Here is a 228,552-nt window from a genome sequence, read left to right as displayed (position 1 = left end):
CGAAGGCGTTGGATTCGTAAGCCGGAAAGATTCCCACTTCCGGCATCTTTATGCCGGCTGCGCGGGACAGTTCTTCGACGGTTTGCATCAGCCACTGTTCGTGGCGAGTGCGTGGCTGGGTGATGATCTCGGTACCGGTGCTCATCTTCGCCATCCACTTGGACAGCAGCAGTGAAATCAATGAGCCGGCAAAGCCGAATACCGCGCAGAAGATCAGCAGGCTGCTGTAGTTCTGGCCGGTGAAGCGGTCTACCCCCAGTAGCTTGAGAGTGATACTGGCGATGATCAACACCGCCAGGTTAGTAGCCAGGAACAGCAAAATGCGCGTCATGGTGTGAAACGACTCCTCACGGGGAAAGACCTGCTTGATATGCCGGCTATATAAGGGCGTGCCCCCCGGCTCTTCAACCGGGGGACTATTTCAAACTGTGTCGCCTGTAGCGGTCAGGCTGCTTTCGAAGAGCAAACGGGTGAGGCGGGCGAGGCGTTCGCCATGTTTATGGCTCAGCGCTTCGCGCAGTTGAAAGGCCAGAGTGGCATGCACTCGGCGCACGCTTGGGGGTAGTGCTTCGCCTTCACGCAGGGCATGGGGCACGCTGCGACTCAGGCGCAGAAAGCCTTTTTCACTAAGCACCGCCTGATCGAGGGCGTCGTAGGCGATGGTCGAGTCGAAGCGCAGGTAGCCTTCCTCGGCCAGCCACAACAGCGTGCCCAGGCAGCTCTCATGGCGCTTGCTCGGCAGGCCGAATTCATCCGGTTCCTCGCGGCCGATCAGGTCCTCTACGTAGAGCGCCATTTTTCGCGGGAAAACCTGATAGAGCTGCAGCATGGCGGCTGCCGCATCCGTGTAGAAATCGTCGATTTGTAGATCCATCAGAATTTGGCAATCATCGAGGTGGGTAGTAGCGGCAACAGGCGACCGAGAATCGCCCAGGGCCAACCCGGTACGTAGGCACTGCTGTGGCGTTTGTCGATGTGCCGGGCGATCAGCATGGCGCCGCGTTCTACATCGATCAGAAAGGGTCGTTTGGGCATATCGCTATTGAGGGGCGTATCGATAAAGCCGGGCAGCAGCAGGGTGGTGTCGATGCCCTTGCCCTGCAGTTCGGCGCGGGTGGCCTGCATGTAGCTGATCAAGCCGGCCTTGCTCGCCGAATAGGCCGCGGCATAGGGCAGGCCGCGCTTGCCGGCGACCGAGGCGACGGCGACCAGGTGGCCATGACCTTGCTGACGAAACAACGCGGCCGCTGCATCGAGGCAGGCGATGGCGCCGATCAGGTTGGTTTCCAGGGTCAGCCTGGCGCGCTCGAAGTGGCCGCCACCGACTTTGCCGGTCAGGGCGATGCCCGCGTTGGCGATGAGACCGTCCAGCCCGCCCAGGGCGTTGGCAGCCAGGCCTACGGCATCTTGGCAGGCTGCGTAGTCGGTGACGTCCAGGGGCAGGACGATTGCCTTGCGGCCGAAGCGTGCCTGCAGTTCGGCCGCCAACAGGTGCAGATTGTCTTCGCGGCGCGCCGCCAGGGCCAGGTCGTAACCTTTGCTCGCCAGCTCACGGGCGAGTGCGGTGCCGATACCGGAACTGGCGCCTGTTAGCAGATAACGTTTGCCTTGATTCATGGCGATCTCCGGCTATTGGCGGTAGCTCTTGAGGAAGCTGCCGATGCGGCCAATGGCTTGTTCCAGATCATCGACTCGCGGCAGGGTGACCACGCGGAAGTGATCCGGCCACGGCCAGTTGAAGGCCGTGCCCTGGACGATCAACAGCTTCTCAGAGAGCAGCAGGTCGAGGACGAATTTCTCGTCGTTGTGGATCGGGCAGACCTTGGGGTCTATTTTGGGGAAGGCGTAGAGCGCACCCATGGGCTTGACGCAGCTGACCCCGGGAATATCGTTGAGCAGCTCCCAGGTGCGGTTGCGCTGCTCCAGCAGGCGGCCGTTGGGCAACACCAGGTCGTTGATGCTCTGGTAGCCACCCAGCGCCGTCTGGATCGCGTGCTGGCTCGGTACATTGGCGCACAGGCGCATGTTGGCCAGAATGTCGATGCCTTCGATATAGCTCTGCGCGCGGTGTTTGGGCCCGGAAATCGCTACCCAGCCGGAGCGGAAACCCGCCACCCGGTAGGACTTGGACAGGCCGTTGAAGGTCAGGCAGAGCACATCCGGTGCCAGCGAGGCGGTGCAGATGTGCTGGGCTTCGTCGTAGAGGATCTTGTCGTAGATCTCGTCGGAGAACAGCACCAGGTTGTGCTGGCGTGCCAGTTCGACGATGTCCATCAGTACTTCTTTGGAATACACCGCGCCGGTCGGGTTATTCGGATTGATCAACACCAGTGCCTTGGTGTTCGGCGTGATCTTGGCGCGCATGTCGGCAATGTCGGGAAACCAGCCGGCCTGCTCGTCACATAGGTAATGCACCGGCTTGCCGCCGGACAGGGCTACGGCGGCAGTCCACAGCGGATAGTCGGGGGCCGGGATCAGCACCTCGTCGCCGTTATTGAGCAGCGCCTGCATGGCCATGACAATCAGCTCGGACACGCCGTTGCCCAGGTAGATGTCCTCAATGCCGACACCTTCGACCTGCTTCTGCTGGTAGTACTGCATCACCGCCTTGCGCGCACTGAACAAGCCCTTGGAGTCGCTGTAGCCCTGGGCCATCGGCAAATTGCGGATGACGTCCTGAAGGATTTCTTCCGGGGCTTCGAAACCGAACGACGCCGGGTTGCCGATGTTCAGCTTGAGGATGCGATGGCCTTCCTCTTCCAGGCGTTTGGCGTGCTTGAGCACGGGGCCGCGAATGTCGTAGCAGACATTGGCGAGCTTGTTCGATTTGCTGAACTGCATGTAAGGGATCCCGAGTGGTGAAGCGCCGTTGAGTTACCGTGTCAAAGACTCGATCAGGCGAGCCTTGGCAGGCTGTAACGCCGGTGACAGACTGGGGTCGAATGATACGTTGCAGCCTGACCTTGGCAAAGCTACTGGTCGGGCTTTTTTCTGTTGAGGAGACCTGCCTGTGGACAAGCTCGAAAAACCCCTGGAAGACTGGCGCGAAGAACTGTCGGAGACGCAGTTCCATGTCTGCCGGTTGGGTGGCACGGAGCGAGCCTTTTCTGGTGAATACCATGACAGCAAGGCGCCGGGCATTTATCACTGCGCCTGCTGCGGTACTGCATTGTTCGATTCGGACGCCAAGTTCGACTCCGGGAGTGGCTGGCCCAGCTACTTTCAACCGCTCAGCAAGGATGCGATTACCAGCCTGGATGACTTCAGCCACGGCATGCACCGCATCGAAGTGAAGTGCGGCAAATGCGATGCCCACCTGGGCCACGTCTTCCCCGATGGGCCGGCGCCGACCGGTTTGCGCTACTGCATCAATTCGGCCTCGCTGAAGCTCGTGCCTAAAGCCGAAGCGTGAAGCTTGCGCGGCCATGCGCAACGCAGGACGGGGCGGGCCGAGTTACGCGGGCTGACCCGTCCTGCGACTGCGCGGTGGCTCATTAACGGCAGGCCTTATTTCCGCAATTAAATTGCATGCAATTTAATTGCTCGCTATGGTGTTTCCACTTTCTCCTGAGCAAAGGCACTGCCATCCATGAGCAACGAACTCTTCGATATCCCTGTAACCACCATCAAGGGCGAACAGAAAACCCTCTCCGACTTCGGCGGCAAGGCCGTGTTGGTGGTCAATACTGCAAGCAAGTGCGGTTTCACTCCGCAGTACAAGGGGTTGGAAAGCCTCTGGCAGCAGTACAAGGACCAAGGTCTGGTGGTGTTGGGCTTTCCTTGTAACCAGTTCGGCAAGCAGGAGCCGGGCAATGAAGGGGCCATTTCCGAGTTTTGCGAGCTGAATTTCGGTGTCAGCTTTCCCTTGTTCAAGAAAGTCGATGTCAACGGCAGCGATGCCCATCCCTTGTTCGTCCAACTGAAGAAAAATGCACCCGGTCTGCTCGGTAGTCAGGGTGTGAAATGGAACTTCACCAAGTTTCTGATCAGTGCCGACGGCAAGCAGGTCAAGCGTTTCGCGCCGGCCACCAAGCCGGAAGATCTGACTGCCGAGATCGAAGCTCTGCTCAAATGAAAGCAGTGCCATTCGAGCGCGAAGACGCCCTGCAGTTGGACAGTCAGCTGTGCTTCAAGCTGTACGCGGCTTCGCGGGCGGTGATTCGTGCCTACAAACCGATGCTCGATCAATTGAACCTGACCTACCCACAATACCTGGCGATGCTGGTGCTCTGGGAGTGGCAGGTTGTCCCGCCGACACAGCCGACGGTCAAGGCCCTGGGCGAGCGCTTGCTGCTCGATTCGGGCACCTTGACCCCTCTGCTCAAGCGCTTGCAGCAACTTGGTTTGCTATTGCGCCAGCGTTCGGCTGTGGATGAGCGCGAGGTGCACCTGGCATTGACTGAAGCGGGTCGTGCCTTGCGTGAGCGGGTGCTGCCGTTACGCCAGCAGCTGCTGTGCGAGCAGGGTGTCGAGGTGGATGAACTGACTGAGTTGCGTGGCCGCGTTGGTCAGTTGCTCGACCGTTTCATGGCGTTGCGCTAGACGCCGGCAGCCAGCGCTCGAGCAGGGCGGCCAGCTCTTCGCGGCGGAAGGGTTTGGCCAGGTAATCGCTCATGCCAGCGGCGCGACAACGCTCGCGTTCATCGGGCAGGGCGTTGGCGGTCAGGGCGATGATCGGCAGCTCGGGATGGTGCCCGCCTTGGCGGATTCTGCGGCTGGCCTCATAGCCATCCATGATTGGCATGTTGCAGTCCATCAGCACTAGGTCGATATCGTGCTGAGCCAGTTGGCTCAGGGCTTCGGCGCCATGGTTGGCCAGCACAACCTCACAGCCGAATTTGCCGAGCATGCCTTTTGCCACCAGTTGGTTGACCGGGTTGTCCTCCACCAGCAGCACCCGCGCTCGCCGTCCGCTTTGTTGCTCGGTGGGGCTTGGCGTCGGTGCGTTTTCCATCTGCTGGCCGAGGCTGCGGCGCAATGCCTGGAGCAGGGTTTGCCGCGACAGCGGTCGGGCGATTTGTTCGAACGGCGCCAGGGCGTGCGTCTGTTCGCTGGGTAGGAAGCTGCCGTAGGCGGTGACCAGCAGGATCGGCATCGTGCACGTAGGCCGCGAGGCCGGGAGGCACTCGGGGCAGTCACTGATCAGCAGGTCGGCTGTGACACCGAGCAGATTGGTATCGGTGTCCAGGCGTTGATACTCCAGTCCCCATGCGGGCAGCAGCTTGCCAAGTAGTTCGCTGAGGCCTGAATTGGCCGAGCTGAGGGCCGCGACCGTTCCTGTCAGTGCTGGCAAGGCGGGCGCAGGAGTGTGGCTGGGCAATGGCAGTTCGGCGCAGAACTGGCTGCCGAAGCCTTCTCGGGACTCCAGTTCGAGCCGACCCTGCATGGCTTCGCACAGGCGGCGGGTGAGCGCCAGGCCCAGGCCGGTGCCGCCGAACTGACGGGTAATGCCGACTCCTGCCTGGGCAAAGGGTTGATAGATGCGCGCGCGTGCCTCTTCGGCAATGCCGATTCCGGTGTCGCGCACCAGGATCCGGATGCCTGTCGGGCCACTGTCGACGTGGATGTCGACGCGGCCAAAGCGGGTGAATTTCAGCGCGTTTGACAGCAGGTTGCTGATGATCTGGCGCACCCGTGTCGGGTCGCCGAGCACTTGCGCGGGCAGTTGCGGGTCGATCAGGCAGGTCAATTCGACACTCGGTAAGGCGTTTTGCGACAGTAGGCTAGCGGTGTCTTCGACCATTGTGCCGAGGTCGAAAGGCATGCTTTCCAGCTCTAACTGACCGGCTTCGAACTTCGACAAGTCGAGGATGTTATTGAGTAGATTGACCAGAACCTTGCCGGAGTCGTGGGCAATCGATAGCTGCTGGCGTTGTTCGTTGCTCAGCTGGCCGTCGAGGGACAAGGCAAGCATGCCGAGCAGACCGTTGAGTGGGGTGCGGATCTCGTGGCTCATGTTGGCGAGAAACGCCGAACGGGCCTGGGCCATGTCCAGCGCGGTGCGTCTTGCCTGTTCCAGCTCCTGATTGGATTCGAGCAGGCGCGCGTTGCTGGCCTTCAATTCGGTCGTGCGCGCAGAGACGATGTTCTCCAGTTCACTCAGGTACTGGGTGAGGCGGTTCTCCGCTTCGCGACGTTGCTCGATCTCCATGGCTATGCTGGACAGTTGTTGGTTGGTGACGTCGACCAGGATGCCGATTTCATCGCGCTCATGTCCGCGCGGGCAGGGCAGTCTGTTGCGGTTCGGGGCGTGCAGGTCGCGACCGCTGAGCGCGCGAATCACCTCGATCAGCGGCTTGGTCAGCATGAAATAGAACAGCACCAGCAGGATCAACGAGAGCAGCAGGCTGCGGGCGAAGCCGGTCAGCAAGGTAAGCATGGCGCGCCGCAGAAAGTGGCTGCCGAACGCATAGGTGTCGACTTCCAGGCGCAGCACGCCGAGGGCTTCCTGGGGGGCGTGACTGACGAACAGCGGCGTTTCGAACTGGCGCCGTTCGTCGAAGAGGAAATCGCTGAGCAGCCGGTAGCGGCTTGGGTCGAGTGGGCGGGTGACGCTGGCCAGAGTCATATTGCTGTTGTCTATGATCTCGGCGCGAATCACCGCCGGCGAGCGCAGCAGGCCCAGCACCAGTTCCTGGGCCAGCTCGGCGTCGATGTTGTAGGCGATGCGTGCCGCGGGATTGTGGCTGATCTCCATCAGTGCGCTAATCTCGCGGTCGATGGAGGCGTCCTCGCTGGCATAATCGAAGCCCACTTGAATCAAGCTGAGCGCAGTGCCGAGGATAAACGCCACCAGTACGGTCAAACTGGCCTGTTTGAACGACAGGCGTTGGGTGAGCGATATATCCATAGGTGGCACTAATCTCGGGTCCGTTCGCCTGCCAATCATAGACCATCTGTTCTGCGTTTCGGCACGAGCAGTTGGCAGGCAGGCTGTAACATCAAGGCGTACACCAAGGAGCAAATCGTGGATTCTCGTTTAAATACTTTTCTACAGCGCGCCGAGAGCGTGCTGGCGCGCCTTGAACCGCTGTTGCCAGCCCAGCGTGGCGATATCGATTGGCAGCACAGTCTGGCCGCACGCTGGCACCGCGAGGGCCGCAGTGGTTACTTGCAGCCGCTGAGCATCAACCTTGACCTGAATCTGAGTGACCTGATCGGGGTGGACACTCAGCGTGAACAGCTGGCGCGCAATACCCGACAGTTCATCCAGGGCCTGCCGGCCAACCACGCTTTGCTCTGGGGCGCGCGGGGCACGGGGAAGTCATCGCTGGTGCGCGCGTTGCTGGCCGAACATGCCGTGGCCGGCCTGCGCCTGATCGAGATCGAGCGTGATCATCTGGCGGATCTGCCGCGCGTGGTCGAGCAGCTGATTCGCTTGCCCCAGCGCTTCGTGCTGTTTTGCGACGACCTGTCCTTCGAGGCGGGTGAAGGTGATTACCGGGTGCTGAAAAGCGTGCTGGATGGCTCGCTGGAGCGCTCGCCAGACAATGTGCTGCTCTACGCCACCTCCAATCGCCGCCATCTGATGCCGGAGAGTCACAGCGACAACGAGGCCTCGCAGATGGTCGACGGCGAACTGCATCCCAGTGAGGCGATTGAGGACAAGATCGCCCTGTCCGATCGTTTCGGCCTGTGGTTGTCCTTCTACCCATTCACCCAGGATCACTTTCTCGATGTGGTGCGCCATTGGATCGAGGTGCAGGCGGCGCCGGCTGGCTTGAACTGGCAGTGGAACGAGGCGCTGGAAAAAGCGGCGATTCGCTGGGCCCTGGGTCGCGGTAATCGCAATGGTCGCTGTGCCTATCAATTTGCCCGGCACTGGGTCGGGCTGCAACTCCTGGAAAGCCAAGCATGATCGACCTTGCGCACACTGACGCTGAGTCCGGTGACTATTCACTGCTGGCCGCGCAACTGCAGGCACTGTTGGCAGATGAGCGGGATTTCATTGCCAACGCCGCGCAGTTCTGCGCCTTGTTGTTCCAGGAGCTGAGCGAGCTCAATTGGGCTGGTTTCTACCTGGCGCGGGGCGATGAGCTGGTGCTGGGGCCATTCCAGGGGCGGGTGGCGTGTGTGCGCATACCCGTGGGGCGCGGTGTGTGCGGGGTGGCTGCGGCTACCTGGCAGACGCAGCGGGTGGAGGATGTGCACGCCTTTGCCGGGCATATCGCCTGCGACAGTGCCTCGCGCAGCGAGCTGGTGGTGCCGCTGTTGAAGGCTGGGCAGCTGATCGGCGTGCTGGATCTGGATAGTCCGCAGTTGGCCCGCTTTACGGCCGCGGACCAGCTCGGGATCGAGCGGTTGGTCGAGATTTTCTTGCAGCTTAGCGACTGTTGACACCGGCGGGCGAGTTGGGCTTGGCGGCGCTGCGCTTCAGCCCAGCTCTGGGTCAGGCCTTGGCGGCCATCTTGGCCAGCATCTTCTGCTCGCCGGGTAACAGGGCTTGCACCGAGGGGCGCGCCTTCACCCGCTGATGCAGGGCGGCCAGGCTCGGCCAGCGCTGGGCATCCAGCTGCTCATCGCCATGTTCCATGTTGATTATCTGGCAGGCAAATGCCAGGTCGGCCAGGCTCAGGCTGTCACCGACGAAGTACTCGGCGGTGCCCAGGCTCTGTTCCAGGTAGTCGAAGTGCGCCGGCAGCTTTTCCGTCAGCGTGGTCTGTACTGCTGCCTCATCGCAGGGCTGACCCATGGACGGTTTCAGGGCGCGGTTGCGAAAGACGCTGAAGGTGCACTGTGGCGCCAGTTCGTAGTCGCTGTATTTTTCCAGCCAGCGTACGCGGGCGCGCTGCTCGGCGTTCTGGCCCTGCAGGTGGGTGCAGTCGGGGTAGTTGTCTTCCAGGTACTGGCAGATCACGCTGGAGTCGGCCAGGCTGAAATCGCCATCCTTCAAGGCCGGAATACGACCCAGTGGACTGAGTTGGCGATACCAGGCGGGCTGGCCAAAGGGCAGCACGATTTCCAGTTGGTACTCGAGGTCTTTCTCCGCCAGGCACAGGCGTACTTTGCGTACGAAGGGCGAAAGCGGGGCGCCATACACGGTCAGGCTCATCGAAGGTCCTTGTCTGCGGTGGATTAAGGCGAGTGGCTGTCGGACTCAGTCGTAAATATTTTTCTTCTTCCAGTCAGCATCGCCATCCAGGCTTTTCAGGCCCTCGGTCAGCTCACTGGCGTCGTCGGCTGCAGGCGTGCCCATGTCCACCACCATGGCATTGGCCCGCGCGAGCTGGCTTTCGAACTTTTGCAGTGGCGCCTGGTAGCGCACGGCATCGGCCTGTTTGCGCAAGTACTGCGCCCCGCGCTCGAACGCCAGGCGCGCTTGCCCGGGCTGGTTCTGTTGCAGGGCCTGATGGCCGAGGTTGCCGAACAGTTCGATATGCAGTTGCACCAGCATGTGGCGAATTTCATTGACCCAGTGCTTGGCTTCATTGGCCGGCAGGATGCCATCCTGGGCGCAGCGGGTGATTTGTCCGTGCAGGCTTTCCAGTTGAAAACGCGCTTCTTTGGCTTTGACTTCGCTGATGATCTGCTGTGGCGGATTCTGTACCGGGATCGCATCGCCCTGGGCAATCAACTGGCGCAGTGCTTCCAGTTGCGCTTTGCTGTCGGCATTGCCTGGCTGTAATTGCACCAGGCGCTGGGTGAAGTGCATTTGCAGGCGGCTGAGCATGAGCTTCAGCTGGGGCGTCATAAGCTGTCCGGGCAAGGTTTCGGATAGATTGGCGCAGCGGCGGATGCGGTCATTGAGCTCGGTCCGGAGGCGGGCCTTTTCCAGCTTGTTGTTCTCGACCATGTGATTGACGTAGGCAATGGCGATCAATAGGGCGATGCCGCCGACAATCAGCAGGGTAATTACCAGTGGGGACATCGGTACCGCCTCGCGAGTGCTGGTTTTCGTCGGAGTGTAGTGCCTTAGCTCCGGTGCTGATAGAGCCGCCTTATAATCTGGCCTGAAGTCGTTGATTTATAAAAAAAATTACAGAGAGGTTGACGACTCTGCGCAGGATCCATAGAATGCGCGCCACTTCCAGCGCAATGCTTTATTGCAGTGAGCAGGGAGCCGGAAAGTGTATTGCAGGTTCCGGGTTGCGTCCCCTTCGTCTAGTGGCCTAGGACACCGCCCTTTCACGGCGGTAACAGGGGTTCGAGTCCCCTAGGGGACGCCATTATTGTTGTAGATGTCGGTTGTATATGCGGGAATAGCTCAGTTGGTAGAGCACGACCTTGCCAAGGTCGGGGTCGCGAGTTCGAGTCTCGTTTCCCGCTCCAGATTTTCAAGCGGCACTCAACAGGTGCTGCTTGGGTCAGTCGGTGATTAACCGGGTGATGCAAATAAGTTCCAGGTCCCCTTCGTCTAGTGGCCTAGGACACCGCCCTTTCACGGCGGTAACAGGGGTTCGAGTCCCCTAGGGGACGCCATTTTTGTTGTAGATACACTGCGGGAATAGCTCAGTTGGTAGAGCACGACCTTGCCAAGGTCGGGGTCGCGAGTTCGAGTCTCGTTTCCCGCTCCAAATAAACAAAAACGCCGCTCACTGAGCGGCGTTTTTGTATCCGTAGTATGTGTGACGCAAGATAAAGCCCGCCGGCAATGCCGTGCGGGCTTTTTCGTTTATCAGCTAGCGCTACTAGTGCTTGCTGCCTTGCGCGGGCATGGTCAGCAGCTGTTTTTCCTGATTCCAGTCGAATGGTTCGTCGTTTTCCAGGGCTTCGAAGCGGTGCTCTTCCAGCGTCTGGTACATCTTGATTTCTTCGTCGGGCATGAAATGTAGGCAGTCACCACCGAAGAACCACAACAGGTCGCGCGGGACCAGGTGAGCGATTTGCGGGTAGCGCTGGAAGATCTGGCTGATCAGATCCTGGCCGAGGTAGAGGCTGGCTTCCGGATCGTTCGGCAGATCGGTCAGCAATTCGTCATAGCGTTCCAGGTACATGGCATGGCTGTCATCGAGAATCTGCTCGGCTTCACCCAAGGCAACCAGAATGGTGCGCAGATGGGCGAGCAGGGCGAGGTGATGGTCGAGGTGGGCGTTGGCCATGACAAAAATCCTGTAGGTAAAACGGGCGCGCAAGTATAAGGCTCTGCGCGCCCACTGTCCCTGGCCGTGAACAACTACTGCGCAAGGCCGGGGTAGGAACCTCCGTGCGCCAGCACCCTTACTGCGCATGGCACAGTCTGCGGGAGCATGGCGCCAGGTCAGTGACTCTAGCGCACCTTGCCGCGGCCGAGTTTCAGTTCTTCCTTGGCGAAGTCGTCGACGTCGATCACCACGCGTCGCGCTGCTTCGGCCTGGTGCAGGCTCTGTGCTTCTTCTGCGGTGAGGATGCCGGCACTGGCTGCGGCGTCAATCAGGCTCTGTCCCGGCGCTTCCTGCAGTTGGTCGTCCTTGAGTGCCTGGTGCAGTTTTTTCTGCAGGGGTTGCACGCTTTGCAGCAGATCCATCGCCTGCTGCAGGGCGGCCACCGGGTCGTTCTCCGCCTGTGGCCGATAGCAGCCGGCGAGCAACTCTTCCAGGGCTGGATCGCCACTGTTGCGTCCGATGATCTCGGCGACCTGGGCATCCTGTGCGTCGCTCGGGCCTTTGTGTCGGCGGCCTAAGGGGAAGACCAGTACACGCAAGGCGCAACCGAGCAGCTTGTTCGGGAAGTTGCTGAGCAGTTCATCCAGCGCCTGCTCGGCGAGGCCCAGGCTTTCTTCCATGGCCCAGCACAGCAGCGGGCGTGAGTGCGCCGGATAATCCAGGTCGTGATAGCGCTTGAGCGCCGCCGAGGCCAGGTACAGGTGGCTGAGTACGTCGCCCAGGCGTGCGGAAAGCCGTTCGCGGCGTTTCAGTTCGCCGCCCAATAACATCATGCTCAAGTCGGCAATCAGGGCGAAGGCGGCAGCCAGGCGATTCAGTGCACGAAAGTAGGGGCGGCTGAGGTTATCGCCCGGCGCCTCGCTGAACCGGCCCAGGCCGAGGCTGAGGAGCAGGCTGCTGGCTGCGTTGCTCACGGCAAAGCCGATGTGTTGCAGCAGCAGTTCATCGAATTCCAGCAGTGCCTGCTGCTGGTCTTCGCGGTCGGCCAGGGCCATTTCCTTGAGCACATAAGGATGGCAGCGGATCGCGCCCTGGCCGAAGATCATCAGGTTGCGCGAGAGGATGTTGGCGCCTTCCACGGTGATGAAGATCGGCGCGCCTTGCCAGGAGCGGGCCAGGTAGTTGTTCGGGCCCATGATGATGCCCTTGCCACCGTGCACGTCCATGGCGTGGCTGATGCATTCGCGGCCACGTTCGGTCAGGTGGTATTTGAGAATCGCTGAGAGCACCGACGGCTTTTCGCCCAGATCCACTGCGTTGGCGGTGAGTATGCGCGCGCTGTCCATCAGCCAGGCGTTGCCGCCGATGCGGGCAAGGGCCTCCTGAATACCTTCGAAGGCCGCCAGCGGTAGATTGAATTGCTCGCGTATCTGGCTGTACTGGCCGGTAACCAGGCTGGTGAACTTGGCTGCTCCGGTACCTACCGCCGGGAGAGAGATGGAACGGCCGACCGACAGGCAGTTCATCAGCATCATCCAGCCTTTGCCGAGCATGTCCTGGCCACCGATCAGGAATTCCAGCGGGATGAAGACGTCTTTCCCCGAGTTCGGTCCGTTCATGAAGGCGGCGCCGAGTGGCAGATGGCGACGGCCGATCTCCACCCCGGGCGTGTCGGTGGGCACCAGGGCCAGGCTGATGCCGAGGTCTTCCTGTTCGCCGAGCAAGTGATCGGGGTCGTAGGCTTTGAATGCCAGGCCGAGCAGGGTCGCGACCGGGCCCAGGGTGATGTAGCGCTTTTCCCAGGTCAGGCGCAGGCCGAGCACTTCCTCGCCCTGCCACTGACCTTTGCAGATAATCCCAGTGTCGGGCATGGCTCCAGCGTCCGAGCCGGCCAGTGGGCCGGTAAGGGCGAAGCAGGGGATGTCATCGCCACGCGCCAGGCGCGGCAGGTAATGCTGGCGCTGCTCATCGGTACCGTAGTGCAGCAGTAACTCCGCCGGGCCGAGTGAGTTGGGCACCATTACGGTGGATGCCAGGTCGCCGCTGCGGGTGGCCAGTTTCATCGCTACCTGGGAATGGGCATAGGCGGAAAAGCCTTTGCCTCCGTATTCCTTGGGGATGATCAGGGCGAAAAAGCCATGCTGCTTGATGTGTTCCCAGGCCTTGGCCGGTAAGTCCATTTGCTGGCCGATTTCCCAGTCACTGACCATGGCGCAGAGTTGCTCGGTGGGGCCATCGATAAAGGCTTGTTCCTCCTCGCTCAATTGCGCCTTGGGGTAGGCCAGCAGTTTGTCCCAGTCCGGCCGGCCGCTGAAGAGTTCGCCATCCCACCAGACGCTACCGGCTTCGATGGCATCGCGTTCGGTGGCCGACATGGGCGGCAGTACCCGCTGGAACCAGGCGAACATCGGCGCGCTAAGCAGTTTTCGCCGTTGTTCCGGCAGCGCCAGCGGTAGTGCCACGACCAGAAGCAAGAGCCAGAAAACAGCCAAAAGCCAGGTTGGGGCGTGACTGAATAGGCCCATGAGAACCAGGTAGCCGGCAACCATGCCGAGAGCGGGCAGCGGTGCGGTGCGGCGGTGGGCCAGGTAGGCCGTAGCAACGACCAGAATGAGCAACCAGACAGCGAGCATGCAAAATCCTCCGTGACGACGAGTTGGAAAGAACCAGTGATGAGTTTAGCCGCCATCTACACAAAGATGGCAACAAGGGCGGCAAGCTTGGCCGGATTGTCGTGACATGCGCTCGATCGGCGTCGTTAGACTGGGTTTTCCGTCAGGAGGAACAACGATGCATGAATATCTGCAACCCGGCCGCTGCATCGATAGTGACCACCCGGCGCTGATTGAGTTCGCTGAAGCGTCGCGCGGCGGCAGTCGCGATCCGGTTGAGCAGGCAGTCAGGCTGTATTACGCGGTTCGCGATGGCATTCGTTATAACCCCTATGTCTTCAGTCGAGACCCGCAAACACTGAAAGGCAGTCATGCACTACTCAGTGGTGAGAGCTACTGCGTGCCGAAGGCCACGCTGCTGGCAGCCTGTGCGCGGCATTGCGGGATCCCTGCGCGGATCGGTCTGGCCGATGTGCGCAACCACCTGGCCACCCCGCGGTTGCTGGAGTTGCTGCGCAGCGAGGTGTTTGCCATGCACGGCTATACCGAATTGTATCTGCAGGGGCGCTGGGTCAAGGCTACCCCGGCGTTCAACCTGGAGCTGTGTCGGCTATTCAAGGTGGCGCCGCTGGAGTTCGATGGGCTTGGTGACAGCGTGTTCCATCCGTTCAATCAGCAAGGTCAGCGTTACATGGAGTATCTGCTCGACCATGGGCGCTTCGCAGACGTGCCGGAAGAGCTGTTCTTCAGCCATTTGGCGGCGGTCTATCCACATTTGTTCGCCGAGGATGTGCCGCCGCTTATGGGGGATTTTCAGGGCGAAGCCGAGGGCTAGAGCCGGCGCGGGGTGCAGGCTCTACTGGCAACTCGATTGCCGATATCAGGCCGAAGGCTTTGTCTTGCCTGAGGGTAGCCTGATAAATCGGTAAGGGCGGGAGGGGGCGTCCTGAGGCGAAAGCGGCTCGCAGGCCTGGCCTGCAGCCCAAAAAACATCGCGCCGGGACGGCCCTCCTACCAAAGCAGCTTGCCTGCGTCTGACTGATGAGTGCCGCCAGTCAGGTTTTCTCATGGCATGGCGCTGATCAGTTACTGATCAGGCTGAGAAATTCGCTGCGGGTGGCGGCGTTGTCACGGAATTCACCGAGCATCACCGAGGTGATCATCGAAGAGTTCTGCTTCTCCACCCCGCGCATCATCATGCACATGTGTTGGGCCTCGATCACCACGGCGACGCCAAGGGCACCGGTAACTTGCTGGATGGCTTCGGCGATCTGTCGGCTGAGATTCTCCTGGATCTGCAAGCGGCGGGCGTACATGTCGACGATCCGCGCGACCTTGGACAGGCCGAGCACCTTGCCGTTGGGAATGTAGGCGACGTGAGCCTTGCCGATGAACGGCAGCAGGTGATGCTCGCACAGCGAATACAGCTCGATGTGCTTGACCAGCACCATTTCACTGTTGTCTGAGCTGAACAGCGCGTTGTTGGTGACTTCTTCCAGGGTTTGCTGATAACCGCGGCAAAGATACTGCATGGCTTTGGCTGCACGCTTGGGGGTGTCGACCAGGCCTTCGCGGGATACGTCCTCGCCTAATTGACCAAGAATCGCGGTGTAATTCTGTTCCAGGGACATGGATCTTCCTGTGGCATCCGGGGGTAATACGCTAGCGCGCAGGGTAGGGGTGAGGTTCAGGTTCGAGACGTCTGCTATCACTCGTCGCGGCCATCCATCATGGTGCGTTTGAGCATCACATAAACCGCACCAGTACCGCCATGCTTGGCCACACAGGAGGTGAACCCGAGCACCTGTGGATGCTGGCGCAGCCAGGTGTTGACGTGGCTTTTGATCATCGGCTTACGGCCATCCATGCGCACGGCCTTGCCGTGGGTGATGCGCACGCAGCGCACCTCCAGTTTGGTGGCTTCGGCGAGAAACTCCCACAGGGTGTCGCGGGCTTTTTCCACGGTCATGCCGTGCAGATCAAGGCTGCCATCGAAGCTGATCTGGCCGAGTTTAAGCTTGCGCATCTGGCCTTCCTGCACGCCATTGGCGGCCCAGTACAGCGGGTCTTCGGCGCCGACGTCGATGACGAACTGGTCGGACAGGCCATCGACTTTGACCGTATCCACGCGCACGGTCGCCGCCTGGCGCAGGCTGGCCAACTGTTTGCGGTCAGGCTTGGCTTTGCCGGTATCGGCGCGGTCGTGCTTGATCGGCTTGACGCCGCGCAACTCGGCTTTGAACAGGGCGCTGTCGTTGTCTTCTCTGGTGTTGTCTTGCATCTGGGCCTCCGCGAAGGCCGCTAGTGTAACCAAGGCTGAGAGCTTGTGAAAAAAACTCTCGCCTACTGCGACCGCCCCCCAGGCGGCCGCTGCTGGCGTTGCGCCTGGCCGCGAACACCTGGAGACGCTCTCGCTACGGCGCTCGATATCTTCACACGCTCTGAGCGCTTTCGTGCTGCCTCGATCGAAGCAAGGGTCAGTCGCGTTTCTTCAGCAGATGCGGGGCCATGCTCAAATCGCTGGGACGGCGCAGGCGGCGTCGGCACAGGCGCCACATCGCGATGCCGGTCCACAGCAAGAACAGGCCGAGCACCAGCAGGACGGCCGCCGCACCGGTCGAATCGTTCAGTGCGCCAAGTGTCGGCGCCCGGCCGAGCAGGCTGGCTGCGCCGGCCATCGCCAACAGCACGCCAAAGGCGGCAAGCAATGCTGCCAGTATGGCGGCGAAGCGCATGCGCCAGCTGCTTGGCCCGCGTGGGCGCAGGCGGCGAGCATCGAAACCATCGGATAACTTCATTCCGATTTCCTTAGTGGGTATCGGCGGTATGACCGGCAGGTGGAGTGGTGGTTCCGGCGGCATGCCAGGCATGGCCGCAGGATGTGAGCTGGTCTGGGTTTGCTCGTCGTTCGCTTCAGATCAGGGAACTGGCTTGCGCTACCACCGCCGCGAAGTTGTCAGCCAGGGCAATGATCTCTGCGCGGTGCATGTCGGCGGCGCTGATGACCTTGCCGTCCAGTGTCGGCAGGTCGCGGGTGGCGCAGGCGGCATCGACCACCGTGCAGCGGTAGCCATAGTCCTTGGCTGCGCGCACCGTGGTGCTGATACTCGAGTGGGTCATGAAGCCGCAGACGATCAGGTCGAGGTGGCCAAGCGCTTGCAACTGGTCATGTAACTCGGTCCCGGAGAAGGCGTTGGGCATGCGTTTCTCCACCACGATCTCACCAGGCAGCGGTGCCGCCTCAGGCAGGTGGTGGCCGCGGGGGCCGCGGGGGTCGAGCAGGCCGTCGGGAATCCCCAGGTGCTTGACGTGGACGATAGAGGCGCCGCTGTTACGCGCGGCGGTCAGCAGTTTGGCGATCTCCGCGAGTGCCGGATCGAGCCCTGGCAGTTGCAGCACGCCGCTGCGGTACTCCTCTTGGGCGTCGATGATCAGCAGGGTCGCATTGCCCAGGGTGGCGGGGGCATGGCTGCGCCCTGTGAGCTGAAACAGTGTTTGCGGATGAGACATGACCTAACTCCTCGCTGGCGCGGACGACAGTCTCCATTGTCCGCCTGTGCGAGGCTGCTGTGAACCTCTTCGGTGCGCAGCCTTGCGCGCTCACGCGGGGACGAACAGCATCGAACCAATCCAGAGGGTCTGGAGTCGTACGCAAAAGGAGTTGCTTATGGCTTTGTGGTCACTGTTTTCCGCACATTTCTGGTTGTTGTTCGCCTTGGCGGTTTCCATCGCGGTATTTCGTGAACTCAGGCGCGAGCCGCATGAGCCATCCTTGCGCGCGCCACGGCGCAAGAAAACTGAGCGTTTGTGAAAAATTATCGCCTACTGCGAGCGCCCTCTGGCGTCCGTTGCTGGTGTTGCGTTACGCGAACACCAGGAGACGTTCTCGCTACGGCGCTCGAGATTTTCACAACCTCCGAGTGAGCGCCCGGCAGGTCGCCGGGCGCGGTTCGGTCAATAGAGGCCGAATACCTGGAACTGCAGGTACCAGACGCCCAGTGAAGCGAAGAAGTTGACCAGAATGGCCGGCAGGAACTTCAGGTGCACGCCAAAGCTGTAGCTCTTGTCCAGCGACATGGCCATGACCCCTGCAGCCGAGCCGACCACGGTCAACGAGCCGCCAATCCCGACCATCAAGGCGTTCAGTGCCCACTGATCGAGCCCCAGTTGTGGGTTGGACATCAGCGCTGCGGCTTCGACCGGCACGTTATCCATGACCCCCGAGGCGATGCCGAGAATCACGTTGACCCCGGTTGGGCTCATTACCTCGAACAGTTGCGAGATATAGGTCAGCCAGCCGACGTGGTTGAGGCAGGCAACCGAGGTGATGATGCCGATAAAGAACAGCAGGGCGTTCCATTCGACCTTCTGCAGTTGATCCTGCCAGGGCAGTTCGATGCCGCGGCGCATCAGTAGCCAAGCGTAGAGCGCGACCAGGCCCAGGCCGATACCGATGGCGAATTCGATGCTGACCTTGAACAGGATGTTGCACAGCACCGCGCCGACCACGGCGAAGAAACCAACGATGGCCAGCCCCGCGCCTCCGGGCTTGAGGCCGGTTTCCGACGGGTCGGCCAGGTGGATCAGGGCCTGGCCATCCAGCTTGCGCAAATAGAAGAAATGCAAGGTGGCGGCGAACAGCAGCCAACCGATCAGGGCCGAGGGAATCAACAGCAACAGCCCGGCGATACTGATCTTGCCCGCCAACACCACCATCAGGCTGGTTGAGGTGCCGAGAAACCACACGCCGCTATTGGACGCCACGACGATATTGCACAGCGCCACATGGGTGTAACGCTGGTTGGTGGAGATGCTTTTCACCGTCTTGCCAAAGATCATCGCAGTGGTGATGTTGTTGAGAAACGGCGAAAGCAGCGCCGACAGTGCGCCGGTGGCCCAGAACATGCCTTTGGCTCCCAGGCCTTTGCGCATCAGGTAGCCGTTTAGGGCGGTGAACACGTTTCGCTCATTGAGTAATTCCACAATCATCCACATGAACGCCATGAAGGCGATCAGGCCGAACAGTTCTTCCTTGGCCTCGCTTTGCGCGTGGAGGAAGTACTGGAAGCCGTTGGGGTCATTGATGGCGTAGTGGGCACCGATTACGATCAAGCCGGACATCATGAACATGGCAGGCTTGAATTTATCCATCTCCAATTGAGCTTCAAAAACGATAAGCGTCATGCCAAACAGGAATATCGCCAGCACGAGCAAGCCCGTGAGCGAGAAGGGTTCTATGACCATTTGGGGTGGAACTCGGAAGGAAGAGGGAAGGGTTGAGAAATCGTTACAAATTATATCGGAGCCCCTGGCGCGCGGGCAGTGGCCAGGGCTCGACTTCGCTGATTTATTTTCGTCCCTGCGTGCAGGGCGAGTGGTTCGGCTAAACTGCCCGACTTTTGCCAGGAGAGACGCTTGTGACTGCTACTCGTTTACGTACCCTGCGTGATTACATCCGCTGGGCTGTCAGTTGTTTCAATCGCGAAGAGCTGTTCTTCGGTCATGGCAGCGACAATGCTTGGGACGAGGCCCGCCAGTTGGTGCTGGGTGCAGTGCATCTGCCTTGGGAGATCGCCGACAGCTACCTCGACTGCCGCCTGGAGGATGACGAGCATGCGCATCTGCAAGCCTTGCTCAAACGTCGCATCGAGGAGCGCGTACCGACCGCCTACCTGTTGGGCGAGGCCTGGTTCTGTGGCCTGCCATTCATCGTCGATGAGCGTGTGCTGATTCCCCGCTCACCGATTGCCGAGCTGATCGAGCAACATTTCCAGCCCTGGCTGACCCAGGAACCTGCACGGATTCTCGACCTGTGCAGTGGCTCCGGCTGCATCGGTATTGCCTGCGCCTACGAATTTCCCGAGGCCGAGGTGGTATTGGCTGACCTGTCGTATGAGGCGCTGGAGGTGGCCAACCAGAATATCGAGCGCCACCAGCTGGATGAGCGCGTCTACACCGTGCAGGGCGATGGCTTTGACGGATTGCCGGGGCAGCGCTTCGATTTGATCGTGTCCAACCCGCCCTATGTCGATGCCGAAGATTTCGCCGACATGCCGGTCGAATACCAGCATGAGCCGGCTTTGGGCCTGGCGTGCGGCGAGGATGGTCTGAATCTGGTACGGCGCATGCTGGCCGAAGCGGCCGATCATCTGCATGACAAGGGCTTGCTGATCGTCGAAGTTGGCAACAGCCAGGTGCATGTCAGCGCCCTGTACCCGGAAGTGGACTTCACCTGGCTGGAGTTCGAGCGCGGTGGCCATGGTGTGTTCCTGCTGGCGGCTCAGCAATGCCGTGAGCATCAGGCGTTGTTTCTCGAGCGTCTTGCCGGCTGATGGCGCTGCCTCGGCGGTAGCGCGGCTGACACCTGCAGCTTTGCTGGGGTTGCGCGGGAGTGTCGACGGTGTGCCGCGCCGCGGCCAAGTGCGCCGCTACACGCTTGGCAATCAGCGGCTCAGCAACGAAGCCGCGCCAGCACCGCCAAACAGGGCTGCGCTAACCCGGTTGAACCACACCTGACCTTTGCCCGAACGCAGGTAGCGCGCCGCGCCACGGGCGCTGAGGCCATAGAACAGCTTGCAGCTCAGGTCGAGTACTGCCCAGGAGGCAATCAGCACCAGCAACTGGCTCAGCATCGGCCGTTCGGCGCTCATGAACTGCGGCAGGAAGGCGGCGAAGAACAGAATGTCCTTGGGGTTGCTCGCGCCTAGGCCGAAGGCCTTCCAGAACATGCTCTGAAAGCTCGGGTTGATCGCTTGCTCCTCGGCGCTTACCGGCTGGGCTGCTTGGCGCGAGGCCTGCCAGCTCTGCCAGGCGAGGTAGAACAGGTAGAGCGCGCCGACGATCTTCAGGGCGCTGAACAACTGCTCTGAGGCCAATAGCAAGGCGCCAAGACCAAGCGCCGAGGCGCTGAGCAGGCAGATCGAGGCCGATACCCCGCCGAGAAACGCTGGCAGCGAGCGGCGCAGACCATAATTCAGGCTGTTGCTGACCATCAGCAACGACAGCGGCCCGGGGATCAGAATCACGATCAGCGCGGCGCTGCTGAACAACAGCCAGGTTTCCAGACTCATTGAATGCTCTCCCTTATATGGAAAAGCCCCAGCGTCGAAACGCTGAGGCTTGGTACTGCTTGGGCCAACCTTACAGGAAGGCGAACTTGGCGATAAAGATGATGCACAGCACATAGAGGCTGACGGAAACCTTGTCACGTTGGCCAGTCAGCAGCTTCAGCGAGGCGTAAGTCAGAAAGCCCAGGGCAATGCCGTTGGCGATAGAGAAGGTCAGCGGCATCATCACCACGGTAACGATCGCCGGAATGGTGTCGGTCTGATCTTTCCAGTCGATATGTGCCAGGCCGCTCATCATCAGCATGGCGACATAGATCAGTGCGCCTGCAGTGGCATAGGCGGGAATCATGCCGGCCAGTGGGGCAAAGAACATCGCAGCCAGGAACAAGACACCAACGGTTACCGCAGTCAGACCGGTGCGGCCGCCTGCGGCCACGCCAGAGGCGCTTTCTACGTAGCTGGTCACGGGCGGGCAACCGACCAGGGAGCCAATCACGCTGGAGGTGCTGTCAGCTTTCAGGGCTTGCGAGAGGTTCTGGATCTTGCCGTCTTCATCGACCAGGTTGGCACGATGGGCAACGCCCATCAGGGTGCCTGCGGTGTCGAACATGTTGACGAAGAGGAACGACAGAATCACGCTGATCATCGAGATCTGGAAGGCGCCGGCGATATCCATCGCCAGGAAGGTCGGAGCCAGGCTCGGCGGCATCGACACCACCCCGCTGTACTCGACCAGGCCCATGGCCATGCCAATGCCCGTTACCGCCAGCATGCTGAACAGGATGGCGCCAAACACGTTGCGATGGCTGAGCACGGCGATTAGCAAGAAGCAGATGGCGGCCAGCAGCGCGTTAGGATTGGCGAAGCTGCCCATAGTCAGCAGGGTAGCCGGACTGTCGACCACAATGCCGGCGGTTTTCAGGCCGATCAGGCCGAGGAACAGGCCGACACCGGCGCCCATGGCAAAGCGCAGGCTCATGGGGATGCTGTTGAGCAGCCATTCGCGAATGCGTGACAGGCTCATGATCATGAACAGGATGCCGGAGAGGAATACCGCCCCCAGTGCGATTTCCCATGTATAGCCCATGTCGCCGACTACGGTAAAAGTGAAAAACGCGTTCAAGCCCATGCCGGGCGCAAGGCCTACTGGCCAGTTGGCATACAGGCCCATGAGGAAGCAGCCCAGTGCAGCACCCACACAGGTGGCGACAAAGGCTGCGCCCTGATCTACGCCTGCCATTGCCATGATGTTGGGGTTGACGAAGATGATGTAGACCATGGTGAAGAAGGTGGTGATGCCTGCAATCAGTTCGGTTTTGATGTTGGTGCGGTGTTCGGTCAGTTTGAAAAAGCGATCGAGCAGGCCAGGTTTGACCAGCCCTTGGACGTGAGTTGCATGTTGTTCTTGTTTAGCGCTTTCCACAGTGGGTACTCCTCATCTCTCTTGTTGTGTACCACCCAGAGTCGTTATTGCGCACGCTGCGGCTCTCTGAGGTAGGTGGTGTATTTGGGTGTGCTAACTGGCCATTTGTTGACCATAAGGTCAGAAAACTACACTGGTGCGATTATGATGTTGTATACAAAAAAAGCAAATAATGTTTTATGTTTTCGATCGGATGCGAGATCAGTGTCATGCGAGGCTGTTGCACTGCTTTAAGCGCGGCAATTGCCTCCATTTTGTATTAAAAAAAACTATTAAAAACAGTTAGATAATAATAATTATCAGAATTTTTACAGTGCTTGCGGCGAGCGTTTTTGCGTGACTATCAGTACGACCAATGGTGCCTTTAGCTGATTTTTTTGGCAGAAAAACCGTTTCTTATAAGAAATCAATTTAGTGGTATCCAGCTGCGCTGGAAGCCAGGCAACGGCCGAGAGGGCTGAGTAGCCATTGCGTGGTATCACGAGGGTTGTGCATATCGTGTACGAATTGATCGAATTGTGTACAATGCGTCGGTATTTTTTCTGTTTTTCGCCACGTACTGCTTGCCAGTCACTGGGTGAATAGCAGTAGAGTCTCGGAACAGGCCGAACCTCTTTAACGCGAGCCAGAATGAACGAGCAATTGCAGCCTCTCAAGAAACTGCCGGGTACCGGAAAAAGCAGCCATAGCGGGACTCAGGACGATATTGTCTACGCGCATATCTTCGACGCTATCCTCGAACAGCGTCTGGCGCCGGGCACCAAGCTGAGCGAAGAGGCTTTGGGCGAAATCTTCGGCGTCAGTCGCACCATCATCCGCCGCGCCTTGTCGCGTCTGGGCCACGAAAGCGTCGTGCTGCTACGACCCAATCGTGGTGCGGTGGTAGCCAGCCCTAGCGTGGAAGAAGCCCGGCAGATTTTTTATGCACGGCGTATGGTCGAGCGCGCAATTACCGAATTGGCAGTCGTGCATGCCACGGCCGAGCAACTGGCCGAATTGCGCCAGATGGTCAAGGACGAGCAAACCTGTTTCTCCCGTGGTGATCGTGGTGCGGGTATCCGTCTGTCTGGCGAGTTCCACCTGAAGTTGGCCGTGGCGGCGAAGAACGCGCCGCTGGTCAGTTTCCAGCGCAGCCTGGTGTCGCAGACCTCCCTGATCATCGCCCAGTATGAAAGCGGTAACCGCTCGCACTGCTCCTACGACGAGCACAACCAGCTGATCGATGCCATCGAGGCCCGCGATGCGACCAAGGCAGTGAGCCTGATGATGCATCACATGGATCATATCGACAGCAAGCTCAACCTCGACGAAGAGAGCGCCTCGGATGACCTGCACGCGGTGTTCTCGCACCTGTTGCAGACTGCCAAGAAGAAGCCAGGACGCGGCACCGCCAACCGTTGATCGTAGTACCAACGAAAGAGCCCCGGTGCGCAAGCCTCGGGGCTTTTTCGTTGGCGATGGGCGGCGATCCGTTCGGCGGTAGGGTAGCTTCGTCGGTTGGGCGTTGCGGTGCAGGGTTACGCTCACGGTCTCAGACGGCGCGTAACCCAACAGCGATGTATGCAACCCCGCATCATGGCGTGCAATCACGGTGGGTTACGCGGCGCTCGAATACTCGGCCGGATTCAGCCGTTGTAGTCATGCGCCGCTAACCCACCCTACGGGATTGCGGCCCCTCAATCCCGACGATGTACCGACCGGCCAGCGGCGAAGGTTTCCTTGATCGCGCGGTCGTCGCCGAGCATGGTCAGGGCGAACAGCTTCTCGGCCAGGCTCTTGGCCTGTTGCATGCGATAGCTGATCAGCGGCGTGGCGTTGTAATCCAGCACCACGAAGTCGGCATCCTTGCCGCTGGCGAAGTTGCCGATCTTGTCGTCCAGATACAGCGCGTTGGCACCGCCCAGTGTCGCCAGGTACAGCGATTTGAACGGGTCGAGTTTCTTGCCCTGCAATTGCATGATCTTGTACGCCTCGTTCAGCGACTGCAGCTGGCTGAAGCTGGTGCCAGCACCGACGTCGGTGCCCAAGCCGACGCGCACGCCGTGCTGTTCCAGCTTGGCCAAGTCGAACAGGCCGCTGCCGAGGAACAGGTTGGAAGTAGGGCAGAAGGCCACGGCTGAGCCGGTTTCGGCCAGGCGCTGGCATTCCGCATCGCACAGGTGCACGCCGTGGGCGAACACCGAACGCGCGCCGATCAGCTTGAAGTGGTCGTAGACGTCCAGGTAGCCGCTGCGTTCGGGAAACAGCGCCTTGACCCATTCGATCTCCTGACGGTTCTCGGACAGGTGGGTGTGCATATACAGGTCGGGGTATTCCTGGAAAAGCTTGCCGGCCAGCGTCAGTTGCTCCGGCGTGCTGGTCGGGGCGAAGCGCGGGGTCACGGCATAGTGCAGGCGGCCCTTGCCGTGCCAGCGCTCGATCAACTCCTTGCTGTCGGCGTAGCCGGACTCCGCAGTGTCGGTCAGGTAGTCCGGGGCGTTGCGATCCATCAGCACCTTGCCGGCGATCATCCGCAGGTTCAGCGCCTCGGCGGCCTCGAAGAAGGCGTCCACCGACTGCTTGTGCACGCTGCCGAACACCAGGGCGGTGGTGGTGCCGTTGCGCAGCAGTTCCTTGAGGAAGATGCCGGCTACGTCAGCGGCGTGGGCCTTGTCTTCGAACTGGCGCTCGGTGGGGAAGGTGTAGGTATTCAGCCAGTCCAGCAACTGCTCGCCGTAGGAGGCGATCATCCCGGTCTGCGGATAATGGATATGGGTATCGATAAAGCCGGGTGTGATCAGCGCGTCCGGGTACTCGGTGATTTCAACGCCCTTGAGCGTGGGCAGCAGATCGGCGGCGTGGCCGACCTGGGCAATCTGACCGTCCTCGACCAGCAGCAAGCCGTCCTCGAAATACTCGTAGGACTGCTCGACGCCGACCACGGCTGGGTCGGCAAGGCTGTGCAGGATGGCGGCGCGGTAGGCTTGCATATTGCTGGTCATCTATTACGTCTCGATTTTGGGGCTGGCGCTGCATCGGGTGCGCCATGCACACCGTCGACAATGCGGGGTTATTAGTGCGCGCGGCGCAGCCTAAGGTTGGGCGCGACGGGAATGGGGCAGCAGCTTGGCGACGGAGGTTTCACCTTTTTTTACGTCCTGGCCGAAAGCGGCGTTGTAGGTGGCGATCACCTCGCCGGCGATGGACACGGCGATTTCGATCGGCAGCTTGCCTTTGACCTCGGGCAAACCCAGCGGGCAGCGCATACGCTGCACCACCTCCGGTTGGAAGCCGCGGTCGCGCAGGCGGTGTTCGAATTTGGCGCGTTTGCTCTTCGAGCCAATCAGCCCGTAGTAGGCGAAATCGTTGCGCTTGAGGATGGCCGCGGTCAGCTCCAGGTCGAGCTGATGGTTGTGGGTCATGACGATAAAGTAACTGCCGGCGGGCATGCTATCGACTTCGTCGACCACTTCGTCATTGACCACTTTCTCCACGCCGCTGGGAATCTGCTCGGGAAACTCGTTTTCCCGCGAGTCGATCCAGCGCACCTTGCACGGCAGGCTGGCGAGCAGCGGTACCAGGGCGCGGCCAACATGGCCGGCGCCGAACACGGCGATCTGCGCCTGCGGTTGGCCCATCGGTTCGAACAGCAGCACGGTGGCGCCGCCGCAGCATTGGCCGAGGCTGGCGCCGAGATTGAAACGCTCCAGGCGGGTGTCCTGGCTGCGGCTTTCGAGCATCTCACGGGCCAGCGCCATCGCCTTGTATTCCAGGTGGCCGCCGCCGATGGTTTCGAAGATACGCTCGGTGGTGACCACCATTTTCGAGCCGGCGTTGCGCGGCGTCGAGCCGAGTTCTTCGATGATGGTCACCAACACGCAAGGCTGGCCTTGCTGCTGCAGGTCGGCGAGGGCGCTGATCCAGCTCATTTGCTCAGCCTCCAGGTAGGTGGCAGTTGTCCGGGGCGCGGTAGGCGCCAGTTGCTCGGCGACGGATCCAATATTGGAACCGGCGCTGGCGGTGTCGGGTGGTTTTTCGCGTCGGTGTGTTTTGTCATTGTTTTACACCTGTTGGATTCAGGCTCTAGCCCGGATGTACGCCGGGCTAGAGGATTGCGTTACGCCGGCTCAACCGCTGCTGCGTGAGCAGGCTTGGCGGTTTGCTGCAGTTTCTTCATCTGCTCCACACCCCAGAGCACACGCTCCGGCGTGGCGGGGGCGTCGATGTTCGGCTGTACGCGGTAGTCAGCCAGGCTGGCCACCGCATCCTTGATCGCGCACCAGACAGCGATGCCGAGCATGAACGGCGGCTCGCCGACGGCCTTGGAGTGGAACACCGTGTCTTCCGGGTTCTTGCGGTTCTCCACCAGCTTGACCCGCAGGTCCAGCGGCATGTCGGCAATCGCCGGGATCTTGTAGCTGGCCGGGCCGCTGGTCATCAGCTTGCCCTTGGCGTTCCACACCAGTTCTTCCATGGTCAGCCAGCCCATGCCCTGGACGAACGCACCTTCCACCTGGCCGATGTCGATGGCCGGGTTCAGCGAGGCGCCAACGTCATGCAGGATGTCGGTGCGCAGCATCTTGTACTCGCCGGTCAGGGTGTCGACGATCACCTCGGCGCAGGCGGCGCCGTAGGCGAAGTAGTAGAACGGCCGGCCGGCGGCTTTTTCACGGTCGTAGAAGATCTTCGGCGTGCGATAGAAGCCGGTGCTGGAGAGCGAGACCTGGGCGAAGTAGGCCTTCTGGATCAACTCCTCGAACGACAGGAACTGGCCGCGCACGCGCACTTGGCCGTTACGGAACTCGACGTCTTCCGGGGTGACCTTGTACTCGCGCACCAGGAAGTCGACCAGGCGCTGCTTGATGGTTTCGGCGGCGTTCTGCGCGGCCTTGCCATTGAGGTCAGTACCCGAGGAGGCGGCGGTCGGCGAGGTGTTGGGCACCTTGTCGGTGTTGGTCGCGGTGATCTGGATGCGCGAGGTTTCGACCTGGAACACTTCGGCGACTATCTGCGCCACCTTGGTGTTGAGGCCCTGGCCCATCTCGGTGCCGCCGTGGTTCAGATGGATGCTGCCGTCGGTGTAGATGTGGATCAGCGCGCCGGCCTGGTTGAGGAAGGTGGCGGTGAAACTGATGCCGAACTTGACCGGAGTCAGCGCCAGGCCTTTCTTCAGCACCGGGTTCTTGGCATTGAAGGCGCGGATTTGCTCGCGGCGCTGGGCGTACTCGCTGCTGGCCTCTAGGTCGGCGGTCATCTCGGCGAGCATGTTGTGCTCGACCGTCTGGTGGTAGTGGGTGACGTTGCGTTCGGTCTTGCCGTAGTAGTTGAGCTTGCGCACTTGCAGTGGGTCCTTGCCCAGGCTGCGCGCGACCGCATCCATGACCTCCTCGATGGCGACCATGCCCTGCGGGCCGCCGAAACCGCGGTAGGCGGTGTTCGAGGCGGTATTGGTCTTGCAGCGGTGGCCATTGATGGTGGCGTTGCCGAGGAAATAGGCGTTGTCCGAGTGGAACATGGCGCGGTCGACGATGGAGCCGGACAGGTCCGGCGAATAACCACAGTTACCGGCCAGTTCCAGTTGGATTCCGTGCAGCAGGCCGTTGTCGTCGAAGCCGACGTCATATTCCACATAGAACGGGTGGCGTTTGCCGGTGATGCTCATGTCTTCCATGCGCGGCAGGCGCATCTTGGTCGGCCGACCGGTGAGGTGGGCAATCACCGCACACAGGCACGCTGGACCGGCGGCCTGGGTTTCCTTGCCGCCGAAGCCACCACCCATGCGGCGCATGTCGATGACGACCTTGTGCATCGGTACGCCTAGCACTTCGGCGACCAGTTTCTGCACTTCGGTGGCGTTCTGCGTCGAGGTGTAAACGATCATGCCACCGTCTTCGCTAGGCATCACCGAGGAAATCTGGGTCTCCAGATAGAAATGTTCCTGGCCGCCGATATGCAGTTTTCCTTGCAGGCGACGCGGGGCGCTGGCCAGCGCGGAGGCAGAATCGCCGATCTTGTGCTGGTGGCTGTCGAGGACGAAATGCTTCTTGCGCAGGGCATCCTCCACGTCCAGTACCGGCTCAAGGTCTTCGTATTCGATGATCGCCGCCATGGCGCCTTTGCGGGCGTTTTCCAGGCTGTCGGCGGCCACGGCGATGACCACCTGGCCGACGTATTCAACCTTGCCATCGGCCAGCAACGGATCGCCGGCAACCACCGGGCCGATATCCAGCTGGCCCGGCACGTCCTTGCTGGTGATGGCGATGGCCACCCCCGCAATTGCATAGCAGGGCGCGGTATCGATGCTGAGGATGCGGGCATGGGCGCGATCGCTCATGCGCGCATAGACGTGTAATTGGTTAGGGAATTCCAGGCGGTCGTCGACATACACGGCTTCGCCGGACACATGCTTGTCCGCGCTGTCATGCTTGACGCTGCGGCCGACGCCGGTGGTGATCTCGGCGCGGAACAGCTCGGCCAGCTCTTCTTGAGTCTTGCTGGTTTTGTGATGGCTAGACATAGGCGGTCACCCGGGTTTCGACTTCAGGAGCTTGCAGCTCGAGAAAGAATTTACGCAGCAGGTTCTGCGCGATAAGCAGGCGGTATTCCTTACTGGCACGGAAGTCGCTGAGCGGCGTGAAGTCTTCGGCCAGCGCCGCACAAGCGCGCTCGACTGCTTCTGGACCGCAGGCGGCCCCGGTCAACGCAGCTTCGCAGGCGGTGGCACGCTTGGGCGTCGCGGCCATGCCGCCGAAAGCGATGCGCGCTTCTTGTACCACGCCGTCTTCGATACGCAGGTTGAACGCGGCGCACACCGCGGAGATGTCATCGTCCAGGCGCTTGGAGACTTTATAGGCGCGAAACGCCTGGGTGCTCTGGGCGCGCGGTACCAGGATCTTCTCGATAAATTCGGCTTCCTGGCGGGCGGTCACCTTGTAATCGAGAAAGTAGTCTTCGATCGGCAGGCTGCGGCTGTCGCTGCCTTTGCGCAAAACGATCTGCGCACCGAGGGCGATCAGCAGCGGCGGGGCGTCGCCAATCGGTGAGGCGTTGCCAATGTTGCCACCCAGGGTGCCTTGGTTGCGGATCTGCAGGGAGGCGAAGCGGTGCAGCAGTTCGCCGAAGTCCGGGTAGTCCTCGGCCAGCACGGCGTAGCAGTCGGACAGTGAAGTAGCGGCGCCGATCTCGATGCTCTCGGCCGTCACATCCACGCGCTTCATCGATTCGATGTGGCCTACGTAGATCATCACCGGCAGTTCGCGGTGGAACTGGGTGACTTCCAGGGCCAGGTCGGTGCCGCCGGCGAGAATACGGGCCTCGGGGTTGGCGGCGTAGAGGTCGGCCAGGTCGGCGACGGTCAGCGGCAGCAGGCAGCGCTTGTCGCCGCTGTTCAGCTCGGCGGTTTCGCGCGGGGCGATGGTCTTGAGTTGCGCGACAGTGTCGGCCTCGAAGGCGTCGAATTGATCCGGCTGCTTCTGGCCGCAGGCCTGCTCGGCGGCGTCGATGATCGGTCTGTAGCCGGTGCAGCGACACAGATTGCCGGCCAGGGCTTCCAGGGTGTCGGCCTTGTCGAAGCCGCTGCTGTTCTTTTGCAGGGCGAACAGCGACATGACGAAGCCCGGGGTGCAGAAGCCGCACTGCGAACCATGGCAGTCGACCATGGCCTGTTGCACGCTGTGCAGCTGGCCTTGGTGCTTGAGGTCTTCGACGCTGATCAGTTGCTTGCCGTGCAAGCTGGAGACGAAGGTCAGGCAGGAATTCAGCGTGCGATAACGCACGCGCTCGCCATCCAGTTCGCCGACCACCACGGTGCAGGCACCGCAATCGCCTGAGGCGCAGCCTTCTTTGGTGCCGGGTTTGCCGACATGCTCACGCAAGTACTGGAGCACGGTGACGTTAGGGTCGAGGGCATGCTCAGTACGCAGCTCCCGGTTGAGTAAAAACTGGATCAAGGACGACCTCCAGGCACTTTATTGTTGTCGTATCAGAGCTGCTAGAACACCAGCGCAGCAGCGTGCGGCGTTTTGACACGGCTCGGCATGGGGCAAATTTAGAGTTTTCTGACTTTAGGGTCAACAAATATTTGACTCTTTGGTCAGGTGGTTGTCATGCGATTCGGTTATGAGCGCCCCAAAAGCGTCCTGGCCTGTTTAAACGCTAGCTGGTTTTATGCCAAGTACGGCTCAGGGCGCGGGGATTGGAAGGCGATAACGAAAAGCCAAAGGCTTTCCCGCTGGAATAATGCAGGTTTGTAGTCGAATAAGGTCTGGACAGGGTAGGGCGGACATAGTGAATGGTTGTCCGCCATCTGGGCTGCAAACGGTGAACTAGGCTTCGCCATGTCCACCTTACAAAAGCACGGCTCATATGCAACAGCACATGTTGCTGGCCCTGCAGGCCAGCGAATTATTGTCGGAGGGATAGGTCGCTCGGAGGCTAGGACAATCCATTCGCCTAACCATCCCGTCCGGTTCTGCTGCTCATTCTCAAAGCCGTCTCCAGCCCCTTGGCCCGGTAACGCCCTGTGTTACACTCGCGCCCTGCATTTGTCCGCTCGCGCCAAGCCTGGCGCGGCTCCTAGCCAAGCCGTACGCCCCGATAGATCAGTAGAGTCGAAGGATAATCATGACGTTGACGGCGCCGGACAGCCTCTCAGAACAGATCGCTCATCACCTCGCGGTACGCATCATTCGTGGTGAATTGAAGGCGCGTGAGCGTATTCAGGAACAGAAAGTTACCCAGTCGCTCAGCGTCAGCCGTGGTTCGGTGCGTGAGGCGCTGCTGATCCTCGAGCGTCGCCACCTGATCGTCATCCTGCCGCGCCGCGGCGCTCAGGTCAGCGAGCTGACCCCGCACAACGTCAAAAGCCTCTACGACCTGGTCATCGAGCTGTACATCCTGCTGGCCCGAGCGGTGGCAGATGGTTGGCAGGTCGAGGCCGATCTAGCACCGTTTCGGGTCATCCAGCAGCGTCTGCTCGGCAGTCTGCAGCGCGAAGACATCAATGCTTTCGTCGAGGACAGTTTCAATATCATGCGCGCGGCGTATCCGTTCTCGAATAACCCCTATCTGCATGAAACCGTGGAGAACCTGCTGCCGGCGATCAGTCGCACCTATCACCTGGCGCTGGAGCGGCGCAAAAGCGAAATGGGGCAGTTCATCAACACCTTCGCCGAGTTGCTCCAGGCGATCATCGGTCGCGATCACTCCCGCGCCCGTGAAGTGTTGCTGGCCTATGGCGAGCACAATTGCAAACTGGTCCTGGCAACCCTGGACGAGCGTCAAGGATGACTGTATATGCGGCTTAAATGCATCAAGCTGGCCGGCTTCAAGTCATTCGTCGACCCGACCACGGTGAGCTTTCCGAGCAACATGGCGGCGGTGGTCGGGCCTAACGGCTGCGGCAAGTCCAACATCATCGACGCCGTCCGCTGGGTAATGGGCGAGAGTTCGGCGAAGAACCTTCGCGGCGAGTCGATGACCGATGTCATCTTCAACGGCTCCACCACGCGCAAGCCGGTGACCCAGGCGTCCATCGAGCTGATCTTCGACAACTCCGACGGCACCCTGACCGGCGAGTACGCCAGCTATAACGAAATTTCCATTCGCCGTCGGGTGACCCGCGACAGCCAGAACACCTATTTTCTCAACGGCACCAAGTGCCGCCGGCGCGACATCACCGACATCTTCCTCGGCACCGGCCTGGGCCCACGCAGCTACTCGATCATCGAGCAGGGCATGATTTCCAAGCTGATCGAGGCCAAGCCCGAAGATTTGCGCAACTTCATCGAGGAAGCCGCCGGCATCTCCAAATACAAGGAGCGCCGCCGCGAGACCGAGAACCGTATCCGCCGCACCTACGAGAACCTGGCGCGCCTGAGTGATCTGCGTGAAGAATTGGAGCGCCAGCTCGAACGTTTGCACCGCCAGGCCCAGGCGGCGGAGAAGTATCAGGAATACAAGGCCGAAGAACGCCAGCTGAAAGCTCAGCTGACGGCCTTGCGCTGGCAGGAACTGAATGAACAGGTCGGTCAGCGCGAAGCGGTGATCGGCAATCAGGAGGTCGGCTTCGAGGCTCTGGTCGCCGAGCAGCGCAACGCCGATGCCAGCATCGAACGCCTGCGCGATGGCCATCATGAACTGAGCGAGCGCTTCAACCTGGTACAGGGGCGTTTCTATTCGGTCGGTGGCGATATCGCCCGGGTCGAGCAGAGCATCCAGCATGGTCAGCAGCGTTTGCGCCAATTGCAGGACGATCTGCGCGAGTCAGAGCGCGCGCGACTGGAAACCGAATCGCACCTGGGTCACGACCGCACCCTGCTGGCCACCTTGGGCGAAGAGCTGAGCATGCTCGAACCCGAGCAGGAGCTGACCGCCGCCGCTGCCGAAGAGGCCGCAGTCGTGCTGGAACAATGCGAAACCACCATGCAGGGTTGGCAGGAGCAGTGGGACGGCTTCAACCAGCGCAGTGCCGAACCGCGCCGCCAGGCCGAGGTGGAGCAATCACGGATCCAGCAGTTGGAGCTCAGTCTGGAGCGTCTGGCCGAGCGTCAACGCCGCCTCGCGGATGAATTGCAGCAACTGGCCGCCGACCCGGAAGACGCGGCCATTGTCGAGCTGAGCGAGCAGATCGCCGTTAGCGAACTGAGCCTGGAAGACCTGCAGCTTGCCGAAGAGCAGCAAGCCGAGCGCCTGCAACACCTGCGCACCGAACTGCAGCAAGCCGGCCAGGCCCAGCAACAGGCGCAAGGCGAACTGCAGCGCCTAAATGGCCGGCTGGCTTCGTTGGAAGCCCTGCAGCAGGCAGCGCTCGATCCGGGCAAGGGCGCGGGCGACTGGCTGCGTGAACAGCACTTGAGCGAGCGGCCGCGTCTGGCCGAAGGTCTGCGCGTCGAGGCCGGCTGGGAGCTGGCGGTGGAAACCGTGCTCGGCGCCGACCTGCAAGCGGTGCTGCTGGACGATTTCGATGGCCTGGATTTCAGCAGTCTGGCCCAGGGCGACCTGCGCCTGGCCAGCCCGAATCGCGGCGGCGTGCGGGTCGCCGGCAGTCTGCTGGACAAGGTCGAAGCCAGTATCGATCTGGCGCCCTGGCTGGCCAAGGTCAAACCAGTGCAAACCCTGGACGATGCGCTGGCCGCTCGCGCCAGCCTGGGCGAAGGCGAAAGCCTGATCAGTCGCGACGGTTACTGGGTCGGTCGGCATTTTCTGCGGGTACGCCGCGCCAGCGCAGCGGAAAGCGGCGTGCTGGCGCGTGGTCAGGAAATCGAACGCCTGGATTTGCAGCGCGAAGAGCGCGAGGCGGCGCTGGCGCTGCTCGATGAGCGCTTGCTGCACTTGCGTGAAAGCCAAGGGCAACAGGAGGAGGCGCGTGAGCAGCAGCGCCGTCAATTGCAGGATCAGGCCCGCCGTCTCGGCGAGCTGAAGGCGCAGCTGTCCGCCGGGCAGGCCAAGGTCGAGCAATTGACCCTGCGCCGTCGCCGCCTCGACAGCGAGCTGCTTGAACTGGCCGAACAGCGCGAAATCGAGCAGGAGCAGTTGGGCGAATCACGTCTGCAACTGCAAGATGCCCTCGAGGCCATGGCCACCGACCATGAACAGCGCGAAAGCCTGCTGGCCAGCCGCGATGCCCTGCGCGAACGGCTCGACCGGGTGCGCCAGGAGGCTAGAGCGCACAAGGACCACGCCCATCAGTTGGCCGTACGCCTGGGCTCGCTAAAGGCCCAGCATGATTCCACCCGTCAGGCGCTGGAGCGTCTCGAATCGCAGGCCGAGCGCCTGCACGAGAAGCGCGAACAGCTCAGCCTCAACCTGGAAGAGGGCGAGGCACCGCTGGAAGAGCTGCGTCTGAAGCTCGAAGAGTTGCTCGATAAGCGCATGGCAGTGGAAGACGAACTCAAACTGGCCCGCTTGGCGTTGGAAGACGCCGACCTCCAGTTGCGTGATGCGGAGAAGCGGCGCACCCAGGCCGAACAGCAATCCCAGCTGTTACGCGGTCAGCTGGAGCAGCAGCGCATGGAGTGGCAAGCACTGACCGTACGGCGCAAGGCCCTGCAGGATCAGTTGCTGGAAGACAATTACGACCTGCACGGCGTGCTCGCGACGTTACCCGGCGAGGCCAGTGAAAAGGCCTGGGAAGATGAGCTGGAGCGCCTGGCCGCGCGGATTCAGCGTCTCGGCCCGATCAACCTGGCGGCCATCGACGAATACCAGCAGCAATCCGAGCGCAAACGCTACCTGGATGCACAGAATGCCGACCTGGTCGAGGCGCTGGACACCCTGGAAAACGTCATCCGCAAGATCGACAAGGAAACCCGTAACCGCTTCAAGGAAACCTTCGATCAGATCAACGGCGGTTTGCAGGCCCTGTTTCCCAAAGTTTTCGGCGGCGGCAACGCTTATTTGGAACTCACTGGCGAAGATCTACTCGATACAGGGGTGACCATCATGGCGCGCCCGCCGGGCAAGAAAAACAGCACCATCCATCTGCTCTCGGGGGGCGAGAAGGCGTTGACCGCGCTGGCCCTGGTATTCGCCATCTTCCAGCTCAATCCGGCGCCGTTCTGCATGCTCGACGAAGTCGATGCGCCGCTGGACGACGCCAACGTCGGGCGTTATGCCCGTTTGGTCAAGGAAATGTCACAGACGGTGCAGTTCATCTATATCACCCACAACAAGATCGCCATGGAAATGGCCGATCAACTAATGGGCGTGACCATGCATGAACCGGGTTGTTCGCGTTTGGTCGCCGTGGATGTGGAAGAGGCCTTGGCTATGGTGGAGGCATGAGGCGCCTGAGCTGGAGTGTTTGCCCACCCCTGTAGGCGCGGCTTTAGCCGCGAAGCTTTTGCTGTGTCTCGAAGCGTTCGCGGCTAAAGCGCAACGCCGCCCGACCACTCCTTTTAGCCGCTGCTAAGTGGAGACATAGCGTGTTAACGGCCTGTTGGCTGTGTAAAGTTATCTTTTGTCGTGCTAGCTTATCGTCCACTTTTGTTACACGTGAGAAACACCCGTCAGAACATGGGGTTGGCACCACGGTTTAGAGTTGACGCAGTCGGGGCAGGACGCCTTTTTCATAAAATTTCAATCAGGGGTCAAGGTATTTCATGGAATTCGGTCTGCGCGAATGGCTGATAGTCATCGGCATTATTGTGATAGCCGGCATCTTGTTCGATGGTTGGCGGCGCATGCGCGGTGGCAAGGGAAAATTGAAGTTCAAACTCGACCGCAGTTTTGCCGAGCTGCCGGAAGCCGATAGTGATCCAGGTTTGCTCAGCACGCCACGGGTTATCGATCGTCATCAGGAACCATCGCTGGACGAACACGATCTGCCCTCGATGAGCGCCCGCGAGCTGAGTCGTCGCCGCAGCGGTGGCGAACCGCAACAGGGTGACCTCAATCTGGGCCAAGACGAGCCGGTGCCGACGCTGCTCAATCCAGTGGATGAGGGTGCGAGCGAGTCGCGCAAGGACAAGGCGTCCAGCGCTAGCAAAGAGCTGCCGCCGGTCGAAGAAGTGCTGGTGATCAATGTGGTCGCCCGCGACGACGATGGCTTCAAGGGCCCGGCGCTGCTGCAGAACATTCTGGAAAGTGGCCTGCGTTTCGGCGAGATGGACATTTTCCATCGTCACGAGAGCATGGCCGGTAAAGGCGAAGTACTGTTCTCCATGGCCAACGCCCTCAAGCCGGGCACTTTCGACCTCGATGATATAGAAGGCTTCAACACCCGCGCCGTGAGTTTTTTCCTCGGCCTGCCGGGGCCACGTCATCCCAAACAGGCGTTCGACGTGATGGTCGCTGCCGCGCGCAAGCTGGCCCACGAACTCAACGGCGAACTCAAGGACGACCAGCGCAGCGTGATGACCGCGCAAACCATCGAGCATTACCGTCAGCGCATCGTCGAATATGAGCGCAAGCAGTTGACCAACAAGCGCTAAGCCTGCTGCAAACGATAAGCCTCAAGCTACAAGCCGCGCGCTTGGCTTGAGGCTTTGTTTTTCTGATTCCGCAGGTCCCCCACAAACGTGTAGAAGGGCCGCCCCGGCGCGATGCTTTGGCTTTTTAGCGGCCCTGCGGCCCTGCGGCCCGCTATCGCCGCGAGGTCGCGGCTCCTACAGGGGAATGCGTTGCCTGCTGCTCTTGTGGGAGGGCCGACCCCGGCGCGATGCTTTTGGCTTTTGGGCTCCTGCTTACCAACCACGTTCAGCGGCAAAATCCAAGCCTCGCGGCCACATAGCCCAGGCAAGCCAACCTGCAAACGGCTAGAATCCTGCGCCTGAATATCAACCAAAGGTTGAACTGGACGCCAGGGCCGGAAATACCCGGCAACCGCCTCCAGTCTCACGCCTGCAGCTACGGCTTGTGAATTATGTCCGTCACCCAAACCGCCGCCGAACGCATTGCCCAGCTGCGTAGCGAGCTCGATGCACACAACTATCGCTATTACGTACTCGACGAACCGAGCGTGCCAGACGCCGAGTACGATCGCCTGTTCAATGAGCTCAAGGCGCTGGAGGCCGAGCATCCGCAGTTGGTGACGGCTGACTCGCCGACCCAACGCGTCGGCGGTAGCGCCTTGAGCGCCTTTGGCGAGGTCAAGCATGAAGTACCGATGCTCAGCCTCGGTAACGCCTTCGAGGAGGCCGATCTGCTGGACTTCGACCGCCGCGTACGCGAGGGCCTTGATCTGCCTTCCGGCGACCTGTTCGGTGGTGGCGCCGAGGTGGAATACAGCTGCGAGCCCAAACTCGATGGCCTGGCCGTCAGCCTGCTGTATCGCGATGGCTTGCTGGTACGCGGCGCCACCCGTGGCGACGGCAGTACCGGCGAGGACATCAGCGTCAATGTGCGTACCATCCGCAATATTCCGCTCAAGCTGCAAGGCAGCGGCTGGCCGCCGGTATTGGAAGTGCGCGGCGAAGTGTTCATGTCCCGGGCCGGCTTCGAGGCATTGAACGCCCGGCAACTGGAAAGCGCTGGCAAGCCTTTCGCCAATCCGCGCAACGCCGCGGCTGGTAGCCTGCGCCAGCTCGACCCGAAGATCACCGCCAGCCGCCCGTTGCAGCTATGCAGCTATGGCATCGGTCAGGTGCAGGGTGAGTTACCAGACAGCCATATTGGCATCCTTGAGGCGCTCAAAGGCTGGGGGCTGCCAATCAGCAACGAGCTGAAAATGGCCAACGGTGCAGAGGAGTGCCTGGCCTATTACCGCGCCATCGGCGAGAAGCGCGACGCCCTGCCTTATGAAATCGACGGTGTGGTGTTCAAGGTCAATAACCTGGCCTATCAACGCGAACTTGGCTTTCGTGCCCGCGAGCCGCGCTGGGCCATCGCCCACAAGTTCCCGGCGCTGGAGGAGCTGACCGAGTTGCTGGATGTCGAGTTTCAGGTCGGCCGTACTGGCGCCGTCACCCCGGTGGCGCGCTTGAAGCCGGTCAAGGTGGCGGGCGTCACGGTATCCAATGCGACCCTGCACAACATGGACGAAGTGGCCCGGCTGGGGCTGATGATCGGCGATACGGTGATCATCCGCCGCGCCGGCGACGTGATTCCACAGGTCGTGCAGGTGGTGGCCGAGCGGCGTCCGGCCGATGCGCGCGCGGTACAGATCCCGGAAAACTGCCCGGTATGCGGCTCCCACGTCGAGCGCACCCAGCTGGTCAAGCGCAGCAAGGGCAAGGAGTCGTTCAGTGCAGGCTCGATCTACCGCTGCGTCGGCCGCCTGGCCTGCGCAGCCCAGCTCAAGCAGGCGATCATCCATTTCGTCTCGCGTCGCGCCATGGACATCGAAGGGCTGGGCGAGAAAAGCGTCGAGCAACTGGTCGACGAAGGCCTGGTGAGTTCACCGGCCGACCTGTACACCCTGAAGTTCGAGCAGGTCGTCGGTCTGGAGGGGTTTGCCGAACTGTCGAGCAACAACCTGCTGGCAGCCATCGCCGCCAGCCGCCAGCCGAGCCTGGCGCGCTTCATCTACGCCCTGGGGATTCCCGATGTCGGCGTGGAAACCGCCAAGGTGCTGGCCCGCGCGCTGGCTTCGCTGCAACGCATCGAGCAGGCGCTGCCGGAAGTGCTGACCTACCTGCCGGATGTCGGTCTGGAAGTCGCCTATGAGATTCACCGCTTTTTCCGCGACGCGCACAACCGCAAGGTGATCGGCCAGTTGCTCGAACGTGGCCTCCAGCTGCAGGAGGAGGGCGGGGTACCCCCGGAGTTCGCCGGCTGCGCGACGCTGGCGGGCTTGCTCGACAAACTGAATATCGCCGGCATTGCCGTCACCGGGGCGAAGAACCTGGCGGACAAGGCCGGCAGCCTCGAACGGGTAATCGAGCTCAGCCAGGACTGGCTGGAATTGAGTGTGATGAAGGGCCTCAACGAGAAGGGCAAGCAGGCGCTGCGCGAGTTTTTCGCCAAGCCAGCCAATGTTGAGCATGCACGCGCCATCGAGGCGCAGTTGCGCGAGTTCGGCATGCATTGGCACAGCGAGAAGAAAACCATCGAAGGCCTGCCCCTGGCCGGCCAGACCTGGGTGCTGACCGGCAGCCTGGAAGTCATGAGCCGCGATCTGGCCAAAGACAAACTGGAAAGCCTGGGCGCCAAGGTGGCCGGTTCGGTTTCGGCCAAGACCAGCTGCGTAGTCGCCGGGCCAGGCGCCGGCTCGAAGCTGGCCAAGGCCCGCGAGCTAGGAGTCAAGGTGCTGGATGAGGAGGGGTTTTTGGCCGAGTTGGTTGCTTATGGCGTGATGGCCTGATTTAGGCGGTAAACGCTCTGAGGGGGAGGGGCGTTAGCCGCGATGCTTTTGCGCGACGTTCAGCCGCAATCACGGCCAAGCCCCTCCTGCGGGCTGCTGGTGTAGATACGTTCATCACTAGCGAGTCGGCCGATCAACCTGCGGCCAAGCTCTCGACTACCCCTACCAGTGCATCATCCACTGCCGGCTCTGCAGTTACAGCCGTAGCTGAACTGGGGTTGGGACCAGGTTTTTGGCGGTATTCACTAGCTGTGCAGCCAACGCACTGTTTGAAGGCGCGGGCGAAATAGGAGGGGTCCTTGAAGCCGACCTCATAGCCGATGCTGGTGATGGGCATCTGGCTGTTGTCGAGCAGGTCCTTGGCGCATTCCATGCGCTTGTTGAGGATGTACTCCACAAAACCAGTACCGTTCACTTCCTTAAATAGGCGACTGAAGCGGAAGGGTGTCATGCCGCAGCGCTGCGCCAGCACCTTCTGGTCGATGCTCTCGCGAAAATGCTGGTCTATGTGCAGCAACGCCTTTTCCAGCGCCTGATGCTTCTGATGGCCTGCGGTGCGTCGAATGCTGTCCGGCAGGGCCGGGAAGTGTTCGATGAGCGGTTTCTGACTCTGGTTTTTGGCACTGCGGCGCAGTTGGCAGAGCTGCTCCAGGGACTTCAGATAACGGCTCTGCTCGGCTACCGAGAGAGGCAGCACCATATATTCCCAGACCCGCGAGCGCATGGCCCAGACCGCCAGCTCTTCGGAGTGTTGCACGGTGAACATGGTCAGAGGAATCGAGGGGAAGCTGCGCTTGACCTCCAGCAGCCAGTTGAGGCCCAGCAGGTCGGGCCTATCGAAGTGCATGCAGATCATGTCCGGCTGCTGGTCCCAGTCTTCCTGGGCAATCAGCAAGTCATGCGCCAGCTGGCAGTCGCAGGATGCGCGAAACTGCGCGATCAACTCCTCGGTTGATCGGTCATGGGTTAAATCGAGCCACAACAGCAATGGCTTGCTGGCCGATATAGGTGTCATCGCTGAACCCTGCCTTCTCTTTTGTTGCTTCCCGCCCCTAGCTGACAAGTAAAGTCACAATGCCACTGCTGTAAAGGACGAGTTCTGCCGAGGGTGCTCTTTTGCCCGGACGTAAACCGCTATAACCAGCCGCAAGCCCAGCTTCGGAGGGGTTCGCACTGGGCCGTAGCGACGGCGCCGTTGCTCGTCTGCCGCGGGTTCGCTATTCGTACTGGTGCTCTCTGTCTCGCTTTCCACTGGCCTCACCAGGATTGCGGGTAGAGTCTGGCAAAAAAGTCCTAGCGATCCACAAAAAACTCCTAACGCCTATTTTTCCCGCTGACTAGGGTGCAAGTAGGCAGGCAACAAGCACTGCCTGGATCCTGGAATTAATCATTCGAGTGAGGTGGGCGAAATGACTTTTGCAAGTATCAAGACTGCGGTGATGAAGTTCGTTGAGGACGAGGATGGGCTGACCATCGTGGAATATGCGGTGGCGGGTGGGCTGGTAACTGTATTTGTTGTAGCTGCGTTCGAGACACTTGGAACTAACGTGAATACCGTGATTGAGGCCCTTGGCGACGCAATTGCCCCGTAGTTGACTGAAGGTTCAGGTGGAGTAGGCAGCGATGTCCATGGAGCAGATGGTCCCCGTCATTTTGCTACTAGGGCTGCTGGGGGTTGCGGTGGTGAGCGATCTGCGTCGCCACCGCATTCCCAACCTTCTGGTTCTATTGGGGTTGGGTTTGGGCTTGGCCGGTCAGGTTTATTTCGCCGGAGTTAGCGGGCTGGGTAATGGCGCCCTAGGGATGTTGGTGGGGTTTGCCGTATTCCTGCCGCTCTACGTCCTGGGCGGAATGGCCGCTGGCGACGTCAAGCTAATGGCCATGGTCGGCGCTTTTCTGACCCCGCAAGGTGCGCTCTGGGCTGCACTCTTCAGCCTGATCGCCGGCGGCTTGTGCGGTTTCCTGATCGTGCTGGTGCGCGGTCAGTTGTCGATGACCTTTTCGCGGTATTGGCTGATGTTAAGGGCGCGCGCCTACTTTGCCCCGGCGACGGGTGAGGTCGCGGGCAAGCCTTTCCCTTATTCGGTCGCGATTCTGCTGGGCACTTTGGCCAGTGGCTACTGGTTGTACTTCATCTAATAGCCGGGAGGTTCGTTATGTATGCAATCAGCGATAGCGACGCCTTCCCCAGCGAGCGGGAAGCGGTACAGCGCTTGGCGCCGCAGCCACGAACCATCCGCGATACCGGTCTGGCCGATAGCTTCCTCGGCGATCTGCTGTGCAAGCATCTGCATGACGCCGGGGTGCTGGATTTGCCACGGCTGGTCGAGCGCCTGGCGCTGACCGGCACGGTGGTTGAAGAAATTCTCGTATTTTTGCGCAAGGATGGTCGTGTCGAGGTGCTTGGCCAGAGCGGTGGCCAGGCGCTGCGCTACGGCCTGACCGAGCGCGGCCGCGGCGCCGCCCGCGATGCCCTGGCCCGTAGCGGCTATATCGGCGCGGCGCCCTATCCGGTGAGTGCCTACCGCTCCCTGCTCAAGGTGCAGACCATTCACCATGGCCGCATCACTGCTCGCGACATGGGGGCGGCCTTCAGTGGCGTGGTGCTGACGAAGGGCATGCTTGACCAGTTGGGCGTGGCCCTGAATTCCGGGCGCGCCATGATGATTTACGGCCCGGCAGGTACCGGCAAGACCTACATCAGTAGTCGGTTGATTCGCCTGTTCGCCGAGGCCATCTGGGTGCCGCATGCCATCGCCATCAATGAGGCGGTGATCGAAATTTACGACCCGCAGACCCACCAGCGTCTCGACCAGAACGGGAAAGAGAACAAGCTGCTGCTCAATGAGGGCATCGATCGGCGACTGCTGTGCTGTAAGCGGCCGATAGTCATCACCGGCGGTGAGTTGAGCATGGAACAACTGGACATCCGCTACGACCCCTTCACCCGCCTGTACCAGGCGCCGTTGCAGCTCAAGGCCAGCAATGGCCTGTTTATCATCGACGACATGGGCCGCCAGCGCATGGCCCCGGCAGAGCTGCTCAACCGCTGGATCGTACCTATGGAGGAGAAGCGCGACTTCCTCAACCTCGGCGGCGGCCGCCACTGCGAGTTGCCGTTCGACCTGATCCTGGTGTTCTCCACCAACCTCAACCCGCTGGAACTGGCCGACGAGGCCTTCCTGCGGCGCATCGGCTACAAGCTGCACTTCGACTACCTCAACCCCGATGAATACGGGCGCATCTGGCGTCAGGAGTGCGAGCGCCTGGGCATCGCCTATGACCCGGTGCTACTGCGCTATGTGTTGCAAGGCTTGTATGAAGCAGAGGGCATGCCGCTGGTGCCTTGCCATCCACGGGACTTGCTGGGTATGGCGCTGGACCGTCAGCGCTACCTGGATGGTTCCGGACCACTGTCGCCCAGTGAGCTGGAGTGGGCCTGGCACAACTACTTCGTCCAGCTCGATTTTCTTGGCTAAGGAGATACCGACATGAGCGCTCGAACCTTCACCCTGATAGCCCTTTCCCTGCTCTTGGGTCTTGGCGCTGCCTGGATGGCCAACAACTGGCTCAGCGCGCGGCTGAATGCCAGCCCGGATGACAATTTGCAGAATGTGGTGGTCGCCACGCTGGAGATTCCGTTCGGGCAGATGGTCGAGGCTCAGCAGGTTACCGTGGTGCGTATGCCCAAGGACACGGTGCCGGACGACTCGTTCGAGGCTGCTGACCAGGTGGTGGGCAAGATCGCTACCTTCTCAATGCTGCGCGGCGACATAGTTCGCGGCGCACGTTTGGCCGATCACCTCGGCGGTAGCACTCTGGCTTCGCTGATTGCTGCGGACAAACGCGCGATCACGGTACGGGTGGATGATGTCGTTGGCGTCGGCGGTTTTCTGCTGCCGGGCAACCGGGTCGATGTACTGGCCACCAAGCGGGTGGGCAACAACAACGAATCCGAGTCGAAGACCATCCTCGAAGACCTGCGGGTGCTTGCCGTCGACCAGACCGCCAGCACCGACAAGACCCAGCCGGTGGTGGTTCGCGCGGTGACCCTGGAAATGACTCCCGAAGAAGCGGAAGTGCTGGTCAACGCCATGAGCGAAGGCAAGCTGCAACTGGCCTTGCGTAACCCCTTGGATAACCAGAAAAAGCCGGTCGAGCAACTGGCCGTGGCGGAACAACCTGCACCAGTCGCTAAACCAGTGAAGCAGGTGGTTCGCCGCCGCATCGGTGGTGGTAGTGGGGGCGTCACCATCATCCGCGGCACCGACGTGCAGGTGGCTAAGGTACAACTCTAGGCTCGACCCGCCGCTACCCGGATGCCGGAGGGGCGTCGCGGGTGGTCGGCGAATGACTTGTCACACAAGGAGAAGAATATGCAAGGCATTCGGAACGTCACTTCTGTGGCCGTGCTGTTGCTGGCTGGCTGGTCCATGCAGTCGGCTGCGTTACAAGCGGCTGAAATGCAACCCGGGGTAGCGGCCATGCCCGCGGCCAATGTCAGCACTGTCCAGGTGCCGATCTACAAGTCGCGGGTACTCAGCACCCGCGCACCGGTGAAGAAGGTCTCCGTGGGCAACCCGGAGATCGCCGACATTCTAGTCACCAGCCCGACCCAGCTGTACCTGCTCGGCCGCTCCCTCGGCAGCACCAACGTGCTGCTCTGGGATAGCCACAATCGCCTGATCGACAGCCTCGACCTCGAGGTGGTGCATGACCTCGGCGGGCTGAAGAGCAAGCTGCACCAGCTGTTGCCCAATGAACCGATCGAAGTGTTCAGCGCCCAAGGGGCGTTGGTGCTACGCGGCCAGGTCAGCAGCGCTGCGGCCATGGACACAGCGGTCAAGTTGGCCAAGACCTACACCGCACAGACCGCCAGCGTGGTCCAGGGTGAAGGCGAAGCGGCCGCCGCGGCGCCGACCCAGTCGCTGGAAGTGATCAACCTGCTCAGCGTCGGCGGCAGCCAGCAGGTGATGCTCGAGGTCAAGGTGGCGGAGATGCAGCGCAACCTGTTCAAGAACCTAGACGTGCGCTTCAACGCACTGGACTTCGGCTCTTCCAGCCGCTGGTCCGGCGGTGGGTTCAACAATGGCCGGGGGCTGGGCTTCGACGGCAATGGCAATGTCAACCCGACTGCTTTGATCGGCAGCGGCAAGGGCATCTTCGGCCAGTTCCTCTCGGATAACTTCCTGTTCAACGTGGTGCTGGAGGCGTCCAAGGACAATGGCTCGGCCAAGGTTCTGGCGGAGCCGACCCTGACCACCTTGTCCGGTCAGCAGGCGGAGTTCATTTCCGGTGGCGAGTTCCCGGTGCCGATCACTCAGGATGATGGCATCACCATCGAGTTCAAGGAATTCGGCGTGGGGGTGAAGTTCCTCCCGGTGGTGCTCGATTCCGGGCGCATCAACCTCAACCTGAATGTCTCGGTCAGCGAGCTCTCCAATGCCAATTCGCTGGTGCTGGATACTGGCCTGGAGAGCATTCTGGGTGGCGGGGTCACCCAGGTCATCCCTTCGCTGACCAAGCGCAGCGCCCAGTCCACGGTCGAGTTGGGCAATGGCCAGACCATCGCCATCGCCGGCTTGATCAGCGAAAACACCCGCGACTTCGTCAGCCGCTTCCCCGGGCTGGGCGATATACCGGTGCTCGGCCATCTGTTCCGCAGCCAGCAGTTCATCAATGGCGAGACCGAACTGGTGATCATGGTCACCCCGCACCTGGCCAAGCCGGTGGACGCCAGAAGCGTGCGCCTGCCCACCGAGAACTTCGTCGAGCCGAGTGACCTGGACTTCTACCTGCTCGGCAAGACCAAGGGCCGGCAGTTGGGGCGCCCGGTTCCCGTCAGCCTCGGGGTCAGCGAGGGCAGTTTTGGCCATGATCTCAACTAGTAGCTGGCTCCTACAAAGGCCGGCTGACTGTCCGGGTCAGGTTTGCAAGGGTGGCTCGCGGTAGCGGGCCTCGCAAGATCAACCAGTGGAGGCAACCACGATGAAACGCATGATCGCCCTGACGCTCCTGTTGCTGGGAACGAGCGGATGCATGACCTACGAGGAGGGCCGGGTCGGCCCGCTGGGTTCCACCATCTACGACACCCACTACCAGCAGATCGCCGACAAGACGCTGGCGGCCAATCCGGGCACCGAGGTTTCGCCCGCCGGCAGCGATGGCCCGTTGATCGAGAGGGTCATGGATGGCTACCGCGGTGTGACCGGCGATGCGCAGCAGGTTGGCCAACCCATCCAGATCAACATAGGCAACTGAGGACTCGATGATGAAGCCCCGTATGCAACGGCCGTTCACCGCGCTGCCGAAACGCCAGCGGGGCGCGGTGATCGTATTGATAGTGGTCGCCATGCTGGCCATTCTCGCCATGGCGGCGTTCGCCCTGGATGGCGGCCATATGCTGGTGAACAAGACGCGGCTGCAGAATGCGGTGGATGCGGCAGCGCTGAGCGGGGCCAAAACCCTAGGCAGGGTGACTGGCGATCCCAACGGTTACCTCGCGGCGGAAACTGATGCGCGGGATACCCTGACGCGCAATGCCGCTGCCAATGGCAACGACGAGCTGGCCGATGCGCTCGGTTCGCCTGGGTTTGTTGTCGATGTGGCGTTTTCCAACAGCGTCTACGGGCCCTTCTCCTATCCAGCGCCTGCCGATGCCAGCTATGTGCGGGTTTCGGTACCGGACTATGGCTTGACCGAGTTTTTCTGGGGCATTCTGCAGGTAATAGGCAATGGCAACGCCCCGGACAAGGCCGTGGCGGCGATTGCCACTGCGGGTCCAAGCCCCACCGCCGCGCCCTGCGATCTTGCCCCTTTGGTTGTGTGTGGAGTAGACGCGCCAGGCACCTACTACGGTTACCAGTTCGGTGACCTGGAAGTTCTGAAAACCGCCGCAAACGATGAAAGTTTAGCGAACGGTAATTATCAACTGCTCGATTTCGGCAATGGCGCCAAGACGGTAGGGGAACTATTGGCCGGCGGAGGCACGGTTTGCCCCGAGATCGGTAAGGATGTCCCTACCAAGCCCGGTAATACTGTAGGGCCGGCTATTTCTGGCCTGAATACCCGAATGAATGAATACGAAGGAAGTTTCAAGGGAGATAAGGATAAGTACCCACCGGACCTGGCGGTTGATTACGACAAAGTGGGTAAAGACCCTGCCTTAAGCCTCGATGGTACTGGGGTGATCGTCTATGGCGCCGATAAGAAAAAGCCCGGCACGCCAGTCAGTACGGATTCCGACGGCAATATGTATTACACCAATGCCAGCGCTGCTCGCGTCGACTTGCTCGATTACAACGATTGGAAAACCGCCTCCGATGCCTGTTTGCTTGATGCAACTAACTGCACCAGTGGCGGCGCTTTCGAACGGCGCATTCTGAAAATTGTGGTGGGGAACTGCACGGGTTTGAAGGGTGGCGCCACGCAAGTACCGGTTCTCGGTTTTGGCTGTTATTTCTTGGTGCAACCGGGCATTCACACCGGGGGCGACGCACAGATATTTGGCCAGTTCATCAAACAGTGCGAGGGCGATGGAGTGGCAGGCCCTAAGCCGGTGGACGATGTAGGGCCGCAGATCATCCAGCTGTACAAGACCTATATCGATAACAACCGGACGCCGAGTAACGACTCCTAGGAGACTGCCATGCGAAGTCGTGCAATGCACAGTGCACAGCACCAAAGCGGCGTGGCAATGGTCGAGTTCGCCATTACCCTGCCGCTGTTGCTCCTGCTGCTATTCGCCATTGGCGAGTTCGGTCGCATGCTCTACCAATACAACAGCCTGTTGCAGGCCAGCCGCGATGCCGGACGCTATGTGGCGGGCAAGGCCTGGAATCGCACCCTGGGCAAGGTCGACCTGACTGGCGACCCGCAGTTGGTGCTCAGGACCAAAAACGTCGCCGTCTACGGCGCGCCCGCCAACCCGAACGGCTATCCCCCTGTGGTGCCGGGGCTGAGTACTGGTGATGTTTCGGTCAGCGCGGTGAAGGATGCGGGGGTGGATACTGAGTATGTTGAGGTCAGCATCACCTTTACCTTCCGCCCGGTGATCGGCAATAGCATCCCGGCGTTCATCGGTACCGAGATCGCGCTGAGCATCCCATTGGTCGCGACCACCGTGATGAGGGCATTGTGATGAATGCCAGGCGCATGCGCGGGGTTTACGTGGTCGAGTTCGCCATTATTGGCCTGCTGCTGTTTATCCTGCTGTTCAGTGTGCTGGAGTTTGGCCGCCTGTTTTTCACCGTCAACGCGCTGAATGAAACCGTGCGCCGTGGCGCGCGGCTGGCGGCGGTGTGCGACATCAGCGAGCCGCGCATCCTGCGTCGGGCGATCTTCAATGCGGCGACCGACAGTGGCGCGAGCAGCCTGATCGCTAACCTGGAAACCGCCGATCTGAACCTGATTTATCTGGATGAGAACGGCGCAGTGGTGGCCAGTCCAGGGGATCTGACCGGAGTCAACGGTTTCCGCGCCATCCGCTACGTCCAGTTACGGGTGGAGAATTTTACCTTCGACCTGCTGATCCCCGTGCTCGGCGGGAGCATTACGCTCCCGCTTTTCAGGTCGACCTTGCCTCGTGAAAGTCTTGGCCGTCATGCCGAGACTGCAGTACCGGAGATCACGCCATGTTGAACACCAGGGAAACCCCCACCGCATCCCGCGCTCCCAGTAAACAGGCTTTTCGCTTGTTGATCAGCAGTCGCGATCCGGAGGCACTGCACCGTCTGCAAGCCAGCGTGCAGCACCTGCCCGACCTGCAGGTGACCGCCCGGCTGGTGAGCAACGGGCATACCGATCCGTTGTACGGGCTGGAGCAGATGCCCGACTTTTTGTTGCTGCGTGTCAGCCACCTGTGGCGCGAGGAGCTGGCGGCCCTGCTGCAGCGTCCGGCGCATGAGCGTCCGCCACTGCTGGTGTGCGGCCCGCTGGACGAACGCGAGGGCATGCGCTTGGCGATGCAGGCCGGAGCCCGCGACTTTTTGCCCGAGCCGACAGCGGCTGAGGAGTTGCTGGCGGCGCTCGGTCAGATGCTCGCCGAGGCCCGGGGCAGTAGCGGTAGTAGCGGTAAACTGATCGCCGTGATGAACGCCAAGGGCGGTTCCGGCGCCACCTTGCTGGCCTGCAATCTGGCTCAGCAACTCAGTAGCAAGGGCCACAGTACCTTGTTGCTGGATTTGGATCTGCAATTCGGCAGCGTGGCCCACTACCTCGATGTGCATCCTTCACACAGTCATCTGGATGTGCTGCAGCAAATAGATGGGCTGGACAGCGTGGCACTGCGGGGATTTTGCAGCCACTTTAGTCCGACCCTGCATGTGCTGGGCGGCCGCTCCCATGAGCTGTGCCTGTCACAGGACGTGCGCCTGGAGCAGCTAGAGGCGCTGTTGCGCTTGGCTCGCAGTACCTATGACTTTGTGGTGGTGGATTTGCCACGGCAAATCGACCACCTCACCGGCATTACCCTGGAGCAGGCCGACGGGGTCTACATTCTGCTGCAGCAGAGTCTCAGCCATCTGAAGGACGCCAACCGCTTGGTGCGCATCCTGCGTGACGATTTAGGTGTGCAGGGCAACCGCCTGCAAGTGGTGGTCAATCGCTATAACAAGTCTGCGCCGGTTAGTCTCAGGGATATTACCGAGGCCCTACGCTGCACTGCTTTGCAGACATTGCCCAACGACTATGCGGTGGTCAGTGAAAGCCAGAACACCGGGGTGCCGCTACAGCTGTATGCGCCGCGAGCCCCGGTGACCCTTGCCATGCGCGAACTGTGTCAGGAGTTGCTCGGCACCGAGGCGGCTACGCAGGGTTTGTTGAAACGTACCTTTGGCCGACTGTTCGGGGAATAGATCATGCTCAGCGAATTTCGTAATCGTCTGCGTCAGCAACCCGTTAAGACTAAGCCGACAGACCTGCAGGGCGCTCAAGCCAAGAGCGAGGATTCTGCCAGTGTGCCCATGGCCTGGGAGGCCAGTGCGGCGGACATACTCTATGAGACCCGAACCCATCTCAATCCGATGGAGACCGAGTGGCGGGAAAAGATCTACCAGCAACTGCTCAAGGTCATGGATCTGTCGCTACTGGACTCCCTGGAGCCTGCCGAGGCGGGGCGGCAGATCCGCGAGATCTGCCAGCGCCTGCTGGACGAGCATTCGGCGCCGGTGAGTGCCAGCAGCCGGCAACTGATCATCAAGCAGATCACCGACGAAGTGCTCGGTCTGGGGCCGCTGGAGCCGCTGCTGGCCGATCACAGCGTGTCGGACATCCTGGTCAACGGGCATGCCTCGGTGTATGTCGAACGGCACGGCAAGCTGCAGCGAACCGATGTGCGCTTTCGTGACGATCAGCATCTGCTGAATATCATCGACCGCATCGTCTCCAGTTTGGGCCGCCGTATCGATGAGTCTTCGCCGCTGGTGGATGCCCGCTTGAAGGACGGTTCGCGGGTCAATGCGATCATCCCGCCGCTGGCCATCGACGGCCCCAGCATGTCGATCCGCCGTTTCGCGGTGGATCTGCTGAATACCGAAAGCCTGGTGCAGATGGGCACCCTGACGCCGGCCATTGCCCTGGTACTCAAGGCTATCGTCCGTGGGCGTTTGAATGTGTTGATCTCCGGTGGTACCGGCAGCGGCAAGACCACCATGCTCAACGTGCTGTCCAGTTTCATTCCGCATAACGAGCGCATCGTCACCATCGAGGACTCGGCCGAGCTGCAGCTGCAGCAACCGCATGTGGTGCGCCTGGAAACCCGGCCGCCAAACATCGAGGGCCGTGGCGAGGTGAGCCAGCGCGAGCTGGTGCGCAACAGCCTGCGCATGCGCCCGGATCGCATCGTCATTGGCGAGGTGCGTGGCGCCGAGGCGCTGGACATGCTGACGGCGATGAACACCGGCCACGATGGATCGCTGACTACCATTCACGCCAATACGGCGCGCGATGCCCTGGGGCGGATCGAGAACATGGTGTCCATGACCGGGGCGACCTTCCCGATCAAGGCGATGCGTCAGCAGATCGCCTCGGCCATCGATGTGGTGATCCAGCTGGAGCGGCAGGAGGATGGCAAGCGCCGTCTGATCAGCGTGCAGGAAATCAACGGCATGGAGGGTGAAATCATCACCATGACCGAGATCTTCTCTTTCGTCCGCCACGGTATGGGCGAGCATGGCGAGGTGCTCGGTGAGTTCCGTCCGACAGGCATGGTGCCGGCCTTCCGCGACGTGATAGCCAAGCGCGGCATCGAGCTGCCGCTGAACCTGTTCCGCCCGGAGTGGATGGAGGACCAGTCATGAATCAGATTCCCTCAGAGTTTATCCTGGCCTTTCTTGGCATGGTCTTCGTTGCGGTGTTTCTTCTCAGCCAGGGACTGGTGGTGCCGGTATTCGGCGAGGCGGGCAAGGTGCGCAAGCGCATCCGCAGCCGCCTGCATCTGCTGGAACGGGCCAGTAATCTGCCGAATATGCAGACAGTATTGCGCCAGAAGTACCTCAGGCGCCTGTCACCGCTGGAGGCCAGGCTGGAGCAGTTACCGGCCATGGAGACTATGGCGCAGATGATCGAGCAGGCGGGGCATGGCTACCGCGCCTACCGGGTGCTGCTACTGGGGCTGATTTTGGCAGTGGTAGCCGGTATTTCGCTTTGGCTGTTCACGCAACTCTGGTGGCTGGCGCTGCCGGCAGCCTTGGCCGTGTTCTGGTTGCCGCTGTTGAAGATTGCCAGCGACCGTGGCAAACGCTTCGCCCAATTCGAGGAGGGACTGCCGGATGCCCTGGATGCCATGTGCCGTGCCCTGCGCGCCGGGCACCCGTTCAACGAGACCCTGCAGCTGGTGGCCGAGGAGCATAAGGGCCCGGTGGCCCATGAATTCGGCCTGACCTTTGCCGATATCAATTACGGCAACGACGTGCGCCGAGCGATGCTCGGCCTGCTGGAGCGCATGCCGAGCATGACCGTGATGATGCTGGTGACCTCGGTACTGATCCACCGTGAGTCCGGTGGCAATCTGACCGAAGTGCTGGAGCGGTTGAGCAGCCTGATTCGTGGGCGTTTCCGCTTTCAGCGCAAGGTCAAGACACTCTCGGCCGAAGGACGCATGTCGGGCTGGATACTGGTATCGGTGCCCTTTGTGTTGGCGGCGGCGATCGTGCTGTCTAGCCCAACCTATTTGCCTTTGCTGATCAAGGAACCCGTCGGCCAGAAGCTGGTCATGGGGGCTTTTGTGGCCATGCTGGTCGGGATTTTATGGATACGTAAAATTATCCGAATTCAGGTTTAAGCGGTATCAGTCGTAGAGGATGAATACGCCATGGACTACCTGCTAAGTCTGCTCAACCGAGCGGTGGGTGACGAAGAATTGGCCCGCCTGTTGTTCGTGGGTGCCATCGGCCTGAGCGTGGTACTCGCCGTGGTGACCCTGGCGCTATTGGTGCTGGGATTACAGGATCCGGTGCAGCGCCGGCTTAGCCTGATTAAACGCGGCCATGCGGGGGGAACTATGGGCAGGACGCGCCAAGCAACCTGCAACTGATGCTGGAGCAGGTGGGGCAGCGCTTTAGCTCCGCTGAGCAGGAGAAGGCTTCGACCACCCGCAGCCTGCTGACGCACGCCGGTTATCGCTCGCCCGCGGCGGTGCAGACCTACTGGGCGGTGCGCCTGCTGTCACCGCTGATACTGCTGGGTCTCACCCTGCTGGCTTTACCGTTTATCCCGAAACTGTCCCTGAGCATGGGCATTGCACTGGTAGTTGCGGCAGCCGCTGTGGGCTGGCTGGCACCGGCAATCTATGTCGACAAGCGCAAGCAGGCGCGGATGACGCGGCTGCTGGTCGCCTTCCCCGATGCCCTGGACCTGATGGTGGTCTGCGTCGAGTCGGGCCTGGCTTTGCCCCAGGCTATCGAGCGGGTAGCCGAAGAGATGGCGGTCAGCCAGCCGGAACTGGCCTTGGAGTTGGCTCTGGTCAATGCGGAAGTCCGCGCCGGCATTCCCAGTACCGAGGCCCTCAAACATTTGGCTGAACGTACTGGGTTGGAGGACATTCGCGGCTTGGTCAGCTTGCTGGCGCAGAGCATCCGCTTCGGTACCAGCGTCGCCGATACCCTGCGTATCTATGCCGAGGAGTTTCGCGATCGGCGCACCCAGCTTGCCGAGGAGACAGCGGCAAAAATCGGCACCAAGCTGATATTCCCACTAGTCTTGTGCCTGTGGCCGAGCTTTTTCCTGGTGGCCATCGGTCCCGCAATTATTGGGGTACTCAAAACATTCGGGAAGCTATGACATGAACAGGATCAGTCTGCTGTTGGCCATGATGGCCGTGTTGTCAGGATGTCAGAGCATGGGGCCGGAGCCAGAGCTGAATACCCACTCGGTTTATAGCGGCGACAATTCGCTGCTGTACAAGGTACGCAAACAGGCCAGTTCGGCCGATCAGGCCATGCAGATGGCCGCGATGGCCTACCAGGCCGGCGACCTGGATCAGTCGCTGTTTCAGTATCTGCGCGCCATCGAGCTTGAGCCGAAACGCTATGAGGCCTTGGTCGGGGTCGGGCGTATCCACCGCGAGCGCGGTAATACCCAGCTCGCCGAGATGGCCTTCGGCGAGGTACTGACGAACCAACCGGAGAACCTCTACGCCATGACCGAGATGGGCATGCTGCGTTTGGCCAAGCGGGATCACAAGGGCGCGCAGGATCTGCTGTTCAAGGCGGTGGAACTGGATCAGCGGCGCTTGGGGAGCGACAAGGGCAGCCTGCATGATGTGGCTGCACTCAAGGTGGATAGCAAGTCACCGCTGAAGGTCTACAACGCCCTTGGCGTACTCGCCGACTTGAACAACGACTTCCCGTTGTCCGAGGCTTATTACCGCTTGGCCATGCTGATCGAACCGCGTTCCGTGCTGGTGCAGAACAGTCTGGGCTATTCCTACTACATGGCCGGTCAATGGCCAGAAGCCGAGCGAACCTATCAGCGCGGCATCAGCTACGACGCCAGCTATAAGCCGCTATGGCGCAATTATGGGTTGCTGCTGGCACGGATGGAGCGTTACGAGGAAGCACTCTCCGCATTCGAGCAGATCAGTAATCGTGCCCAGGCCAGTAACGATGTCGGTTACGTCTGCCTGGTGGAAGGCAAGCTGGATGTCGCCGAGCAGTTCTTTCGCAGCGCGATCGAACAATCTCCTGCGCATTACGACATGGCCTGGGAAAACCTCAACCGGGTCCAGCAGGTCAGACGGATTCGCCAGATGGGCGGCAACCCTGACTCGGTAGCCGCTATCCCCCCGAGCGCGCCGGTGGTGCAGTAAGCGGCGCAACGAGCTGGCGTACTGCTGCGCGAGTACGCCATACAGTTCGCGATGATAGATATGGTTCTGTAGCCAACTTGCTGGCGAAGGGGAAGTGCGGCCGCAAAGCCTTGCGAGCAAGCTAGCACCAAATACTAAGGTGCCCGCTGTCCGCCAAGGCTATGGCAGCGAGCGGACACTGCTTTCTAGCGTGTTGCTTATGTCGCTCAGTTGATCGCGTCGGTCAGGGCTTTGGCCGGCACGTACTTGACTACTTTCTTCGCTGCGATTTCGATTGCCTTGCCGGTTTGCGGGTTGCGTCCGGTGCGGGCTGGGCGATCGCTGACTTTCAACTTGCCGATGCCGGGCAGGGTGATTTCGCTGTAGTTTTCCAGGGCATCGCTGACGATTTCGCTGAGTTGCTCGAGTGCCGCACGCACGGTGGTCTTGGGGGCGTCGATGGCTTCGGCGATATCACTGATCAGTTGGTCTTTAGTCATGGCCATGTTGTTGCTCCTTGGAATGAGAGGGTGGCGCTGATAATGCCTCGCGCAGAGTACTGCGATTTCGTCTCGTCGACATTGATTCTGGGCAGATTCTGCAAACGCCGGACCTGTTTTCTGACTCGCGACCGTGCCGGAAATTCCACGCATGTGTCGGTTTGTAATGCAGCGCCGTATTTTGAGCGGAAAATGGAGGTCTTGATCCGTCTGCTCGATGTTTTATTGCATGACTGAATCCATCGTCGAAATTATCTGTTGTGCATTGTTTTTACGGCGTGCATCGGGGTCTTTAGCGAGTCGGCTGTTGCGAAGCGCTGAAGCCCATAATTGCTAGCAGGGCATGCTTTGTTGCTGAGCCTAGGCGCTTGATGAAGGTGCTGCAGACCACCTCGAGCAATTACATGCAGCCCATGCGAAAACACGAATGGGCTGGCGCAATTGGTTGGGTATTCCGGGTTTTATTCATGCCTGGGTAAAGCCGCAAAAATAGGGCTAAGTGTTTGAAGCAGTTGTAAGTTCAAGACAAGCCGGTACAATAGTCCGGCTCGCTGCAAGGCGAGTAGCGTTATGGTGGCCCTGCCGGTCCCCCGCAACGATCAACCGTGAACCCGGTCAGGCCTGGAAGGGAGCAGCCGCAGCGGTGACATTGTGTGCCGGGGTGTGGCTGGTGGGGTCGCCTCCATCTTTAAACCCATTCGGGTTGTCTGTTAATTCTTATCTGCTTACCTGAAGCCTTAGCGGGCCGCTGAAAAACTCAGCAGCAACCGCCTCACGCCGACAGGTGCGACTTCTTTCAAGGTTATGCCCCAGTTACGTCTTGCATGACGTATCTGTCTCCCTGTGGGAGCGGTTTTATCCGCGATTTTCGTGACTGAAACAGAATCCCGCCTGGCCGCTCCTGCGAGGAGCCCCCTGCGCCTGCAGTGCTCGCAATAGCTAATACGTAGATAACCTTGCAAGCCGGCTCGCATCGTGATGAGCGCGGGCAGTCGCGATGGTGGTCGCATCGGGGTTATCGTTGCATACGTTCAACGCGTTCAAGGTAGGGGAAACCATGCTCCTGCGTCTGGCCGCCGATGCCGTGTTGCTCCTGCATCTGCTGTTCATTGTTTTCGCGCTACTCGGTGGTTTGCTGGTGTTGCGCTGGCGCTGGCTTGTCTGGCTGCATCTGCCCGCAGTGCTCTGGGCGGTGACGATCGAGGCATTGCAGCTGCTGTGCCCGCTGACATCTCTGGAAAACGACCTGCGTCACGCCGCGGGACTAGCGGGCTACAGCGCTGGTTTTATCGAACACTATCTGCTGCCGATAATCTATCCGACCGGGCTCACACCCTTTATCCAACTGTGGCTGGCAGCTTGCGTGCTGTTGCCGAATTTGCTGGTTTATGGCTTTTTGCTCTGGCGTTGGCGGCATGGTCGCTGACCGGCTTGCGCAGTAGTTGTCTGGTCCGCCAGTGGCGGCAGTTTGCCTTGGTCATTCAGCTACTTGATGGTACGTGGGGCGGGATATTTCCTTGGCTACACTGGGCCTTGTCTGCTCTTTCATCGCACAAAACAAGGCAACTTCCATATGCAAAATCGTATGATGATTACCGGCGCAGGTTCGGGGTTGGGTCGTGAAATCGCCCTGCGCTGGGCGCGCGAGGGTTGGCGTCTGGCGCTTGCCGATGTCAACGAAGCAGGCCTCGCCGAAACTCTGGAATTGGTCCGCGCCGCCGGTGGTGACGGTTTCACCCTGCGTTGCGACGTGCGTGATTACAGCCAGCTGACCGCTCTGGCGCAGGCCTGCGAGGAAAAGTTCGGCGGTATCGACGTGATCGTCAACAACGCCGGGGTGGCCTCGGGCGGGTTCTTCGACGAACTGTCGTTGGAAGATTGGGATTGGCAGATCGCGATCAACCTGATGGGTGTGGTCAAGGGTTGCAAGGCGTTCCTGCCCTTGCTCGAGCGTAGCAAGGGCAAGATCGTCAACATCGCGTCGATGGCGGCCCTGATGCAAGGCCCGGCGATGAGCAACTACAACGTGGCCAAGGCCGGCGTAGTGGCGCTGTCGGAGAGCCTGCTGATCGAATTGAAGCAACAGGAAGTCGGGGTGCATGTGGTTTGCCCGTCGTTCTTCCAGACCAACCTGCTCGACTCTTTCCGTGGCCCGACGCCGGCGATGAAGGCTCAGGTCGGCAAGCTGCTGGAAAGCTCGCCGATCAGCGCCGCGGACATCGCCGATTACATCTATGACGAGATGGCCAAGGGCGAATTCATGATCCTGCCCCATGAGCAGGGCCGCATGGCCTGGGCGTTGAAGCAGAAGAACCCGCAATTGCTGTATGACGAGATGATCAGCATGGCCGACAGGATGCGCGGCAAGGGTAAACCGGCCTAATCCAGTTCGAGCTGCGGCCAGACTGGCGAGGGTCCCTCCTTTGCCAGCTGGGCCAGTCGGCTCCTCAGCGCGCCATGCGCGCCGAGAAGAAAATCGCCAGGATAATCAGGCTGCCGCCGAGCAGCATGCGCAACGTCGGTATCTCGTTGAACAACCACCAGGCGAAGGCGATGCCGTAGACCGGCTCCAGGGCGAAGATCACCGCGGCGCTGCGCGCCTTGATTACGCGCAGGCTGGCGACGAACAGGCTGTGCGCCAAGCCGGTACAGAACACCCCGAGCATGGCCAGCCAGAACCAGTCGAGCAGCGCCAGGCCGGGCAGCAGCGGCCAGGCGAAAGGCAGGAAGCACAGCAGCGCCGTGAGGTTCTGACACAGCGCCGCCTGCACCGGATCCAGGCCGCGAGTGCTGGCGCGGTTGAGCAGTGATAACAGGGCGAACAGCAAACCCGACAGCACTGCCCAGAGCAGCCCGACGGTAGCCTGGCTGGCGAGGTCGAAATTCGGCGTGACCAGGACCAATCCCAGGCAGACCAGGGCGACCATGGCGAATTCGCTGGGCCGCGTGCGTTCGCGAAACAGTAGGCCTTCGAGCAGTACGGTAAACGCCGGAAAGCTGGCGAAACCGAGGGTGGCGATGGCCACGCCGGAAACCGTCACCGCCTCGAAGAAGGTTAGCCAATGGCTGCCCAGCAATAAGCCGCCGAGTACCAGCATTGCCAGCTGCCGCGCATTTGGCCGTTGGCTATTGTCCTGGCTGAGGAGGCGGGCGAACAGGGCCAGCGCGATGACGGCGAAGATCGCCCGACCGCCGACGATGGCTATGGGTACGGTATTGGCCAGTTTGCCGAAGATCCCCGAGAGGCCGAACAGCAGGGCGCCCAGGTGAATCGCCAGCAGTGCCTTGCGCTCGGTCATGCCAGGCGCGACCCATTGGGCAGCGGTTTGTCGAAGCTGGCCAGTACCACCTTGCTGTCCGCGTCATAGACGCCGGTCACCAGTACCTCGGAACGGACCCCGGCGATGCGCTTGGGTGCGAAATTACACACGCAGAGCACCTGGCGGCCAATCAGTTCGGCGCATGGGTAGTGCTCGGTGAGTTGCGCGCTGGAGGTTTTCACCCCGAGTTCGCCGAGGTCGACCCGCAGTACGTAGGCCGGCTTGCGAGCCTTGTCGTTCGGCTCGGCGGACAGCACCGTGCCCACGCGCAATTCCACCCGTTGAAAGTCTGTCCATTCGATCTGCTGCATAACGCCCCCTATCCAGTGCAGGCAAGTCTAGGGGGCGTAGCTCGCCCTGTCTGTCGCGGGAGTCGCGGGTTTTGTCGCGTTACTCGTGTCGCTGGCGCAACGCGCGCGGGGTGCAACCGAACTGCCGCAATAGCGCCGCGGTAAAGGCACTTTGCGAACTGTAGCCGACGCGGGCAGCGATCTCGCTGACGGCCAGTTGGCTAGTGCACAACAACTGTCGGCCCTGGTGCAGGCGCCGGCTGCGCACATAGGCCATGTGCGTCTGTCCCGTTTCGTCGAGAAAGCGCGTATGAAAACGCGCCACCGACAAACCGGCCAATCGCGCCAGGTCGCCAACCTGCAGCGGGTAGGCGGCATGCCGGTCGATATGCGCGTCCAGGGCTGCCAGCGGCAAGTCTGGCACGCCTGGCCGCTCGATGTGTTCGCTCGCCAAGCTGGCGAGCAACAGCGCTGCGCCTTGCTGGGCGATCACCGGGTCATTGATCGGGCTGGCCGCAAGCCAACTGACCAGCTGGCTTTGCGCCGGGTTGAGACTCCGGGCGCCGGGACAGTCGAGCAGGCGGCGGCTGGCATCGGCATGCATGCCCAAGTGCTGTTGCAGCCAGTGCTCCGAGGGCACGTCGAGCACCAGGCACTGGCTGCCGCTGCTGCTGCCACAGGCGTGTTGCGCAGCCGCCGGCACCACGGCGAGGGTCTGGCGGATCACCAGACTGCCCAGCCCGGCCACTTCGAAGTCCAGCTGGCCGCTCAGGCCGAAGACCAGCTGCGCATGGTCATGGCTGTGGTTGAGCAGTTCATGGCTGTAGTGACGCAAAGAGAGCAGCGATGGCATGGCAGGGTCCTCGTGACAGGCGGCCAGTTTAGCAGGCCGTTGCGCATGGTCGTGGCGGGACGCTGTCATTGAACTGCCATGGCGCTGTCACAGTCGTTTCACCGCCCGCGCGCAAGCTCGGCAAAACCCAGCCGGAGTCCGCCCATGACCAGCGCCCAGCTCGCCAAGCCGAGTCGCAAGCAACGAGTCCGCACCCTGTGGATTTCCGATGTCCACCTGGGCACCCGGGATTGTCAGGCCGAGCACCTGGCGGCGTTCCTCAAACGCTATCAAGCCGAGCGGATTTACCTGGTGGGCGACATCATCGACGGCTGGAGGCTGCGCAGCGGCATCTACTGGCCGCAGGCGCACAGCAACGTGATCCGCCGCCTGCTGACCATGAGCAAGCGCGGCACCGAGGTGATCTACGTCACCGGCAACCACGACGAGTTCCTGCGCCGTTATTCCTCGCTGATGCTGGGCAATATCCAGTTGGTCGACGAGGCCGAGCACATCACCGCCGATGGCCGGCGTTTGCTGGTGATCCATGGTGATCAGTTCGATGTGATCACCCGTTACCACCGTTGGCTGGCCTTTCTTGGCGACTCGGCCTACGAGGTCACCCTGACCCTCAATCGTTGGCTCAATCATTGGCGCAGTCGCTACGGTTATGGCTATTGGTCGCTGTCGGCTTACCTCAAGCACAAGGTCAAGGGGGCGGTGAACTTCATCAGCGACTTCGAGCAGGCGATCGTCCACGAATGCGTCAAGCGGGGCTTCAATGGCGTGGTCTGCGGGCATATCCACCACGCCGAGATCCGGCCGATGGGCGAGGTGCAATACATGAACTGCGGTGACTGGGTCGAGTCCTGCACGGCCTTGATCGAACACCTGGATGGACGCATCGAGCTGTATCGGCTGGCCGACGACCAGATGCGGCAGTCTCAGGCGCAGGTCGAACAGATGGCTGCAGTCGAGCCAGTTGCATGAGGATATTGATCGTCTCGGATGCTTGGCTGCCGCAGGTCAACGGTGTGGTCACCAGCTTGCAGGCCCTGGTCGGCGAACTGCGCAGCCTGGGTCATCAGGTCAAGCTGCTGTCGCCACAGGATTTTCGTCACTTGCCGTGCCCAACCTACCCGGAGATTCCGCTGACCTGGAACCTCTGGCGGGTCGGCCCGGCGATCCGCGAATTTCAGCCCGACTGTGTCCATCTGGCCACCGAAGGGCCGCTTGGTTGGGCCGCCAGACGCTGGCTGTGCAAGCGCGGCCTGGCGTTCTCCAGTGCCATCCATACGCGCTTTCCCGAGTATATCCATGGCCGTTGGCCTTGGTTGCCGCTGCGCTGGGGCTATGCCTACCTGCGCGGCTTCCACCGCCCGAGCGAGGTGGTACTGGTGACCACCGAGCGCCTGCGTGGGGAGTTTGCCGGCTGGGGCCTGCAGCGTCTGGCGCTGTGGCGCAAGGGCGTCGATACACGGTTGTTTCGACCGCAGATGCCGCTGTCCGCAGCGCACAAGCCAGTGTTTCTGTATGTCGGACGGATCGCCACGGAAAAGAACCTGCAGGCTTTTCTCGAACTCGACCTGCCCGGCGAGAAGCGGGTAGTCGGCGATGGTCCGCTGCGTGAAGCCTTGCAGGCGCATTATCCGGCGGTGCGATTTCTCGGCTATCGGCATGGCGAAGAGTTGGCCGCGGCCTATCGCCAGGCCAGCGTGCTGGTGTTTCCTTCGCGCACCGATACCTATGGCCTGGTGATGCTCGAGGCGCTGGCCTGCGGCACACCCGTGGCGGCCTTCCCGGTGCCCGGCCCGCTGGATGTGCTGGAGGCGGGCGTCACCGGGGTGATGAACGAGGATTTGCGTGCGGCTTGCCTGGCGGCGCTTGAACTCGACAGGACGCGCTGCGCCGAGTTGGCGGCAGGGCAATCCTGGCGCGTATCGGCGCTGGAATTCCTGGCCCGTCAGCCCATGCTCGACGGCGAGCCGTGCGCCGCACGGACGTTGGCGGTAAGCCAGGATTAAGTGGCAGTGGCTATCGGGAAAAGGGGCGCGGTGCGCACCCTGTCTGGCAGCGCGAAGCTGGCCGGTTTACATGATCACCTTGTCGCGCAATTTTTCGGCGGCCTGCTGCAGCGCTTGAATCACCCGTTGCTTGTCGAAGTTCTGGATGCCGTTGGTGTCCAGGTACATGGAGAAGCCGGGCAACTCATGCTCGACATAGCTGGAGGTGGCGCCCAGGTCGCGGCGGAAGTCCACCACCTGGTAGATCTGTACCGGGCGGGTGAAACCCTTGACGTTGATCTGGCCCTTGTCGCGGCACATGATCAGGTCCTTGACCAGCGAGTAGGTCTCGTGGGAGATGAGGATCTCACCGGCTTCTGCCGCGCTCTCCAGACGGCTGGCGAGGTTCACGTCACGACCGATGATGGTGTAGTCCATGCGCGTGTCGGCGCCGAAGTTGCCCACCGTGCAGTAGCCGGTGTTCAGGCCCATGCGGATTTCCAGCGGTTTGGTAATGCCCTGGGCGCGCCACTGCTGGCGCATTACTTTCATGTGCTTGCGCATGGCCACGGCCATCGATACTGCAGCCATGGCGTCATGCTTGGCCCCTTTGCTGGCCGGGTCGCCGAAGAACACCATGACACTGTCGCCGATGAACTTGTCGATGGTACCGCCGTATTTCAGGCAGATCTTCGACATCTCGTTGAGGTAGCTGTTGAGCAGATCGGTCAGGGCCTCGGCTTCGAGTTCCTCGGACAGCTCGGTGAAGCCTTTGATGTCGGAGAAGAACACCGTGAGTTTCTTGCGCTGGGTCTCCAGGCGCACGCTCTTCTTACCGGTGAAGATCGACTCCCATACCTGCGGTGACAGGTACTTGGCCAGGTTGCGGGCCAGGCGGGCGGCTTTTTCCTGTTCGCGTTTGATGTCGCCGCGCACCTGGGCCAGGCGCAAGCCTTGTTGGTGCATGAAATAAGCGGTGATGCAGATGTACAGGGTGCTGAAGGCGATACTCACCAGGGCGACCAGGGCCGGGGTGTCGGGGTTGAATTTCAGCTCGATCAGCGCCGCGTTGAGCAGCGTGCTGCTGGCCGCGACCAGCATGGCCAGACCCAGGTAAGGCAGGCCACCGACCACCATCGAGCTGAAGGCCAGGATCAACAGGCACATCAGGCTGGGTACGACCGAGAAACTGAGCAGGGCGAGTGCCGCGCCACAGTGCAGGGCGTCGATGAACAGCAGGGTCAGGGTGGCGGTTTGCGGATGATCACGCTTGAAGCGTTGGCCCAAGTGGTAGGCCAGATGCGGATAGAGCAGGGCATACGGCACTATCCACAGAATGTCGTAGCCGAAGTGCTGGGTGTAGGTGCCGGCAGCGATGCTCGCGGCCACGGCGATATAGGCCAGGATGCGCGAGTAATATTCGCGCAGTGGTGGCGCCGGCAGTGCGTGGAGCCGGTTCTGGGTAGTGGCTTTCATGCTGTGGAAACGATCCCTGCTGATTAGCCGACGCCTCTGCTGGACGTCTAAGTAGCGCTGCAAGCGCTGAACCAGGATTGCGACAGAGCGGGGATCATAACCAAGCGAGGATGCGCGAGCCAAGCACCACGGCTCAACGGTGTGAATATGCCGGTCAGTGGGCGGCTTCGGTGCAGTCAGAACGCTGGCGGATCAGAATTTGATGCGTCCGGTAAAGGCATCCTTGAGCATGACCCAGTCACCCATGAAGCTGTACAGCGGGTATTGAAAGGTGGCCGGGCGGTTCTTTTCGAAGACGAAGTGACCAACCCAGGCAAAGCCATACCCGGCGACTGGTATGGCCAGCAGCCACAGCCACTGTTGCGTGCCCAGGGCGTAGGCGAGAATGCCCAGCACCAGCAGGCTGCCGACATAGTGCAGGCGGCGGCAGATCGAGTTGCTGTGTTCTTGCAGGTAATAGGGGTAAAACTCGGCGAAGCTGGTGTAGCGCTCGCTGGTTTGCGTAGCCATGGCGTGCCTCCTGGTAGTGATCTGGCCGCGCCGGGGGTTCAGCGGCGGCGGAGTATTGGCAGTCTAGGCTTGCTGTCCTGTTGGGCCAGTGACATTAAGTGCCAGTTTAGTATCCTGCCAAGCCGCGAGAAGCGACTTTCAGATGACCCGAATAAGAATAACGCCATGAGCGAACGCACTACCTCGTCGAATTGGGCTCTGGGCATTGTCCAGGCTCTGGAAATGGGCGGCGTCGACTGCCGCGCGATATTTCGTCAGCTGGGGCTGGATTACGCCGCGCTGGAGGATCCGGATGCACGCTTTGCCCAGGACAGCATGACGCGGCTGTGGCAGCGCGCGGTGGCGCTGTCGGGCAATCCGGCGATTGGCCTGAACATGGCCAAGGTGGTGCGCCCGGCTTCATTCCATGTGGTCGGTTACGCCTTGATGTCCAGCCGCACCTTGACCGAAGGGCTGGCGCGCCTGGTGCGATATCAGCGGATCATCGCCGAGGGCGCCGATCTCAGTTTCCGGCCTACAGCCAAGGGCTATGAACTGATCCTGGCGATTCATGGCGACCGCTTGCCGCCGGCTCGGCAGAGCGCTGAGGCCTCGATGGCCTATGCGTTGGCCTTTTGCCGTTGGCTGACCGGTCAAGCGATTCGTCCGCAACAGGTGCTTTTTCAAGGCGAGCCACCGGCGGACCTCGAACCCTTTCAGCAGGTGTTTCAGGCGCCGCTGAAGTTCAATGCAGGGCACTACGCGCTGCTGTTCGAGCGGGCCGACATGGATCGGCCATTGCCGACGGCCAATGTGTCGCTGGCCCAGTTGCACGACAGGTTTGCCGGCGAATACCTGGCGCGCTTCTCGGAAAGTCGGGTGAGTCACCAGGCCCGGCAAGTGCTGTGTCGCCTGCTACCCCAGGGCGAACCCAAGCGCGAGGCGGTGGCGCTGGCGCTGCATGTATCGCAACGGACCTTGCAGCGACGCCTGCAGGACGAGGGAACGAGCTTTCAGCGCCTGCTCGACGACACCCGTCGCGAGTTGGCCGAACAGTACCTGGCCCAGCCCAACCTGACTCTGCTGGAAGTGGCCTATCTGCTCGGCTTTGCCGATCCGAGCAATTTCTTCCGCGCGTTCCGTCGCTGGTTCGACATCACTCCGGGCGAGTATCGCGCGCGGCTGTAGCTTGGTGCAGGGTGCAGCGATGCCCGGAACCACTAACCAGTGGCGGCCTCAGTGTCTCCAGAACGCCGGCATCAACAGCACCAGCACGGTAAGTATTTCCAGGCGTCCGAGCAGCATGCCGGCGGTCAACAGCCACTTGGCCGTGTCCGGCAGGCTGGAGAAATTGCCAGCTGGACCAATGATCGGGCCCATCCCCGGGCCGACGCCGGACACGGTGCTGGCGGCGCCGCTCAGCGCGGTGATCCAGTCCAGGCCGCAGAGCGTCAGGGCCAGCGCCAGCAGGGCGATGGTGATGGTGAAGAAAAACGAAAAAGTCAGGATCGAACGGACGATGTCCTCGTCCAGGCGGTGCTGGTTGTATTGCTGCTTGATGACCGCACGCGGGTGCACCAGTTGCAGCAGGTTGGCCTTGAGCAGGATATAGGCGACCTGGAAGCGGAAGATCTTCAGGCCGCCTGCGGTCGAGCCGGAGCAGCCACCGATAAAACCCAGGTAGAAGAACAGCATGCCGGCGAAGCCACCCCAGAGGGTGTAGTCGCCCAGGGCAAAGCCGGTGGTGGTCATGATCGATGTGGTGTTCACCGCCACGTGGCGCACCGCCTCCAGCCAATGCAGTTCGGTGGTCAGGCTGTACCAAGTGCCGAGCGCCAGCCAGGTACACAGCAATATGCCGAGGAAACCGCGTACCTGTTGATCGCGTAATAGCGCCTTGAAGTTGCCCCGCAGCATCGACACATAGAGGACGAATGGCAGGCTACCGAGAATCATCACCACTACGCTGACCCAGTGCACCGCCGGCTGCGACCACTTGCCGATCGAGCTGTCGGAGGTGGAGAAGCCGCCGGTGGCGATCGCCGACATGGTGTGGTTGATGGCATCGAATACGCCCATGCCCGCGGCCCAGAACGCCAGGGCACTCAGCAGGCTGATACCCACGTAGGCCGCGACCATGAATTTGGCAACCATGTGCGAGCGCGGCATGACCTTGTCCGAGCGATCCGACGATTCGGTCTGGAACAGGCGCATGCCACCGATGCGCAGCATCGGCAAGATCGCCACGGCCATGGCGATGAAGCCGATACCGCCGAGCCAGTGCAGCAGCGAGCGCCAGATCAGGATGCCTGGCGACATGCTGTCCAGGCCGCTGAGCACCGTGGCGCCGGTGGTGGTGATGCCGGACATGCTTTCGAAGACGGCGTCGGCAAGGCTCATGTGCTGGGCCAGCATGAACGGTAGCGAGGCGAAGGTGCATACCAGCAGCCAGCTCGACACCGTCAGCATGTACATATCGCGCGGGCGCAGTTCGACGCCTTTCGGGTGGCCTTGGGCAACCATGGACAGCCCGGCGACGAAGGTGATCAGGCTCGACCAGAGATAGGCATTGAGTTCATTCGCGCGCTCAAAGATCACCAGGGTGAGCATCGGCACCACCATGCTCACCGCCAGGGTGATCAGGAAAATACCATTGATGAAGGCAATGATGCGTAGGGTCGGCAAGGCCATCTAGTCGGCTTCCAAGCAAATCAAGCAAATAATGACGTCATTCTAGGTGGGACTGTCGGCAAGGCGCCGAATCACCGGCAATCTTGCCGCTGATTAGTGTCTCCAGAAAGCTCGGGTGACCAGCACCAGCACGGTAAGAATCTCCAGGCGACCGAGCAGCATGCCGAGGGTTAGCAGCCATTTAGCCGCATCCGGCAGGCTGGAGAAATTCCCCGCCGGGCCGATGATCGGACCGAGTCCCGGGCCGACATTACAGACGGCGGTGGCTGCCGCCGTCAGTGCGGTAGTCCAGTCCAGGCCAATCAGCGACAACCCCAGGGCGATCAGGCCGATGGTGATGGTAAAGAAGAAAGAGAAGGTGAGGATCGAGCGGACGATATCCTCATCGAGGCTGTGACCGTTGTAGCGCTGCTTGATCACCGCACGCGGGTGGACCAACTGGTTGAGGCCGCTGCGCAGCAGGGTATAGGCCACCTGAAAGCGGAAGATTTTCAGGCCGCCCGCGGTCGAGCCGGAGCAACCGCCGACGAAGGTCAGGTAGAAGAACACCATCACGGCGAAATCGCCCCAGAGGCTGTAATCACCGAGAGCAAAGCCGGTGGTGGTGACCACCGAAACCACGTTGAGGGTGACGATGCGCAGGGCGTCGAAATAGGCGTACTCGGAGTGCATCCAGAGCCACAGGCTGAACAGCAGGCAGGTGCAGGCCAGCAACGAGATAAAGCCGCGTACTTGCTGGTCCTTGACCAAGGCCCGGCGATTGCCGCGGATGGTGGCGACGAAGAGGGTGAAGGGCAAGCCGCCCAAGAGCATCAAGACGATCGCCACCCAGTGCGAGGCGGGACCGAAGTGGGCCATGGAACTGTCGGAGGTGGAGTAGCCGCCGGTAGAAATCGAGGTCATCGCATGGTTGATCGCCTCGAACCAGCTCATGCCTGACAGCCAGTACGCCAGGGTGCCGGCGAGGGTTATGCCGACGAAAATCGCGATGATGTACTTGGCCGCCATGTGCGAGCGTGGCATGACCTTTTCGCCCCAGTCCGATGATTCGCTCTGGAACAGACGCATGCCACCGACGCGCAGCAGCGGCAGAATCGCCACGGCCATGCCAATAAAACCGATGCCGCCCAGCCACTGCAACAGCGAACGCCAGATCAACAACCCTGGCGAAGCGTTGTCGAGGTCGGTCAGTACGGTGGAACCGGTGGTGGTGATGCCCGACATGGTTTCGAAGAAGGCGTCGGTGTAGCTGATGTGTTGAATCTGCATCATCGGCATGGCGGCGAAGATGCACACCACCAGCCAGCTGGCGGTGGTCAGCATGTACATGTCGCGTGGGCGCAGCTGAGCGTTGGCCGGGCGCCCGCTCAGCACCAGGGCGAGGCCGCTGGCAAGGGTAATCAGGCTTGACCAGAGAAAGGCATCGAGATCATCGGTGCGCTCGAAGACCAGTAGCGTCAGCATCGGGATGGTCATGCTGACGGCCAGGGTAATCAGAAAAATGCCGAGGATGAAACCGATGATGCGCAGCGTCGGCAAGGCCATGACAGGAGGCTCGGATTGAAGGCGGCAAAGGGCGCCATTCTACTCGCGCCGCAGAGGCTGTAAACCAGCTCGCGCATGCCGCGAATAAACCATTGCGTCGGCTTATGCCGTGTTGCCATCAGTTGCCGTGGCGCGCGCGTGGTCTCCGCGTATCAGCTTTTCATCCGGGCTATCGATATGGCGCTTTACAAGCGCATGGCGCGGCATAGAATAGCCGCCAGGTGCCGGCCCTTGCCGGTTTCTGAGCCCTCTAAAATCATGTCGAACGCTAATCCTTGCCTTACGTGTGGCGCCTGCTGCGCGCATTTTCGTGTGTCTTTCTTCTGGGGTGAATGCCAATCGGCCGGCGGTACGGTGCCGGACGACCAGGTGGTGCTGATCACTCCGCATCGGGTCGCCATGCGCGGCACCGAGTACAAGCCGGCCCGCTGTGTCGCCCTGCTCGGTGAAGTGGGGCAGGGCGTGCGCTGCACGCTCTATGAGCAACGCGCCAGTCCATGCCGCGAATTCGAGGCGTCGTGGGCCAATGGCGAGCCTGAGCCGCGCTGTGACGATGCCCGGCGCGCCCACGGCCTGCCGGCGTTGATGCCGTTCGTGCGGCCGAGTGTGGCGCCGGAGCGGGTTGCGTAGGGTGGGTTAGCGGCGCCAACCTGCGAACGATCAGGCAACGCCATCTTGGCGCGCCGCGTAACCCACCAGGCGCCTCGCCTCGAAACTGGGCTGCGTTGCGCCGATGGCGGGTTACGGCGCGCCTGGTTTCGGTGGCAACCGTTGATCGACTGCCACGCGCCTAACCCGCCCTACAGGGGATCGCGGTACATGGGTAAGACCGCGATTAACCGATATCTCAACGTTGGCGTGACACTAGGGCCTGCGCGTTTTTTTGCGCTAATCCATGCAGCTCGTTTCTGCTGTCGGTTTGCTCGCCGCGCACAGTTTTTCCCCACCGCCCTGCGCCACGCTCTAGAATCCCCGCTTATTTTTTGTTCAAGAGGTGGCCGATGGATGCTCTCGATGCTCTGCTCAATCGTGTTTCAGTGCCGCGTTTGTGCGAGCCAGCACCGGATGCCGCACAGCGCGAACTGCTGTTTCGCGCGGCATTGCGTGCACCGGATCACGGACAGTTGCGGCCGTGGCGCTTTCTTACGATCGAAGGGGCTGCGCGTGAGCACCTGGGCGAGTTGTTCGCCCAGGTCATGGCGGCTGGCGCGGGTGATATAAGTGAGGAGGCCTTGGCCAAGGCGCGTGCCATGCCGTTGCGAGCGCCTTTGCTGGTGGTGGTGATCGCCCGTGTAAAGGCCCATGCCAAGGTGCCGCAGCAGGAACAGGTGATCGCCGCGGGTTGCGCTACCCATGCCATTCTGCTCGCCGCTCATGCTCAGGGTATAGGCGCGGTATGGCGCACCGGTGAGCTGGCCTATAACGCTCAGGTGGCGACTGGGCTTGGCTTGGACAGTGACGAACACATCGTCGCCTTCCTTTACCTGGGAACTGCCGAACGCGAATTGCGCAAACCCGTGCCGTTGGCGGTAGCCGATTTCGTCAGCGCCTGGCCGGGCGTGTAACCGGCGACTTGCAGCAAGCAGTCCGTAGCGGATGATCGGGGCGGTACAAACCAGGCGGGCTGTCGTTGCGCTCCGAACGGATCGCCGCCCGGATCACCCGACGCGCCGTACGCAGCCGCCCTACTTGCCAGTCTGCGGCTTTAGCGGTAGCAGCAGGCTGGCACTGAAGCCACCTTCTGGGTGATTGTTCAGTACCAGTCGGCCGCCGTGACGCTCGGCGGCGCGCCGGGCAATCGCCAGGCCCAGGCCATGCCCGGGCGTGCTTTGCCCAGGCGCACGGAAGAAGGGCTCGCCCAGCCTGGTCAGGTATTCGGCGGCAACGCCAGGTCCGTGGTCGCGTACGCTGAGGCACAGTTCGTCGGCCTGCCGTTCGACCTTGAATTCAATTGCCTGGCCTGCCGGGCTGAAGCGCAAGGCATTGCGCAGCAGGTTGTCCAGCGCCCGTTCGAGCATGTCCGGCCAGCCGTGTAGGCTCGCTCCGGGTGTCAGTTTGATCTCCACCCGCTGTTGCGGTGCCTCGAGTTGTGCCTCTTCTTGCAGCTTGCGCAGCAGCGCGGCAAGGTCGATTGGTTGGGCTGCGCCAGGATCGGCGTCGAGGCGGGCGAGGGTGAGAATCTCGCTGATCAAGGCTTCCAGGCGGTCGCACTCGCGCGCCAGGCGCGGCCAGAGCTTTCCCCGTTCGGCGGTGTCGGCGCGTTCGGCCAGGGCCAGTGCTATGCGTAAGCGCGCCAGTGGCGAGCGCAGTTCGTGGGACACATCACGCAGCAACTGGCGCTGACTGCCTATCAGCCCTTGCAGGCGCGCGCCCATACGGTTGAAGTCGCGGGCCAGCACACCCAGTTCGTCGCGTCTATTGGCCAGACGGGCCAGGCTGTTCTGCTGGTAGGCGGTCTGGCCGAGGTCGTGTACGGCGCCACGCAGGCGATTCAGCGGGCGGGTGATGGACAGGGTCACCAGCAGGCTGAACAGGGTCAGTACCACCAGGGCGATGGCCAGCGCGCTGAGCGGCAAGAGCAGGCTGTCGCGTTGCCAGGCGGCCAGTTCCCGGTGTGGAATGCGGTAGATAAACAGGTAGGTTGCGCCGGTCTGGGGGCTGCTGTAGTCGGTAGTCAGGCGGCGCCAGGGCAGGCGTTTGTCATTTTGCTGGCGTGCCTCGAAGGCAGCGGCGCGCGGCGGGAAGGTGCCTCGGACCAGGGGTTGACCGTTGTCATCGAGCACTTGCACGTTGAGGCGCGAGGCCTTCTTGCGTTGCTCGAGAAAGGTCTGGGCGGCGTCGGCTCCCTGCTCTTCATAAAGACTGATCCAGGTTTCGGCCAAGCCGTTCAGGGCCGGGTGCTGGCTGAGAATCCAGGCGTCCTGGTTCAGCGCTCGTCCCAGCAGCATGGATAGCCCGGCAACCAGGGCAAGGGCCAGCCAGAAGCTGGCGAAGATGCGCCAGAACAATGAACGCACGGATGACTCCTTGGTCGCGAAAAAACCCATCAAGCCGGGGCTTGATGGGTGGGATTGTGGTGGCCAGCACGACTGGCCGGGGCCAGTCTGTTGCCGTCATTCGACCTTGCTAGCCTGCTCGGCTTTCCAGGCGTTGAAGGCCGCACGTTCGGCGCGACGTTCCTGCATTTTCTTCTGGTGTTCGTCGAAGGCCTTCTGCTGTTCGGGTTTGAGCAGGTCGCGAATGGTGCTGTGCTGCTTGTCCTTGGCGGCTTTCAGCTCATCCTGCATGGCTTTCTGTTCGGCGACCGGCAGTTTTTCCAGATAGCGCTGGGTGATTTCGTGGCGGCTTTTCATCTGCTCGCCCATCAGCTTGCGGATTTCGCGGTGTTGCTCCTGGCTCAGGTCGAGGTCTTTGAACATCCGCGAGCCATGTCGGTCACCGTGGCCGCCGCCGTGGTGCGAGCCGCCGTCGGGCATGGCCATGGCCAACGTTGGTAGGGTCAGTGTGAGTAACAGGGCGGTGAGAGTCTTGCGCATGGTGTGTCTCCTTGTCTCGATGCCGGTTGGTTACCGGATGTGCCCAGTCTAGAGCGGTCAAGGTCAAGGGCCGTCAGGCAAGGGTAAAGCTTGAGTAAAGGCGAGTCAGGCTTGGCCTTACCCAGAATCTCAGGCGCTGTAGTAGTAACCGCGGCTGCGCAAGGCGAGGATGCGCGGACGTCCGTCCGGGTGGGGGCCGATTTTCTTGCGCAGGTTGCTGACGTGCATGTCCAGGCTGCGGTCGTACAGCGTCAACTTGCGGCCCAGCGCCAGTTGCGCCAGTTCCTGCTTGTCCACGGGCTCGCCGGGCTGCTGCAGCAGGGCTTCGAGCAGGCGGCTTTCCGACAGGGTGAGGATGACCTCGTGCTCGCCGATCGTCACCACGCCGCGTGCCTGACTGAAGCACAGGTCGCCCAGTTGCAGTTGGCTGGACACGGCAGGATGCAGGCTGCGGCGCAATACGGCGCGCAAACGGGCGGTCAGCTCACGGGGGTCGCAGGGCTTGGCCAGATAGTCGTCGGCGCCAAGCTCCAGGCCGAGGATGCGATCCAGCGGCTCGCCACGGGCTGAGAGCATCAGCACCGGTAGCTCCGGGTGATCACTGCGCAATTGCTTGAGCAACTCCAGGCCGCTGCCGTCGGGCAGCATCACATCGAGTACCACTGCGTCGGGTGTCTGGTTGGCCAAGGCGAGGCGTGCGCTGTGGCCATCATGGCAGGCGCTGACCTGGAAGCCTTCCTGGCTCAGCCAGGTGGCCAACAGCTCGCACAGTTCGATGTCGTCGTCGATCAGGAGAAGTGCGCTCATACTGACTTCAGTTTATCCACTCACGCCGCGAGCGGCGGTTGCCACGCAGCAGTGCGCCGAGGATGACGCCCAGTAGTGCTGCGCCAGCGCCGACGACAAACCATTGTTGCTGATCGCCGAGTAATGGCTCAGGTGCTACGGCCTGGTTTTTCTTCAGTTGCAGCTTGAGGTGTTGGTTTTCCTGGTGTAAACGCTGCGATAGCGCGCTTTCGCGTTCGCCCCCGCTGGCTTGCAGTTCTGCGCCCAACGCTTCGCGTTGTTGCTCGCTGGTGGCCAGGCGCTGCTGCAGGGCGTCTATCTGCGCGTGCTCTGCCGTCGCCGCTGCGGAGGGGGCAGGCGGGGTTTGCTCGGCATGCAGGCCAAGAGGCAGCAGCAACAGCGCAAACAGAAAAGACCACGGGCCTGGGCGCATCGGAACTCCTATGTCCTAGTGGATTGTTGTGGGCGAGCAGCGAGCGGCAGGTGTGCGGATTAAGGCAGAACCAGTTTGAACGGCTTGACCAGCACCGCGGCGTAAACCCCAGCAGCGCGGTAAGGGTCGGCATCGGCCCAGCTTTGGGCAGCATTCAGCGAGTCGAACTCGGCAACGATCAGGCTGCCGGAAAAGCCTGCCGAACCCGGGTCGTTACTGTCGATCGCAGGGTGCGGGCCGGCGAGCACTAGACGGCCTTCGCTCTTCAACTGCTCCAGCCGTGCGACGTGCGCGGGGCGAGCAGCCAAACGGTTTTCCAGGGAGTTTTCGACATCGGTGGCGATAATGGCGTAGAGCATCTCAATCCTTAATGGTTGGGGCGCCAGTTGGTATTAGCGCAGAAAAGCAGTGTGGACTGGCAAAGTCGAGCAATTGTTTGGCAAGCGGATGAAAAGTTACCCAGTTGGCAGGCCGCTGAACAAGCTAGTGAGCGACGGCTAGGCGGTCATCACAATGCTCATTTACCGCCGGTAAATTTCGCTGTTGATGCGCTTCGCGCGCCCTGTGGGCTAGCCTTAAATTACCAGTTTATTTCAACCATCTATTAGTGATGTCAGCAAGAGTTCGCCGGTGCCGGCATAATAACAAACATAAATTACTGAGAAAGCGCTCCTTATGGATGTTGATTTGCATTGTCATAGCACCGCTTCAGACGGTGCGCTTGCGCCGGCTGTGGTGGTCGCACGGGCATACGAGCGCGGTGTGCGGCTGCTTGCGCTGACCGACCATGACACCCTGGAAGGCCTAGAGGAGGCGCGTGCCGCCGCCCAGGCGCTGGATATGCAACTGGTCACTGGCATCGAGTTGTCCTGCACCTGGGGTGGCGCCACCATCCATGTCCTCGGTTATGCCTTCGCCAGTGATTCGCCAGCGTTGCTCCAGTCGATTGCCGAGTTGCATGAAGGGCGCTGGTTGCGGGCCGCAGAAATCAGTAAGCGCCTGGACAACAAAGGCATGCCCGGCGCACTGGACGGCGCGCGGGCCGTGCAGCTGGAATTGGGCGACAGTGGCAACGCTCCGGCTCGGCCGCACTTCGCCGAGTTCATGGTGCGCGCCGGTTACGTCAAGGACCGCGCCGAGGCCTTCCGCAAGTGGCTCGGGTCGGGCAAGTTGGGTGACGTCAAGCAGCATTGGCCGGCGTTGCAGCAGGCCGTTGCAACCTTGCAACAAGCGGGCGCCTCGATCAGCCTGGCGCACCCGTGGCAGTACGACTTTACTCGTAGTAAGCGACGCAAGTTGATTGCCGATTTTGCCGCTGCCGGTGGCCATGCGCTGGAGGTGGTCAACGGTATGCAGCCGGCTGAACAGGTCGGTGGTCTGGCGATTCTGGCTCGCGAATTTGGCCTGCTGGCAAGTGCCGGTAGTGACTTTCATGCACCTGGTGACTGGTCCGAACTGGGTATGTATCGCCCTGTACCCGAGGACTTGTCGCCCCTTTGGGCGCGTTTTCAGCATGTCCGACAGCCTACTGCAATTTGAACAGGGAGTTAGCTTGAGTCAATTTTTCCAGGTTCACCCGGAAAATCCACAGCTGCGCCTGATAAAACAGGCGGTGGAGATCATCAGGGCCGGCGGCGTGGTGATTTATCCCACCGATTCGTCCTATGCGCTCGGTTGCCATATTGGTGACAAGAATGCGGTTGAGCGTATTCGCCGTTTGCGCCAGTTGGACGACAAACACAACTTCACTCTGCTCTGTCGCGACCTGTCGCAGATTGGTCTGTTCGCCAAGGTCGATACTGGGGCCTTTCGGTTGCTGAAGAACCATACGCCGGGGCCTTACACCTTCATCCTCAATGCCACTCGCGAAGTGCCGCGCATGTTGCTGCACCCCAAGCGCCGCACCATTGGTCTGCGGGTACCCGATCACCCGATTGCCCAAGCGTTGCTCAGCGAACTCGGCGAGCCGCTGATGAGCGTCAGTCTGATTCTGCCGGGCGAGACGCTGCCGATGAGCGATCCCTATGAAATGCGCCAGATCCTCGAACATCAGGTCGACCTGATCATCGACGGTGGTTTTGGTGGGCTGAAGGCCTCGACCGTAATCAATCTGGCGGATGATGAGCCGCACATCATTCGCGTCGGCTGCGGTGATCCCACGCCTTTCGGCGAGGCGTGAAGGCCTCGCACGAAATGCGCGAAATTCCGCACGCCTGACTGTCAGCGGCTACAGAATCAGCACCACCAGCAGGACCACCAGCAGGATGACGACGAAATCGCTGCCGCTGAGTGCACCGCCGGCCGGCAAGGCATCTATCCGCTGGGCCAGGGTGGCGGTCTCCGCGGGCGTCAGGGCATCCACCCGGCTACGGGCCAGGGCCGCGGGAACATCCATGGTTTGCAAACGCTCCTCGACGTCGGCGCGGTTGAGGAACTCACTGACTTTGTCGCGATCGGCTTGAGCGGTCTGCTCGGCAATGACTTCTTGGGTGCCGATCATGCCGGCCTGAGCGGTTAACGGCGGCAGGAGCAGCAATGCTGCCAGAATGGCGAAAGTTGGGGCGGTAATTTTCATGCTGTGACCCTCGACGAGTGGTCGGGATTCGCGTCAAACCTTGCACTGCTGTTGGCGCACGATTCTGCCGTCGATTTTTCCGGGCGGCTTCATTGATTAAGACTGGCCGTGAGCCTGAACGGTTCCGTGGTCGTTTTTTCCGCGACAGCTTCTGGTCTCGCTATACTTCGCGTCTTGTTGATTCGCTCAGGTAACCTGGTTTGAGCCTTGTTGATTCCGAACGCCGCGTGCTGTCCGGCATGCGTCCCAGTGGCCGTTTGCACCTTGGCCATTATCATGGCGTGCTGAAAAGCTGGATCAAGTTGCAGCACGAATACGAATGCTTTTTCTGCATCGTCGACTGGCACGCACTGACGACCAACTACCAGGGTGTCGGGCCGATCTCCCAGCAAGTCATGGACATGGCGGTGGATTGGCTGGCCGCTGGGGTCAGCCCCAGTTCCGCGACCTTGTTCATCCAGTCGCAAGTGCCGGAGCACGCCGAACTGCATCTACTGCTGTCGATGATCACCCCGCTTAGCTGGCTGGAGCGGGTGCCGTCCTACAAGGAGCGGCAAGACCGGCTGCAGGGCAGGGAACTCGCCACCTATGGTTTTCTGGGTTATCCGTTGCTGCAGGCGGCGGATATCCTGCTGTACCGGGCGGGGGTGGTGCCGGTTGGCGCCGATCAATTAGCGCATATCGAGTTCGCCCGCGAAGTGGCTCGCCGTTTCAATCATCTCTATGGCCGTGAGCCGGGCTTCGAGCTGAAAGCCGAGGCGGCAATCCGCAAGCTCGGCAAGAAAACCGCCACGCTCTACAACAATTTGCGCAAGGCGTACCAGCAGCAGGGTGACGTCGAGGCCCTGGAAACCGCCAAGGCGTTGCTTAAAGAGCAACAGAGCGTCACCATCGGCGACAAGGAGCGGCTGTTCGGTTACCTGGAAGGTGGCGGCAAGGTGTTGCTGCCCGAGCCGCGCCCCTTGCTCAGCGATGCGCCAACGTTGCCGGGGCTGGATGGCGGGAAAATGTCCACGTCCAGCGGCAATGCAATTTTTCTGCGTGACAGCAGTGCCGAAGTCGAAGAGAAAATCAGGCGCATGCCCACTGATCCGGCGCGGGTGCACCGGGACGATCCAGGTAATCCTGCCCATTGCCCGGTTTGGCCGCTGCACGAGATTTACACCAGTGAAGAGACGCGTGCTGCACTGCAGCAAGGCTGCAAGAGTGCCGGCATCGGTTGTCTGGACTGCAAGGGACCATTGATCGAGGCCGTGCAGAAAGAGCTGCAACCCTTGCAGGCGCGTGCCGCCGATTACCAGGACAACCCCGAGTTGCTGCGCAATATCCTGGCCGAGGGCGCCGAGCGTGCGCGCAATGAAGCACGGGAAACCCTGACCGAGGTGCGCCTGGCCTTGGGTTTGAATTACCGCTGAGCAGGAATTCGATAAATCAATATGCACAGCCAGTCACCTGAACAGCCCGCCGACAGTCAAGCGGGCGCCCAGCAAGAGCTGCCGTTCGCTTTGGTATACGGCCGGGCGGTGACCGAAATGCCGCTGGATCTGTATATCCCGCCGGATGCCCTGGAGGTGTTTCTCGAAGCCTTCGAAGGTCCCCTGGACCTGCTGCTCTACCTGATTCGCAAACAGAATATCGATGTGCTGGATATTCCCGTGGCGGAAATCACCCGCCAGTACATGGGCTATGTCGAGTTGATGCAGTCGGTGCGCCTAGAGCTGGCCGCCGAGTACCTGGTGATGGCGGCGATGCTCGCCGAGATCAAGTCGCGCATGCTGCTGCCGCGTTCGAGCGAGGCGCCAGAGGAAGAAGACGATCCGCGCGCCGAGCTGATTCGTCGCCTGCAGGAATACGAGCGCTACAAAGCCGCTGCCGAAGGCCTCGATAGGCTGCCGCGGGTCGGCCGCGACCTGACGGTGCCGCGCCTGGATGCGCCACTGGCTCAGGCGCGCAAGCTGCTACCGGAGGTCAATCTGGAGGAGCTGTTGCTGTCGATGGCGCAGGTGTTGCGCCGCGCCGATATGTTCGAAAGTCACCAGGTCAGTCGTGAGACGCTGTCGACTCGCGAGCGCATGAGCGAAGTGCTGGAGCGTCTCAAGGGCGGCGCTTTCGTGCCTTTTGTCGAGCTCTTCACGGCTGAGGAGGGGCGTCTTGGCGTGGTGGTGACTTTTATGGCGGTGCTCGAGCTGATCAAGGAATCGCTGGTCGAGCTGGTGCAAAATGAAGCCTTTGGCCCCATCCACGTGCGTGCGCGAGCTGAATGACCATGAACCTGAGCAATCCCCGCGAACTGGCCAGCCTGCTGGAAGCCTTCTTGTTCGCCTCCGGCAAGCCGCAATCGTTGGAACGTCTGTTCGAGCTGTTCGAGGAAGCGGAGCGCCCCGAACCGGCGGTATTCAAAAAAGCCCTGGAGCGGCTGCGCCAGTCCTGCGAAGGGCGAGCCTTCGAGTTGGTCGAGGTGGCTTCCGGTTACCGCCTGCAAGTACGCGAGATCTACGCACCCTGGGTCGGCCGTTTGTGGGAAGAGCGGCCACAGCGTTATTCGCGGGCCATGCTCGAGACCCTGGCGCTGATTGCCTACCGGCAGCCGATTACCCGCGGCGAGATCGAGGATATTCGCGGCGTGGCGGTCAACAGCCACATCGTCAAAACCTTGCTGGAGCGCGAGTGGATCCGCGTGGTCGGTTACCGCGACGTGCCGGGCAAGCCGGCGATGCTGGCGACCACCAAGGCGTTTCTCGATCACTTCAATCTGAAGAGTCTCGACCAGCTACCGCCGTTGACGGCACTGCGTGAGCTGGAACCCGAGCCGTTGCTGGCCTTCGATGACGACCTCGCTGCGCCGCAAAGCCTGCAGGCCCGCGCCGACCTGGCGCTCGCCGATGAGCCGCTGGTGGAGGCAAGCGAGGAAACCAGCTTCAGCAGCCTGCTGGCCGAACTGGACTCCATGGAGCAGGGCTTGAAGACCGATTTCGATGATTTTTCCGCGCCGACGATGGACGAGGTCGAAGGCGAGGAGCTGACGGAGGCCACCGATGAGCAGGCGCCGCCGGGTCACTGAACATGGGCGCCATTGACCTTGGCGGGCTGCGGTTCTGCAGCCGGTTTGCTCTAGCCAGGTCTTGCCCAGGATGCATCCGGGCTACGGATAACGGCGCATGTGTAGCGGATCGCTGAGGTGCCGACTGTCGAAAAGACCGATGACTTCTCGTCTGCCGGCTAGTCTCAAACGGTGCGCACGCTGTGCGTTTCGCGTATGATCCGCGCCCTTTCGACGACTTGCTGTCGTCCATCACTAGAGATACACCGGGAGGTGCCCAGATGAGTGAATCCGAAGAATACAGTCCAGCCGGCGAAAAATTGCAGAAAGTCATGGCGCGCATAGGCCTGGCTTCACGCCGCGAAATCGAAGGCTGGATCAGCGCCGGCCGGGTCAAGGTCAATGGTGCGGTCGCGGGCCTCGGTCAGCGTGTCGACCTGCACGATGCCATCGCCATCGATGGCCGCTTGATCAAGCGCGAAGAAGCCGCCGAAAGCGTGCGCCGCGTGATCCTCTATAACAAGCCCGAAGGTGAGATCTGCACCCGCGACGACCCCGAAGGGCGTCCGACCGTGTTCGACCGTCTGCCGCGGCCGAAAGAAGGTCGCTGGATTAATATTGGTCGTCTCGACATCAATACCACCGGCTTGCTGATGTTCACCACCGACGGAGAACTGGCCAACCGCTTGATGCATCCGTCCTACCAGATGGACCGCGAGTACGCGGTGCGCGTGCGCGGTGAAGTCGACGATGAAATGATCGAGCGGCTGAAAGCCGGGGTGATGCTCGAAGACGGTCCGGCCAAGTTCACCGATATCAAGGTGGCGCCGGGCGGTGTGGGCTTCAACCACTGGTACCACTGCGTGGTGATGGAAGGGCGTAACCGCGAAGTGCGCCGTCTGTGGGAGTCCCAGGGCTTGGTAGTCAGCCGCTTGAAGCGCGTGCGTTTCGGTCCGGTATTTATCACCTCGGATCTGACCATGGGTCGCTGGCGTGAAATGAGCCAGCGCGAAGTGGATATTCTCAGCGAGGAAGTTGGCCTCAAGTCGGTCGCCTTGCCGGACATGAAAGAAAAAACCCGCGACAAGCTCGATCGTCTGCAGCGCAAGTCGGCCAAGCCGGTTGGTCGCGGCGAACGTCCGCAGCGGACTCTGCGCCCATCCCATGGCAGCTCTGTTGCCGCTGATCGTTCGGGTTCCGGGCGTACTCCGCGCAGCGAGGGTGGTGAGCGTGCAGAGCGTAGCCCGCGCGGCGAAGGTGGTGCTGTGCGTACGCCGCGCGCAGACAAGGGCCGTACGGACCAGGGTCGTCCTGCTCCGAGCAAAGGGACGCCAGTTGCCGAGCGGCCGCGGGATGTCAACAAGAAGAGTCCGAACAAGCCCAAGCCTATGCGTCCAGGCGTCGAGCTGAGCGAGCGCCCTGGGCGCAAGCCGGCCGCTCCAGCCAAGCGCCGCACCCCGTCCGCGGGCGAAGGGCAGCGCCCAGGCTTTGGTCGTGGCCCGCGCAAGCCGCAGTAGGCTGGGGCAGCGCGATCCTGGGATCGTAAAAAAAGGACTCGATTGAGTCCTTTTTTTGTGCGCTGTTTTTAGCCAGCCATGCTCAGGCGATTACGTCCATCGCGCTTGGCTACATAGAGTGCGCTATCGGCGCGCTGCAGCAGGCTTTCTGCTGACTCGCCCGCCAGCAGGCTCGCGCAGCCGAGGCTGATGGACACCTCGATCGGTCGGCCTTGGGCCAGACATTGCAGCTCTTGCACGGCATGCCGTAGGCGCTCGCCGACCATCGCGGCGGCTTCGCGGCAGGTTCCCGAGAGCAGTACGAGAAACTCTTCGCCGCCGTAGCGAAACACCATGTCGATGTTGCGTAGCTGGCTCTTCAGGGTGGCGGCAACGTCGATCAATACCCTGTCGCCGATGCTATGACCGTGGTTGTCGTTGACCCGCTTGAAATGGTCGAGGTCGAGCATCAGCAGCGAGAGTGGTTGCTGATTGCGTCGCGATAGATCGATCTCACGCTGCAGAATCTGATCCATGGCAATGCGGTTGCCGGTGTTGGTCAACGGATCACGCAGTGCACTCTGGACTGCCGCGCGGTAGAGCAGGGCATTGCGCAGCGGGAACAGCAAGCTGGCCAGCAGGGACTCCAGTTGGCTGAGTTCCGCGTCGCTGAAGCGCTGTTGGCGGCGGAAAACCAACTCGCCGAGGTATTCGCCCTCATGGCTCAGCCGGTAACCAGCCGAGTGGCTGGCGCGTTCGCCGAGCTCCAGGCGCAGGTCGGCGGTTGGCTGTTGATAGGTCAGGGCATTGAGCGGCACCAGGCTTTGCACGGCAGTAAAGAACAGTTTGAGGATGCGCTCGACATCCAGGCTGGTCTGCAGTTGCATGCTGAGTTGCTGACGCAGTTGCGCCAGGCTGATCGGGCGCAGGGACGGCGCGCGATTGCCGGAAAAACCCAGGCGCTGAAGCTTTGCCGTATCGAAATCGATGGTGTTGGTCTGGCTGGGAGTAACCATAAATGCTGAACCTCTAGCGCATTGATGCGGCAACACTGGCTATAGAGCGAATTCCATGCCAGAGGGTTCAGAAAATATGAAAATTATTTGAAGTCAGTCACTTACGCTGGTTTTTCGCGGCAAATGGCCAGTATCTGCAGTTTGCTTGCCGCGCCGACCGGCAAGGGATTGCCGGTTTGTGGAGGGATGCCATTTTTCTGCCGCTGCAGTCGCTGTTTGCTGGGGTTATTGGGCGTCGAATGCCTGGCCATTGACGCCGCTGCTGTCAGGGCCCATCAGGTACAGATAGACCGGCATTATTGCCTCGGGTAGCGGGTTGTTGGCCGGGTTTTCCCCTGGATAAGCCTGGGCGCGCATATCGGTGCGGGTGGCGCCCGGGTTGATGCTGTTGGCACGTACCGGCGCCACGCCATCGACTTCATCGGCCAGTACCTGCATCAAGCCCTCGGTGGCGAACTTGGAGACCGCATAAGCGCCCCAGTAGGCGCGGCCTTTGCGTCCGACGCTGCTCGAGGTGAATACCACCGAGGCGTCGCTGGAGAGTTTCAGCAGCGGCAGCAGGGTGCTGGTGAGCATGAAGGTGGCATTGACGTTGATCTGCATCACGCGCATGAAGTTATCGCCGGAGAGCTGCTCCAGCGGTGTGCGCGGGCCGACAATCGAGGCGTTGTGCAGCAGGCCATCAAGTTTGCCGAATTCGCGCTCGATCATTGCTGCCAGTTCGTCGTATTGGTGTGGCAGGGCGGTTTCCAGGTTGAACGGGATCACCGCGGGCTGCGGGTGGCCGGCGACCTCGATGGCGTCGTAGACCCTGCTGAGGCTTTCTTCGGTCTTGCCCAGCAGCAGTACGGTCGCCCCATGGGCGGCAAAGTCCTGCGCGGCGGCGGCGCCAATTCCGCGGCCAGCGCCGGTGACCAGAATCACCCGATCCTTGAGCAGGTCGGGGCGGGCAGAATATTGGAACATGGGGACTCCTTCGGAGAGCGGCAAGCTGCCAGTCAAAAGCGGCAAGTTGCGCGGCTGAATATTGATAGGGGCAGGTTGGGCTTCGCTAGGCGAAGCCCAACCTTGCGCTGGCAAGCGGTACTCGATAATGCCTGGCCTTAGAATCTGTATGCCGTAGCCGCTCAGCAGCGGCACAGCGCCTGTTCGAGTACCGTGCGCAGTTCCAGTGGGTGGTCGACCACCACGTCGGCGCCCCAGTTTCTGGGATTGTCGTCCGGGTGAATATAGCCATAGGTCACCGCGGCGGTTCTGGTGCCGGCGGCGCGTCCCGACTCGATGTCGCGCAGGTCGTCGCCGACGAACAGGACGCTGGCCGGATCCAGGCCCAACTGGCTGCAGGCCAGAATCATCGGCTCTGGGTCGGGTTTGCTGTGGGTGACATGCTCCGGGCAGATCAGGATGGCGGAGCGTTCGGCCAGGCCGAGTTGCTGCATGATCGGTTCGGCGAAGCGCAGCGGCTTGTTGGTTACCACGCCCCAGATCAGCTTGGCCTGCTCGATATCGGCGAGCAGTTCATGGATGCCGTCGAACGGGCGGGTCAGTACCGCGCAGTGATCCTGATAGCGCTCGAGAAACTCCAGGCGCAGGGCCTCGAACTGCTCGGTCAGTGGGTCCATGGCGAAGCTCGCTGCGACCATGGCGCGGGCGCCGCCGGAAATCTGATCGCGAATCAGCTGGTCATCCACGGCCGCGAGGCCGCGCTCGGCGAGCATCGCCTGGCAGATGGCGATGAAGTCGGGAGCACTGTCGAGCAGGGTGCCATCCATATCGAAAAGAACTGCGCGCAAACGCATCAGGCCTCCTTGAGCGTCTGGATCATGTAGTTGACGTCGACATCCGCTTGCAGTTTGTAGTGTTTGGTCAGCGGGTTGTAGGTCAGGCCGATAATGTCTTTGACTTGCAGGCCGGTGTCGCGGCTCCAGGCGCCCAGTTCCGAGGGGCGGATGAACTTCTTGAAATCATGGGTGCCGCGTGGCAGCAGGCGCAGCAGGTATTCCGCACCAATCACCGCGAACATATACGCCTTGGGGTTGCGGTTGATGGTGGAGAAGAACACCTGGCCGCCGGGTTTGACCAGGGTGTGGCAGGCGCGGATCACCGAGGCCGGGTCCGGGACGTGTTCGAGCATTTCCAGGCAGGTGACCACGTCGAACTGCTCGGGCATCTCAGCGGCCAGGTCTTCGGCGGTGATCTGCCGGTACTGCACCGAAACGCCGGATTCCAGTTGGTGCAACTGGGCCACGGCCAAGGGGGCTTCGCCCATGTCGATGCCAGTTACCTCGGCGCCACGCTGGGCCATGGCTTCGCTGAGGATGCCGCCGCCGCAGCCGATGTCGAGGACCTTCTTGCCGGCCAGGCTGACGCGCTCTTCAATCCAGTTGACCCGCAGTGGATTGATGTCGTGCAGGGGTTTGAATTCGCTTTCGCGGTCCCACCAGCGGTGGGCGAGGGCTTCGAATTTGGCGATTTCGGCGTGATCGACGTTGCTCATAAATATTCCTGGGTGAAGCGGCAAAATGGCAAGCCTGGGCTGAATGTATCCATGTTGCCAGTTTCGTAGTCTGGAGTGGGCGTCTATTGATCGCCCGATATATGTCAGTTTGTCGCAGCCTGTAGGCGCCAGCCTGCTGGCGATAGCCAGTCATGCATGGGCTCTATCACTTGGCGGCGATCTTCGCTCCCCAGGCGCGGGCGTTGGCGATGATCCGCTGTTCGTCCAGGCGAGTCAGTCGGCCGCTGTCGAGCAGGTGCTTGCCGCCGACCCAGACATCTTCGACGCAGTCGCGGTTGCTGGTATAGATCAGTTGCGAAACCGGGTCGTAGATCGGCTGCTGGGCCAGGCCGGACAGGTTGAATACCACCAGGTCGGCGGCTTTGCCCAGCTCCAGCGAGCCGATCTGGTCATCCAGGCCGAGGGCGCGTGCACCATTGAGGGTGGCCATGCGCAACGCTCGATGTGCGTCCAGGGCGCTGGCTGAGCCGGCGACGGCTTTGGCCAGCAAGGCGGCCGTGCGGGTTTCGCCAAGCAGATCCAGGTCGTTGTTGCTGGCGGCCCCGTCGGTGCCGATGGCCACATTGATCCCGGCCTGCCAGAGCTTTTCTACCGGACAGAAGCCGCAGGCCAGCTTGAGATTGGACTCCGGGCAATGGATCACGCTGCTGTTGCTGGCCACCAGCAGGGCCAGATCGTCGTCGTCGATCTGGGTCATGTGCACGGCCTGGAAGCGCGGGCCGAGCAGGCCGAGTCGCGCCAATCGCGCCAGCGGACGCTCGCCATATAGATGCAGGCTCTGCTGCACCTCGAAGGCGGTTTCATGCACATGCATATGGATGCCGGCATCCAGTTCCTCGGCGAGTATGCGGATGTTCTCCAGCTTGTCGTCGCTCACCGTATAGGGGGCGTGCGGGCCGAAGGCAACGCTCAGGCGCGGGTGCTGCTTGAGGTCGTCGAACAGCGCCAGCCCTTTGCGCAACGCTTCGTCGGCATCGCGGGCGCCGGGAATGGGGAAATCCAGTACCGGAATGGTTATCTGGGCGCGAATGCCGCTCTTGTGCACGATCTCGCTGGCCACTTCGGGAAAGAAGTACATGTCCGAGAAGCAGGTGATGCCGCCCTTGAGTTGTTCGGCGATGGCCAGCTCGGTGCCATCCAGGACGAAATGCTCATCAACCCACTTGGCCTCGGCTGGCCAGATGTGCTGTTCCAGCCAGTTGCTCAGCGGCAGTTCATCGGCCATGCCGCGAAACAGGCTCATGGCAGCATGGCCATGGGCATTGACCAGTCCTGGTGTCAGCAGTCGGCCGGGCAGTTCACGGACTTCCAGTGCCTGGTGCTTGAGCGCTTCGGCGCGCGGCGCGATCAGGGCGATGCGGCCGTCGCGGATGCCCAGGCCATGCTCGTGCAACACCACTCCGGCAGGCTCGACCGGCACCAGCCAGGTTGGGAGTAGGAGGAGGTCGAGAGGGGCTTCGGGCATGCCTGGGGCTTCCTGTGAGTATCTGAGAGGCTGAGTTTATAGGGGAACGGCGTGCGCTTGAAGCTGCGCAGCTATAAGCCATGGGATTCAAGCTGTAAGTGAATGTGCAAAAGCTCGACGAGCGTCGGGTGCTGGTGTCGCGGCTGACGCGTGCAGCTTGCGGCTGCTTCTCTGGGTATAATGATCGGCTTTTCGGGGCGAGGTGTGTAATGCGCGAGCAATTGCTAGCGGCAGAGAAGGTTCAAGCCATTGATTGGCGTGATGGCGCTCTGCATCTGCTCGATCAACGTGTATTGCCGTTCGAGGAAACCTGGCATGCTTGTCATTCGGCAGTGGCCGTAGCCGAGGCGATTCGCCTGATGGTAGTGCGTGGGGCGCCGGCCATCGGTATCAGTGCGGCCTATGGCGTGGTGCTCGGCGCGCGCGCGCGGGTGGCCGAGGGGGGCGACTGGCGCGTGGCCCTGGAGGCGGATTTTCAAGTGCTGGCTGACTCGCGGCCGACCGCCGTCAATCTGTTCTGGGCGCTCAATCGAATGCGCGAGCGCATGGCGCGTATTAAGGAAGGTGACGATCCGGTTGCGCTGCTGGAGAGCGAAGCGCTGGGTATTCATCAGAGCGATCGCGAAGCCAACTTGACCATGGCCCAGATCGGTGTCGACCTGATTCGCAAGCATCAGGGCAATCAGCAGAACCTGTTGACTCACTGTAATGCCGGTGCCCTGGCCACTGGTGGCTTCGGCACGGCGCTGGGGGTGATTCGCGCAGCTTATCTGGAGGGATTGGTCGAGCGCGTCTATGTCGACGAAACCCGTCCTTGGTTGCAAGGCTCGCGCCTGACTGCCTGGGAGTTGGCCGGCGAAGGCATCCCGGTCAGTCTGAATGTCGATTCGGCCGCCGCGCACCTGATGAAGACTCGCGGTATCACCTGGGTCATCGTCGGTGCCGACCGGATTGCCGCCAATGGCGATGTGGCGAACAAGATCGGCACTTACCAGCTGGCGGTCAATGCCATGCACCATGGCGTGCGCTTCATGGTGGTGGCGCCGAGTTCGACCATCGACATGGCGCTGGAGAGTGGTGACGATATTCCTCTCGAGGAGCGTGATGCCAGCGAGTTACTGGAACTCAATGGCCAGCGAGTGGCGGCGGGAGTGGATGCGCTCAATCCGGTGTTCGATGTGACGCCGGCCGACCTGATCGACTTCATCGTCACCGAGAAGGGTGTGGTCGAACGGCCGGATGCGGCAAAAATGACCAGGCTGATGTGCCGCAAGCGTTTGCATTGAGCTGGTCATAGTCGCTAGGTGGGCGTTGCTGCGGCGGCTGGTTGGGGATAGGTGCGGGGCGCTGATTGTGGTAATATCCGGCCGTTTTCAGGGGCGCTGGCAACGGTCGCCTTAACTGCGCAGATACATGGCATAACTCATTGATTTGTCGTGAGTCGCTGCTGGCCTAGAGCCGCGCGGCACGCTTCGCCTCGTTCGGGATGAACGAGGCGAAGAATCACCAGAAAAAGGAACCAGGCTACTCATGGGCGAACTGGCCAAAGAAATCCTCCCGGTCAATATTGAAGACGAACTCAAGCAGTCCTACCTCGACTACGCGATGAGCGTAATCGTCGGGCGAGCGCTGCCGGATGCGCGCGATGGCTTGAAGCCCGTGCACCGGCGTGTGCTGTTTGCCATGAGTGAGTTGGGTAACGACTGGAACAAGGCATATAAGAAGTCCGCCCGTGTGGTCGGTGACGTCATCGGTAAGTACCACCCGCATGGCGACACTGCGGTGTACGACACCATCGTACGTATGGCGCAACCCTTCTCCCTGCGTTACCTGCTGGTCGACGGCCAGGGCAACTTCGGTTCGGTGGACGGCGACAACGCCGCCGCCATGCGTTACACCGAAGTGCGCATGACCAAGCTGGCCCACGAGCTGCTGGCCGATCTGCACAAGGAAACCGTCGACTGGGTGCCGAACTACGACGGCACCGAGATGATTCCGGCGGTCATGCCGACCAGGGTGCCCAACCTGCTGGTCAACGGCTCCAGCGGTATCGCCGTGGGTATGGCGACCAATATCCCGCCACACAACCTCACGGAAGTGATCAACGGCTGCCTGGCGCTGATCGACAACTCCGAGCTGACGGTCGATGAGTTGATGCAGTACATCCCGGGTCCGGATTTCCCGACCGCGGCGATCATCAACGGCCGTGCCGGCATCATCGAGGCTTATCGCACCGGGCGCGGGCGCATTTATATGCGCGCGCGGGCGATCATCGAAGACATTGACAAGGTCGGCGGTCGTCAGCAGATCATCGTCAGCGAGCTGCCGTACCAGCTGAACAAGGCACGTCTGATCGAAAAGATCGCCGAGCTGGTTAAAGAGAAGAAGCTCGAAGGCATCACCGAGCTGCGTGACGAGTCCGACAAGGACGGCATGCGCATCGTGATCGAGCTGCGCCGCGGTGAAGTGCCGGAGGTAGTGCTCAACAACCTCTACGCCCAGACCCAGATGCAGAGCGTATTCGGCATCAACGTAGTCGCTTTGATCGACGGTCAGCCGAAGATTCTCAACCTCAAGGACATGCTCGAAGCCTTTGTCCTGCACCGCCGTGAAGTGGTCACCCGGCGCACCGTGTTCGAGTTGCGCAAGGCGCGTGAGCGTGGGCACATCCTCGAAGGTCAGGCGGTTGCCCTGTCCAACATCGATCCGGTGATCGCCCTGATCAAGGCCTCGCCAACGCCCGCTGAAGCCAAGCAAGCGTTGATTTCCACCGCGTGGGAGTCGACTGCGGTAGAAGCCATGGTCGAGCGTGCCGGCGCCGATTCCTGCCGCCCGGACACCCTCGAACCACAGTACGGCCTGCGTGAGGGCAAGTACTACCTGTCGCCGGAGCAGGCCCAGGCCATTCTCGAGCTGCGTCTGCACCGCCTGACCGGGCTGGAGCATGAGAAGCTGCTGGCCGAGTACCAGGAAATTCTCGCCCAGATTGGCGAGTTGATCCGCATCCTGACCAGCGCTGTACGCCTGATGGAAGTGATTCGCGAAGAGCTTGAGAGCATCAAGGCCGAGTTCGGCGATGCGCGGCGCACCGAGATTCTCGATGCCCGCCTGGATCTGACCCTGGGTGATCTGATCACCGAAGAAGATCGGGTGGTGACCATCTCTCACACCGGTTACGCCAAATCGCAGCCGTTGACCGCTTATCAGGCTCAGCGTCGCGGCGGTAAAGGCAAGTCGGCCACCGGTATCAAGGAGGAGGACTACATTGCCCACCTGCTGGTCGCCAACAGTCATACCACGCTGCTGCTGTTCTCCAGCAAGGGCAAGGTGTACTGGCTGAAAACCTATGAAATACCAGAAGCCTCGCGAGCTGCTCGTGGTCGTCCGCTGGTCAATTTGTTGCCATTGAGCGAGGGTGAATACATCACCACCATGTTGCCTGTGGAGATCGCGGCCAAGGGCAAGCAGGACGATGTCGACGATATCGAAGGTGTGCTGGACGATGCTGAGGGCGCGGTAGAAGCCCTGGGCCCGTTCATCTTCATGGCCACTGCAAACGGCACCGTGAAGAAGACCCCGCTGACCCAGTTCAGCCGACCACGTAGCGTCGGTCTGATCGCCCTGGGCCTCGACGAAGGCGACACCCTGATTTCCGCTGCCATCACCGATGGCAGCCGTGAGGTCATGTTGTTCTCCGATGGCGGCAAGGTTACCCGTTTCAAGGAAACCGATGTACGCGCCATGGGTCGTACCGCTCGCGGCGTGCGCGGCATGCGTCTGCCGGAAGGGCAGAAGCTGATTTCCATGCTGATTCCGGAAGAGGGCAGCCAGATTCTTACTGCCTCCGTGCGTGGCTATGGCAAGCGTACGGCGATCGACGAGTTCCCGGAGTACAAGCGCGGTGGCCAGGGCGTGATTGCCATGGTCAGCGGCGAGCGCAACGGCAAGCTGGTTGGCGCTGTGCAGGTGCTCGACGGCGAGGAAATCATGCTGATTTCCGACCAGGGCACCTTGGTGCGTACCCGCGTTGGTGAAGTCTCCAGTCTCGGCCGTAACACCCAGGGTGTGACCCTGATCAAGCTGGCCAAGGATGAAAAGCTCGTGGGCCTCCAGCGGGTGCAGGAGCCATCCGAAGAGGAGATTGACGAGCTGCTTGAAGGTGACGAGGCTCTGGATGACGATGTGGCCGATGTGGCCGATGCGTCGGATGCTGCGGCTGACGAGAGTCCGGTCAGCGAAGAGTGATCTGCATGGGCGAGGCTTGACCTCGCGCCTTGCGGCGTTGGATTCGACGGCTGACCGGCAGTGGTCAGTCGTCCAACATTTGAGCGAGAGTGGATGTGAGCAAGCGAGCCTATAATTTCTGCGCCGGCCCGGCCGCGCTTCCTGAAGCTGTTCTGCAACGCGTCCAGGCGGAGCTCCTCGATTGGCAGGGTAAAGGCCTGTCCGTGATGGAAATGAGCCACCGCAGTGACGAGTACATGGCCATTGCGGCAAAGGCCGAGCAGGATCTGCGCGACCTGCTCGTCATCCCCTCCGACTATAAAGTGCTGTTCCTGCAGGGCGGTGCCAGTCAGCAGTTCGCGGAGATTCCGCTCAACCTGCTGCCGGAAGACGGTGTCGCTGACTATATCGATACCGGTATCTGGTCGAAGAAGAGCATTGAGGAGGCCCGTCGCTACGGCAATATCAACGTCGCCGCCAGCGCCAAGTCTTACGACTACTTCGCGATTCCTGGGCAGAACGAGTGGGCGCTGTCGAAAGACGCCGCTTACCTGCACTACGCCAGCAACGAAACCATTGGCGGTCTGCAGTTCGACTGGATCCCTGACGTCGGCGACGTGCCGTTGGTAGCGGATATGTCCTCGGACATCCTCTCGCGACCTATCGATGTGTCGAGATTTGGCCTGATCTATGCCGGCGCGCAGAAGAATATCGGCCCCAGCGGCCTGGTCGTCAGCATAGTCCGTGAAGACCTGCTCGGCCGTGCGCGTAGCGTCTGCCCGACCATGCTCAACTACAAGGTCGCCGCCGATAACGGCTCGATGTACAACACCCCGGCGACCTTCTCCTGGTACCTCTCCGGCCTGGTGTTCGAGTGGCTCAAGGAGCAGGGCGGGGTCGAGGCCATGGAGCAACGCAACCGCGCCAAGAAAGAACTGCTTTATGGCGCCATCGACAGCAGCGAGCTGTATAGCAACCCGATTGCGCTCAATGCCCGCTCTTGGATGAACGTGCCCTTCCGCCTGGCGGATGATCGTCTGGACAAGCCGTTCCTCGCCGGTGCCGAGGCCCGCAACCTGCTCAATCTGAAGGGGCACCGTTCGGTCGGCGGCATGCGTGCTTCCATCTATAACGCCGTGGGTCTGGATGCCGTTGAGGCGTTGGTGGCTTATATGGCGCAATTCGAGAAGGAACACGGCTGATGACGGATGTAGTCTCCGAGCAAGAACTGCAAGCCCTGCGCCTGCGCATCGATAATCTCGACGAAAGAATTCTCGAGCTGATCAGCGATCGCGCGCGCTGCGCCGAAGATGTGGCGCGGGTCAAGATGCTGGCGTTGCCGGAAGGCGAGAAGCCGGTGTTCTACCGTCCGGAGCGTGAGGCCCAGGTGCTCAAACGCATCATGGAGCGCAATCAGGGGCCGCTGGGCAATGAGGAAATGGCGCGGCTGTTTCGCGAGATCATGTCCTCTTGCCTGGCGCTGGAGAACCCGCTGAAAGTCGCCTATCTCGGCCCGGAAGGCACCTTCTCCCAGGCCGCGGCGATGAAGCATTTCGGTCACGCGGTGATCAGCGTGCCCATGGCGGCGATCGACGAAGTGTTTCGCGAAGTGGCTGCGGGCGGGGTGAACTTCGGCGTAGTGCCGGTGGAGAACTCTACCGAAGGCGCGATCAATCACACCCTGGACAGCTTCCTCGAACACGACATGGTGATCTGCGGCGAAGTCGAGCTGCGCATCCACCATCATCTGCTGGTCGGCGAAACCACCAAGGTCGACAAGATCTCCCGCATCTACTCGCATGCCCAGTCCCTGGCCCAGTGCCGCAAGTGGCTGGATGCGCATTACCCGAATGTCGAGCGGGTGGCGGTGTCGAGCAATGCCGAGGCGGCCAAGCGGGTCAAGGGCGAGTGGAACAGTGCGGCGATCGCCGGCGATATGGCGGCCAGCCTGTATGGTCTGACCAAGCTGGCCGAAAAGATCGAAGATCGCCCGGATAACTCCACGCGTTTCTTGATCATCGGTAGCCAGGAAGTGCCGCCGACCGGCGATGACAAGACCTCGGTCATCGTCTCCATGCGCAACAAGCCGGGCGCCCTGCATGAGCTGCTGGTGCCGTTCCATAACAATGGTATCGACCTGACCCGTATCGAAACCCGCCCTTCGCGCAGTGGCAAGTGGACCTATGTGTTCTTCATCGACTTCGTCGGCCATCACCGCGATCCGCTGATCAAGGACGTGCTGGAGAAGATCAATCAGGAAGCCGTGGCGCTGAAGGTATTAGGATCGTATCCGAAGGCGGTACTTTAAATAGCAGCCGCACGCTCAAGCCTCAAGCCAGCAGCGGATTCGCCCGGCTTTGTCTTGCAGCTTGCCGCTTGAAGCTTGAGGCTTATGTATGACCGATTTCCTTGCCCTGGCCCAGCCAGGGGTGCAGAAGCTGTCGCCCTATGTGCCGGGCAAACCGGTAGATGAGTTGGCCCGCGAGCTGGATCTGGATCCAGCCACCATCGTCAAGCTGGCCAGCAACGAAAATCCGCTGGGTCCCAGTCCGAAAGCCTTGCAGGCGATTCGTGACGAGCTGGCCGAGTTGACCCGTTACCCCGATGGCAATGGGTTCGCCCTGAAAAGCCTGCTGGCTCAGCGCTGCGGCGTTCAGCCCAGTCAGGTCACCTTGGGTAACGGCTCCAACGATATTCTCGAGCTGGTGGCGCGTGCCTATCTGGCGCCCGGTCTGAATGCGGTGTTCAGCGAGCATGCCTTCGCCGTCTACCCGATCGCCACTCAGGCGGTTGGTGCGCAAGGCAAGGTGGTGCCCGCGAAAGACCATGGTCACGATCTGGAGGCCATGCTGGCCGCCATCGACACTAATACCCGGGTGGTGTTTATCGCCAACCCGAACAACCCGACCGGTACCTGGTTCGGTCCGCAGGCGTTGAGCGATTTCCTCGGCCGTGTGCCGGAAAATGTACTGGTGGTGCTCGACGAAGCCTACATCGAGTACGCCGAAGGCTTTGATCTGCCGGATGGCCTCGACTATCTGGCCAGGCACGAGAATCTGCTGGTCTCGCGCACCTTCTCCAAGGCCTATGGTCTGGCGGCGTTGCGCGTCGGTTACGCCATCAGTTCGGTGCAGATCGCCGATGTGCTCAATCGTGTGCGTCAGCCCTTCAACGTCAATAGTCTGGCCTTGGCCGCTGCCTGTGCGGCGTTTGATGATGCCGAGTACCTGGCGCAAAGTCGTCGGTGCAACGATGCCGGCATGGCGCAGTTGGAAGCGGGTTTCCGCGCGCTGGGGCTGGACTGGATCCCGTCCAAGGGCAATTTTATTGCCGTCGATCTCGCTCGCGAGTCCATGCCGCTTTATCAGGCGCTGTTGCGCGAAGGCGTGATCGTGCGGCCGGTGGCCAATTACGGCATGCCGACCTACCTGCGTGTCTCCATCGGTTTGCCCGAAGAGAATGGCCGTTTCCTCGAAGCGCTGGCCAAGGTGCTGGGCGCGTGAGCGAATCGAAGACCGCCGTAACCAAGGTGCAATCCAGCCAGCCTATGATCGGCCGCCTGGTGGTGGTCGGTCTCGGCCTGATCGGTGGCTCGTTCGCCAAGGGTTTGCGTGAGCGCGGCCTGTGCCGGGAAGTGGTGGGGGTCGATCTCGATCCGCAGTCGTGTCGCCTAGCCGTCGAGTTGGGGGTGGTCGACCGCTGCGAAGAGCAGTTGGCTGCCGCCTGTCAGGGCGCCGAGATGATCCAGTTAGCGGTACCGATCCTGGCTATGGAGAAACTGCTGCTGGAGCTGGCCAAACTCGATCTGGGCGATGCCGTGCTCACCGATGTCGGCAGCGCCAAAGGCAATGTGGTGCGCGCCGCGCGTCTGGCCTTCGGCGAGATGCCTGCGCGCTTCGTGCCGGGCCACCCGATTGCCGGTTCCGAGCAAAGTGGCGTGGAGGCAGCCAATGCCGAGCTGTTCCGTCGGCATAAGGTGATTTTGACGCCACTGGAGCAAACCGATCCGCAGGCGCTGCAGTTGGTCGACCGGATCTGGCGCGAGTTGGGCGCGGATGTCGAACATATGCAGGTCGAGCACCATGATCAGGTGCTCGCCGCCACCAGCCATTTGCCGCATCTGTTGGCCTTTGGCTTGGTCGATTCGCTGGCCAAGCGCAGCGAGAATCTGGAAATCTTCCGTTACGCCGCTGGCGGCTTTCGCGACTTCACGCGGATTGCCGGCAGCGACCCGGTGATGTGGCACGATATCTTTCTCGCCAATCGCGAGGCCGTGCTGCATACCCTGGATCTATTTCGCGGCGACCTCGACGCCTTGCGCGATGCGGTCGACGCTGGGGATGGGCATCAATTGCTGGGCGTGTTTACCCGCGCTCGTGTGGCCCGCGAACATTTCAGCAAAATTCTAGCCCGACGGGCCTATGTGGACGCTATGCACTCGAATGATCTGATTTTTCTGGCTAACCCCGGTGGCAAACTGTCTGGGCGAATTCGCGTTCCGGGCGACAAATCCATTTCGCACCGCTCGATCATGCTCGGTTCGCTGGCCGAGGGCACCACCGAAGTCGAAGGCTTCCTCGAGGGTGAAGATGCCCTGGCAACCCTGCAGGCCTTCCGCGATATGGGGGTGGTGATCGAAGGCCCGCACCATGGTCGGGTGACCATTCATGGCGTTGGTCTGCATGGTTTGCAGGCGCCACCCGGGCCGCTCTATCTGGGTAACTCGGGCACTTCCATGCGCCTGCTCTCCGGCTTGCTGGCCGGGCAGTCGTTCGACAGTACCCTGACTGGTGATGCCTCGTTGTCTAAGCGGCCGATGAACCGGGTGGCCCGGCCGCTGCGTGAGATGGGCGCGGTGATCGAGACCGGTCCCGAAGGGCGGCCGCCCTTGACCATTCGCGGCGGCCAGCGCCTGAGCGGCATGCACTACGAAATGCCGGTGGCCAGCGCCCAAGTCAAATCCTGCCTGTTGTTGGCTGGTTTGTATGCGGCGGGGCAGACCTCGGTCACCGAGCCGGCACCGACCCGCGACCATACTGAACGCATGTTGCGCGGCTTCGGCTATCCGGTGGCGGTCGACGGCCGTACGGCCAGCGTCGAGTCTGGCCACAAATTGACGGCGACCTATATCGAAGTGCCGGCGGATATTTCTTCGGCCGCCTTCTTCCTGGTGGCCGGTAGTATTGCCGAAGACTCCGAGCTGCTGCTCGAGCATGTCGGTATCAACCCGACCCGTACCGGAGTGATCGACATCCTCAAATTGATGGGTGGCGATATCAGCCTGGAGAATCAGCGTGAAGTCGGTGGCGAGCCGGTGGCGGACATTCGCGTGCGTAGCGCCAAGCTGCATGGCATCGATATTCCTGAGCATCTGGTGCCGCTGGCCATCGACGAATTCCCCGTGCTGTTCGTGGCGGCTGCGTGTGCCGAAGGGCGCACCGTGCTGCGCGGTGCCGAGGAGTTGCGAGTCAAGGAATCCGACCGTATCCAGGTCATGGCCGATGGCCTGCTGGCACTGGGGGTCAAGGTCGAGCCGACGCCTGACGGCATTATTATCGATGGGGTCGCCACTGGCGGCGGCAGCATGGGCGGTGGCGAGGTCTGGAGTCATGGCGATCACCGTATCGCCATGGCCTTCAGTGTGGCATCGCTGCGCGCTACTGCACCGATCCATATTCATGATTGTGCCAACGTTGCGACCTCGTTCCCGAACTTCCTGGCCCTGGCGGCGCAGGTCGGTCTCCGTGTCGTTGAGGAGGTCAGGTCATGATGGCTCTAGCGCCGATAGTCGCTATCGATGGACCAAGCGGCTCGGGCAAGGGCACGATCGCCGGCTTGTTGGCGCAGAAATTGGGCTGGAATCTGCTGGATTCCGGCGCCCTGTATCGCTTGCTGGCGTTTGCCGCGCGCAATCATGGTGTCGATCTGACCAATGAAGAGGCAATGAAGGTGTTGGCTGCGCATCTGGATGTGCAATTCATTGCCGGAGTAGAGGGGCAGGGGCAACGGATCATTCTCGAAGGCGAGGAGGTCACCGACGCCATCCGCAATGAAGGAATTGGTGCCGGGGCCTCGCAAGTGGCGGCATTGCCCGCCGTGCGCGAGGCCTTGCTGCAGCGTCAGCGGGCATTTCAAGAAATGCCCGGCTTGGTCGCTGATGGTCGCGATATGGGCACCGTGGTGTTTCCCGGCGCGCCGTTGAAGATTTTTCTGACCGCCAGTGCCGAAGAACGTGCCCGGCGACGTTACTTGCAGTTGAAGGCTAAGGGCGATGATGTTAATCTCGCGAGTCTTCTCGACGAGATACGGGCGCGTGATGAGCGCGATACCCAGCGTGCAGTGGCTCCGCTCAAAGCGGCGGACGATGCAATATTGCTGGATTCCACCGAACTCTCGATCGAGCAAGTGCTGGAACTAATTCTGCACGAGGTCGCCAACCGCGATCTTGTCGGATGACAAGAGCCTCAGCTGCTTAAGCTGATCAGCTCACTAAGAAGCGTGCGGGAGACCAGTCCTAGTCCCGTGTGCCTTCTTTTATATGAACGTACCCACATTGTCTGGAATGTGGTTTGGGCGGATCCCCTGCCCTAAATCTACAGGAATTAAAATGAGCGAAAGCTTTGCTGAACTATTTGAAGAAAGCCTAAAAACCCTGAATCTTCAGGCTGGCTCAATCATCACCGCTATCATCGTCGATATCGATTACCAAGCTGGTTGGGTAACCGTTCACGCTGGTTTGAAGTCGGAAGGCCTCATCCCGCTGGAGCAGTTCCACAACGACGCTGGCGAGCTGACCATCAAAGTCGGTGACGAAGTTCACGTTGCGCTGGACGCGGTTGAAGATGGCTTTGGTGAAACCAAGCTGTCCCGCGAAAAAGCCAAGCGTGCAGAGTGCTGGATTGTTCTGGAAGCAGCTTTCGCCGCTGAGGAAGTGGTCAAGGGCGTTATCAACGGTAAGGTTAAAGGCGGCTTCACTGTCGACGTTAACGGCATCCGTGCGTTCCTCCCAGGTTCCTTGGTCGATGTCCGTCCGGTGCGTGATACCACTCACCTGGAAGGCAAAGAGCTCGAATTCAAAGTCATCAAGCTGGACCAGAAGCGCAACAACGTTGTCGTTTCCCGCCGCAGCGTGCTGGAAGCCGAGAACAGCGCCGAGCGCGAAGCTCTGCTGGAATCCCTGCAGGAAGGTCAGCAAGTCAAGGGTATCGTTAAAAACCTCACGGATTACGGCGCATTCGTCGATCTGGGTGGTGTCGATGGCCTGTTGCACATCACTGACATGGCCTGGAAGCGTATCAAGCACCCGTCCGAGATCGTCAACGTTGGCGACGAGATCGATGTCAAGGTACTGAAGTACGATCGCGAGCGTAACCGCGTTTCCCTGGGCTTGAAGCAACTGGGCGAAGACCCATGGGTTGCTATCAAGGCTCGTTACCCGGAAGGCACCCGCGTCAATGCACGCGTAACCAACCTGACCGACTACGGCTGCTTCGCAGAGCTGGAAGAAGGCGTGGAAGGCTTGGTGCACGTATCCGAAATGGATTGGACCAACAAGAACATCCACCCGTCAAAAGTCGTACAGGTTGGCGACGAAGTGGAAGTTCAGGTTCTGGATATCGACGAAGAGCGTCGTCGTATCTCCCTGGGTATCAAGCAGTGCAAAACTAACCCGTGGGAAGATTTCTCCGGTCAGTTCAACAAGGGCGACAAGATCTCCGGCACCATCAAGTCGATCACCGATTTCGGTATCTTCATTGGTCTGGATGGCGGCATCGACGGCCTCGTTCACCTGTCCGACATCTCCTGGAACGAAGTCGGCGAAGAAGCTGTACGCCGCTTCAAGAAGGGCGACGAGCTGGAAACCGTTATCCTCTCGGTTGATCCGGAGCGTGAGCGCATTTCCCTCGGCATCAAGCAGCTGGAAGAAGATCCATTCTCCGACTACGTTGCTGTTAACGATAAAGGCACCATCGTGCGCGGTATCGTTAAAGAAGTTGACGCCAAGGGCGCCATCATCACTCTGGCCGATGGCATCGAAGCTACGCTGAAAGCCTCCGAAATCAGCCGTGACCGCGTTGAAGATGCGCGCAACGTGCTGAAAGAAGGCGAAGAAGTAGAAGCCAAGATCATCAGCGTCGACCGCAAGAGCCGTGTAATCAGCTTGTCGGTCAAGTCGAAAGACGTTGAAGACGAGAAAGAAGCCATCAAGGAAATGCGCAAGCAGGAAGTTGATGCTTCTGGTCCGACCACCATTGGTGATCTGCTCCGTGCACAAATGGAAAAGCAGAACTAAGTTCAGCTAATCCAAAAAAAGGGCGACTTCGGTCGCCCTTTTTTGTGTGCGGCCAATATGGACGCAATCTTGTGGGTGAAAGTCTCGCCGTAAGCTGGCCACAGCGAACGAAGTGAAGCGCAACTGCATGAGGGCGACCGAGTGCGTGGAGCAAGCGTGAATCGAAGCCGTGAGCTGATGAACAAGAACCGGATTCAAGGCGAGGCGGACCAGGGCGAGCTGGCAGTAACCGCGAAGCTCTTGTGGTCAAAGGGCGGCAGCGTAAATCTGGCGGTTGTGCGGTGAAGGATTGCGTTTCTTGCCTGGAGATATCTCGCATTGTGGCTGGCGGAGCGAAGGCGCAAGCCGGAGCGAGAAGTCAGCAGTGTGAAACAGCGTGGAAAACTTTCCAGATTCCCGGGGTAAACAGCGTCCAATAGTTTCCACCCCGGTGTGTGCAACCATCCGGTCTTTTGGCCGGAGAATCTGGGGTGTTATCGATGGACATCATTGCCGAAATCCGACGGCGGCATCTGGTCAGTGGCGAGAGCATTAGCGCCATTGCGCGCAGCCTTAACCTTTCCCGTCCCACCGTTCGCAAGCATCTGCACAGCACGGCTGCGCCGGTGTACGAGCGTCAGCAGCAACCCGCGCCCAAGCTGGGCGAGTTCCAATCCACACTCGCAGCCAGGCTGACCACCGAGCACCACCTGCCCAAGGCACAACGACGCACGGCCCGGCGGTTGTATGAAGGCTTGCAGGTCGAGGGTTATCGCGGTGCGTATGACAGCGTGCAGCGCTTCGTGAAGCAGTGGAAAACGTGCAAGACCCGCCCAGCAGCTACGCAGGCGTTTGTACCGCTGGTATTCGCGCCTGGCGATGCTTGCTAGTTCGACTGGAGCCATGAGTAGGTCGAGATTGCGGGCGTGGTGCAGACGGTCAAGGTCGCGCATTTTCGCCTGAGCTACAGCCGGAAGATGTTCGTTGCGGCCTATCCGCGCGAGACGCAGGAGATGGTATTTGATGCGCATAACCGCGCCTTTGCCTTCTTTGGCGGCGTGCCGCAGCGGGTGATCTACGACAACCTCAAGGCCGTGGTTGAAGCGATTCTGGTCGGCAAGGAACGCACCTTTAACCGGCACTTCATGGCCATGGCTAATCATTATCTGTTCGAGCCGGTGGCTTGCACGCCGGCATCGGGTTGGGAGAAAGGCCAGGTCGAGAATCAGGTCGGTAACGTGCGCGAGTGGCTGTTTACGCCTTTGGCACGCTTTGCCAGCTTCGCGGATTTGAACGACTGGCTGGCCACCCGCTGCCGGGAGTTAGCCCAGCGCAAGCATCCCACTGACACCGGCCAATGCATTGCCGAGTGCTTTGCCCACGAGCAGCCACACCTGCGCGCCATCAGCACCACCTTCGACGGTTATGTCGAGCAGATGCTGCGCGTTTCTAGCACCTGCCTGGTGCGCGTTGATCGCAACCGCTACAGCGTTCCCGCCGAGTGGGCAGGCAAGGCCGTTTCCGTGCGTTGTAGTGCGACAGACGTGTGCATCGTCGCGGGTGGCCAGGTGCTCGCCGAGCATCTGCAGCGCTTTGGTCGTGACCAGCTGATCTGCGACCCCTGGCATTACCTGTCGGTGCTGGAGAAGAAACCTGGTGCGCTGCGCAACGGCGCGCCCTTCGTGGCGTGGGATTTGCCGTTGCCGATCCAGCAGGTGCGTGAAAGGCTGCTCAAACAGCCACGCGGTGACCGCGCCTTCGTTGAGTTGCTGCTGATCGCCCGCGATGTGGGCCTGGAGCCGCTGCAAGTGGGCTGCGAGTTAGCGCTCGATCAGCGGCTCGCTGGTGATGAATGAACTGCGCCGATTGATCGCCCCGACACGCCCGCCACAACTGAGCTTGCCCGAACAATTACAGCTACGGGTCGAACCGCTCGCTGATTGCCAGCGCTACGAACAACTGCGGGGCACCTACTATGTCCATTGATCGCGTTGCTCATCTGAAGGCGCTGCACCTGTATGGCATGGCCAGCGCCTTGCTGGAATTACAGGCCGAAGCCTCGCGCCAACCCGCGCGCCCAGAAGTCTGGCTGGATCGACTGATTGAGGCCGAGCAAGCAGATCGCCAGGTGCGCAGCTTGCGCTATCAACTCAAGGCCCCCGCTTCCCGATTCATCGCGACCTCAGCAGTTTCGACTGGTAAGAAACCCCGCTCGATCGCGGGCAGATCCAGCAACTGGCCAGCAGCGCCTTCATGGACTGCGCGCATAACCTGATTCTGGTCGGCGGCACCGGCACCGGCAAAACCTACCTGGCCACCGCGCTGGGTGTCGCGGCCATCCATCAAGGCAAGCGAGTTCGTTTGTACAACGCGGTGGACCTGGCCAATCAACTGGAGCGAGAAAAGCAGCAAGGCAAGGCCGGCAACCTGGCCAAACAATTGCTGCACATGGACGCGGTGATCCTCGACGAACTGGGCTACTTACCCTTCCCGGACTCCGGTGGGGCGCTGCTGTTTCACCTGATCAGCCAGCTCTACGAAAAGACCTCGCTGATCATCACCACCAACTTGTCCTTCGGCGAATGGGTCAGTGTTTTTGGCGACGCCAAGATGACCACAGCACTGCTCGACCGCATCACTCACCACTGCGACATCCTTGAAACCGGCAACGATTCGTTCCGCTTCAAGCCGCGCAAAAAGGCAGTGAAAAACACCTGAGCGACTGGAAGCTTTTGGACGCTGTTACCTGGAAAGTTTTGGATGCTGATTGACAGCCTTTATCGGGCAGATATCCGTCAGCAGGCGGAAATACAGTGCATAAGCGAAAGCGGTGCAGGTGAAGTCAAGCCCGGCCAGGAGCAGCCACTCCGGAAGGCCGGCCCAGCACGTTGGTGGTTGTACAATCAGGCGCCAACGAGCAGTGGCAGGAGGAACAGTGGGACCGCAGAGCCTGCTGAACGCGGTGAGGCATTGTCCTGGCCGCTCTGTTGGCCGATCCAACAGCGGGTGAGAAAGCCGCTAAAGCCGTAACCAGTAGTGGCGATCAGGCAGGCCGCGGCGCCGAGCAGCAGTTGCGGATCAACTTCGACTGGACCGGTACGGGTCAACACGGCGACGCCAAACAACTCCGGTGCACAGGGGCTGCTTGACCCGGCGGTCGTCCGTTTCGATGCTCCAGCGGCGGGGTAGGGTTAATTCCCTGCATTACGGGAAGCCCGTGGCCCGGCAGTTCGACCTGAGGGGGTGGCCCACCGTGCAAATTTTGTGGCGAGGGTGGCGCCAACCGCAATGACCGGTGATAAAAAATAGCGCGAAAAAATGACCAGGTTCGGCTTTTCCACAGTAGTCCAGCGTTAAGTCTGACCGGCCACTAGGTGTCTTCAGCCGGAGCTCGGCGAATGCAATCGCCCTTAAAGCGACTCATATCCCGGGATAGGTTGATGAAGAAGATCTCGAACTGTTGACTATCCAGTTCCTGAGGTCTGGCTAGAGCCTGGCAGGAAATCGTCAGCGCGAGGCATTCTCCGGTCGTAGCGCCACTGAACAACCGGGGCCACATCGCCAGCATCGCGGCAAAACCGACGCTTTCCCCCTCGCTGGTGGTGCGGATGACCTTGCGGCCGGCCGCGGTGTCCTGATAAATCGTCAAGTGCCCCTTGAGAGCGACAGAGAAGCATCCGCGCGTTCTCCTTGGTGATACAAGTAGCTCACCCCCCGCCAGTACCTGCTCGACGAAATTGTCCGAGAGGGCGCCGAATGCGGACATTTGCCGGAACGCCTTGGCAGGAAGCATATCGCTGAGCTGAGCCAGGTCGAGAGTTTGCATGGCATTGCACTTGCTGTTCCTGCCGACTGGAATAGCACTCAGGTCATCAATTGGTGACGTTGTCGCCGTCATGCACATATGGTCCATAACCGGGCTCAGACCCTGTGTTGTGCCCGCATGCATGCTGGCAGTGTAGGCCTCGGGGGCGACAAGCCGCCCTGAATTCAGGCGGTCTGGTCATTGCTGACGAGATGGCTCGGGGCGCTCCTTGTCGGCGCGCAGCACGGCTGTTCAATCAAAAATCATGAATGAGGTAGTATTGATCGGTGAGTAGCGCATATGTATTGTTAATGGTATCGATAAACTTTTCGTGCGCATGGTTTGAAAGAATGAGCGTAAATAAGAGATAGGCGCAGAGGTGCAGGTTGGCAGAGTCGAACTATCTCCTTAAAAATTTAACCCTGCCTTTCAATACATATATTCGATAGTTCTCTGGATTTGGTGCGGACCTGCTGCGGTACATGGCCTTGTGCAATCACCGATTTCCCTTAGTTCTGTACTGCAGGGTAAATCCCTGTGCAGGTCATGCAAGATGAGTATTCAACCCATTCGTATTTACACCATAAATTACCATGCCAGCGCTGGAGATGAGGTAGGTGGTAAATAGGTTGCGTGGGTCACACCTATTCATAATGTTTGAGCGCATAATCGCACCCGATTGAAGCTAGGCCTGGGCGAGTAACACTCGCCACATACACCTGATTTATCCTGTGTTGTTATTTTGGGTGTATTGGCGCGCAGTTTGTACAAAAGAAATATCCATTGGCCAGCATACATCGCTGGTCAGCTAATGATTGCACATTGTATTTATCTGCAATCAAAACATTTAATGGACCATACCAATGAATGCAAGTAACAAAACCTCCGGTCGACCGTTATGGGTTGCCATGTTACTGCTGAGTGCATATGCGGCAGGATGTCATGCCGATGAAACTGGCGCGGCGCCCACTGCACGTTCAACGTACCCTGACGGCACTGTCACCGCGCTGCCAATTAACCACAAGATCACCGCTACTTTCAGCGAGGCGATGGACGCTTCAACAATCAACGGGTTCAGCTTCACGGTGACAGCCCCAGGAGAGGCTGCGGTAATAGGTACTGTGAATCTTGATAACGCAAGCAACACTGCGGTTTTCAAGCCAAGTAGTAATTTTGGGTCCAGCACCCTGTACACCGCCACGCTGACCACTGATGCGAAAAACACATCAGGTATGCCACTGGAAAATGCGCACGCCTGGACCTTTACCAGCGCCGCGGCCATAGACACGCACGCGCCCACTGTAAGTTCCACAAACCCGGCCAGCACTATCAAAGACTTTGCGCTCAACGCAAGCATCAGCGCTGAGTTTAGTGAGGCGCTGGATCCCGTCACCGTCAACAACACCAGCTTTACGCTGACCGATGGCACAACGCCGGTTGCAGGCGCGGTGATTTATGGCGGTTCAACAGTAACCTTCAAGCCGACAAGCAATCTTGCAGCCAACACCGTCTATACGGCCACGCTGAAAACCGCTGTTACCGACCTCGCGGTTCCTGCAAATGCACTGGCCAACGACTATGTCTGGACCTTTACCACAGGCACAGCCGTTGCCGCTGGCCCCGCCGCAGTGGACCTGAGAACCGCTGGGGATTTTGTCATTCTGTCAAAGACAGGCATTACCAATGTCCCTGCCTCTAACATCACCGGCAACATAGGCGCTAGCCCAATTACGGCTGCAGCGATGGGGAATGTTACCTGTGCAGAAATAACCGGCACGATCTACGGCGCTGATGCGGCCTATACAGGCAGCGGTGATGTCACCTGTTTTGTCGGCGGAGCATCTGACAATGCACGAGTAGCCAACGCGGTACTTGACCTGGGAACCGCCTACGCAGATGCCGCTGGCAGAACAGTGCCTGATCATACGGAACTGCACGCCGGCGATATTAGTGGCAAGACACTCTATCCTGGCCTTTACAAGTGGAGTTCGGATGTTTTGATCTCCACTGATGTCACCCTCTCGGGTGGCCCGAATGATGTGTGGATTTTCCAGATAGCGGGTGATCTTACCCAGGCTAACAGCAGCAGTATCGTCTTGGCGGGTGGTGCACAGGCCAAGAACATCTACTGGCAGGTCGGTGGCGGTACCAGCGTAGCCCTCGGAACGAATGCGCACTTCGAAGGCGTCATACTCGCTGCAAAAGGTATTACCATAAAAACTGGTACAACGGTTAACGGTCGGCTGTTAGCGCATACTGCGGTTACCTTGCAGCAGAATGTGGTTGCAGAGCCTGCTCCGTAAGATGCGCAATATATAGTGTGAAAGCACCGTTACAAGCAAGGACCCGATCGGGTCCTTGCTTGCGGTTGTAGAAGTTGAATGCAACACAATGTCATCAGCTTAAAGATGATCTTAAGTAAATGCTGTTTTTCAGTTGCATGTTCGAATGCTCAAGAAGGCAGGTCAGGTTGCAGGGCCTGATTCGTAATGGGCGCACTATATATGGCGTATAGGCACAATTCAGAAAATAAAACCAGTCTTGTTAGTCCAAAGAAAAGCGATGATTTTCCTAGGGCTTTAAGGAAGGCCTGAAGTAGCCTCGATTTCCGAGTTGGTTTACTCAACGACTCGAAATAATATCGCCTCAATCGAATTCAGGGCCATTAGCCACCTTCAAATGCATAGTTTTGCCCTTGAGGGGCGCTTCGCAGGGTTCATTCTCCGCCTTACGCGCGCACCTCTCCTGCAATCATTAACTGTTTGCGCGCTATCCACAGGTTCGATAGCGCAAACAGCGTGCCCTGCTGAGCGGTGTTTTTCACCAAGCCGCGAAAGCGCCGCTTGGTGTAAGCGAACTGGCGGTCGAACTGGGCGCATGGATGATCGTGGCGTCGACGATGGTGCCGTGGCGCAGCAGTAAGCCGCGGTCGCCGAGGTAATCATTGATGACACCCAGAATCCCGGCGGCCAAGTCGTGCTTCTCCAGCAACCGGCGAAAGTTGAGGATGGTGGTTTCATCCGGGATGCGCGCCAGGCCCAGCCCGGCAAACTGGCGCAAAATCGTGGTCTGGTAGAGCGACTCTTCCATCGCCGGATCGCTGTAGCCGAACCAGTTCTGCAGCAGGTGCACACGCACGATCGCCATCAGCGGGTAGGACGGCCGTCCACCTTCACCTTTGGGGTAATGTGGTTCGATCAAAGCGATCAAGCCTTTCCACGGCACCACCTGATCCATCTCGATCAGATAGCGTTCACGACGGCTTTGCTTACGCTTGCCAGCGTACTCAGCATCGGCGAAGGAGATCTGCTTCAGTGGTTTACGCGAAAACACGGGTGGCCGTAGTCCACCAGATTCGGGAAGTCTTTTTTCAGCGTTTCCCTAACTTCTTGGGCTGAGTCATCGCCGCAAGTTCGACGTGCCAAGTAGATTGCAAATAAGGCGAGGGTAAGTCTGTTCGCTAGCACACATAGACTTGAGACTGCCCGCAACTTGGGGCTGGGCGATGGTAGCGGTCGGCTTGCTGCGATGCGGCGTCCTTGCGAGCAGTGGGGAGCAGGATCGCTAGGCACAAGCCGTTCTCGACAATCTCCCCGACATTTTCCCAAACGTCCCCCCGTTCATGGCGGGTCGCTTATTGCTTACTGCATGACCCACATCCATGTGGGTCACAAGCAGGCTGCTACGGGAGGCGCTGGAGAGGGGGCGCGCCGAGTCTGCTCGGCGCCCTGTTTGCGTTTAGCGGTTGAAGCGTTCGACCAGCGAGTACTGCCCTTGCGCGGTGGCGGTGAGTGCCTGGCTGAGCACGGCGGAGCTTTGCGCTTCGCTGGCGGTCTGGTCGGACAGTTGGGCGATGTTGGTGATGTTGCGGTTGATTTCGTCGGCGACCGAGCTTTGTTCTTCGGCTGCGGCGGCGATCTGGTTGGCCATGTCGGCGATATTGGCGACCGCGTCGCTGATCCCGGCCAGGGCCTGATCGGCCTGTTGCACGCGTTCGACGCCGTCGTCGGCTTGCTTGCGGCCGATTTCCATGGTCATCACCGCTTCTTCGGCGGTGCGCTGCAGCTTGGCGATTAGTTGGTGAATTTGCCCGGTGGACTCGGTGGTGCGTTGTGCCAGCGAACGGACTTCGTCGGCCACCACGGCAAAGCCGCGACCCATTTCACCGGCGCGGGCGGCTTCGATGGCGGCGTTGAGGGCGAGCAGGTTGGTCTGGTCGGCGATGCCTTTGATCACATCGACCACGCCGCCGATTTCGTTGCTGTCCTTGGCCAGGCGGGTGACGGTTTCGCCGGTATCACCGACCGACTGCGAGAGGCGCTGAATGGCCGCGCGGGTTTCTGCGGTAATGGCGCGGCCTTCGCTGGTCAGGCGATTGGCTTCCTGGGTGGCGATGGCAGTGCGGGCGACGTTACTGGCGACTTCCAGGGTGGTGGCGGCCATTTGGTTGACCGCAGTGGCGACCTGTTCGGTTTCCTGACGTTGGCGATCCAGCCCGGCGGAGCTGCTGTGGGCCAGGGTATTGGCCTGTTTGGCCTGTTTGGCCAGGTTTTCGGCGCTGTCCTGCAGGCGCGTCAGGCAGGTTTTCAGGCGTGCTTCCTGACCGAGCAGGGACATTTCCAGGCGGCCTTGAACGCCGCGGCTGTCGGTGTACATCTGGGCGATCAGCGGGTCGGAAGTGGTTTGATCGGCCAGTTGTAGCAGGCGCTTCAGCCCGCGTTGTTGCCAGTTGAGGCCGATCAGCCCGAGCGGTACCGAGAGCAGGGCGGCGATGGCAAAGCCCCAGCTGGAGTCGAGCCAGGTACCGATCAGAAAGCCGATCTGGCTGATCAGGATAAAGGGCAGCCAGTTTTGCAGGGTCGGTAACCATTGGTCACGGCTGGGCACGGCGGACTTGCCGCTGTTGATGCGTTTGTACAGGGCTTCGGCGCGGCGCACTTGTTCGGCGGTCGGTTTGATCCGCACCGATTCGTAGCCTACTACCTGGTTTTTTTCCAGTACCGGCGTGACGTAGGCATTGACCCAGTAGTGATCGCCATTCTTGCTGCGGTTCTTGACGATGCCCATCCAGGGGCGACCCTGCTTCAGGGTGTTCCACATGTGGGCGAACACGGCTGACGGCACATCCGGGTGACGCACAAGGTTGTGTGCTGCTCCCATCAACTCGCCGTGGCTGAAGCCACTGATTTCGACGAACGCTTCGTTGCAATAGGTGATCTGGCCTTTGGCATCGGTGGTGGAGATCAAGCGTTGCTGGGCCGCAAAGGTGCGTTCGCGTTGAGTGATGGGCTGATTATTTTTCATGGTGTTCTTCCATAAGGCGTACGACGGCTATCGGCGTCTATCCGGCAAAGTTGAGCCGTTTGTTTGCGGCGCAGTGTAACCAGTTTCAATACGTTGGCGAACACTCAGCTAACCCTTGCTGCTGCCCTGGCTGGGCACCCTGGGAAGGGTTGAATTGCCGTTGCTAAACCGTGCAAACCACGCGGCTAATCGCGCCCTCGCTGCAGGGTCGATACCCCGAGGGATTTTCGGTTCGTAGGGGAGTGCAGCGCTTATGAGCAGAGCAAAGTCGCCCCGGCTTGAGCCGGAGCGATGCCCTGGTCAGGCCATTGAGTGCAGATCAATTGAGCGCACCCTACGCGGAGAGTTACACGTCAATTGGGCGGCGCTATCAAATCGCTTCGATTCGGCTAAACAGCAAACAGGGGTGTATTTACCGTTGGGTGCCTGAAGATTGCTTAACGCCTGGGTAAATACCCCAGGTTGAACGTTGCGCTATTGCATGGCCTTCGTGGTGGAAATTCCACCGATACATGGACCTCAAGGCTGGCGAAGCACTTCTGGTATTTGTGGAAATCTTTGCGTTAGTTATTTGTCGCCTTATCTTTGGCACTATAAGTATTTGCGCAGATTAAAATCATGGTCCAGAATTTAAAAGTGCTAGCAGGGCCGAGGCGCGGGGGTGTTCCCCTGTTGTCCGCTTTGGATTTTGGTGCATCTTCTTGCTGCATTGAAGTCGCTGCTAAGGCCATGTGTATTGGTTTTTTCGGCAAGTTCTTTATTTGACGCCAATTGTTTTGTCTTTACGGGTGCTTGTCTTATTAATAGGTGTCTGTTGAGTATGGCGGTGGGTGCGAAGTTTGCCTTTTGTTTAACCATGTTGGAGGTGTTGTGTGTTCAGGAAGTAATAAGGCTCATGCTTTATTAGTTCATTGGGGAATTTATCTGCCGTGCTTTTGCATTTCGTTCGAGGTGAGTATTCATCGTCGCGTGCTGTGCGGTTTGTTTAATCTGCGAAAGGAGATTAGCGATGCGCATCAGTATTTTTGGCCTTGGGTATGTGGGTGCCGTCTGTGCGGGCTGCCTGTCTGCACGCGGTCATCAGATCGTTGGGGTAGATGTCACGCCGCTTAAAATAGAACTGATCAACCATGGCCAGTCGCCGATTGTCGAGCCAGGCCTGGAAGCGCTTCTGCTGAAGGGCGTCAGGAGTGGCAATCTGCGCGGCACCCTCGATGTGCGTGATGCCGTGATGAATACGGACGTGTCGTTTATCGCGGCACCAACGCCGAGCAAGAAGAACGGTGATCTGGACGTGTCCTATATTGCCCAGGTGTGTGAGCAGATCGCTCGCGTGCTGCCGGAAAAGGCAGGCCGCCACACCATCGTGGTGCGCAGTACGGTACTGCCGGGTACGGTGAACAGTGTGGTCATTCCGATGTTGGAACAGCATTCTGGGATGACGGCTGGGGTCGACTTCGGCGTTGCGGTAAACCCGGAGTTCCTCCGTGAAAGCACGGCCATCCAGGATTACGACTTCCCGGCGATGACGGTGATCGGCGAGCTGGATAAGGCATCCGGCGATCTGCTGGAGGCTATTTATCGCGAGCTGGACGCGCCAATCATCCGCAAGAGCATCGAAGTGGCGGAGATGATCAAGTACACCTGCAATGCCTGGCATGCCACCAAGGTCACCTTTGCCAACGAAATCGGTAACATCGCCAAGGGCGTGGGCGTCGATGGTCGAGAGGTGATGGCGGTAGTTTGCCAGGACCGCAAGCTCAACCTCTCCAAGTACTACATGCGCCCTGGCTTTGCCTTTGGCGGTTCCTGCTTGCCGAAGGATGTGCGCGCGCTGACCTATCGCGCCAGTCAGCTCGACATCGAACATCCGCTGTTGCACTCGATCATGCGCAGCAATCGGATGCAGGTGGAAAGAGCCTTCGACATCATCGCCAGCTATGACAAACGCCGCATTGGCCTGCTTGGCCTCTCCTTCAAGTCCGGCACCGATGACCTGCGCGAAAGCCCGCTGGTGGAGCTGGCCGAGATGCTTATCGGCAAGGGTTATGACCTGCGCATCTACGACAGCAACGTCGAGTACGCCCGGGTGCATGGCGCCAACAAGGAGTACATCGAAGCGAAGATTCCGCATGTCTCATCGCTGTTATGCGCCGACCTCGCGGATGTGCTGGAGCAGGCAGATATCATCGTGATTGGCAACAATGACCCGCAGTTCGCCAGCGTTGTCGGCAACCTGCCAGCAGGGAAGAAAATCGTCGATTTGGTGGGTTTTATGCCGCAGACCAGCAGCGAGTCGATGGAAGGCATCTGCTGGTAAGCGTTGCGCGCTGGGCATAGGGGAAATCACCCTGCGCCCTCAGCGGTTGAATGGACGTGGAGGGACACAAGCGTATGGATGGGTTCGGACGATTTCTGCGCGAATGCTCAGGCTGGCTTTTCTACTGCTTGGCGCTGATGCTGCTGGCGCTGGCGCTGCCACAAACGGTGTTCGACTCGGAGTCGAAAGACTTCATCCTGCTGCTCGGTGCGGTTGGGATTTGGCGCTACTCCATGGGCGCTATCCATTATGTGCGCGGGCTGATTTTTCTATACCTGGTATTCCCTCACTACCGTAGGCAAGCGCGCAAGTTGGGTGAAACGGCGCAACCCTCGCATGTCTTTCTGTTGGTGACCAGCTTCCGCATCGACGCCCTGACTACCGCACAGGTCTACCGCTCGGTGCTCGAAGAGGCCATCGGTTGCGGCTATCCAACCACGGTGGTTTGCTCCTTGGTGGAAATGGCCGATGAGTTGCTGATCAAAAGCCTGTGGAGCAAACTCAACCCGCCCGAGCGGGTAAAGCTCGATTTCGTGCGTATCGCCGGAACGGGCAAGCGGGATGGCCTGGCCTACGGTTTTCGCGCTATTTCCCGGCATCTGCCGGATGACGATGCCGTGGTGGCGGTGGTTGACGGCGATACCGTGCTGACGCCAGGGGTAGTCAAGGCCACAGCGCCATATTTCAAGCTGTTCCCCAGCGTCGGTGGGCTGACCACTAACGAGTTCTGCGAGGTGCGCGGCAGTTACATCATGAGCGAATGGCACAAGCTGCGCTTTGCCCAGCGCCACATCAGTATGTGTTCGATGGCGTTGTCCAAGCGGGTGTTGACGCTGACTGGGCGCATGTCGGTATTCCGCGCGCGGGTGGTGACCAACCCGGGGTTTATTGCCGATGTTGAAAATGACGCGCTGAATCATTGGCGGCTGGGGCGTTTCAAGTTTCTCACCGGCGACGACAAGTCCAGTTGGTACAGCCTGATGCGCCTCGGTTACGACACCTTTTACGTGCCGGACGCGGCGATCCACACCGTGGAACACCCACCGGAGAAAAGCTTCCTCAAGGCCAGCCGCAAGCTGATGTTCCGCTGGTACGGCAATAACCTGCGGCAGAACTCCCGTGCCTTGCACCTTGGCCCTGGGCGTCTGGGCTGGTTTACCTGTGTGGTGCTGTTCGATCAACGCGTATCGATGTGGACCAGCCTGCTCGGGCCCGTGGTGGCGATCCTGGCCAGCATCAAATACAACATCGTATTTCTGCTGATCTACCTGCTGTGGATCGGGCTCACCCGGCTGCTGCTGACGCTGCTGCTGTTGGCGTCCGGGCACCGGGTAGGACCGGCGTTCCCCTTGATCCTTTATTACAACCAGATCGTCGGCGCGATGGTGAAGGTGTACGTCTTCTTCCGCCTCGATCGGCAGTCCTGGACACGCCAGGACACCAAGCTGGATCGAGGCTTGCAGCGCTATCAGCGTTGGTTCAACAGCTGGTCTTCACGGGCCATGACGTTTTCCGCGGTTAGCGTGTTCCTGGCCGTATTGATGAGTGTCGTTTGATGGATTGGGAACGGAAGAGGCATCGAGACCAGTTCCGCTGGGTTTTCATTGGAGTTCGGGAGGGATTTTTATGAGCGTAGCGACCGTTGCAGCCAGCAATACCAATGTCGTCCATGAATCGGAAGCGCAGCGTCAGTATGCGCGTCTGAAAATGCCGGCGAGGATTCGTTTCCTGGGCTCTGACCGGGACATGTTTGAGAGCGAGCTGTTGGACTTGTCCGCCGGTGGCTTCAGCTTCATTCAGAGCAGCGTGCCGATGAAGCTGGGCGGCCATCACAAAGGTGCGCTGGTGTTTCAGATTGATGGGCTGAGCATGACCATCGATGTGGAGTTCCAGGTTCGTTCGATTTCCGCCGAAGGCCAGCGTGTCGGCTGTGAATTTCATCAGTTGCGCCCGCGTGAGATCGCGGCTCTGCGCTACCTGATCACCTCTTACACCAGCGGCGAGATGATCACCATGGGTGACATGCTCGGTACCCTGCAACGCGACAATTTTGCCAAGGCGCGCAAGGGTAAGGGTGGGGGAGTCATGGGCTTTTTCTCACGGCTACGAGCGCTCACCTTCAGTGTGCTGATCTTTCTGATCGGTGTCGGGGCTTGTGCTTACATCCTCAACCAACTCTATAACCTGTATTACGTCACCCATGCCGATTCGGCCATGGTCAGCCTGCCGAGTCAGCAGGTCAGCATGCCCCGTGAAGGCGTGTTGCAGGTCGGTCTGGTCAAGATCGGCAGCGAGGTGGCCAAGGGCGCGCCACTGGCGACGTTCTCCGCGACCATGTTGGATGTGCTGAAGAACAGCCTGCCAGCCGAGCAGATGACCCCGGAAAACATCGAACGCCTGTTCAGCAAGACCTTGCAGGGCACCCTGACCAGCCCTTGTGATTGCCGAGTGGTTGCGCAGTATGTCGGTGATGGCCAGTCGGCCAGCAAAGGGGTGCCGGTATTTGAGTTGGTTCCGCTGAAGGGAGAGCCGACCATTGATGCGCGTTTCCCTTACAAAGCCTTTAGCAAGGTGCAGCCGGGCATTCGCGTGCTCGTGCAAGTATCCGGCGAGAGCGCTCCGCGCAACGGCAAGATCAGCACTGTATCTCTGCAACAGGGCAGTCTGGCGTCGGATATTCGTGTCTCGATCATCACCGATGAGCCCCTGAGTCCTGAGGTCGCCGGGCGTCCAGTTGAGGTGACCATTGACGGCCTGTCGGGCAACTTGTTGATTGAAAAAATCATGGCTGCAGGCAAATGAAGCGCGGTTTGCTCTACCTTGCACTGCTGGCCACGCTGCAGGGTTGCGCCGGCCTGCCAGACCAGCAGCTGGCCAAGGAGGCCCAGCAGCGTGGCGATAGCGCGAGTGCCCGCCAGCAGTATGAACAACTGGCGCAGATGGGCTATGTGGATGCGCAGATCGCCCTCGGTGATATGCAGCTCGGCAGCCGCGACCCAGGGCAAATCGAGCAGGCTGAACGTCTTTATCGCCATGCCGCGCTGCATTCGCCAAGGGCGCAGTCCAGGCTCGGTCGGTTGCTCTCGCGCCTGGATGGCGCGAGCGATAGCCAGCTGAAAGAGGCCGAACAGCTGCTGAGCCAGGCCATCGAGCAGGCTGAGTACAGCGCCGTGGTGCCGCTGACGTTGCTCTATGTGAGTTACCCACAGCTGGCACCTTCAGTCGATCCGCAGCAGCAGGTCAACGCCTGGCGCGGGCAGGGCATCGTGGAGGCCGAGCTGGCGCAGATCCTCATCTACCGCAGTGCCGGTAGTTATGTCGCTCACCTCACCGAGATCGAGCAGACGTGTCGGTCGCTCCTGAGCCAGCAAGATGTTTGCTACAACGAGCTGGCCACGGTCTATCGCCTGCGCGATCAGCCGCACGCGCAAACCGCCTTGCTTGCGCAATTGCGTACGGCTTACGCCAATCGTTGGGTGACGCCGAGTCGCGTCGAGTCCGTGGCGTTGACGCTGGTCGATTCGGGCATTCCCGCGCCGGTGGATCTGAGTAATGCCTACGCGCTGCTGCGGGAAATCGCCCCTGCTTACCCACTGGCCTGGGCCTCGCTCGCCAAGTTGCTATTCGATTACCCGGTCCTGGGCGATTCCACACAGATGCTTGGCTATCTGCAGCGTGGCCGTGAGGCCGGTGACAGTCGTGCCGAGCTGCTCACCGGGCGTTTGTACTACGGTGGCCGGGGGCTTGAGCAGAATCCGCAGCTGGCAGAGCGGCACCTGCTGCGTGCGGCCGATGAGCAACCGACGGCGCATTTCTACCTGGGTCAGCTCTACCGTCGCGGTTACTTCGGCGAGGTGTATCCGCAAAAAGCTGTCGATCATCTTTTGCTGGCCGCGCGTGCCGGGCATCGCCGCGCCGACTATGCTTTGGCGCAGCTGTTCAGTGAGTCCCGGGGGTCAAGGTGAACCGTGTCAACGCTTATGTCTTCGCACAAATGGCGCTTAGTCGGGCCGTGCCTGAGGCGAGCGAATTGCTCAGCAATTTGGAGCAGAGCATGCTTCCGGCCGAACGCCAAAAAGCCAGGCAAATACTTGAAGAAGAGCAGCAGACACGGCAAATCAATCCTGCGAAACTCAGTGCTTTTCAATCGCTGGAAAAAGGAATGGACGTGTTATGAAGATGCAAATGACTCGCGGTTTTGGTGCAGGGGTGCTCCTGAGTGTTTCGTTGCTCTCGAGTGAAACGCTGCTGGCGGCGCTCGGTCCGGACAAGAGCTTCGGCCTGGACATCAAGCTTACCGGGCAGTCCGAAGATGATCGCGACCTGGGTACTCGTCGGGAGGGCGATGTACAAGGCATAGGTCTAGACGTACGGCCTTGGTTCTATGGCCAGCGCGGTGACTGGAGCGCCTTCGCCATGGGCCGGGCGGTGACCGCGACCGACATCATCGAAACCGATACCTTGCAACGCACCGACCTCGACAGCGAGTCCGGCAGCACTGGCAACAACGGTCGCCAGCCGGACAAGAGCTACCTGGCCTTGCATGAATTCTGGATCGGCTATTCCGGTTTAACCGCCTACCCAGGTGAACAGTTGCGCTTAGGACGCCAGCGCCTGCGCACCGAAGACGGCCTGTGGCGTGACACCAACATCGAGGCGTTGAACTGGACCTTCGACACCACCTTGCTGCGTTCCAACGTGGGTGTGGCCGAGCGCTTCAGCGACTACCGCACAGACCTCGACGAGCTGGATCCAGAGGATGAAGATCGCCTGCATCTGTATGGCGATATCTCGACCCAGTGGCAACCGGGCCAATGGGTCGGCATCCGCGCGCACCACAGTCGCGATGACGGCAACTTGCCCCGCGCGGGTGAGCGCGTCGACGAACTCGACAAGACCAGTACCGGCAACCTTACCTGGCTGGGCTTGGAAGCCAACAGCGATGCTTACAACTACCGCAACCAGAACCCGCTCAACTACTGGGCCAGCGCCACCTGGCTGACCGGTGACCGCGACACGCTGAACAGCAGCACTGTCGGCGGCCAGACAATCGCTACCGGTAAGCAAAGCGGTGACGTCAATGCCTGGGCCACCGACCTGGGTATCCGTCTGCGACTGGATCCCACTTGGCAAGTCGGCGCGGCCTATGCCCGTGGCAGTGGCGGCGGTGGTGACGACGGCTCGGAGAACTATGAACAAACCGGCCTGGAGAGCAATCGCTCCAATTACACCGGTACTCGCTCACGCGCAAATCGTTTCGGTGAGGCCTTTCGCAGCGAACTGAGCAATCTCCAGGTCGCGACGCTGTTTGGCTCCTGGCAGCTGCGTGAGGATTACGACGCCAGCCTGATTTACCACAAGTTCTGGCGGGTCGATGGCCACCAGCCACTCGGTAACAGTGGCGTCAACGCTCGGGTCAATGACAACGGCATCAACCGCTCGCTAAAAGATGGCGAAAAAGAAGTGGGCCAGGAAGTCGATCTGATCCTTACTCGGTACTTCAAAGAGGGCCTGCTTCCGGCCTCCATGAGCCAGTCAATTGATGAGCCTTCGGCGCTGGTGCGCTTACGCGGCGGCGTATTCAAACCCGGCAATGCCTACGGCTCCGATGTTGATTCGTATATGCACCGTGTCTTTGTCGACGCTATCTGGCGTTTCTGAACCAAGCGCCTGTCAGGAGGATGTATGCACGCATTAATCAAGCTGGCGTTGCCTCTGGCAGGCGTTTTTGCCTGTGCCCTGTCCCAGGCGGATACCCTCGCGCCGCTACCTGAAGACTATAGGATCAGTGCCGAATCGGGCAGCTCGCTCCAATTGAAGCCCCCGGTTCTACCCGATCTGTCCGGCTACACCGCAACTGCAGTGCAGGCAAAGATCCAGAAAAAACCTGCAGGCAGGGCGGTAATCAAAGGGATGTTGCACGAGAACTCATTGGACGAGTTCATCGGCGGTAAGGATCGCTTGCGCGAGTGGGTGGTGCGGCAAAAACGCATGCCTCAGGCGATCTTCATCGAGCAGGGCTACATGAATAGCGCGGCGCTGGCGCGGCAGTTGCCGACATCCGCTTTCGCCGAGACCGCGCCGGGTATTTACCTGGCGCGTCTGCCGATCATCGTGCGCCCGGGTGCCACGCTGCACATCGACCGAGATACCAAAGAACTTCGCCTGTCCCAGGAGGCGGGTGCTTTCCTGGTCAATGATGGTCGAGTGTTCATCACCGACACCAAGGTCACCGCTTGGCGCGAGAAGGACGGCACGCCGGCCTACTGGCGCGACGCCAAGGAATTTCGCCCGTATTTCCTGGCCTGGGGCGGGACCGAGACTTACGTAACCGACAGCGTCATCAGCAGTTTCGGCTACGACGCGAGTAAGGCTTACGGCTTCAGCATCTCGCAGTACAGCCCGGGTATGGCGCCGAAGATGAAGCGCGCACGGCCGACCGGTTGGTTACTCAACTCGCGCTTTATCGACATGTGGTTCGGCTTCTACTGCTATGAAGCCGACGACGTGGTGATCCGCGGCAACACCTATGAAAACAGCATCGTCTACGGCATCGACCCGCATGACCGCTCGCGGCGGTTGATCATCGCCGAGAACCAGGCGTTCGGAACCAGAAAGAAGCACGGCATCATCCTTTCCCGTGAGGTCAATGACAGCTGGATTTTCAGCAACAAGTCCTACGACAACCAGCTCTCTGGCATCGTCCTCGACCGTAGCAGCGCGAACAACCTGATCGCCTTCAACGAGACCTACAAGAACCAATCCGACGGCATCACCCTGTACGAAAGCTCGAACAACCTGCTGTGGCAGAACCGTAGCATGAGTAACCGTCGGCACGGTATCCGGGTGCGCAACAGCCTCGATGTCAGTCTCTACGAGAACATCCTGGTGGCCAACCACATGACCGGTGTCTATGGCCATATCAAGGACTTGAGTGGCAGCGAGCGCAATATCGAGGAAGACCCCTACGAGGCCAGACTGTCGATGCGCATAGTCGGCGGACAAATGATCGGCAACGGCTCGAGTCCGGTCTCCGTGTATTCGCCGAGCAAGCTCGAACTCTACAAGCTGACCATCCTCGCTCCGCAGAAAGCCTCAGGCATCTCCTTCTCGGGGCTGCTGGGCGAGCGTCAGGGCGAAATAATGGAAATTCTGTTGCGCCAACAACAGGCGGTGCTGATCGAGCCCGTTGGCAGCTTGGCAAGTAAGGAGTGATGAGATGAACAGGGCATGCATGCTTCTCGGCGTCGGCCTGTTGGCCGGCACCAGCAATCTCTACGCTGCGCCGACTTACCAGGCCGAGGCCTGTTGTCAGCTGTGCCCGGCGGCTGCCGATACCCGCGTCTACCGGGCCGCGGGGTTGAGCGGTTATGGTCGACTGCTCGAGGCGCAGGATGGCTGGATGTTCAGCAGTACCCAGGACCTGCGCAGCGAGTTCGGCCTCAACCCACAGAGTTACAAACAACTCAAACGCCTGCGCAATGCACTCAAGCGCAGCGGCGTCGAGCTACTGCTGGTGTACCCGCCCAGCCGTGGTTTATTGCATGCCGATAAACTGACCCCGGGCCAGCGCGCGGGCTTCGATCAGGCCAGGGCCCAGGCAAACTATCGTAGCGCTCTGGCGCGCTTGCGTGATCTGGATATCTGGGTGCCTGACCTTGCCAGCCTGCTACAGGCCCCGGCAGATAGTCCCGACTTCTTCTTCAAGGCTGACCAGCATTGGACCCCGCAAGGGGCGGAACGCACCGCGCGCTTGGTGGCGGAGACAGCAAAGAACATCCCGCTGTTTGACCAGCTCCCAGAGGGGCAATACCAGAGCAGTCCGGCGGGCTTGATGGCGCGTAGCGGTTCGCTACAGAAAGTTGCCCAACGACTGTGCGGCGCCGGGTACGCCCGTCAGTACGTGCAACGCTTTATCACCGCGCCCACCTCGCCGAACCAGTCAGCGCCGGCGCAGGTGGTTCTGGTCGGCAGCAGCAATAGTGCGGATTCGCTCAACTTCGCCGGCTTTCTCGAACAGCACCTGGGGACCCCTGTGCAGAACGCCTCGCAACCCGGCAGTGGCCATGAAAGTGCTTTGCTGCACTATCTACAGAGCGAGTCGTTTCAACAGCAGCCACCGAAATTGCTGATCTGGGAGCTGGGGGACTCCACCAGTCTTAATCGTCGCAATTTCTATCGTCAGGCTGTTCCCGCCGTGAGTAACGGCTGTAGCGGGCATACGGCGTTGCTGCAAAGCGCCATCACGTTGCACGCCGGTGCTAACCAGGTGCTGTTCAACGGTGCCAGTGGCGTGCTGCCGATTCACAGCAGCGATTTCCGCATTGATCTCCAACTTGACGACCCGGCCGTGCAACAGTTGAGCGCCACCTTGACCTTCATGAATGGCCGCCAGGAAACCCTGACGTTCAAGCGTGCTCCTGGCGATCGGGGACGTTTTCTGCTGGAACTGCGTGAAGATGGCGATTGGGATGAGTTGACCTTCCTCTCCCTCACTGTGCGACCGCTGGGCGGCGTGTCCACTCATAGCCGCTTGAACACCACGTTGTGTCGGGTGAAAAGTGACGAAGGCCGTCTCGGCCTGCGCACCGCACAGGCATCAGTCGAGTGATGACGCGTCGCGGGTGCTACGTGCTGCTGCTCATGGCCCTGTTGCCGACTGCCGCAGTGGCCGCACAGTTGCAGCCACCGGCCGGGTACTACCTGGAAGCGACGCTGAAGCAGGGTGCGGCGAAGACATGTCCGGTGGTGGCCCGGCCCTATGTGGGCGACCTCAACGTGCCGAGCAAGTATGAGGGCTCTGGTTCGGCGCGCGATCAGCTCAATCCAGAGACGAACGCGCGCTACCAGAAGCAGGCGGACGAAATCAAAGTGCTGGAGAAAACCGTCAACAAGCAGGTCGCGGCTTATCTGCGTCTCGGCCGCCAGGGGCATGTCGACTGTGCCCTGGAGTGGCTGGGGCAATGGGCCAAGGCCCAAGCGTTGCTGAGCCAGCAGTACAGCCACAGCGGCAAGTCGCTGCGTAAATGGGCGCTGGGCAGCATTGCTTCGGCCTATCTGCGTCTTAAGTACTCGCGCTCACAACCGCTGCGTGGACGCGAGGCTGAGACCCGGCCTATCGAGGAGTGGCTGGCCCGTCTCGGCGATCAGGTGGTGCGCGACTGGCGCGAGCAGCCGCTGGAGCGTTTGAACAACCATCAGTATTGGGCCGCCTGGGCGGTGATGGCGACTGCCGTAGTGCTCGACCGCCGCGACCTGTTCGATTGGGCCGTGGCCCAGTTGCGTATCGGCATTTCCCAGGTCAATGCCCAGGGCTACCTGCCTAATGAGTTACGCCGGGAAACCCGAGCGCTGGCTTATCACAATTACAGCCTGGGGCCGTTGTTGATGCTGATGGCCTTCGCCCAGGTCAATGGCATCGATCTGCGCGAGGAGAACGCTAAGGCCATTCAGCGCTTGGCCATGCGCGTGGAGCAGGGCATGCAGGATCCTCAGCTGTTTGAAGACGAGACTGGCTTCGCCCAGGAGCTGGAGGATCTGCAGGAAGACGGTAAGTTCGCCTGGCTTGAGCCCTACTGTGCCCTCTATCGCTGCGCAACCAGTACCGATAAATGGCGACGCTCGCTCGAGCCGCTGACAACCTACCGCTTGGGCGGTGATATCACCCAGCTGTTCGCCAGTCAGCAGAACCTGCGGAACCCAGCTGATTGAGCCGGGCCCCTAAATTGGCACTGGGAGGTGCCGTTTTGCTATCCGGGTAATTCCCGGCAACCGGCCATGCAGTCAGGAGGACTACTCGGCCCCATCCAGAGGGAATGTTCGGCGCAAGTCGGAGCCTAGTCTGCAGCGCTGAACCGTCAATCTGGCAGTGTTGAAACGCTCATAGGAGCGACAATCATGATTCCGGTGATTTTGTCTGGCGGTAGCGGGTCGCGGCTCTGGCCGCTGTCCCGCAAACTCTATCCCAAGCAGTTCCTGGCTTTGGCCGGGGAACACACGTTGTTTCAACAGACGGTGCAACGTCTGGGGTTCGAGGGCGTAGAGCGGCCGATTATTGTCTGCAATCAGGAACACCGTTTCATCATCAACGAACAGCTCAACGCCATCGATGTGAGCGCACAGGCCATATTGATGGAGCCGTTTGGTCGTAATACCGCGCCGGCTGTGGCGCTGGCTGCGCTAAAGGTGCTGGCCGAAAATCGCGATGAATTGTTGCTGGTGCTGCCGGCCGATCACTTGATCAGCGATGTAGCCGCTCTGCGTCAGGCGCTGGAGGTGGCCCGTGCGGCAGCAGAAGAGGGGGACATGGTGCTGTTCGGCATACCCGCCGAACGGCCGGAAACCGGGTTCGGTTATATCAAGGCCGCACGCAGCGAGGACACTGATGCGCTGATCCCGGGCGCGTACCGGGTCGAGCAGTTCATCGAGAAACCGGATATTGCTCGCGCCAGCGAGTTCGTCCGCTCCGGCAGCTATTACTGGAACAGTGGCATGTTTTTGTTCCGCGCCAGCCGTTATCTGCATGAGCTGCGTAACTACGAACCGGATATTTACGATACCTGTGTGTTGGCCTTGGAGCGTAGCCAGGTCGACCATGAGGCGATGGCAATCGATGCCAAGACGTTTGAGTGTTGCCCGGACAACTCCATCGACTATGCGGTGATGGAGAGAACTTCGCGGGCCTGTGTGGTCCCGCTCTCCGCCGGTTGGCGTGATGTCGGCTGTTGGTCGTCGTTATGGGATGTCGTCGCCAAGGATACGGATGGCAACGCCCTCAAGGGCGATGTGCTGGTACAGGACAGCCATAACTGCTACGTCCACGGCAACTCGAAACTGGTGACCTTGCTCGGCATGGACGATGTGGTCGTGGTGGAAACCAGGGACGCGGTGATGATCGCCCGCAAGGATTGCGTGCAGGATGTGAAGAAGCTGGTAAACGCCCTGGACGCCGCTGGCCGCCAGGAAACCCGCAGCCATTGCCAGGTGTACCGTCCCTGGGGTGGATACAACTCGGTCGATGTGGGCACCCGTCACCAGGTCAAGCACCTCACGGTGAAACCGGGGGCACAGCTGTCCTTACAGATGCATCACCACCGTGCGGAGCACTGGATCGTAGTCTCCGGCACGGCGATGGTGACCTGTGGCGAGAAAACCTTTCTGCTCACGGAGAACCAGTCCACCTACATTCCCATTGGCTCGGTACACCGGTTGGCGAATCCCGGAAAGATCGCCCTGGAAATCATTGAGGTGCAATCCGGCAGCTACCTGGGTGAGGACGATATCGAGCGGCTTGAGGATGTTTACGGACGCAGCGTCCACTCAGTGCCATGAGCGTCCAGGTGTAGCGCTACTCGGAGCCTGGGTGTTGCTCCGCAGGGGGCAGGGAAAACGGATAAACAATGGGCGCCGACAGGCACCGGCGCCCATTCAGGCTCAACTGGCCAGTAATTGCCGCAGCACGTAGTGCAAAATGCCGCCGGCCTTGAAGTACTCGACCTCGTTGAGGGTGTCGATGCGGCACAGCACTTCGACGCTTTCCCGCGTGCCATCCGCGCGCGCGATTTCCACCATCAGCTTCATCCGCGGATGCAACTCGACGCCGTCCAGGCCGTAGATGCTGAGCGTTTCCTGGCCGCTCAGGTGCAGGCGCTTGCGATCCTGGCCGGGCATGAACTGCAAGGGCAGCACACCCATGCCGACCAGATTGGAACGGTGGATGCGCTCGAAGCTTTCGGCGATCACTGCCTTGATCCCGAGCAGGTTAGTGCCCTTGGCCGCCCAGTCGCGGCTTGATCCGGTGCCGTATTCCTTGCCGGCGATCACCACCAGCGGGGTGCCGGCGTCCTGATAGCGCATGGCCGCGTCGTAGATCGCCAACTTCTCGCCACTCGGTACGTGCAGGGTGTTGCCGCCTTCCTCGCCGTCGAGCATTTCGTTGCGGATACGGATATTGGCGAAGGTGCCGCGCATCATCACTTCATGGTTACCGCGGCGAGAGCCGTAGGAGTTGAAGTCGAGCGGTTCGACGCCCTGTTCGCGCAGGTAGCGCCCGGCCGGGCTGTCGGCCTGGATGTTGCCGGCCGGGGAGATGTGGTCGGTGGTCACCGAGTCGCCGAGCAGGGCGAGGATGCGCGCCTGGTGGATGTCGCCGATATGCGGCGGTGCGTCGCCGATGTCCTCGAAGAACGGCGGATGCTGGATATAGGTCGAGTCAGCCTGCCAGGCGTAGGTGGCGGCTTGCGGCACTTCGATGGCCTGCCATTGCGCGTCGCCAGCGAACACCTCGGCGTATTCCTTGTGGAACATCGCGGTGTCGACCTGCATGATCGCCTCGGCGATTTCCTGTTGGCTCGGCCAGATGTCCTTGAGGTACACCGGCTGGCCGTCCTTGCCTTGGCCCAGCGCTTCTGTGCTGATATCCACCCGCACGCTGCCGGCCAGGGCGTAGGCCACCACCAGCGGTGGTGAGGCCAACCAGTTGGTTTTCACCAGCGGATGCACACGACCCTCGAAGTTGCGGTTGCCGGACAGCACCGAGGCGACCGTCAGGTCGGATTGCTGGATGGCCTGTTCGATCGGCTCGAGCAGCGGCCCCGAATTGCCGATGCAGGTGGTGCAGCCGTAGCCAACCAGGTCGAAGCCCAGCTCATCCAGGTAGCGGGTCAGGCCGGCGGCCTTGAAGTACTCGGTCACCACCTTGGAGCCGGGCGCCAGTGAACTCTTGACCCAGGGCTTGCGCTGCAGGCCTTTCTCCACCGCCTTCTTCGCCAGCAGGCCGGCAGCCATCATCACGCTGGGGTTGGAGGTGTTGGTGCAGGAGGTGATGGCGGCGATCACTACGGCGCCGTTCTTCAGGCGGTAAGTCTGCCCCTCATGTTGGTAGTCGGTCTCGCCGACCAGTGCCGCGCTACCGACCGCGGCGCCGCCGCCACCTTCGTCGAGCAGGCGCGCGTCCGCATCGGCGGCGATTTTTACCTGCAGTCCGGTAAAGTCGTCGAAGGCTTGTTTGACCTGGGGCAGGGCGACCCTATCCTGTGGCCGTTTCGGCCCGGCCAGGCAGGCCTCGACGCTGCCCATGTCCAGCTCCAGACTGTCGCTGAACAGCGGTTCCTGACCCTGTTCGCGCCACAGACCCTGAGCCTTGCAGTAGGCTTCGACCAGCTTGACGGTTTGCTCCGGGCGGCCGGACAGGCGCAGGTAACCCAGGGTGATCGCATCGACCGGGAAGAAGCCGCAGGTGGCGCCGTATTCCGGCGCCATATTGGCGATGGTAGCGCGATCCGCCAGCGGCAGATCGGCCAGGCCGTCGCCGTAGAACTCGACGAACTTGCCGACCACGCCCTTGCTGCGCAGCATCTGGGTGACGGTCAGCACCAGGTCGGTGGCGGTGATGCCTTCCTTGAGTTTGCCGCTCAGTTTGAAGCCGATCACCTCGGGGATCAGCATCGACACCGGCTGGCCGAGCATCGCCGCCTCCGCCTCGATGCCGCCGACGCCCCAGCCGAGGATGCCGAGGCCGTTGATCATGGTGGTGTGCGAGTCGGTGCCGACCAGGGTGTCGGGGAAGGCGAAGGTCTGGCCGTCTTCCTCCTTGGTCCAGACGGTGCGGCCGAGGTATTCCAGGTTGACCTGGTGACAGATGCCGGTGCCAGGCGGCACCACGCTGAAGTTGGCGAAGGCATGCTGGCCCCAGCGCAGGAAGGCGTAGCGTTCGCCGTTACGCTGCATCTCCATGGCGACGTTCTGGCCGAAGGCGGCGTGGCTGGCGAACTTGTCGACCATTACCGAGTGGTCGATCACCAGGTCCACCGGCGACAGCGGATTGATCTTCTGCGGGTCGCCACCGGCCTTGGCCATGGCATCGCGCATGGCGGCCAGGTCGACCACCGCCGGCACGCCGGTGAAGTCCTGCATCAGCACGCGCGCCGGTCGGTACTGGATCTCGCGTTCGGAGCTGCGGATTTTCAACCAATCGGCCATGGCCTGCAGATCGCTGCCGGTGACGGTCTTGCCGTCCTCCCAGCGCAACAGGTTTTCCAGCAGGACTTTCAACGACATCGGCAACCTGTCGATATTGCCGAGGGTCTTGGCTGCGTCAGGCAGGCTGAAATACTGGTAGGTCTGGTCGCCGACGTCGAGGCTGCGGCGGCTGTTCAGGCTATCTAAGGAAGGCATTGCGCGTCTCCTGTGGCTTGCACGGTGCAAACCGGATTGTGTGCTGCAGAGTCTTCAAGCTAGCTCTGCTTGGCGAGGCTTGCCATGTCATAGGTCTTATGGCCGTGTGGCATTTGCTCATTCAGCCATTGCCCCCATCGCCAGATACAGCCAGAACCTGTAGGCGGCCCGACCCAGGGCGATGTTTGTGTGTTCAGCGCTCCGGCGACCCGCATCGCCGCGGGTCGCGCCGCCTACAAGGATGTGGGGTGTGGCGTAAGTCCGTAGGTGAGCCCATGGATGCAGCTGTAGGCATATGCCGGGTGCCTTGGTCGTGAGGCTTTGGTGTTCGGCGAGCATGGCGCAAAAGCGGCAACCGGCGAAATCAAGCGCTCGCTTAACTGGACAGGTCAGGTGCGCCCCGGGTTCCCGACTCCGTTATGATGCGCGCCTTGAGGAGATCACCGATGAATACTTTGTTACTGCATTGCCGCCCCGGGTTCGAGAACGAGGTGTGTGCGGAGATCGCCGAGCATGCCGCGCGCCTGGGTGTGGCCGGTTACGCCAAGGCCAAACCGAGCACGGCCTGCGCCGAATTTATCTGTACCGAGGCGGACGGCGCCGAGCGCCTGATGCGCGGCGTGCGTTTCAGTCAGCTGATTTTCCCGCGGCAATGGGCGCGTGGTGTGTTCATCAACCTGCCGGAGCTGGATCGCATCAGCGTGTTGTTGGCCCATCTGGCAGACTTGCCGACCTTCGGCAGCCTGTGGCTGGAAGTGCTCGACACCAACGATGGCAAGGAGCTGTCGAACTTCTGCAAGAAGTTCGAGGCGCCGCTACGCAATGCCCTGAGCAAGGCCGGCAAACTGGTGGAAGACCCGCACAAACCGCGTTTGCTGCTGACCTTCAAGAGCGGTCGCGAGGTGTTCGTCGGCCTGGCCGAGCGCAATAACTCGGCCATCTGGCCCATGGGTATTCCGCGCCTGAAGTTCCCCCGCGAGGCGCCGAGTCGCTCGACCCTCAAGCTGGAAGAGGCCTGGCACACCTTTATCCCGCGCGAAGAGTGGGACGAGCGCCTGTCGGGCGACATGACCGGCGTCGACCTCGGCGCCGCACCCGGCGGCTGGACCTACCAGTTGGTCAAGCGCGGCATGCTGGTGACGGCCATCGACAACGGCCCGATGGCCGAAAGCCTGATGGAGACCGGCCTGGTGCAGCACCTGATGGTCGATGGCTTCCTCTACAAACCGCGCCAGCCGGTGGATTGGATGGTCTGCGACATCGTCGAGAAGCCGGCGCGCAGCGCCGCCTTGCTGGAAACCTGGATCGGCGAAGGCCTGTGCCGTGAGGCGGTGGTCAACCTCAAATTGCCGATGAAGCAGCGCTACGCCGAAGTGCGTCGCCTGCTGCAGCGCCTGGAAGACGGCTTCGCCGAGCGCAAGATCAAGGTGTCGATTGCCTGCAAGCAGCTCTATCACGACCGCGAGGAAGTGACCTGCCACCTGCGCCGGTTGAGCAAGTAATCAGGGCCGCGGTCAATACCTCTGCTGGGCCACGCCATTCTGGAACGTCGTAACCCGGATGAAAGCCGGGGGCGGCCTCAACGATCTTCCCGGATTTCATCCGGGCTACGGGGCTGCTGTTGCCTGACCCAATAGCTCTGCTTGTGCCCGCGCGCCTCGAATTGCCGCACCAGGGCTTCGGCGGCGGCGCGGGTCAGGTCGGCGCGCACGATGAATTCGTTGCCATTGTCGTCCAGGCGCACCAGGCACCAGTTCCGGGGTTGGTTGGATGCGGACATTTGCGCCACCTCCGCCGCGCGTGGGTCTACCTGTAACAGGCTAGTTCGGGTTCGCCTGGGCGCATGAGCGGGGCGGGTGGTCTGAGGGGCCGCTTTGCGCGACAATAGCCACCTGTTTTTGGAGCCAGCCGATGTCCCTGCAATCCGACGCCATTCTCGATGACACCCTCGACGCCACTGGGCTGAACTGCCCCGAGCCGGTGATGATGCTGCACAACAAGGTGCGCGATCTGCCGGCTGGTGGCCTGCTCAAGGTGATCGCTACCGATCCCTCGACCCGGCGCGATATTCCCAAGTTCTGCGTGTTTCTCGGCCATGAACTGCTCGAGCAGAGCGAAGAGGCGGGTACCTATCTGTATTTGATCCGTAAAAAGGCCGACTGACGATGGGCTGGTACTTCGCCTACGGCTCGAACATGAATCCGGCGCGCATGCAGGCCCGTGGCTTGCGGGTGAGCGAGGTCTTGCCGGGACGCTTGATCGGCTATGCCTTGTGTTTCAACAAGCGCGCGATGGATCGTGCTCCGGGTCGTGCCTACGCCAATATCCGCTATCAGCGCGATGGCGTGGTGGAGGGCGTGCTCTACCGACTGGCCGAACTGGATGAGATCGCCAAGCTCGACCCGTTCGAGGGCACACCGATTTATTACAGTCGCGAGCGCCTAGCGATTGTCACTGCCCAGGGCGTGCAGCCTGCCTGGGTGTATATCGCCAATCCGGCCTTTCGTCAGGATGGCCTGTTGCCCAGCGCCGATTACCTGGCGCATCTGCTGCAGGGCCGTGAGTTCCTCTCCGAAGCCTACTGGTCGGCGTTGGCGGCCTCGCCATTCCACCCGGACTGACCGGGTGCCAGACCACAGCTTTTCAGACTGTCCTGCCAGGCGTGTATATGCCGGGTGGTGGCGGCTTGAAAATCAACCCACAGGGATTGTTCGGGACCGGCCAGGTTCAGCAGGTAGTTGCGCGTGGCCGCCGGCACCTCGGCTGCTGCGCTGAGCTGGCGCAGGCTGCTGTTCCAGGTTTGACCGCGCTGGTGCACCTGGGCCAGATAGGGCTGCAAACCGCCGGCGTAATACTTGACGAAGATGTTCTGCAGAATGCGCCCGCGCGCTGTCGCTTGCCCCTGCGGGCAGATGGGCCGTTGTTGCTGGCGTTCTTCGAGCAGGCGACTGCCCTGATTGAGGGTGTGGGTCAGGCTGGCCAGGCTGCTGATCAACTGGCCGCCCTGGGGGCTGGCATGCAGGGCGAAGAACAGCGGGTCGAGCGCGGCTGTTGGCGGTGGCAGGGTTTGCGGCAGGGCATTGGCCATGGCGGCCAGTTGGGCCAGGGCAGCGAGGGCGGCATTGTCCTCGCTGGGGGCGGTCGGCAGCGCCTGATCGGCAAAGCGCAGGTAGCGTTCGACTTCCTGGCTGGCGTTCAGCGCATTCCAGAACACGCTGGGCAGCTGGGCGCGTTTCTCCCGGGCCAGACTGTTGAGTGTGCCGCGCAGCTCCGCGTCTTGCTCGTCGGCAAGCCGCGCCAGGCAAGTATCGATGGCGCGCAGTAGATCGCCTTCATAGCCCAGGCGGCTACTGGGTACCAACTGCTTGCCGAGGATGCTGTTACGCAAGCTGATCTGCTGCTGCAGGGCGGGGCAGCGGCGCACGTCGATCAGCAGATCGAGCAGGCCGATGCGTACTTCGGGGATATCCACCACACGCTCACGGCGCGGCGGCAAGCGATAGCGGGTCAACTGGGCCTTGTCGAAGACCACGACGGCATCGCCCTCGACGGCATTGTTCAGACGATTCAGGTAATCCGCCTGCAGGGCCAGGCCATCATCGGCCGGTTGGCAGGCCGACAGGATGAGGAGGGTAAGCAGGGCAAGGGTTCTGGTGATCATCGCGCCATCTTAGCGGCTCGGATGCGTTTGCGCGCGCTGCCGGTGAGACGAATCGCCAGCATGATAGCGGCGCAGGTCAGGCCGACGATCAAACCTTGCCACAGCCCGCGCGGGCCGCTGGGCTCGCCGAACAGGCTGGACAGGCCGAGGGCGTAACCCACCGGCAAGCCAATGCCCCAGTAGGCGAACAGGGTCAGCAACATGGTGATGCGGGTGTCCTGGTAGCCGCGCAGGGCGCCAGCCGCGGTGACCTGGATCGCATCGGAGAACTGGAACAGCGCGGCATACACGATCAAGCCGGATGCCAGGGCGATCACCGTCGGGTCGGCGGTGTAGATCTGTGCGATCTGCTCGCGCAGCAGCAACATCAAACTGGCGGACAGGCAGGCATAGCCCAGCGCCGTGGCCATGCTCACGCCCGCGGCGAAACGCGCCTGACGCGGATCGCCGCGCCCGAGCATCTGGCCGACGCGCACGGTGGCGGCCATGCCCAGGGAGTAGGGGATCATGAACACCATGGAGGTGAAGTTGAGGGCGATCTGGTGGCCGGCGATTACGCTGGCGCCGAGGCCTCCGATCAGCAGGGCGATCACCGAGAAGATGCTCACTTCGGCGAACACCGCAATGCCGATCGGCACGCCGATTTCCAGCAGACGCCGAATCACCGCCCACTGTGGCCACTCGAAACGGTTGAACAGCTGGCTAGGTTTATAGAAGGGCGCCCACTTCACCCACCAGAGCATGCCCAGCAGCATGAAGATCATCACCAGCGCGGTGGCCCAGCCGCAGCCGACCCCGCCCATGGCTGGCAAGCCGAACTTGCCGTAGATAAAGATGTAGTTGGCCGGAATATTCAGCAGCAAACCGAGTACCCCCAGCACCATGCTTGGGCGGGTATGGCTCAGGCCGTCGCTGAAGCAGCGCAGCACGTGGTACAGCGCCACTGCCGGGAAACCGCAGGCCACCGCGCGCAGATAACCCATGGAGGGTTCGATCAGGCTGGGCTCGATATTCATCAGCTGCAGGACGATTTCGGCGTTCCACAGCAGGATCGCGGCAGCGCCGCCAACCGCCAGCGCCAGCCACAAGGCCTGGCGCACCAATGGGCCGATCTCGGCCTGCTGGCCGGCGCCGAAACGCTGCGCCACCTTGGATGTGGTCGCCAGCAGAATGCCGGTCATCAGCAGGAATACCGGCACCCAGATCGAGTTGCCGAGCGCCACCGCGGCCAGGTCTTGGGGGCTGACCCGGCCGGCCATCAGCGTGTCGACGAAGCCCATGGCGGTATGCGCCAACTGGGCAACGATGATCGGCGTGGCCAGCACCAGCAGGGTGCGTAGCTCGGTGCGCACGCGCTGCAGGCGCGATACGGCAGGCATAGAGGTCATCCGCTGGCTCTCCGGGAAAACCGCGTAGTCTACGCGCTGACGCTTCGGTCAGGAAAGCGGGTTATGGCCTGTTTCAGCGCGCTGCCGACAAGGGCGCCGACGGGTTAGAATGACGGCCTGACGTATGGAGCCGATCATGCAAATAGTCGCGGATGAGAACATTCCCCTGCTTGATGAGTTTTTTGCCGGATTCGGCGAGGTTCGCCGCTTGCCCGGTCGCGGTATCGAGGCGGCGGCCGTGGCCGATGCCGAACTGCTGCTGGTGCGTTCGGTCACTCGGGTCGACCGTGCGTTGCTCGCAGGCAGCGCGGTGCGCTTTGTCGGCACCTGCACCATCGGCACCGACCATCTCGATCTCGATTACTTCGCCCAGGCCGGCATCGGCTGGGCCAGTGCGCCGGGCTGCAATGCGCGCGGCGTGGTCGATTATGTGCTCGGCAGCTTGCTGCTGTTGGCTGAGCAGCAGGGCGTCGAGCTGGCGACACGCACCTACGGGGTGGTCGGTGCCGGCGAGGTGGGCGGGCGTCTGGTCGAGGTGTTACGCGGCCTGGGCTGGCGTGTGCTGGTCTGCGACCCACCGCGCCAGTTCGCCGAAGGCGGTGATTTCGTCAGTCTGGAACAGGTGCTCGCCGAGTGCGATGTGCTCAGCCTGCACACCCCGCTCGAGCGCGGCGGCGCGCAACCGACCCATCATCTGTTCGATGCGCGGCGCCTGGCCCAGCTCAAGCCGGGCGCCTGGCTGATCAATGCCAGCCGCGGCGCGGTGGTGGATAACCCGGCGCTGCGCGAGTTGCTCCAGCGGCGCGATGATCTGCAGGTGGTGCTGGATGTCTGGGAAGGCGAGCCGCAGGTGGATGTCGAGTTGGCCGGCCGGTGCCGCATCGCCACCCCGCATATCGCCGGCTACAGCCTGGACGGTAAGCTGCGCGGCACGGCGCAGATCTATGCGGCGGTTTGCGCGCATTTCGGCTGGCCGCCGACGGTCAACCTCGACGAGTTGATGCCGGCGCCCTGGCTATCTGAGTTGAGCCTGGAGGCCGGCGCCGATCCGGCCTGGGCGTTGGCGACTGTGTGTCGCGCGGTCTATGACCCGCGGCGCGACGATGCGGACTTTCGCCGCAGCCTGCAGGGTGAAACGGCCAGCCAGCGTGCGGCCTTCGATGCGTTGCGCAAACATTACCCGATGCGCCGCGAGATCGATGGGCTGAGCGTGAGGCTGCAAGGCGATGCGCCGCAACTGGTACAGATGATCAAGGCGCTGGGGGCGACGTTGCGTTGATTGAGCTGTTATCCAGCGACAAGCATCAGGCAATCGTCAATCAGCAGCGTTCTTGTAGGAGATCCCCCGTCGTCCAGACGCCGCGCTGTCGCGCAGCAAACTGGAGGCAATGGTGTCTGTCGGCTTGTGGGTACCTGTAGGAGCGGGGGGACGCCCAGTTCCATGCCCGCGAAACCCATCGCGGGCATGGCCCGCTCCTACAGGGCTTTGTGTATATTTAATTTATATATATAAAACAATGAGTTATTTTTTGTTTGATGAGAGCGGCTTCAGTCGCGAAGGGTTGCGGCAGCCAAGCAGGCCGGCCGGGTAGGGTGGACCGGGCGGCGTTGCGCTTCAGCCCACCAGCTAATCGCACTATTGGGCCACGGCCCAAGAAAAACCCAGGCATTGCCTGGGTCGGGTATCACTGGTCGATCAGCCTTTGTCGGTATTGGGCTTGGTCAGGTCTTTTTCCAGCTCCTCGCACGCGCGCTGGATCATGTTTTCGGTGATCGGGACTTCCTGGCCTTGCTCGTCGATGATTGCGCCACCTGCCGGCTGTTGCGACTGCTCAGGGGCAACATGGGGGTCTGGCGTCTGCTGCTGTGGGCTCATGAACGGTCTCCTCATCAGGTGGTGTGTGCAGTTTAAAAGAGTCGGGTGAACGGGCTCTGACAGTAGCGAACGCCGAAGTTCCGTCAAAAATACAGTTCACCAGTGACTCTGGTTGTCACTGTGCCAAAACAACGTGTGGGTTGAAAAGACCCCTGAGACACTCTGGGACACAACGAGGTGTTTATGTCGCGGTTCCATCTGGGCTTGATCATCAATCCCCTGGCAGGTCTTGGTGGTCCGGCGGGGCTCAAGGGTAGTGATGGCGTGGCCGAGCAGGCCCTGGCCCTGGGTAGCCAGCCGCTGGCGGCAGTGCGTACGCGCACGGCGCTGGAGTGTCTGCGAGCGATGCAGGAGCGCCTGGAATTTCTGACCTTTCCCGGGCCGATGGGCGCCGATCTGCTGGCCGAAATGGGCTTCAGTTTCCGGGTGGTCGGAGAGTTGAATGAGCGGGTGAGCAGCGCGGCGGATACCCACAAGGCGGTCGAACAACTACAGGATGCCGGCGTTGCGCTGATTCTGTTTGCCGGCGGCGACGGCACGGCGCGGGATATCTGCGCCGCCGTGCGCGAGGGGCAGCCGGTGCTGGGCATTCCGGCCGGGGTGAAGATCCAGTCCGGGGTCTATGCCATCAGCCCGCGCGCCGCTGGCGAGCTGGCCGCACGGCTGATTGAGGGCGGCCTGGTGCGTCTGGCCAGCGGCGAGGTGCGCGATATCGACGAAAACGCCTTGCGCGAAGGCAGGGTGACGGCGCGCTGGTATGGCGAGCTGACAGTGCCGCAAGAGGGCGGTTATATGCAGCAGGTCAAGCAGGGCGGAGTGGAATCCGAAGAGTTGGTGCTCAGCGACCTGGCCGACTGGCTGCAGGACAGTTGGGAAGCGGATGTGCGTTACGTCTTCGGCCCTGGTTCGACCCTGCATGGGCTGGCGCAGAATCTCGGGCTGGAGACCAGCTTGCTCGGCGTCGATGTGCTCGAAAACGGCCAGGTCATCGCCCTCGATGTCACCGAGGCGCAGTTGTTCGAGTTGGTGGCCGAACATCCGGCGCGGCTGCTGGTCACCGCCATCGGCGGCCAGGGCCATATCATCGGCCGCGGCAACCAGCAGATCAGCCCGCGGGTGCTACGCGCCATAGGTCTGGATCATCTGCGCGTGGTGGCGACCAAGCGCAAGCTGGGCACGCTCGAGGGTAGGCCGCTGCTGGTCGATAGTGGCGATGTGCAGTTGGACGATGCCTTCCCCGACGTGGTGCGGGTGTGGGCCGGTTATAAGGAAGAGCTGCTCTATCCCGTGGGCCGCTGATGGCCAGGGCTGCCTTGCCGACAACTACTGCTTTGGCGCTAGTCCACGCGCCTAGCGAGGTGCCTGGCGTTCCGGCCATGCTGTTAGTGGCCATGGTGTGCCTGATTACCGTGGCTTGACGGGAGTAGTATTGGGCAGGTCAGGCGCAGGAGCTGGACATGACGGATCAAAAACTTCCTCCCTTTATCCAGCCGGGCGAACGCGTGGTGCTGTTCGACGGCGTGTGCAAGCTGTGCAACGGCTGGGTCAGGTTTCTGATTCGTCATGACCCTCAGCAGCGCATTCGCCTGGCCTCGGTGCAGTCGGTCCAGGGCCAGGCGCTGCTGACCTGGTTCGGCTTGCCCACTGTGCAGTTCGATACCATGGCCTATATCGAGGCGGGAGAATTGCTGGTGCGTTCGGACGCGGTACTGCGCATCCTTGCGCAATTGCCTGGTCTGTGGCGATTTTTAGCATTGTTGCGGGTAATCCCCCGGCCAGTGCGCGACTGGTGTTACGACCGTATTGCGCTCAATCGCTATCGGCTGTTCGGTCGTTATGACCGCTGCCTACTGCCGAACGCCGACCACGCGCGGCGTTTTCTACAGGACTGATAGGGCTGAGCCTTCAGCACGATCCGCTTGATCTGCGCCTGATTAGCCCCCATCTAGCTGGGACACGTTCTTGCGCGCGGCCTATGCGGCGCCTTCTATAATCTCAGGGCTGACCCGCCCAGCAGCGAGTAACCATGGTTTCGATCCTGTCTTCCCGCCAGCGCAATGCCCTGCGCATGGCCTGGCGTTTCGTCGCACCCTATCGCTGGCGCGTGGTCGGAGCCTTGCTGGCGCTGATGTTTACCGCCGCCATCACCCTGTCCATGGGCCAGGGTATCAAGCTGCTGGTCGATCAAGGCCTGGCGACTCAGTCGCCGCAGGCACTGCAGCAGTCGATCGGGCTGTTTTTCGTGCTGGTGCTGGCCTTGGCCATCGGCACCTATACCCGGTTCTATCTGGTGTCATGGATCGGCGAGCGCTTCGTCGCCGATATCCGCAAACGCGTATTCAACCATCTGATCGATCTGCATCCGGGCTTCTATGAGAGCAACCGCAGTTCGGAGATTCAGTCGCGCCTGACCGCCGACACCACGCTGTTGCAGTCGGTGATTGGCTCCTCGCTGTCGATGGCGCTGCGCAATGTGATCATGCTGATCGGCGGCAGCGTGCTCTTGGTGGTGACCAACCCCAAGCTCAGTGGCATCGTACTGCTGGCGCTACCGCTGGTGGTGGCGCCCATTCTTATTTTCGGCCGGCGAGTGCGCGCGCTGTCGCGCCTGAGCCAGGACCGGGTGGCCGATGTCGGCAGCTATGTTGGCGAGGTGCTCGGGCAGATCAAGACGGTGCAGGCCTACAACCACCAGAGTGAAGACAAACGGCGTTTCGGCCTGTCGGCGGAGGCGGCTTTCGATACCGCACGCCAGCGCATCAAACAGCGCGCCTGGCTGATCACCGTGGTCATCGTGCTGGTACTCGGCGCGGTGGGGGTGATGCTCTGGGTCGGCGGCATGGACGTGATCGCCGGGCGAATTTCCGGCGGTGAGCTGGCGGCTTTCGTCTTCTACAGCCTGATCGTCGGTGGCTCGTTCGGCACCCTCAGCGAGGTGATCGGCGAGTTGCAACGCGCCGCCGGTGCGGCCGAACGCATCGCCGAACTGCTGCAGGCACGCAATGAAATCACCCCGCCGACTGCCGATAGCCTGGTGCTGGCGCAGCCGGTGCAAGGGCGTATCGAGTTGCAGGGGCTGCGCTTCGCCTATCCGTCACGCCCAGGCAGTTTTGCGGTGGATGGCATCGACCTCAACGTCGCGCCGGGTGAAACCCTGGCTCTGGTCGGGCCCTCGGGCGCCGGCAAATCCACGCTGTTCGATCTGCTGCTGCGCTTCTTCGACCCGCAGCAAGGGCGCATCCTGATCGATGGCCAGTCGATCGAGCGCCTCGATCCCCATGAGCTGCGTCGCTGCTTCGCCCTGGTGTCGCAGAACCCGGCGCTGTTCTTCGGTTCGGTGGCGGACAACATTCGCTACGGCAGAACCGACGCCAGCCATGCCGAGGTCGAAGCCGCGGCCAAGGTCGCCCATGCCCATGAGTTCATCATGCAGCTGCCCGAGGGCTACCAGACTCATCTGGGCGATGCCGGCCTGGGCTTGTCCGGCGGCCAGCGCCAGCGCCTGGCCATCGCCCGCGCGCTGCTGGTGGATGCACCGATTCTGCTGCTCGATGAAGCCACCAGCGCGCTGGATGCCGAGAGCGAACACCTGATCCAACAAGCGTTGCCGCGTTTGATGCAGGGGCGCACCACCCTGGTGATCGCCCACCGCCTGGCGACGGTGAAAAGCGCCGACCGCATCGCGGTGATCGAACAGGGCAAGCTGATAGCCATTGGCAAACACGCCGAGCTGGTCACCAGCAACCCGCTGTATGCGCGCCTGGCCGAGCTGCAGTTCAGCAGTGAAGAGGCCGAGCCAGCGCTTTAGAGCGGTTTGCCTTTCGGCCTGAAGGTCGCTGCCGCGCCGGCCGAGGCGAGGATGATCGCGCCGATCGCCAGCCATTGGCTCAGGCTTAGCCGTTCGCTGAGGAACAGCAGGCCGGAGAGGGCGGCAATGGCGGGCTCCATGCTCATCAGGATGCTGAAGGTGCGCGCCGGCAAGCGGGTCAGGGCGATCATTTCCAGGCTGTAGGGCAGCGCCGATGACAGCACTGCTACACCGAGGGCAATGGGCAGCAGGTCGAGCGAGAACATGCTGCTGCCCGCTTGCCACACACCGATCGGGAAGACCAGCAAGGCGGCGACTAGGGTGCCCAGGGCGACGGTTTGCCGGCCGTGCTCGGCCCCGGCTTTCTGGCCGAAGATGATGTACAGCGCCCAGCACAGGCCTGCGCCCAATGCCAGAGCCATGCCCAGCGGGTCGAGCTGCACGTCGGCTTGTGCGCTGGGCAGCAGCAGCCAGAGGCCGAAGACCGCCAGGGCGATCCAGACGAAATCCAGCAGCCGCCGCGAAGACAGTAAAGCCAGGCCCAGTGGCCCAGTGAACTCCAGGGCTACGGCGATGCCCAGCGGGATGGTCTGCAGCGACAGATAGAACAGCAGGTTCATGCTGCCCAGAGCCAGACCGTAGGCCACCAGTGAGCGGCACGAGCGCAGGGTTAGGCGCGCCTGCCAGGGGCGCATCAGGACGCACAGGATCAAGGCGGCCAAGCCCAGACGCAAGGCGGTGGTGCCTGTGGCGCCGACCAGCGGGAACATGCCCTTGGCCAGGGAGGCGCCGCTCTGGATCGAGGTCATGGCGATCAGCAACAGCATGATCGGCAGAATCACCAGGGCGAAGTGCGATGAGCGCGGCATTCGGTTGTTCCAAAAGATCAGGAAATTGATGTGTTTGGTAGCTGCGGGCGCTATGGGTCAGCGGCCTGGCGATACAGTGTGTGAACAGCATCGTCGACAGCACGCTGGCTCCTACAGATATATATCGCCAATAAAAAAACCGGCCAGCTCAATCTGAACTGGCCGGTCTCCTTGCAACTAATACCTTAGCGGTATTCGCACAGGTAGGCGGTATCGACGGCAACCTTGAGCTGGAACTTGCTGTTGGCCGGCACAGTGAAGTTGCTGCCATTGGTGAAGGTCTCCCAGCTGTCGCTGCCTGGCAATTTGACGGTCAGGGCACCGGCGACCACATGCATGACTTCCAGTTTGTCGGTGCCGAACTCGTATTCGCCAGGGGCCATCACGCCAATGCTGGCGGGGCCTTCAGCCATACCGAAGGCGATGGATTTGACCGTGCCGGCGAAATATTCATTGACCTTGAACATGTGCAATTCCTCGCAATGGGCTGAAAAAGGCCGGCAAGTATGCCCAAGCTGCGGCGGTGCGTCATCTGCTTTGCGGGGCCTTATAGCGGCAGCACCAAGGGCAGCAGCCGGGCGGTGTTGCGTGCATCGGTCAGTGCCCGGTGTTGCTCGCCGCTGAATTGCAGGCCTGCCAGTTGCAGGGCGCTGGTGAGACCGAGCGAACGGGGTAATTGGCGGGCTTCGGCAAAGCGCCGCTTGAGGTTGAGGTGGGGAATCTGGCTCAGGCAGCTGAGCAACTGGTATTGCTGCCAGTCTTGCTCGAATTGGCGGCGGTCGTACTCGCCCCAACTGGCCCAACCGACCAGGTGCGGCTGATGACTCAGCAACCAGTGCTCGAACTGCGGCCAGACGCTGGTCAGCGGCGCCGCGGCATCGACATCGGCCTGGCTGATATGGGTGAGTTCGCGGCAGAAGCTGGTCAAGTGAGGCCGCCGTGCTGGACGTACGAAACGCTGGAAGTGATCCAGCTCATGACCGGCGGCGTTGACCAGGCTGGCCCCGATCTCGATGATTTCCATTTCTTCCAGCGGCCAGCCCCCATCTTCGGTGGTGGCTTCCAGGTCGATTACCAACCAATGTCCCATATGTCCTCCGGTGTTTGCTGGCCAGCTTCATTAGTCGACTAGCCGTACAGGTCACTTGATAGTGAGGCTGAAGCTTTTTCTGACTGGTTAAGCCGCATGTTAGGCTGAGTATCCCTGAATTCGGAGGTGTGTATGGCGAAGGTAGCCTTTATCGGGCTGGGCGTAATGGGTTATCCGATGGCGGGACACCTGGCACGCAGCGGACATCAAGTGTGTGTGTATAACCGTACGCCGGCCAAGGCTGCGCAGTGGTTGGCCGAGTTTGCCGGCAACAGTGCGCCTACCCCACGTGAAGCGGCCCAGGGTGCCGAGCTGGTGATGGTCTGCGTGGGTAATGACAATGACCTGCGCGGCGTGGTGTTGGGCGAGGACGGCGCGTTTGCCGGGATGACGCCGGGTGCTGTGTTGGTCGATCACACCACTGCCTCGGCCGATGTCGCCCGTGAATTGGCGGTCATGGCCGGCGAGCTGCAACTGGGCTTCCTCGATGCGCCGGTGTCTGGCGGTCAGGCCGGTGCGCAGAATGCTGCGCTGACGGTGATGGTTGGCGGCGAAGTGGATGTCTATGCGCGTGCCGAGCCGGTGATTCAGGCCTATGCGCGCATGGTGCGCTTGATGGGCGCGGCCGGCAGCGGGCAACTGACCAAGATGGTCAACCAGATCTGCATCGCCGGCCTGGTTCAGGGCTTGTCCGAAGCACTGCATTTCGCTCAGTGTGCAGGCCTCGACGCACAGGGGGCGATGGAGGTCATCAGCAAGGGCGCCGCGCAATCCTGGCAATTGGAAAACCGCCACCAGGCCATGTTGGCCGGCGAATTCGAATTCGGTTTTGCCGTCGACTGGATGCGCAAGGATCTGTCGATCCTGCTCGATGAAGCGCGTAGCAATGGCGCGCAGCTGCCGGTTACGGCGCTGGTCGACCAGTTCTATGCCGATGTCCAGGCCATGGGCGGCGCACGCTGGGATACGTCCAGCCTGATTGCCCGCCTGAAAGTGCCGAACAAGCCCTGAAGCTCTCGCCTGCTGCGCGGCGCCTCCAGGCACTTGCTTGACGCCTGGAGGCAGCCTCGCGACGGCGCTCGAGGTTTTTACCCGCGCGGGGAGCACTGGCGCTGAACTCGCTCGACTGCAGTTGCCGTGCGTAAATAACGGTTTTAATTGGTCGAAACTCGCTTGCCGAATAAGCGGCTGCGGTTGGCTTTCTGCTGTCTATACTCCTGCTGCAGCCAGCTTGGAGCGGTTGTGTTCCTCCCATCGATTAGATGAACAAGGCGGGCACCCTTCATGGATGATCAGTTGATGTTTTTCGATGATGAAGTTGCCATTACCACGAAAAAATCTGTCTGGCGGGTACTGGCAATTGACGCTGATGTCGACTTTCAGCGCGCCACTGCATTTGCCCTCAGTGGACTGGAAGTTCTCGGCAGGCGTATCGAATTGCAGCAAGCCTTCAGTTATCGCGAAGCCTCGATGTTGTTGACTAAAGAGCAAGATATCGCGCTGATTCTGCTCGATGTGATGATGGAGGCCGATGATGCCGGCCTGCGCCTGGTCAAGGCCCTGCGCGGGGTGATCGGCAATGCCGAGACGCGCGTGGTCCTGCTGACTGGCGAGCCGGGGATGGCGCCGGTGCGGGAGGTTATGCGTGATTACGATATCAACGATTACTGGAGCAAGCGCGAACTGACCGCCGAGCGCTTGCTCACGGTGTTGACTGCAGGCGTTCGCGGCTACTCCCAGTTGCGCACGGTGGCTCGAGCGCGGCGCGGCTTGCAGATGATCGTGGAGTCGAGCAATTCGCTGTTCTGCTCGAGGAACACCCGCGAACTGTCGGCCAAGATTCTCTCGGAAATCGCCTTGCTCCTCGATCTGCAGGTCGAAGGCATAGTCTGCGAGCGGGCGGATGAGGGAAAACCGGGCTCCATGCCGGCGGTGCGCGTCGTCAGCGCCAACGGCCGCTTCTTCGGTGGCATCGATGGCGATCTCGACAGCCTGGGTGATCCTGAAGTGGCGGCTGCCTTGCGCCGCAGCCTGGATGAGCAGCAGACCTTGCGCCTGGATAACTGCACGGTGCTGTTTTTCTCGCGTTTTCAGGCCGGGGCCGATTACGCCTGTTATATCGCCACCGAGCGGTCGCTCGATGATACCGAGTTGGAGTTGCTCAAGGTGTTCAGCGCCAGCATCAGTCGCAGCCTGTACAACGTTGCCTTGTTCAGTCGTCTGGAGGAAATGGCGTACCAGGACGACTTGCTGGGAATCCCCAATCGCAACGCATTGATCCGCCTGCTTGAGATGACGCTGCAGAGCGAGGCGAAAGCCGAGTGGGTCATGGTGCTGATCGATATCGATAATTTTTCCGGTGCCAATACTGCTTTTGGTACCGGTTATGGCGACTTCATCCTTGGCCTGGTGGCGAAAAAGCTGCGCGACGCCTTCTCCAGCGATGTCTTGATTGCTCGGGTCAGGGACGACTTGTTCGCTATCCTCGGGTCTGAGTCGCAGGTGCGTGCGGCGGAAATTGTTGCGTTATTTCGTGGTCACAACCGGCCCTATGAGCTTGGTCAGGTGCATAGCCTGAGCAGCGTCACCCTGCGTCTGGCTGATTTCACCGGCAGCGCCAGCGTGGCGTTGCAGGATGCCCGTCTGACGCTCAAGCAAGCCAAGCAGCTTGGCCACAACCAGCATGCAGTCTATGACCCCAGCTTGCAGAGTGCCCATGCCGAGTCCTATCGGATGCTGTTGTCACTGCGCGATGCAGTCGATGCCGGGCGCATCAGTATAGAGTTGCAGCCACAGATTGATCTGCGTAGCCGTGCCGTCACCGGGGTCGAGGCGCTGGCTCGTTGGCGTCAGGCCGATGGCAAGATGGTGCCTCCGCTAACCTTCATTCCCCTGGCCGAGGCGACGGGCTACATCATACCGCTGGGTGATTTGCTCCTGCGCTTGGCGCTTCAGGCTGCCCGGCAGTTGGTTGGTGCGGGCTATCCGCAGATTCGCGTGGCCGTCAACGTCTCGGCACCGCAACTGTTACAGCACGATTTTATTGAGCGCTTTACCCATCATTTGCAGGTGGAAGGTGTGCAGCCGCAACAGGTCGAGGTGGAAATCACCGAGTCGGTGGCCATGCGCTCTTTCGAGACGGTCTGTAAGCAATTGATGGCGTTGCGGCAGATGGGCGTAACCGTGGCCATCGACGACTTTGGCACCGGCTTTTCCTCGTTGAGCTACTTGCGTCTGCTGCCGGCCGACCGTTTGAAGATCGACCGCAGTTTTGTCGATGAGATCGGCGAGGTTGCGGATCAGCACATGATTGCCGAAGCGGTGATCAAGATTGCGGCGCGTGTTGGCATGCAAGTTATTGCCGAAGGTGTGGAAACCCAACAGCAGGCTGACTGGATTTTGCAGCACGACTGCCTGGAAGCGCAGGGCTGTTTATTTGCCAAACCGATGTCCTGTGCGGACTTGCTGGTTTGGCTCGGAACCTGGTCAGCGCGCGTGGCCTGATGCTACGGCAAGGATGGTGCACCTTGTGCCAGGCCAAGCCGGTAAGACGCGCCTGCTGCTGTTTCTGCCCTGGGCGTTATTGATTCTGCTGCTGACGGCCTTGCTCTATGAGCGATTGCAGGATGCCGGACTCGACCCTCTGTTAGGTGATCAACAAGGCAGCCTGAGTGAGGGTGTCGAGGCGCTCAACCGGCACCTGGCCACTCAGCGTGGCAATCCGGCGGTTGTAGCAGCGCTGGATGTCTGTGGTTCGAACAATCAACAGGCGATCCAGCTGCTAGGCTTGCTGGAGCAGCGGTCTAGGCGGGAGGTTGGCAATGTGAGGTCGTTGATGGGCATGCTTTTATGCGCAGGGGCGCTGCTGGCGGTGGCCAGTCCCTTGCAGGCCGAGAGCTGGCGTCTGGTCAAGGATCAGGCGGGTATCCAGGTGTTCCTGAGCAAGGTGCCGGGTTCAACGTACCAGGCGTACCGCGGCGTCGTCAGGCTCAAGGCGGATATGCCGACCTTGTTGGCGTTGCAGGAGGATGTCAGTGGTTCCTGCGCCTGGATCTATGCGTGTCGAGAGCAAAAACTGCTCAAGCATGAGGGCACGCAAAGCTGGATCTATAGTCGTTTCAATATGCCGTGGCCGGTGAGGCCGCGCGATGCAGTGTTGCGGGTGACCACCCGGCAAGGTGCCGATGGCAGTGTCACCCGTATTCTCAGCGGCGTTGCCGATTACCTCCCGGAGCAGAAGGGCTTGGTCCGGGTGAGCAAGGCCGAAGGCTATTGGGCGTTTATCCCGAAAGCGGCGGGTGAGGTCGAGGTGATTTACCAGATGCATAGCGAGCCGGGGGGTCGTGTACCGTCCTGGCTGGCCGGTAGTTTTGTGGTAGATGCACCCTACAACACGCTCGAAGCGCTGCGGCGGCGACTCATTCACCCTTGAATGAGTCGGGATGTAAAAAAGGCTGCCAGTGGCAGCCTTTTTAGTGCATCGATGAAGTCCGACGTTTATTTCTTTATGTCACGCTGCGTATAGCCGGTATATAGCTGGCGTGGGCGGCCAATCTTGTACGGGCTGGAGAGCATTTCTTTCCAGTGCGAGATCCAGCCGACGGTCCGCGCCAGGGCGAAGATCACGGTGAACATGCTGGTCGGAATGCCGATTGCTTTGAGGATGATGCCCGAATAGAAGTCGACGTTCGGGTACAGCGAACGTTCGATGAAGTACGGATCGGTCAGAGCGATCTCTTCCAGGCGCATGGCCAGTTCCAGCTGCGGATCATCGGTGATGCCCAGCTCTTTCAGGACTTCATCGCAAGTCTGCTTCATCACGGTAGCGCGCGGGTCACGGTTTTTATAGACGCGGTGACCGAAGCCCATCAGCTTGAACGGGTCGTCCTTGTCCTTCGCCTTGGCGATAAAGACGTCAATGTTCGACACGTCGCCGATCTCATCCAGCATCGCCAGTACTGCTTCGTTGGCGCCGCCGTGAGCCGGGCCCCAGAGTGCGGCGATACCGGCGGCGATGCAGGCGAACGGGTTGGCGCCCGAGGAGCCAGCCAGGCGAACGGTCGATGTCGAGGCATTCTGTTCATGGTCGGCGTGGAGGATGAAGATCTTGTCCATCGCCTTGGCCAGTACCGGGCTGATCGGTTTGATCTCGCACGGGGTGTTGAACATCATGTGCAGGAAGTTTTCCGCGTAGTTCAGGTCGTTACGCGGGTACATCATCGGTTGACCCATGGCGTACTTGTAGGTCATGGCGGCGATGGTTGGCATCTTGGCGATCAGACGCATGGCCGAGACTTCGCGGTGATGCGGGTTCTTGATGTCCAGGGAGTCGTGATAGAAGGCGGAAAGAGCGCCAACCACACCGCACATGATGGCCATCGGATGAGCATCGCGGCGGAAGCCGTTGAAGAAGATCTTCAGTTGCTCATGAACCATGGTGTGGTTCTTCACGGTGCTGACGAACTTGGCTTTTTCTTCTGCATTAGGCAATTCGCCGTTGAGCAGCAGATAGCAGGTTTCCAGATAGTCGGATTGCTCGGCCAGCTGCTCGATGGGGTATCCGCGGTGCAGCAGAATGCCCTGATCACCATCTATATAGGTGATCTTCGACTCGCAAGAGGCGGTGGACATGAAACCAGGATCAAAGGTGAAACGGCCCGTGGCGGTTAAGCCCCGCACGTCAATTACATCGGGACCAACGGTGCCGGTTAAAATGGGCAGCTCGACGGGGGCTGCGCCCTCGATGATCAACTGCGCTTTTTTGTCAGCCATGTGTGGCCTCCTAATTATGCTTGAAATCATCTGACGGCCCCCCACGCAGGGCCCGCATCACTATAGTGAGATAAATACGAAAGTCAATTTGGGAAAACCCAGGCAGCAGAAGGGTTTGCGGGCTATTTATTGCGGGAAATCGCGCTATCTACGCCATTTGGATTGGGTGCGCAATACGCTATTAGGCATAGACCTTTGCGTTGTCATTCGCGACCTGTTGCGTTGTCATTAGCGACCTAACTGTCTATACTCTGCGCCCGACCACCAAGGGCTTTGGGCCCTCATTCTGGTGGTTGTCACTCCTTGGGTGATGGGTACCTGACCAGTGCACTTCCCGACAACTTTGCCCTGATTGTTAGGGCCCTCAGTGTGATAAAAGCCGTGAATAGCCAACGACCTGTAAACCTCGACCTTAGGACTATTAAACTCCCAGTCACCGCTTACACGTCCATTCTTCACCGTATATCCGGTGTCATTCTCTTCGTCGGCATTGCCGTGCTGCTTTATGGGCTCGACAAGTCGCTGGCATCAGAGGAAGGCTTCGCCGAGGTGAAAGAATGTCTGACCAGCCCGCTGGCCAAGTTCGTGATCTGGGGATTGCTGTCCGCTCTGCTGTACCACTTGGTGGCCGGAGTACGCCACTTGATCATGGACATGGGCATCGGTGAGACGCTGGAAGGCGGCAAGCTGGGCTCGAAAATCGTTCTCGTCGTTTCGACGATCATGATCGTATTGGTGGGAGTGTGGATATGGTAACCAACGTCACGAATTTCTCGCGCTCAGGTCTGTATGACTGGATGGCGCAGCGTGTGTCTGCAGTCGTTCTCGCGGCTTATGTGCTGTTCCTGCTCGGCTATATAGTCGCTAGCCCAGGCATGGGTTATGCCGAGTGGCATGCTCTGTTCTCCAATAACGCAATGCGCATTTTCAGTCTGCTGACTCTGGTAGCGCTCAGCGCGCACGCCTGGGTTGGTATGTGGACGATTTCCACCGACTACCTGACGCCGATGGCGCTGGGTAAGTGGGCGACTGGTGTGCGTTTCCTGTTCCAGGCTGCGTGTGGCATTGCCATGTTCACGTTCTTCGTCTGGGGCGTGCAGATTTTTTGGGGTAACTGATTCATGACTATTCGTACTCTTTCTTATGACGCCATCATTATTGGTGGCGGCGGCGCGGGTATGCGCGCTGCGCTGCAACTGGCTCAAGGCGGCCACAAGACCGCTGTAGTCACTAAGGTGTTCCCGACCCGCTCGCACACTGTTTCCGCTCAGGGTGGTATTACTTGCGCCATCGCTTCGGCTGATCCAAACGATGATTGGCGCTGGCACATGTATGACACCGTCAAGGGTTCCGACTATATCGGTGACCAGGACGCTATCGAGTACATGTGTTCCGTCGGTCCGGAAGCCGTGTTCGAACTGGAGCACATGGGTCTGCCGTTCTCGCGTACCGAGCAAGGCCGCATCTATCAGCGCCCGTTCGGTGGCCAGTCCAAGGACTTCGGTAAGGGTGGCCAGGCCGCGCGTACCTGCGCCGCCGCCGACCGTACCGGTCATGCGTTGCTGCACACCCTGTATCAAGCCAACCTGAAAAGCGGCACCTCGTTCCTCAACGAGTGGTACGCGGTCGATCTGGTGAAGAACCAGGATGGCGTGATTGTCGGTGTGATCGCCATTTGCATCGAAACTGGCGAGACCGTGTATATCCGTTCCAAGGCCACAGTGCTGGCCACCGGTGGTGCAGGGCGCATTTATGCCTCTACCACCAACGCCCTGATCAATACCGGTGACGGCATCGGCATGGCCCTGCGTGCAGGCGTGCCAGTGCAAGACATCGAAATGTGGCAGTTCCACCCGACCGGCATTGCCGGTGCCGGTACCCTGGTGACCGAAGGTTGCCGTGGTGAAGGCGGCTATCTGATCAACAAGCATGGCGAGCGTTTCATGGAGCGCTATGCCCCGAACGCCAAAGACCTGGCTGGCCGCGACGTGGTTGCGCGCTCCATGGTCAAGGAAATCATCGCCGGCAACGGCTGTGGTCCGGATGGCGATCACGTGATGCTCAAACTCGATCACCTCGGCGAAGAAGTGCTGCACAGCCGTCTGCCAGGTATCTGTGAGCTGTCCAAGACTTTTGCTCACGTCGATCCGGTGGTTGCGCCTATTCCAGTCGTGCCGACCTGCCACTACATGATGGGCGGCGTACCGACCAACATCCATGGTCAGGCCATCACTCAGGATGCCAACGGCAACGACAAGATCATCGAAGGGTTGTTTGCCGTAGGCGAGGTGGCCTGCGTGTCGGTGCACGGGGCCAACCGTCTGGGCGGCAACTCGCTGCTTGACCTGGTGGTGTTCGGTCGCGCCGCAGGTATACACCTGGAACGTGTGCTGAAAGAAGGTGTCGATTACCGTGGGGCCACCGAGACTGACCTTGAGCTGTCGCTCAAGCGTCTGTCGGGCGTCAACGAGCGCACCACCGGCGAAGACGTAGCGCCGCTGCGTAAAGAGCTGCAAACCTGCATGCAGAACTATTTCGGGGTATTCCGTACCGGCGAATACATGCAGAAAGGTATCGAACAACTGGTCGGCCTGCGTGAGCGGATCGCCAGCGTCAAGATCGCGGACAAGAGCCAGGCGTTCAACACTGCGCGTATCGAGGCATTGGAACTGCAAAACCTGCTCGAAGTGGCCGAGGCAACTGCGGTGGCTGCGGAGGTTCGCAAAGAATCCCGTGGTGCCCACGCCCGTGAAGACTTCGAAGATCGGGATGACGAGAACTGGCTGTGCCATTCCCTGTACTTCCCAGGTGAAAAGCGCGTGACCAAACGTGCCGTCAACTTCTCGCCTAAGACAGTTCCGACGTTTGAACCCATGATTCGGACTTATTAAGGGTGGCTGATATGTTGCAAGTCAGTGTTTATCGTTACAACCCGGAGCAGGATGCTGCGCCGTTCATGCAGGATTTCAAGATCGATACTGGCGGCAAGGACATTATGGTTCTTGACGTGCTGGCGCTGATCAAAGAACAGGATGAGGGCTTCTCGTACCGTCGCTCCTGCCGTGAAGGCGTGTGTGGCTCCGACGGTATGAATATCAACGGCAAGAACGGCCTGGCCTGTATCACTCCGCTATCGGCGGTGGTAAAGGGTGGCAAGCTGGTGATCCGTCCTTTGCCTGGATTGCCAGTCATTCGTGACCTGGTCGTCGATATGAGCATCTTCTACAAGCAATACGAGAAGGTGCAGCCGTATCTGCAGAACGATACGCCGGCTCCGGCTATCGAACGCCTGCAAACGCCGGAAGAACGCGAGAAGCTGGATGGCCTCTACGAGTGCATCCTGTGTGCTTGCTGTTCGACCAGTTGCCCGTCGTTCTGGTGGAATCCGGACAAGTTCCTCGGTCCCGCTGCGTTGCTGCAGGCTTATCGTTTCCTGGCCGACAGCCGCGACACCAAGACCGAAGAGCGTCTGGCTGCATTGGATGACCCGTTCAGCGTGTTCCGTTGCCGCGGCATCATGAACTGCGTGAACGTTTGCCCCAAGGGTCTCAATCCCACCAAGGCGATCGGTCACATACGCAACATGTTGTTGCAGAGCGGTATCTGATTCAAATGTTCTACCTGTGACACCCTGCGGCACCTGGTTTGAAGCCAGCGTCGCAGTTTAGCCAGAGCCACAGCTCATAAAGCCGTGGCTCTAACTTTGAAAAATATGACGACCAGCAGGGGCATCCGGGCTGGTGCCCGGACTATCTGCGGGATCCGTGGTGGCTTTACCGAAGTCGCTGCTTCAAGACTTCGGAAGCCTGAACGGTTTCTTCGCCGGTGGTGTCCCCTTACCGAGGGTGACCAAGCATGCAAGAAAGCGTGATGCAGCGCATGTGGAACAGTGCCCACCTATCCGGTGGTAACGCTGCCTATGTGGAAGAGCTCTATGAGCTTTACCTGCACGATCCCAACGCTGTGCCCGAAGAGTGGCGCACCTACTTTCAGAAGTTGCCGGCAGATGGCAACGCTGCTACTGATGTATCGCATTCTACGGTTCGCGATCACTTCGTGTTGCTGGCGAAAAACCAGCGTCGCGCCCAGCCGGTGTCCGCCGGTAGCGTGAGCAGTGAGCACGAAAAGAAGCAGGTTGAAGTCCTACGCATGATTCAGGCATTTCGCATGCGTGGCCATCAGGCTGCCCAGCTCGATCCGCTTGGTCTGTGGCAACGGCATGCACCGGCTGATCTTTCGATCAATCACTATGGTCTGACCAATTCCGACCTGGACACCACTTTCCGCACTGGTGGTCTGTTCATCGGCAAGGAAGAGGCTACTCTGCGTGAAATTCACGAGGCCTTGCAGCAGACATATTGCCGCACCATCGGTGCCGAGTTCACCCACATCGTCGATTCCGAGCAGCGCAACTGGTTTGCCCAGCGCCTGGAAAGCGTGCGCGGGCGTCCGAGTGTTTCGCCTGAAGTGCAGAGTCATCTGCTGGAGCGACTGACTGCTGCCGAGGGACTGGAAAAATACCTGGGCACCAAATACCCGGGTACCAAACGTTTCGGTCTGGAAGGCGCTGAAAGCCTGATTCCACTGCTCGATGAAATGATCCAACGTGCCGGTTCCTATGGCACCAAGGAAATCGTCATCGGCATGGCGCACCGTGGCCGCCTCAACGTGCTGGTCAATACGTTTGGCAAGAACCCGCGTGAACTGTTCGACGAGTTCGAGGGCAAGAAGCAGGCCTCCCTCGGTTCCGGCGACGTCAAGTATCACCAGGGTTTCTCCTCCAACGTTATGACCGCCGGCGGCGAAGTTCACCTGGCTATGGCGTTCAACCCCTCTCACCTGGAAATCGTTTCGCCAGTGGTCGAGGGTTCGGTGCGCGCTCGTCAAGATCGTCGCAACGATAGCAACGGCGACAAGGTTCTCCCGGTTTCACTACACGGTGACGCGGCGTTCGCCGGTCAGGGTGTGGTGATGGAAACCTTCCAGATGTCGCAGACCCGTGGTTTCAAGACGGGTGGCACCATCCACATCGTGATCAACAACCAGGTCGGCTTCACCATCAGTAACCCGGAAGATTCGCGTTCTACCGAGTACTGCACCGACGTGGCGAAGATGATCCAAGCGCCGATCCTGCACGTGAATGGCGATGATCCGGAAGCGGTACTGTTCGTCACCCAGCTGGCCGTCGACTATCGCATGCAGTACAAGCGCGATGTGGTGATCGACCTGGTTTGTTACCGCCGTCGCGGTCACAACGAGGCCGATGAGCCGAGCGGTACCCAGCCGATGATGTACCAGCAGATCAGCAAGCAGCGCACCACCCGTGAGCTGTATGCCGATGCGCTGACCACGGCTGTGCGTCACTCTGCCGATGATGTGCAAAGCAAGATCGACGACTACCGCACCGCGCTGGACAATGGTCAGCATGTAGTCAAGAGTCTGGTCAAGGAGCCGAACAAGGAGTTGTTCGTCGACTGGCGCCCGTACTTGGGCCATACCTGGACCGCGCGTCACGATACTCGCTTCGACCTCAAGACCTTGCAGGATCTGTCCGCCAAGCTGCTGGAAATCCCGGAAGGGTTTGTTGTCCAGCGCCAGGTCGCGAAAATTCTTGAAGATCGTCAGAAGATGGGTGCCGGCGCGCTGTCGATCAACTGGGGCTACGCCGAAACAATGGCCTACGCCACCCTGTTGTTCGAAGGTCACCCGATCCGCATGACCGGCCAGGACATTGGCCGTGGCACCTTCTCGCACCGCCACGCGGTGCTGCATAACCAGAAGGAGCCAGGTTCGCACGTACCGCTCAAGCACCTGTACAGCGGCCAGCCGCGTTTCGACCTGTACGACTCGCTGCTATCGGAAGAAGCAGCGCTGGCGTTCGAATACGGTTACGCCACCACCAAGCCGGATGCATTGGTCATCTGGGAAGCCCAGTTCGGCGATTTTGCCAACGGTGCCCAAGTGGTAATCGATCAGTTCATCACCAGCGGCGAGCACAAGTGGGGTCGTCTGTGCGGTCTGACCATGCTGTTGCCGCATGGTTATGAAGGGCAGGGCCCGGAGCACTCCTCCGCACGTCTCGAGCGGTTCCTGCAACTGAGCGCCGAGCACAACATCCAGGTGTGCGTGCCGACTACTCCGGCGCAGGTCTACCACATGTTGCGTCGCCAGATGATCCGCCCACTGCGCAAGCCACTTATCGCCCTGACTCCGAAGTCGTTGCTGCGCCACAAATTGGCCATCTCGACCCTGGAAGATCTGGCCGAAGGCTCGTTCCAGACCGTGATTCCGGAGATCGATGCAATCGATCCGAAGAAGGTCGATCGGGTGATCCTGTGCAGCGGCAAGGTTTACTACGACCTGCTGGAGAAGCGTCGTGCCGAGGCTCGCGAAGATATCGCCATCGTGCGTATCGAGCAGCTCTATCCGTTCCCGGAAGAAGATCTGGCCGAAGCTCTCGCTGCGTACAAGCACCTCAAACACATCGTCTGGTGTCAGGAAGAGCCGATGAACCAGGGTGCCTGGTATTGCAGCCAGCATCACATGCGCCGCGTCGCCACTGCGTACAAGAAGACTCTGTTCCTCGAGTACGCCGGCCGCGAAGGCTCAGCTGCCCCGGCCTGCGGTTACGCTTCGATGCACGCGGAACAGCAGGAAAAACTGCTGCAAGACGCCTTCACCGTTTAACGCCTTTGCGCAAGAGGCGGCCTGATGAGGCCGCCTCGTAGAAGAAATCGAATTTAAGGAACCACACATAATGGCTATCGAGATCAAAGCCCCTACTTTCCCGGAATCGGTTGCCGACGGCACCGTGGCCACTTGGCACAAGAAGCCGGGCGATGCGGTCAAGCGCGACGAACTGATCGTCGACATCGAAACCGATAAAGTAGTGATCGAAGTGCTGGCTGAGGCCGACGGCGTCCTCGCCGAAATCGTCAAGAACGAAGGCGATACCGTCCTCAGCAATGAATTGCTGGGTACCTTGAGCGAAGGCGCTGCTGCTCCTGCACCGGCTGCCGCCGCTCAGACTGCCGCGCCTGCCGCTGCTGCTCCGGGTGTTGCGGGTGATGAGCAAATCCTCTCGCCGGCCGCGCGCAAGTTGGCCGAAGAGAATGGCATCGACCCGAACAGCGTTGCCGGCACTGGTAAGGGCGGTCGGGTGACCAAGGAAGACGTGGTCGCTGCGGTTGAAGCTAAGAAGAATGCCCCGGCTGCTGCGCCTGCCGCCAAACCTGCCACCCCAGCCGCTGCACCGGTACTCGCCGTCGGTGATCGCGTCGAGAAGCGCGTACCGATGAGCCGTCTGCGTGCCAAGGTTGCCGAGCGTCTGGTTGAAGCTCAGTCTTCCATGGCCATGCTGACCACCTTCAACGAAGTCGACATGACCGAAGTCATGGCGCTGCGTTCGAAGTACAAGGATCTGTTCGAGAAGTCCCACAACGGCGTGCGCCTGGGCTTCATGTCGTTCTTCGTCAAGGCCACCACTGAAGCGCTGAAGCGTTTCCCTGCGGTTAACGCCTCGATCGACGGCGCCGACATCGTCTACCACGGCTACTCCGACATTGGTGTTGCCGTGTCGAGTGACCGTGGCCTGGTGGTGCCAGTACTGCGTAATGCCGAGCTGATGAGCCTGGCTGAAATCGAAAGCGGCATCGCGACCTTCGGCAAGAAGGCCAAAGACGGCAAACTGTCGATCGACGACATGACCGGTGGTACGTTCACCATCACCAACGGTGGTACCTTCGGTTCGATGATGTCGACGCCGATCGTCAACCCGCCGCAAGCCGCCATCCTGGGGATGCACAACATCCTTCAGCGGCCGATGGCCATCAACGGTCAGGTGGTTATCCGTCCGATGATGTACCTGGCGTTGTCCTACGACCACCGCCTGATTGATGGTAAAGAAGCCGTGACCTTCCTGGTAACCATCAAAAACTTGCTGGAAGACCCGGCTCGCTTGCTGCTGGATATCTAAGCCAGTCTCTCCCAAGGTGGCCCCCACAAGGGGCCGTCCGGTTTATTCGAGAAGGAATCATGTATGACCCAGAAATTTGACGTGGTAGTCATCGGTGCCGGCCCTGGCGGCTATGTAGCTGCCATCAAGGCTGCTCAACTCGGTCTGAAGACCGCCTGCATCGAAAAGTACCAGGACAATGATGGCAAGATCGCGCTCGGTGGTACCTGCCTGAACGTCGGTTGCATTCCGTCCAAGGCGCTGCTGGACAGCTCCTGGAAATATCATGAAGCCAAAGTAGGCTTTGCCATTCACGGTATCGAGGCCAAGGGCGTCAGCATCGACGTGCCGGCGATGGTTGCCCGCAAGAGCAACATCGTGAAGAACCTCACCGGCGGTGTCAGTACGCTGTTCAAGGCCAACGGTGTGACCCTGCTCGAAGGTCACGGCAAGTTGCTGGCCGGCAAGCAAGTGGAAGTCACGGCGTTGGACGGCACTACTCAGGTAGTCCAGGCCGAGAACGTGATTATCGCTTCCGGCTCCAAGCCGATCGACATTCCGCCGGCTCCGGTCAACCACGACACCATCGTCGACTCTACTGGCGCCCTGGAATTTCAGAGCGTACCCAAGACTCTGGGCGTAATCGGCGCTGGCGTGATTGGTTTGGAGCTGGGTTCGGTATGGGCCCGTCTGGGTGCCGATGTCACCGTGATCGAAGCTCAGGACAAGTTCCTTCCGGCTGCCGATGATCAGATCGCCAAGGAAGCCCTGAAGACCTTGACCAAGCAAGGTTTGAAGATTCGCTTGGGCGCGCGTCTGACTGCTTCCGAAGTGAAGAAGAAGCAGGTCACCGTCAGCTTCACCGACGCCGAAGGCGAGCAGCAGATGACGTTCGACAAGCTGATCGTTGCGGTCGGCCGTCGTCCGGTGACCACCGATCTGCTGGCCACCGATAGCGGTGTCGAGCTGGACGAGCGTGGCTTCATCTATGTTGACGACCAGTGCGCCACCAGCGTGCCGGGCGTTTACGCCGTCGGTGACGTGGTGCGCGGCGCCATGCTGGCGCACAAGGCCTCGGAAGAGGGTGTGATGGTTGCCGAGCGCATCGCCGGGCACAAAGCCCAGATGAACTACGACCTGATCCCGTCGGTCATCTATACCCATCCGGAAATTGCATGGGTTGGCAAGACCGAGCAGCAACTGAAAGGCGAGGGCGTTGCCGTCAACGTTGGTACCTTCCCGTTCGCCGCCAGTGGCCGCGCCATGGCTGCCAATGATACCGGCGGCATGGTCAAGGTGATTGCCGATGCCGCGACCGACCGCGTACTGGGTGTACACGTGATCGGCCCGAGCGCTGCCGAGTTGGTCCAGCAGGGCGCAATCGGTATGGAGTTCGGCACCAGTGCCGAGGATCTGGGAATGATGGTGTTCTCCCACCCGACGCTGTCCGAAGCGCTGCACGAAGCGGCGCTGGCCGTGAATGGCCATGCCATCCACGTCGTCAATCGCAAGAAGCGCTAAGTAGTCGTTTGTAGGTCGCCACGCCGGATGCTGTTTGCAGCCCACCGGTGCTGGCGACGTTGCAAGAAGAACCAAGGCGGGTTGCCCGCGCAGAGCCTGGCTCAAGCGCGCAATGCCGCCGGACTGCTCGTGAAAGCAGTCACAGGTGGTGCGGCATCACAAGTGCAGCACCGAATGCGCAATACCTAACGAAGACGGTAGACAAGCATGAATCTCCATGAGTATCAGGGTAAGCAGCTGTTCGCTGAATACGGCCTGCCCGTATCCAAGGGTTTCGCCGTAAGCACTCCGGAAGAAGCCGCAGAAGCCTGCGACAAAATTGGCGGCACTGAGTGGGTCGTCAAGGCTCAGGTACATGCCGGGGGCCGCGGTAAAGCGGGCGGCGTGAAGCTGGTCAAGAGTCGGGAAGACGCCAAGGCCTTCGCCGCCAACTGGCTGGGCAAGCGTCTGGTGACCTACCAGACTGACGCAGCCGGTCAGCCGGTCAACCAGATTCTGGTTGAGTCCTGCACCGACATCGCCAAAGAGCTGTATCTGGGCGCAGTAGTCGATCGCTCCAGCCGTCGCATCGTGTTCATGGCTTCCACCGAAGGTGGCGTGGACATTGAGAAGATCGCTCACGACACCCCTGAGAAAATTCTCAAGGCCACTATCGATCCGCTGGTCGGCGCTCAGCCGTTCCAGGGTCGCGAGCTGGCATTCCAGCTGGGCCTGGAAGGCAAGCAAGTTGCTCAGTTCGCCAAGATCTTCGTAGGTCTGGCCAAGCTGTTCAAGGATCACGACCTGGCTCTGCTGGAAGTGAACCCGCTGGTGATCAAGGCTGACGGCGATCTGCATTGCCTCGATGCCAAGATCAACATCGACGCCAACGCCATGTACCGTCAGCCTAAGCTGAAGACCTTCCACGATCCGTCGCAAGACGATCCGCGCGAAGCGCACGCTGCCAAGTTCGAACTGAACTACGTAGCGCTGGAAGGCAATATCGGTTGCATGGTCAACGGTGCTGGCCTGGCCATGGGTACCATGGACATCGTCAACCTGCATGGCGGCAAACCAGCCAACTTCCTCGACGTGGGCGGTGGTGCTACCAAAGAACGCGTTACCGAAGCGTTCAAGATCATCCTGTCCGACACTAACGTCGCTGCAGTACTGGTCAACATCTTCGGCGGCATCGTTCGTTGCGACATGATTGCCGAAGGCATCATCGGTGCAGTGAAAGAAGTCGGCGTGAAAATCCCGGTGGTTGTTCGCCTCGAAGGTAACAACGCTGAGCTGGGCGCTAAAGTACTGGCAGAAAGCGGGTTGAACATCATCGCGGCGACCAGCCTGACCGACGCTGCTCAACAAGTTGTCAAAGCTGCGGAGGGCAAGTAATGAGCGTCCTGATCAATAAAGACACCAAAGTTATCTGCCAGGGTATTACCGGTTCGCAAGGTAGTTTCCACACCCAGCAAGCCATCGAGTACGGCACCCAGATGGTTGGCGGCGTAACTCCAGGCAAAGGCGGCACCACTCACCTGGACCTGCCTGTTTTCAACACGGTGAAAGAAGCTGTAGCCGCCACTGGCGCCACCGCCAGCGTGATCTACGTTCCAGCTCCGTTCTGCAAGGACTCCATCCTGGAAGCAGCATTCGGCGGCATCAAGCTGATCGTTTGCATCACCGAAGGCATTCCTACCCTGGATATGCTGGATGCCAAGGTCAAGTGCGACGAGCTGGGTGTAGTCCTGATCGGTCCGAACTGCCCAGGCGTGATCACTCCAGGCGAATGCAAGATCGGCATCATGCCAGGTCACATTCACTTGCCAGGCAAAGTCGGTATCGTGTCGCGTTCCGGCACCCTGACCTACGAAGCTGTGAAGCAAACTACTGACGCCGGTTTCGGTCAGTCGACTTGTGTCGGCATTGGTGGTGACCCGATCCCGGGCTCCAACTTCATCGACATCCTCAAGCTGTTCCAGGAAGACCCGAAGACCGAAGCGATCGTGATGATCGGCGAGATCGGCGGTTCGGCTGAAGAAGAAGCGGCTGCCTACATCAAGGCACACGTGACCAAGCCGGTTGTTTCCTACATTGCTGGTGTGACTGCCCCTGCAGGCAAGCGCATGGGCCATGCTGGCGCAATCATCTCTGGCGGCAAAGGCACTGCAGACGAGAAGTTTGCTGCCCTGGAAGACGCAGGCGTTAAAACCGTGCGTTCGCTGGCAGAAATCGGCAAGGCGTTGTCCGAGCTGACCGGTTGGGAAGTCAAAAACGCCTAAGCGTTGCTGACCCCTGAAAAGGCCGCCTTCGGGCGGCCTTTTCTATTTGCGGGCAACAGAATTGTTGCCGATGCGACAGCTATGTATGCCGGTTGGACAGCCCGACCTCCGGCCCTGCCGCAGAACAGGAAAATTCGTTAGGCTGACAACTATTCGCGCCTCGGTCGTCACAAGCGATAAGCGGCGCAGCAACGGCTCAGTCCAACCGGCAGGGCGACGTTTCCCCCGATCCCTCGGGAAACCCTCGGAACTCATGACTCTTTGCCTGTGGTATTTGCCTCTATGAATCGTTTGAAAGGCTCGGACATCCTGGCCCTTGGTTTTATGACGTTTGCGCTGTTTCTCGGCGCCGGCAACATCATCTTCCCACCTAGCGCGGGCATGGCTGCCGGCGACAATATCGGCCTGGCGGCGCTGGGTTTTCTGCTCACCGGAGTGGGGTTGCCGTTGCTCACCATAGTGGCGCTGGCTCGAGTTGGCGGTGGTATGGCGCTGCTGACCGCGCCCCTAGGTAAGCGCGCCGGAGTGCTGTTCGCCGTTGCGGTGTACCTGGCGATTGGCCCCTTGTTCGCCACCCCGCGTACCGCCGTGGTGTCGTTCGAGATGGGCATCGCGCCCTTTACCGGAACTGATGGCACGCCGCTGCTGCTCTATAGCCTGGCGTACTTCGCCGCGGTGATGTTTCTCTCGCTCAATCCGGGGCAGCTGGTCGAGCGCATCGGCAAGTACATCGCCCCGGTGCTGCTGGCCGCGCTGCTGGTGTTGGGCGCCGCCGCCTTTATCCTGCCGGCTGGAGAGATCGGCCAGACGGCTGCGGATTACCAGGCTGCACCCTTCGTGCAGGGCTTTCTGCAGGGCTACCTGACCATGGATACCCTGGGCGCGCTGGTATTCGGCATCGTGATCGCCACCGCTATCCGCGATCGCGGCATCACCGAAAGCAAGCTGATAACCCGCTACTCGGTGATCGCCGGGTTGATCGCCGCCGCGGGGTTGTCGCTGGTGTATCTGGCGCTATTCTATCTCGGCGCGACCAGCCAGGGCATCGCCGGTGAGGCGCAGAATGGCGTGCAGATTCTCACCGTCTATGTGCAACACACCTTCGGCACCGCCGGCAGCCTGTTGCTGGCAGTGGTGATCACTCTGGCCTGCCTGACCACTGCCGTAGGCCTGTTGACCGCCTGTGGCGAGTTCTTCAGCGGCCTGCTGCCGGTGTCCTACCGCGTGGTGGTGGTGAGTTTTGGGCTGTTCAGTCTGCTCGTCGCCAACCAGGGGTTGACCCAGTTGATCAGCTTCTCCATCCCGGTACTGGTCGGCCTCTATCCACTGGCTATCGTGTTGATCGGCCTGAGCCTGCTCGACTCCTTGTGGCTATCGCCACGCCGGGTGTTCGTGCCCGTCATGGCGGTGACGCTGATCTTCGGTGTGGTCGACGGACTAGGCGCCGCAGGCTTCAGTCAGCTGGTACCAGCGCTGTTCAGTAAATTGCCGCTGGCCGGTCAGAGCCTGGGCTGGCTGGTGCCGGTGCTGGTCACGCTGCTGCTGGTCGCAGTGCTGGACCGCTGCTTGGGTAAGCCGCGGAGCGTGCTGGCCTAAAGCACAACGCCAGTGTTCCTCTGAGGGACACTGGCGCTGCTGGTTTCAACTGCAAAGGGATTTCTGTAGCGGCTAAGCCCGTTAAACCGTGCCACTGCCCAGGTTGAAGTGACGCACCTGGGCATGCAGGCGTTCGGCCAATACGGCCAGGCCCTGGCTGGCCTCGGTGACCTCGTTGGAGCCCTCGGCGTTATCACTGGCCAGATCGCGAATCATCTCGATGCGCTGACTGATGTCATGGGCCACGGCCGCTTGTTGTTCGGCCGCGCTGGCGATCTGAATGGCCATTTCGCTGATCTCGCGATTGGCGCCGGTAATAGTCTGCAGTGCATGACCGGCTTCAGCGGCCTGGCTGGCCCCGGTTTCGGCTTGGCTGCGGCTCTGGCTCATGACTCCGGCAGCTCTCTTTGCGCCTGCCTGCAGGCGCTCGATCATGCCCTGGATCTCCATGGTGGAGTCCTGGGTGCGTTTGGCCAGCGAACGCACTTCGTCGGCGACCACGGCAAAGCCGCGGCCCTGTTCGCCGGCGCGGGCCGCTTCGATGGCGGCATTCAGCGCCAGCAGGTTGGTCTGGTCGGCAATGCCTCGAATCACGTCGAGTATGCTGCCGATATTGGCGGTGTCCTGCGCCAGGTTTTGCACCACGCCGGCGGCTTCGCCGATGTCCTTGGACAGGGCGTTGATGGCGCCGATCATCTGCCCGACTAGCTGCTGACCGCTGTTTGCCGCGAGATCGGCGCGTTGGGCGGCCTCGGCGGTTTGACTCGAGTGGCGGGCGACCTCCTGGACGGTGGCGGCCATTTCAGTCATCGCCGCGGCAACCTCGATGGTGTGCAGTTCCTGCTGCTTGAGGTTGTGCTGAGTGGAGGTGGTGGTGCTGGTCAATTGCGAGGCGGAAACGCTCAGCTGGGTGCTGGAGTGCACCACGTTGCTGACGATTTCGCGCAGCTTGCCGACCATCTGGCTGAAGGAGTGCGACAGCACACCAAACTCACCGCCACTCTGCGCGCCGAGGTGGGTGCCCAGTTCGCCGGCGGCGACCTTGCGTGCCTCATCACTCAGGCGCAGTAGGGCGCCGGTCACCTTGCGCCGGATGGCAAAGATGCCCAGCACGGAGATCACCACCAGCAGCAGCACTACCGCTGTCACGGCCGCCATGTAGCGTTCACCGATCTGGCTGTAGTGCAGCACGGCATCGCCGGTGCGTTTATCCAGCAGCGCATAGAATGCATCCACCGGGTGCATGATCTTGGCTTTTTCCTGGTGGTACTTGGCGTCATGCATCAACTGGCTGGCGAGGACCAGATCGGGTTCGGCCTGGCGGGTGAAGCCACCTTGGCCGTCGGCATAGCGGCCTTTCACCGCATTCATCGCCTCGGTTTCGATCAGCACCAGGGTGTCCGAATTGCCCTGGGCTTCGGCCAGCTTGGCCAGTTCGGCCGCACTGAAGCCTTGGTGGCGCATCAAATCGAGCAGCGGTTGCGCTTCGCCATTGGCCCTGGGGGCCGGCTGGCCGGCGGCGATGAAATCCCAGTACAGGCGTTCGGGTTGCTGCGGGCGGGGGAGCTTGCCATTACGTATATCCAGTACCTGCCAATACTGCTGTTCGTAGCGTACCTCGCCGGTTACCGCATAGGTGCGGGCCAGGCGGGTGAGGTCATCGGAGCTCTGCCGCAGTTCGTCCGCCAGCAGGTAGGACTGATAGCGATTTTCCTGGCTCTCGGTCAGGTGGCTCTGGTTGACGATCATCAGCACTACCAGCACCGCGAGCAGGATGGTGCAGAAGATAATGGTGGTGAAAATAAGGGAAAACAGACGTTGCACGGACATAACGGCTCTCCTTAGCTGCTGGGGGACTTCCTGTCAGAGTGGCAATTGCGCAGCACTCGTTGGCTAATGCCGGTCTAACGGATGATAGGTGTTCGTTTCTGGTGCGCTGCGCGCATATATGGTGCACAGCTAATCACAGCTTTGATCAGATAAACCCATTTTGCAAGCCACTGAATAGCTCTAACTGCGGCGGATACGCGCAATTATCGCTGCTTATTCTGGAATGGCTGGTGACGTTGAAATAAGCACGATAAAGATGCGTGGTCGGCGTGGTGCTTTAAAGTGGTGCGAGTGTGCAAGCCTTGAAACTGTTTCGTGTCCAATTTCTGTTATGCAAGTTAAGCGGTGGAGGCAGTCAGTTCGAAACTTGCTGGTTATAATCCTGCCCTGCATAGGGAGGATTCATGGACGCTATCGACAATTATGTGTGGCATCAGCTAGTCGCTATTTCTTGGTTTCTGTTGTGCTGGGGTGGCTACACCCGTTACGCCTTGTTCAAGGGCCGGACTACGCCCTGCCTGGCCAGCGTTCTGCACCTTTATCGTGAGGATTGGATGCGCCGCATGTTGCTGCGCGAGAACCGCATTGCCGATGCCAGCGTGATTGGCAATCTGGAGCGCAATGCCTCCTTCTTCGCCTCCAGCACTTTGCTCATCCTGGCCGGTATCCTCACTGTGCTCGGTGCATCTGATCGCGCCGTGTCACTGCTCGCCGACCTGCCGTTTATTCAGGCTGCCAGCCGGGAAATGTCTGAGATCAAGCTGTTGTGTCTGGGCGTGGTGTTTATCTATGCCTTCTTCACCTTCAGTTGGTGCATGCGCCAATACAACTTTGCCGCGGTTCTGATCGGTTCGGCACCGATGATCGGCGAGCGAGATGTCACCGCGCAGGAGCGCAAGGCGTTTGCCGAGCGTACCGCGCGGGTGATTTCGATGGCGGCCAATCAATTTAACCAGGGCTTGCGCGCCTATTACTTCGGCATGGCGGTTCTGGCCTGGTTTATCAATCCCTGGTTATTCATGTTGCTCAGCGCGGGTGTGGTACTGGTGCTGTACCGTCGGGAGTTTCATTCCGATGTGTTGGAAGTGATGGTCTATACCCAGACCCCGACGTTCGAACCCGCCAAGGAGAAAAGCGAATGAGCCTGCCATTCTGGTGCGTTTTTATCAGTGCACTGTTGATCTTTCTGGCCAAGGCGCCAGTGGCCAGGGCCATGCAGCAGGAGAGCGGGGTGTATGACAATCATCAGCCGCGCAGCCAGCAAGCGCGGCTGACTGGTTTCGGGGCGCGCGCGTTGGCTGCACACTTGAACAGCTTCGAGGCCTTCCCGCTGTTTGCCGTGGGCGTGCTGATGGCGCATGTCACCCAGACCCATGGCGCACTGGTGGATGTGCTCGCGCTGACTTTCGTGGTCTCGCGGGTGCTGTATCTGCTGTTCTATTGGGCGGATATGCACTGGCAACGCAGCCTGGTGTGGGGGCTTGGCTTGCTGTGCAGCCTGTTGCTGATGCTGACTCCAGCCTTGTAAATACAGCAGAAACGACAAGGCCCGCATCACGCGGGCCTTGTCGTTGAGCGGGTCACCGGCATCTCAGATGGCGTGTTCCGCGATCATTTTCGAGCTCTGCCGGTGATCGGCTTAGTTTTCTATCACTTCTTCGGTTTTCTGCTTAATGGCACCGCCAGTATCTTTGGCCGCGTCACCCATGGATTCAGCCGCTTCCGAGACGGATTCCTTGGCCGACTCCATCTTGTCTTCCGGCGTTTTTTCGCAGGCGGCCAGGGCCAGGACAGCAGCGAGCAGCAGGGTATAGGTAAGTGATTTTTGCACGGTCAATATTCCTTGTAGATATTTATGATGGCTGAGTTGCCTCAGGCATAGCCTCTTCGAGTATGACCTGTGCGACTAAGTTCCCTGCCAATGGCGTTTAGGGATTCAACTTTAGAGGTTGTGAACATAGCGAAAGGCAGTCGCAAGGCCGACTCCACGTGTTCGTAGCGCATCGTTAGCTGCGGACGCCGGGAGGCGGCCGCAGCGGGTGGAGTCTTTTCACTGCCTCTCAGCACTGCGCTAATGTGCCATGGTCCGGTGAGAGGCTATCATGCGCGCCCTTGGTGTCGTTGTGGTGGGCTGAATCGATGAGCAATACCCTCATTCTCGAGCAGGCGCAGCGCTTCTTGATGGCGCTGCGTCATTGCCAGGTGCTCGGTATCCAGGTGCATGACGCCAGCCCCCTCGGTTTGACCCTGCGTTTGCCCTATAGCAGGCAGATAGTGGGTGATCCGGAGTCCGGGGTGATTCACGGTGGTGCGATAACCACCCTGATGGATACCACCTGTGGCATTTCAACTGTTTGCGCCCTGGCTGAGTTCGAGGTTTGCCCAACCCTCGACCTGCGCATCGACTACATGCACCCGGCAGAGCCGAACAAGGACGTGTTCGGTTTTGCCGAATGCTACCGGGTTACGCCGAATATCATCTTCACCCGCGGTTTTGCCTATCAGGACGACCCGACGCAGCCGATTGCCCACGTAGTCGGCACTTTCATGCGTACGGGTAAAGGCGTGCCGGGTGAAAAACAACTCAAACCTGATATTCGGGGGGCTGGCGCATGAGTGAATTGACGCTCAATCAGTTGCTATCCCAGGCCCATGAAAACGGCGATTACGACTCGCTGATCAACCTGATGCCGTATGCCAAATTGCTCGGTATGCAATGCCCGCGGCAGGGCGAAGACATGATTTTCCACCTGCCGGCCAACCAGGACAACATCGGCAATCCGATCCTGCCGGCGTTGCACGGCGGGGTGATCGCCGGCTTCATGGAACATGCCGCCATGCTCCATCTGTTGATGTTCATGGGCATCCCACATTTGCCGAAAATCATCGACTTCTCGATAGATTACCTGCGCGCCGGTCATTATCGTGACACCTATGCCCAGTGCCAGGTGTGGCGGCAAGGTCGACGCGTCGCCAACGTGGCAATTACGGCTTGGCAAACCAATCAAACCGAGCCTATTGCCACGGCGCGGGCGCACTTCAAGGTCGACGAGCCTTGAGTCTTCTACGGCGCCCCAATCCGCTCGGTATATCTAGTTAAGGAATATGAATGGATGCGTTGCTGATCCTCGGTGGTTTGCTGCTGATTCTAGCCGGCCTGGTCTGGCTGGTGATGCGCGCTTTCGGCACCGGTCTGCTCTGGGGCTGGGCGAGTCTGCTGCCGCCGTTCACCCTGCTGTATGTGCTGCGCCACTGGCGCAGTGCGCGTCAGGCGCTGGGCCTCAGCGCCCTGGGGTTTATTCCGCTGATCGTCGGTTTGAGCCTGCTGGCCAGCCAGGATTCGCAGCGCCTGCATGCGTTGTTGAGCTTGCAGTGGCTCAAGCCAGAGGTGCAGGCCCCGGCGGAGTTGTCCATCGCGCTGCACGGCGAGTTGCATGGCCAGCCTTTTCTGCCGCAGCAGGGCGAGTTGCTCGGCAGCGTACTCAGCCTGCGTGAAGGCCAGGATTTTTTTGCTAGCCGCGAACTGATCATCCGCCTGCCACAGCCGGTGACCGGCGCCTTGCGCCTTGACGTGTTGCCAGGCGACCAAGGTCCGCTGCCGGAAATTGAAGTGAGCTGGTTACTGCCAGAGCAGGAATTGCCCGAGGCGCGTCGGCTGAGTCATGGCTACACCCTGCATCTGGACTTGCAACCCCTGCCGCCGAACAAGCTGGCCGGTGATTTTCATTTGGTGTTGCCTGCACAATTCAAGACCACCCTGAGCGGCAGGGTCGAAGTGTTCCGCAATGGCCTGCGTTATCGCGACGGCAAGGTCGACCGGCATATCGACTCGAGCGATACCCTGACCTATGTCATCGAGGACTATCTGCAACGGCGCTTTGCCACTCGTGCGGTGCAGTTGGGTGACTTGCCGGCGCTGCCGCTGCCGGCTGACAGTTTCGAACTGACCGTCGAGGCGCAGATCAATGGGCAGGCTCAACGTCTGCCTATGCGCCTGAACAAGAGCGCATCCCGCGGCTGGGCGGTTGAGGCCGATCGCTTTGCGCCATTACCGGAGCGGACAGTCGTGACGCCAGCGCTGCAGACGCAAGTCATGCCAATGCAGACGGCGAGCAGCGCGCGGATCAGCCGTCCGCTGGATCGGCGCCTGCGCTTTAGCCTGGAAGGTCTGCTGCGCAGTCCAAGCCGCTACGAGAACCTCAGCATGCGCGTATCGACTGCGCGTGGTAATACGGCGCAGGGGCGGTTTCAGGGGGTCGACCCGCAGGGCCGCCTGGTCATCCGTCAGCGTCTGAGTGGTTCGGGCACGGCCAGCTACACCTTGCGCCCCGAGGAAATCAGCACGATCGAGCTGCTGGAACCCTGAGAGGCTTGGCCAACTACTTGAAATCTCAAAGCTTGCCCCCATCTGCATGACATCCGCCGGATTTCGGCTTAGTCAACAATGTGGAGTTAAACGACCATGAGTGTGGAAACTCAAAAAGAAACCCTGGGCTTCCAGACCGAGGTGAAGCAAATGCTTCACCTGATGATCCATTCGATGTATTCGAATAAGGAAATCTTCCTTCGGGAGCTGATTTCCAATGCCTCGGATGCGGCGGATAAGCTGCGTTTCGAAGCGCTGGCCAAGCCCGAACTGCTGGAAGGTGGCGGCGAGCTGAAGATTCGCGTCAGCTTCGATAAAGAGGCTAATACCCTCACCCTCGAAGACAACGGCATTGGCATGAGCCGCGAGGACGCGATTACCCATCTTGGGACCATCGCCAAGTCGGGGACTTCCGACTTCCTGAAGAACCTTTCGGGTGATCAAAAGAAGGATTCTCACCTGATCGGCCAGTTCGGTGTGGGCTTCTATTCTGCGTTTATCGTCGCCGATAAAGTCGATGTGTTCAGCCGTCGTGCCGGATTGACGGCAGGCGAGGGCGTGCATTGGTCGTCGCAGGGCGAGGGTGATTTCGAGGTTGCGACCATCGAAAAGGCCGAGCGTGGCAGCCGTATCGTCCTGCACCTGAAGAAGGCTGAGGACGAGTTCGCCGACGGCTGGCGCCTGCGCAATATCATCAAGAAATACTCCGACCACATCGCCCTGCCGATCGAGCTGCCGAAAGAGCACCAGGGTGAAGCGGCTGATAAACCGGCCGAGCCTGAGTGGGAAACCGTCAACCGCGCCAGCGCGCTGTGGACCCGTCCCCGCAGCGAGATCAAGGACGAGGAGTACCAAGAGTTCTACAAGCACGTCGCCCATGACTTCGACAACCCGCTGGCCTGGAGCCACAACAAGGTCGAGGGCAAGCTGGAATACACCTCGTTGCTCTATGTGCCGGGCCGCGCGCCGTTCGACCTGTATCAGCGCGATGCCTCCAAGGGCCTCAAACTGTATGTACAGCGCGTGTTCATCATGGACCAGGCCGACGAGTTCCTGCCGTTGTACCTGCGCTTCGTCAAGGGTGTGGTCGACTCCAACGACCTGTCACTGAACATCTCCCGCGAGATCCTGCAGAAGGATCCGGTAATCGACTCGATGAAGTCGGCGCTGACCAAGCGCGTGCTGGACATGCTGGAGAAACAGGCGAAGAACGATCCCGAGCAGTACCAGGGGTTCTGGAAAAACTTCGGCCAGGTACTCAAGGAAGGTCCGGCGGAAGATTTCGCCAACAAGGAGAAGATCGCCGGTTTGCTGCGTTTCGCCTCCACCAGCAGCGAGGCGGGCGAGCAGAGCGTGGCCCTGGCCGACTACAGCGGCCGCATGAAGGAAGGCCAGGACAAGATCTACTACCTCTCTGGCGAATCCTACGCCCAGGTGAAGAACAGCCCGCACCTGGAAGTGTTCCGCAAGAAAGGCATCGAAGTGCTGCTGCTCACCGACCGCATCGATGAGTGGCTGATGAGCTACCTCACCGAGTTCGACGGCAAGCACTTCGTCGATGTCGCCCGTGGCGATCTGGACCTGGGCAAACTGGACTCGGAAGAGGACAAGCAGGCTCAAGAAGAAGTCGCCAAGGCTAAAGAAGGCCTGGTCGAGCGCCTGAAAGCCGCGCTGGGCGCGGAGGTCGCCGAGGTGCGTGTATCGCATCGCCTGACCGATTCGCCGGCGATCCTGGCGATCGGTGAGCAGGACCTGGGCTTGCAGATGCGCCAGATTCTCGAAGCCAGTGGGCAGAAAGTGCCGGAATCCAAGCCGATCTTCGAGTTCAACCCCAACCATCCGTTGATCGAGAAGCTGGATGCCGAGCCGGACGAAGAACGTTTCGCCGACCTCAGCCACATCCTTTTCGACCAAGCCGCGCTGGCGGCCGGTGATAGCCTGAAAGATCCGGCTGCCTACGTGCAACGGCTCAACAAACTGCTGGTCGAACTCTCGGCCTGATACCTGTAGCAATGAAAAAAGCCCGCTTTAGCGGGCTTTTTTCTTGGTTGCGCGGCGGCAGGCGCTACTGTTTGAGGGTGACCCACTGAACAGGAGCGGCTCGATGAACAAATCACTCTTACCTGTGGCGCTGGCTGGTCTGGTCGGCCTCGCCGAGGCCGCAGTAGTGGTCAAACCGGTGCCTTACCAGATCGGCGGTGAAGCCTTCGAGGGCATGCTGATCTATGACGATGCGGTGACGACGCCCCGGCCTGGCTTGATGATGGTGCCGGATTGGCTGGGGGTGACCGAGAGCTCGGTGAAGCAGGCCGAGCTGATTGCCGGTGACAAGTACGTGCTGTTCATGGCCGATATGTACGGCAAGGCGGTGCGCCCGGCCAACGCCGAGGAAGCGGGAGCAGCAGCCGGTGCGCTACGCGGCGACAGGGCCTTGATGCGCAAACGCGCCCAGGCTGCGGTCGAGGTGCTCAAGGCGCAAGCGCCCCAGGTCGCCTTGGATGCCGGTAAGCTGGGCGCCATCGGCTTCTGCTTCGGCGGCGGCGCGGTGCTCGAACTGGCCCGCTCGGGCGCTGATCTGCAAGGCTTCGTGTCCTTCCATGGCAATCTGGATACGCCGAATCCGCTCGATGCGCAGAACATCAAGGCGCCGGTGCTGGTGCTGCACGGTGCCGACGATCCATCGGTACCGCCGAAGCAAGTCGAGGGCTTCATCGCCGAGATGAAAGCGGCGAGCACCGATTGGCAACTGGTCAGCTATGGCGGTGCGGTGCATTCCTTCACCAATCCGCAGGCCAATGTGCCGGGGCGCAACGACTACCATCCACAGGTGGCGGCACGGGCCTACAAGGCCATGAACCAGCTGTTCGACGAGGTGTTCGCGGCGCAGTGACAGGCGCGCTAACGGCGGCGCCAAGGAAAGGACGCTGGCGCCGTCGCCGCGGTTAGCGCGGCAGTTCGATGCGCGAGGTTTCTCCCGGCACCTTGGGCCAATCGTTGTTTTTCCAGCGCTCACGGGCTTGCTCGATAAGCGCCGGGTCGCTGGCGACGAAATTCCAGTTGATCCGCTGCGGTCCCAGGGATTGGCCGCCGATCAGCACCAGGTGGCTCTCGCCGCAGGCGCTGAGGGTGAAGGCTTCGCCCTCGGGCAATATCGCCAGGCCACGCCGCGGCAGCGCTTGATCGTCCAACAACGCTTCACCATCGATCAGGTACAGCGCCCGTTCCGGATGGTCGGCGGGAATAACCAGGCTGGCCCCAGCTGCCAATTTTAGCTCGGCGTACAACGTTGGCGAGCTTACCGGCACGGGCGACTCTAGGCAGAAACCAGTGCCGGCGATCAGGCAAATTTGCACACCCATGGCTTCGCTGCGTGGCAAATGGCTGGCCGGGTGATGGCTGTAGCTGGGTTCGCCTTGCTCGTCAGCTGCGGGCAACGCCAACCAGATTTGCAGGCCATGCAGGCGCGAGCCGCTTTTTTGTAACGTGGCCGGCGTGCGCTCGATATGCGCCACCGCGCGGCCGGCGGTCATCCAGCTGACTTCGCCAGGCTTGACCAGTTGATCCGAGCCGAGGCTGTCTTTGTGCTGCAGTTGGCCCTCGAACAGGTAAGTGAGGGTGGACAGGCCGATATGCGGGTGCTGCTCGATGTTCAGGCCCTGGCCGGGCGGATAGTCCTGCTCGAGGATATGGTCGAAGAATACGCAGGGGCCGACGCTGCGGCATTTGGCCGATGGCAGTGGGCGCAGGATCGGCTGGCCGCCGACATTCTCCTGGCGTGGCTGGATCAACAGCAGGCCGGTTGCGTTGCGGTTAGCGCTCATGGCGACTCCGGGGAGGGAATATGGTTAAGCAGCCAGCCTAGGCCATCAGCAGCAGTTGCACACCAGTGCCGACAGCGCGTAACACTGGTGTGGACGTTATCGTTGGCCGAACAACGATAGGCCCGGACTCTTCACCCTGAAGTCGTTGCCTGCGCCAGTGAGCTCGCTGAACTTGCCGGGCATCTGCTGGGTCTACCCAGCCCATGCTGTCAGGAGGACACCGCTTTGCATCTTCTACGTTCGAGCTTGATTCTGTTCCTCGCACTGACCGCGAGCAGTGCGTATTCCCGCGATTATCGCTACAGCGATGCCCATTTGCATTACGTCGACTTTTTCCAGGAAAGCGCCGGTATGGACAAGCTGCTCAAGCGCATGGCCGAGGCCAACGTCGAGCATGTGATGCTGTCGGGTATCCCGGTGGCGAAGAAATGGGACGAGAATGAACCCAAGCGCCCGCGTTACTACGCCGGAGACGATGCCCATGCCTATTGGTACAGCGGCACGGATGCCTTGATCGCGCATGCCTACAAGCAGGTGCCGGCCGAGCAGCGCAGGCGCTTTCACCCCTTCCTGTCCGGCTTCAACCCCAACGACAAGAACGCCGATGCGCATATCCGGCGCACGCTCGAAATGGATCCGGGCTTGTGGCAGGGGATCGGTGAGGTATTCACCCGGCACGACGATCTGACTGCGCTGATCCAAGGCGATGCGCCGCAGGCAGACAACGAGGCGCTGGCGCGGGTCTTTCACCTGGCCGCCGAGTACGATTTGCCGGTGATGCTGCATTCCAATATCACCTCCAAGCGTGAGCGCAACCCGTTGTACCTGGCGGAAATGGAAGCGCCGCTGCGCAATCATCCGCATGTGCGCTTTATCTGGGCACATGCCGGCACCAGCCTGGAAATACATCGGCATCAGGACAAGCTGGATTTCCTCCTGCCGACCCTCGAGCGCATGCTCGAAGCCTACCCGAACCTGTATATCGATCTGTCCTGGAGCATGCTCCGCCCCTATCTGCTGGATGAGCAGGGCACGCCCGACCCGCAATGGGTACAGCTGGTCAGTCGCTATCCAGAGCGGTTCATGCTCGGCTCCGACGTGGTCGGCCGTTTCGACAGCGTGGGCGAACTCATGCAGGGGTTCGAGCCGTTTCTCGATGCGTTGCCCGCTGAGGTGGCGCACAAGGTCGCGCAGGACAACTTCCTCGCCATACTGCCGCGTAAGGCAGGGGAGAAACATGACGAGTAGCCGCTTGTCATTCGCCTGTCATGCGGGTGTCATAGGCTCGCGCCATCCCAAACAAGGAGCGCGACATGCAATACGCCCGTTTCAGTGCGCTGGCCGCACTCTTGCTGATGACCGGTCTGGTACAGGCCGAGGTACGGGTCGAGGGGCCGGTGGAATACGGCATCTTCGCCAGCCAATACGAGGACTTCAAACCTGGCGAGCGAGTCTTGGCCCATAGCAGCCAGCAGATCGAGCGCACTGCGGTGGTCCCGGCCAAGCTCGGCAGCAAGTTCGGCCTGCGCTACAACTTGCTGGGCAAGCGCGCGGGCGACACTCCACTGACATTGCTCTACCTCACCCCTGGCGTGATCACCCCCGATGGACTTCGGCATGACAAGTTTGAGGTGATGCAGAAACTGACGTCGGGAGTGGCTCAGGAAGTCATGGCCTTCGAGTTCACCGAGGCCTATGAAGTGGTGCCGGGGGAGTGGCGACTGATGGTGTTTCAAGGGGACCGTAAACTGGTGGAGCAGCGTTTCGACGTACGCTGATGTTTTTACCGATGAAAATCTCAAGCCAGTCAATGGCTTGGGTTTTTTTTTGAGCCCCCCTCAGCAAGAAGCAGCTAAGTGCTGATACTGCAGCTAGAGTGCAGCTCAGTGTTGCACTCACAACAGTGCTTGGGCGCCTGGCTGTCGGCCGTTTCGGCTCACAACGGGAGCCTTTTTAGGGAGCTTCAAGATGACGCTGCGTAACCTGAATATCGCCCCCCGGGCGGCGCTTAGTTTTGCTGTGATTGCTTTGCTGGTGTTTATTCTGGGCGGCTTTGCCTTGCTGCAAATGTCGGAAATGCACAAGCAGTCTGCCGAGGTCGATGAAAACTGGTTACCCAGTATTGTGGCGTTGAATCAGGCCAATCAGAACTTTCTGCGCTTGCGCACCGTGTCGATACGCCTGCTGTTGCGGCGTGAGACCGCGCTGAACGAAGAGGACTACAAGCGAGCGGAGGAATTGCGCGGCGAACTTAGCAAGGCAGTGTCTAGCTTTGAACTCACGGCTAACAGTCCGGAAGAAAAGTTGCTGCTTGGCAAATTCGTGCGGGCTAAAGACCTTTACCTGAAGGGTCAGGACCGGGTCATCGAACTGAATCGGCGTAGTGAATTGGCTGAAGCACAAGTCATTGTGGCTGGTCCCATGCAAGTGCAAGGGGATGAGATGGCCAGCGCCTTGGATGAGTTGATTGCATTCAATGATAAGGGTGCTGAGGTCGCCGCCTTGCGTACAAATGAAGCATTCGAGACGGCGCGCAATGGGATCATGGTTGCCATCGCGTTAGCGGCGCTGGCGACCATCGCGCTGGCGCTGCAGTTCACCCGCAGTATCGTCACACCCTTGAACGAAGCCGTGAAAGTGGCCGAAGTGATAGCCGCCGGCAACCTGACCCAGAATATTCAGGTCGAGGGTCAGGACGAGCCGGCGCGCTTGCTCGCCGCGCTGAAGAACATGCAACAGAATCTGCGTACGACCATTCTAGGCATCTCCGATTCTTCAAACCAATTGGCTTCCGCCTCGGAGGAGCTCAGCGCGGTGACCGAAGACTCCACCCGTGGCCTGCACCAGCAAAGCAATGAGATCGAACAAGCCGCCACGGCGGTGAATGAGATGACTGCCGCGGTGGATGAGGTCGCGCGCAACGCGGTGACCACCTCCGAAGCCTCGCGCGAGTCCGATCTGATCGCTCGTCACGGCCGGGAGCAGGTGATCAAGACTGTCGATGCCATTGGCCAACTGGCCCAAGAGGTGACCACCACCGCCGGCGACGTCGAGCATCTGGCAGGCAAGGTGCGCGATATCAGCAAGGTGCTGGATGTGATTCGCTCGATTGCCGAACAGACCAACCTGCTGGCGTTGAATGCCGCGATCGAGGCGGCGCGGGCCGGCGATGCTGGGCGGGGTTTCGCCGTGGTGGCGGACGAGGTGCGCGCGTTGGCGCATCGTACCCAGCAGTCGACCCAGGAAATCGAGCAGATGGTCAGCGGCATTCAGCAGGGTACGGATAAGGCGGTCGCGGCCATGCAGAGCAGTAATGGGCGTGCGCGTGACACCCTGGAGGTGGCCCGTGCGGCCGGTAAGGCTCTGGATGAGATCGCTGTTGCCATCGGCCAGATCAGCGAGCGCAACCTGGTAATTGCCAGCGCCTCCGAAGAGCAGGCCCAGGTCGCCCGCGAAGTGGATCGCAATCTGGTGAACATTCGTGATCTGTCTATACAGACCTCGGCCGGGGCCAACCAGACCAGCGCTTCCAGTCAGGAATTGTCGCGCCTGGCGGTGGACCTGAATACGCTGGTGGCGCGCTTCTCCGTCTAAGCTCCGACGCTTGAACACTCCCAAGCTGCAACGACAAGGGCGCCCACTCGGCGCCCTTGTCATGTGTGCGCTGTGGCCGCGAGCTATAGTCCCTGAGTGTGGATGAGACGGGGACAGTGCAATGGCCAAGCCGATCCGGGTCCTGGTGGTGGACGATGACGCCGAGGTGCGTCAGTTGCTGCTGGACTATCTCGGTGGCCACGGTTACCAGGTGGACGTTGTGGCGGATAGCGTGCAACTGCGTGCGGAACTTGAGCGCCAACTGCCCGATGTCGTGCTGTTGGATGTCGGCCTGCCGGGGGAGGACGGCCTGAGCCTGGCGCGCTTTCTGCGTGAACACCACGACTTGCCGGTGATCATGATTTCCGGGGCCGGCAGTGCGCTCGATCGCATCATCGGCCTGGAGGTGGGCGCCGACGATTACCTGGCCAAGCCCTTCGATCCACGCGAGCTGCTGGCACGGGTGAAAACCGTGTTGCGCCGCTACCGACGCGCCCCGCCGGCAGCGGCAGCCGAGGACACGCGCCGCACTCTGCAGCTAGGAAACTGTCGGCTGGACCTTGAGCGCCGTCAGTTATTCGATGGCGCTGGCAGCGAGATTCCCCTCACCGCGATGGAGTTCGACCTGCTGCAGGCCTTCGCCCAGCGGCCGAACCGGCCGCTGTCGCGCGATCAGCTGCTCAACCTGACCCAGCATCGCGACTGGAATCCCTTCGATCGCTCCATCGACATCCGCATCGCCCGCTTGCGCCGCAAGCTTGAGCCGGACCCGAACAAACCGCAGATCATCCGCACGCTACGCGGTGTCGGTTACATGTTCGTGCCGGGCGATTGAACTCGCGGCCGTCTGCAGTCGCCCGCTGCGGGTTCAGGCACGCCGATCGGTGTGTTTGTTTCAATTGTTTCACCTGGGTTGTCGGCACGCTAAGGCCGTGAGGCGGCTTCTATACTCAGGGTTGACTGCCGTTTCGGGAGGATGCCTGCGTGAACCAGCCAATGCCGATCCCTGCCGCCAACAGCAATGCGGTAGAGCATCAACTGCGCCAGATCGTCGACAACAGCAGCGCGGTGATCTATGTGAAAGATCTGCACGGCCGCTTGCAGCTGGTCAACCGCGCCTTCGAGCAGCTGCTCCAGCTACAGGCCGAAGCGGTACTCGGGCGCACCGACCACGAGCTTTTGCCGGCGTCGGTGGCCGATGTGCTGAGGGCCAACGACCAGCGGGTGGCCCTGTGTGGCGAGGCGCTGGAGTTCGAGGAGCACATACAGGTGGGCGGGGAGTCGCACACCTACCTGTCGACCAAGTTCCCGCTGTTCGACGCCGCCGGCCGGGTGACTGCGGTGTGCGGTATCTCTACCGACATCAGCGCCCGCAAGAACCTCGAGGAAGCCCTCGGGCATGTCGCCTTGGGGGTGTCTGCGGCCAGCAGCAGCGAGGTGTTCGAGGCGATCGCGCGTTATATGACGCGCTCGCTGGAGGCCGACTTCGCCTTTGTCAGCCGGGTCAATGCCGATGGCCAGAGCCTGACTACCCTGGCCCTGTACTACGGCGGCCGGTTGCACCGCAATATCAGCTACCCGCTGCCGGGAACGCCGTGCCAGGACGTGTTCGGCAAGGTCTTCCAGTTCATTCCCAGCGGCTTAAGCCAACGTTTCCCGAGCGATGACAGCCTGCTGGCGTTTGGCGTCGACAGCTACGCCGGGTATCCGCTGTTCTCCAGTGATGGTCGACCTTTGGGCTTGATCGCCGCTGGTCGCTGCGGGCCGATGGACAACCGCAGTCGGATCGAATCGGTGATGCGGATCTTTTCGGTGCGCGCCGCCGCCGAGATCGAGCGGCTGGAGGCCGAGGCCAGCTATCGGGCGATCTTCGACAGCTCGGAAGATGCCATCTTCGTCCATGACCTGCACAGCGGTGCCCTGGTCGACGTCAATCCCAAGGCGTGCCTGGCCTACGGCTATAGCTACGAAGACATGCTCAAACTGGAGGTCGCTGACTTCAGCGCCGGCTATGCGCCCTACACCGGCCAGGGGGCGGCCGCTTATCTGGCCAGCGCCCGGGCTGGCGAGCCGCAGCGCTATGAATGGCACCGGCGCAACTGCGACGGCAGCCTGCACTGGGATGAGGTGCTGCTCAAGCGCGCGACCATCGGCGGGGTCGACCGGATTCTCGCCTTTACCCGCGAGATCACCCAGCGCAAGGAGGCCGAACAGGCCCTGCGCGCCAGCGAATTACTACACCGGGCGATCGCCGATACGGCGCTGGACTGCTTCATTGGCATGGACGAGCGGGGGCGGGTGCTGGTCTTCAACCCGGCGGCCGAGCAATGTTTCGGTATGCGCGGCGACCAGGTGCTGGGTTGTTCGTTACTCGGTCTGATCATTCCAGAGCGGTTCCGCCAGGCCTATGAGCGGGGGTTCGAGCGCTACCTGGAGACCGGCAGCGGGACTTTTCTCGGCAAACGCATGGAGGTGGTCGCCCAGCGGGCCAATGGCCAGGAATTTCCCGCTGAACTGGCGCTGGCGGTGGTGCAGGGCGGTGAAGGGCCGCGGTTTATCTGTTACCTGCGCGACATCACCGATCGCAAGCGGGCCGAGGAGGAGCGGGTGCGCCTGGAGCAGCAGTTACGCCAGGCCCAGCGCATGGAAGCCATCGGCCACCTGACTGGAGGTATCGCCCACGACTTCAATAACCTGCTGACCAGCATGCTCGGTTATACGGTGATGGCCCAGGAACAGGCCGAACAGCTGCAGCACGAGCGGCTCGGCAAGTACCTGGCACGGGTCCAGCGTTCAGCGGAGAAGGCTCGCGACCTGATTCAGCAAATGCTCACGTTCAGCCGCGGCAGTCGAGGCAAGCCGCAGACGGTGGCGCTGGACGTGGTGCTGAGTGACTTCATCAAGTTGGTGGAGTCGACGCTGCCCGCCACCGTCGAGCTCGACACCCAGATGGCCCAGGATCTGCCGCCGGTGCGGGTGGATCCGGTGCAACTGGAGCAGGTCCTGATGAACCTCTGTATCAATGCGCGCGATGCCATGGGCCGTGTCGGTCAGCTATCCGTCGGCCTGGGGCTGGAGGTACACGAAGCGGCGGTCTGCGCCTCCTGCCAGCAACGTGTCCAGGGGCGCTTCGTGGCGCTCACCGTGAGCGATAGTGGGCCGGGAATCGATCCGCTGGTGCGCGCGCGTATGTTCGAACCGTTTTTTTCCACCAAGGCCAACGGGCAGGGCAGCGGCATGGGCCTGTCGATGGTGCACGGTATCGTGCATGAATACGGTGGGCATATTCTGTTGCAGAGTGCGCCAGGTGCAGGGGCAACCTTCCGTGTCCTGATCCCCGTGCTCAGCCAGGTGTTGGGCCCTGCCTTCCAGGGAGCTGCCATTAGGCCCCAGGCGCTGCGCTGGAGTGCGCTACAGGGACGGGTCGCGGTGGTCGATGACGATGCACTGGTGGCCGAGTTCATGGGCGAGCTGCTTGAGGGCTGGGGTTTGTCGGCACGGCTATTCTGCGATGCCGAGCAGGCCAGCGAACTGCTGCTGACCGATCCCTATGCCTGGGATTTCATCATCCTCGACCAGAGCATGCCCCGGCTTAGCGGGCTGCAACTGGCCCGCCGTTTGCTCGCGGCGCGTGCCGATCTGCCGATCGTGCTCTACACCGGTTTCAGCGATGCGCTGGACGAGGCAGAAGTGCTGGAGCAAGGACTCAAGGCGCTGCTGACCAAACCGCTGGATCAGGCCCGCCTGCATGGCCTGTTGTGCGCCCATCTGCGTAGTGAAACCGACTGAAACCAAGCGCATACAAACTGTGTGTTGTACGCCGTGATCCTGATACACACGCGGCGCAACCTGACCTCGACTGCAGCTAACTCTGCAGCTTTGCAAGACAGAGGCAGGAACTCCGGATGAAACGCTACGTAATCGAACGCCCAATGGCCAATGCCGAGCAGATGGCGCAGCGCGAGCTGAGCCTCGTCGCGCGGCACCCGCACCAGGTATTCAAGGGCCTGGACGGCGACATCCACTGGCTGCACGCCTATGTCGCCGACGACAAACCGTTCTGTATCTTCCCGGCGAAAAGTTCGGCGCTGATCCGTCGCCATGGGCAGGTCCGTGGGTTTGCGGCAGACAGCACCCATGAAGTCAGCAGTGTGTTCGATCTCCGTTGTGCCGCTGTTTAACCCAGCATGCTCGAACCGGCCCATGCGGTACGGTAACCAAGAGGTCTAAACCATGAAACGCCTTGCGATCTTTATCTACGGCGTCGGCAGTTATGCCGTGTTTTTCGCCACCTTGCTGTACGCCATCGCTTTTATAGGCAATTTGCCATTGGTGCCCCGCAGCATCGATGGGGTTGCCGAAATGGCCTTGGGCAACGCCATGGTGATCAATGCACTGCTGTTGGCGGTGTTTGCCATCCAGCACAGCGTGATGGCCCGCCCGGCCTTCAAGGCCTGGTGGACGAGGATGATTCCCCAGGAGGCTGAACGCAGCACCTATGTACTGCTCTCCAGCCTGGCGTTGATCGCGTTGTTCTATTTCTGGCAGCCGATGGGTGGCGTCATCTGGCAGGTGGACAATCGCAGTGGCCAGTTGCTGCTGGCGGCGGGCTTTGGTTTTGGTTGGGCGCTGGTGTTGTACAGCACCTTCCTGATCAACCACTTCGACCTGTTCGGTTTGCGTCAGGTCTGGTTGCAGTTGCTGGGCAAGCCTTACACCGCGTTGCCATTCCAAACCCCGGCGGCCTACAAACTGGTGCGTCATCCGCTCTACCTGGGCTGGTTCTTCGTCTTCTGGTGTACTGCGCAGATGACGGTAGCGCACCTGCTGTTTGCCATACTGACCAGCGTTTATATCCTGATCGGCATCTTCCTGGAGGAGCGCGATCTGCTCCGGGTTCATCCGGAGTACCGGGCCTATCGCCAGCAGGTGCCGATGCTGCTGCCACGCTTCAGGAAGGCTAAACGGATTGAAGAAGTTGAAGAAGCGGCCTGAAGGCCAGACAAAAACAAAGGGCGCCCGATTGGGCGCCCTTTGTCGTGTTCGGTTACTCGGTTACGTCAGGTGCGTCCATGCACCTTGCCCGGCGAGCCTCTGCGTTTGATTCGACCTACTTGCCGGTCCAACGCTTGAGTACCAGGGTGGCGTTGGTGCCACCGAAGCCGAAGCTGTTGCTCATGACGGTGTCGATCTTGGCATTCTCGACGGTGCTGCGCTGAATCGGCAGGTCGGCGATTTCCGGATCGATCTCGTCGATATTGACCGAGCCGGCGATGAAGTTGCCTTCCATCATCAGCATGCAGTAGATCGCTTCCTGGACGCCGGCAGCACCCAGGGAGTGGCCGGTCAGGCTCTTGGTCGAGCTGATGGGCGGGGCCTTGGCGCCGAACACTTCGCGCACTGCACGGCTTTCCGCGACGTCGCCGACCGGGGTCGAGGTGCCGTGGGTGTTCAGGTAGTCAATTGGCGTATCCACGGTGGCCAGCGCCTGCTGCATGCAGCGCACCGCGCCTTCGCCGCTCGGGGCAACCATGTCGTAACCATCGGAGGTAGCGCCGTAGCCGACGACTTCCGCATAGATCTTGGCGCCACGCTTGAGCGCATGCTCCAGCTCTTCGACCACCACCATGCCGCCGCCACCGGCGATGACGAAACCGTCACGCTTGGCGTCGTAGGCCCGCGAGGCCTTGTCCGGGGTGTCATTGTATTGAGTGGAGAGGGCGCCCATGGCGTCGAACAGGAAGCTCTGGCTCCAGTGCTCTTCTTCGCCGCCGCCGGCGAAAACCATGTCCTGCTTGCCCAGCTGGATCTGCTCCATGGCGTTGCCAATGCAGTGGGCGCTAGTGGCGCAGGCCGAGGAGATGGAGTAGTTGACACCCTTGATCTTGAAGGGGGTGGCCAGGCAGGCAGAAACGGTGCTACCCATGGTCCGCGGTACGCGGTAGGGGCCGACACGCTTGACGCCTTTCTCGCGCAGGGTGTCCATGGCTTCCATCTGGTTGAAGGTCGAAGCACCACCGGAGCCGGCGATTAGGCCGACCCGCGGGTTGGATACTTGCTCGGCACTGAGGCCAGCATCGGCGATGGCCTGTTGCATGGACAGGTAGGCGAAGGCAGCCGCATCGCCCATGAAGCGGTAGACCTTGCGGTCGATCAGCTCTTCCAGATTCAGGTCGACGGAGCCGGAAACCTGGCTGCGCAGGCCCTTCTCGGCGTATTCAGGATTGAATCGGATGCCCGACTTGCCAGCGCGAAGGCTAGCGGAGACGGCTTCTTTGTCATTGCCCAGGCAGGAAACAATGCCCAGGCCAGTAATCACGACGCGACGCATGGGAGGAATCCTTTAAAAACTGTCGGTAGATGTGAACAGGCCGACGCGCAAGCCTTCGGCGCTGTAGATCTCGCGGCCATCGACGCTGACAGTGCCATCGGCGATGGCCAGGATCAGCGAGCGGGTAATGGTGCGTTTGATCTGTATGTTATAGGTCACTGTCTTGGCCGTCGGTAGTATCTGACCAAAGAACTTTACGTCGCCCGAGCCGAGCGCACGACCGCGGCCTGGGTTGCCTTGCCAGCCGAGGAAGAAACCGACCAACTGCCACATGGCGTCGAGGCCAAGGCAGCCTGGCATCACCGGGTCGCCTTCGAAGTGACAACCGAAGAACCACAGGTCCGGGGTGATATCGAGTTCTGCAACGATCTCGCCCTTGCCATACTTGCCGCCAGTGTCGCTGATGTGGGTGATGCGGTCGATCATCAGCATGTTCGGGGCGGGCAATTGCGCATTACCTGGGCCGAACAGTTCGCCGCGGCTGCAGCGCAACAGGTCTTCCCGGGTGAAGGCGTTTTGTTTGGTCATGCGAGCTCCTCAATATTTCCCATGCGCCAAGGCTGGGTGAATCGTCCTGGGCGGTCACGCCACTATTGTGCGTCTACCGGTAGCCTAGTCATAGACTGTTGCGTTGTGGTGAAAGTCACAGCGCGCTGAGTACCGCGGTAATCCGTACCCGACATCTTGCCACAGAGGGGCGCATTGGTAAGCCTATGCAGGTCAAGCCTGCAACACTTTAGTTGTCTTGAATACTGGTCGAAGGTCGGGGTGGCAGCCAGCGTAGCAGTACCCGTTGCAGATCGGCGCGCTTGAAGGGTTTGGCCAGGTAATCATTCATGCCTGCATCCAGGCATGTCTCGCGATCGCCCTGCAAGGCATTGGCGGTGAGGGCGATGATCGGTGTATCGGCCTGGCCGGCGAGGCGACGAATTTGTCGGGTGGCTTCATAGCCATCCATGATCGGTAAACGGCAATCCATCAGGATGGCGGCAAAGTGCTGGCGCTCTGCACTGTGCACCGCCTGGGCACCATCGCCGACCAGGCAGACATGGTACCCGAGGCTGCGCAACATGGCCTCGATCACAGTCTGGTTGACCGGGTTATCCTCGACCAGGAGGACTTCCTGATCTTGTCCCTGGTGCTCTTGTGTCGGGGCATTGGCGGTGTTCTGGCGGAGCTGGCGGGAGAAGGGTAGGGGGATTTCCAGGGTGAATACCGAGCCGCATTGCTCCTGGCTTTCGCCGCGTAGGGTGCCGCCCATGCGTTCGGCCAGGGTGCGGGCGATTGGCAAGCCCAGACCGGTACCGCCGTAGCGCCGGGAGATCGAGGTGTCGGCCTGCTGGAAGGCGTCGAACATGTGCTCCAGGCGTTCGGTCGAGATGCCTATGCCACTGTCGTGCACCGCACAGGTGAGCCACAGCACCTGATCATCCAGCGCTTGCCAGCGGGTTTGCACGCGGATACTGCCGGCTTCGGTGAACTTCAACGCATTGCCGATCAGGTTGACCAGGATCTGCCGAATGCGCGTCGGGTCGCCTTGAACCTCAAGCGACTCCAGGCCGCCCTGGGTGTCCAGTTGCAGCTCCAGGCCGCATTGCTGGGCGCTGTGCTGGAACATCTGTACGCAAGCCTGCACCAGTTCTAGCAGGTTGAAGGGGATGGATTCCAGTTCCAGTGCCCCGCGCTCGATGCGCGAGAAGTCGAGAATGTCGTTGATGACTTTCAGCAGGTGTTCGGTGGACTCGGCAGCCAGCGCCGCATATTCCTCCTGTTCCTGGGTCATCTCGGTGGTTTCCAGCAGCTGCAGCATGCCCAGTACACCATTCATCGGGGTGCGCAGTTCGTGGCTCATCATGGCCAGGAAGTCGGATTTTGCACTGTTGGCCTGCTCCGACTCTTCGCGTGCCTTGATCAGCAGCGCCATGGCTTGCTCCTGCTCGAGGCTGGCGCGATTCAGGCCATTGGCCAGGTTATTGATGTGCCGAGCCAGGGCGCCCAGTTCGCCATCCTCGGGTTCGGGCAGGGTGGTGTGGTAGTCGCCGCCCTGGATCGCCGTGACCGCGTCGCCCATGGCGCTCAGGGGTTGCGACAGGCGGCGCGCCAGGCGGCGGGCGAGGATAAAGGTCAGGAACAGGGCAAGCAGCGCCAGGGCCGCGGCTTTAAGAAGGATTTCCTGTTGACGGGTGTTGAAGGCGTCATTCGACATGCCGACCACGACACGACCAAGGTTGTGCTCGGCAGCTTGTCCCGGCTCGGCAGTCGGTGTTTGCAGAAAGTCGCTGCCCAGCGCGATCCGCTGCAGACGAATGGGCGCCTGGAAAATTTCTACCTGTGCCTTGCCCTGGCTATTGCTGTTGGGCTGTTCGACATACACCAGGATGTTGTCGGCGTGGTCACGCACTTCGAGAAAGCGCACGTGCGGGGTCTTCAAGGTGGCCTGTAACAGGGAGTTGAGCACCTCCAGGTTGCCGGAGATAACCCCGTATTCGGTCGCCGGTGCCAGTTGACTGGCAATCAACTGGCCGGTGTGGTCGAGCTCTTGGCGCAGATCCTGTAGGCGCACTAAGGTGAAAAACCCAGTCAGCAGCAGGGTCATCAACAGCGCCGGACCGACACTGATCAACTGCGTGCGGGTATGGATGTCCCAGTCACGGCCCAGCTTCATCGGTTTTCTCCTTCAGCCACTTGCTGCGCCAGGCTGGCGTCATCGGCCAATTCTATGGCCAGTGCGCGTGCCACCTGGCGGTTGCCGAGTACTTTGAAATAGGCGGGGTAAGCGCTGCGCGGCCAGCTCTGCGGTGGCTGGTCGAGCAGTTGATTGAGGCTGTTCAGCCAGTCTTGCTGGTCGCTGTAAATACTCGCCAGGCTGCCGGCGCGCACGAAACTGGAGTTGGGGCCGATCATGGCGCGCTGTTGGGCGTAGCTGGTAAGCAGCAGGTTTTTCGCTGTGCGTGGATTGAACAGGTCCTCATCGTTCACGCCGAACAACAGGTCACTGCGTTGCAACAGGGCCAGCAGGGGCCGATTGTCACGGCTGTCCGGCCAGGCTTGGCCAACGATCTCCAGCCCTAGCGGCGTGGCGGCGCGGCGCAGTTCGTCGAGCAGGAACTGGCTGTGCTCGTCGTAAAGCACACCGATCCGTTGCGCCTGCGGTAAGAGCAAGCGTGTCAGGCGCAATTGGCGGGCGGGAGCCGGGTCGCTCCAGAGCAGGCTGATATGTGCCGGGCGGCGATTGCCGAGGCGCTCCTGGGCGTGCAGCCGACTGATGCGCAGCATCAGGGTTGGTGGGCCGGAAGCGCTCAGGCGCCAGTCGAGGGCTTGCAGGTCGAGCAGGATCAGGCGGGTATCGGCGGGGATTTGTGCGGGGCTCGGCAGTTGTGCAAGCGGCTTGAACTGCACTCGATCGAGCGGCCGCAGCTCGGCCAGGGCAGCGCTGAATGCGCGTATGGCTGGGTTGTCTTCGGCGCTGCTGAGGATGATCTCGGCGGCACGCAACGGCATGCTGCACAACAGGCAGCAGAATAGTAGCCAGGGCCGCATCCATGAATATCGCATGGGGCTCATCCGTGAGGGGGGGTAATCCATCCTAGAAGTCTAGCTCCGCGCTGAAATACAGCAGGTGTCGTTGGTCGTGGTTATTTTCTTGCCAGGTCAGCGGCTCATCGTCGAGGCGCTGCTGCAAGACCCCGGCCAGTTCCAGGGCGGCGCCGCCAATGGCGATACGTTTGGCAATGCGCAGGTCCACTCGTTCGAAGCGGTATTGATTGAGTTGGTCGGCGCCGTAATAGAACAGGGCGCTCGACCAGCCCTGGCCCCAGTCGCGCAGCCAGCCAGCGGAGCCGCTGTTGCGCGCGGTGAGACGCCGATCGAGGCGACTGCTGGCGCTGAAGTCGACGTAGGCGTAGCTCAGGCGCAGGCGGTCGGCATGGCTGAGTTGCCAGTCGATCTGGGTCTCGGTACCGCTGAAACGCATGCGGTTGTCGTTGCTCGGGAAGAACCGGTCGTTGCGCAGTGGCTCGCTGATCATGCCGTGGATTTCGTCGTAGAACAGCTTGATATCCAGGGTGATGCCAGCATCGGCGAACGAGCCGTTGTAGCCCAGTTCACGCGAACGCATGATTTCCTGGTCGAGGTCGCCGGGGCCGCGGGAGCGAGCGAAGTAGGTCGCGCTGCTCTGGCCGAAGGCCTGCGGCTGCAGGTTGCGCACGCGGTAGCGCCAGTCGACGTTGTTCTCGTACATGTCCGGCGAGCGCACGGCTTCGGAGTACACCGCGCGCAGGCCGTGGCGCGGAGTGATCAGGTAGTTGACGGCGATGCGTGGGGTCAGCGAGCTGCCGGAAAGCTGGTCGTCTTCCAGCATGGCGCCGCCCTGCACCAGCCAGTGGGCGCCGAGCTGCCACTCCAGGTGGCCGAACAGGCGCCAGATGTGGTTGCTCAATGCGCCATTGAAATAGGTCTCGGAGTCGGCATGATCGTAGCGATAGCCCAGGCCGCTGAGCAGGCGCAGGTTGTCGGACAGGCTCAGGGTGTCCTGCAATTCGAAATCGTAGCGGGTCTCGCGCATGCTCTGGTTGACGTCGCCGCAAACGGGCCCCGCGGCACCGTCGAGCAGTTGCGCACGCACGGTATTGGCCAGCGCCTGTTCCTGGGCTGTACCGGGCGGTACCGCGCCGAGCGGGTTTTCGCCGAACTTGACCACATAGAAGGGGTTGAGATCCCACAACTGGCCCAGCTCAGGACTGAACGCGACTTCCGCCTCGCAGGCGCGCCACACCTGTTTGCGTTGCCAGTGTTGCGCCGAGCCTTGTAGATGGAGGCTATGCTCGGGGCTTAAATCGAGGGTCCAGCGCAGCGAGCCGGCGTAGTCGCGGGCGTTGACGTCCGAGCCCTTGTCGCCAGGCGCGATGTCGCCGAACACCGGGGTGTAGCCATAGGGGCGCTGGTTGCTGCCTTCCTTGGCCGCCAGTTGCCAGTCGAGGCTGTGGCGGCTGTCGAGTTGCTGGCTGGCGGACAGGTTGAAACGATTGAGCCGACGGCTGTCGCGGTAATCGCGGCCGAACTGATCGTGATCGAAGCCGTCATCTTGCAGGCCGGACAGTGACAGGCGCAGTGCGCCGTCCTGCCAGGCACTGCCGTGGCTGGCGTACCAGTCATGGATGCCGCGCTGGCCCTGGCTGGTTTTCAGGCGCGTGCCGCGGCTGTCGAGGGGGTGGCGGGTGAGGATATTGATCACCCCCATCAGGGCATTGGCGCCATAACTGACGGTGTTCGGTCCGCGAAACACTTCGATCCGTTCGATGTCTTCGATGGCCACGGGAATATCCGTCCAGTCGACGCTGGCCAGACCGGGGCGATAGACCGAGCGACCATCGATAAGCACCTGTAGGCGGCGTGCCTCGGTGACGTTGCTGCCGTGGTAGTTGGCGGTGGCCTGGTTGCCGTTGCGGTAGCCGACCATCATGCCTGGTACCAGGCGCAGCAATTCCGGAATGTCGCGGGCGCCGCTGGCTTTGATCAAGGCGCTGTCGAGTACCGTGACGCTGCCAGGTACAGCCGCCGGTGCTTGCTTGAGGCGCGTGGCAGTCAGCACCTCGGGCATGGCCTGGTCGCCACCGAACATGTCGTTGCCGAGGGTTTCGCCAGTGACCAACAGTGCCAGCAAAGGCAGGAGGTGAAGTACACGGGTGTTGATTGCCACGCAACTGCCTTGTTCGCGTTGAAAGTGCGGCATGTTAACCGAGGCGTGCGGCTTTTTCAGTCGAGTGCGCACACTTGCGTGTATTTCGGTCAATCCGCGCAAGGCTTAGGCTCCAGCTAAAAGCTGGCCGCAGCTCCCTTGGGCCGTATAATGCTAGGAGTTTGCCATCGTGCATGGCCCAAAACGGATACCTTATGACAGATCAGCAACCCATAGCCGTACTTGGCGGCGGCAGCTTCGGCACTGCCATTGCGAACCTGTTGGCAGAGAATGGTCAGCAGGTGTTGCATTGGATGCGCGACCCGGATCAGGTCGAGGCCATCCTCGCTACGCGCGAAAATCCGCGTTATCTCAAAGGGATAAAAATTCACTCAGGTGTGGTCCCGCTCTCTGACCTTCCCACGACCCTGAGTGCTTGCCAGCTGGTGTTTGTCGCCTTGCCCTCCAGCGCCCTGCGTCAGGCGCTGCAGCCAGTAGCCGAGCAGCTCAGTGGCAAACTGCTGGTCAGTACCACCAAGGGCATCGAAGCACAGAGTTTCAAGCTGATGAGTCAGATCCTCGAAGAGATCGCCCCGCAGGCGCGTATCGGGGTGATGTCCGGGCCGAACCTGGCCAGGGAGGTCGCCGAGCACGCACTGACAGCCACGGTGATCGCCAGTGAGGATGAAGAGCTGTGCCTGCGGGTTCAGGAGGCTCTGCATGGCCGTACCTTCCGCGTCTATGCCAGTGGCGATCGCTTTGGCGTGGAACTGGGCGGTGCACTGAAGAATGTCTACGCAATCATCGCCGGCATGGCCTCGGCCATGGGCATGGGCGAGAATACCCGGAGCATGCTGATCACGCGTGCATTGGCGGAGATGACCCGCTTTGCCGTGCAATTGGGTGCCAACCCGATGACCTTCCTCGGTCTGGCTGGGGTCGGCGATTTGATCGTCACCTGTTCGTCGAAGAAAAGCCGTAACTATCAGGTCGGCTTCGCCTTGGGCGAGGGCCTGAGCCTCGAGGACGCGGTGGACCGATTGGGCGAGGTGGCAGAAGGGGTCAACACCATCAAGGTGCTCAAGGACAAGGCCGAGGAATTGCAGATATACATGCCACTGGTCGCAGGTTTGCATGCCATTGTGTTTGAGGGCCGCACGCTGAAGCAGGTGATCGAAGAGTTGATGCTTGCCGAGCCCAAGACCGATGTCGATTTTATTCCCACCACGGGTTTCTGACCCGCACTGCACAAGGAGATGTTCATGAGCGAAGCGCCTGAAGAGCTGGAGCGCGAGTCAATTCTGTTGCGGATTCTGTGGATGGTGCTGTTCGTCATCGTCTGGCAGCTGGCCGAGCTGGTACTCGGTGCCGTGGTCTTGCTGCAGTTGGGGTACCGGCTGTTTTATGCCGCGCCAAGTGCCAGCCTGCTCGGGTTTGGTGACAGCCTGAGCCAATACCTGGCGCAGATCGGCCGCTTCGGCACCTTCAATAGTGAAGAAAAGCCCTGGCCCTTCGCCGATTGGCCGACCCCGCAAGCCCCACAAGGTCAGGCGCCGCATAGCGTGCCGCCGGCCGCGCACCCGGTGCGTGACGAAGAACCGAAGTTGTGAGGGTTGGCCAATGAGGCTGTGGTTGCTGCGCCATGGCGAGGCCGAGGCGCAGGCACGCAGCGATCCCGAGCGCGCCTTGACGACTCGCGGTCGTCTGGAGGTTCGCCAGGCGGCGGTACAGCTGGAAGGGCGTGCGCTCGGCGCGATCCTGGTCAGCCCCTATGTGCGTGCACAACAAACCGCCGCACTGGTCCGCGAAGCCCTGGGTTTCACCGGCGGCATGCATACCGTGCCCTGGTTGACGCCGGATAACGACCCGCGCGAAGTCCTCAGGCAGCTCGATCGCTACGCCGATGGCGAGGTGCTGCTGGTGAGCCACCAACCGCTGGTTGGGGCTCTGGCCGGCTTGTTGATCCATGGGCATCGTCAGCAGCCGTTGCCCATGTACACCGCCAGCCTGGCCGAGCTGGAAGGCGAAGTGCTGGCTGCCGGCTTGATGGATTTGCTCGCGTTGGTGCACCCACAACACGCCTGAAGTTGGACTACACAGCGAAACATTTCTTCACTTGCGGCTCGCCTTTGTGCGTGGATATAGTCCAACCAAGCAATTGCTTGGTTGGCTCCACAAAAACAACAAAGGAGAAAGGCCTGTGGTCGATGCAATCCGTTTGCCGCTGGAGGTGTTTTACCAGCGTGAAGCTCGACACCCGAATAAACGCTATATGGTTCAGCCGTTGCCGGGCGCTCAGCTGCAGGAGTTGAGCTGGGCGGAGGTCGGCGAGCAGGCACGGCGTAGCGCTAACTGGCTGCGCAGCCGGGAACTGCCGCAAGGCAGCCGTATCGCGATCATTTCCAAGAACTGTGCGCACTGGATCATCGCCGACCTGGCGATCTGGATGGCTGGCCACGTCTCGGTGCCGCTGTACCCCAACCTGACCGCCGAATCGGTGCGTCAGGTGCTCATCCATTCCGAGGCGGTGCTGGTGTTCGTCGGCAAACTGGACGACTGGCCGGGCATGGCCCCAGGGGTGCCAGAGGACCTGCCGAGCATCGGCTTGCCGCTGCGCCCCACGGGGCAGTTCAGTTACCTTTGGGATGACCTGCAAGCCTGTACGCCGATTCAGGACAATCCCACGCCGGCGGCCAATCAGCTGGCTACCCTCATTTATACCTCTGGCACCACCGGCACGCCAAAAGGGGTGATGCACAATTTCAGCAACCTGGGGTTTGCCGCCAGCCATGCCACCGAGTTGTTCGGGGTCGGTGAAGATGATCGAGTGCTCTCCTACCTGCCGCTGTGCCATGTGGCTGAGCGCATGTTCGTCGAGTTGGCGTCAATCTACTCTGGGCAGACGGTATTCTTCGCCGAGAGCCTGGAGACCTTCCTCGAAGACCTCAAGCGTGCCCGGCCGACGGTGATCTTCGGCGTGCCGCGGATCTGGACCAAGTTCCAGATGGGGGTGTACAGCAAGATGCCGGCGGCCAGACTCGACTTCCTGCTCAGGCTGCCGCTGATCGGGCGCTTGGTCGGCAACAAGGTTCTCGCCGGTCTTGGCCTGGACGCGGTGCGTTATGCCCTGTCTGGCGCCGCGCCTGTGCCTGAGACCTTGCTCAACTGGTACAAACGCCTGGGCCTGGATGTGCTCGAGGTCTATGGCATGACCGAGAACTGTGGTTACTCGCATGTCTGCCGGCCGGGCAAATTCAAGTCCGGTTGGATCGGTCAGAACAGCCCCGGCGTCGAGGTGCGCATCGCCGAGGATGGCGAGGTGCAGGTGCGCAGTGGTGCGACCATGCAGGGTTATTACAAGGATCCGCAGAAAACCGCGGAAACCATCACCGATGATGGCTTTCTACGCACCGGTGACAAGGGCGAACAGGATAGCGAGGGCAGCCTGCGCCTGACCGGGCGGATCAAGGAAATCTTCAAGACCAGCAAGGGTAAGTATGTCGCCCCGGCGCCGATCGAGAATCGCCTGGCCGTGCATTCGCGTATCGAGCAGGTGTGTGTGATTGGGGATGGCATGGCCCAGCCGATGGCGTTGTGCGTGCTCTCCGACGTTGGTCGCCAGGAAGCCGCCAATGGTACCCGTAGCGATTTGGAGCGCAGCCTCATGGCCCTGCTCGAACAGGTCAATCTGGGTCTAGACAAGCACGAGCGCTTGCAGCGCCTGATATTGGTCAAGGAGGTCTGGGCGGTGGAAAACGGCTTTCTCACGCCGACCCTGAAGATCAAGCGCACGGTGGTCGAAGGCACTTACGGGCCGCACTTCACCGACTGGGTCGAGCGCCGCGAAACCGTGCTGTGGCACGAGTGACGGGTTCGGGCCGGGTGTCCTCGGCCCCTGGGACTTTGGCTTGTCCTACTGCGGACGCCAAAGTCCGACAGGCTCCTAATCGCTTTCCTTAAACTGCAAAAAAGGATTTCCCATGAGCCTGTGGCGGCAAACTCCGGATATCGAACAGCTCAATGTGAGCTTGAACAACACCATCGGCGAGCAGTTGGACATTCGCTTCGAGTCTTTCGATGAGGATTCCATCAGCGCCAGCATGGTGGTCGACTCGCGCACCCATCAGCCCTACGGCCTGCTGCACGGCGGCGCCTCGGTGGTGCTGGCGGAAACGCTCGGTTCCATGGCGAGCTACCTGTGCATCGACAGCAGTCAGTTCTACTGTGTCGGCCTGGAGGTAAACGCCAACCATCTGCGCGGCCTGCGCAACGGGCGGGTCACGGCGGTGGCGCGCGCCCTGCACCTGGGGCGCACCACTCATGTCTGGGACATTCGCCTGAGCGGCGAGGATGGCAAAATCAGCTGCATCTCACGGCTGACCATGGCCATCGTGCCGTTGGGCGAGAACGGCCCGGCGCTACCTTGAATCAGGCAACCGCTGGCCCGCGTGGACGTGCTGGCGGGCCTCCCCTTGCGTTTGGCCATAGTGCCGTCATTCACTGGCCGTTTCGTCATTGCTGTGTCGGCGCGGCTGCCGGACAATCCCCGGATCATTTCGCCTAAGCCTGCCACCATGACTCAACCCGTGTTCTTCGCCCATGCCAATGGTTTCCCCTCGGCCACCTACGGCAAGCTGTTCGCCGCCCTGGCCCCGGATTACCAAGTACTGCATCTGCCGCAACATGGTCACGACCCGCGCTTTCCGGTGAATGACAACTGGAGCAACCTGGTCGACGAGCTGCTGCATCACCTCGAGCAGCGTGGCGAGCCGGTGTGGGGCGTCGGTCATTCGCTTGGCGGTGTACTGCATTACCACGCGGCCTTGCTCAGGCCTGAGCTGTACCTCGGGGTGGTGATGCTCGATTCGCCGGTGCTGACCCTGGCCGACCGCATCGTCATCCGCGCGGCCAAGCGCTTCGGTTTTATCGACCGCATCACTCCGGCTGGACGCACCCTGGGCCGGCGCGAAGAGTTCGCCGATCTGGTCGAGGCGCGCAGCTACTTTGCCGCCAAGAACCTGTTTCGTCGTTTCGATCCGGAATGCCTGGATGCCTATCTGCAGCATGGTCTGCACGGCAATGGACAGGGCCTGCGCCTGCGTTTCGACCCGGCCACGGAAATCAGTATCTATCGCAGCGTGCCGCACACCAATCCGGGGCGTCCGCAGCAGCTACAAGTGCCGCTGGCCATGATCCGTGGGCGTCACAGTCGCGTGGTGCTGCCGCATCACGCACGCTTGATTCGGCGGATGGCCAAGGGTGAATACCTGACCCTGCCGGGCGGTCACATGTTCCCCCTGGAGCGGCCGCAGGACACTGCCGAGCTATTGCGATCGCTGTTCCAGCGCTGGTCCGGTCAACCCCCTGTCGAGGTGTCCGCATGAAGCTGCCGTTCGAGGAAGTACGCCTGAGCCTGCCGCATATCGAGCTGGCGGCCCATCTGTATGGCCCGGCGGATGGCCAGCCGGTGATCGCCTTGCACGGTTGGCTGGACAATGCCGCGAGTTTCGCCCGGCTGGCGCCCAAGTTGCAGGGGCTGCGCATCGTCGCCCTGGATTTCGCCGGTCATGGCCATTCCGATCACCGTCCGCTGGGCGCCAGCTACAGTATCTGGGACAACGTGCACGATGTCTTGCAGGTGGCCGAGCAGTTCGGCTGGCAGCGGTTTTCCCTGCTCGGTCATTCGATGGGCGCCATCGTCGCGGTTCTGCTGGCCGGTGCGCTGCCCGAGCGAGTCGAACGCCTGGCGCTGATCGATGGCTTGATTCCCTACACCGGCGAGGCCGACACCGCGCCGCAGAAACTGGCCGAGGCGCTCAAGGCGCAGATGGCCCTGGCCGGCAAGCGCAAGCCGGTCTACGCCGAGTTCGAGCGTGCGGTCCAGGCGCGCATGCGCGGAACCGCTGCGGTCAGCCGCGAAGCCGCCGAGTTGCTGGCCCAGCGCGGACTGATGCCAGTACCGGGTGGTTACACCTGGCGCACCGACAGCCGCCTGACCCTGCCATCGCCGCTGCGCCTGACCCATGCCCATGCCATGGCTTTTGTTCGGTCCCTGCAATGCCCGGTGAGCCTGCTGTTGGCCGAGCAGGGCATGTTCGTGGCGCAGCCGAACTTCGCCGAGCTGTTGAGCGGTTTGCCGATCGACCTGACCCATCTGCCCGGCGGGCATCATCTGCACCTGGATGACGAAGCTGGCGCGCAACTGGTAGCAGACTGTTTCAATCCTTTCTTACGCTCGTCTTGACTTGCCAAAGGCAACTGAGGAAGGTGTGGCCGATTGCAATGGAGAATCGCATGATCGACCTTTATACCGCCGCGACCCCAATGGCCACAAGGTGTCCATTGCGCTCGAGGAGTTGCAGCTGCCCTACAGCCTGCATGAGCTGAGTTTCGAGGGCAAAGAGCAGAAGACCCCGGAGTTTCTCAAGATCAATCCCAATGGGCGGATTCCGGCCATCGTCGACCGCGATAACGGCGACTTCGCCGTATTCGAATCCGGCGCCATTCTGATCTACCTCGCCGAGCTGACCGGCCAACTGCTGCCGCAGGACCTCAAGGGCCGCTCGCTGGTGCTGCAGTGGCTGATGTTCCAGATGGGTGGCGTCGGCCCGATGCAGGGGCAGGCCAATGTGTTCTTCCGTTATTTTCCGGAGAAGCTGCAAGGCCCGATCGACCGTTACCAGCACGAAACCCGGCGCCTCTACGAGGTCCTGGACAGACGCCTGGGTGAGGCCGAATACCTGGCCGGCGACTACAGCATCGCCGATATTGCCACCTACCCCTGGGTGAGCATCCATGACTGGTCGGGGGTCTCGATCGAGGGGCTGGAGCACGTGCAGCGCTGGATCGATACACTCGAGAGCCGCCCGGCGGTGCAGCGCGGTATCTTGTTGCCGCGCCGCGAAGTGCTTGACGACACCGCGCTAAAAGCCGCCCAGTCGATGCTGATCCAATGAGGGCTCGTATGCGTTGCTTCAGTCTGTTGGGTGGGGTATTGGCAAGCGCAGCCATGGCGGCGGCTGTATCTGCCGCGGATGTTGCCGGTAGCCGCGATCTCGAGGTGTTGCCGCGTTTTCCTGGTAGCCAGATTGTCAGTTTTAGCGAAGTCGCCGAGCAGGAGCGGATCTACCCGCAAGGTTCGATTCGGCGTATCAGTGGTCGTCTGCGCTACGAGCGCGAAGTGGCAACGCAAGGGCAGCTCACTTCGCTGACTTACGAGTTACCGTCTACCCATACGGCCGATGACGTGTTCACCGCTGCCCGCGAAGCGTTGCAGGCGCAGGATGCCGAGCTGCTCTACTGGTGTCAGGAGCGTGAGTGTGGATCGAGCAGCCTGTGGGCCAATGCGGTATTCGGCAATCGCATCCTGTATGGCTCCGATGACGGGCAGGCCTACGTGCTGATGCGCTTGGCCGAGCCGCGACAGGATAGCTTGCTGGCGCTCTACAGCATCACGCGGGGCAATAAGCGCGCCTATTTGCATGTCGAGCTGCTGGAGGCCAATACACCGCTGGCTGACGTGTTACCAACGCCTGCGACCTTGTTCCGCCAGTTGAAGGACGGTGGTGAGTTGCGCCTGCCGAAGCAGGCCGAGCCCAGCGAAGCCTGGGTGGCATTGCTGGCACGCAGCCTCAACCTCGACAGCACCTTGCGCGTTAGCCTGTCTGGCGCCGAGGCCGAAGCCTGGCGCCAGGCGCTGGTCGAACAGCGGGTCAGGGCCGAGCGACTGGAGTTGGGCGATGCCGCCGTTGCAGGTCTGCGCATCAACGTGCTGCGCTGAGCGCCCGCCAAGCCCGCCGCGCAGGCACGCGTTGGCACCCCCGCCATCCTGTAATGGCCTGCTGACTAGACCCTGCACCTGAGGTGCAGGGTCTAGGAGCCTGTCAGACTTAACGCTGGCCTACTGCGGGAAAGCCGAAGTTGTCCATTTTTTCCGCTCTTTCTCGTTAAATAGCGCGCTATTGGCCTGGAAAGATCAGCAAAACTGACTCAAACCGAATTGTCGGACCACGAACTTCCCTCGCTACGGACGGTCAAGTCCGACAGGCTCCTGGCGTCGTTTCTCACTGTTGCGGAGTTGCAAGAATGCTTAATAACGACCGCTTGCTGGTGCAGATTTTGCTCCTCGGGCTACTCGGCGCGAGCCTGTGGGTGCTTGCGCCGTTCGGCTCGGCGCTGTTCTGGGCGGCAGTGCTGTCCTTCGCCAGCTGGCCGCTGATGCGCGGGCTGACCCGTTTGCTCAATGGCCGGCAAACTGCTGCGGCCGGACTGTTGACCCTGGGCTGGATTGGCCTGGTGGCGGTGCCCCTGGTGATGTTGGGATTCAACCTGGCCGAGCATGTCGGCGATGCTACGGCGCTATTCAAGGGTTACCAGGTCACCGGCCTGCCGCCAGCGCCGGACTGGTTGGTGCAGATCCCGCTGGTGGGCGAGAGCCTGCTGGGGTTCTGGCAGACCATTGACCAGCAGGGCGCGGCGTTTTTCGCCACCCTCAAGCCTTATCTCGGTCAGGTCGGCAATTGGTTATTGGCGCGTAGTGCGCAAATTGGCGGTGGCGTGCTGGAGTTGGCCCTGAGCCTGGTGCTGGTGTTCTTTTTCTACCGCGACGGGCCACGCCTGGCGGAGTTCGCCCGCAGCCTGCTCGAACGTCTGATCGGCGAGCGCGCCGAGCACTATCTGGAGCTGGTTGCCGGCACCGTGCAGCGGGTGGTCAACGGCGTCATTGGCACAGCAGCGGCGCAGGCGCTGTTGGCGCTGATCGGGTTCTATATTGCTGGCGTTCCAGGGGCGCTGATCCTCGGCATCCTCACCTTCGTGCTCAGCCTGATCCCCATGGGGCCGCCGCTGGTTTGGGTGCCGGCGGCTGCCTGGTTGTTCACTCAGGGTGAATATGGTTTTGCCATATTTCTCGGGATCTGGGGCGTGTTCGTGATCAGCGGCGTGGACAACATCCTCAAGCCGTACCTGATCAGCCGCGGCGGCAACCTGCCGCTAGTGGTGGTCTTGCTGGGGGTGTTCGGCGGCATTCTGGCTTTCGGTTTCATGGGCCTGTTCCTCGGCCCGACCTTGCTCGCGGTGGCCTACAGCCTGCTCGGCGACTGGGTAGCGGATAAAACGCCGGCCAAGCCGCCGAGCGATAACCTGCCGCCAGCGGAGCGACTGGGCTAGCAGCGCTGCTTCATCGCTGCGTATGCGCCCTTTGGGGTTAAGAATATTTATCAAGCGACCAATAGCATCCCCTTGCGTTGTTGAGTGCCTCTAGCTGACCTAGGCTCAAGCTGATGGTGTCAAAATAGAGGCACATATGCGCAGCCTATTGATCGTACTTGTAGTGTCAGCTGGTTTATTGACGTTTGTTTGGTGGTGGAACCAGCCCCAGCCGATGCCGGTTCAGCTCTATGCGGTCGAACGCGGACCCGTGGAAACGTTGGTGGCCAATACCCGTGCCGGTACGCTGAAGTCCTGCCGACGGTCGCGCCTGTCATTCAATACTGGCGGGCAGGTCAGTGAGTTGCTGGTCGAGGAAGGGCAGCAGGTGCAAGCTGGCGAGGTCTTGATGCGGCTGCGTCAGGATGACCTACTGGCGCGGGTGCAGGCAGCCGAAGCGCGCCTCGAGGACAAGCGCAATACCCGTGAGCAACGTTGCCGCAGTGCCAGCCTGGGTCAGCGCGATTATCAGCGCCTGCGCCATCTGGCGGAGCGCCAGTTGGCTTCCGCGGACCGCCTGGATCAGGCCGAAACCAAGGCGCATCTGGCGCAGCTGGTGTGCACCTCCAGCGCTACGCTGATCCGCGAGGCCGAAGCCAATCTGGCGTTGCAGCGTTCGCTACTCGATCAAGCCACCCTGCGCGCACCGTTCTCCGGCATAGTCGCGCAGATCAATGGCGAACTGGGCGAGTTCGTCACCCCGTCACCGCCGGGGATTCCCACGCCGCCGGCGGTGGATCTGATCGATGACAGTTGTCTGTATGTCGAGGCGCCGATCGACGAGGTAGATGCCGGTCGCGTGAGCATTGGCATGTCGGTACGCATCAGCCTGGACGCCTTCCGCGGGCGCCATTTCGCCGGTCAGGTGAGTCGCATCGCACCGTTCATAACCGAACTGGAGAAACAGGCGCGGACCGTCAATGTCGAGGTGCGCTTCGTCCAGTTACCGGTTGATGTGGCCTTGCTCACCGGTTACAGCGCCGATGTGGAAATTCTGTTGGAGCAGAGTGCCGGCAGCCTGCGCATCCCGACCGAAACCTTGCTGGAGGGGCGCCGGGTGTTGCGTTACGACTCTGGAACCGGATTGCTCAACGAAGTGGCGCTGAATACCGGCCTGGCCAACTGGCGCTGGACCGAGGTGCTGGGCGGCTTGGCGGAGGGTGAGCACATCCTCGCCAGCCTCAGCCAGGACGGACTCAAGGATGGGGTCGCGGTGATCTCGAGCAACACCGCGGAGCCGTTACGGTGATCCGCCTGCGCGGGTTGACGCGCTGCTTCCAGGCCGGCGGGCAGAAGGTCATGGGGCTGGACGCGCTGCAGCTGGACATTCATTCGGGCGACTACCTGGCCGTGATGGGGCCGTCCGGTTCGGGCAAGTCGACGCTGCTCAACATCCTTGGCCTGCTGGATGCGCCCGATGCCGGCGAGTATTGGCTCGACGGCGAGCCGACGGCGGCGCTCAGCGAGGCACGTCGTGCCGAATTGCGCAGCCGTATGATCGGTTTCGTGTTCCAGTCCTACCACCTGATCCCGCGGTTGACCGCGCAGGAGAATATCGAGTTGCCGATGCTGCTCGCTGGCATCCAGCCGAACCTGCGGCGTCAGCGCAGCGGCGAGCTGGTGGAGCGGCTGGGGCTCGGCAATCGCCTCAAGCATCGCCCGGGCGAGCTGTCGGGCGGGCAACGCCAGCGGGTCGCCATCGCCCGGGCGATGGTTATGCAGCCGGCACTTTTGTTAGCCGACGAACCCACCGGCAACCTCGACAGCCATGCCGGCGGCGAGGTGTTCACGTTGTTGGAGGAACTCAATGCCGAGGGCCTGACCCTGATCGTGGTGACCCACGATGCCCAGCATGCGGCGCGTGCCCATCGTCAGCTCAGACTGCGCGACGGCTGCATCGTCGACGAGGCAAAGCTGGAGCCGGCCTGATGCGCAGCCTAGATGCCCTGGGGCTCTGGCTCGGCGCACTGCGCGGGCACGGTTCGCGCAGTGCGATGCTGTTGCTGGCTATCGGCATTGGGGTACTGGCGGTGATTCTCCTCACCGGCCTCGGCGAGGGCGCGCGCAGCTACGTGCTCAGCGAGTTTGCCCTGCTCGGACGCAACACCCTGATCATCTTGCCCGGGCGCAACGAGACCAGTGGCGGCATGCCGCCAATCACCGGCATGGCTCCGCGCGACCTGACGGTGCAAGACGCCCAGGCCATTGGCCGTTTGCCCCATGTCTGGCGGGTCGCGCCGCTGCAGGTCGGACAGGCGCAGGTGAGCGTCGACAACCGTAGTCGCGAGGCGCTGATTGTCGGCAGCACCCGCGAGTTTTTCGCCATCCGCCAACTCGAGGTCGCCCATGGCCAACCGCTGCCGGCACTCGATCCGGGTCAGGCCGATGCGGTCTGCGTGATCGGGACCAGGTTGCGCCGAGAACTGTTCGGTGCCCGTCCGGCCCTCGGCGAATGGTTGCGCGCGGGCGACCGGCGCTTTCGCGTGATCGGCATACTGGCCGAGCGGGGCGAGTCCTTGGGCATGGACTTCGCCGAGCTGCTGATTATTCCGGTGGCCAGTGCCCAGGCGCTGTTCGATCGCGAAGGCTTGCTACGGGTGTTCGTCGAGGTGCGCGGCCCGGCGTTCCTGGCGATCAGCAGGCAGCAGATTCTCGCTACCCTCAAGGCGCGCCACGAGGGTAAGGAGGACGTGACCCTGATCAGTCAGGACAGCATGCTGGTAGCCTTCAATGACATCCTCGCGACGCTCACGCTGGCCGTGAGCGGGATCGCCGCCATTAGCCTGCTGGTGGCGGGCATTCTGATCATGAACGTCACCTGGATTTCGGTCAGCCAGCGGACCGCAGAAATCGGTCTGCTCAAGGCCATCGGTGCCACGGCCGGCCAGGTGCGTCTGTTGTTTCTCGGCGAGGCACTGCTGCTCGCTCTGGTCGGCGCCCTGGGCGGCTTGTTGCTCGGTGAGGGGGCTCTCTGGCTCGGCCGCGAAGCGCTGCATGTCGGTTTTTATGCACCCTGGTGGGCCAGGCTTAGCGGGCTGGCGTTGGCGCTGTTCTGCGCGCTGCTGTTCGCCTGGCTGCCGGCCAGTCGGGCTGCCGCGATGGCCCCGGTAGTGGCACTACGGCCAGCCGGAGGAGCGCGCTGATGCAACTGCGCGATGGCCTGCGGCTGATCTGCTCGGCGTTGATCAGCCGGCCACTGCGCAGCCTGCTGACGCTACTTGGCGTAGCCATTGGTATCGCCGCAGTGACGCTGCTCACCTCCATCGGCGAAGGCTTGCGCGGCTATGTGCTGGACAACTTCGCCCAGTTCGGCTCGCGTAACATTTCGATCCGCCCGGGCATGATCCGCACCAGCGGGCTCGGTGGTCTGCTCAGCAGCGTGCGGCCGCTGAGCATCGCCGATGCCGACGCCCTGCGCGGATTGCCCCATGTCGAGGCGGTGGTGCCGATTATTCAGGGTAACGGCGATATCCAGTTCGGCGCCCGCAGCCGCCATACCGGGGTGCTCGGTTGCGGTTATCAGATGGCCCAGGCCTGGCGCTTCAAGCTGGCGCTCGGGCAGTTCCTGCCAGAAGCGCGTGGCGGCCGCTCGCCGCCCTATGTGGTGCTCGGTCACAGGTTGCGTCTGGAACTATTTGGCGCAGCCAACCCGCTGGGTGAGCTGGTCCGCGTTGGCGGTACGCGTTTCCGCGTGATTGGAGTGATGGAAAAGAAGGGCCAGTTGCTCGGCTTTGACGTCGACGACATTGCCTATATCCCGGCCGACTGGGCGCAAAGCCTGTTCAATCGCAGCGGGCTGGCGAAGATCAACGTGGTGTTCAGCGCCGCCACCCACTCCCTGGCGCTCAGCGAAAAAATTCGCCAACTGCTGATCGAGCGTCACGGCAGCGAGGACTTCAGCCTCACCACCCAGGACGACATGCTGCGCAGTCTCGATCGGATCCTCGCGAGCCTGACGGTCGCCGTCGGCGCCCTCGGCGGTATCTCCCTGTTGGTTGGGGCGGTGGGTATCCTTACCATCATGACCACAACCGTGGCCGAGCGCGCCGCGGAGATCGGCCTGCTGCGCGCCATTGGCGCCTCGCCACGCCAAGTGCTTGGCTTGTTTCTCGGCGAGGCGCTGCTGCTGTCCTTGCTGGGCGGCGTACTCGGCCTGCTGATGGTCGGACTATTGCTCGCCGGCTTGCACCTGGGAGTGCCCGGTTTGCCGCTCAGCCTGCAGCCGCTGTTTCTGCTTCTGGCACTGCTGCTGGCTGGGGTGGTCGGGGTTCTCGCGGGTATCGCTCCGGCACGCCGGGCCGCGCGCATGCATCCGGTCGAGGCGCTGCGCAGCGAATAGCCTGGGGCAGTTCGCCTAGTTGTCTTGCTCGTACTTGTCCAGGGTGTCGCGAGCGATCTGCCGGCCGAGCATGATCAGTTCTGGAGCCTTGTAGAACTCGAAGAAGCGACAGGCGCGCCTAGGCACGTTGATCAGGATATCCGGCGGATAACCGGCGATCTTGTACTGTGCCAGCGAGGTCTGCATGACCTCGAAGCTCTGGTTGATCACTTCCAGCAAGGATGCGGGGCCGCTGATGTCGGCGATGTGGGAGTCGTTGGCCGATTTCGGTGTGGCCTGTGCAGCCGCCTCGGTGGCTTGTGCCGGTTCAGGCTCGTCAGCGTTCTGCAACCAGGGATCGAATTGCTCGGCAACCTTGCGCTCTTCCATCAGCAAGAGTTCATCGGCGTTGCCATTCTTGCGGCGTAGCGAAGGCAGTCGCGAGCCGAGTGTGGCCATCATCACGTCAAAACGCTCTTTCAGTACCGGATGCCGTTCGATTGTCGGCAATTGGTAGTGGCGCTGGTTGTTCGAGTTGAGGTTGACCGCGATGATCAGGTCGCAGTGGCTGGAGACCACCGGCACGATTGGCAGCGGATTGAGCAAGCTGCCGTCAACCAGCATGCGTTTACCCTGGATGACCGGGGTGAACAGGCTGGGGATCGCCGCCGAGGCGCGCATGGCCTTATGCAGGCAGCCCTCCTGAAACCAGATTTCCTGTTGATTGGTCAGGTCGGTGGCGACCGCGGTGAAGGGAATCGGCAGATCCTCGATATTGATCTCGCCAAGGATCTCGCGGATCTTGCCGAATACCTTCTCGCCGCGAATGGCGCCCAGACGGAAGCTGACATCGAGCAGGCGCAGCACGTCCAGGTAATCCAGGCTCTGGATCCAGTCGCGGTACTCCTTGAGCTTGCCGGCGGCGTAGATGCCGCCGACCACCGCGCCCATGGAGCAGCCGGCGATGCAGGCGATCTCATAGCCTCGCGCCTCCAGCTCTTCGATTACGCCAATGTGCGCGTAACCGCGCGCCCCCCCCGCCCCCAAGACCAGCGCTACCCGTTGAGCCATCTATTAATCCCCCGTAACGCATTGTTTTATCAAGATACGCGTGGCGATCACTGGAGCCAAGGCCACATTTGCTAGAATGCCGCCGCCTGTCGACGATATGAGTGAAAATGCATGAGCGAGCCGATCCGTTTGACCCAGTACAGCCACGGCGCTGGCTGCGGGTGCAAGATTTCCCCCAAGGTGCTGGAAGTGATCCTGGCTGGCAGTGGTGCGCAGAATCTCGACCCCAAGCTGTGGGTCGGCAATACCTCGCGTGACGATGCGGCGGTCTACGCCATCGACGAAGAACGTGGGGTGGTGTCGACCACCGATTTCTTCATGCCGATCGTCGACGATCCCTTCGACTTTGGCCGGATCGCCGCGACCAACGCGATCAGCGACATCTATGCGATGGGCGCCGATCCGCTGATGGCCATCGCCATTCTCGGCTGGCCGGTCAATCTACTGGCCCCGGAAGTAGCCCGTGAGGTAATTCGCGGTGCCCGTGCGGTGTGTGACCAGGCGGGTATTGCGCTGGCGGGCGGACACTCGATCGATGCGCCCGAGCCGATTTTCGGCCTGGCCGTCACCGGCCTGGTGGAAAAACGCCATATGAAGCGCAATGACACCGCCACGGCGGGGTGCAAGCTGTACCTGAGCAAGCCTCTGGGCATCGGCATCCTCACTACCGCGGAGAAACAGGCCAAGCTGCGCAGCGAGGATGTCGGCCTGGCGCGCGACTGGATGTGCACGCTGAACAAACCGGGCAGCCGTTTCGGCAAGCTCGCCGGGGTGACTGCGATGACCGATGTCACCGGCTTCGGTCTGCTCGGGCATCTGCTCGAGATGGCCGACGGCAGCGGCCTGACCGCACGCGTCGAGTTCGCCAAGGTGCCGCGTCTGGCCAGCGTCGAGTACTACCTGGAGCAGGGCTGTGTGCCGGGTGGTACCCAGCGTAACTTCGACAGTTACGGCGAGAAGGTTGCGCCGCTACCCGAACTGTACAAACTTCTGCTGTGCGACCCGCAAACCAGCGGCGGCTTGCTGATTGCGGTGACCGCCGAGGGCGAAGCGGAGTTCCTGGCGCTCGCCGCCGAACTGGATCTGGCGCTCGAGCCGATTGGCCAGCTGCTCGAGCGACAACGTTACGCAGTCGAGGTGCTGTGATGCGTGACAACAGTAGCGACTATCGCCAGTTGTTTCTCAACGGCACGCCAATGATGGATGCTCGGGCCCCGGTGGAGTTCGCCAAGGGCGCCTTCCCCGGCGTGCGCAACCTGCCGCTGATGGACGACGACGAGCGGCAGAGAGTCGGCACCTGCTACAAGCAGCGCGGCCAGCAGGCCGCCATCGAACTGGGTCATCAATTGGTCAGTGGGGACGTCAAGGCCGCACGGATCGAGGCCTGGGCGGCCTTCGCCAGGGCCAATCCCGAGGGCTATCTGTATTGCTTTCGCGGCGGTCTGCGCTCGCAGATCGTCCAGCAATGGCTGAGCAGCGAGGCGGGCATCGACTACCCGCGGGTGATCGGCGGCTACAAGGCGATGCGTACCTTCCTCCTGGAAACCACCTTGCAGGCGACGGCGCAGTGCAACTTCATCCTGGTCGGCGGCATGACCGGCACCGGCAAGACCGAGGTGATCGCCCAACTCGACAACAGCCTGGATCTGGAAGGGCATGCCAATCATCGCGGCTCCAGCTTCGGCAAGCGCGTCACTGTCCAGCCGGCGCAGATCGACTTCGAGAATGCCCTGGCCATCGACATCCTGAAAAAGCGCGCGACGGGCATCGAGCAATTCGTGCTCGAGGATGAGGGCCGCATCATCGGCAAAAGCGCCCTGCCGCTGGAACTCTACCAGGGCATGCAGGAGTTTCCCCTGGTCTGGTTGGAAGACAGCCTGGCGGGCCGGGTCGAGCGCATTCTCAAGGATTACGTGATCGACCTGTGTGCCGAATTCATCGTCTTACATGGCGCGGAGGAGGGCTTCCAGGCCTTCGCCGAGCAATTGCAGCAGAGTCTGGCGAACATCCTCAAGCGTCTGGGTGGTGAACGTTACCAACGTCTGGCGGCGATCATGGATCAAGCCCTGCTGGAGCAGCAGAGCCAAGGCGTGGTGGATCTGCACCGCGGCTGGATCGAAGCGCTACTGGTCGAGTATTACGATCCTATGTATGCCTTCCAGCGCGAGAACAAGGCCGGGCGAATCGAGTTCGTGGGCGAGCAGGCAGACGTAGTGGCGTTTCTACGTCAGCGCAGCCATTCTTAATAGGGTCATTGTTGACGAGTGCAGGCACTTTTCCGCCCTGCGGTCGTCATATTGCATCATCGACCTCTAGTTGTTTCCCGATATCAAGGAGTGCGCAACATGAAAGCCTGGATCTTGCTACCGATGATCGCCCTGGTGCTGGCCGGTTGTGCCGGAAAAACCGCCTATCGCGATAGTTGCGCCAATCAACTCAATGCGGCCTGGGCCGAGCTGGATCTGGCCAAGGCCGAAGGTTTTACCGGCACCGTGAGTTATTCCAAAGCCCTGTCGCTGCTGACCGCGGCGAAAACCCAGCAGCAATTTGAAGGATACAAGGGCTGCACCAGCAAGGCCGAGCGCGCGCGTTTCTACATTCGCGAGTCACGCGCAGGCCGTTAGACGCACTCGGCGGTTGCGCCAGCGACCGCCTAAAATGGCCCGATATAGGCTCGATAAAAAGCCAGTCGACATTTGCCTTTTGCCAATCAGCAGCAATGCTTAGCGCATGATGCAGGTTCTGCTCGCTAGGGCGATGCCCCGCAAGAACCGCATGCAGCAACATTGACTACTTGGGGGTTGGCCATGCTGCAAGGCAGCGCTTTAGCGACACCGGCTACCATGAGTTCCTGGCGGGTCTGGGCTTGTGGAACTTCTACTTCATCACCAAGCTGGTTTTGCTCTGGTATGGCCAGCTGAACTTCCATGCTTTGGAGAATCTGGCTTTCGCCGCTTTCCTGCTGTTGCCTTTGCCGCCGCAATGGCTGCATAGGTTGCGCCATATGCTCGCCATTCCGCTGGGGGTCGGCCTGTATTATTACGACAGCTGGCTGCCGCCGTTCAGTCGTCTGATCGCCAACTTCGCGCAGGTCACCCAGTTCAGTCCCGAGTATATGCTGGAGTTGGTGGGGCGCTTCATCAATCCGACCTGGCTCGCCGCGGGGTTGATCCTGCTGGTCGGCTACCTGTTCGTCAGCCAGTGGATTCGAGTCACCAGTTTTACCGTAGTGGCTCTGGTGCTGATGCTGGTGGTGGGCAATGCCCAGATGTTCGCCCGCCCGCAGGGCGTTGTTCCGGTGCTGCAGTCGCCCCCCGCGCACATCGCACCCGTGGCGGGCGAAGTGACGCCGGCCGTGATCGATGATGCGTATCTGAACGCGACCCTGGACGGCTTTTATGCGAGCCAAGGGCAGCAGGTCACGCAATTTCCGCGCGAACTGGCGGCTGATGCCGTACCCCTGGATGTGCTGATGTTGAATATCTGTTCCATGGCCTGGGATGACCTGGAAGAGGCGGGGATGGTGCAGCACCCGCTGTGGGCCAAGATGGATATCCTCTTCGATAATTTCAACTCTGCGGCCACCTACAGCGGCCCGGCAGTGCTGCGTTTGTTGCGCGCCAGTTGCGGCCAGACGTCGAATGCCGCTTTGTATCGTCCCGCGGCCAATCAATGTTTCCTGTTCGAAAACCTCAAACAGTTGGGTTACACCGATGGCTTCCTGCTCAACCACACCGGTCACTTCGACAACATGCTCGGGTTGTTGCGTGACCGTGGTCGCCTGCAAGCGGCGGCCAACCCACTCGGCGAGTTACGCCCGGCATTGACCGGGTTCGACGGCTGGCCCATTTATCGCGATCGCGAAGTGCTGACGCGGTGGTGGCAGCAGCGCCTGAGTTCAGGCTCGCCGCGCGAGGCGTTGTTCTACAACTCCAGCACCTTGCACGATGGCAATCGTCGGGTGGACAAGGTCAGCGGCAAGGCCGTCAGCGCCGACTACACGACCAGTTTGCGTCAGGTGCTGGATGACCTCGACAGCTTCATCGAGCATTTGCAGGCCTCTGCCAAGCCAGTGCTGTTGGTCATAGTCGCCGAGCATGGTGCGGCCCTGCGCGGCGACCTGATGCAGATCAAGGGCATGCGTGAGATTCCCAGCCCGACAGTTACCCATATCCCGGCCGGGCTCAAACTGATCAATGCCAAGGCGCCGCGGCCGCAGCAGCCGCTGCATATCCAGGCGCCGAGCAGTTATCAGGCCTTGTCCGAGCTGATCGCACGGTTGGTCGATGGCGAGGTCTACCGCAATGCCGACTTCGACCTGTTCAGTGTGACTCGTGACCTTCCGCAATTGGACATGGTGGTGGCAGAAAACGAGGGCAGTGTAATGGTGCGCCTGCACAACGAGCATTACCTGCGCATGGAGAACCAAAGCTGGATCCCTTATCCGCAACACTGAATAAGCAAGGCGATATGCCTGTGATGTATTGATCGCCACCCTACAAAAGCGAGTTGCAGCAGGTGGCGAGCGCATAGCCAAACACAAGCCCGGGTCACGGGGGTGATGCGGGCTTGTGGCGTTGCCATTTGCTCAGTTGAACTGGGCGTATTCCTCCAGGGGTTCCGGTGGCATCTTCAGGTCGCCATCCCAAGGGGCGAAGCTGTAGCGCAGGTAGAGCAGGCCGCCGCGCGGCTCGTAGTCGCTGCCCACCGAGCGCTCCATGCCGAGCAGGCCGCCCACGAACCAGTTTGGGGTCAGCCGCCGTTCCGCCGAGAAACTGAAACGATAACTGAATCCGTCGCTGCGCCCGCCCTCGAAGATCGGGTTGCCGGCTTCGCTTTGCAAGTCGCCGCGGGTCGGGAAGTAGGGCGAGTCGTCGCTGCGCGACCAGGAAAAGCCGGTTGACGCTTCCGCGTAGATCGACCAGTCGCCCCAGCGTTGGCCATAGTTGATCGGTACCGAGAGTGAGCGGTACTGCTGCGGGCTGTAGTAGCCGCCGTGACCCAAGGTGTAGCCGCTGAGGTCTTTCTGGTAGTGCCAGTACATGGCGTTGCCGCCGATCCGCAGGCGCCGGTCGGGCTCGTCGAGCAGGCGGAAATAGACGCCGGCCATCAGCCGGTAGCGGTCATTGTCCTCGACGTTCTTGCCGCTCAGGCGGTGCGCCTGCAGGCTCGACCAGATGCCGTAGCTGCCGCCCTCGTCGTAGCTCAGGCCCAGGCGAACGCCGTTGGCGCGAACACCGCCCCAGGTTTCGCCGGTGCGCGGGTCCTCGGTGCCGGCGAAGGACAGCAGCGAGTTATTCAGGGCGCGGCGCGAGACGTCCAGGGTCCAGCCCAGCTTGGCCAGGTCGCCCCTGAGGCGTATGCCACCGACCACATCCGCCACCGGGAAGCCCAGTGGCGTGGTACCGATGTCCCACTCCAGGGGTTCGCTACGCCAGCCCATGGCCAGTGCAGTGCCTTGTTCGCGCTGGTGGCTGTCGCCGCGGTTGCAGGCTTCACCGCGTTGCTGGCAGATGAGGACGCTGCCGAAGTCGTCGGCGTCGAGCAGGCTGTCGAAGCTGCCGCTATCCAGGGTCACCTGCTCGGCGCGTAAGAAGCCCCGGCCGCTGCCCAGCGGTTGTGCCGCCTCGACATTCAGGTAGTTGGCCTGCAAGTCGGAGAAGCCCGGTGTGCCTTTGCTTTCCAGGTAGCTGTATTGCACGGTGGCGGTGGGCGCCTGGCGCAGGTAGAGCTCGGCGGAGTCGCTACGGATGCTGCGCTTGAGCCAGTCGTCTTCGCCATCAGCCCGGGTGCTGCGGGTGAAGGCCAGGGCATCTTCCGACGGCAGGGCGATGCCGCTGCTGCGCATGGCCTCGCGATAGGCCGCCAGCGCCTGTTGCGGTTGGCCGCCGGCCAGGGCCAGGCGGCCGCTGTCGCGCCAGATCCAGGGATCTTCCGGGGCGGCAAGACGGGCCTGGGCCATGATTTGCTCGGCCTTGGCCGGTTCGCCGAGTTGCAGCCAGAGATTGGCCGTACGCCGCTGCTGGCTGGGCGTAGGTGTGGCTGGGGCAAACGCCTCGAGGCGCTGCTGTACATCGGCATCACGGCGCTGCTGGGCCAGCTCGATCAGGCTGAGTTCGGCTTCGCTGTTGTGCGGTTCGAGTTGCTGGGCCAGTCGGTACTGGCGCTCGGCTTCCGTGCGGTCGCCACGCTGCTCGGCCCATTCACCGAGGGTCAGAGGGATGGCCACTTCGCCTGGGAAATGTCGCTGTTGCTGCTGCAGGTAGTTGATGGCAAGCGGCTGCTGTTGTTGGGCGTTCAGCTGACGGGCATGGTCCATGCTCTGGCCGAAGCGCAAGCGCTGCTCCAGCGCGCGCATGCTGTCGTCCCACTCGGCACGTGGCACCTTGGCCAAGCTGTCCAGAGCCTGTTTCGGGCGATCCTGGCTGGCGAGAAACAGACTGTGGGCATAGCGTAGCGCCCGATCTTTAGGCGCGCGGTAGAGCAGGCCGGCAAAGCTCTGCTCGGCGGCGGCGTCGCCGAGTTGCACGCGAACCTTGGCCAGGTCATAGGCGATCCAGGGGTTGTCCGGTTGCAGCCTGAGAGCCTGCTCAAGCATGTCTTTGGCGCTGGCCCAGCGTTGTTGGTCGGTATGTTGCTGGGCCTGGGTTACCAGCTCGGCGGCCTGCAGGCGGTTCAATTCGGGCTCGAAGCGCTGGCGCTGGTCGACCGGCAAGGTGGCAATGATGCGCCGTGCGCGTTCGGGCTGGCTGGCGCTGTACAGGTTGATCAGGCCGCGTTTGGCCGCGAGGTTGTTGCTGTCGCGACTCAATGCCGCCTGGTAGTGGCGTTCGGCGCCGCCGATGTCTTTGCGCTTGGCCTGGATGTCGCCCAGGCCGTTGAGCGGTTCGGTTGCCCCATGCTTTAGTTTGGCCGCCTGCTGGTAAAGCTGCTCGGCGCGTTCGAGCTTGCCCTGGTCGACGGCTGCGTCGGCTTCCTTGAGAGTGGCCCAGAAGCGTGACTCACCGATCAGGGTTTGCCATTTGCCCAGGTTGTCGATGTTTTCCTCGTGACTGCGGGCCCGTTCATACAGGGCCAGGGCTTCCTGTTGTCGGCCCTGGCGCTGACGCAGCAGGCCCAGCGCGCCGAGGGTTTGCGCGTCAGTGGGAAAACCCTTGAGTGCCAGTTGCAGGTCGCGCTCGATGGCCGGGTACGCAGGCGAGCCGCTGTCGAGATTACTCAAGGCACGCTGCTTGGCCTGGAAGGAGGGGTTGGCGAGCAACTGCTCCTGTTCGGTCAGGGATTGTCTGGCGCGGTCGTCGGCCTCTGGGTATTGCTGCAGGTAGCGGCGCCAGAGGGCGGCACTGCGCTCATTGACTGGCAGCCGTTCGAGCTGGTCTTGCCAGACGCTGGCCACGCCCGCTCGGGCATAGGAGTCGCTGGCCAGTTGTTCCAGATCGGCATGGGCCGCCTCGCTGTATGGGTCGATAGCCAGGCGCTGTCTGGCCAGGGCCAGGCGGAAATTGCTGCTGTATGGGTATTGCTCAACCAGCTTTTCCAGGCCCTGCAGGGCCCTGGCTTGGCCTTGTGGGGTATTGGCCAGGGTCTGCCAGTATTCGAGAGCATGATCACCAGTGGGAAAGCCAGGGTCGAACAGGCTGTCATAAATCACCAGCGCTTCCTCGGGGCGTCCCGCGCGCGCCAGCAGGCGAGCCTGCTGTAGGCGTTCCTTGGCCTTTGGCTCGTTGATTGCCAAGTGCAGGCGGGCCAGCGCCAGGGACTCGCTGTCGGGTGCGCTGCGGTTCAGGTGTTCGAGGGTGGCCTGGGCCTCAGTCAGTTGATTCTTGCGCAGTTGCAGGCGGATCAGCGCTGCCAGGCCTTCGGGGTCGTCAGGGTCAAGTTTGAACAGTCGATACAGGCTTTCCTCGATCAACTCCACTTTGTTACGTGCTTCTCCGGTGCGCACCTGTTCGAGCAACTGCAGGCGGGCTTCGCTGGGTTCAGTGGCATGTACGCTGGTGCTCAGCAGAAGCAGAGCCAAAGGCAGGTACTTGGTCATGTGCAGTCCTCTGTTGACTGTGGATGCAATGCCCCGAGTGGTGAAAAGCGATAGCGGCCTTCGTTCCAACCTTGGCCAAACAAGCTAAGCACATGGTCGTAGTAGGCGTCGGGTCGCAGGGGTTCGGTGCTCAGGCGAGTCAGTTGTTGTTGCAGCAAGTCGGGTTCTGCAGCTCTGCTGAGCAACGGCAGTAGTGCCGCGGAGAACCCCGGTGGTCCATATCCTTCAGCCACGCCGGTCAGGCTGTCGACGTGCAGAGGTGGTCGGTCATGCTGGCGGAGATAGTGCAGCATCGGCTGAAAGCGTTGCACGACGCGGTCCGCCTCCTCGGGGTCCGGCGTTTGCATGCCCGCCCAGAGGTAGACGCGAATGGCGTCGTAGCTGCCTTGCCAGCCACTCCTGCGTGACGCCTGCCATTGTCCGTCCTGCCACTCGACCCAGTCAGGGGCGAAGCCTCGCGCGCTGGTTTCTTCGAGCATGCGCTGGGTCGGTTCGAGCATCGCCGCCCAGATACTGTCCGGGTAGCGGTGGGCGAAGCTGTGCAGCAGGGGCAGGGGGGAATAGCTGGGATTGAGGGTCCAGCGCTCCTGACCGGTAAAACCTTCTGTTCCGGCCAGCAGCAGCGGCCCGAGTTGCGGCAGTTGGGCGACTTCGTGCTGCTCGATCAGTGCCAGTTGCCGGGCTGACAGACGTGAATAATCGGGGTGCTGCCAGAGTCTGCCGGCCTCCTGCAGGCTATAGGCCAGCCAGAGGTCAGCGTCCGCCGCAGAGTTGGCGTCGAGTACCTGCCATTGGCCCTCCGGGTTGCGCCCCCAGAGCCAGGCTGGCAGGTGCTGTTGCAGGTCGCCCTGGGCCAGGTTGTCTTCCAGCCAGCGCAGCAGGTGCTCGAAGGTTTGGCGATCGCCGGCTGCCAGGGCGAAGAACATGGCATAGGCCTGGCCTTCGGAGGTGGTGATCGCCCGCGGGTCGCTGCTGTCGATTACCCGTCCGCCGTCATCGACAAAGCGCTGCTTGAACTGCTCCCACAATGGCCACTGGCAGCCGGCGTGCGCGACATTGCCGAGCGGCGAAAGGACTAACAGCATGACCATCCAAGGTTTCATGACGCACCTCAGATGGGGGCTTGCAGTCGGCGTTTGGCCAGCAAACTGAGGGCGCTGAACATCACGCTGGCCAGCAGCACGGCGCTCAGCAAGGCCAGGATTATCAGGAACAGCAGGTGGTCGGCGAGGTGGAACCAGAGCAGCAGCCACCAGGGCAGGCTGCCGATATAATAGGTGTCGCCAAGCACGGCAGCATCGATGTGTTCCCCGTGCATCAAGGTCACTGAGCCGGCGATCCTGGCGCGGCGCTGGTTGTCGAGCAGGTTCTGCTCGATCAGGCTGTAGCCGCTGGCGTCGCTGGCCATCAGCGCGACCACGCTGCGCTGATCGTCGAAGGGCGACTTGAACCCGACCAGGGCTGCCAGATCGGCTGATGCATCACTGATCTGTGAGGGCGCGGCACTGCTATCCGGGTGGCTCAGGCTGGCCGCGATCTGTGCGCCCAGGGCGCCCAGTTCCGGGCCATCCTGGTTGCTGAATGCTGGCGCAACGGCGCCAATCAGGAGCAAGTCACGCTGGCTTTGCGCCGCAGCCAGCCAGTCGTCGCTGATGCTCAGGCGGGTGGCGGGGTAGCCTGTATAGGCGCCGATTCTGCCAGTGATCGCCAGCAGCAGCGACAGCTCGGCCTGATTCGGCTGGGCCGGCATCAGCACCAGCGTCTGCGAGAGGTCGGCGACACGACTGTAGGGGTAACCGGTTTCGGCAAAAGCCTGCAGATCGGGCATCGCTTTGTAGTGATGGAAGGCCGAAAAATCGATGCTGGAGTCAGGGTCGATCGCCGCCTGGATGTTCATTGGCAGGCTGGTGGCGCAGTTGTTGGAATTAGCGCAGCCGGGAAGGGCATTGAAGGTGAAGTTCATCCTCAGTTCGTTGTGTGGCCCGATGAGCTGGGCCGGGATCATCAGCCGCTTGCTGCCGGGCTGTTGCGTGAGCAGGGGCAGGTTTTGCTGGGCCAGGCCGGCGATTTTTCCTGGCGCCGGATCGTTGAGGGGGAGAGCCTGGACGAAGTGGTCGTTGATGCTGATGCTGAGCAGCGAAGACTCCTTCTGCAGCGGTGGCGTATAGCGGTAGCGCAGATCCAGTGGTACGCCCGGGCTGCGCCAGATGAACAGGTCCGCTGGCACCCTCAGGGTCAGGCTCAGTGGCGGTGGCACCAGGCCACTCGCCTGCAGTTGCATGGGATTGTCGAGCAGTTCGCTGAAGCGTGTGGGCCCATCGCTTTTCACCCATTTGGGCGCATCGTAGGGCATTCTCGGGGGGCTTCGGGGATGTTGCGCAGGGTGCTTGAAGCCCCTTTCAGGCTGTTGCTATCCAGGGCAACTGCGCGGGCGGCGGCCAGTACTTGTTGGTCATCCTCACCCAGGATCAACAGCAGTTTGGCGAAGGGTGCGCTCGGATGGTCAATGATGGCCAGTGTGGGGGCGCTGACCTTTGGGTAATCCTTGAGGAACGCCGGGCGGTGTTGGTTGCTGGCAAACACCACAGCCGAACGGTTGGCCGGCAAGTCGTCGAAGGAGACGGGGAAGGAGGCGCCGCGCCAACCGCTGTGGATGCCGAGCCAGGAAGCGAGGACGGCTGCAGCGGTCTGCTGGGTTGGGCTGGGCGCGCGGCTGAAAACGAACGGCAGCAGCAGGGGTGCCGTGTCCCTGTGATCGAAGAATGGCTCCGGCAGAATGGCCAGATCGTTGCTGACCTTGAGTCGCTGGACGCTGAGCTGCAATTGGCTCTTGGCACTGAAGTCCAGCCACAGACTGGCGTGCATGGGATCCTCAGACGCACTGTCGCTGCTGCCCACCAGCTCGAAGCGCAGGTGATTGAAGTCGCGAATGAAACTCGTATCCAGCGCTAATGTGCGCTTGATCTCCTGGCCGAGCTCCTGATCGAGGACCGTCAGCACGCCCATCAATTCGTCATTGAGGTACACCTTGACGTGGGAGCGCTTGGCGTTCAACGCCGGTGAGGGGGTGTAGAACAACTGCAGTTCGGCGGCAGTGACCAGCTCATCGCTGCGCACGCCGAACTCGGCGTAGAGGTGGCGCAACATATTGCGCAGCAGGAGAACGCCGGGTGAAGAAAGCTCGCTGAGACCGAGGCTGCGCTGGTAGGTGGTTGGCTGCGTCGCGTCCGTTGCTGGCGGCTGCGTCGCCGTGGCCACGGCGCTGTTCGAGATCAGCGCCGTGGCGATGAACATGAGCACGAAACGGGCGAAATGTTGCAGCTTCATGGGCGTGACCCTGTCTGGACGGTGCTGAGTACGGGGTTGGTTGGCACGAAAGAGGCGAGCCATTGGCCGGTGCCGCGGCCGAAATCAATCAGCGGTTGCATCCAGGGCGGGGCATACAACAGTGTCTGTCGATAGCCGCCGAGGCCGACGCGGGCGATCCCGCGCAAGCTGCTGAGCGGTTTGTCCTGTACGAAACCGTCATGCCAGCGCGCCCAGGTGTCGGCGCGGGCAAAGGTGCATTGGACGAAGCGGCCGTGGCGGCGCAGATCCATGGGGTCCAGTTCGGCACCGAGGACGCCTTGAATAATGCTGCGGCCGCGGGCGGGAAATTCGAATTCCTCGTGGCCGCGCCTGAGCAACAGCGATAGCTTGGCAGCGTCAGGCAGGGTCAGGTCTAGTCCATGGGGTAGCTGGATGCTCACGCCGCCGTCCGAGTAATTGAGCAGGGTGCAGGGGTAGGCATGTCCCGAGGGCAGGCGGATCGCTGCGTCGAGGTGCAGGTCAACGCGATGCGCCCGACGAATTTGCCGGACTTCTGCCGCCACAGCCAGGGCGCCGCCGAGCACGATCAGGTTGTACAGCACCCAGCACAGGCTGATCAGTACGGTCAGGCGCTCGTCGCTCGCACCCCAGAGCAGACGGTAGAGGCCAAACAGCAGGCCGGTCAGGTTGAGGGCGGCGAGGATCAGGAAAGGCTTGGCCATCTTCCAGTCGAACTGGTCGTCTTCGATCAGGCCGCCCTTGGCGGTGACGTTGAAGGTGCCCTTGCGCGGGTTGAACAAGGCAACACTGGTGGGTCGGGCGATATACCAGGAGAGCACGGTTTCGTAGATTTCGCTCCAGAACGAATGGCGGTACCTGCCCTGGATGCGTGAGTTGGTCATGGTGCTATGGACGATGTGGGGCACGACGAACAGCAGAATGAGCAAGGCCGGGGCATAGATGATGTAGGCGTGCAGAAGGAGGAAGGCCAATGGCGCCGTCAGGTAGATCAGGCGCGGTACTCCGGAAAGAAAATGCAGCATGGCATTGAAGTAGCAGAGCCGCTGCCCGAGCGAGAGGCCTGGGCCAAACAGCGGGTTGTCGAGACGGAAAATCTGCACCATGCCACGCGCCCAGCGGATGCGTTGACCGATATGGGCGCTGAGGCTTTCGGTGGCCAGGCCGGCCGCCTGGGGAATGCGAATATAGGCCGAGGTCCAGCCATGACGGTGCAGGCGTAACGAGGTGTGCGCATCCTCGGTTACGGTTTCCACGGCGAAGCCGCCGATGTTTTCCAGTGCGGTACGCCGCAGAATGGCGCAGGAACCGCAGAAGAAAGTCGCGTCCCACAGATCATTGCCATTCTGGGTCAGGCCGTAGAACAGGGTGTTCTCGTTTGGCGTCTGGCGGAAATTATCCAGGTTGCGCTCGAAGGGGTCGGCCGAGAGGAAGTGATGCGGTGTTTGCAAGACGCCAAGCCGCGGGCTGCGCAGGAACCAGCCCATGGTGATCTGCAGGAAGGAGCGGGTTGGAATGTGGTCACAGTCGAAAATGGCGATGAACTCGCCGCTGGTCTTGCCCATCGCGGTATTGAGGTTGCCGGCTTTGGCATGGCGGTTGTCCGAGCGGGTCAGGTAGCCAACCCCGGCGGCAGCGGCGAACTGGCGGAATTCGTCGCGCTTGCCATCGTCGAGCAGCCAGATATTGAGCTTGCTCTGTGGCCAGTCAATGCCGATCGCCGCGAGCACGGTCGGGCGCACCACCGACAAGTCTTCGTTATAGGTTGGGATGTAGATGTCCACGCTCGGCCAGTTGGCCATGTCGGTCGGCAATGGGCAGGGCTGGCGGTCGAGTGGCCAGATGGACTGCAGATAGCCAAGGATCAGCACCAGCCAGGAATAGCTCTCGGCAGCCAGCAGCAGCAGGCCGCAGCCCAAATCCAGCGGGTCGTCCCAGTTCAAGGTGGAGCTGTAGCGCCACCAGAAGTAACGACTGGAGACCAGAATTGACAGGACGATCAGGATCAGCGTCGCGCGGCGCCCGGAAAAGCGGGCCACGCCCAGCGCGATAAGCCAGAGCAGGCCGGCAAACAGCGCCTGTTGATACGGCTCAAGAGGTTGGGTGATGCACAGTACCAGCACCGGCATGGCCACCAGCAGCATCGGCAGTTGCAGCCAGGTAGCTGTGCCGTCGGGCCGCTCTGGCACCGGCTGGGCGCTGATCTGACGGCCGCTATCGCGCGCCAGCAGGCGTTGCAATGCCTTCCCCTGCACTTGCCGGCATCGACTCAAGGCTGCCAGGCACGACGTGGCAAACCTGGTGAGTGTGTGTGGGCGCTGATCGACCGGCTTTACCAGCACCAGCCACAGGCTCTGCAGCAATACGCGCAGCGGATCGCCCGGACGTAGGCGTAATTCGCAGGACTGAGGATAGAGCTGGCGCCTGTGCGCCAGCAGCCAACGCCAGCTGGCAGACTCCAGGGCAAAGAGCATCCAGCACAGGGCACGGACAAACACCATCAGCAGACTCGGCTGCCGGACGGGAGCGGGCTGGTCGGCTCCGTTCGGCAATGGTTGCGCTGGCGGCGGTAGAGTGCACTGGTTCATGGGTTTTCCACCGTTTTGACGCACCAATTAGCCAAGGCGAGGAAATCTCGCATGGCTAGGCAGTGCGGCGCGCTTTCACCCAGTAGTTGCTTGCGTGCCAGCGCCTCGCGAACCGCTTCGTCCTCATGGATCACGCAAGGAACCAGCAACTGTCCGAGGGCCAGTCGCCAGAGTTCCAGCAGGTCGTGGGACAGTTTGAGCGACGGTTGCAGGCGATTGATCAGCCAGTGGTGGTTGCGTGGCAGGGGGTGGTGGTCACGCAGCTGGTAGTTGAGCAGGATATGGCAGGCCGGATCCGTCACCAGCACGTGCAGCCAATGGATATCCGGGCGCTGGTCGAGGTGACTGAGCAGGTTCAGGTAAGGTGGAATGTTGAGCAGTACAAAGGTGCTGCTCGACGGCGTCAGTTGTCGCAGTGCGTGCTCGAGCATGTCAACAGCACGCAGGGGGTCATAACCCTGGGTGGCGTGGCGGCCAAATGGCAGCACGGAAACCCGCTCCTGCTGACGAAAGGCGACTATCTCCTGGGCAGGATTGTGCAATTCTCGCGTCGTCCAGGCCGAGGGCTCATCGAAGGGTAAGCCGAAGTGCAGGCTGAGGATGTTGCTGGGGCACAGATCGATAGCCAGTACGGGATGGTGCAGAATAGCCAGGGCTGAGGTCAGTCCGGCCACTATTGACGTGGTGCCGCAGCCCCCACGCAGCCCCTGTAGGGCAATCAAGTGCATGTCAGTCTGCCTTGTCGAGTTTCGCGGCTTCAACAAGCAGGAGCAGTGGTCGTAGCGTTTCGCTCAGCAGTGGCCAGTCGGCGACCGAGGCGAGTACGGCCTGCTCGTGTTGCAGCTCTGAATATTGAAAGGTCTTTAGTTGGTAGTGTTCGAGGAGGAAGTTGAGGTCCTCCGGTGGTTCCACCGTCAGTCGATCTTCTTCAATTGGCTGAATGCCCATGGTGGTTTTCCTCGTTCCATGATGGTTGGCTGATAATTGTTCTAATTAGTCAAATAAATGACTCTAAGCGTGATAGTGCTGCGGCATATGTCATATTAGTGGCGCATTGCGGAAAGAGAAGCGCTATAGCCCCTTTTTTTTGATCTGCCGCAGGTCCTCTGGAGCCACCAATCACCAGCAAAACAAGGGGCTCCGCTGCTGGGTGCTGGCAATCCGGCGAGGACATCCGACCAGCGGCATTACCGGTCGAAGGGCGGAGGCACTGACTGGCGGCAGTGGCATACTGGGCAACCCCAACTATCCGAGGAATTTGCCGTGCAACTGGACTTCAGTGCCCTGACGCCTTTGGATGCCTACCGCTGGCTGGCGTCCACGGTTACGCCGCGGCCGATCGCCTGGGTGTCCAGTGTTTCCCGCGATGGCATCAGCAACCTGGCGCCGTTCAGTTTTTTCCAGGTGATCAGCGACGCGCCGCCGACGTTGATGGTCAACGTCAATCTGCGTGACGACGGCAGTCTCAAGGACACGCTGCGCAATGTGCAGGCTAGCGGCGAGCTGGTGATCCAGTTGGTGTCCTTCGCCCAGGCCGAGGCGATGAACGCCAGTGCTGCCCACCTGCCCCATGGGGTCAGCGAGTTCGAGCACTGCGGCATCGCCAGCCTGGCCAGCGAACGAGTTGGCGTACCGCGTGTGGCCGGCGCAGCGGTGGCCTTCGAGTGCCGTGTGGCGCAGGTGCTGGCGTATCCGCCGGATGCGCCGAACTGCCACCTGATTTTTGCCGAAGTGCTGCTCGCCCATGTCGACGATGCGGTGCTCAACGACAAGGGCCGGATTGACCCGCACAAGCTCGATCTGGTCGGCCGCCTGGGCGGCATGGCTTATACCCGTACCCGCGATAGCTTCGAGATGCGCCGCCCCTGAACTGATCCGCTCTGAAAACGACCTGCTCATAGCTAAAAGCACAATCGCCCCGGCTGCTGGCTTGTCGCCAGCAGCCTTGCGCTTTTATCTTGCGTGATAAGGTTGGCAAACCTGGGTTCGCCAGGGGAGCGGGGATGGAGCGGAATTATGTGGACTGATCTGCAGCGGCGCGTCGCCAGCTTGAGTACGGCGAAAAAATTAGGCCTGGGCTTTGGCGTGGTGCTGGCACTCACCGCGGTGGTTGCCGCCACCGGCTATTCGGCCTTGCGTGAGGTCGGTGCCCGCTCGGCGTTGCTCGAGCGCATGAGCGCGATCAATACCCAGGTGCTGCAGATTCGCCGCCGCGAGCAGGACTTCGCCCTGACTACCGATGTCACTCATGTCCAGCGCCTGCATGAACAGGCTGAGGCGCTGCAGGCGAGCAGCTCAGCCCTGCAGGCCGAACTGCCGGCTGCCGAGGGACAGGTTCTGGTCGAGGTCAACAGTGCCGTTGACCAGTACCGCGCGGCCTTCGACCGTTATGTCGAACTGACCGATAGCATGAGCCTGTCCCTGGAGGCGGCCACTTGGCTGGTGGTGAGTGCTTCCAACAGCCTGGAATTGCTCAAGGATGGACTGGCCGAGGATGGCATCGATCTGCTCGAGAGTAGCCAGGGTGCGCAAGGCGGCGAGTCGGTGCTGCAGGCCGGACAGATCGGCAAGGTCCATCAACTCTTGTTGCAGGCGCTCGATCAGGCCCGCGTGCGCCTGCAGCAGAGCCGCAGTTCTGCCGAAGTCGCCCAGGGCGAGATCCAGGAGGCCCTCGATGCGCAATCCCTGGCCGGTGAACTGCGCGATGCCATGACTGATCCGGCGTATGCCTCGGTGCTGGCGGAAGTCATCGGCAACGTCGACTCATTCAATGAGCGGCTCAAGGAGTACAACGGCAACTTGCGCCAGCAGAAGCAGGAATACGCCCTGCTGGTAGAGCAAGCCGAGCGCATTGTCGGGTTGGTCGAACAGGCCTATTCCTTGCAAAAAAACGCCATGCAGGCACAACTGCAAGCCAGTGGTTGGCTGATTCTGCTGGCTGCGGCGCTGGCCCTGGTCATCGGTCTGCTGGCGACCCTGGCCATTACCCTGCTGATTGTGCGGCCGCTCAAGCAGGTGATCGAGCAGGCCCGGCAGATCGCCGAGGGCGACCTCAGTGTGCACATCGAGGTGCAGCGCAGCGACGAAGTGGGGCAATTGCAGGCCGCCATGCAGAGCATGTCGAACAACCTGCGCGAGATGGTCGGTCAGTTGCAGGGTGGGGTCAGCCAGATTTCCGCTTCGGCGCAGTCGCTGTCGGCGATTACCGAGCAGACTCGCCTGGGCGTCAATGGCCAGCGGGTGGAAACCGATCAGGTGGCGACCGCCATGAGCGAGATGACCGCCACCGTGCATGAGGTGGCGCGTAACGCCGAGGCGGCGGCCGCTTCCACCGAGGACGCCGATAACCGGGTCAGCCGCGGCGCCGAGGTGGTGCGCCAGACCCTGGTGCGGATCGACCAGTTGGCGGCGGCGATGGACACCACTACCCAGAGTATCGAGCGCCTCAGTCAGGACACCCAACGCATCGATTCGGTGCTGGATGTGATCAAGAGCGTGGCCGAACAGACCAACCTGCTGGCTCTCAACGCCGCCATCGAGGCCGCGCGTGCCGGCGAGCAGGGCCGCGGCTTTGCCGTGGTGGCCGATGAGGTGCGCGCGTTGGCCAAGCGTACCCAGCAGTCCACCGCGGAAATCGAAGGCCTGATCGCCACGTTGCGTGAGGGCGCGCGGCGCTCGGTGGCTGACATGCAGCAGAGCGGTGCCCTGGTCGCGCATGTGGTGGAGGATGCCAATCAAACCGAAAGTGCCCTGGCCGGGATTGCCGAGGCGGTGACCCTGATCTTCGAGATGAACCAGCAGATCGCCGCCGCCGCCGAGGAGCAGACGGCGGTGGCCGAAGAGATCAGTCGCAGCGTGACCTCGATTCGCGATATCGCCGATCAGTCGTCGGTGGCGATGGACGAAACGGCTGACTCGAGCATTCGCTTGGCACAGCTGGGCCGCGAACTCCAGGGCATGGCCGGGCATTTTCGCTTATAGATTTCGCCGTAAAGTGCCAACCGCGCTCACAGTTTCGTCAGTAAAGGCTACAGGGTGCTTTGCCCGCCGGGTGCTGGCCAAGTAGCATCGGCGCACTTGGATAAAGGCCGGAGCGAACGATGCGCACAAGACTGAATGCCTGCCTGGACGCGGTGAATCAGGTGCTGCTGGGCAAGGAGCCGCAGGTGCGTCTGGCCCTGGCCTGCCTGTTGGCCCGCGGCCATCTGCTGATCGAGGACTTGCCGGGCATGGGCAAGACCACCCTCAGCCACGCGCTGGCCAGGGTGCTGGGCCTGAGTTTTCAGCGCATCCAGTTCACCTCCGATCTGTTGCCTGGCGATATTCTAGGCACCTCGGTATTCGTCAAGGACAGCGGACAATTCGTCTTTCATCCGGGGCCGATATTCGCCGAGCTGGTACTGGCCGATGAGATCAACCGGGCCACACCGAAAAGCCAGAGCGCGTTACTCGAGGCCATGGAGGAGGGCCAGGTGACCATCGAGGGCGCGACCCGGCCGCTGCCGGAACCCTTCTTTGTTATCGCCACGCAGAACCCGGTGAGCCAGGGCGGCACCTTCGCCTTGCCCGAGTCACAGCTCGATCGCTTCCTCATGCGCCTGTCGCTCGGTTACCCGGCCAAGGCCGCTGAAAAAGCCTTGCTCCTCGGCGATTCGCGGCGCTCCCTGCTGCCGCGCCTGGAGGCGATTCTCGACCATGCCGAGCTGGCGCTGATCCAGGCCGAGGTGCCCAAGGTGCGCGCCAGCGATGCCCTGATCGACTATGTGCTACGCCTGGTCGATGCCACCCGCAGCCAGCCACAGTTCGCCTGGGGCCTGTCGCCGCGGGCCAGCCTGGCCTTGCTCGCCGCTGCCCGTGCCTGGGCTTTCCTCGACGGTCGTGATTATGTGATTCCCGAAGATGTGCAGGCGGTGCTGCCGTCGGTGGTCGGTCATCGCCTGCACCAGCGCGCCGATCCGACCGGGCATGGCGGCGGCGCGCTGGTGCATTGGTTGCTGCGCGAGGTGCCGGCGCTTTGAGGCAACAGATCAAGCAGCGCTGGAGTCGCTGGCTGGCCCGGCGGATTCCCCCGGCCGCCAGCGTGCGCCTGACCCAGCGGCGGATCTTCATCGTGCCGACGCGGGTCGGGCTGGCATTTGCCCTGGCGCTGCTGTTGATGCTGCTGGCGGCGATCAATTACCAGAACAGCCTGGCCTATGCCCTGACGTTTCTGCTGGCGTCGGTGTTTATCGTTGCCATCCTGCACACCTATCGCAACCTGGCAGGCCTGGTGCTCAAGGCCGCTGGCGCAAGGTCGGTGTTCGTTGGCGAACAGGGGCAGTTTCGCCTGCGCCTGGAAAGCAGCGCGCGGGCGCACCAGGCGATCGCCCTGGGCTGGCCAACGGCGTCTTATCAGACTCAGGATGTGCCCGCGCAAGGCGTCAGCGAGTGCGAATTGAGCCTGCCGGCGCTGCGCCGTGGCTGGCTGCGGCCGGGGCGCTTGCGGGTTGAAAGCCGCTTCCCGCTGGGAATTCTGGTGGCCTGGAGCTGGGTCGATCTGGATCAGGCACTGCTGGTCTATCCACAACCGCTGGAAGACGAGTTGCCGCTGGCCGCAGGTGCTGCTGACGAGCGGCAAGAGCAAGGCATGCACGTCTATGGCCAGGGCAGCGAGGATTTTCAGGGACTGAAGAGTTACCAGCCCGGCGATTCCAAACGACGCCTGCACTGGAAGGCCTATTCCCGCGGCCAGGGGCTGCTGGTCAAGGACTTCGCCGCGCTCAGCGGGCGCGAGCCGTGGCTGGATTTTGAGGCGCTGTCGGGGGATATCGAACTGCGCTTGTCGCTGCTCTGTCATTGGGTGCTGCAACTGTCCGAGCGTCAGCAGCCCTTTGCCCTGCGTTTGCCGGGCCAGGTGCTTGCGCCCGCCAGCGGCGAGCAGCACCGCGAAGCATGCCTGCGCGCACTGGCGCTGTTCGGCACGTCGGCGTGAGCAGGCCGGGGGAAATCCCGCGGATCAGCTTGACCTGGTTGCTGGTCGCCCAGGTGCTGGTGATCATCCCGCACCTGAGCCATCTGCCGCTGTGGATCGTCGGCTTGTGGCTGGGCTGTGCGGTCTGGCGCATCCAGATCTTGCGCATGCGTGCCGGTTATCCGCCTGCCTGGGTCAAGGCCGGATTGATGCTGGGCACGGCCGTCGGCGTGTTGCTTTCCCGCGGTAGCCTGATCGGCCTGGATGCCGGGGTGGTGTTGTTGATCGGCGCCTTCATCCTCAAAATGCTCGAAATGCGCACACGCCGCGATGCCCTGGTGGTGATCTTTCTCGGCTTCTTCGTGGTGGTCAGCGCCTATCTGTTCGACGACAGCATGCTCGCCGCGCTGTTCAGCCTGTTGCCGGTCACCGCCTTGCTGGCTGCCCTGATCGGCCTGCAGCAGAGCGGCGTCGCCGCGCAGCCCTGGGCAACCGCGCGGTTGGCTGCCGGCTTGCTGCTGCAGGCCGTGCCGCTGATGCTGCTGCTGTTTGTTTTCTTCCCGCGCCTGGGCCCGTTGTGGTCACTGCCGCAGCCGAGCGAGCGCGCGGTCAGCGGTTTGGCCGAGAGCATGGCGCCGGCGGATATCGCCGAATTGAGCCGCTCGAGCGGGTTGGCCTTCCGCGCCAGCTTCGCCGGTGAAGTGCCGCCCCACGACCAGCTCTACTGGCGGGCGTTGACCTTCGAGCGCTTCGACGGTCGGCGCTGGTCGCAGTCCAGCGTCGCCCAGTTGCCGTTGACCCCGGCCTGGGAAAAGCGCGGCGAGCCGCTGCGCTACAGCATCGTCATGCAGCCCAGTTCGCAATCCTGGCTGTTTGCCCTGGACGTTGCCGAGACCAGCCTGGAAAACACCCGGCAGATGAGTGATTACCGCCTGCAGCGCGGGCGTCCGGTCGAGCGCAGCTTGCTCTATCAGGTGACTTCCTGGCCGGCGGCATTGCGTGACCCGGCGGCTTCCAGCGACAGCCTGCGACGGGCCTTGCAACTGCCGGAGGATGGCGATCCACGCAGCCGTGCCTGGGGCGCCGAGCTCAAGCGGCACTATCCGCACGCCGAGCAGTTGGTGCAGGCCGTGCTCAGCCATTTCAACCGCGAGCCCTTCGGCTATACCTTGCGCCCGCCACGCCTGGGGTTGAACAGCATCGATGATTTCCTCTTCGAGAGCCGCAACGGCTTCTGTGCCCATTACGCCGGCGCCATGACCTTCGTCCTGCGCGCGGCAGGCATTCCGGCGCGGGTGGTGGCCGGCTACCAGGGTGGCGAGTACAACCCCGGCGGCGACTACGTCCAGGTGCGCCAGTTCGATGCCCATGCTTGGGTCGAATACTGGCAGGCAGGCAAGGGCTGGGTGAGCGTCGACCCGACCTTTCAGGTGGCGCCTGAACGTATCGAGTTGGGCCTGGAAGAGGCGCTGGTCGACGAGCAGAGCTTTCTCGAAGGCTCGCCGTTCTCACCGTTGCGTTACCGCCAGCTGGGTTGGCTGAACCAGCTGCGCCTGGGCTGGGACAACCTCAACCATGGCTGGCAGCGTCTGGTACTCGGTTATCAGGGCGCGCAGCAACTGCAGTTGCTGCAACGCTGGTTCGGTCGTATCGACGCCCATGTCCTAGCCCTCAGCCTGGTGGGCGGTGGTGGGCTACTGCTGGGGCTGCTGGCGCTCTGGCTATTCAAGCCCTGGCAACGCGAGCGTGATCCCCTGCAGCGTCTGTTCCGGCGCTTCGAACAGTTGCTGGCGCGGCATGCCGTACCCCGTCTGCCGGGCGAAGGCGCGCGCGCCTATGCCGAGCGCGCGGCGCAGGCCTTGCCAGCCCAGGCGCCGGCTATTGGCAACTTCGCGGCAGCCTTCGAGGCGCAGCGCTATGCCGGGGGCGAGGCGCGCCCGGCCGTGTTGCGCGCGCACCTGACCGCCTTGCGCCGGGCGTTGCCCTGGCGTTGAGGCTCTGGCGGGTGGCCCTAGGATACGGGGCAACTCGCGATCCGTAGGGCGCTACTCGCCGCAGGCAGGACACCGTGGATAATCGACACGGCATAAATCTGCCGGGTTGTCGCTGCGCTCCGAACGCAACGCCGTCCGGGCCGCCTACGTACGGACGGAACACCGCCCAGGCTGGTGCAGCCCGCAACCCGTAGGGCGCTACTCGCCGCAGGCAGTACGCCGTGGATAATCGGCACGGCATAAATCTGCCGGGTTGTCGCTACACTCCGAGCGGAATGCCGTTTGGCCGTCCTACGCTGCTAAGCTGGCAGTTTTCGCAGGCTGGGAGGGGAGATCCTATGGGGCGCTTAGTCGAGGGCGAGTTGCAGCAGGTTCTGCGCCTGCAGGTCACGCTCTATGCCTGCCGCGAGCGTTTGCTGGCCGCGACCGATCCTGAAGCCCTGCACGATCTGCGCATTGCCCTGCGCAAGCTGCGCAGCCTGCTGCAGCCGCTGCGCGGCTTGCCTGCGTGTGCTGCGCTGCAGCAACAAGCTGCCGAGCTTGGGCGCAGCAGTGGCCCGTTGCGTGATCTCGAGGTGCTGATCGCCCATTTGCAGAGTCAGGGTCAGGATATGCGCGATGCGGTCAACCTGCGTCAGCCGCGTTTGCTCACCGGCTATGCGGCGCTGCTGGCCGGCGCTGCGCTGCCGGCGCTGTTCGGGGCGCTGGACCAGTGGCCGCAGTTGTGGCGCCAAGCCGCGGCGGACGCTGAGTTGCGTGGTCTGGCGAACCGGGTCAGGCGACGCCTGGCCAAGCAGCAGCGGCGCCTGGCCGAAGCCCTGGTCGACCCTGCACATGATCGTCATCGCCTGCGCTTGTTGATCAAGCGTGTGCGTTACGGCGCCGGAGCCTACCCGAAGCTGAGCGGATTGTCGGCCAAGACCCTGGCGCGCCTGAAGGCGGCGCAATCGGCCTTGGGCGATTGGCATGATCGCTTGCAGTGGTTGCAGCGGGCCGAGCAGGACGCGGATCTGACCGTGTGTGTCGACACCTGGCGGATGGCATTGCAGGCAGCCGAGGAGACGGCTGACCTGGCATTATTGGCGCTGCAAGAGGATTTCACCTCGACCGGGTAGACGCCTGTCCGGTCAGTTGATTAACTCGAATTCGCAGGCTTGAGTCTTAGCTGTGAGAGGCTCGACCTCGGGGCGAAGTCGTTGTCTTGGGACTCACGCCTGCCAAGAGTCTTGTAGGCGGCCGCGCTCGCTCTCGAAAATGTTCCCGACATTTTTCCGCCTCTCCCGATCCATGGGGGGCGTCGAAAATGCTGCCGGAATGTTCCTGTCTTCTCCATCCTTGGCGCGTCGGCGCGCTTGCGGCATTTTCCGCATCCATGTGGGTTGCGCCCCCGCGGCGAATGCACCCTGCAGGGCTGCCAGGTTGTGGTGACGCGGCGCAGGATAAACCGATTAACCGATCAGACCACTAGGGGCTCCGTACTCGATACGCCGTTTGCCCGGGTCAATTGGCCGAAACGCCGTTTCGCCTTGTCGGGCATTTCCCCTAAGATCAGCGGCTATAGATAGCTTGAGGTGGTTATGGATTTTTCCGCGTTGCTCCAGGCCGTTCGCACCCAGCCGCAGGCCGTGGTAATCCCGTCCTCCTGGGCGCAGGGGCGGGCCAGCTTTGGTGGTTTGATGGCTGCGCTGGTGTATGAAGCCATGCGTGCTCACGTCCCAGTGGGGCGGCCGCCGCGGTCGCTGGCGATCACTTTCGTCGGCCCGGCCGAGCCGGATGTGCCGGTGAGTTTCCAGGTCGAGGTGCTGCGTGAAGGCAAGGCGGTCAGCCAGGTGTTGGGCCGCGCAGTGCAGAATGGGCAGGTGGTGACCCTGGTGCAGGGCAGTTTCGGCGCGGCGCGCGAGTCGGCGATCACGGTTGCGGCTGAAGCCGCGCCGCAGATCAAGCCGGTCGAGGACTGCCAGGAACTCGCCTACGTGCGCAATGTGACGCCGGAGTTCACGCGCTTCCTGGCGATGCGCTGGGGGATCGGCGGCATGCCCTTCAGCAACAATCCCTCGCGGGAAATGGGCGGCTGGGTGCGCCTGCGCGAGGAGGGCGCAGTACAGCCGGTCAGCGAGGCGCACCTGCTGGCCCTGGTCGATGCCTGGCCGCCGGCAGTGCTCTCGCACCTGCGCGTGCCGGCGCCGGGCAGTTCGTTGACCTGGACCATCGAGTTCATTCAGCCGGTTGCCGAGCTGAATACCCTCGACTGGTGCCTCTACCGTGCGCAGATCGAACACGCCCGCGACGGTTACGGGCATATTGCCGCTGCCTTGTGGAGCCCGCGCGGTGAGCTGTTGGCGATCAGTCGGCAGACGGTCGTGGTGTTCGCTTAAACAGCAGGAAAACAGAAAGCCTCCAGCGCTGCAGCTCGAGGCTTCTCGTCACTTACAGCTTGAGCTGGCGAATGGCTTTGTTCAGCTCGCCAGCCAGGGCTGCCAGCTCGGCGCTGATGGTGGCGGAGCCTGTGGTTTGCTGCACCGTCTGCTCGGTGACGTCGCGAATACTGACGATGGAGCGGTTCATTTCTTCGGCCACCTGACTCTGCTGTTCGGCGGCTACCGCAATCTGGGTGTTGCTCTGGCGCATCTGCGCCACCGAGCCGGTGATGGCGACCAGTGCTTGGCCTGCTTCGTGGGCCTGTTGCACGCAGTCATCGGCCTTGAGCGAGCTTTCCTGCATGAACTCGACGGCGTCGCGGGTGCCGCTTTGCAGGGAGGAGATCATCCGGGTGATCTCGTCGGTTGAGACTTGCACGCGTTTGGCCAGGTTGCGCACCTCATCGGCCACCACAGCAAAGCCGCGGCCCATTTCGCCGGCGCGAGCGGCCTCGATGGCGGCGTTGAGCGCGAGCAGGTTGGTCTGTTCGGCAATGCCGTGAATCTCACTGACGACGCCGCTGATTTTCTGACTGTTGACGGCCAGTTGCTGGATCATTTGCGCAGTCTGTTGCACGCCGCTGGACAGCCCGGCGATCGACTGACCGACACGCTCGACCACCTGCTGACCGCTGCCGGCCAGTTGCTCAGCGTTTTTCGATTGGTCGCGGGTATCCGCCGTGTGCTGGGCAATATGGTGCACGGTGGTGGACATCTGGTTGATCGCGGTGGCGGTCTGTTCAGTCTCGCTTTGCTGGTTGAGCATGCCCTGGCGCACGTCGCGCATGCTCACGGCCATGCGCTCGGCGCCTTCGTCCAGGCGTGCGGCGGTCTGCGCAACGATGCCGACCACCCGTTGATAACCGGCCTGCATGGCGTTGAAGGCGGTGGCCATCTGGCCGATTTCGTCGCGGCAGTCGAGCGGCACGCGCGCCGCCAGATCGCCGCTTTTCTCTACCTGCAGCATCACATCCTTGAGGATGTTGAGATGGCTCAACAGGAAGTGGATTAGCAGTTGCGAGGCCGTCAGCAGGGCCAGCATCAATAAGGCGACAACCAGCGCATAGCTCAGTGCGCGCTCGGCGATCACCTGCATCAGGCTGGGCGCATGGGCCAGTACGGCGAGGCGTTGGCCCTGGCCCAGGTCGATGACCTCGGCGCCGATCAAACCGTCTTGCGTCGATAACGGGTCATGCTCCAGGACTACCCAGCCGCGAGCCCGGCTCAGGCTGGCGCCCTGGTTATTGGCTAATGCCGGTGTCTGGCCATCGGCAAACTGCAGCAGTTGTGCTCCACCCGGCAATGGTTGACCCGCAGGCCAGGCACTCAGTAGCCTGGCCTGCACTTGCGCGGCACTCTTGGCCGCTTCGACGCGTACCTGTTGTTCCAGTTGCAGGGCGTACAGCACCAGCATCAGGGTGGTGAAGAAGGCCACGGCGTTGACGGCCCAGAACTTGTATTTAAGTGAAAGGTCGCGAATCCAAGTGCCCATGATGTCTTCTTCTGATGGCGGCGAAAGGGGTTTTGGCAAAGTGCCATTACTGTCTCGCAAAACTGCAGTGTGCCTATTGATCTTTATCAACAGGCCGGTCTGTCCTTGTTAACGGCTGGTCTGGTGTGGACTTTAGAAAAAGCACAGTCCTGGTTAAGGGTTGTGCGGGCTGCAGGCGTTGGCCCTATGCGGATGCTGGGCGTCTTCGCCGAAGCGCTGCCACGCCTTAGGCAGGGCAGCGCTTCAGTTGGGCTCGCTCTCGGCAGTTGTAGCGACGACGATCGGCAGGCTGAAGAACTGCCTGGCGCAGGCGGTGCTGTGTGCCGCCAGGGTTTCCAGGCTTTCGTTGCGGTGCAGCGCCACCTCCCTGAGTACCTCGGTCAGAAAGGCGGGTTCGTTGCGGCCGTTTTTCGGTTTCGGCCGCAGGCTGCGTGGCAGCAGAAACGGTGAGTCGGTTTCCAGCATCAGCCGGCCGACCGGGATTTCCCGAACCAACGGGTGTAGGTGGGTGCCACGACGCTCGTCGCAAATCCAGCCGGTGATCCCGATATGCAGGTCGAGGTCGAGGTAGTTGAACAGGGCGCGTTTTTCTCCGGTGAAGCAGTGCACCACCGCAGCGGGCAAGCGGTCGCGGTAGTCGCGCAGGATCTCCAGAAGGCGCTGGTCGGCGTCGCGCTCATGGAGAAAGACCGGCAGCTGCAGGTCGACGGCCAGGGCCAGGTGTTCTTCGAGAACTTTTTCCTGTTGTGGTCGCGGCGAAAAATCACGATTGAAGTCGAGCCCGCATTCACCCACGGCGCGTACCTGTGGCTCACGCAGCAAAGCCTGCAGTTGCTTGGCACTGTCGGCGTTCCAGCTGCTGGCATCGTGCGGATGGATGCCGGCGGTGCTGAACAGGCGCTGGCCGTTTTCATCCAGCTGGCGGCACAGTTCCAAAGCCTGTTCGCTTTGTTCGAGGCTGGTACCGGTCAGCAACAACTGGCAGACACCGGCGGCGTAGGCACGGGTGAGCAGGGCTTCACGCTGTTCGGCGAGGCTTGGGTGAGTCAGGTTGACGCCTATGTCGATGAGTTGCATGGTGCGACCTATGAGGTGGGGTTGGCAGCATAGCAGAGCTTTTTTGTTTTAAAAAAATCCATAAAATACAGCCTCTTATAGTTGCTTTGTAATGTTGAGTAGAACATTTGACTGGTGTCCGTCAGCGAGCTGTGCGAATCTCCGCGCCCCACGCATTCCAGGAACTTGGCGAGCGCTGCGGTAGTCTCACTCGGCCAATGGCGCCTGGTGGCCGCCCTTGCCGTGGAGACTCGATGTCGCGCCCGCTGCTTTTATTCTGTCTTGTGCTGTTGCTGCCGTTGTCGGCCGCTGCACGTGTGGCTGGGCCGCCGGAAGGACGCCAGCCGAGCCAGGCACTTGATCTGCCGAGCATCCGCAACCGCGGTGAACTGCGTGTGCTGGTCAACCAGAGTCGTAATAGTTCCGGTGAAATCAAAGGCCAGAGCATCGGGGTGGAATACCATCGCTTGCGTGCCTTCGAGCAGTATCTCAATCGTAATGTCCGCGATGGCCGCACCCTCAAGCTGAAGATCATTCCCAAAGCCAAGGACCAACTACTCGCTGCCTTGCAACGTGGCGAGGGCGATCTTGTCGCGCCGGGGGAATTGCTCACCGTGCGTGGTGGCAACGGTATCAGCGCCAGTGCGGCGATCCGCAGCAATGTTCCCTTGATCATAGTGGCGCGCCAGGGCGATCGGCGCTATCAGAGTCTCGAGCAGATGTCCGGGCGCAGCCTGGCCTTGGCGGCGGGTAGCGCCGCGGGTGCTGCCGTACAGGCGTTCAACCAGAAACTGCTGCAGAACAAGCGACCGCCGATCATCATCGAGTGGGTCGACCCCAGCCTGGCCGTCGAGGATGTGCTGGAGATGGTGCAGGCCGGTATCTATAGCGTCACCGCGGTGGAGCAGCCGATTGCCGAGCGCTGGGCCAAGGTCATGCCCAAGTTGCGTCTGGAGCCGCACTTGGTGCTGGCCAAGGACGGCGACATGCGTTGGTACCTGCGGCGTGAAACGCCGATGCTCGGCGCCAGTGTCGACCGTTTCCTGGCGGCCTATCGCGCCCCGGCCGATCTGGATGGTGCATTTCAACGAGTCTACCGGCGCCTCTACAAGGTGCATTACCCGCTTGGCCGAACCGAGCGCCAACGCCTGGAGAAGGTGCGCCCGGTGCTGCAGCGGCATGCCGCGCAGCAGGGCTTCGATTGGCTGATCCTGGCGGCGCTGGCGTTCAAAGAGTCGACCCTCAATCCGGCTGCGCGGGGGGCCGGTGGTGCCACCGGGTTAATGCAGATAACCCCGGCTGCTGCGCGCACTGTCGGGGTCGCCAATATCGGCGTGTTGGAGAACAACGTGCAAGCCAGCGCCAAGTACCTGGCGATGATTCGGCGCAACTTCTTCAACAGCCCGCAGCTCAACGAGCGCGAGCGCATGGCCTTCGTGCTGGCGGGTTACAACCTGGGGCCACAGCGGGTGCAGAGCATGCGCGCCGAGGCCCGCCGGCGTGGTCTGAATCCCAATCAGTGGTTCTTTCAGGTCGAGCGGATCGCCATGGAGCAGGTCGGAATGGGCGTGGTCAGTCATGTAAGTAGTGTGAACAAGTACTTCCTTGCCTATGACCGCGAGCGTTATTTGTTGGAGCCGCAAAAGGCAGTAGTTAGTACACGCGATTGATCTGTTTATGCGATATTAATTAGCGGATATATCGGCTTTTAATATCGATTAACTGGGTTATTATTTGCCCCATCAACTCGCCCACTAGGATGCAACCCATGAATACCCTGATCAAATCTGTCGTTGCCACTCAAGCAGGTTACGGCCTGACCATTTTGCGCATCATCGCTGGCCTGACCTTTGCTGCGCATGGTTCGCAGAAATTGTTCGGCTGGTTCGGCGGGTATGGTCTGGTGGGTGTCGGCCAGTGGATGGAGAGCATCGGCCTGGCGCCGGGCTATCTGATGGCATTGCTGGCTGGCAGCGCTGAGTTCGTTGGTGGCCTGGCGTTGATCATCGGCCTACTGGCACGTCCGGCGGCGGCAGTGCTGGCGGTGACCATGCTGGTGGCGATTGTCACCGTGCACATGGCCAACGGCTTCTTCATGAGCAACAACGGCTATGAATTCGCCTTGGCATTGATGGTGATAAGCCTGGCAGTACTGGTCGAGGGTGCAGGCAAGCTGTCGTTGGACAAGCAAATTGCCGGCTAAGCAACGCAGTTAAGCAGCGCGAACGCCGTCCGTTTTGCGGTTGCAAACCCAGAAAAATGCCGCTTTCCAGCCAAGGGAAAGCGGCATTTTTCTTGAGTGAACAACACGACCTTAGTGGGTCTGCTGAGCTGCATGTTTGCGCAGGGCGGTGTAACTCGTGGGCAACGGTTTATTCCGTGGTGCAGCCTCAGTCGTGGCCGTTGCGCAACAATGGCCACGTGTGCAACTGCCGATAATGGGTGCCGCGCGTGTTCTGCTCGGAGGCGAACAGGGAAAATCGGGTCACCGGCCAATCGAAGCATGGGTTGGCGTCGATGGGTTGCATGGGGCAGTGCCGCAGCAGGCTGAGGTGGGCACGAAAGGGTCGGCTTTCCAGCTGAATCGCGGCACTGCTCAGATTGCTGCATAGCTGCTCAACCAACTCCAGCAATGCCTCTGGTGTGGGGCTCGGCGCCAGATACAGCAGGCCATTGCGATGGCGGTCGAGGCGATCCAGATGCAGGTCGAATGCCGTTGCGCGCAATTCGCCCGCAAGGTCTTGCAACTCCATAACGCGAGCACGCGGCTGCTGGCCGAGAAATGCCAGGGTCAGGTGCAGGTTGGCCGTTGCGACTGGGCGGCCGTGCAGGTGCAGGTTGCTGCGCCAGGTGACGATGGCCTCGGCCAGTTCCGGCGGGCAACCCAGAGCGAAGAACAGGCGCAGAACATCGTTTTTCATGGCGTTCGATTCCCATGCGCGGCGCTGTCTTGACAGTATTGCGCAGGCTTCTCTAGGATGCTGACCCATGCGCCGATTTAAACAGCTACTTGCGGGGCGCCGAGTCACTTGCAGATTGCAAGGCTCTGAGAAGTACTCTACTGAGGCTTCGAAATACCGCTAAAGCGCTGGTTCGGTGTCGCCTCTCACCTGCCCGGCGGGATTCATGAGGCGGAGACATGAGCATGAGTTGTCCCCAACCGCTGATTCGTTTGGCCCCGATTACTTCCGGGCTGAGCCAACGCAACCCGAAAATTCTCCTCGGCGGCAGTCACCAGCCGACCTTGCTGCGCTATCTCGACGGCTGGCCCAAGCGTTGGGGCCGGCCGCGCGCCTTTCTGATCCACTTCGTCGATGACCATCAGGCGCTGGCGCGTTTCGCCAGCAACAGCTTCGATATGGCCGTGCTGCAAGCACCCAGTGCCGAGGATCTGTACGCCACCGTGCGTGAGCTGACGCGGGTCGCCCGGCAGGGCTTGATCACCCGGCGCTGAGTCTCGTCTCAAGCGGCTCCTGCCATTACGGGTAATCGATGGCGATCACGTACCAGGTCTTCTCGCCGACCGGGGTTGGCACCCGGACTTCGGCGTCCAGGGCTTTGCCGATCAGGCCGCGGGCCAGGGGCGAGTCGATGCTGATCAGGTTGAGTTTCAGCTCCAGCTCATCCGGGCCGACGATCCGATAGCGTGACTCGTTGCCGTCCTCGTCTTCGAGGGTGACCCAGGCGCCGAAGTAGACCTTGTCGGCATCACTGGGGTGGCTGCTGACCACTTTCAGGCTTTCCAGGCGCTTGGTGAGAAAGCGCACGCGACTGTCGATCTCGCGCAGCATTTTCTTGCCGTAGGTGTATTCGGCGTTTTCCGAGCGATCACCTTGCGCCGCCGCTTCACTGACTGACTGGGTGACCTGGGGCCGGCGTACGTGCCAGAGTTCGTGCAGTTCGGCGCGCAGACGCGCTTCGCCTTCGGGGGTGATCAGTGGCGTGCCGGCGGAGCGGGGTGGACGATAGCGACTCATATAACTGCTGTCTGGCCGATAAAGCGCGAGTCTATCAGCCCTCGCGCAGCACCGTCAGCGGGCTGACATTCAATGCACGGCGAGTGCCGAGCACGCCGGCGCCACCCACCAGCAGTGCGCCGATCGCTGGCAGGAGCAATAGCCAGGGGTGGGCGTGCCAGGCCAGATCGAAGGCGAAGCGATAGAGCAGGAAGCTGATCAGTTCGCAGCCGATGGCCGCCAGGAGGCCGCTGGTTGCACCAAGCAGGGCGAATTCGGCGCGTCGCGCCTTGACCAGCAATTTGCGCTCGGCGCCCAGCGCGCGCAGCAAGGCGCCTTGGCGGATGCGCTCATCCAGGGTGGCCTGCAACCCGGCGAATAGCACAGCCAGGCCGGCGGCGAGAACGAACAGCAAGACGAATTCGATGGCCAGAGTGACCTGGGCCAGGATGCTGCGCAGTTGCGCGAGCAGGGCTTCGACCTGCAGTAGGGTGACTGCCGGGAAGGCGCGTGACAGTTCGACCAACTGCCGTTCCTGCTGGGCAGGCAGGTAGAAGCTGGTCAGGTAGGTGACCGGTAGATCCTGCAGGGTGCCGGGTTCGAAGATCATGTAGAAGTTGGGCTGGAAGCTGTTCCAGTCGACTTCGCGCAGGTTGCTGACCCGGGCGTCGCGGTCGAGTCCGCCGACATTGAAACGTAAGCGGTCGCCCAGTTTGAGCTGCAGGCTCTTGGCCAGTTCCGATTCGACCGAGACGCCCGGCAAGTCGTCGGCTGTGGAGGTGTTCCACCAAGCGCCGGCGAGCAGCTGGTTACCCTCTGGCAGATCGGCCGACCAGGTCAGGCTAAGATCACGGCGAACGGCGCGCTCGCCCTGGGATTCCTTGCTGACAATTTGCCGTACCGGTTCGCCATTGATCATGGTCAGGCGACCGGGCACCACTGGGTAGAGCGGGGCCGGGTGGGGCGAGAGCTCGGCCAGGCGCGCGGCGAACGCATCCTTGTCGGCCGGTAAGACATTCAGGGCGAAATGATTGGGCGCCTGCTCGGGTAATTGATTCTGCCAGGTGTCGAGCAATTCTCCGCGCAGCAAGGCGATCAGCGACATGGCTAGGAGGATTAGGCCGAATGCCAGGGCTTGTCCGGCGGCGGCCAATGGGTAGCGCAATAATTGGCCGAGCCCCAGGCGCCAGTGCAGCGAAGAGCGGGCCAGCAGACGACGCAGGCTTTGCAGCCCGAGCAGGAGCAGGCCGCCGAGCAGCAGGGCGGTCACCAGGCCGCCGCCGAGCAGAGCGAGGGTCAGTTGCAGATCCAGGCTCAGGCGCCACATGATCAGGCCTAGGGCGAACAGCGCGGCGCCATACACCAGCCAGGAGCTAGCAGGGACGGGGAGCATGTCGCGACGCAGTACCCGTAGTGGTGGTACTCGACCGAGGGCGGCCAGGGGGGGTAGGGCGAAGCCGGCGAGGGCGACCAGGCCGGTGGCGATGCCGGCGAGGGCTGGCCATAAACCGCCCGCCGGGATCTGCGCCGGTAGCAGACCCTGCAAGAGATAAAACAGGCCATGTTGGGCAAGCCAGCCGAGCAGGGCGCCGATCAGGCTGGCGCCGAGCCCGAGCAGGGCCAGCTGCAGGCTGAACAGACCGAGCGCTTGATTGCGCGACAGGCCAAGGCAACGCAGCAAGGCACTGGCATCGAAGCGCCTGGCGGCGAAGCGCGCGGCCGAAAGTGCTACCGCAACCCCGGCGAGTAGCACGGCCGCCAGGCTGGCGAGGTTCAGGTAGCGTTCGGCACGACCCAGGGCACTACCGATTTGCCGATTGCCGTCGCGGGCATCTTCGAGGCGCTGGTTGGCCGCCAGATTGGTGCCGATTGCTTGTCGGTAAGCGCCCAGGGCCTGCGGTGTGCCACGCCAGAGCTCGTGGTAACGCACCCGGCTGCCGGGCTGAACCACGCCGGTGGCGGCCAGGTCATCCAAATGCATCAGCACGTGCGGAGTCAGGCTGTAGAAGTCGCCAGCGCGATCTGGTTCGTAGGTCAGGACCCGGCGCAGGACCAGGGTTTTCGAGCCGACTTCTATGCTGTCGCCGACGTTCAGTTCAAGTGCGGCGAACAAGCGCGCCTCGGCCCAGGCCTCACCGGGTTGCGGACCGGGGCCGGTTTGCTCGGCTTCGTAGGGTGCCGCTGCGCTTTTCAGCTGGCCGCGCAGGGGGTAAGCACTGTCCGCGGCTTTGACGCTGGCCAGTTGGATGCCGGCATCGCGGGCGATCACGCTGGAGAACTCGACCACTTGAGCGTGATCCAGCCCCAGCTGGGTACCGCGACTGACCTGTTCCGGCGCGGCGGGAGAGCTACCGCTGAGGCGCAGGTCGGCGCCGAGGAACTCGGTTGCCCGCATCAACATGCCGTCGTTCAGTCGCGCACTGAAGTAGCCGATTGCGGTGCTGGCTGCGACGGCGACCAACAGGGCGAAGAACAACACGCGCAACTCGCCGGCGCGGGCGTCGCGCAGCAGTTGGCGGGTCGCCAGCGAGAGCAGTCGGGTAAACGGCAAGTGAGTCATCAGGGTTCCACGTGGTCGACCAGATGACCGCCTTCGAGGCGGATCAGGCGTTGGCAGCGATGGGCCAGGCGCTCGTCATGGGTGACCAGCACCAGAGTCGCGCCGCGTTCCCGGTTAAGTTCGAAGAGCAGGTCGCTGATGCGTTCACCGGTGTGGCTGTCGAGGTTGCCGGTGGGCTCGTCGGCGAACAGCACGTCCGGTTCGGCCACAAAGGCGCGGGCAATGGCCACGCGTTGCTGCTCGCCACCGGAGAGCTGGCGCGGGTAGTGGGTCAGGCGCTGGCCCAGGCCGACCCGTTCGAGCAGGGCGCGGGCGCGCTCGCGGGCGTCGGCATGGCCTTCCAGTTCCAGTGGCAGCATGACGTTTTCCAGGGCATTGAGGCTGTCGAGCAACTGGAAGGATTGAAAGACGAAGCCGACATGCTCGGCGCGTACTCGGGCACGCTGATCTTCATCCAGTGAACCCAGGTCGTGCCCGGCCAAGGCGACTGCGCCGCCACTCGGCAGATCGAGGCCGGCGAGCAGGCCGAGCAGGGTCGACTTGCCCGAACCCGAGCGGCCGACGATGGCCAGGCTATCGCCCTTGTTCAGCGCCAGGGACAAGTCATGGAGTATGGTCAACTCGCCTTCCGCGCTGGCAACCACTTTGCTAAGGTTGCGGGCGGTAAGAATGCTTGAGCTCATGGGGAATCCAATGCGTGCAGGGTTAATGAGTGCGATGTTTACCCTGCTGTGCTGGGGGCAGGTCGCGCTGGCGGACACCGTGCTGGTCGTTGGCGATAGTATCAGCGCGGCTTTCGGCCTGGATACCCGTCAGGGTTGGGTCGCTTTGCTGGAAAAACGTCTGGCCGAGCAGGGTTATGAGCACCAGGTGGTGAATGCCTCAATCAGTGGCGATACCAGTGCTGGCGGGGCCGCACGGCTGCCCGGTCTGCTTGCCGAGCATCAGCCAAACCTGGTGATTTTAGAGCTGGGTGGCAACGATGGCTTGCGTGGCCAGGCCCCGGATCAATTGCAACAGAATCTTGCGTCGATGATTGAGCAGGCGCAGGAGGCGGGGGCCAAGGTGCTGCTTCTGGGGATGCGCCTGCCGCCCAATTACGGTATTCGCTACACGACAGCCTTCGCCCAGGTGTTTGCCACCTTGGCGCAGGAGAAACGGGTGGCCTTTGTTCCCTTCTTTCTTGAGGGGGTGGGAGGCGTGCCCGAAATGATGCAACGCGATGGCCTTCATCCCGCCGCCGTTGCTCAGCCAGTACTCCTGGAAAATCTCTGGCCGGCCCTGCAACCGCTGCTTTGACAGGCTTTTCCGCGAGCGGTCTTTCGGCTAATGTGGCGCCCCGCCTAGGAGCCATCAATGCCGCGTTCTGCCTGGTCCTTGTACGCCTATCAACTAATCGAGCCAGACGAGCAGCTTGACCTATTCGCTTGCCGTGAGGTGCGCGTGCATCTGGTCGCGCGTCAGCTCGAGCTGGGCGGCTTCGCCGATCGGACTTTGTGCGGCGGGTTGTTACCGGCGCAACCGCTCTGGCGTGAGCTGGACAAGCGCATGCTGCGCGACACGCGTCTGTGTTCGGCGTGCCGGGTGACCCTCGACGCCCAGCGGCGCGGTCAGCGGCCGCTTTGGTCCGCGCGCTGAGTACTCCCAGTGTGATAAGCGTCGGTGTACAATCACCAAGTTAAATTGTCAGCCATTTCATCAAGGATTTCCGGATGTTGTCGCGCGTTCCTGTCGTTGCCCGTTGCTTGTCAGTCTGCGCGATGTTCGGCGCCAGCTCAGTCGTTGCCATAGAATGGCCCTTACCGCCGCCCGGCGAGGACGTCGTCGGCCAGGTGCAGGTGATCAAAGCCAAATACGAAGACACCTTTGCCGATCTTGGCGTGGCCAACGATTTGGGTTATCTGGAAATGATTGCAGCCAACCCA

General features: G+C 61.3%; 194 protein-coding genes, 4 tRNA genes, 1 other RNA gene and 8 pseudogenes (2 of these 207 only partly in view). 132 read left to right on the top strand and 75 right to left on the bottom strand.

The window, feature by feature from the left end; translation table 11 throughout:
- The 4 genes from htpX to B2D37_RS09990 form a co-directional block, all read right to left on the bottom strand.
- Positions 1–331 carry the start of a protease HtpX gene (gene htpX, locus B2D37_RS10005; RefSeq protein ID WP_079202545.1) on the bottom strand. The gene continues 542 nt to the left of window position 1, outside the view, so only the first 331 of its 873 coding nucleotides appear in the window; the start codon lies at positions 329–331; the stop codon falls past the left edge of the window.
- A 90-nt stretch (positions 332–421) separates the two neighbouring features.
- Entirely contained in the window at positions 422–874 is a 453-nt protein-coding gene (locus B2D37_RS10000) for a hypothetical protein (RefSeq protein ID WP_079202544.1), read from the bottom strand.
- Complete coding sequence (locus B2D37_RS09995) at positions 874–1,617, bottom strand: SDR family NAD(P)-dependent oxidoreductase (RefSeq protein ID WP_079202543.1); 744 nt, start codon at positions 1,615–1,617, stop codon at positions 874–876. Before B2D37_RS09995 ends, B2D37_RS10000 begins: the two co-directional genes overlap by 1 nt.
- A gap of 12 nt (positions 1,618–1,629) precedes the next feature.
- Positions 1,630–2,841, bottom strand: a complete 1,212-nt coding sequence (locus tag B2D37_RS09990; protein ID WP_079202542.1) for a pyridoxal phosphate-dependent aminotransferase — start codon at positions 2,839–2,841, stop codon at positions 1,630–1,632.
- A 169-nt stretch (positions 2,842–3,010) separates the two neighbouring features.
- On the opposite strand from B2D37_RS09990, the gene msrB reads away from it, so the two are divergent.
- From msrB to B2D37_RS09975, 3 genes are all read left to right on the top strand, one after another.
- Positions 3,011–3,412 (top strand): peptide-methionine (R)-S-oxide reductase MsrB, encoded by a 402-nt coding sequence (msrB, locus tag B2D37_RS09985; protein ID WP_079202541.1) that lies wholly within the window; start codon positions 3,011–3,013, stop codon positions 3,410–3,412.
- Between the two features lie 177 nt (positions 3,413–3,589).
- Entirely contained in the window at positions 3,590–4,075 is a 486-nt protein-coding gene (locus B2D37_RS09980; RefSeq protein ID WP_079202540.1) for a glutathione peroxidase, read from the top strand.
- Positions 4,072–4,542 carry a MarR family winged helix-turn-helix transcriptional regulator gene (locus tag B2D37_RS09975; protein ID WP_079202539.1) on the top strand — a complete coding sequence of 157 codons (471 nt, stop codon included), beginning with the start codon at positions 4,072–4,074 and terminating at the stop codon, positions 4,540–4,542. The genes B2D37_RS09980 and B2D37_RS09975 overlap by 4 nt, the downstream gene beginning before the upstream one ends.
- On the opposite strand, the gene B2D37_RS09970 is transcribed toward B2D37_RS09975, so the two are convergent.
- Positions 4,526–6,850, bottom strand: a complete 2,325-nt coding sequence (locus B2D37_RS09970) for a response regulator (protein ID WP_079202538.1) — start codon at positions 6,848–6,850, stop codon at positions 4,526–4,528. The two genes, B2D37_RS09975 and B2D37_RS09970, sit on opposite strands and share 17 nt — an antisense overlap.
- 117 nt (positions 6,851–6,967) lie before the next feature.
- Here B2D37_RS09970 and B2D37_RS09965 point away from each other — a divergent pair, with 117 nt between their 5' ends.
- Together B2D37_RS09965 and B2D37_RS09960 are read left to right on the top strand one after the other, a co-directional pair.
- Complete coding sequence (locus tag B2D37_RS09965) at positions 6,968–7,858, top strand: ATP-binding protein (RefSeq protein ID WP_079202537.1); 891 nt, start codon at positions 6,968–6,970, stop codon at positions 7,856–7,858.
- Positions 7,855–8,337 carry a GAF domain-containing protein gene (locus B2D37_RS09960; protein WP_079202536.1) on the top strand — a complete coding sequence of 161 codons (483 nt, stop codon included), beginning with the start codon at positions 7,855–7,857 and terminating at the stop codon, positions 8,335–8,337. The genes B2D37_RS09965 and B2D37_RS09960 overlap by 4 nt, the downstream gene beginning before the upstream one ends.
- 52 nt (positions 8,338–8,389) lie before the next feature.
- On the opposite strand, the gene B2D37_RS09955 is transcribed toward B2D37_RS09960, so the two are convergent.
- Both B2D37_RS09955 and B2D37_RS09950 read right to left on the bottom strand, forming a co-directional pair.
- Positions 8,390–9,052, bottom strand: coding sequence for a glutathione S-transferase family protein (locus B2D37_RS09955; protein WP_079202535.1), 663 nt, complete (start codon positions 9,050–9,052; stop codon positions 8,390–8,392).
- A 45-nt stretch (positions 9,053–9,097) separates the two neighbouring features.
- Positions 9,098–9,868: a hypothetical protein gene (locus B2D37_RS09950; RefSeq protein ID WP_079202534.1), complete on the bottom strand. Its 771-nt coding sequence runs from the start codon at positions 9,866–9,868 to the stop codon at positions 9,098–9,100.
- Between the two features lie 222 nt (positions 9,869–10,090).
- Here B2D37_RS09950 and B2D37_RS09945 point away from each other — a divergent pair.
- From B2D37_RS09945 to B2D37_RS09930, 4 genes are all read left to right on the top strand, one after another.
- Positions 10,091–10,166, top strand: a tRNA-Glu gene (locus B2D37_RS09945).
- Positions 10,167–10,193: 27 nt separating this feature from the next.
- Positions 10,194–10,269: transfer RNA gene (locus B2D37_RS09940), tRNA-Gly, on the top strand.
- A 74-nt stretch (positions 10,270–10,343) separates the two neighbouring features.
- Positions 10,344–10,419: transfer RNA gene (locus B2D37_RS09935), tRNA-Glu, on the top strand.
- A 19-nt stretch (positions 10,420–10,438) separates the two neighbouring features.
- Positions 10,439–10,514 (top strand) — tRNA-Gly (locus B2D37_RS09930).
- A gap of 114 nt (positions 10,515–10,628) precedes the next feature.
- On the opposite strand, the gene B2D37_RS09925 is transcribed toward B2D37_RS09930, so the two are convergent.
- Positions 10,629–11,039 (bottom strand): PA2817 family protein, encoded by a 411-nt coding sequence (locus B2D37_RS09925; protein WP_079202533.1) that lies wholly within the window; start codon positions 11,037–11,039, stop codon positions 10,629–10,631.
- 167 nt (positions 11,040–11,206) lie between these two features.
- Positions 11,207–13,654, bottom strand: a complete 2,448-nt coding sequence (locus B2D37_RS09920; RefSeq protein WP_079202532.1) for an acyl-CoA dehydrogenase — start codon at positions 13,652–13,654, stop codon at positions 11,207–11,209.
- Between the two features lie 157 nt (positions 13,655–13,811).
- Here B2D37_RS09920 and B2D37_RS09915 point away from each other — a divergent pair, with 157 nt between their 5' ends.
- Positions 13,812–14,468, top strand: a complete 657-nt coding sequence (locus B2D37_RS09915) for a transglutaminase family protein (RefSeq protein WP_079202531.1) — start codon at positions 13,812–13,814, stop codon at positions 14,466–14,468.
- A gap of 247 nt (positions 14,469–14,715) precedes the next feature.
- On the opposite strand, the gene folE is transcribed toward B2D37_RS09915, so the two are convergent.
- The 4 genes from folE to B2D37_RS09895 all read right to left on the bottom strand — a co-directional run bounded on the left by folE (position 14,716) and on the right by B2D37_RS09895 (position 17,143).
- On the bottom strand, positions 14,716–15,264 hold the full coding sequence (gene folE / locus B2D37_RS09910) for a GTP cyclohydrolase I FolE (protein WP_079202530.1): 549 nt from the start codon (positions 15,262–15,264) through the stop codon (positions 14,716–14,718).
- Positions 15,265–15,341: 77 nt separating this feature from the next.
- On the bottom strand, positions 15,342–15,914 hold the full coding sequence (locus B2D37_RS09905; protein ID WP_079202529.1) for a Smr/MutS family protein: 573 nt from the start codon (positions 15,912–15,914) through the stop codon (positions 15,342–15,344).
- Positions 15,915–16,110: 196 nt separating this feature from the next.
- Entirely contained in the window at positions 16,111–16,431 is a 321-nt protein-coding gene (locus B2D37_RS09900; RefSeq protein WP_079202528.1) for a hypothetical protein, read from the bottom strand.
- 115 nt (positions 16,432–16,546) lie between these two features.
- Positions 16,547–17,143 carry a cysteine hydrolase family protein gene (locus B2D37_RS09895; protein WP_079202527.1) on the bottom strand — a complete coding sequence of 199 codons (597 nt, stop codon included), beginning with the start codon at positions 17,141–17,143 and terminating at the stop codon, positions 16,547–16,549.
- Positions 17,144–17,300: 157 nt separating this feature from the next.
- Here B2D37_RS09895 and B2D37_RS23320 point away from each other — a divergent pair, with 157 nt between their 5' ends.
- Positions 17,301–17,444 (top strand): hypothetical protein, encoded by a 144-nt coding sequence (locus tag B2D37_RS23320; RefSeq protein WP_177345207.1) that lies wholly within the window; start codon positions 17,301–17,303, stop codon positions 17,442–17,444.
- Positions 17,445–17,587: 143 nt separating this feature from the next.
- Here B2D37_RS23320 and nhaD read toward each other — a convergent pair whose 3' ends face one another.
- The gene (nhaD, locus tag B2D37_RS09890) at positions 17,588–18,817 is read right to left on the bottom strand and encodes a sodium:proton antiporter NhaD (RefSeq protein ID WP_256573198.1); all 1,230 of its coding nucleotides are present in this window, start codon (positions 18,815–18,817) and stop codon (positions 17,588–17,590) included.
- Positions 18,818–19,050: 233 nt separating this feature from the next.
- Between nhaD and prmB the strand changes: the two genes are divergently transcribed.
- Positions 19,051–19,965, top strand: coding sequence for a 50S ribosomal protein L3 N(5)-glutamine methyltransferase (gene prmB, locus B2D37_RS09885; protein ID WP_079202525.1), 915 nt, complete (start codon positions 19,051–19,053; stop codon positions 19,963–19,965).
- 111 nt (positions 19,966–20,076) lie between these two features.
- On the opposite strand, the gene B2D37_RS09880 is transcribed toward prmB, so the two are convergent.
- The gene (locus B2D37_RS09880) at positions 20,077–20,703 is read right to left on the bottom strand and encodes a LysE family translocator (RefSeq protein WP_079202524.1); all 627 of its coding nucleotides are present in this window, start codon (positions 20,701–20,703) and stop codon (positions 20,077–20,079) included.
- 70 nt (positions 20,704–20,773) lie between these two features.
- Entirely contained in the window at positions 20,774–22,123 is a 1,350-nt protein-coding gene (locus tag B2D37_RS09875) for an NCS2 family permease (RefSeq protein ID WP_079202523.1), read from the bottom strand.
- A gap of 630 nt (positions 22,124–22,753) precedes the next feature.
- Here B2D37_RS09875 and B2D37_RS09870 point away from each other — a divergent pair.
- The gene (locus B2D37_RS09870; protein ID WP_079202522.1) at positions 22,754–23,524 is read left to right on the top strand and encodes a GntR family transcriptional regulator; all 771 of its coding nucleotides are present in this window, start codon (positions 22,754–22,756) and stop codon (positions 23,522–23,524) included.
- A gap of 275 nt (positions 23,525–23,799) precedes the next feature.
- Here B2D37_RS09870 and guaD read toward each other — a convergent pair whose 3' ends face one another.
- The 4 genes from guaD to xdhA form a co-directional block, all read right to left on the bottom strand.
- Positions 23,800–25,104: a guanine deaminase gene (gene guaD / locus B2D37_RS09865; RefSeq protein WP_079202521.1), complete on the bottom strand. Its 1,305-nt coding sequence runs from the start codon at positions 25,102–25,104 to the stop codon at positions 23,800–23,802.
- A 90-nt stretch (positions 25,105–25,194) separates the two neighbouring features.
- Positions 25,195–26,031 carry a xanthine dehydrogenase accessory protein XdhC gene (gene xdhC / locus B2D37_RS09860; protein ID WP_079202520.1) on the bottom strand — a complete coding sequence of 279 codons (837 nt, stop codon included), beginning with the start codon at positions 26,029–26,031 and terminating at the stop codon, positions 25,195–25,197.
- Between the two features lie 188 nt (positions 26,032–26,219).
- Complete coding sequence (xdhB, locus tag B2D37_RS09855) at positions 26,220–28,619, bottom strand: xanthine dehydrogenase molybdopterin binding subunit (RefSeq protein WP_079202519.1); 2,400 nt, start codon at positions 28,617–28,619, stop codon at positions 26,220–26,222.
- Positions 28,612–30,051 carry a xanthine dehydrogenase small subunit gene (gene xdhA / locus B2D37_RS09850; protein ID WP_079202518.1) on the bottom strand — a complete coding sequence of 480 codons (1,440 nt, stop codon included), beginning with the start codon at positions 30,049–30,051 and terminating at the stop codon, positions 28,612–28,614. Before xdhA ends, xdhB begins: the two co-directional genes overlap by 8 nt.
- Positions 30,052–30,724: 673 nt before the next feature.
- On the opposite strand from xdhA, the gene B2D37_RS09845 reads away from it, so the two are divergent.
- The 4 genes from B2D37_RS09845 to ligA all read left to right on the top strand — a co-directional run bounded on the left by B2D37_RS09845 (position 30,725) and on the right by ligA (position 38,843).
- Entirely contained in the window at positions 30,725–31,390 is a 666-nt protein-coding gene (locus B2D37_RS09845; protein ID WP_079202517.1) for a GntR family transcriptional regulator, read from the top strand.
- A gap of 6 nt (positions 31,391–31,396) precedes the next feature.
- Entirely contained in the window at positions 31,397–34,885 is a 3,489-nt protein-coding gene (gene smc / locus B2D37_RS09840) for a chromosome segregation protein SMC (RefSeq protein ID WP_079202516.1), read from the top strand.
- 317 nt (positions 34,886–35,202) lie between these two features.
- Complete coding sequence (gene zipA, locus B2D37_RS09835) at positions 35,203–36,033, top strand: cell division protein ZipA (protein WP_079202515.1); 831 nt, start codon at positions 35,203–35,205, stop codon at positions 36,031–36,033.
- A gap of 431 nt (positions 36,034–36,464) precedes the next feature.
- Positions 36,465–38,843 carry an NAD-dependent DNA ligase LigA gene (ligA, locus tag B2D37_RS09830; RefSeq protein ID WP_079202514.1) on the top strand — a complete coding sequence of 793 codons (2,379 nt, stop codon included), beginning with the start codon at positions 36,465–36,467 and terminating at the stop codon, positions 38,841–38,843.
- A gap of 133 nt (positions 38,844–38,976) precedes the next feature.
- On the opposite strand, the gene B2D37_RS09825 is transcribed toward ligA, so the two are convergent.
- Complete coding sequence (locus B2D37_RS09825; protein ID WP_079202513.1) at positions 38,977–39,858, bottom strand: DNA-binding response regulator; 882 nt, start codon at positions 39,856–39,858, stop codon at positions 38,977–38,979.
- A gap of 394 nt (positions 39,859–40,252) precedes the next feature.
- Between B2D37_RS09825 and B2D37_RS09820 the strand changes: the two genes are divergently transcribed.
- From B2D37_RS09820 to B2D37_RS09755, 14 genes and pseudogenes are all read left to right on the top strand, one after another.
- Positions 40,253–40,435, top strand: coding sequence for a Flp family type IVb pilin (locus tag B2D37_RS09820; RefSeq protein WP_079202512.1), 183 nt, complete (start codon positions 40,253–40,255; stop codon positions 40,433–40,435).
- Between the two features lie 31 nt (positions 40,436–40,466).
- Complete coding sequence (locus tag B2D37_RS09815) at positions 40,467–40,982, top strand: prepilin peptidase (RefSeq protein WP_079202511.1); 516 nt, start codon at positions 40,467–40,469, stop codon at positions 40,980–40,982.
- Between the two features lie 17 nt (positions 40,983–40,999).
- Complete coding sequence (locus tag B2D37_RS09810; protein WP_079202510.1) at positions 41,000–42,322, top strand: AAA family ATPase; 1,323 nt, start codon at positions 41,000–41,002, stop codon at positions 42,320–42,322.
- Positions 42,323–42,334: 12 nt separating this feature from the next.
- Positions 42,335–43,141, top strand: coding sequence for a Flp pilus assembly protein CpaB (gene cpaB, locus B2D37_RS09805; protein WP_079202509.1), 807 nt, complete (start codon positions 42,335–42,337; stop codon positions 43,139–43,141).
- Positions 43,142–43,219: 78 nt separating this feature from the next.
- Positions 43,220–44,731 (top strand): type II and III secretion system protein family protein, encoded by a 1,512-nt coding sequence (locus B2D37_RS09800; protein WP_079202508.1) that lies wholly within the window; start codon positions 43,220–43,222, stop codon positions 44,729–44,731.
- 151 nt (positions 44,732–44,882) lie between these two features.
- On the top strand, positions 44,883–45,104 hold the full coding sequence (locus B2D37_RS09795) for a hypothetical protein (protein WP_256573167.1): 222 nt from the start codon (positions 44,883–44,885) through the stop codon (positions 45,102–45,104).
- 7 nt (positions 45,105–45,111) lie between these two features.
- Positions 45,112–46,482, top strand: a complete 1,371-nt coding sequence (locus tag B2D37_RS09790; RefSeq protein ID WP_079202506.1) for a TadE/TadG family type IV pilus assembly protein — start codon at positions 45,112–45,114, stop codon at positions 46,480–46,482.
- 9 nt (positions 46,483–46,491) lie between these two features.
- Positions 46,492–46,983: a TadE/TadG family type IV pilus assembly protein gene (locus B2D37_RS09785; protein WP_079202505.1), complete on the top strand. Its 492-nt coding sequence runs from the start codon at positions 46,492–46,494 to the stop codon at positions 46,981–46,983.
- Complete coding sequence (locus tag B2D37_RS09780) at positions 46,983–47,483, top strand: TadE/TadG family type IV pilus assembly protein (RefSeq protein ID WP_079202504.1); 501 nt, start codon at positions 46,983–46,985, stop codon at positions 47,481–47,483. The genes B2D37_RS09785 and B2D37_RS09780 overlap by 1 nt, the downstream gene beginning before the upstream one ends.
- Positions 47,477–48,697: an AAA family ATPase gene (locus tag B2D37_RS09775; protein ID WP_079202503.1), complete on the top strand. Its 1,221-nt coding sequence runs from the start codon at positions 47,477–47,479 to the stop codon at positions 48,695–48,697. Before B2D37_RS09780 ends, B2D37_RS09775 begins: the two co-directional genes overlap by 7 nt.
- Before the next feature lie 3 nt (positions 48,698–48,700).
- The gene (locus B2D37_RS09770; RefSeq protein WP_079202502.1) at positions 48,701–50,140 is read left to right on the top strand and encodes a CpaF family protein; all 1,440 of its coding nucleotides are present in this window, start codon (positions 48,701–48,703) and stop codon (positions 50,138–50,140) included.
- The gene (locus tag B2D37_RS09765; RefSeq protein ID WP_079202501.1) at positions 50,137–51,123 is read left to right on the top strand and encodes a type II secretion system F family protein; all 987 of its coding nucleotides are present in this window, start codon (positions 50,137–50,139) and stop codon (positions 51,121–51,123) included. The genes B2D37_RS09770 and B2D37_RS09765 overlap by 4 nt, the downstream gene beginning before the upstream one ends.
- A gap of 30 nt (positions 51,124–51,153) precedes the next feature.
- Positions 51,154–52,121: pseudogene (locus B2D37_RS09760) on the top strand (type II secretion system F family protein).
- 1 nt (position 52,122) lies between these two features.
- Positions 52,123–53,148, top strand: a complete 1,026-nt coding sequence (locus B2D37_RS09755) for a lipopolysaccharide assembly protein LapB (RefSeq protein WP_079202500.1) — start codon at positions 52,123–52,125, stop codon at positions 53,146–53,148.
- A gap of 206 nt (positions 53,149–53,354) precedes the next feature.
- Here B2D37_RS09755 and B2D37_RS09750 read toward each other — a convergent pair whose 3' ends face one another.
- Complete coding sequence (locus B2D37_RS09750) at positions 53,355–53,633, bottom strand: HU family DNA-binding protein (protein ID WP_079202499.1); 279 nt, start codon at positions 53,631–53,633, stop codon at positions 53,355–53,357.
- A 574-nt stretch (positions 53,634–54,207) separates the two neighbouring features.
- On the opposite strand from B2D37_RS09750, the gene ffs reads away from it, so the two are divergent.
- From ffs to B2D37_RS09735, 3 genes are all read left to right on the top strand, one after another.
- Positions 54,208–54,303, top strand: an RNA gene (ffs, locus tag B2D37_RS09745) — signal recognition particle sRNA small type.
- A gap of 381 nt (positions 54,304–54,684) precedes the next feature.
- Positions 54,685–55,053, top strand: coding sequence for a DUF2784 domain-containing protein (locus B2D37_RS09740; RefSeq protein ID WP_079202498.1), 369 nt, complete (start codon positions 54,685–54,687; stop codon positions 55,051–55,053).
- 147 nt (positions 55,054–55,200) lie between these two features.
- Entirely contained in the window at positions 55,201–56,010 is an 810-nt protein-coding gene (locus B2D37_RS09735) for an SDR family oxidoreductase (protein ID WP_079202497.1), read from the top strand.
- 64 nt (positions 56,011–56,074) lie between these two features.
- Here B2D37_RS09735 and B2D37_RS09730 read toward each other — a convergent pair whose 3' ends face one another.
- From B2D37_RS09730 to B2D37_RS09720, 3 genes are all read right to left on the bottom strand, one after another.
- A complete protein-coding gene (locus B2D37_RS09730; RefSeq protein WP_079202496.1) occupies positions 56,075–56,926 on the bottom strand; it encodes a DMT family transporter in 852 nt (283 codons plus the stop codon).
- The gene (locus B2D37_RS09725; RefSeq protein ID WP_079202495.1) at positions 56,923–57,258 is read right to left on the bottom strand and encodes a tRNA-binding protein; all 336 of its coding nucleotides are present in this window, start codon (positions 57,256–57,258) and stop codon (positions 56,923–56,925) included. The genes B2D37_RS09730 and B2D37_RS09725 overlap by 4 nt, the downstream gene beginning before the upstream one ends.
- 79 nt (positions 57,259–57,337) lie before the next feature.
- On the bottom strand, positions 57,338–58,090 hold the full coding sequence (locus tag B2D37_RS09720) for an AraC family transcriptional regulator (protein WP_079202494.1): 753 nt from the start codon (positions 58,088–58,090) through the stop codon (positions 57,338–57,340).
- A gap of 144 nt (positions 58,091–58,234) precedes the next feature.
- Here B2D37_RS09720 and B2D37_RS09715 point away from each other — a divergent pair, with 144 nt between their 5' ends.
- Both B2D37_RS09715 and B2D37_RS09710 read left to right on the top strand, forming a co-directional pair.
- Positions 58,235–59,059, top strand: a complete 825-nt coding sequence (locus B2D37_RS09715) for a UDP-2,3-diacylglucosamine diphosphatase (protein WP_079202493.1) — start codon at positions 58,235–58,237, stop codon at positions 59,057–59,059.
- Complete coding sequence (locus B2D37_RS09710; RefSeq protein WP_079202492.1) at positions 59,056–60,093, top strand: glycosyltransferase family 1 protein; 1,038 nt, start codon at positions 59,056–59,058, stop codon at positions 60,091–60,093. Before B2D37_RS09715 ends, B2D37_RS09710 begins: the two co-directional genes overlap by 4 nt.
- A 66-nt stretch (positions 60,094–60,159) precedes the next feature.
- On the opposite strand, the gene B2D37_RS09705 is transcribed toward B2D37_RS09710, so the two are convergent.
- Together B2D37_RS09705 and B2D37_RS09700 are read right to left on the bottom strand one after the other, a co-directional pair.
- The gene (locus B2D37_RS09705) at positions 60,160–61,548 is read right to left on the bottom strand and encodes an adenylate/guanylate cyclase domain-containing protein (protein ID WP_079202491.1); all 1,389 of its coding nucleotides are present in this window, start codon (positions 61,546–61,548) and stop codon (positions 60,160–60,162) included.
- A 192-nt stretch (positions 61,549–61,740) separates the two neighbouring features.
- Positions 61,741–62,058: an Mpo1-like protein gene (locus B2D37_RS09700; RefSeq protein ID WP_079202490.1), complete on the bottom strand. Its 318-nt coding sequence runs from the start codon at positions 62,056–62,058 to the stop codon at positions 61,741–61,743.
- A 165-nt stretch (positions 62,059–62,223) separates the two neighbouring features.
- On the opposite strand from B2D37_RS09700, the gene B2D37_RS09695 reads away from it, so the two are divergent.
- Positions 62,224–63,225: an AraC family transcriptional regulator gene (locus B2D37_RS09695; protein WP_079202489.1), complete on the top strand. Its 1,002-nt coding sequence runs from the start codon at positions 62,224–62,226 to the stop codon at positions 63,223–63,225.
- Positions 63,226–63,273: 48 nt separating this feature from the next.
- On the opposite strand, the gene B2D37_RS09690 is transcribed toward B2D37_RS09695, so the two are convergent.
- Positions 63,274–64,728, bottom strand: coding sequence for a TrkH family potassium uptake protein (locus B2D37_RS09690; protein WP_079202488.1), 1,455 nt, complete (start codon positions 64,726–64,728; stop codon positions 63,274–63,276).
- 93 nt (positions 64,729–64,821) lie between these two features.
- A complete protein-coding gene (locus B2D37_RS09685) occupies positions 64,822–66,273 on the bottom strand; it encodes a TrkH family potassium uptake protein (protein WP_079202487.1) in 1,452 nt (483 codons plus the stop codon).
- Positions 66,274–66,531: 258 nt separating this feature from the next.
- Here B2D37_RS09685 and B2D37_RS09680 point away from each other — a divergent pair, with 258 nt between their 5' ends.
- Together B2D37_RS09680 and B2D37_RS09675 are read left to right on the top strand one after the other, a co-directional pair.
- The gene (locus B2D37_RS09680) at positions 66,532–66,903 is read left to right on the top strand and encodes a YkgJ family cysteine cluster protein (protein WP_079202486.1); all 372 of its coding nucleotides are present in this window, start codon (positions 66,532–66,534) and stop codon (positions 66,901–66,903) included.
- A 371-nt stretch (positions 66,904–67,274) separates the two neighbouring features.
- Positions 67,275–67,838: a nitroreductase family protein gene (locus B2D37_RS09675; RefSeq protein ID WP_079202485.1), complete on the top strand. Its 564-nt coding sequence runs from the start codon at positions 67,275–67,277 to the stop codon at positions 67,836–67,838.
- 120 nt (positions 67,839–67,958) lie between these two features.
- On the opposite strand, the gene B2D37_RS09670 is transcribed toward B2D37_RS09675, so the two are convergent.
- The 5 genes from B2D37_RS09670 to B2D37_RS09650 form a co-directional block, all read right to left on the bottom strand.
- Positions 67,959–69,290 carry a cell wall metabolism sensor histidine kinase WalK gene (locus B2D37_RS09670; protein WP_079202484.1) on the bottom strand — a complete coding sequence of 444 codons (1,332 nt, stop codon included), beginning with the start codon at positions 69,288–69,290 and terminating at the stop codon, positions 67,959–67,961.
- A gap of 96 nt (positions 69,291–69,386) precedes the next feature.
- Complete coding sequence (locus B2D37_RS09665) at positions 69,387–69,809, bottom strand: Spy/CpxP family protein refolding chaperone (RefSeq protein ID WP_079202483.1); 423 nt, start codon at positions 69,807–69,809, stop codon at positions 69,387–69,389.
- A gap of 129 nt (positions 69,810–69,938) precedes the next feature.
- On the bottom strand, positions 69,939–70,616 hold the full coding sequence (locus tag B2D37_RS09660) for a response regulator transcription factor (RefSeq protein ID WP_079202482.1): 678 nt from the start codon (positions 70,614–70,616) through the stop codon (positions 69,939–69,941).
- Positions 70,617–70,623: 7 nt separating this feature from the next.
- On the bottom strand, positions 70,624–71,028 hold the full coding sequence (locus B2D37_RS09655) for a translation initiation factor 2 (protein WP_079202481.1): 405 nt from the start codon (positions 71,026–71,028) through the stop codon (positions 70,624–70,626).
- 59 nt (positions 71,029–71,087) lie between these two features.
- The gene (locus B2D37_RS09650; RefSeq protein ID WP_079202480.1) at positions 71,088–71,387 is read right to left on the bottom strand and encodes a YciI family protein; all 300 of its coding nucleotides are present in this window, start codon (positions 71,385–71,387) and stop codon (positions 71,088–71,090) included.
- A 316-nt stretch (positions 71,388–71,703) separates the two neighbouring features.
- Between B2D37_RS09650 and B2D37_RS09645 the strand changes: the two genes are divergently transcribed.
- Together B2D37_RS09645 and B2D37_RS09640 are read left to right on the top strand one after the other, a co-directional pair.
- A complete protein-coding gene (locus B2D37_RS09645; protein WP_079202479.1) occupies positions 71,704–72,567 on the top strand; it encodes a PHP domain-containing protein in 864 nt (287 codons plus the stop codon).
- Between the two features lie 13 nt (positions 72,568–72,580).
- Positions 72,581–73,207: an L-threonylcarbamoyladenylate synthase gene (locus B2D37_RS09640; RefSeq protein WP_154067072.1), complete on the top strand. Its 627-nt coding sequence runs from the start codon at positions 72,581–72,583 to the stop codon at positions 73,205–73,207.
- Between the two features lie 48 nt (positions 73,208–73,255).
- Here the strand turns inward: B2D37_RS09640 and B2D37_RS09635 are convergent, their stop codons facing one another.
- Positions 73,256–73,603 (bottom strand): PA2779 family protein, encoded by a 348-nt coding sequence (locus tag B2D37_RS09635; RefSeq protein WP_079202477.1) that lies wholly within the window; start codon positions 73,601–73,603, stop codon positions 73,256–73,258.
- A gap of 200 nt (positions 73,604–73,803) precedes the next feature.
- Between B2D37_RS09635 and B2D37_RS09630 the strand changes: the two genes are divergently transcribed.
- The 4 genes from B2D37_RS09630 (at position 73,804) to rluB (ending at position 78,160) form a co-directional block, all read left to right on the top strand.
- Entirely contained in the window at positions 73,804–75,018 is a 1,215-nt protein-coding gene (locus B2D37_RS09630; protein WP_079202476.1) for a tryptophan--tRNA ligase, read from the top strand.
- 150 nt (positions 75,019–75,168) lie between these two features.
- Complete coding sequence (locus B2D37_RS09625; protein ID WP_177345275.1) at positions 75,169–75,867, top strand: ScpA family protein; 699 nt, start codon at positions 75,169–75,171, stop codon at positions 75,865–75,867.
- Positions 75,868–75,869: 2 nt separating this feature from the next.
- The gene (gene scpB, locus B2D37_RS09620) at positions 75,870–76,664 is read left to right on the top strand and encodes an SMC-Scp complex subunit ScpB (RefSeq protein ID WP_079202474.1); all 795 of its coding nucleotides are present in this window, start codon (positions 75,870–75,872) and stop codon (positions 76,662–76,664) included.
- A 260-nt stretch (positions 76,665–76,924) separates the two neighbouring features.
- Positions 76,925–78,160, top strand: a complete 1,236-nt coding sequence (rluB, locus tag B2D37_RS09615) for a 23S rRNA pseudouridine(2605) synthase RluB (protein ID WP_079202473.1) — start codon at positions 76,925–76,927, stop codon at positions 78,158–78,160.
- Positions 78,161–78,228: 68 nt separating this feature from the next.
- Here the strand turns inward: rluB and B2D37_RS09610 are convergent, their stop codons facing one another.
- The 5 genes from B2D37_RS09610 to B2D37_RS09590 all read right to left on the bottom strand — a co-directional run bounded on the left by B2D37_RS09610 (position 78,229) and on the right by B2D37_RS09590 (position 83,138).
- Positions 78,229–79,155 (bottom strand): GGDEF domain-containing protein, encoded by a 927-nt coding sequence (locus tag B2D37_RS09610; protein WP_079202472.1) that lies wholly within the window; start codon positions 79,153–79,155, stop codon positions 78,229–78,231.
- Positions 79,156–79,380: 225 nt separating this feature from the next.
- Positions 79,381–80,121 carry a YciK family oxidoreductase gene (locus B2D37_RS09605; RefSeq protein ID WP_079202471.1) on the bottom strand — a complete coding sequence of 247 codons (741 nt, stop codon included), beginning with the start codon at positions 80,119–80,121 and terminating at the stop codon, positions 79,381–79,383.
- 161 nt (positions 80,122–80,282) lie between these two features.
- Positions 80,283–80,954 carry an N-acetylmuramic acid 6-phosphate phosphatase MupP gene (gene mupP / locus B2D37_RS09600; RefSeq protein ID WP_079202470.1) on the bottom strand — a complete coding sequence of 224 codons (672 nt, stop codon included), beginning with the start codon at positions 80,952–80,954 and terminating at the stop codon, positions 80,283–80,285.
- Positions 80,954–81,652: a bifunctional 2-polyprenyl-6-hydroxyphenol methylase/3-demethylubiquinol 3-O-methyltransferase UbiG gene (ubiG, locus tag B2D37_RS09595; RefSeq protein ID WP_079202469.1), complete on the bottom strand. Its 699-nt coding sequence runs from the start codon at positions 81,650–81,652 to the stop codon at positions 80,954–80,956. The genes mupP and ubiG overlap by 1 nt, the downstream gene beginning before the upstream one ends.
- A 166-nt stretch (positions 81,653–81,818) precedes the next feature.
- Positions 81,819–83,138 (bottom strand): TRZ/ATZ family hydrolase, encoded by a 1,320-nt coding sequence (locus tag B2D37_RS09590; protein WP_079202468.1) that lies wholly within the window; start codon positions 83,136–83,138, stop codon positions 81,819–81,821.
- A gap of 209 nt (positions 83,139–83,347) precedes the next feature.
- Between B2D37_RS09590 and mtnA the strand changes: the two genes are divergently transcribed.
- The 10 genes and pseudogenes from mtnA to istB all read left to right on the top strand — a co-directional run bounded on the left by mtnA (position 83,348) and on the right by istB (position 98,352).
- On the top strand, positions 83,348–84,424 hold the full coding sequence (gene mtnA / locus B2D37_RS09585) for an S-methyl-5-thioribose-1-phosphate isomerase (RefSeq protein WP_079202467.1): 1,077 nt from the start codon (positions 83,348–83,350) through the stop codon (positions 84,422–84,424).
- Positions 84,425–84,668: 244 nt separating this feature from the next.
- A complete protein-coding gene (gyrA, locus tag B2D37_RS09580) occupies positions 84,669–87,383 on the top strand; it encodes a DNA gyrase subunit A (protein WP_079202466.1) in 2,715 nt (904 codons plus the stop codon).
- 95 nt (positions 87,384–87,478) lie between these two features.
- Positions 87,479–88,564 carry a 3-phosphoserine/phosphohydroxythreonine transaminase gene (gene serC / locus B2D37_RS09575; RefSeq protein ID WP_079204952.1) on the top strand — a complete coding sequence of 362 codons (1,086 nt, stop codon included), beginning with the start codon at positions 87,479–87,481 and terminating at the stop codon, positions 88,562–88,564.
- Positions 88,564–89,670: a prephenate dehydratase gene (pheA, locus tag B2D37_RS09570; protein WP_079202465.1), complete on the top strand. Its 1,107-nt coding sequence runs from the start codon at positions 88,564–88,566 to the stop codon at positions 89,668–89,670. The genes serC and pheA overlap by 1 nt, the downstream gene beginning before the upstream one ends.
- A gap of 88 nt (positions 89,671–89,758) precedes the next feature.
- Positions 89,759–90,865, top strand: coding sequence for a histidinol-phosphate transaminase (gene hisC, locus B2D37_RS09565; RefSeq protein WP_079202464.1), 1,107 nt, complete (start codon positions 89,759–89,761; stop codon positions 90,863–90,865).
- A gap of 44 nt (positions 90,866–90,909) precedes the next feature.
- Positions 90,910–93,132 carry a bifunctional prephenate dehydrogenase/3-phosphoshikimate 1-carboxyvinyltransferase gene (locus B2D37_RS09560; RefSeq protein ID WP_079204951.1) on the top strand — a complete coding sequence of 741 codons (2,223 nt, stop codon included), beginning with the start codon at positions 90,910–90,912 and terminating at the stop codon, positions 93,130–93,132.
- Complete coding sequence (cmk, locus tag B2D37_RS09555; RefSeq protein WP_079202463.1) at positions 93,129–93,818, top strand: (d)CMP kinase; 690 nt, start codon at positions 93,129–93,131, stop codon at positions 93,816–93,818. Before B2D37_RS09560 ends, cmk begins: the two co-directional genes overlap by 4 nt.
- Before the next feature lie 151 nt (positions 93,819–93,969).
- A complete protein-coding gene (gene rpsA / locus B2D37_RS09550; protein WP_079202462.1) occupies positions 93,970–95,655 on the top strand; it encodes a 30S ribosomal protein S1 in 1,686 nt (561 codons plus the stop codon).
- Positions 95,656–96,125: 470 nt separating this feature from the next.
- Positions 96,126–97,620, top strand: a pseudogene (istA, locus tag B2D37_RS09540) (IS21 family transposase).
- Positions 97,610–98,352, top strand: a pseudogene (gene istB, locus B2D37_RS09535) (IS21-like element helper ATPase IstB). Before istA ends, istB begins: the two co-directional pseudogenes overlap by 11 nt.
- Before the next feature lie 185 nt (positions 98,353–98,537).
- On the opposite strand, the gene B2D37_RS09530 reads toward istB, so the two are convergent.
- Complete coding sequence (locus B2D37_RS09530) at positions 98,538–98,744, bottom strand: hypothetical protein (RefSeq protein WP_154067071.1); 207 nt, start codon at positions 98,742–98,744, stop codon at positions 98,538–98,540.
- A gap of 260 nt (positions 98,745–99,004) precedes the next feature.
- Complete coding sequence (locus B2D37_RS09525; protein WP_154067070.1) at positions 99,005–99,460, bottom strand: hypothetical protein; 456 nt, start codon at positions 99,458–99,460, stop codon at positions 99,005–99,007.
- 842 nt (positions 99,461–100,302) lie between these two features.
- On the opposite strand from B2D37_RS09525, the gene B2D37_RS09520 reads away from it, so the two are divergent.
- Positions 100,303–101,742, top strand: coding sequence for an ice-binding family protein (locus tag B2D37_RS09520; protein ID WP_079202459.1), 1,440 nt, complete (start codon positions 100,303–100,305; stop codon positions 101,740–101,742).
- A gap of 559 nt (positions 101,743–102,301) precedes the next feature.
- On the opposite strand, the pseudogene B2D37_RS09515 reads toward B2D37_RS09520, so the two are convergent.
- Both B2D37_RS09515 and B2D37_RS09510 read right to left on the bottom strand, forming a co-directional pair.
- Positions 102,302–102,754, bottom strand: a pseudogene (locus tag B2D37_RS09515) (IS5 family transposase); the annotation flags it as partial.
- A 423-nt stretch (positions 102,755–103,177) separates the two neighbouring features.
- Complete coding sequence (locus tag B2D37_RS09510; RefSeq protein WP_079202458.1) at positions 103,178–104,743, bottom strand: PAS domain-containing methyl-accepting chemotaxis protein; 1,566 nt, start codon at positions 104,741–104,743, stop codon at positions 103,178–103,180.
- Between the two features lie 1,009 nt (positions 104,744–105,752).
- Here B2D37_RS09510 and B2D37_RS09505 point away from each other — a divergent pair.
- The 10 genes from B2D37_RS09505 to B2D37_RS09465 all read left to right on the top strand — a co-directional run bounded on the left by B2D37_RS09505 (position 105,753) and on the right by B2D37_RS09465 (position 118,394).
- Positions 105,753–107,063: a nucleotide sugar dehydrogenase gene (locus B2D37_RS09505; RefSeq protein WP_079202457.1), complete on the top strand. Its 1,311-nt coding sequence runs from the start codon at positions 105,753–105,755 to the stop codon at positions 107,061–107,063.
- 74 nt (positions 107,064–107,137) lie between these two features.
- Positions 107,138–108,619 (top strand): glycosyltransferase family 2 protein, encoded by a 1,482-nt coding sequence (locus B2D37_RS09500; RefSeq protein ID WP_079202456.1) that lies wholly within the window; start codon positions 107,138–107,140, stop codon positions 108,617–108,619.
- 70 nt (positions 108,620–108,689) lie between these two features.
- Entirely contained in the window at positions 108,690–109,865 is a 1,176-nt protein-coding gene (locus B2D37_RS09495; RefSeq protein WP_079202455.1) for a PilZ domain-containing protein, read from the top strand.
- The gene (locus tag B2D37_RS09490) at positions 109,862–111,028 is read left to right on the top strand and encodes an alginate biosynthesis protein AlgK (RefSeq protein ID WP_256573166.1); all 1,167 of its coding nucleotides are present in this window, start codon (positions 109,862–109,864) and stop codon (positions 111,026–111,028) included. Before B2D37_RS09495 ends, B2D37_RS09490 begins: the two co-directional genes overlap by 4 nt.
- Positions 111,025–111,240: a hypothetical protein gene (locus tag B2D37_RS23620; RefSeq protein WP_256573165.1), complete on the top strand. Its 216-nt coding sequence runs from the start codon at positions 111,025–111,027 to the stop codon at positions 111,238–111,240. Before B2D37_RS09490 ends, B2D37_RS23620 begins: the two co-directional genes overlap by 4 nt.
- Before the next feature lie 2 nt (positions 111,241–111,242).
- Positions 111,243–112,724, top strand: a complete 1,482-nt coding sequence (locus tag B2D37_RS09485; RefSeq protein WP_079204950.1) for an alginate export family protein — start codon at positions 111,243–111,245, stop codon at positions 112,722–112,724.
- Between the two features lie 24 nt (positions 112,725–112,748).
- On the top strand, positions 112,749–114,278 hold the full coding sequence (gene algG / locus B2D37_RS09480; RefSeq protein ID WP_079202454.1) for a mannuronan 5-epimerase AlgG: 1,530 nt from the start codon (positions 112,749–112,751) through the stop codon (positions 114,276–114,278).
- Between the two features lie 4 nt (positions 114,279–114,282).
- Positions 114,283–115,674: an alginate biosynthesis protein AlgX gene (locus tag B2D37_RS09475; RefSeq protein WP_079202453.1), complete on the top strand. Its 1,392-nt coding sequence runs from the start codon at positions 114,283–114,285 to the stop codon at positions 115,672–115,674.
- Positions 115,674–116,774, top strand: a complete 1,101-nt coding sequence (locus B2D37_RS09470; protein WP_079202452.1) for a mannuronate-specific alginate lyase — start codon at positions 115,674–115,676, stop codon at positions 116,772–116,774. Before B2D37_RS09475 ends, B2D37_RS09470 begins: the two co-directional genes overlap by 1 nt.
- Before the next feature lie 186 nt (positions 116,775–116,960).
- A complete protein-coding gene (locus tag B2D37_RS09465) occupies positions 116,961–118,394 on the top strand; it encodes a mannose-1-phosphate guanylyltransferase/mannose-6-phosphate isomerase (RefSeq protein ID WP_079202451.1) in 1,434 nt (477 codons plus the stop codon).
- Positions 118,395–118,496: 102 nt separating this feature from the next.
- On the opposite strand, the gene acnA is transcribed toward B2D37_RS09465, so the two are convergent.
- Positions 118,497–121,238: an aconitate hydratase AcnA gene (gene acnA / locus B2D37_RS09460; RefSeq protein WP_079202450.1), complete on the bottom strand. Its 2,742-nt coding sequence runs from the start codon at positions 121,236–121,238 to the stop codon at positions 118,497–118,499.
- 446 nt (positions 121,239–121,684) lie between these two features.
- Between acnA and rlmM the strand changes: the two genes are divergently transcribed.
- The gene (gene rlmM / locus B2D37_RS09455) at positions 121,685–122,740 is read left to right on the top strand and encodes a 23S rRNA (cytidine(2498)-2'-O)-methyltransferase RlmM (protein WP_079202449.1); all 1,056 of its coding nucleotides are present in this window, start codon (positions 121,685–121,687) and stop codon (positions 122,738–122,740) included.
- A gap of 77 nt (positions 122,741–122,817) precedes the next feature.
- Here the strand turns inward: rlmM and B2D37_RS09450 are convergent, their stop codons facing one another.
- Positions 122,818–123,018, bottom strand: a complete 201-nt coding sequence (locus B2D37_RS09450; RefSeq protein ID WP_079202448.1) for a hypothetical protein — start codon at positions 123,016–123,018, stop codon at positions 122,818–122,820.
- Between the two features lie 131 nt (positions 123,019–123,149).
- Here B2D37_RS09450 and tusA point away from each other — a divergent pair, with 131 nt between their 5' ends.
- Positions 123,150–123,401, top strand: coding sequence for a sulfurtransferase TusA (tusA, locus tag B2D37_RS09445; protein ID WP_079202447.1), 252 nt, complete (start codon positions 123,150–123,152; stop codon positions 123,399–123,401).
- A gap of 2 nt (positions 123,402–123,403) precedes the next feature.
- Positions 123,404–123,859 carry a gamma-glutamylcyclotransferase family protein gene (locus B2D37_RS09440; RefSeq protein WP_079202446.1) on the top strand — a complete coding sequence of 152 codons (456 nt, stop codon included), beginning with the start codon at positions 123,404–123,406 and terminating at the stop codon, positions 123,857–123,859.
- Here the strand turns inward: B2D37_RS09440 and B2D37_RS09435 are convergent.
- A complete protein-coding gene (locus B2D37_RS09435; RefSeq protein ID WP_079202445.1) occupies positions 123,817–124,899 on the bottom strand; it encodes a DUF3080 family protein in 1,083 nt (360 codons plus the stop codon). The two genes, B2D37_RS09440 and B2D37_RS09435, sit on opposite strands and share 43 nt — an antisense overlap.
- Complete coding sequence (locus tag B2D37_RS09430; RefSeq protein ID WP_079204949.1) at positions 124,896–126,278, bottom strand: MATE family efflux transporter; 1,383 nt, start codon at positions 126,276–126,278, stop codon at positions 124,896–124,898. Before B2D37_RS09430 ends, B2D37_RS09435 begins: the two co-directional genes overlap by 4 nt.
- Before the next feature lie 145 nt (positions 126,279–126,423).
- Between B2D37_RS09430 and pdxB the strand changes: the two genes are divergently transcribed.
- Entirely contained in the window at positions 126,424–127,566 is a 1,143-nt protein-coding gene (gene pdxB / locus B2D37_RS09425) for a 4-phosphoerythronate dehydrogenase PdxB (protein WP_079202444.1), read from the top strand.
- 417 nt (positions 127,567–127,983) lie between these two features.
- Here pdxB and B2D37_RS09420 read toward each other — a convergent pair whose 3' ends face one another.
- The gene (locus tag B2D37_RS09420) at positions 127,984–128,163 is read right to left on the bottom strand and encodes a PA1571 family protein (protein WP_079202443.1); all 180 of its coding nucleotides are present in this window, start codon (positions 128,161–128,163) and stop codon (positions 127,984–127,986) included.
- Between the two features lie 183 nt (positions 128,164–128,346).
- On the opposite strand from B2D37_RS09420, the gene B2D37_RS09415 reads away from it, so the two are divergent.
- From B2D37_RS09415 to B2D37_RS09405, 3 genes are all read left to right on the top strand, one after another.
- Positions 128,347–129,462 (top strand): ATP-NAD kinase family protein, encoded by a 1,116-nt coding sequence (locus B2D37_RS09415; protein WP_079202442.1) that lies wholly within the window; start codon positions 128,347–128,349, stop codon positions 129,460–129,462.
- Between the two features lie 158 nt (positions 129,463–129,620).
- On the top strand, positions 129,621–130,055 hold the full coding sequence (locus B2D37_RS09410) for a thiol-disulfide oxidoreductase DCC family protein (RefSeq protein ID WP_079202441.1): 435 nt from the start codon (positions 129,621–129,623) through the stop codon (positions 130,053–130,055).
- Positions 130,056–130,189: 134 nt separating this feature from the next.
- Entirely contained in the window at positions 130,190–131,971 is a 1,782-nt protein-coding gene (locus B2D37_RS09405) for an ABC transporter transmembrane domain-containing protein (RefSeq protein WP_079202440.1), read from the top strand.
- On the opposite strand, the gene rhtA is transcribed toward B2D37_RS09405, so the two are convergent.
- The 3 genes from rhtA to B2D37_RS09390 all read right to left on the bottom strand — a co-directional run bounded on the left by rhtA (position 131,968) and on the right by B2D37_RS09390 (position 133,930).
- Positions 131,968–132,840, bottom strand: a complete 873-nt coding sequence (gene rhtA / locus B2D37_RS09400; protein WP_079202439.1) for a threonine/homoserine exporter RhtA — start codon at positions 132,838–132,840, stop codon at positions 131,968–131,970. The two genes, B2D37_RS09405 and rhtA, sit on opposite strands and share 4 nt — an antisense overlap.
- Positions 132,841–133,025: 185 nt before the next feature.
- On the bottom strand, positions 133,026–133,307 hold the full coding sequence (locus B2D37_RS09395) for a pyrimidine/purine nucleoside phosphorylase (protein ID WP_079202438.1): 282 nt from the start codon (positions 133,305–133,307) through the stop codon (positions 133,026–133,028).
- 80 nt (positions 133,308–133,387) lie between these two features.
- Entirely contained in the window at positions 133,388–133,930 is a 543-nt protein-coding gene (locus tag B2D37_RS09390; protein ID WP_079202437.1) for an exonuclease domain-containing protein, read from the bottom strand.
- Between the two features lie 132 nt (positions 133,931–134,062).
- Between B2D37_RS09390 and B2D37_RS09385 the strand changes: the two genes are divergently transcribed.
- The 3 genes from B2D37_RS09385 (at position 134,063) to B2D37_RS09375 (ending at position 138,362) form a co-directional block, all read left to right on the top strand.
- Positions 134,063–134,941 (top strand): NAD(P)-dependent oxidoreductase, encoded by an 879-nt coding sequence (locus tag B2D37_RS09385; RefSeq protein ID WP_079202436.1) that lies wholly within the window; start codon positions 134,063–134,065, stop codon positions 134,939–134,941.
- A gap of 273 nt (positions 134,942–135,214) precedes the next feature.
- Complete coding sequence (locus B2D37_RS09380; RefSeq protein WP_079202435.1) at positions 135,215–137,434, top strand: EAL domain-containing protein; 2,220 nt, start codon at positions 135,215–135,217, stop codon at positions 137,432–137,434.
- Between the two features lie 331 nt (positions 137,435–137,765).
- Entirely contained in the window at positions 137,766–138,362 is a 597-nt protein-coding gene (locus tag B2D37_RS09375; RefSeq protein WP_079204948.1) for an START domain-containing protein, read from the top strand.
- A gap of 65 nt (positions 138,363–138,427) precedes the next feature.
- Here the strand turns inward: B2D37_RS09375 and gltA are convergent, their stop codons facing one another.
- On the bottom strand, positions 138,428–139,702 hold the full coding sequence (gene gltA / locus B2D37_RS09370) for a citrate synthase (protein ID WP_079202434.1): 1,275 nt from the start codon (positions 139,700–139,702) through the stop codon (positions 138,428–138,430).
- 369 nt (positions 139,703–140,071) lie between these two features.
- Here gltA and sdhC point away from each other — a divergent pair, with 369 nt between their 5' ends.
- From sdhC to brnQ, 10 genes are all read left to right on the top strand, one after another.
- Entirely contained in the window at positions 140,072–140,458 is a 387-nt protein-coding gene (sdhC, locus tag B2D37_RS09365; protein ID WP_177345273.1) for a succinate dehydrogenase, cytochrome b556 subunit, read from the top strand.
- A complete protein-coding gene (gene sdhD, locus B2D37_RS09360) occupies positions 140,452–140,820 on the top strand; it encodes a succinate dehydrogenase, hydrophobic membrane anchor protein (protein ID WP_079202433.1) in 369 nt (122 codons plus the stop codon). Before sdhC ends, sdhD begins: the two co-directional genes overlap by 7 nt.
- Before the next feature lie 3 nt (positions 140,821–140,823).
- Positions 140,824–142,593: a succinate dehydrogenase flavoprotein subunit gene (gene sdhA, locus B2D37_RS09355; protein ID WP_079202432.1), complete on the top strand. Its 1,770-nt coding sequence runs from the start codon at positions 140,824–140,826 to the stop codon at positions 142,591–142,593.
- Between the two features lie 11 nt (positions 142,594–142,604).
- Positions 142,605–143,309, top strand: coding sequence for a succinate dehydrogenase iron-sulfur subunit (locus B2D37_RS09350; RefSeq protein WP_079202431.1), 705 nt, complete (start codon positions 142,605–142,607; stop codon positions 143,307–143,309).
- Between the two features lie 248 nt (positions 143,310–143,557).
- Positions 143,558–146,389 carry a 2-oxoglutarate dehydrogenase E1 component gene (locus B2D37_RS09345; protein WP_079202430.1) on the top strand — a complete coding sequence of 944 codons (2,832 nt, stop codon included), beginning with the start codon at positions 143,558–143,560 and terminating at the stop codon, positions 146,387–146,389.
- Positions 146,390–146,459: 70 nt separating this feature from the next.
- Positions 146,460–147,677 carry a 2-oxoglutarate dehydrogenase complex dihydrolipoyllysine-residue succinyltransferase gene (gene odhB / locus B2D37_RS09340; protein ID WP_079202429.1) on the top strand — a complete coding sequence of 406 codons (1,218 nt, stop codon included), beginning with the start codon at positions 146,460–146,462 and terminating at the stop codon, positions 147,675–147,677.
- Between the two features lie 63 nt (positions 147,678–147,740).
- The gene (gene lpdA / locus B2D37_RS09335; protein ID WP_079202428.1) at positions 147,741–149,177 is read left to right on the top strand and encodes a dihydrolipoyl dehydrogenase; all 1,437 of its coding nucleotides are present in this window, start codon (positions 147,741–147,743) and stop codon (positions 149,175–149,177) included.
- 207 nt (positions 149,178–149,384) lie between these two features.
- Positions 149,385–150,551: an ADP-forming succinate--CoA ligase subunit beta gene (gene sucC, locus B2D37_RS09330; protein ID WP_079202427.1), complete on the top strand. Its 1,167-nt coding sequence runs from the start codon at positions 149,385–149,387 to the stop codon at positions 150,549–150,551.
- Entirely contained in the window at positions 150,551–151,438 is an 888-nt protein-coding gene (gene sucD, locus B2D37_RS09325) for a succinate--CoA ligase subunit alpha (RefSeq protein WP_079202426.1), read from the top strand. Before sucC ends, sucD begins: the two co-directional genes overlap by 1 nt.
- 282 nt (positions 151,439–151,720) lie before the next feature.
- A complete protein-coding gene (brnQ, locus tag B2D37_RS09320; protein ID WP_079202425.1) occupies positions 151,721–153,034 on the top strand; it encodes a branched-chain amino acid transport system II carrier protein in 1,314 nt (437 codons plus the stop codon).
- Between the two features lie 81 nt (positions 153,035–153,115).
- On the opposite strand, the gene B2D37_RS24155 is transcribed toward brnQ, so the two are convergent.
- Both B2D37_RS24155 and B2D37_RS24150 read right to left on the bottom strand, forming a co-directional pair.
- The gene (locus B2D37_RS24155; RefSeq protein ID WP_371915449.1) at positions 153,116–153,844 is read right to left on the bottom strand and encodes a methyl-accepting chemotaxis protein; all 729 of its coding nucleotides are present in this window, start codon (positions 153,842–153,844) and stop codon (positions 153,116–153,118) included.
- 141 nt (positions 153,845–153,985) lie between these two features.
- Positions 153,986–154,192, bottom strand: a pseudogene (locus B2D37_RS24150) (HAMP domain-containing protein); the annotation flags it as partial.
- 1,076 nt (positions 154,193–155,268) lie between these two features.
- On the opposite strand from B2D37_RS24150, the gene B2D37_RS09310 reads away from it, so the two are divergent.
- Together B2D37_RS09310 and B2D37_RS09305 are read left to right on the top strand one after the other, a co-directional pair.
- On the top strand, positions 155,269–156,006 hold the full coding sequence (locus tag B2D37_RS09310; protein ID WP_079202423.1) for a DUF599 domain-containing protein: 738 nt from the start codon (positions 155,269–155,271) through the stop codon (positions 156,004–156,006).
- Complete coding sequence (locus B2D37_RS09305) at positions 156,003–156,392, top strand: MAPEG family protein (RefSeq protein WP_079202422.1); 390 nt, start codon at positions 156,003–156,005, stop codon at positions 156,390–156,392. Before B2D37_RS09310 ends, B2D37_RS09305 begins: the two co-directional genes overlap by 4 nt.
- A gap of 111 nt (positions 156,393–156,503) precedes the next feature.
- Here the strand turns inward: B2D37_RS09305 and B2D37_RS09300 are convergent, their stop codons facing one another.
- Positions 156,504–156,695: a hypothetical protein gene (locus tag B2D37_RS09300; protein WP_256573164.1), complete on the bottom strand. Its 192-nt coding sequence runs from the start codon at positions 156,693–156,695 to the stop codon at positions 156,504–156,506.
- 308 nt (positions 156,696–157,003) lie between these two features.
- On the opposite strand from B2D37_RS09300, the gene B2D37_RS09295 reads away from it, so the two are divergent.
- From B2D37_RS09295 to B2D37_RS09275, 5 genes are all read left to right on the top strand, one after another.
- Entirely contained in the window at positions 157,004–157,480 is a 477-nt protein-coding gene (locus B2D37_RS09295; RefSeq protein WP_079202421.1) for a PaaI family thioesterase, read from the top strand.
- Positions 157,477–157,923: a PaaI family thioesterase gene (locus B2D37_RS09290; protein WP_079202420.1), complete on the top strand. Its 447-nt coding sequence runs from the start codon at positions 157,477–157,479 to the stop codon at positions 157,921–157,923. The genes B2D37_RS09295 and B2D37_RS09290 overlap by 4 nt, the downstream gene beginning before the upstream one ends.
- Before the next feature lie 50 nt (positions 157,924–157,973).
- Positions 157,974–159,230 (top strand): MFS transporter, encoded by a 1,257-nt coding sequence (locus B2D37_RS09285; RefSeq protein ID WP_079202419.1) that lies wholly within the window; start codon positions 157,974–157,976, stop codon positions 159,228–159,230.
- A 96-nt stretch (positions 159,231–159,326) separates the two neighbouring features.
- Positions 159,327–161,231, top strand: coding sequence for a molecular chaperone HtpG (htpG, locus tag B2D37_RS09280; RefSeq protein WP_079202418.1), 1,905 nt, complete (start codon positions 159,327–159,329; stop codon positions 161,229–161,231).
- Between the two features lie 103 nt (positions 161,232–161,334).
- The gene (locus B2D37_RS09275; protein WP_079202417.1) at positions 161,335–162,120 is read left to right on the top strand and encodes a dienelactone hydrolase family protein; all 786 of its coding nucleotides are present in this window, start codon (positions 161,335–161,337) and stop codon (positions 162,118–162,120) included.
- A gap of 52 nt (positions 162,121–162,172) precedes the next feature.
- Here B2D37_RS09275 and B2D37_RS09270 read toward each other — a convergent pair whose 3' ends face one another.
- The gene (locus B2D37_RS09270; RefSeq protein ID WP_079202416.1) at positions 162,173–163,051 is read right to left on the bottom strand and encodes a pirin family protein; all 879 of its coding nucleotides are present in this window, start codon (positions 163,049–163,051) and stop codon (positions 162,173–162,175) included.
- 225 nt (positions 163,052–163,276) lie between these two features.
- Here B2D37_RS09270 and B2D37_RS09265 point away from each other — a divergent pair, with 225 nt between their 5' ends.
- The 7 genes from B2D37_RS09265 (at position 163,277) to mddA (ending at position 171,640) form a co-directional block, all read left to right on the top strand.
- Complete coding sequence (locus B2D37_RS09265) at positions 163,277–164,299, top strand: amidohydrolase family protein (RefSeq protein WP_079202415.1); 1,023 nt, start codon at positions 163,277–163,279, stop codon at positions 164,297–164,299.
- 65 nt (positions 164,300–164,364) lie between these two features.
- The gene (locus B2D37_RS09260; protein WP_079202414.1) at positions 164,365–164,829 is read left to right on the top strand and encodes a DUF3859 domain-containing protein; all 465 of its coding nucleotides are present in this window, start codon (positions 164,365–164,367) and stop codon (positions 164,827–164,829) included.
- A gap of 190 nt (positions 164,830–165,019) precedes the next feature.
- Entirely contained in the window at positions 165,020–166,645 is a 1,626-nt protein-coding gene (locus tag B2D37_RS09255) for a methyl-accepting chemotaxis protein (protein ID WP_079202413.1), read from the top strand.
- A 121-nt stretch (positions 166,646–166,766) separates the two neighbouring features.
- Positions 166,767–167,480, top strand: a complete 714-nt coding sequence (locus B2D37_RS09250) for a response regulator (RefSeq protein WP_079202412.1) — start codon at positions 166,767–166,769, stop codon at positions 167,478–167,480.
- A gap of 149 nt (positions 167,481–167,629) precedes the next feature.
- A complete protein-coding gene (locus tag B2D37_RS09245; protein ID WP_079202411.1) occupies positions 167,630–170,434 on the top strand; it encodes a PAS domain S-box protein in 2,805 nt (934 codons plus the stop codon).
- Positions 170,435–170,550: 116 nt separating this feature from the next.
- On the top strand, positions 170,551–170,826 hold the full coding sequence (locus B2D37_RS09240; protein WP_079202410.1) for a nickel-binding protein: 276 nt from the start codon (positions 170,551–170,553) through the stop codon (positions 170,824–170,826).
- 52 nt (positions 170,827–170,878) lie between these two features.
- On the top strand, positions 170,879–171,640 hold the full coding sequence (mddA, locus tag B2D37_RS09235; RefSeq protein ID WP_079202409.1) for a methanethiol S-methyltransferase: 762 nt from the start codon (positions 170,879–170,881) through the stop codon (positions 171,638–171,640).
- 115 nt (positions 171,641–171,755) lie between these two features.
- On the opposite strand, the gene fabB is transcribed toward mddA, so the two are convergent.
- The 5 genes from fabB to B2D37_RS09210 all read right to left on the bottom strand — a co-directional run bounded on the left by fabB (position 171,756) and on the right by B2D37_RS09210 (position 178,596).
- Entirely contained in the window at positions 171,756–172,976 is a 1,221-nt protein-coding gene (gene fabB / locus B2D37_RS09230; protein WP_079202408.1) for a beta-ketoacyl-ACP synthase I, read from the bottom strand.
- A gap of 12 nt (positions 172,977–172,988) precedes the next feature.
- Complete coding sequence (gene fabA / locus B2D37_RS09225) at positions 172,989–173,504, bottom strand: 3-hydroxyacyl-[acyl-carrier-protein] dehydratase FabA (RefSeq protein WP_079202407.1); 516 nt, start codon at positions 173,502–173,504, stop codon at positions 172,989–172,991.
- A gap of 208 nt (positions 173,505–173,712) precedes the next feature.
- Positions 173,713–175,641: a response regulator gene (locus tag B2D37_RS09220; protein ID WP_079202406.1), complete on the bottom strand. Its 1,929-nt coding sequence runs from the start codon at positions 175,639–175,641 to the stop codon at positions 173,713–173,715.
- Complete coding sequence (locus B2D37_RS09215; RefSeq protein ID WP_154067069.1) at positions 175,638–176,531, bottom strand: ABC transporter substrate-binding protein; 894 nt, start codon at positions 176,529–176,531, stop codon at positions 175,638–175,640. Before B2D37_RS09215 ends, B2D37_RS09220 begins: the two co-directional genes overlap by 4 nt.
- Before the next feature lie 31 nt (positions 176,532–176,562).
- Entirely contained in the window at positions 176,563–178,596 is a 2,034-nt protein-coding gene (locus B2D37_RS09210; protein WP_256573197.1) for a TonB-dependent siderophore receptor, read from the bottom strand.
- A gap of 272 nt (positions 178,597–178,868) precedes the next feature.
- On the opposite strand from B2D37_RS09210, the gene B2D37_RS09205 reads away from it, so the two are divergent.
- From B2D37_RS09205 to B2D37_RS09140, 14 genes and pseudogenes are all read left to right on the top strand, one after another.
- Positions 178,869–179,891, top strand: coding sequence for an NAD(P)H-dependent glycerol-3-phosphate dehydrogenase (locus tag B2D37_RS09205; RefSeq protein ID WP_079202403.1), 1,023 nt, complete (start codon positions 178,869–178,871; stop codon positions 179,889–179,891).
- 24 nt (positions 179,892–179,915) lie between these two features.
- Complete coding sequence (locus B2D37_RS09200; RefSeq protein WP_079202402.1) at positions 179,916–180,263, top strand: DUF4389 domain-containing protein; 348 nt, start codon at positions 179,916–179,918, stop codon at positions 180,261–180,263.
- Between the two features lie 10 nt (positions 180,264–180,273).
- A complete protein-coding gene (gene sixA, locus B2D37_RS09195) occupies positions 180,274–180,738 on the top strand; it encodes a phosphohistidine phosphatase SixA (protein ID WP_079202401.1) in 465 nt (154 codons plus the stop codon).
- 115 nt (positions 180,739–180,853) lie between these two features.
- Positions 180,854–182,521 (top strand): AMP-binding protein, encoded by a 1,668-nt coding sequence (locus B2D37_RS09190; RefSeq protein ID WP_079202400.1) that lies wholly within the window; start codon positions 180,854–180,856, stop codon positions 182,519–182,521.
- Positions 182,522–182,633: 112 nt separating this feature from the next.
- A complete protein-coding gene (locus tag B2D37_RS09185) occupies positions 182,634–183,080 on the top strand; it encodes a hotdog fold thioesterase (protein WP_079202399.1) in 447 nt (148 codons plus the stop codon).
- A gap of 147 nt (positions 183,081–183,227) precedes the next feature.
- Positions 183,228–184,037 carry an alpha/beta fold hydrolase gene (locus B2D37_RS09180; RefSeq protein ID WP_079204946.1) on the top strand — a complete coding sequence of 270 codons (810 nt, stop codon included), beginning with the start codon at positions 183,228–183,230 and terminating at the stop codon, positions 184,035–184,037.
- Positions 184,034–184,897: an alpha/beta fold hydrolase gene (locus B2D37_RS09175; RefSeq protein ID WP_079202398.1), complete on the top strand. Its 864-nt coding sequence runs from the start codon at positions 184,034–184,036 to the stop codon at positions 184,895–184,897. The genes B2D37_RS09180 and B2D37_RS09175 overlap by 4 nt, the downstream gene beginning before the upstream one ends.
- Positions 184,898–184,947: 50 nt before the next feature.
- Positions 184,948–185,609, top strand: a pseudogene (locus B2D37_RS09170) (glutathione S-transferase family protein).
- 8 nt (positions 185,610–185,617) lie between these two features.
- Complete coding sequence (locus tag B2D37_RS09165; RefSeq protein WP_079202397.1) at positions 185,618–186,433, top strand: DUF4892 domain-containing protein; 816 nt, start codon at positions 185,618–185,620, stop codon at positions 186,431–186,433.
- Between the two features lie 305 nt (positions 186,434–186,738).
- Positions 186,739–187,821, top strand: coding sequence for an AI-2E family transporter (locus B2D37_RS09160; RefSeq protein WP_079202396.1), 1,083 nt, complete (start codon positions 186,739–186,741; stop codon positions 187,819–187,821).
- Positions 187,822–187,957: 136 nt separating this feature from the next.
- Positions 187,958–189,109 carry an efflux RND transporter periplasmic adaptor subunit gene (locus B2D37_RS09155; RefSeq protein WP_079202395.1) on the top strand — a complete coding sequence of 384 codons (1,152 nt, stop codon included), beginning with the start codon at positions 187,958–187,960 and terminating at the stop codon, positions 189,107–189,109.
- On the top strand, positions 189,106–189,789 hold the full coding sequence (locus tag B2D37_RS09150) for an ABC transporter ATP-binding protein (RefSeq protein WP_079202394.1): 684 nt from the start codon (positions 189,106–189,108) through the stop codon (positions 189,787–189,789). The genes B2D37_RS09155 and B2D37_RS09150 overlap by 4 nt, the downstream gene beginning before the upstream one ends.
- Entirely contained in the window at positions 189,789–191,003 is a 1,215-nt protein-coding gene (locus B2D37_RS09145; protein WP_079202393.1) for an ABC transporter permease, read from the top strand. Before B2D37_RS09150 ends, B2D37_RS09145 begins: the two co-directional genes overlap by 1 nt.
- Positions 191,003–192,199 carry an ABC transporter permease gene (locus tag B2D37_RS09140; protein ID WP_079202392.1) on the top strand — a complete coding sequence of 399 codons (1,197 nt, stop codon included), beginning with the start codon at positions 191,003–191,005 and terminating at the stop codon, positions 192,197–192,199. The genes B2D37_RS09145 and B2D37_RS09140 overlap by 1 nt, the downstream gene beginning before the upstream one ends.
- A 15-nt stretch (positions 192,200–192,214) precedes the next feature.
- Here B2D37_RS09140 and B2D37_RS09135 read toward each other — a convergent pair whose 3' ends face one another.
- Entirely contained in the window at positions 192,215–193,249 is a 1,035-nt protein-coding gene (locus B2D37_RS09135; RefSeq protein ID WP_079202391.1) for a patatin-like phospholipase family protein, read from the bottom strand.
- Between the two features lie 111 nt (positions 193,250–193,360).
- On the opposite strand from B2D37_RS09135, the gene selD reads away from it, so the two are divergent.
- The 4 genes from selD to bcsG all read left to right on the top strand — a co-directional run bounded on the left by selD (position 193,361) and on the right by bcsG (position 197,705).
- Positions 193,361–194,395 carry a selenide, water dikinase SelD gene (selD, locus tag B2D37_RS09130; protein WP_079202390.1) on the top strand — a complete coding sequence of 345 codons (1,035 nt, stop codon included), beginning with the start codon at positions 193,361–193,363 and terminating at the stop codon, positions 194,393–194,395.
- The gene (mnmH, locus tag B2D37_RS09125; protein ID WP_079202389.1) at positions 194,395–195,495 is read left to right on the top strand and encodes a tRNA 2-selenouridine(34) synthase MnmH; all 1,101 of its coding nucleotides are present in this window, start codon (positions 194,395–194,397) and stop codon (positions 195,493–195,495) included. Before selD ends, mnmH begins: the two co-directional genes overlap by 1 nt.
- Positions 195,496–195,594: 99 nt before the next feature.
- Positions 195,595–195,873 (top strand): hypothetical protein, encoded by a 279-nt coding sequence (locus B2D37_RS09120; protein WP_079202388.1) that lies wholly within the window; start codon positions 195,595–195,597, stop codon positions 195,871–195,873.
- Positions 195,874–196,043: 170 nt separating this feature from the next.
- A complete protein-coding gene (bcsG, locus tag B2D37_RS09115) occupies positions 196,044–197,705 on the top strand; it encodes a cellulose biosynthesis protein BcsG (protein ID WP_177345205.1) in 1,662 nt (553 codons plus the stop codon).
- Between the two features lie 132 nt (positions 197,706–197,837).
- On the opposite strand, the gene bcsC is transcribed toward bcsG, so the two are convergent.
- From bcsC to B2D37_RS09080, 6 genes and pseudogenes are all read right to left on the bottom strand, one after another.
- On the bottom strand, positions 197,838–201,287 hold the full coding sequence (gene bcsC, locus B2D37_RS09110) for a cellulose synthase complex outer membrane protein BcsC (protein WP_079202386.1): 3,450 nt from the start codon (positions 201,285–201,287) through the stop codon (positions 197,838–197,840).
- Positions 201,284–202,372, bottom strand: a complete 1,089-nt coding sequence (gene bcsZ, locus B2D37_RS09105; protein ID WP_371915436.1) for a cellulose synthase complex periplasmic endoglucanase BcsZ — start codon at positions 202,370–202,372, stop codon at positions 201,284–201,286. Before bcsZ ends, bcsC begins: the two co-directional genes overlap by 4 nt.
- Before the next feature lie 26 nt (positions 202,373–202,398).
- Positions 202,399–204,434 (bottom strand): annotated as a pseudogene (gene bcsB, locus B2D37_RS23615) (cellulose biosynthesis cyclic di-GMP-binding regulatory protein BcsB).
- A 176-nt stretch (positions 204,435–204,610) separates the two neighbouring features.
- On the bottom strand, positions 204,611–207,115 hold the full coding sequence (gene bcsA, locus B2D37_RS09090) for a UDP-forming cellulose synthase catalytic subunit (protein WP_256573163.1): 2,505 nt from the start codon (positions 207,113–207,115) through the stop codon (positions 204,611–204,613).
- Between the two features lie 83 nt (positions 207,116–207,198).
- Positions 207,199–207,930, bottom strand: a complete 732-nt coding sequence (gene bcsQ, locus B2D37_RS09085) for a cellulose biosynthesis protein BcsQ (RefSeq protein ID WP_079202381.1) — start codon at positions 207,928–207,930, stop codon at positions 207,199–207,201.
- Position 207,931: 1 nt separating this feature from the next.
- Entirely contained in the window at positions 207,932–208,150 is a 219-nt protein-coding gene (locus B2D37_RS09080) for a BcsR/BcsP family cellulose biosynthesis protein (RefSeq protein WP_079202380.1), read from the bottom strand.
- A gap of 315 nt (positions 208,151–208,465) precedes the next feature.
- On the opposite strand from B2D37_RS09080, the gene B2D37_RS09075 reads away from it, so the two are divergent.
- The 8 genes and pseudogenes from B2D37_RS09075 (at position 208,466) to B2D37_RS09045 (ending at position 217,521) form a co-directional block, all read left to right on the top strand.
- Positions 208,466–209,071, top strand: a complete 606-nt coding sequence (locus B2D37_RS09075; RefSeq protein ID WP_079202379.1) for a flavin reductase family protein — start codon at positions 208,466–208,468, stop codon at positions 209,069–209,071.
- A gap of 147 nt (positions 209,072–209,218) precedes the next feature.
- A pseudogene (locus B2D37_RS24145) lies at positions 209,219–210,328 on the top strand (HAMP domain-containing protein); the annotation flags it as partial.
- A complete protein-coding gene (locus B2D37_RS24140) occupies positions 210,311–211,183 on the top strand; it encodes a methyl-accepting chemotaxis protein (protein ID WP_371915448.1) in 873 nt (290 codons plus the stop codon). The pseudogene B2D37_RS24145 and the gene B2D37_RS24140, both read left to right, overlap by 18 nt.
- 119 nt (positions 211,184–211,302) lie before the next feature.
- On the top strand, positions 211,303–212,220 hold the full coding sequence (locus tag B2D37_RS09065; protein WP_079202377.1) for a MoxR family ATPase: 918 nt from the start codon (positions 211,303–211,305) through the stop codon (positions 212,218–212,220).
- A complete protein-coding gene (locus B2D37_RS09060; protein WP_079202376.1) occupies positions 212,217–213,173 on the top strand; it encodes a DUF58 domain-containing protein in 957 nt (318 codons plus the stop codon). Before B2D37_RS09065 ends, B2D37_RS09060 begins: the two co-directional genes overlap by 4 nt.
- Entirely contained in the window at positions 213,134–215,146 is a 2,013-nt protein-coding gene (locus B2D37_RS09055) for a DUF3488 and DUF4129 domain-containing transglutaminase family protein (protein ID WP_079202375.1), read from the top strand. Before B2D37_RS09060 ends, B2D37_RS09055 begins: the two co-directional genes overlap by 40 nt.
- Positions 215,147–215,484: 338 nt before the next feature.
- Positions 215,485–216,261, top strand: a complete 777-nt coding sequence (locus B2D37_RS09050; protein ID WP_079202374.1) for a CHAD domain-containing protein — start codon at positions 215,485–215,487, stop codon at positions 216,259–216,261.
- A gap of 462 nt (positions 216,262–216,723) precedes the next feature.
- Complete coding sequence (locus B2D37_RS09045; protein WP_079202373.1) at positions 216,724–217,521, top strand: acyl-CoA thioesterase II; 798 nt, start codon at positions 216,724–216,726, stop codon at positions 217,519–217,521.
- 52 nt (positions 217,522–217,573) lie between these two features.
- On the opposite strand, the gene B2D37_RS09040 is transcribed toward B2D37_RS09045, so the two are convergent.
- A complete protein-coding gene (locus B2D37_RS09040; RefSeq protein ID WP_079202372.1) occupies positions 217,574–219,055 on the bottom strand; it encodes a methyl-accepting chemotaxis protein in 1,482 nt (493 codons plus the stop codon).
- Between the two features lie 243 nt (positions 219,056–219,298).
- On the bottom strand, positions 219,299–220,132 hold the full coding sequence (locus B2D37_RS09035) for a TatD family hydrolase (protein WP_079202371.1): 834 nt from the start codon (positions 220,130–220,132) through the stop codon (positions 219,299–219,301).
- Positions 220,133–220,365: 233 nt separating this feature from the next.
- Between B2D37_RS09035 and B2D37_RS09030 the strand changes: the two genes are divergently transcribed.
- Together B2D37_RS09030 and B2D37_RS09025 are read left to right on the top strand one after the other, a co-directional pair.
- The gene (locus tag B2D37_RS09030; RefSeq protein ID WP_079202370.1) at positions 220,366–221,781 is read left to right on the top strand and encodes a transglycosylase SLT domain-containing protein; all 1,416 of its coding nucleotides are present in this window, start codon (positions 220,366–220,368) and stop codon (positions 221,779–221,781) included.
- 98 nt (positions 221,782–221,879) lie between these two features.
- Positions 221,880–222,314: a DoxX family protein gene (locus B2D37_RS09025; protein WP_079202369.1), complete on the top strand. Its 435-nt coding sequence runs from the start codon at positions 221,880–221,882 to the stop codon at positions 222,312–222,314.
- A gap of 187 nt (positions 222,315–222,501) precedes the next feature.
- Here B2D37_RS09025 and thpR read toward each other — a convergent pair whose 3' ends face one another.
- Positions 222,502–223,032 carry an RNA 2',3'-cyclic phosphodiesterase gene (gene thpR, locus B2D37_RS09020; protein WP_079202368.1) on the bottom strand — a complete coding sequence of 177 codons (531 nt, stop codon included), beginning with the start codon at positions 223,030–223,032 and terminating at the stop codon, positions 222,502–222,504.
- Positions 223,033–223,256: 224 nt separating this feature from the next.
- On the opposite strand from thpR, the gene B2D37_RS09015 reads away from it, so the two are divergent.
- Positions 223,257–223,565, top strand: coding sequence for a hypothetical protein (locus B2D37_RS09015; protein ID WP_079204945.1), 309 nt, complete (start codon positions 223,257–223,259; stop codon positions 223,563–223,565).
- Between the two features lie 25 nt (positions 223,566–223,590).
- Here B2D37_RS09015 and greB read toward each other — a convergent pair whose 3' ends face one another.
- Genes greB through B2D37_RS09000 form a run of 3 tightly spaced genes read right to left on the bottom strand, consistent with a single transcriptional unit; the run spans position 223,591 to position 227,310 of the window.
- Positions 223,591–224,088, bottom strand: coding sequence for a transcription elongation factor GreB (greB, locus tag B2D37_RS09010; RefSeq protein WP_079202367.1), 498 nt, complete (start codon positions 224,086–224,088; stop codon positions 223,591–223,593).
- Between the two features lie 34 nt (positions 224,089–224,122).
- Entirely contained in the window at positions 224,123–226,627 is a 2,505-nt protein-coding gene (locus B2D37_RS09005; RefSeq protein ID WP_079202366.1) for an ABC transporter permease, read from the bottom strand.
- Entirely contained in the window at positions 226,627–227,310 is a 684-nt protein-coding gene (locus tag B2D37_RS09000; protein ID WP_079202365.1) for an ABC transporter ATP-binding protein, read from the bottom strand. The genes B2D37_RS09005 and B2D37_RS09000 overlap by 1 nt, the downstream gene beginning before the upstream one ends.
- Positions 227,311–227,320: 10 nt before the next feature.
- Between B2D37_RS09000 and B2D37_RS08995 the strand changes: the two genes are divergently transcribed.
- The 3 genes from B2D37_RS08995 to B2D37_RS08985 form a co-directional block, all read left to right on the top strand.
- Positions 227,321–227,926: an arylesterase gene (locus B2D37_RS08995; RefSeq protein WP_079202364.1), complete on the top strand. Its 606-nt coding sequence runs from the start codon at positions 227,321–227,323 to the stop codon at positions 227,924–227,926.
- A 57-nt stretch (positions 227,927–227,983) separates the two neighbouring features.
- Positions 227,984–228,265: a hypothetical protein gene (locus tag B2D37_RS08990; RefSeq protein WP_079202363.1), complete on the top strand. Its 282-nt coding sequence runs from the start codon at positions 227,984–227,986 to the stop codon at positions 228,263–228,265.
- A 74-nt stretch (positions 228,266–228,339) separates the two neighbouring features.
- Positions 228,340–228,552: the 5' portion of a L,D-transpeptidase family protein gene (locus B2D37_RS08985; protein WP_079202362.1), read on the top strand. The gene runs 744 nt beyond the window's last position; the window shows 213 of its 957 coding nt (coding positions 1–213); its start codon is at positions 228,340–228,342; the stop codon falls past the right edge of the window.

Source organism: Pseudomonas sp. CC6-YY-74, from assembly GCF_002025205.1.
Lineage (GTDB): Bacteria > Pseudomonadota > Gammaproteobacteria > Pseudomonadales > Pseudomonadaceae > Aquipseudomonas > Aquipseudomonas paeninsulae.
The sequence above is the reverse complement of the archived record's forward strand: the minus strand, read 5'-3'. Positions and strand labels throughout refer to the sequence as shown.

What these genes read in the sequence shown, in the direction of transcription:
- B2D37_RS09345 (WP_079202430.1), top strand. Translation starts at nt 143,558, where the DNA reads ATGCAAGAAAGCGTGATGCAGCGCATGTGGAACAGTGCCCACCTATCC.
- B2D37_RS09175 (WP_079202398.1), top strand. Translation starts at nt 184,034, where the DNA reads ATGAAGCTGCCGTTCGAGGAAGTACGCCTGAGCCTGCCGCATATCGAG.
- B2D37_RS09675 (WP_079202485.1), top strand. Translation starts at nt 67,275, where the DNA reads ATGGATGCTCTCGATGCTCTGCTCAATCGTGTTTCAGTGCCGCGTTTG.
- B2D37_RS09700 (WP_079202490.1), bottom strand. Translation starts at nt 62,058, where the DNA reads ATGGCTACGCAAACCAGCGAGCGCTACACCAGCTTCGCCGAGTTTTAC.
- B2D37_RS09705 (WP_079202491.1), bottom strand. Translation starts at nt 61,548, where the DNA reads ATGAAAGCCACTACCCAGAACCGGCTCCACGCACTGCCGGCGCCACCA.
- B2D37_RS09255 (WP_079202413.1), top strand. Translation starts at nt 165,020, where the DNA reads ATGACGCTGCGTAACCTGAATATCGCCCCCCGGGCGGCGCTTAGTTTT.
- mnmH (WP_079202389.1), top strand. Translation starts at nt 194,395, where the DNA reads ATGCGTGACAACAGTAGCGACTATCGCCAGTTGTTTCTCAACGGCACG.
- B2D37_RS09220 (WP_079202406.1), bottom strand. Translation starts at nt 175,641, where the DNA reads ATGAAGCTGGGCCGTGACTGGGACATCCATACCCGCACGCAGTTGATC.
- xdhB (WP_079202519.1), bottom strand. Translation starts at nt 28,619, where the DNA reads ATGTCTAGCCATCACAAAACCAGCAAGACTCAAGAAGAGCTGGCCGAG.
- B2D37_RS09800 (WP_079202508.1), top strand. Translation starts at nt 43,220, where the DNA reads ATGCAAGGCATTCGGAACGTCACTTCTGTGGCCGTGCTGTTGCTGGCT.
- B2D37_RS09650 (WP_079202480.1), bottom strand. Translation starts at nt 71,387, where the DNA reads ATGCTCTACGCCATTATCGCCACCGATGTCGAAAACTCCCTGGAAAAC.
- B2D37_RS09240 (WP_079202410.1), top strand. Translation starts at nt 170,551, where the DNA reads ATGAAACGCTACGTAATCGAACGCCCAATGGCCAATGCCGAGCAGATG.
- mddA (WP_079202409.1), top strand. Translation starts at nt 170,879, where the DNA reads ATGAAACGCCTTGCGATCTTTATCTACGGCGTCGGCAGTTATGCCGTG.
- B2D37_RS09140 (WP_079202392.1), top strand. Translation starts at nt 191,003, where the DNA reads ATGCAACTGCGCGATGGCCTGCGGCTGATCTGCTCGGCGTTGATCAGC.
- B2D37_RS09915 (WP_079202531.1), top strand. Translation starts at nt 13,812, where the DNA reads ATGCATGAATATCTGCAACCCGGCCGCTGCATCGATAGTGACCACCCG.
- B2D37_RS09845 (WP_079202517.1), top strand. Translation starts at nt 30,725, where the DNA reads ATGACGTTGACGGCGCCGGACAGCCTCTCAGAACAGATCGCTCATCAC.
- B2D37_RS09780 (WP_079202504.1), top strand. Translation starts at nt 46,983, where the DNA reads ATGAATGCCAGGCGCATGCGCGGGGTTTACGTGGTCGAGTTCGCCATT.
- bcsA (WP_256573163.1), bottom strand. Translation starts at nt 207,115, where the DNA reads ATGGTGTTTGTCCGTGCCCTGTGCTGGATGCTCTTTGCCCTGGAGTCT.
- B2D37_RS09960 (WP_079202536.1), top strand. Translation starts at nt 7,855, where the DNA reads ATGATCGACCTTGCGCACACTGACGCTGAGTCCGGTGACTATTCACTG.
- B2D37_RS09155 (WP_079202395.1), top strand. Translation starts at nt 187,958, where the DNA reads ATGCGCAGCCTATTGATCGTACTTGTAGTGTCAGCTGGTTTATTGACG.
- B2D37_RS09275 (WP_079202417.1), top strand. Translation starts at nt 161,335, where the DNA reads ATGAACAAATCACTCTTACCTGTGGCGCTGGCTGGTCTGGTCGGCCTC.
- B2D37_RS09025 (WP_079202369.1), top strand. Translation starts at nt 221,880, where the DNA reads ATGAATACCCTGATCAAATCTGTCGTTGCCACTCAAGCAGGTTACGGC.
- fabA (WP_079202407.1), bottom strand. Translation starts at nt 173,504, where the DNA reads ATGACCAAACAAAACGCCTTCACCCGGGAAGACCTGTTGCGCTGCAGC.
- sdhA (WP_079202432.1), top strand. Translation starts at nt 140,824, where the DNA reads ATGACTATTCGTACTCTTTCTTATGACGCCATCATTATTGGTGGCGGC.
- B2D37_RS09005 (WP_079202366.1), bottom strand. Translation starts at nt 226,627, where the DNA reads ATGACTCACTTGCCGTTTACCCGACTGCTCTCGCTGGCGACCCGCCAA.
- B2D37_RS09495 (WP_079202455.1), top strand. Translation starts at nt 108,690, where the DNA reads ATGAGCGTAGCGACCGTTGCAGCCAGCAATACCAATGTCGTCCATGAA.
- B2D37_RS09560 (WP_079204951.1), top strand. Translation starts at nt 90,910, where the DNA reads ATGATCGGCCGCCTGGTGGTGGTCGGTCTCGGCCTGATCGGTGGCTCG.
- B2D37_RS09015 (WP_079204945.1), top strand. Translation starts at nt 223,257, where the DNA reads ATGAGTTGTCCCCAACCGCTGATTCGTTTGGCCCCGATTACTTCCGGG.
- B2D37_RS09475 (WP_079202453.1), top strand. Translation starts at nt 114,283, where the DNA reads ATGAACAGGGCATGCATGCTTCTCGGCGTCGGCCTGTTGGCCGGCACC.
- B2D37_RS09200 (WP_079202402.1), top strand. Translation starts at nt 179,916, where the DNA reads ATGAGCGAAGCGCCTGAAGAGCTGGAGCGCGAGTCAATTCTGTTGCGG.
- B2D37_RS09655 (WP_079202481.1), bottom strand. Translation starts at nt 71,028, where the DNA reads ATGCGCCCAGGCCCGTGGTCTTTTCTGTTTGCGCTGTTGCTGCTGCCT.
- B2D37_RS08990 (WP_079202363.1), top strand. Translation starts at nt 227,984, where the DNA reads ATGCCGCGTTCTGCCTGGTCCTTGTACGCCTATCAACTAATCGAGCCA.
- bcsZ (WP_371915436.1), bottom strand. Translation starts at nt 202,372, where the DNA reads ATGCTGTTAGTCCTTTCGCCGCTCGGCAATGTCGCGCACGCCGGCTGC.
- B2D37_RS09215 (WP_154067069.1), bottom strand. Translation starts at nt 176,531, where the DNA reads ATGCGATATTCATGGATGCGGCCCTGGCTACTATTCTGCTGCCTGTTG.
- rluB (WP_079202473.1), top strand. Translation starts at nt 76,925, where the DNA reads ATGAGTGAATCCGAAGAATACAGTCCAGCCGGCGAAAAATTGCAGAAA.
- sixA (WP_079202401.1), top strand. Translation starts at nt 180,274, where the DNA reads ATGAGGCTGTGGTTGCTGCGCCATGGCGAGGCCGAGGCGCAGGCACGC.
- B2D37_RS09680 (WP_079202486.1), top strand. Translation starts at nt 66,532, where the DNA reads ATGTCGAACGCTAATCCTTGCCTTACGTGTGGCGCCTGCTGCGCGCAT.
- B2D37_RS09120 (WP_079202388.1), top strand. Translation starts at nt 195,595, where the DNA reads ATGAAAGCCTGGATCTTGCTACCGATGATCGCCCTGGTGCTGGCCGGT.
- acnA (WP_079202450.1), bottom strand. Translation starts at nt 121,238, where the DNA reads ATGCCTTCCTTAGATAGCCTGAACAGCCGCCGCAGCCTCGACGTCGGC.
- sucD (WP_079202426.1), top strand. Translation starts at nt 150,551, where the DNA reads ATGAGCGTCCTGATCAATAAAGACACCAAAGTTATCTGCCAGGGTATT.
- B2D37_RS09765 (WP_079202501.1), top strand. Translation starts at nt 50,137, where the DNA reads ATGAATCAGATTCCCTCAGAGTTTATCCTGGCCTTTCTTGGCATGGTC.
- B2D37_RS09440 (WP_079202446.1), top strand. Translation starts at nt 123,404, where the DNA reads ATGGGCTGGTACTTCGCCTACGGCTCGAACATGAATCCGGCGCGCATG.
- ligA (WP_079202514.1), top strand. Translation starts at nt 36,465, where the DNA reads ATGTCCGTCACCCAAACCGCCGCCGAACGCATTGCCCAGCTGCGTAGC.
- B2D37_RS09750 (WP_079202499.1), bottom strand. Translation starts at nt 53,633, where the DNA reads ATGGCCATGACTAAAGACCAACTGATCAGTGATATCGCCGAAGCCATC.
- B2D37_RS09895 (WP_079202527.1), bottom strand. Translation starts at nt 17,143, where the DNA reads ATGTCTCATCCGCAAACACTGTTTCAGCTCACAGGGCGCAGCCATGCC.
- sucC (WP_079202427.1), top strand. Translation starts at nt 149,385, where the DNA reads ATGAATCTCCATGAGTATCAGGGTAAGCAGCTGTTCGCTGAATACGGC.
- rhtA (WP_079202439.1), bottom strand. Translation starts at nt 132,840, where the DNA reads ATGCCGCGCTCATCGCACTTCGCCCTGGTGATTCTGCCGATCATGCTG.
- B2D37_RS23320 (WP_177345207.1), top strand. Translation starts at nt 17,301, where the DNA reads ATGGCTTTGTGGTCACTGTTTTCCGCACATTTCTGGTTGTTGTTCGCC.
- B2D37_RS09970 (WP_079202538.1), bottom strand. Translation starts at nt 6,850, where the DNA reads ATGGATATATCGCTCACCCAACGCCTGTCGTTCAAACAGGCCAGTTTG.
- B2D37_RS09040 (WP_079202372.1), bottom strand. Translation starts at nt 219,055, where the DNA reads ATGGGCACTTGGATTCGCGACCTTTCACTTAAATACAAGTTCTGGGCC.
- B2D37_RS09285 (WP_079202419.1), top strand. Translation starts at nt 157,974, where the DNA reads ATGGATGCGTTGCTGATCCTCGGTGGTTTGCTGCTGATTCTAGCCGGC.
- B2D37_RS09590 (WP_079202468.1), bottom strand. Translation starts at nt 83,138, where the DNA reads ATGCCCGAAGCCCCTCTCGACCTCCTCCTACTCCCAACCTGGCTGGTG.
- ubiG (WP_079202469.1), bottom strand. Translation starts at nt 81,652, where the DNA reads ATGAGCAACGTCGATCACGCCGAAATCGCCAAATTCGAAGCCCTCGCC.
- B2D37_RS09410 (WP_079202441.1), top strand. Translation starts at nt 129,621, where the DNA reads ATGACGGATCAAAAACTTCCTCCCTTTATCCAGCCGGGCGAACGCGTG.
- folE (WP_079202530.1), bottom strand. Translation starts at nt 15,264, where the DNA reads ATGTCCCTGGAACAGAATTACACCGCGATTCTTGGTCAATTAGGCGAG.
- B2D37_RS09740 (WP_079202498.1), top strand. Translation starts at nt 54,685, where the DNA reads ATGCTCCTGCGTCTGGCCGCCGATGCCGTGTTGCTCCTGCATCTGCTG.
- B2D37_RS09610 (WP_079202472.1), bottom strand. Translation starts at nt 79,155, where the DNA reads ATGGTTACTCCCAGCCAGACCAACACCATCGATTTCGATACGGCAAAG.
- xdhC (WP_079202520.1), bottom strand. Translation starts at nt 26,031, where the DNA reads ATGAGCTGGATCAGCGCCCTCGCCGACCTGCAGCAGCAAGGCCAGCCT.
- B2D37_RS09525 (WP_154067070.1), bottom strand. Translation starts at nt 99,460, where the DNA reads ATGCAAACTCTCGACCTGGCTCAGCTCAGCGATATGCTTCCTGCCAAG.
- B2D37_RS09405 (WP_079202440.1), top strand. Translation starts at nt 130,190, where the DNA reads ATGGTTTCGATCCTGTCTTCCCGCCAGCGCAATGCCCTGCGCATGGCC.
- B2D37_RS09350 (WP_079202431.1), top strand. Translation starts at nt 142,605, where the DNA reads ATGTTGCAAGTCAGTGTTTATCGTTACAACCCGGAGCAGGATGCTGCG.
- B2D37_RS09755 (WP_079202500.1), top strand. Translation starts at nt 52,123, where the DNA reads ATGAACAGGATCAGTCTGCTGTTGGCCATGATGGCCGTGTTGTCAGGA.
- B2D37_RS09825 (WP_079202513.1), bottom strand. Translation starts at nt 39,858, where the DNA reads ATGACACCTATATCGGCCAGCAAGCCATTGCTGTTGTGGCTCGATTTA.
- rlmM (WP_079202449.1), top strand. Translation starts at nt 121,685, where the DNA reads ATGAATACTTTGTTACTGCATTGCCGCCCCGGGTTCGAGAACGAGGTG.
- B2D37_RS09035 (WP_079202371.1), bottom strand. Translation starts at nt 220,132, where the DNA reads ATGCAACTCATCGACATAGGCGTCAACCTGACTCACCCAAGCCTCGCC.
- B2D37_RS09385 (WP_079202436.1), top strand. Translation starts at nt 134,063, where the DNA reads ATGGCGAAGGTAGCCTTTATCGGGCTGGGCGTAATGGGTTATCCGATG.
- B2D37_RS09050 (WP_079202374.1), top strand. Translation starts at nt 215,485, where the DNA reads ATGGGGCGCTTAGTCGAGGGCGAGTTGCAGCAGGTTCTGCGCCTGCAG.
- gyrA (WP_079202466.1), top strand. Translation starts at nt 84,669, where the DNA reads ATGGGCGAACTGGCCAAAGAAATCCTCCCGGTCAATATTGAAGACGAA.
- B2D37_RS09665 (WP_079202483.1), bottom strand. Translation starts at nt 69,809, where the DNA reads ATGCGCAAGACTCTCACCGCCCTGTTACTCACACTGACCCTACCAACG.
- B2D37_RS09435 (WP_079202445.1), bottom strand. Translation starts at nt 124,899, where the DNA reads ATGATCACCAGAACCCTTGCCCTGCTTACCCTCCTCATCCTGTCGGCC.
- B2D37_RS09290 (WP_079202420.1), top strand. Translation starts at nt 157,477, where the DNA reads ATGAGTGAATTGACGCTCAATCAGTTGCTATCCCAGGCCCATGAAAAC.
- B2D37_RS09510 (WP_079202458.1), bottom strand. Translation starts at nt 104,743, where the DNA reads ATGAAAAATAATCAGCCCATCACTCAACGCGAACGCACCTTTGCGGCC.
- gltA (WP_079202434.1), bottom strand. Translation starts at nt 139,702, where the DNA reads ATGGCTGACAAAAAAGCGCAGTTGATCATCGAGGGCGCAGCCCCCGTC.
- B2D37_RS09635 (WP_079202477.1), bottom strand. Translation starts at nt 73,603, where the DNA reads ATGAAAATTACCGCCCCAACTTTCGCCATTCTGGCAGCATTGCTGCTC.
- smc (WP_079202516.1), top strand. Translation starts at nt 31,397, where the DNA reads ATGCGGCTTAAATGCATCAAGCTGGCCGGCTTCAAGTCATTCGTCGAC.
- B2D37_RS09645 (WP_079202479.1), top strand. Translation starts at nt 71,704, where the DNA reads ATGGATGTTGATTTGCATTGTCATAGCACCGCTTCAGACGGTGCGCTT.
- B2D37_RS09205 (WP_079202403.1), top strand. Translation starts at nt 178,869, where the DNA reads ATGACAGATCAGCAACCCATAGCCGTACTTGGCGGCGGCAGCTTCGGC.
- B2D37_RS09180 (WP_079204946.1), top strand. Translation starts at nt 183,228, where the DNA reads ATGACTCAACCCGTGTTCTTCGCCCATGCCAATGGTTTCCCCTCGGCC.
- B2D37_RS09735 (WP_079202497.1), top strand. Translation starts at nt 55,201, where the DNA reads ATGCAAAATCGTATGATGATTACCGGCGCAGGTTCGGGGTTGGGTCGT.
- B2D37_RS09710 (WP_079202492.1), top strand. Translation starts at nt 59,056, where the DNA reads ATGAGGATATTGATCGTCTCGGATGCTTGGCTGCCGCAGGTCAACGGT.
- B2D37_RS09390 (WP_079202437.1), bottom strand. Translation starts at nt 133,930, where the DNA reads ATGGGACATTGGTTGGTAATCGACCTGGAAGCCACCACCGAAGATGGG.
- guaD (WP_079202521.1), bottom strand. Translation starts at nt 25,104, where the DNA reads ATGACCAGCAATATGCAAGCCTACCGCGCCGCCATCCTGCACAGCCTT.
- B2D37_RS09900 (WP_079202528.1), bottom strand. Translation starts at nt 16,431, where the DNA reads ATGAAGTTATCCGATGGTTTCGATGCTCGCCGCCTGCGCCCACGCGGG.
- rpsA (WP_079202462.1), top strand. Translation starts at nt 93,970, where the DNA reads ATGAGCGAAAGCTTTGCTGAACTATTTGAAGAAAGCCTAAAAACCCTG.
- hisC (WP_079202464.1), top strand. Translation starts at nt 89,759, where the DNA reads ATGACCGATTTCCTTGCCCTGGCCCAGCCAGGGGTGCAGAAGCTGTCG.
- B2D37_RS09975 (WP_079202539.1), top strand. Translation starts at nt 4,072, where the DNA reads ATGAAAGCAGTGCCATTCGAGCGCGAAGACGCCCTGCAGTTGGACAGT.
- B2D37_RS09795 (WP_256573167.1), top strand. Translation starts at nt 44,883, where the DNA reads ATGACCTACGAGGAGGGCCGGGTCGGCCCGCTGGGTTCCACCATCTAC.
- mtnA (WP_079202467.1), top strand. Translation starts at nt 83,348, where the DNA reads ATGCGCGAGCAATTGCTAGCGGCAGAGAAGGTTCAAGCCATTGATTGG.
- tusA (WP_079202447.1), top strand. Translation starts at nt 123,150, where the DNA reads ATGTCCCTGCAATCCGACGCCATTCTCGATGACACCCTCGACGCCACT.
- thpR (WP_079202368.1), bottom strand. Translation starts at nt 223,032, where the DNA reads ATGAAAAACGATGTTCTGCGCCTGTTCTTCGCTCTGGGTTGCCCGCCG.
- B2D37_RS09260 (WP_079202414.1), top strand. Translation starts at nt 164,365, where the DNA reads ATGCAATACGCCCGTTTCAGTGCGCTGGCCGCACTCTTGCTGATGACC.
- B2D37_RS09955 (WP_079202535.1), bottom strand. Translation starts at nt 9,052, where the DNA reads ATGAGCCTGACCGTGTATGGCGCCCCGCTTTCGCCCTTCGTACGCAAA.
- B2D37_RS09715 (WP_079202493.1), top strand. Translation starts at nt 58,235, where the DNA reads ATGACCAGCGCCCAGCTCGCCAAGCCGAGTCGCAAGCAACGAGTCCGC.
- B2D37_RS09725 (WP_079202495.1), bottom strand. Translation starts at nt 57,258, where the DNA reads ATGCAGCAGATCGAATGGACAGACTTTCAACGGGTGGAATTGCGCGTG.
- odhB (WP_079202429.1), top strand. Translation starts at nt 146,460, where the DNA reads ATGGCTATCGAGATCAAAGCCCCTACTTTCCCGGAATCGGTTGCCGAC.
- pdxB (WP_079202444.1), top strand. Translation starts at nt 126,424, where the DNA reads ATGCAAATAGTCGCGGATGAGAACATTCCCCTGCTTGATGAGTTTTTT.
- greB (WP_079202367.1), bottom strand. Translation starts at nt 224,088, where the DNA reads ATGAGTCGCTATCGTCCACCCCGCTCCGCCGGCACGCCACTGATCACC.
- B2D37_RS09815 (WP_079202511.1), top strand. Translation starts at nt 40,467, where the DNA reads ATGTCCATGGAGCAGATGGTCCCCGTCATTTTGCTACTAGGGCTGCTG.
- B2D37_RS09135 (WP_079202391.1), bottom strand. Translation starts at nt 193,249, where the DNA reads ATGGCTCAACGGGTAGCGCTGGTCTTGGGGGCGGGGGGGGCGCGCGGT.
- B2D37_RS09990 (WP_079202542.1), bottom strand. Translation starts at nt 2,841, where the DNA reads ATGCAGTTCAGCAAATCGAACAAGCTCGCCAATGTCTGCTACGACATT.
- B2D37_RS09145 (WP_079202393.1), top strand. Translation starts at nt 189,789, where the DNA reads ATGCGCAGCCTAGATGCCCTGGGGCTCTGGCTCGGCGCACTGCGCGGG.
- fabB (WP_079202408.1), bottom strand. Translation starts at nt 172,976, where the DNA reads ATGCGTCGCGTCGTGATTACTGGCCTGGGCATTGTTTCCTGCCTGGGC.
- B2D37_RS09720 (WP_079202494.1), bottom strand. Translation starts at nt 58,090, where the DNA reads ATGCCATCGCTGCTCTCTTTGCGTCACTACAGCCATGAACTGCTCAAC.
- B2D37_RS09000 (WP_079202365.1), bottom strand. Translation starts at nt 227,310, where the DNA reads ATGAGCTCAAGCATTCTTACCGCCCGCAACCTTAGCAAAGTGGTTGCC.
- B2D37_RS09165 (WP_079202397.1), top strand. Translation starts at nt 185,618, where the DNA reads ATGCGTTGCTTCAGTCTGTTGGGTGGGGTATTGGCAAGCGCAGCCATG.
- pheA (WP_079202465.1), top strand. Translation starts at nt 88,564, where the DNA reads ATGACGGATGTAGTCTCCGAGCAAGAACTGCAAGCCCTGCGCCTGCGC.
- B2D37_RS09925 (WP_079202533.1), bottom strand. Translation starts at nt 11,039, where the DNA reads ATGGCCAACGCCCACCTCGACCATCACCTCGCCCTGCTCGCCCATCTG.
- B2D37_RS09770 (WP_079202502.1), top strand. Translation starts at nt 48,701, where the DNA reads ATGCTCAGCGAATTTCGTAATCGTCTGCGTCAGCAACCCGTTAAGACT.
- nhaD (WP_256573198.1), bottom strand. Translation starts at nt 18,817, where the DNA reads ATGACGCTTATCGTTTTTGAAGCTCAATTGGAGATGGATAAATTCAAG.
- B2D37_RS09485 (WP_079204950.1), top strand. Translation starts at nt 111,243, where the DNA reads ATGCAAATGACTCGCGGTTTTGGTGCAGGGGTGCTCCTGAGTGTTTCG.
- brnQ (WP_079202425.1), top strand. Translation starts at nt 151,721, where the DNA reads ATGAATCGTTTGAAAGGCTCGGACATCCTGGCCCTTGGTTTTATGACG.
- B2D37_RS09690 (WP_079202488.1), bottom strand. Translation starts at nt 64,728, where the DNA reads ATGGCCTTGCCGACCCTACGCATCATTGCCTTCATCAATGGTATTTTC.
- B2D37_RS09270 (WP_079202416.1), bottom strand. Translation starts at nt 163,051, where the DNA reads ATGAGCGCTAACCGCAACGCAACCGGCCTGCTGTTGATCCAGCCACGC.
- B2D37_RS09415 (WP_079202442.1), top strand. Translation starts at nt 128,347, where the DNA reads ATGTCGCGGTTCCATCTGGGCTTGATCATCAATCCCCTGGCAGGTCTT.
- B2D37_RS09465 (WP_079202451.1), top strand. Translation starts at nt 116,961, where the DNA reads ATGATTCCGGTGATTTTGTCTGGCGGTAGCGGGTCGCGGCTCTGGCCG.
- B2D37_RS09375 (WP_079204948.1), top strand. Translation starts at nt 137,766, where the DNA reads ATGGGCATGCTTTTATGCGCAGGGGCGCTGCTGGCGGTGGCCAGTCCC.
- B2D37_RS09820 (WP_079202512.1), top strand. Translation starts at nt 40,253, where the DNA reads ATGACTTTTGCAAGTATCAAGACTGCGGTGATGAAGTTCGTTGAGGAC.
- lpdA (WP_079202428.1), top strand. Translation starts at nt 147,741, where the DNA reads ATGACCCAGAAATTTGACGTGGTAGTCATCGGTGCCGGCCCTGGCGGC.
- B2D37_RS09470 (WP_079202452.1), top strand. Translation starts at nt 115,674, where the DNA reads ATGACGCGTCGCGGGTGCTACGTGCTGCTGCTCATGGCCCTGTTGCCG.
- B2D37_RS09030 (WP_079202370.1), top strand. Translation starts at nt 220,366, where the DNA reads ATGTCGCGCCCGCTGCTTTTATTCTGTCTTGTGCTGTTGCTGCCGTTG.
- B2D37_RS09880 (WP_079202524.1), bottom strand. Translation starts at nt 20,703, where the DNA reads ATGAGTCTGGAAACCTGGCTGTTGTTCAGCAGCGCCGCGCTGATCGTG.
- B2D37_RS09160 (WP_079202396.1), top strand. Translation starts at nt 186,739, where the DNA reads ATGCTTAATAACGACCGCTTGCTGGTGCAGATTTTGCTCCTCGGGCTA.
- B2D37_RS09295 (WP_079202421.1), top strand. Translation starts at nt 157,004, where the DNA reads ATGAGCAATACCCTCATTCTCGAGCAGGCGCAGCGCTTCTTGATGGCG.
- zipA (WP_079202515.1), top strand. Translation starts at nt 35,203, where the DNA reads ATGGAATTCGGTCTGCGCGAATGGCTGATAGTCATCGGCATTATTGTG.
- B2D37_RS09685 (WP_079202487.1), bottom strand. Translation starts at nt 66,273, where the DNA reads ATGGCCTTGCCGACGCTGCGCATCATCGGTTTCATCCTCGGCATTTTT.
- B2D37_RS24140 (WP_371915448.1), top strand. Translation starts at nt 210,311, where the DNA reads ATGCAGAGCATGTCGAACAACCTGCGCGAGATGGTCGGTCAGTTGCAG.
- B2D37_RS09950 (WP_079202534.1), bottom strand. Translation starts at nt 9,868, where the DNA reads ATGTCCCCACTGGTAATTACCCTGCTGATTGTCGGCGGCATCGCCCTA.
- htpG (WP_079202418.1), top strand. Translation starts at nt 159,327, where the DNA reads ATGAGTGTGGAAACTCAAAAAGAAACCCTGGGCTTCCAGACCGAGGTG.
- B2D37_RS09920 (WP_079202532.1), bottom strand. Translation starts at nt 13,654, where the DNA reads ATGCTCGCTGTCTGGTTGCTCATTCTGGTCGTTGCTACGGCCTACCTG.
- B2D37_RS09065 (WP_079202377.1), top strand. Translation starts at nt 211,303, where the DNA reads ATGCGCACAAGACTGAATGCCTGCCTGGACGCGGTGAATCAGGTGCTG.
- B2D37_RS09775 (WP_079202503.1), top strand. Translation starts at nt 47,477, where the DNA reads ATGTTGAACACCAGGGAAACCCCCACCGCATCCCGCGCTCCCAGTAAA.
- B2D37_RS09810 (WP_079202510.1), top strand. Translation starts at nt 41,000, where the DNA reads ATGTATGCAATCAGCGATAGCGACGCCTTCCCCAGCGAGCGGGAAGCG.
- B2D37_RS09790 (WP_079202506.1), top strand. Translation starts at nt 45,112, where the DNA reads ATGATGAAGCCCCGTATGCAACGGCCGTTCACCGCGCTGCCGAAACGC.
- B2D37_RS09045 (WP_079202373.1), top strand. Translation starts at nt 216,724, where the DNA reads ATGGATTTTTCCGCGTTGCTCCAGGCCGTTCGCACCCAGCCGCAGGCC.
- B2D37_RS09730 (WP_079202496.1), bottom strand. Translation starts at nt 56,926, where the DNA reads ATGACCGAGCGCAAGGCACTGCTGGCGATTCACCTGGGCGCCCTGCTG.
- B2D37_RS09055 (WP_079202375.1), top strand. Translation starts at nt 213,134, where the DNA reads ATGCCTGCGCGCACTGGCGCTGTTCGGCACGTCGGCGTGAGCAGGCCG.
- selD (WP_079202390.1), top strand. Translation starts at nt 193,361, where the DNA reads ATGAGCGAGCCGATCCGTTTGACCCAGTACAGCCACGGCGCTGGCTGC.
- B2D37_RS09490 (WP_256573166.1), top strand. Translation starts at nt 109,862, where the DNA reads ATGAAGCGCGGTTTGCTCTACCTTGCACTGCTGGCCACGCTGCAGGGT.
- B2D37_RS09785 (WP_079202505.1), top strand. Translation starts at nt 46,492, where the DNA reads ATGCGAAGTCGTGCAATGCACAGTGCACAGCACCAAAGCGGCGTGGCA.
- scpB (WP_079202474.1), top strand. Translation starts at nt 75,870, where the DNA reads ATGAACCTGAGCAATCCCCGCGAACTGGCCAGCCTGCTGGAAGCCTTC.
- B2D37_RS09870 (WP_079202522.1), top strand. Translation starts at nt 22,754, where the DNA reads ATGAACGAGCAATTGCAGCCTCTCAAGAAACTGCCGGGTACCGGAAAA.
- B2D37_RS09505 (WP_079202457.1), top strand. Translation starts at nt 105,753, where the DNA reads ATGCGCATCAGTATTTTTGGCCTTGGGTATGTGGGTGCCGTCTGTGCG.
- mupP (WP_079202470.1), bottom strand. Translation starts at nt 80,954, where the DNA reads ATGCGTTTGCGCGCAGTTCTTTTCGATATGGATGGCACCCTGCTCGAC.
- bcsQ (WP_079202381.1), bottom strand. Translation starts at nt 207,930, where the DNA reads ATGCACTTGATTGCCCTACAGGGGCTGCGTGGGGGCTGCGGCACCACG.
- bcsC (WP_079202386.1), bottom strand. Translation starts at nt 201,287, where the DNA reads ATGACCAAGTACCTGCCTTTGGCTCTGCTTCTGCTGAGCACCAGCGTA.
- B2D37_RS09420 (WP_079202443.1), bottom strand. Translation starts at nt 128,163, where the DNA reads ATGAGCCCACAGCAGCAGACGCCAGACCCCCATGTTGCCCCTGAGCAG.
- B2D37_RS09310 (WP_079202423.1), top strand. Translation starts at nt 155,269, where the DNA reads ATGGACGCTATCGACAATTATGTGTGGCATCAGCTAGTCGCTATTTCT.
- B2D37_RS09980 (WP_079202540.1), top strand. Translation starts at nt 3,590, where the DNA reads ATGAGCAACGAACTCTTCGATATCCCTGTAACCACCATCAAGGGCGAA.
- sdhD (WP_079202433.1), top strand. Translation starts at nt 140,452, where the DNA reads ATGGTAACCAACGTCACGAATTTCTCGCGCTCAGGTCTGTATGACTGG.
- B2D37_RS09995 (WP_079202543.1), bottom strand. Translation starts at nt 1,617, where the DNA reads ATGAATCAAGGCAAACGTTATCTGCTAACAGGCGCCAGTTCCGGTATC.
- B2D37_RS09905 (WP_079202529.1), bottom strand. Translation starts at nt 15,914, where the DNA reads ATGCAAGACAACACCAGAGAAGACAACGACAGCGCCCTGTTCAAAGCC.
- algG (WP_079202454.1), top strand. Translation starts at nt 112,749, where the DNA reads ATGCACGCATTAATCAAGCTGGCGTTGCCTCTGGCAGGCGTTTTTGCC.
- B2D37_RS10000 (WP_079202544.1), bottom strand. Translation starts at nt 874, where the DNA reads ATGGATCTACAAATCGACGATTTCTACACGGATGCGGCAGCCGCCATG.
- B2D37_RS09605 (WP_079202471.1), bottom strand. Translation starts at nt 80,121, where the DNA reads ATGTTCCAATATTCTGCCCGCCCCGACCTGCTCAAGGATCGGGTGATT.
- B2D37_RS09395 (WP_079202438.1), bottom strand. Translation starts at nt 133,307, where the DNA reads ATGTTCAAGGTCAATGAATATTTCGCCGGCACGGTCAAATCCATCGCC.
- B2D37_RS09250 (WP_079202412.1), top strand. Translation starts at nt 166,767, where the DNA reads ATGGCCAAGCCGATCCGGGTCCTGGTGGTGGACGATGACGCCGAGGTG.
- B2D37_RS09500 (WP_079202456.1), top strand. Translation starts at nt 107,138, where the DNA reads ATGGATGGGTTCGGACGATTTCTGCGCGAATGCTCAGGCTGGCTTTTC.
- cmk (WP_079202463.1), top strand. Translation starts at nt 93,129, where the DNA reads ATGATGGCTCTAGCGCCGATAGTCGCTATCGATGGACCAAGCGGCTCG.
- B2D37_RS08995 (WP_079202364.1), top strand. Translation starts at nt 227,321, where the DNA reads ATGCGTGCAGGGTTAATGAGTGCGATGTTTACCCTGCTGTGCTGGGGG.
- B2D37_RS09695 (WP_079202489.1), top strand. Translation starts at nt 62,224, where the DNA reads ATGAGCGAACGCACTACCTCGTCGAATTGGGCTCTGGGCATTGTCCAG.
- B2D37_RS09210 (WP_256573197.1), bottom strand. Translation starts at nt 178,596, where the DNA reads ATGTTCGGTGGCGACCAGGCCATGCCCGAGGTGCTGACTGCCACGCGC.
- cpaB (WP_079202509.1), top strand. Translation starts at nt 42,335, where the DNA reads ATGAGCGCTCGAACCTTCACCCTGATAGCCCTTTCCCTGCTCTTGGGT.
- B2D37_RS09520 (WP_079202459.1), top strand. Translation starts at nt 100,303, where the DNA reads ATGAATGCAAGTAACAAAACCTCCGGTCGACCGTTATGGGTTGCCATG.
- B2D37_RS24155 (WP_371915449.1), bottom strand. Translation starts at nt 153,844, where the DNA reads ATGACTGAAATGGCCGCCACCGTCCAGGAGGTCGCCCGCCACTCGAGT.
- B2D37_RS09660 (WP_079202482.1), bottom strand. Translation starts at nt 70,616, where the DNA reads ATGAGCGCACTTCTCCTGATCGACGACGACATCGAACTGTGCGAGCTG.
- B2D37_RS09185 (WP_079202399.1), top strand. Translation starts at nt 182,634, where the DNA reads ATGAGCCTGTGGCGGCAAACTCCGGATATCGAACAGCTCAATGTGAGC.
- B2D37_RS09380 (WP_079202435.1), top strand. Translation starts at nt 135,215, where the DNA reads ATGGATGATCAGTTGATGTTTTTCGATGATGAAGTTGCCATTACCACG.
- B2D37_RS09305 (WP_079202422.1), top strand. Translation starts at nt 156,003, where the DNA reads ATGAGCCTGCCATTCTGGTGCGTTTTTATCAGTGCACTGTTGATCTTT.
- B2D37_RS09430 (WP_079204949.1), bottom strand. Translation starts at nt 126,278, where the DNA reads ATGCCTGCCGTATCGCGCCTGCAGCGCGTGCGCACCGAGCTACGCACC.
- B2D37_RS09080 (WP_079202380.1), bottom strand. Translation starts at nt 208,150, where the DNA reads ATGGGCATTCAGCCAATTGAAGAAGATCGACTGACGGTGGAACCACCG.
- B2D37_RS09450 (WP_079202448.1), bottom strand. Translation starts at nt 123,018, where the DNA reads ATGTCCGCATCCAACCAACCCCGGAACTGGTGCCTGGTGCGCCTGGAC.